Source organism: Corynebacterium sp. MSK035, assembly GCF_030232615.1.
Lineage (GTDB): Bacteria > Actinomycetota > Actinomycetes > Mycobacteriales > Mycobacteriaceae > Corynebacterium > Corynebacterium jeikeium_D.
Genome location: NZ_JASPJP010000002.1, coordinates 115,344 through 305,329 on the forward strand (window position 1 = coordinate 115,344; position 189,986 = coordinate 305,329).

172 protein-coding genes, 3 tRNA genes and 6 pseudogenes (1 of these 181 only partly in view) are annotated in these 189,986 nt (G+C 59.1%); 49 read left to right on the top strand and 132 right to left on the bottom strand.

Annotated elements, in window-relative coordinates; all coding sequences use genetic code 11:
- The 6 genes from QP978_RS01845 to QP978_RS01870 form a co-directional block, all read right to left on the bottom strand.
- Positions 1 to 14, bottom strand: partial view of an acetyl-CoA carboxylase biotin carboxylase subunit gene (locus QP978_RS01845; RefSeq protein WP_049172756.1) — the start only. The gene continues 2,080 nt to the left of window position 1, outside the view; the window shows 14 of its 2,094 coding nt (coding positions 1-14); its start codon is at positions 12 to 14; its stop codon lies off the left edge, out of view.
- A gap of 54 nt (positions 15 to 68) precedes the next feature.
- Positions 69 to 1,649, bottom strand: coding sequence for a carboxyl transferase domain-containing protein (locus QP978_RS01850; RefSeq protein WP_049172754.1), 1,581 nt, complete (start codon positions 1,647 to 1,649; stop codon positions 69 to 71).
- A gap of 307 nt (positions 1,650 to 1,956) precedes the next feature.
- Positions 1,957 to 2,550, bottom strand: a complete 594-nt coding sequence (locus tag QP978_RS01855) for a TetR/AcrR family transcriptional regulator (protein WP_016422168.1) — start codon at positions 2,548 to 2,550, stop codon at positions 1,957 to 1,959.
- A gap of 199 nt (positions 2,551 to 2,749) precedes the next feature.
- On the bottom strand, positions 2,750 to 4,297 hold the full coding sequence (gene purH / locus QP978_RS01860) for a bifunctional phosphoribosylaminoimidazolecarboxamide formyltransferase/IMP cyclohydrolase (RefSeq protein ID WP_016422167.1): 1,548 nt from the start codon (positions 4,295 to 4,297) through the stop codon (positions 2,750 to 2,752).
- Positions 4,294 to 4,947: a phosphoribosylglycinamide formyltransferase gene (gene purN / locus QP978_RS01865; RefSeq protein WP_016422166.1), complete on the bottom strand. Its 654-nt coding sequence runs from the start codon at positions 4,945 to 4,947 to the stop codon at positions 4,294 to 4,296. Before purN ends, purH begins: the two co-directional genes overlap by 4 nt.
- Positions 4,948 to 5,004: 57 nt before the next feature.
- The gene (locus tag QP978_RS01870) at positions 5,005 to 6,834 is read right to left on the bottom strand and encodes a cell division protein PerM (protein ID WP_016422165.1); all 1,830 of its coding nucleotides are present in this window, start codon (positions 6,832 to 6,834) and stop codon (positions 5,005 to 5,007) included.
- Between the two features lie 536 nt (positions 6,835 to 7,370).
- Here QP978_RS01870 and QP978_RS01875 point away from each other — a divergent pair.
- Together QP978_RS01875 and QP978_RS01880 are read left to right on the top strand one after the other, a co-directional pair.
- Positions 7,371 to 8,078, top strand: coding sequence for a M23 family metallopeptidase (locus tag QP978_RS01875; protein WP_016422164.1), 708 nt, complete (start codon positions 7,371 to 7,373; stop codon positions 8,076 to 8,078).
- A gap of 152 nt (positions 8,079 to 8,230) precedes the next feature.
- Positions 8,231 to 8,722: a hotdog fold domain-containing protein gene (locus QP978_RS01880; protein WP_038627827.1), complete on the top strand. Its 492-nt coding sequence runs from the start codon at positions 8,231 to 8,233 to the stop codon at positions 8,720 to 8,722.
- Positions 8,723 to 8,789: 67 nt separating this feature from the next.
- On the opposite strand, the gene QP978_RS01885 is transcribed toward QP978_RS01880, so the two are convergent.
- Positions 8,790 to 11,489, bottom strand: coding sequence for a UvrD-helicase domain-containing protein (locus QP978_RS01885; RefSeq protein WP_016422162.1), 2,700 nt, complete (start codon positions 11,487 to 11,489; stop codon positions 8,790 to 8,792).
- 65 nt (positions 11,490 to 11,554) lie between these two features.
- On the opposite strand from QP978_RS01885, the gene QP978_RS01890 reads away from it, so the two are divergent.
- A complete protein-coding gene (locus tag QP978_RS01890; RefSeq protein WP_049171980.1) occupies positions 11,555 to 11,929 on the top strand; it encodes a chorismate mutase in 375 nt (124 codons plus the stop codon).
- 22 nt (positions 11,930 to 11,951) lie between these two features.
- Here QP978_RS01890 and QP978_RS01895 read toward each other — a convergent pair whose 3' ends face one another.
- Positions 11,952 to 13,433 (bottom strand): NAD-dependent succinate-semialdehyde dehydrogenase, encoded by a 1,482-nt coding sequence (locus tag QP978_RS01895; RefSeq protein WP_070429817.1) that lies wholly within the window; start codon positions 13,431 to 13,433, stop codon positions 11,952 to 11,954.
- Positions 13,434 to 13,657: 224 nt separating this feature from the next.
- Here QP978_RS01895 and pgi point away from each other — a divergent pair, with 224 nt between their 5' ends.
- The 5 genes from pgi (at position 13,658) to QP978_RS01920 (ending at position 18,044) form a co-directional block, all read left to right on the top strand.
- Positions 13,658 to 15,295 (top strand): glucose-6-phosphate isomerase, encoded by a 1,638-nt coding sequence (pgi, locus tag QP978_RS01900; protein WP_284856778.1) that lies wholly within the window; start codon positions 13,658 to 13,660, stop codon positions 15,293 to 15,295.
- Between the two features lie 168 nt (positions 15,296 to 15,463).
- Positions 15,464 to 16,219, top strand: coding sequence for a 3'(2'),5'-bisphosphate nucleotidase CysQ (locus QP978_RS01905; protein ID WP_049190299.1), 756 nt, complete (start codon positions 15,464 to 15,466; stop codon positions 16,217 to 16,219).
- A gap of 16 nt (positions 16,220 to 16,235) precedes the next feature.
- Complete coding sequence (locus QP978_RS01910; RefSeq protein WP_069359434.1) at positions 16,236 to 17,072, top strand: thymidylate synthase; 837 nt, start codon at positions 16,236 to 16,238, stop codon at positions 17,070 to 17,072.
- 23 nt (positions 17,073 to 17,095) lie between these two features.
- Positions 17,096 to 17,626 (top strand): dihydrofolate reductase, encoded by a 531-nt coding sequence (locus tag QP978_RS01915; RefSeq protein ID WP_070429818.1) that lies wholly within the window; start codon positions 17,096 to 17,098, stop codon positions 17,624 to 17,626.
- Positions 17,627 to 17,765: 139 nt separating this feature from the next.
- Positions 17,766 to 18,044, top strand: coding sequence for a mycoredoxin (locus QP978_RS01920; protein WP_038627805.1), 279 nt, complete (start codon positions 17,766 to 17,768; stop codon positions 18,042 to 18,044).
- A gap of 122 nt (positions 18,045 to 18,166) precedes the next feature.
- Here QP978_RS01920 and QP978_RS01925 read toward each other — a convergent pair whose 3' ends face one another.
- Both QP978_RS01925 and QP978_RS01930 read right to left on the bottom strand, forming a co-directional pair.
- Positions 18,167 to 19,576, bottom strand: coding sequence for an NAD(P)H-quinone dehydrogenase (locus QP978_RS01925; RefSeq protein WP_016422155.1), 1,410 nt, complete (start codon positions 19,574 to 19,576; stop codon positions 18,167 to 18,169).
- 75 nt (positions 19,577 to 19,651) lie between these two features.
- A complete protein-coding gene (locus QP978_RS01930) occupies positions 19,652 to 20,878 on the bottom strand; it encodes a M20 family metallopeptidase (protein WP_049171968.1) in 1,227 nt (408 codons plus the stop codon).
- Positions 20,879 to 21,074: 196 nt separating this feature from the next.
- On the opposite strand from QP978_RS01930, the gene QP978_RS01935 reads away from it, so the two are divergent.
- Entirely contained in the window at positions 21,075 to 21,761 is a 687-nt protein-coding gene (locus QP978_RS01935) for a hypothetical protein (protein ID WP_141747466.1), read from the top strand.
- Positions 21,762 to 21,770: 9 nt separating this feature from the next.
- Here the strand turns inward: QP978_RS01935 and upp are convergent, their stop codons facing one another.
- Positions 21,771 to 22,406, bottom strand: a complete 636-nt coding sequence (gene upp / locus QP978_RS01940; RefSeq protein ID WP_049171962.1) for a uracil phosphoribosyltransferase — start codon at positions 22,404 to 22,406, stop codon at positions 21,771 to 21,773.
- 261 nt (positions 22,407 to 22,667) lie between these two features.
- On the opposite strand from upp, the gene QP978_RS01945 reads away from it, so the two are divergent.
- The 3 genes from QP978_RS01945 to QP978_RS01955 all read left to right on the top strand — a co-directional run bounded on the left by QP978_RS01945 (position 22,668) and on the right by QP978_RS01955 (position 25,489).
- Complete coding sequence (locus QP978_RS01945; RefSeq protein ID WP_070429820.1) at positions 22,668 to 23,072, top strand: hypothetical protein; 405 nt, start codon at positions 22,668 to 22,670, stop codon at positions 23,070 to 23,072.
- A complete protein-coding gene (locus QP978_RS01950) occupies positions 23,072 to 24,115 on the top strand; it encodes a C40 family peptidase (RefSeq protein ID WP_049171958.1) in 1,044 nt (347 codons plus the stop codon). Before QP978_RS01945 ends, QP978_RS01950 begins: the two co-directional genes overlap by 1 nt.
- Before the next feature lie 132 nt (positions 24,116 to 24,247).
- Positions 24,248 to 25,489, top strand: coding sequence for a SatS C-terminal domain-containing protein (locus QP978_RS01955; protein ID WP_284856779.1), 1,242 nt, complete (start codon positions 24,248 to 24,250; stop codon positions 25,487 to 25,489).
- A gap of 29 nt (positions 25,490 to 25,518) precedes the next feature.
- Here the strand turns inward: QP978_RS01955 and QP978_RS01960 are convergent, their stop codons facing one another.
- Positions 25,519 to 26,748 carry an adenosine deaminase gene (locus QP978_RS01960; protein ID WP_284856780.1) on the bottom strand — a complete coding sequence of 410 codons (1,230 nt, stop codon included), beginning with the start codon at positions 26,746 to 26,748 and terminating at the stop codon, positions 25,519 to 25,521.
- Between the two features lie 156 nt (positions 26,749 to 26,904).
- On the opposite strand from QP978_RS01960, the gene QP978_RS01965 reads away from it, so the two are divergent.
- Positions 26,905 to 28,155: a D-alanyl-D-alanine carboxypeptidase family protein gene (locus QP978_RS01965; RefSeq protein ID WP_193394157.1), complete on the top strand. Its 1,251-nt coding sequence runs from the start codon at positions 26,905 to 26,907 to the stop codon at positions 28,153 to 28,155.
- On the opposite strand, the gene QP978_RS01970 is transcribed toward QP978_RS01965, so the two are convergent.
- The 3 genes from QP978_RS01970 to QP978_RS01980 all read right to left on the bottom strand — a co-directional run bounded on the left by QP978_RS01970 (position 28,156) and on the right by QP978_RS01980 (position 30,826).
- Entirely contained in the window at positions 28,156 to 29,181 is a 1,026-nt protein-coding gene (locus tag QP978_RS01970) for a YhjD/YihY/BrkB family envelope integrity protein (protein WP_284856781.1), read from the bottom strand.
- Between the two features lie 62 nt (positions 29,182 to 29,243).
- Positions 29,244 to 30,299 (bottom strand): tryptophan--tRNA ligase, encoded by a 1,056-nt coding sequence (trpS, locus tag QP978_RS01975; protein WP_049171954.1) that lies wholly within the window; start codon positions 30,297 to 30,299, stop codon positions 29,244 to 29,246.
- A gap of 95 nt (positions 30,300 to 30,394) precedes the next feature.
- Positions 30,395 to 30,826, bottom strand: coding sequence for a hypothetical protein (locus tag QP978_RS01980; RefSeq protein ID WP_016422144.1), 432 nt, complete (start codon positions 30,824 to 30,826; stop codon positions 30,395 to 30,397).
- 190 nt (positions 30,827 to 31,016) lie between these two features.
- Between QP978_RS01980 and QP978_RS01985 the strand changes: the two genes are divergently transcribed.
- On the top strand, positions 31,017 to 33,704 hold the full coding sequence (locus QP978_RS01985; protein WP_284856782.1) for a DUF6541 family protein: 2,688 nt from the start codon (positions 31,017 to 31,019) through the stop codon (positions 33,702 to 33,704).
- Between the two features lie 28 nt (positions 33,705 to 33,732).
- Here the strand turns inward: QP978_RS01985 and QP978_RS01990 are convergent, their stop codons facing one another.
- Together QP978_RS01990 and QP978_RS01995 are read right to left on the bottom strand one after the other, a co-directional pair.
- Positions 33,733 to 34,689 (bottom strand): exodeoxyribonuclease III, encoded by a 957-nt coding sequence (locus QP978_RS01990; RefSeq protein WP_070566178.1) that lies wholly within the window; start codon positions 34,687 to 34,689, stop codon positions 33,733 to 33,735.
- 43 nt (positions 34,690 to 34,732) lie between these two features.
- The gene (locus QP978_RS01995) at positions 34,733 to 36,043 is read right to left on the bottom strand and encodes an MFS transporter (RefSeq protein ID WP_016422141.1); all 1,311 of its coding nucleotides are present in this window, start codon (positions 36,041 to 36,043) and stop codon (positions 34,733 to 34,735) included.
- A 394-nt stretch (positions 36,044 to 36,437) separates the two neighbouring features.
- On the opposite strand from QP978_RS01995, the gene QP978_RS02000 reads away from it, so the two are divergent.
- The 4 genes from QP978_RS02000 to metX all read left to right on the top strand — a co-directional run bounded on the left by QP978_RS02000 (position 36,438) and on the right by metX (position 43,130).
- Positions 36,438 to 37,475 carry a molecular chaperone DnaJ gene (locus tag QP978_RS02000; RefSeq protein ID WP_284856783.1) on the top strand — a complete coding sequence of 346 codons (1,038 nt, stop codon included), beginning with the start codon at positions 36,438 to 36,440 and terminating at the stop codon, positions 37,473 to 37,475.
- Between the two features lie 265 nt (positions 37,476 to 37,740).
- Positions 37,741 to 39,963 carry an NADP-dependent isocitrate dehydrogenase gene (locus QP978_RS02005; RefSeq protein ID WP_048731557.1) on the top strand — a complete coding sequence of 741 codons (2,223 nt, stop codon included), beginning with the start codon at positions 37,741 to 37,743 and terminating at the stop codon, positions 39,961 to 39,963.
- Between the two features lie 662 nt (positions 39,964 to 40,625).
- Complete coding sequence (locus QP978_RS02010) at positions 40,626 to 41,948, top strand: O-acetylhomoserine/O-acetylserine sulfhydrylase (RefSeq protein ID WP_284856784.1); 1,323 nt, start codon at positions 40,626 to 40,628, stop codon at positions 41,946 to 41,948.
- Positions 41,949 to 41,993: 45 nt separating this feature from the next.
- Positions 41,994 to 43,130 carry a homoserine O-acetyltransferase MetX gene (metX, locus tag QP978_RS02015; protein ID WP_016422137.1) on the top strand — a complete coding sequence of 379 codons (1,137 nt, stop codon included), beginning with the start codon at positions 41,994 to 41,996 and terminating at the stop codon, positions 43,128 to 43,130.
- 6 nt (positions 43,131 to 43,136) lie between these two features.
- Here the strand turns inward: metX and QP978_RS02020 are convergent, their stop codons facing one another.
- From QP978_RS02020 to QP978_RS02040, 5 genes are all read right to left on the bottom strand, one after another.
- Positions 43,137 to 43,505: a DUF3017 domain-containing protein gene (locus QP978_RS02020; protein ID WP_005510063.1), complete on the bottom strand. Its 369-nt coding sequence runs from the start codon at positions 43,503 to 43,505 to the stop codon at positions 43,137 to 43,139.
- A gap of 20 nt (positions 43,506 to 43,525) precedes the next feature.
- Positions 43,526 to 44,383 (bottom strand): bifunctional methylenetetrahydrofolate dehydrogenase/methenyltetrahydrofolate cyclohydrolase, encoded by an 858-nt coding sequence (locus QP978_RS02025; protein ID WP_005510041.1) that lies wholly within the window; start codon positions 44,381 to 44,383, stop codon positions 43,526 to 43,528.
- Positions 44,384 to 44,450: 67 nt separating this feature from the next.
- Complete coding sequence (locus QP978_RS02030; RefSeq protein WP_284856785.1) at positions 44,451 to 44,990, bottom strand: tRNA (cytidine(34)-2'-O)-methyltransferase; 540 nt, start codon at positions 44,988 to 44,990, stop codon at positions 44,451 to 44,453.
- Positions 44,991 to 45,021: 31 nt separating this feature from the next.
- Positions 45,022 to 46,986: an alpha/beta hydrolase family protein gene (locus QP978_RS02035; protein ID WP_284856786.1), complete on the bottom strand. Its 1,965-nt coding sequence runs from the start codon at positions 46,984 to 46,986 to the stop codon at positions 45,022 to 45,024.
- Between the two features lie 18 nt (positions 46,987 to 47,004).
- Positions 47,005 to 50,244, bottom strand: a complete 3,240-nt coding sequence (locus QP978_RS02040) for an error-prone DNA polymerase (protein ID WP_284856787.1) — start codon at positions 50,242 to 50,244, stop codon at positions 47,005 to 47,007.
- A gap of 247 nt (positions 50,245 to 50,491) precedes the next feature.
- Here QP978_RS02040 and QP978_RS02045 point away from each other — a divergent pair, with 247 nt between their 5' ends.
- The 3 genes from QP978_RS02045 to QP978_RS02055 all read left to right on the top strand — a co-directional run bounded on the left by QP978_RS02045 (position 50,492) and on the right by QP978_RS02055 (position 53,170).
- A complete protein-coding gene (locus tag QP978_RS02045; protein WP_284856788.1) occupies positions 50,492 to 51,358 on the top strand; it encodes a MetQ/NlpA family ABC transporter substrate-binding protein in 867 nt (288 codons plus the stop codon).
- Positions 51,359 to 51,422: 64 nt separating this feature from the next.
- On the top strand, positions 51,423 to 52,472 hold the full coding sequence (locus QP978_RS02050) for a methionine ABC transporter ATP-binding protein (protein ID WP_049190340.1): 1,050 nt from the start codon (positions 51,423 to 51,425) through the stop codon (positions 52,470 to 52,472).
- A gap of 65 nt (positions 52,473 to 52,537) precedes the next feature.
- Entirely contained in the window at positions 52,538 to 53,170 is a 633-nt protein-coding gene (locus QP978_RS02055; RefSeq protein ID WP_284856811.1) for a methionine ABC transporter permease, read from the top strand.
- Between the two features lie 24 nt (positions 53,171 to 53,194).
- On the opposite strand, the gene QP978_RS02060 is transcribed toward QP978_RS02055, so the two are convergent.
- Complete coding sequence (locus QP978_RS02060; RefSeq protein WP_187401330.1) at positions 53,195 to 54,106, bottom strand: sucrase ferredoxin; 912 nt, start codon at positions 54,104 to 54,106, stop codon at positions 53,195 to 53,197.
- Between the two features lie 164 nt (positions 54,107 to 54,270).
- Here QP978_RS02060 and QP978_RS02065 point away from each other — a divergent pair, with 164 nt between their 5' ends.
- Positions 54,271 to 54,951: an AMIN-like domain-containing (lipo)protein gene (locus QP978_RS02065; protein WP_070642893.1), complete on the top strand. Its 681-nt coding sequence runs from the start codon at positions 54,271 to 54,273 to the stop codon at positions 54,949 to 54,951.
- Positions 54,952 to 54,974: 23 nt separating this feature from the next.
- On the opposite strand, the gene QP978_RS02070 is transcribed toward QP978_RS02065, so the two are convergent.
- The 3 genes from QP978_RS02070 to QP978_RS02080 all read right to left on the bottom strand — a co-directional run bounded on the left by QP978_RS02070 (position 54,975) and on the right by QP978_RS02080 (position 57,837).
- Complete coding sequence (locus tag QP978_RS02070) at positions 54,975 to 56,639, bottom strand: Y-family DNA polymerase (protein ID WP_048731534.1); 1,665 nt, start codon at positions 56,637 to 56,639, stop codon at positions 54,975 to 54,977.
- Positions 56,639 to 57,367 carry a DnaE2-dependent mutagenesis accessory factor ImuA' gene (gene imuA', locus QP978_RS02075; protein ID WP_224433302.1) on the bottom strand — a complete coding sequence of 243 codons (729 nt, stop codon included), beginning with the start codon at positions 57,365 to 57,367 and terminating at the stop codon, positions 56,639 to 56,641. Before imuA' ends, QP978_RS02070 begins: the two co-directional genes overlap by 1 nt.
- Before the next feature lie 164 nt (positions 57,368 to 57,531).
- Entirely contained in the window at positions 57,532 to 57,837 is a 306-nt protein-coding gene (locus QP978_RS02080) for an antibiotic biosynthesis monooxygenase family protein (protein WP_038629377.1), read from the bottom strand.
- Positions 57,838 to 57,902: 65 nt separating this feature from the next.
- Here QP978_RS02080 and QP978_RS02085 point away from each other — a divergent pair, with 65 nt between their 5' ends.
- Positions 57,903 to 58,664, top strand: a complete 762-nt coding sequence (locus tag QP978_RS02085) for a hypothetical protein (protein ID WP_016422123.1) — start codon at positions 57,903 to 57,905, stop codon at positions 58,662 to 58,664.
- Positions 58,665 to 58,668: 4 nt separating this feature from the next.
- Here the strand turns inward: QP978_RS02085 and guaA are convergent, their stop codons facing one another.
- The 4 genes from guaA to guaB all read right to left on the bottom strand — a co-directional run bounded on the left by guaA (position 58,669) and on the right by guaB (position 64,853).
- The gene (gene guaA, locus QP978_RS02090; RefSeq protein ID WP_042388426.1) at positions 58,669 to 60,243 is read right to left on the bottom strand and encodes a glutamine-hydrolyzing GMP synthase; all 1,575 of its coding nucleotides are present in this window, start codon (positions 60,241 to 60,243) and stop codon (positions 58,669 to 58,671) included.
- A 13-nt stretch (positions 60,244 to 60,256) separates the two neighbouring features.
- Entirely contained in the window at positions 60,257 to 62,005 is a 1,749-nt protein-coding gene (locus tag QP978_RS02095) for an FAD-dependent oxidoreductase (RefSeq protein ID WP_016422121.1), read from the bottom strand.
- Between the two features lie 119 nt (positions 62,006 to 62,124).
- Positions 62,125 to 63,273, bottom strand: a complete 1,149-nt coding sequence (locus QP978_RS02100) for a GuaB3 family IMP dehydrogenase-related protein (RefSeq protein ID WP_149421033.1) — start codon at positions 63,271 to 63,273, stop codon at positions 62,125 to 62,127.
- Between the two features lie 50 nt (positions 63,274 to 63,323).
- Positions 63,324 to 64,853, bottom strand: coding sequence for an IMP dehydrogenase (gene guaB, locus QP978_RS02105; protein WP_284856789.1), 1,530 nt, complete (start codon positions 64,851 to 64,853; stop codon positions 63,324 to 63,326).
- A gap of 263 nt (positions 64,854 to 65,116) precedes the next feature.
- Between guaB and QP978_RS02110 the strand changes: the two genes are divergently transcribed.
- Both QP978_RS02110 and QP978_RS02115 read left to right on the top strand, forming a co-directional pair.
- Positions 65,117 to 65,485, top strand: a complete 369-nt coding sequence (locus tag QP978_RS02110) for a DUF5319 domain-containing protein (RefSeq protein ID WP_038629374.1) — start codon at positions 65,117 to 65,119, stop codon at positions 65,483 to 65,485.
- A 137-nt stretch (positions 65,486 to 65,622) separates the two neighbouring features.
- Complete coding sequence (locus QP978_RS02115; RefSeq protein WP_284856812.1) at positions 65,623 to 65,946, top strand: WhiB family transcriptional regulator; 324 nt, start codon at positions 65,623 to 65,625, stop codon at positions 65,944 to 65,946.
- A 119-nt stretch (positions 65,947 to 66,065) separates the two neighbouring features.
- Here the strand turns inward: QP978_RS02115 and groL are convergent, their stop codons facing one another.
- The 10 genes from groL to QP978_RS02165 form a co-directional block, all read right to left on the bottom strand.
- Positions 66,066 to 67,670 (bottom strand): chaperonin GroEL, encoded by a 1,605-nt coding sequence (gene groL, locus QP978_RS02120; protein WP_070566161.1) that lies wholly within the window; start codon positions 67,668 to 67,670, stop codon positions 66,066 to 66,068.
- A 19-nt stretch (positions 67,671 to 67,689) separates the two neighbouring features.
- A complete protein-coding gene (groES, locus tag QP978_RS02125) occupies positions 67,690 to 67,989 on the bottom strand; it encodes a co-chaperone GroES (RefSeq protein WP_005510054.1) in 300 nt (99 codons plus the stop codon).
- A 156-nt stretch (positions 67,990 to 68,145) separates the two neighbouring features.
- Positions 68,146 to 68,790 (bottom strand): hypothetical protein, encoded by a 645-nt coding sequence (locus tag QP978_RS02130; RefSeq protein ID WP_070606728.1) that lies wholly within the window; start codon positions 68,788 to 68,790, stop codon positions 68,146 to 68,148.
- A gap of 103 nt (positions 68,791 to 68,893) precedes the next feature.
- Positions 68,894 to 69,973, bottom strand: coding sequence for a tRNA (adenosine(37)-N6)-threonylcarbamoyltransferase complex transferase subunit TsaD (gene tsaD / locus QP978_RS02135; RefSeq protein WP_070438201.1), 1,080 nt, complete (start codon positions 69,971 to 69,973; stop codon positions 68,894 to 68,896).
- A gap of 58 nt (positions 69,974 to 70,031) precedes the next feature.
- Positions 70,032 to 70,460, bottom strand: a complete 429-nt coding sequence (locus QP978_RS02140) for a hypothetical protein (RefSeq protein ID WP_042388422.1) — start codon at positions 70,458 to 70,460, stop codon at positions 70,032 to 70,034.
- 55 nt (positions 70,461 to 70,515) lie between these two features.
- Positions 70,516 to 72,252, bottom strand: coding sequence for a pyruvate dehydrogenase (locus tag QP978_RS02145; protein WP_016422112.1), 1,737 nt, complete (start codon positions 72,250 to 72,252; stop codon positions 70,516 to 70,518).
- Between the two features lie 38 nt (positions 72,253 to 72,290).
- On the bottom strand, positions 72,291 to 72,770 hold the full coding sequence (gene rimI, locus QP978_RS02150; RefSeq protein WP_070642887.1) for a ribosomal protein S18-alanine N-acetyltransferase: 480 nt from the start codon (positions 72,768 to 72,770) through the stop codon (positions 72,291 to 72,293).
- Positions 72,767 to 73,417, bottom strand: coding sequence for a tRNA (adenosine(37)-N6)-threonylcarbamoyltransferase complex dimerization subunit type 1 TsaB (gene tsaB / locus QP978_RS02155; RefSeq protein ID WP_272707985.1), 651 nt, complete (start codon positions 73,415 to 73,417; stop codon positions 72,767 to 72,769). The genes rimI and tsaB overlap by 4 nt, the downstream gene beginning before the upstream one ends.
- Positions 73,418 to 73,447: 30 nt before the next feature.
- Complete coding sequence (gene alr / locus QP978_RS02160) at positions 73,448 to 75,061, bottom strand: alanine racemase (RefSeq protein ID WP_284856790.1); 1,614 nt, start codon at positions 75,059 to 75,061, stop codon at positions 73,448 to 73,450.
- Positions 75,058 to 76,728: an NAD(P)H-hydrate dehydratase gene (locus tag QP978_RS02165; RefSeq protein ID WP_284856791.1), complete on the bottom strand. Its 1,671-nt coding sequence runs from the start codon at positions 76,726 to 76,728 to the stop codon at positions 75,058 to 75,060. Before QP978_RS02165 ends, alr begins: the two co-directional genes overlap by 4 nt.
- A gap of 24 nt (positions 76,729 to 76,752) precedes the next feature.
- Here QP978_RS02165 and QP978_RS02170 point away from each other — a divergent pair, with 24 nt between their 5' ends.
- Together QP978_RS02170 and QP978_RS02175 are read left to right on the top strand one after the other, a co-directional pair.
- Positions 76,753 to 77,829: an esterase/lipase family protein gene (locus QP978_RS02170; RefSeq protein WP_284856792.1), complete on the top strand. Its 1,077-nt coding sequence runs from the start codon at positions 76,753 to 76,755 to the stop codon at positions 77,827 to 77,829.
- 219 nt (positions 77,830 to 78,048) lie between these two features.
- On the top strand, positions 78,049 to 79,401 hold the full coding sequence (locus QP978_RS02175) for an HNH endonuclease signature motif containing protein (protein WP_284856793.1): 1,353 nt from the start codon (positions 78,049 to 78,051) through the stop codon (positions 79,399 to 79,401).
- On the opposite strand, the gene glmS is transcribed toward QP978_RS02175, so the two are convergent.
- Positions 79,384 to 81,258, bottom strand: coding sequence for a glutamine--fructose-6-phosphate transaminase (isomerizing) (gene glmS, locus QP978_RS02180; RefSeq protein ID WP_284856794.1), 1,875 nt, complete (start codon positions 81,256 to 81,258; stop codon positions 79,384 to 79,386). The genes QP978_RS02175 and glmS overlap by 18 nt on opposite strands.
- A gap of 84 nt (positions 81,259 to 81,342) precedes the next feature.
- Between glmS and QP978_RS02185 the strand changes: the two genes are divergently transcribed.
- A complete protein-coding gene (locus QP978_RS02185) occupies positions 81,343 to 82,221 on the top strand; it encodes a dienelactone hydrolase family protein (protein WP_502870670.1) in 879 nt (292 codons plus the stop codon).
- Positions 82,222 to 82,236: 15 nt separating this feature from the next.
- Here the strand turns inward: QP978_RS02185 and QP978_RS02190 are convergent, their stop codons facing one another.
- The 18 genes from QP978_RS02190 to eccCb all read right to left on the bottom strand — a co-directional run bounded on the left by QP978_RS02190 (position 82,237) and on the right by eccCb (position 101,960).
- Positions 82,237 to 82,518, bottom strand: a complete 282-nt coding sequence (locus tag QP978_RS02190; protein WP_070560828.1) for a hypothetical protein — start codon at positions 82,516 to 82,518, stop codon at positions 82,237 to 82,239.
- The gene (locus QP978_RS02195) at positions 82,518 to 83,774 is read right to left on the bottom strand and encodes a hypothetical protein (RefSeq protein ID WP_255456338.1); all 1,257 of its coding nucleotides are present in this window, start codon (positions 83,772 to 83,774) and stop codon (positions 82,518 to 82,520) included. Before QP978_RS02195 ends, QP978_RS02190 begins: the two co-directional genes overlap by 1 nt.
- Before the next feature lie 32 nt (positions 83,775 to 83,806).
- Entirely contained in the window at positions 83,807 to 84,142 is a 336-nt protein-coding gene (locus QP978_RS02200; protein WP_016422101.1) for a hypothetical protein, read from the bottom strand.
- A 100-nt stretch (positions 84,143 to 84,242) separates the two neighbouring features.
- The gene (locus tag QP978_RS02205; RefSeq protein ID WP_069359409.1) at positions 84,243 to 85,433 is read right to left on the bottom strand and encodes a hydroxymethylglutaryl-CoA synthase; all 1,191 of its coding nucleotides are present in this window, start codon (positions 85,431 to 85,433) and stop codon (positions 84,243 to 84,245) included.
- Positions 85,434 to 85,643: 210 nt separating this feature from the next.
- Positions 85,644 to 86,699 (bottom strand): hydroxymethylglutaryl-coenzyme A reductase family protein, encoded by a 1,056-nt coding sequence (locus tag QP978_RS02210; RefSeq protein ID WP_284856796.1) that lies wholly within the window; start codon positions 86,697 to 86,699, stop codon positions 85,644 to 85,646.
- Between the two features lie 93 nt (positions 86,700 to 86,792).
- Positions 86,793 to 87,878, bottom strand: coding sequence for a phosphomevalonate kinase (locus tag QP978_RS02215; protein ID WP_070438132.1), 1,086 nt, complete (start codon positions 87,876 to 87,878; stop codon positions 86,793 to 86,795).
- A 12-nt stretch (positions 87,879 to 87,890) separates the two neighbouring features.
- Positions 87,891 to 88,868, bottom strand: coding sequence for a diphosphomevalonate decarboxylase (gene mvaD / locus QP978_RS02220; RefSeq protein ID WP_048731502.1), 978 nt, complete (start codon positions 88,866 to 88,868; stop codon positions 87,891 to 87,893).
- Positions 88,865 to 89,890 carry a mevalonate kinase gene (gene mvk / locus QP978_RS02225; protein ID WP_284856797.1) on the bottom strand — a complete coding sequence of 342 codons (1,026 nt, stop codon included), beginning with the start codon at positions 89,888 to 89,890 and terminating at the stop codon, positions 88,865 to 88,867. The genes mvaD and mvk overlap by 4 nt, the downstream gene beginning before the upstream one ends.
- Positions 89,891 to 89,894: 4 nt before the next feature.
- Positions 89,895 to 90,551 (bottom strand): isopentenyl-diphosphate Delta-isomerase, encoded by a 657-nt coding sequence (gene idi / locus QP978_RS02230; RefSeq protein WP_016422095.1) that lies wholly within the window; start codon positions 90,549 to 90,551, stop codon positions 89,895 to 89,897.
- A 16-nt stretch (positions 90,552 to 90,567) separates the two neighbouring features.
- The gene (gene glmM / locus QP978_RS02235) at positions 90,568 to 91,911 is read right to left on the bottom strand and encodes a phosphoglucosamine mutase (RefSeq protein WP_016422094.1); all 1,344 of its coding nucleotides are present in this window, start codon (positions 91,909 to 91,911) and stop codon (positions 90,568 to 90,570) included.
- A gap of 102 nt (positions 91,912 to 92,013) precedes the next feature.
- Positions 92,014 to 93,702 carry a VanW family protein gene (locus QP978_RS02240; RefSeq protein ID WP_284856798.1) on the bottom strand — a complete coding sequence of 563 codons (1,689 nt, stop codon included), beginning with the start codon at positions 93,700 to 93,702 and terminating at the stop codon, positions 92,014 to 92,016.
- Between the two features lie 43 nt (positions 93,703 to 93,745).
- Positions 93,746 to 95,668 carry an acyltransferase family protein gene (locus QP978_RS02245; protein ID WP_016422092.1) on the bottom strand — a complete coding sequence of 641 codons (1,923 nt, stop codon included), beginning with the start codon at positions 95,666 to 95,668 and terminating at the stop codon, positions 93,746 to 93,748.
- 220 nt (positions 95,669 to 95,888) lie between these two features.
- Positions 95,889 to 96,449, bottom strand: coding sequence for a 30S ribosomal protein S9 (gene rpsI, locus QP978_RS02250; protein ID WP_016422091.1), 561 nt, complete (start codon positions 96,447 to 96,449; stop codon positions 95,889 to 95,891).
- Positions 96,446 to 96,889, bottom strand: a complete 444-nt coding sequence (rplM, locus tag QP978_RS02255; protein WP_005509852.1) for a 50S ribosomal protein L13 — start codon at positions 96,887 to 96,889, stop codon at positions 96,446 to 96,448. Before rplM ends, rpsI begins: the two co-directional genes overlap by 4 nt.
- Positions 96,890 to 97,205: 316 nt before the next feature.
- Positions 97,206 to 97,493 (bottom strand): WXG100 family type VII secretion target, encoded by a 288-nt coding sequence (locus QP978_RS02260; protein ID WP_016422090.1) that lies wholly within the window; start codon positions 97,491 to 97,493, stop codon positions 97,206 to 97,208.
- Between the two features lie 73 nt (positions 97,494 to 97,566).
- Positions 97,567 to 97,893: a WXG100 family type VII secretion target gene (locus QP978_RS02265; RefSeq protein ID WP_005510029.1), complete on the bottom strand. Its 327-nt coding sequence runs from the start codon at positions 97,891 to 97,893 to the stop codon at positions 97,567 to 97,569.
- Between the two features lie 201 nt (positions 97,894 to 98,094).
- A complete protein-coding gene (locus tag QP978_RS02270) occupies positions 98,095 to 99,483 on the bottom strand; it encodes a type VII secretion-associated protein (RefSeq protein ID WP_048731494.1) in 1,389 nt (462 codons plus the stop codon).
- Complete coding sequence (gene eccCb / locus QP978_RS02275; protein WP_284856813.1) at positions 99,483 to 101,960, bottom strand: type VII secretion protein EccCb; 2,478 nt, start codon at positions 101,958 to 101,960, stop codon at positions 99,483 to 99,485. Before eccCb ends, QP978_RS02270 begins: the two co-directional genes overlap by 1 nt.
- Positions 101,961 to 101,979: 19 nt before the next feature.
- On the opposite strand from eccCb, the gene QP978_RS02280 reads away from it, so the two are divergent.
- Entirely contained in the window at positions 101,980 to 102,705 is a 726-nt protein-coding gene (locus QP978_RS02280; protein ID WP_053961699.1) for a TIGR02391 family protein, read from the top strand.
- A gap of 38 nt (positions 102,706 to 102,743) precedes the next feature.
- Here the strand turns inward: QP978_RS02280 and QP978_RS02285 are convergent, their stop codons facing one another.
- From QP978_RS02285 to QP978_RS10830, 3 genes and pseudogenes are all read right to left on the bottom strand, one after another.
- Positions 102,744 to 104,216: a DUF8370 family protein gene (locus tag QP978_RS02285; protein WP_053961700.1), complete on the bottom strand. Its 1,473-nt coding sequence runs from the start codon at positions 104,214 to 104,216 to the stop codon at positions 102,744 to 102,746.
- A gap of 91 nt (positions 104,217 to 104,307) precedes the next feature.
- On the bottom strand, positions 104,308 to 105,417 hold the full coding sequence (locus QP978_RS02290) for an IS30 family transposase (protein WP_284856814.1): 1,110 nt from the start codon (positions 105,415 to 105,417) through the stop codon (positions 104,308 to 104,310).
- Positions 105,418 to 105,510: 93 nt separating this feature from the next.
- A pseudogene (locus QP978_RS10830) lies at positions 105,511 to 105,996 on the bottom strand (transposase); the annotation flags it as partial.
- A 139-nt stretch (positions 105,997 to 106,135) separates the two neighbouring features.
- Between QP978_RS10830 and QP978_RS02300 the strand changes: the two are divergent.
- Complete coding sequence (locus QP978_RS02300; protein WP_016423158.1) at positions 106,136 to 106,489, top strand: type IIL restriction-modification enzyme MmeI; 354 nt, start codon at positions 106,136 to 106,138, stop codon at positions 106,487 to 106,489.
- A gap of 70 nt (positions 106,490 to 106,559) precedes the next feature.
- On the opposite strand, the gene erm is transcribed toward QP978_RS02300, so the two are convergent.
- Entirely contained in the window at positions 106,560 to 107,414 is an 855-nt protein-coding gene (gene erm / locus QP978_RS02305) for a 23S ribosomal RNA methyltransferase Erm (protein WP_016456425.1), read from the bottom strand.
- Between the two features lie 2,206 nt (positions 107,415 to 109,620).
- Between erm and QP978_RS02310 the strand changes: the two genes are divergently transcribed.
- From QP978_RS02310 to QP978_RS02320, 3 genes are all read left to right on the top strand, one after another.
- Entirely contained in the window at positions 109,621 to 109,929 is a 309-nt protein-coding gene (locus QP978_RS02310) for a helix-turn-helix domain-containing protein (RefSeq protein WP_284856799.1), read from the top strand.
- Between the two features lie 171 nt (positions 109,930 to 110,100).
- Positions 110,101 to 110,394, top strand: a complete 294-nt coding sequence (locus tag QP978_RS02315; RefSeq protein WP_022865470.1) for a hypothetical protein — start codon at positions 110,101 to 110,103, stop codon at positions 110,392 to 110,394.
- A gap of 1,640 nt (positions 110,395 to 112,034) precedes the next feature.
- Positions 112,035 to 113,225, top strand: coding sequence for a coiled-coil domain-containing protein (locus QP978_RS02320; protein WP_284856800.1), 1,191 nt, complete (start codon positions 112,035 to 112,037; stop codon positions 113,223 to 113,225).
- 680 nt (positions 113,226 to 113,905) lie between these two features.
- Here the strand turns inward: QP978_RS02320 and QP978_RS02325 are convergent.
- A complete protein-coding gene (locus tag QP978_RS02325) occupies positions 113,906 to 114,616 on the bottom strand; it encodes an IS6 family transposase (protein WP_038610832.1) in 711 nt (236 codons plus the stop codon).
- A 475-nt stretch (positions 114,617 to 115,091) separates the two neighbouring features.
- Positions 115,092 to 115,481, bottom strand: a complete 390-nt coding sequence (locus tag QP978_RS02330; protein WP_004601215.1) for a heavy metal-responsive transcriptional regulator — start codon at positions 115,479 to 115,481, stop codon at positions 115,092 to 115,094.
- A gap of 108 nt (positions 115,482 to 115,589) precedes the next feature.
- Here QP978_RS02330 and merA point away from each other — a divergent pair, with 108 nt between their 5' ends.
- From merA to QP978_RS02360, 6 genes and pseudogenes are all read left to right on the top strand, one after another.
- Positions 115,590 to 117,014: a mercury(II) reductase gene (gene merA, locus QP978_RS02335; protein WP_038610830.1), complete on the top strand. Its 1,425-nt coding sequence runs from the start codon at positions 115,590 to 115,592 to the stop codon at positions 117,012 to 117,014.
- A gap of 33 nt (positions 117,015 to 117,047) precedes the next feature.
- Positions 117,048 to 117,701 (top strand): organomercurial lyase MerB, encoded by a 654-nt coding sequence (gene merB, locus QP978_RS02340; protein WP_038610828.1) that lies wholly within the window; start codon positions 117,048 to 117,050, stop codon positions 117,699 to 117,701.
- 126 nt (positions 117,702 to 117,827) lie between these two features.
- A complete protein-coding gene (merT, locus tag QP978_RS10865) occupies positions 117,828 to 118,043 on the top strand; it encodes a mercuric ion transporter MerT (RefSeq protein WP_038613943.1) in 216 nt (71 codons plus the stop codon).
- Between the two features lie 38 nt (positions 118,044 to 118,081).
- Positions 118,082 to 118,645, top strand: coding sequence for a TlpA family protein disulfide reductase (locus QP978_RS02350; RefSeq protein WP_038610826.1), 564 nt, complete (start codon positions 118,082 to 118,084; stop codon positions 118,643 to 118,645).
- On the top strand, positions 118,642 to 119,598 hold the full coding sequence (locus QP978_RS02355) for a cytochrome c biogenesis CcdA family protein (protein ID WP_038610825.1): 957 nt from the start codon (positions 118,642 to 118,644) through the stop codon (positions 119,596 to 119,598). The genes QP978_RS02350 and QP978_RS02355 overlap by 4 nt, the downstream gene beginning before the upstream one ends.
- Before the next feature lie 375 nt (positions 119,599 to 119,973).
- Positions 119,974 to 120,124, top strand: a pseudogene (locus tag QP978_RS02360) (IS481 family transposase); the annotation flags it as partial.
- A 263-nt stretch (positions 120,125 to 120,387) separates the two neighbouring features.
- On the opposite strand, the gene QP978_RS02365 reads toward QP978_RS02360, so the two are convergent.
- The 4 genes from QP978_RS02365 to QP978_RS02380 form a co-directional block, all read right to left on the bottom strand.
- A complete protein-coding gene (locus tag QP978_RS02365) occupies positions 120,388 to 120,702 on the bottom strand; it encodes an NIPSNAP family protein (protein WP_230208643.1) in 315 nt (104 codons plus the stop codon).
- A gap of 105 nt (positions 120,703 to 120,807) precedes the next feature.
- A complete protein-coding gene (locus QP978_RS02370) occupies positions 120,808 to 121,137 on the bottom strand; it encodes a DMT family transporter (RefSeq protein WP_034666342.1) in 330 nt (109 codons plus the stop codon).
- Positions 121,134 to 121,493 carry a DMT family transporter gene (locus QP978_RS02375; protein WP_038610824.1) on the bottom strand — a complete coding sequence of 120 codons (360 nt, stop codon included), beginning with the start codon at positions 121,491 to 121,493 and terminating at the stop codon, positions 121,134 to 121,136. The genes QP978_RS02370 and QP978_RS02375 overlap by 4 nt, the downstream gene beginning before the upstream one ends.
- Positions 121,490 to 122,035 (bottom strand): TetR/AcrR family transcriptional regulator, encoded by a 546-nt coding sequence (locus QP978_RS02380; RefSeq protein WP_034666346.1) that lies wholly within the window; start codon positions 122,033 to 122,035, stop codon positions 121,490 to 121,492. Before QP978_RS02380 ends, QP978_RS02375 begins: the two co-directional genes overlap by 4 nt.
- A gap of 212 nt (positions 122,036 to 122,247) precedes the next feature.
- Between QP978_RS02380 and QP978_RS02385 the strand changes: the two are divergent.
- Positions 122,248 to 122,508 (top strand): annotated as a pseudogene (locus QP978_RS02385) (recombinase family protein); the annotation flags it as partial.
- Between the two features lie 148 nt (positions 122,509 to 122,656).
- Here QP978_RS02385 and QP978_RS02390 read toward each other — a convergent pair.
- The 8 genes from QP978_RS02390 to QP978_RS02425 form a co-directional block, all read right to left on the bottom strand.
- Positions 122,657 to 123,088, bottom strand: a complete 432-nt coding sequence (locus tag QP978_RS02390) for a single-stranded DNA-binding protein (protein WP_239356777.1) — start codon at positions 123,086 to 123,088, stop codon at positions 122,657 to 122,659.
- A gap of 91 nt (positions 123,089 to 123,179) precedes the next feature.
- Positions 123,180 to 123,326: a hypothetical protein gene (locus tag QP978_RS02395; protein ID WP_158293362.1), complete on the bottom strand. Its 147-nt coding sequence runs from the start codon at positions 123,324 to 123,326 to the stop codon at positions 123,180 to 123,182.
- Positions 123,327 to 123,480: 154 nt separating this feature from the next.
- Complete coding sequence (locus QP978_RS02400) at positions 123,481 to 124,503, bottom strand: DUF4192 domain-containing protein (protein WP_284856801.1); 1,023 nt, start codon at positions 124,501 to 124,503, stop codon at positions 123,481 to 123,483.
- Between the two features lie 172 nt (positions 124,504 to 124,675).
- A complete protein-coding gene (locus QP978_RS02405) occupies positions 124,676 to 124,807 on the bottom strand; it encodes a hypothetical protein (RefSeq protein WP_259797653.1) in 132 nt (43 codons plus the stop codon).
- Positions 124,808 to 124,869: 62 nt separating this feature from the next.
- Positions 124,870 to 125,466: a hypothetical protein gene (locus tag QP978_RS02410; RefSeq protein ID WP_259797651.1), complete on the bottom strand. Its 597-nt coding sequence runs from the start codon at positions 125,464 to 125,466 to the stop codon at positions 124,870 to 124,872.
- Between the two features lie 2 nt (positions 125,467 to 125,468).
- Complete coding sequence (locus QP978_RS02415) at positions 125,469 to 127,253, bottom strand: HsdM family class I SAM-dependent methyltransferase (protein WP_284856802.1); 1,785 nt, start codon at positions 127,251 to 127,253, stop codon at positions 125,469 to 125,471.
- A 319-nt stretch (positions 127,254 to 127,572) separates the two neighbouring features.
- Positions 127,573 to 129,048, bottom strand: a complete 1,476-nt coding sequence (locus QP978_RS02420; RefSeq protein ID WP_284856803.1) for a recombinase family protein — start codon at positions 129,046 to 129,048, stop codon at positions 127,573 to 127,575.
- Complete coding sequence (locus QP978_RS02425) at positions 128,993 to 130,477, bottom strand: hypothetical protein (protein ID WP_284856804.1); 1,485 nt, start codon at positions 130,475 to 130,477, stop codon at positions 128,993 to 128,995. The genes QP978_RS02420 and QP978_RS02425 overlap by 56 nt, the downstream gene beginning before the upstream one ends.
- Positions 130,478 to 130,671: 194 nt before the next feature.
- On the opposite strand from QP978_RS02425, the gene eccD reads away from it, so the two are divergent.
- Both eccD and mycP read left to right on the top strand, forming a co-directional pair.
- Positions 130,672 to 132,087, top strand: a complete 1,416-nt coding sequence (eccD, locus tag QP978_RS02430) for a type VII secretion integral membrane protein EccD (protein ID WP_224783772.1) — start codon at positions 130,672 to 130,674, stop codon at positions 132,085 to 132,087.
- Between the two features lie 14 nt (positions 132,088 to 132,101).
- The gene (mycP, locus tag QP978_RS02435) at positions 132,102 to 133,340 is read left to right on the top strand and encodes a type VII secretion-associated serine protease mycosin (RefSeq protein WP_222865580.1); all 1,239 of its coding nucleotides are present in this window, start codon (positions 132,102 to 132,104) and stop codon (positions 133,338 to 133,340) included.
- On the opposite strand, the gene eccB is transcribed toward mycP, so the two are convergent.
- Positions 133,299 to 134,741 carry a type VII secretion protein EccB gene (eccB, locus tag QP978_RS02440; RefSeq protein ID WP_070545647.1) on the bottom strand — a complete coding sequence of 481 codons (1,443 nt, stop codon included), beginning with the start codon at positions 134,739 to 134,741 and terminating at the stop codon, positions 133,299 to 133,301. The two genes, mycP and eccB, sit on opposite strands and share 42 nt — an antisense overlap.
- A gap of 114 nt (positions 134,742 to 134,855) precedes the next feature.
- Here eccB and QP978_RS02445 point away from each other — a divergent pair, with 114 nt between their 5' ends.
- A complete protein-coding gene (locus QP978_RS02445; protein ID WP_126107877.1) occupies positions 134,856 to 136,010 on the top strand; it encodes a hypothetical protein in 1,155 nt (384 codons plus the stop codon).
- A 589-nt stretch (positions 136,011 to 136,599) separates the two neighbouring features.
- Here QP978_RS02445 and QP978_RS02450 read toward each other — a convergent pair.
- The 9 genes from QP978_RS02450 to map form a co-directional block, all read right to left on the bottom strand.
- Positions 136,600 to 138,741 (bottom strand): DUF6541 family protein, encoded by a 2,142-nt coding sequence (locus QP978_RS02450; RefSeq protein WP_070866440.1) that lies wholly within the window; start codon positions 138,739 to 138,741, stop codon positions 136,600 to 136,602.
- 59 nt (positions 138,742 to 138,800) lie between these two features.
- The gene (locus QP978_RS02455) at positions 138,801 to 139,691 is read right to left on the bottom strand and encodes a tRNA pseudouridine synthase A (RefSeq protein ID WP_048731480.1); all 891 of its coding nucleotides are present in this window, start codon (positions 139,689 to 139,691) and stop codon (positions 138,801 to 138,803) included.
- A 293-nt stretch (positions 139,692 to 139,984) separates the two neighbouring features.
- Positions 139,985 to 140,455 (bottom strand): 50S ribosomal protein L17, encoded by a 471-nt coding sequence (gene rplQ, locus QP978_RS02460; protein ID WP_016422080.1) that lies wholly within the window; start codon positions 140,453 to 140,455, stop codon positions 139,985 to 139,987.
- Positions 140,456 to 140,492: 37 nt separating this feature from the next.
- Positions 140,493 to 141,518 (bottom strand): DNA-directed RNA polymerase subunit alpha, encoded by a 1,026-nt coding sequence (locus QP978_RS02465; protein WP_016422079.1) that lies wholly within the window; start codon positions 141,516 to 141,518, stop codon positions 140,493 to 140,495.
- Positions 141,519 to 141,591: 73 nt separating this feature from the next.
- Positions 141,592 to 142,197, bottom strand: coding sequence for a 30S ribosomal protein S4 (gene rpsD / locus QP978_RS02470; protein ID WP_005509964.1), 606 nt, complete (start codon positions 142,195 to 142,197; stop codon positions 141,592 to 141,594).
- A gap of 24 nt (positions 142,198 to 142,221) precedes the next feature.
- A complete protein-coding gene (gene rpsK, locus QP978_RS02475) occupies positions 142,222 to 142,626 on the bottom strand; it encodes a 30S ribosomal protein S11 (protein ID WP_016422078.1) in 405 nt (134 codons plus the stop codon).
- 3 nt (positions 142,627 to 142,629) lie between these two features.
- Positions 142,630 to 142,998, bottom strand: a complete 369-nt coding sequence (gene rpsM, locus QP978_RS02480; protein WP_005509836.1) for a 30S ribosomal protein S13 — start codon at positions 142,996 to 142,998, stop codon at positions 142,630 to 142,632.
- 296 nt (positions 142,999 to 143,294) lie between these two features.
- On the bottom strand, positions 143,295 to 143,516 hold the full coding sequence (gene infA / locus QP978_RS02485) for a translation initiation factor IF-1 (RefSeq protein WP_016422077.1): 222 nt from the start codon (positions 143,514 to 143,516) through the stop codon (positions 143,295 to 143,297).
- Positions 143,517 to 143,802: 286 nt separating this feature from the next.
- A complete protein-coding gene (gene map / locus QP978_RS02490) occupies positions 143,803 to 144,600 on the bottom strand; it encodes a type I methionyl aminopeptidase (RefSeq protein ID WP_070438101.1) in 798 nt (265 codons plus the stop codon).
- 137 nt (positions 144,601 to 144,737) lie between these two features.
- Between map and QP978_RS02495 the strand changes: the two genes are divergently transcribed.
- On the top strand, positions 144,738 to 145,319 hold the full coding sequence (locus QP978_RS02495; RefSeq protein WP_070438098.1) for a hypothetical protein: 582 nt from the start codon (positions 144,738 to 144,740) through the stop codon (positions 145,317 to 145,319).
- Positions 145,320 to 145,498: 179 nt separating this feature from the next.
- Here QP978_RS02495 and QP978_RS02500 read toward each other — a convergent pair whose 3' ends face one another.
- Complete coding sequence (locus tag QP978_RS02500) at positions 145,499 to 146,050, bottom strand: adenylate kinase (RefSeq protein ID WP_005509947.1); 552 nt, start codon at positions 146,048 to 146,050, stop codon at positions 145,499 to 145,501.
- Positions 146,050 to 147,381 (bottom strand): preprotein translocase subunit SecY, encoded by a 1,332-nt coding sequence (gene secY / locus QP978_RS02505; protein WP_088611995.1) that lies wholly within the window; start codon positions 147,379 to 147,381, stop codon positions 146,050 to 146,052. The genes QP978_RS02500 and secY overlap by 1 nt, the downstream gene beginning before the upstream one ends.
- Before the next feature lie 354 nt (positions 147,382 to 147,735).
- On the opposite strand from secY, the pseudogene QP978_RS10870 reads away from it, so the two are divergent.
- Together QP978_RS10870 and QP978_RS10875 are read left to right on the top strand one after the other, a co-directional pair.
- A pseudogene (locus QP978_RS10870) lies at positions 147,736 to 148,395 on the top strand (6-carboxyhexanoate--CoA ligase); the annotation flags it as partial.
- Between the two features lie 48 nt (positions 148,396 to 148,443).
- A complete protein-coding gene (locus QP978_RS10875) occupies positions 148,444 to 149,595 on the top strand; it encodes an aminotransferase class I/II-fold pyridoxal phosphate-dependent enzyme (RefSeq protein WP_502870671.1) in 1,152 nt (383 codons plus the stop codon).
- A gap of 103 nt (positions 149,596 to 149,698) precedes the next feature.
- On the opposite strand, the gene rplO is transcribed toward QP978_RS10875, so the two are convergent.
- The 10 genes from rplO to rplN all read right to left on the bottom strand — a co-directional run bounded on the left by rplO (position 149,699) and on the right by rplN (position 155,267).
- Positions 149,699 to 150,145: a 50S ribosomal protein L15 gene (gene rplO / locus QP978_RS02515; protein ID WP_016422071.1), complete on the bottom strand. Its 447-nt coding sequence runs from the start codon at positions 150,143 to 150,145 to the stop codon at positions 149,699 to 149,701.
- Between the two features lie 7 nt (positions 150,146 to 150,152).
- The gene (rpmD, locus tag QP978_RS02520) at positions 150,153 to 150,338 is read right to left on the bottom strand and encodes a 50S ribosomal protein L30 (protein ID WP_005509843.1); all 186 of its coding nucleotides are present in this window, start codon (positions 150,336 to 150,338) and stop codon (positions 150,153 to 150,155) included.
- A gap of 5 nt (positions 150,339 to 150,343) precedes the next feature.
- Positions 150,344 to 150,961 (bottom strand): 30S ribosomal protein S5, encoded by a 618-nt coding sequence (gene rpsE, locus QP978_RS02525; RefSeq protein ID WP_005510059.1) that lies wholly within the window; start codon positions 150,959 to 150,961, stop codon positions 150,344 to 150,346.
- Positions 150,962 to 150,995: 34 nt separating this feature from the next.
- Entirely contained in the window at positions 150,996 to 151,394 is a 399-nt protein-coding gene (gene rplR / locus QP978_RS02530; RefSeq protein WP_005510009.1) for a 50S ribosomal protein L18, read from the bottom strand.
- Positions 151,394 to 151,930: a 50S ribosomal protein L6 gene (gene rplF, locus QP978_RS02535; RefSeq protein WP_005509895.1), complete on the bottom strand. Its 537-nt coding sequence runs from the start codon at positions 151,928 to 151,930 to the stop codon at positions 151,394 to 151,396. Before rplF ends, rplR begins: the two co-directional genes overlap by 1 nt.
- A gap of 15 nt (positions 151,931 to 151,945) precedes the next feature.
- Complete coding sequence (gene rpsH, locus QP978_RS02540) at positions 151,946 to 152,344, bottom strand: 30S ribosomal protein S8 (protein ID WP_005509822.1); 399 nt, start codon at positions 152,342 to 152,344, stop codon at positions 151,946 to 151,948.
- 403 nt (positions 152,345 to 152,747) lie between these two features.
- Positions 152,748 to 153,644, bottom strand: a complete 897-nt coding sequence (locus QP978_RS02545) for a GDSL-type esterase/lipase family protein (RefSeq protein WP_049170004.1) — start codon at positions 153,642 to 153,644, stop codon at positions 152,748 to 152,750.
- A gap of 382 nt (positions 153,645 to 154,026) precedes the next feature.
- Complete coding sequence (rplE, locus tag QP978_RS02550; protein WP_005509901.1) at positions 154,027 to 154,581, bottom strand: 50S ribosomal protein L5; 555 nt, start codon at positions 154,579 to 154,581, stop codon at positions 154,027 to 154,029.
- A 2-nt stretch (positions 154,582 to 154,583) separates the two neighbouring features.
- Positions 154,584 to 154,898: a 50S ribosomal protein L24 gene (gene rplX / locus QP978_RS02555; protein ID WP_005509963.1), complete on the bottom strand. Its 315-nt coding sequence runs from the start codon at positions 154,896 to 154,898 to the stop codon at positions 154,584 to 154,586.
- Positions 154,899 to 155,267, bottom strand: a complete 369-nt coding sequence (gene rplN / locus QP978_RS02560; protein ID WP_016422069.1) for a 50S ribosomal protein L14 — start codon at positions 155,265 to 155,267, stop codon at positions 154,899 to 154,901.
- Positions 155,268 to 155,548: 281 nt separating this feature from the next.
- Between rplN and QP978_RS02565 the strand changes: the two genes are divergently transcribed.
- The gene (locus tag QP978_RS02565; RefSeq protein ID WP_284856806.1) at positions 155,549 to 156,790 is read left to right on the top strand and encodes a multidrug effflux MFS transporter; all 1,242 of its coding nucleotides are present in this window, start codon (positions 155,549 to 155,551) and stop codon (positions 156,788 to 156,790) included.
- 51 nt (positions 156,791 to 156,841) lie between these two features.
- Here QP978_RS02565 and QP978_RS02570 read toward each other — a convergent pair whose 3' ends face one another.
- From QP978_RS02570 to QP978_RS02580, 3 genes and pseudogenes are all read right to left on the bottom strand, one after another.
- Positions 156,842 to 157,624 (bottom strand): formate/nitrite transporter family protein, encoded by a 783-nt coding sequence (locus QP978_RS02570; protein WP_419145431.1) that lies wholly within the window; start codon positions 157,622 to 157,624, stop codon positions 156,842 to 156,844.
- A gap of 222 nt (positions 157,625 to 157,846) precedes the next feature.
- Positions 157,847 to 158,389: pseudogene (locus tag QP978_RS02575) on the bottom strand (PTS transporter subunit EIIC); the annotation flags it as partial.
- Positions 158,373 to 158,757: pseudogene (locus tag QP978_RS02580) on the bottom strand (glycoside hydrolase family 32 protein); the annotation flags it as partial. The pseudogenes QP978_RS02580 and QP978_RS02575, both read right to left, overlap by 17 nt.
- Positions 158,758 to 158,784: 27 nt before the next feature.
- Between QP978_RS02580 and QP978_RS02585 the strand changes: the two are divergent.
- Positions 158,785 to 159,681 carry a carbohydrate kinase family protein gene (locus tag QP978_RS02585; protein WP_284856807.1) on the top strand — a complete coding sequence of 299 codons (897 nt, stop codon included), beginning with the start codon at positions 158,785 to 158,787 and terminating at the stop codon, positions 159,679 to 159,681.
- 20 nt (positions 159,682 to 159,701) lie between these two features.
- On the opposite strand, the gene QP978_RS02590 is transcribed toward QP978_RS02585, so the two are convergent.
- From QP978_RS02590 to rpsL, 17 genes are all read right to left on the bottom strand, one after another.
- On the bottom strand, positions 159,702 to 160,361 hold the full coding sequence (locus QP978_RS02590; protein ID WP_083296841.1) for a class I SAM-dependent methyltransferase: 660 nt from the start codon (positions 160,359 to 160,361) through the stop codon (positions 159,702 to 159,704).
- Between the two features lie 53 nt (positions 160,362 to 160,414).
- Positions 160,415 to 161,764 (bottom strand): magnesium transporter, encoded by a 1,350-nt coding sequence (gene mgtE / locus QP978_RS02595; protein ID WP_069359389.1) that lies wholly within the window; start codon positions 161,762 to 161,764, stop codon positions 160,415 to 160,417.
- A 202-nt stretch (positions 161,765 to 161,966) separates the two neighbouring features.
- Entirely contained in the window at positions 161,967 to 162,245 is a 279-nt protein-coding gene (gene rpsQ / locus QP978_RS02600; protein WP_042388398.1) for a 30S ribosomal protein S17, read from the bottom strand.
- Complete coding sequence (gene rpmC / locus QP978_RS02605) at positions 162,242 to 162,478, bottom strand: 50S ribosomal protein L29 (RefSeq protein ID WP_005509851.1); 237 nt, start codon at positions 162,476 to 162,478, stop codon at positions 162,242 to 162,244. Before rpmC ends, rpsQ begins: the two co-directional genes overlap by 4 nt.
- Complete coding sequence (rplP, locus tag QP978_RS02610; protein ID WP_016422059.1) at positions 162,478 to 162,894, bottom strand: 50S ribosomal protein L16; 417 nt, start codon at positions 162,892 to 162,894, stop codon at positions 162,478 to 162,480. The genes rpmC and rplP overlap by 1 nt, the downstream gene beginning before the upstream one ends.
- A gap of 3 nt (positions 162,895 to 162,897) precedes the next feature.
- Positions 162,898 to 163,638: a 30S ribosomal protein S3 gene (gene rpsC / locus QP978_RS02615; RefSeq protein WP_016422058.1), complete on the bottom strand. Its 741-nt coding sequence runs from the start codon at positions 163,636 to 163,638 to the stop codon at positions 162,898 to 162,900.
- A complete protein-coding gene (gene rplV, locus QP978_RS02620) occupies positions 163,638 to 164,000 on the bottom strand; it encodes a 50S ribosomal protein L22 (RefSeq protein ID WP_005509775.1) in 363 nt (120 codons plus the stop codon). Before rplV ends, rpsC begins: the two co-directional genes overlap by 1 nt.
- A gap of 3 nt (positions 164,001 to 164,003) precedes the next feature.
- On the bottom strand, positions 164,004 to 164,282 hold the full coding sequence (gene rpsS / locus QP978_RS02625) for a 30S ribosomal protein S19 (RefSeq protein WP_005509882.1): 279 nt from the start codon (positions 164,280 to 164,282) through the stop codon (positions 164,004 to 164,006).
- 14 nt (positions 164,283 to 164,296) lie between these two features.
- On the bottom strand, positions 164,297 to 165,139 hold the full coding sequence (gene rplB / locus QP978_RS02630) for a 50S ribosomal protein L2 (protein ID WP_016422056.1): 843 nt from the start codon (positions 165,137 to 165,139) through the stop codon (positions 164,297 to 164,299).
- 37 nt (positions 165,140 to 165,176) lie between these two features.
- Positions 165,177 to 165,482, bottom strand: coding sequence for a 50S ribosomal protein L23 (gene rplW / locus QP978_RS02635; RefSeq protein WP_005509869.1), 306 nt, complete (start codon positions 165,480 to 165,482; stop codon positions 165,177 to 165,179).
- Positions 165,482 to 166,129 (bottom strand): 50S ribosomal protein L4, encoded by a 648-nt coding sequence (gene rplD, locus QP978_RS02640; protein ID WP_049190610.1) that lies wholly within the window; start codon positions 166,127 to 166,129, stop codon positions 165,482 to 165,484. Before rplD ends, rplW begins: the two co-directional genes overlap by 1 nt.
- The gene (gene rplC, locus QP978_RS02645) at positions 166,126 to 166,782 is read right to left on the bottom strand and encodes a 50S ribosomal protein L3 (protein ID WP_005509762.1); all 657 of its coding nucleotides are present in this window, start codon (positions 166,780 to 166,782) and stop codon (positions 166,126 to 166,128) included. Before rplC ends, rplD begins: the two co-directional genes overlap by 4 nt.
- A gap of 31 nt (positions 166,783 to 166,813) precedes the next feature.
- A complete protein-coding gene (gene rpsJ / locus QP978_RS02650; protein ID WP_003938093.1) occupies positions 166,814 to 167,119 on the bottom strand; it encodes a 30S ribosomal protein S10 in 306 nt (101 codons plus the stop codon).
- Between the two features lie 674 nt (positions 167,120 to 167,793).
- Positions 167,794 to 168,984 (bottom strand): elongation factor Tu, encoded by a 1,191-nt coding sequence (tuf, locus tag QP978_RS02655; protein WP_016422054.1) that lies wholly within the window; start codon positions 168,982 to 168,984, stop codon positions 167,794 to 167,796.
- A 501-nt stretch (positions 168,985 to 169,485) separates the two neighbouring features.
- Entirely contained in the window at positions 169,486 to 171,618 is a 2,133-nt protein-coding gene (fusA, locus tag QP978_RS02660; RefSeq protein ID WP_080985608.1) for an elongation factor G, read from the bottom strand.
- 299 nt (positions 171,619 to 171,917) lie between these two features.
- Positions 171,918 to 172,388, bottom strand: coding sequence for a 30S ribosomal protein S7 (gene rpsG / locus QP978_RS02665; protein ID WP_049193220.1), 471 nt, complete (start codon positions 172,386 to 172,388; stop codon positions 171,918 to 171,920).
- 3 nt (positions 172,389 to 172,391) lie between these two features.
- On the bottom strand, positions 172,392 to 172,763 hold the full coding sequence (gene rpsL, locus QP978_RS02670) for a 30S ribosomal protein S12 (RefSeq protein WP_038627636.1): 372 nt from the start codon (positions 172,761 to 172,763) through the stop codon (positions 172,392 to 172,394).
- Between the two features lie 542 nt (positions 172,764 to 173,305).
- Here rpsL and QP978_RS02675 point away from each other — a divergent pair.
- Entirely contained in the window at positions 173,306 to 173,953 is a 648-nt protein-coding gene (locus QP978_RS02675; protein ID WP_049193219.1) for an SDR family oxidoreductase, read from the top strand.
- A gap of 301 nt (positions 173,954 to 174,254) precedes the next feature.
- Here QP978_RS02675 and QP978_RS02680 read toward each other — a convergent pair whose 3' ends face one another.
- From QP978_RS02680 to QP978_RS02740, 13 genes are all read right to left on the bottom strand, one after another.
- Positions 174,255 to 178,226, bottom strand: coding sequence for a DNA-directed RNA polymerase subunit beta' (locus QP978_RS02680; protein ID WP_088611918.1), 3,972 nt, complete (start codon positions 178,224 to 178,226; stop codon positions 174,255 to 174,257).
- A 148-nt stretch (positions 178,227 to 178,374) separates the two neighbouring features.
- Complete coding sequence (gene rpoB, locus QP978_RS02685; RefSeq protein WP_284856808.1) at positions 178,375 to 181,863, bottom strand: DNA-directed RNA polymerase subunit beta; 3,489 nt, start codon at positions 181,861 to 181,863, stop codon at positions 178,375 to 178,377.
- Positions 181,864 to 182,295: 432 nt separating this feature from the next.
- Entirely contained in the window at positions 182,296 to 183,261 is a 966-nt protein-coding gene (gene pgfA / locus QP978_RS02690) for a cell envelope lipid trafficking protein PgfA (protein WP_049170045.1), read from the bottom strand.
- Between the two features lie 223 nt (positions 183,262 to 183,484).
- Positions 183,485 to 183,868, bottom strand: a complete 384-nt coding sequence (gene rplL, locus QP978_RS02695) for a 50S ribosomal protein L7/L12 (RefSeq protein ID WP_016422047.1) — start codon at positions 183,866 to 183,868, stop codon at positions 183,485 to 183,487.
- A 124-nt stretch (positions 183,869 to 183,992) separates the two neighbouring features.
- On the bottom strand, positions 183,993 to 184,505 hold the full coding sequence (rplJ, locus tag QP978_RS02700) for a 50S ribosomal protein L10 (RefSeq protein ID WP_016422046.1): 513 nt from the start codon (positions 184,503 to 184,505) through the stop codon (positions 183,993 to 183,995).
- A gap of 387 nt (positions 184,506 to 184,892) precedes the next feature.
- The gene (locus tag QP978_RS02705; protein WP_147765949.1) at positions 184,893 to 185,525 is read right to left on the bottom strand and encodes a hypothetical protein; all 633 of its coding nucleotides are present in this window, start codon (positions 185,523 to 185,525) and stop codon (positions 184,893 to 184,895) included.
- Positions 185,526 to 185,779: 254 nt separating this feature from the next.
- Positions 185,780 to 186,484, bottom strand: coding sequence for a 50S ribosomal protein L1 (rplA, locus tag QP978_RS02710; RefSeq protein WP_016422044.1), 705 nt, complete (start codon positions 186,482 to 186,484; stop codon positions 185,780 to 185,782).
- Between the two features lie 101 nt (positions 186,485 to 186,585).
- The gene (gene rplK / locus QP978_RS02715) at positions 186,586 to 187,023 is read right to left on the bottom strand and encodes a 50S ribosomal protein L11 (RefSeq protein WP_016422043.1); all 438 of its coding nucleotides are present in this window, start codon (positions 187,021 to 187,023) and stop codon (positions 186,586 to 186,588) included.
- A 316-nt stretch (positions 187,024 to 187,339) separates the two neighbouring features.
- Positions 187,340 to 188,209 (bottom strand): transcription termination/antitermination protein NusG, encoded by an 870-nt coding sequence (gene nusG, locus QP978_RS02720; protein ID WP_048732408.1) that lies wholly within the window; start codon positions 188,207 to 188,209, stop codon positions 187,340 to 187,342.
- Positions 188,210 to 188,400: 191 nt separating this feature from the next.
- Entirely contained in the window at positions 188,401 to 188,709 is a 309-nt protein-coding gene (gene secE, locus QP978_RS02725; protein WP_284856809.1) for a preprotein translocase subunit SecE, read from the bottom strand.
- 456 nt (positions 188,710 to 189,165) lie between these two features.
- Positions 189,166 to 189,238: transfer RNA gene (locus tag QP978_RS02730), tRNA-Trp, on the bottom strand.
- A gap of 103 nt (positions 189,239 to 189,341) precedes the next feature.
- A tRNA-Met gene (locus tag QP978_RS02735) sits at positions 189,342 to 189,415 on the bottom strand.
- 39 nt (positions 189,416 to 189,454) lie between these two features.
- A tRNA-Thr gene (locus QP978_RS02740) sits at positions 189,455 to 189,527 on the bottom strand.
- Between the last annotated feature and the right edge of the window lie 459 nt (positions 189,528 to 189,986).

The following is a 189,986-nucleotide window of genomic DNA, read 5'->3' on the forward strand; positions in this document are numbered from 1 at the left end:
TTGTGCGCTGTCATGTGCCCTGTGTTTCCTTTCCAGAAAATGCGGTGTCGAGAGTTTTTAGCTGGTTACTACATGCGGAAGACGCCGAAGCCCTGTTCATCCAGGGGCGCGCCACTTGCCACATCGAGGGCCATGCCAAGAATTCGGCGGGTATCTGCGGGATCGATGACACCGTCATCCCACAGGCGAGCCGATGAGTAATAGCAGTGCGACTGGCGCTCAAACTGCTCGCGGATCGGAGCTTCAAACTCCTCCTGCTCTTCCTGCGACCAGCTCTCACCTGAGCGTTCAATCTGGTTGCGACGAACCGTCGACAGCGTCATCGCCGCCTGTGGACCGCCCATGACGGAAATGCGAGCATTCGGCCACATCCAGAGGAAGCGCGGCGAATATGCGCGACCGCACATGGAGTAGTTGCCGGCGCCGAAGGCACCACCGATGACTACGGTGAACTTGGGCACGCGGGTGGTAGCCACGGCGTTGACCATCTTGGCGCCGTGCTTTGCGATACCGCCGGCCTCGTATTCGCGACCAACCATGAAGCCCGTGGTGTTCTGCAGGAATACCAGTGGGATGCCGCGCTGATCACACAGCTCGATGAAGTGCGCGCCCTTCTGCGCAGATTCCGCGAAGAGAATGCCGTTGTTGGCGATAATGCCGACGCGGTGGCCGTGGATGCGGGCGAAAGCAGTGACCAGGGTCGTACCAAATTCGGCCTTAAACTCCTGGTATTGACCTCCATCCACAATAATTTCAATAACCTCGTGAACGTCGTAAGGCACTTTGGCATCGACGGGGACGACATCGTAAAGATCGGTCTGGTTGCGAGTCGGCGAGACGGTGGATTCTGTGTCCCACGGAACTTCCGGGTCCTTGGGGAGCGTTGCGACGATATCGCGGACACGACGCAGTGCGTCGGCATCGTTAACCGCGAGGTGGTCAGTAACGCCGGAGGTCTTGGAGTGCAGTTCGCCGCCACCGAGTTCCTCTGGTGTGACATCTTCACCAGTTGCAGCCTTAACCAGTGGCGGGCCTGCCAGGAAGATGGTGCCCTGGTTTTTCACAATGACCGCTTCATCGCTCATCGCCGGCACATAGGCGCCACCGGCGGTACAGGATCCCATCACGGCGGCAATCTGCGGAATCCCGCGAGCGGAAAGGTTGGCCTGGTTGTAGAAAATGCGACCGAAATGATCGCGATCAGGGAAAACTTCATCCTGGTTGAGAAGCATGGCCCCGCCGGAGTCGACCAGGTAAATGCACGGCAAGTGGTTAAGGCTGGCAATCTCCTGTGCGCGCAGGTGCTTCTTGACAGTCAACGGGTAGTACGTTCCGCCGGAAACGGTTGCGTCATTGGCTACAACCAGGCAGCGACGACCTTCGATGATGCCAATGCCGGCGATGACGCCAGCAGCCGGAACCTTGCCGCCATACATTTCGTGGGCCGCTAGCGGTGCGACCTCAAGGAAAGGGCTGCCGGGGTCAAGCAGTTGGTTGATGCGCTGACGTGGCAGCAGCTTACCGCGGGAAATATGGCGAGCACGGGCACGTTCGGAACCACCGCGTGCTGTTGTGCTAAGCAGCTCTTTGAGCTCTGCGACGAGCTCTTCGTGGCGCTGTCGGTTGGTCAATGCTGGAGCGTGAGTCATGGGCGAAATACTTTCCGTTAATGACTATTACCTTTCTTGACGAAAAGATTAATGTGACCCCAGTCACCTCACAACAAATTTTGTTTCTTAGACCACACTTTCACCCCCGGAAGTCTTTTATGCAGCTTGAAATACACACCTCTCCCCGAGGTCGCAACATGTTTCCAATAGAGATTTATGTTTCCCCTAGAAATCTGTTTCGGGGGTGAATTCAACTGAATGTGAGCGCCCTGCACCGCACAACAAAGCCGCCTGACCTCACACTGCTGAGCACAGTGAGGCCAGACGGCAGAAGAATGAATACGGATTATTGGTTGTTAATGCCCAGCGCAGCGAGGGCCATCTCAAAGGCATTTTCCCTTGTCGCCTCGGGGCCCGCCCATTTGAGCACATGCCTGGAAGAGTTAATCAACCCAGCGGTGAGCTGGACTTTAAGCTGCGCCTCGTCGGAGGTGAGTTCGGGCTGTAGTTCACGCAGAGCGTCCACCCATAAGACCATGTAAAGACGCTGCAAGGAACGCACTTTTGCGCTCTGCTCTGGCGCCAGATTTCCCCCTTCGCGCTCTTGGACACGAATGCGATCGGGCTCCGTGACTGCAAAATGCACGTGATGCGCAAGGAGGCCCCGAAGAGTCTCCTCTGGCTCCCAATCATTGCTCTTTGCTCGATCGAGAACTGCTCGCGCACCATCGACAAGTCGGATAGAAATATCGATGAGGATCTGCGCCAACAGCTCTTCCTTGCCGCTGAAGTAACGGTAAAGAGCTGGGCCAGAAATGCCGACAGCGGAGCCAACATCCTCCAACCGAGTCTGATGAAACCCTCGGTCGGCCAGGATCGCAGCAGCAGCGGAGAGAATCTCTGCTTCTCGACGCCGTCGCGCTTCGGTTCTACGTGACATAAGCCCTTATGTTAAACGCATTGGAGCCATTTCGTCTGCATAATTATCACCAGCGCCTGCCCTCAGCGTGTGTTCACATAGACCACGGCTCGACAACAGACACACATCCTCGCCCACAGGTCCCCACACGTCCGGGTAGAGAAAAACCGCCGAGGTGACAGTTAGCACCGCAGCGGTTAGCCCCTAATCCAGTAAGGAATTAGTGGAAGAAGTGACGAGTACCTGTCATGTACATGGTGACGCCAGCTTCCTTGGCAGCAGCTATGACCTCTTCGTCACGGATGGAACCACCTGGCTGGACAACTGCCTTCACACCGGCATCAATCAGGACCTGCAGACCGTCAGCGAACGGGAAGAAGGCATCGGACGCAGCGTAGGCCCCCTGAGTACGGTTTTCTCCGTCGGCAAGCGTATTTGCGCGCTCAACGGCGAGCTTTGCGGAGTCCACGCGGTTGACCTGGCCCATGCCGACGCCGACGGTGGCGTTGTTCTTGGACAGCAGGATGGCGTTGGACTTCACAGCGCGGACGGAGCGCCATGCAAACTCGAGCTCAGCCAGCTCTTCAGCATTCAATGCCTCGCCGGTGGCCAGCTCCCAGTTCTCCGGCTTATCACCCTCTGCCTGGTAAGTATCCGGATCCTGGGTGAGCAGACCACCCGAGATAAACTTGTTCTCGGTGGTCGGTGCTTCGTACTCGGCGACGAGAATACGCAGATTCTTCTTGGCCTTCAGCACCTCAACGGCACCGTCTTCGTAGGACGGAGCGACGATGACCTCGGTGAAGATGTCCTTGACCTGTTCGGCCATCTCAACGGAGACCTCGCGGTTGACGGCAATGACACCGCCGAATGCGGACATCGGGTCACATGCGTGAGCTGCGCGGTGAGCTGCGGCGATGGACTCATCCGAGACTGCGATGCCGCACGGGTTAGCGTGCTTGATGATTGCCACACACGGGCGCTCGTGATCCCAGGCGGCACGCCATGCGGCGTCGGCATCCTGGTAGTTGTTGTACGACATCTCCTTGCCGTTCAGCTGCTTGGCGTTTGCCAGCCCCTTGGTACCAATGCGGGTCAGAGTTGCCGACTGGTGAGAGTTCTCGCCGTAGCGCAGCGGAGTCGGAGTGGATCCCTCAGCGCCACCGAGCTGCTCAACAAACCAGTTGGACACAGCTGCGTCGTAATCAGCGGTGTGCAGGAATGCGTCGCGAGCGAACTCACGGCGCTGCTCGAGGGTGAAGCCGCCTTCCTTCACGGCGGTAGCGACATCGCCGTAACGAGCCGGGTCGACGACGATGGCAACCGACGGGTGGTTCTTCGCCGCAGCGCGAACCATCGACGGGCCTCCAATGTCGATCTGCTCCACGCATTCGTCGTAGGAAGCGCCCGAGGCAACGGTCTCCCGGAACGGGTACAGGTTAACGACAACGAGCTGGAAAGCCTCCACACCGAGCTCCTTCAGCTGAGCCAGGTGGTCTTCCTTGCGGGTATCAGCCAGAATGCCGGCGTGAACACGCGGGTGCAGCGTCTTCACGCGGCCCTCGAGGCACTCCGGGAAACCAGTGAGATCCTCAACCGGGGTCACAGGCACGCCAGCTGCAGCAATCTTGCCAGCCGTGGAACCGGTGGAAACGATTTCCACGCCAGCCTCGTGCAGGTCGCGAGCCAGCTCCTCGAGCCCAGTCTTGTCGTAGACGCTAATCAGAGCGCGCTTGATCGGTTTACGCTGCGTGTTGTCGTTGGTCATTTCAGATAAGCCTTTCGTCCGTCACGCTCAATTCCGTGATCGGCAATCGAGTGCAATACATCAACCAGGAGTCGGCGTTCGACAACCTTGATTCGTTCGTGCAGGGTCTCCACCGTGTCGTCGTCCTCGACGGCCACTGGCTGTTGCGCCAGAATCGGCCCGGTGTCCACTCCATTATCAACGATATGCACGGTCGTGCCGGTGACCTTCACCCCGTAGTCAAGTGCATCCGGTACCGCACGCGCCCCTGGGAAGGACGGCAGCAGCGCTGGGTGCGTATTAATGATGCGATTGCTGTAGGCCTCCACAAATGATGGCCCCAGAATGCGCATGAAACCCGCCGAGACAACGATATCCGGCGAAAAACTGTTCACGGCCTCTAAAACACGAATATCCCAACCTTCTCGGTCCTTCTTTGCCTCAGCATCGAAAGGCACCCGAAAAGTTGGGATATTGAGGTTTTGAGCCCTCTCCAGCGCCGGACAATCCTTGTCCGAACCAACCGCGACAATCTGAACCTTTTCAGCGTCCAGCAGTTCCAGCATCGACTGCAAAAGGGAGCCCAGGCCAGAGGCCAGGACTACGATGCGGAGCTGCTTGCTGGAGGAATTATTGTGCGAAATTTCTGCGACGGGCTGTGCTTCAGTCACGGCGTTTAGCTTACCCAGCCCGGCAGAGACCCCAAATTCCGCTCCCCCTAAGTTGGCTTAGCTCTTTTGGCTTGACGACGGTTCCCCGTCGCCGCCTTCCTCCGAGTCTTCGGTGTCCTCATCGGATTCGTCCTCGTCGGTCGCATCTACTTCGCCCGATGCTTCTCCGCCTGCGGCGCTTTCTGAATCCTCTTCAGAGTCGTCCGATTCCTCAGCGTCTTCTGAAGTGTCTTCAGACTCAGCACCGGACTCTGATTCCTCCTCTGTGTCGGACTCGGCTTCATCTTCGGAGGTCGCTTCATCTTCGGAGGTCGCTACGACTTCCCCGTCGACAATCTCCTCCGACTCCTCCGAACCGCTCCCGTCATTGTCGGACTTATCGGCGTCGCCGGCATCCTCAGCCTCAGCATGACCGTTTCCATCTCCCGCAGGCTTCGGCGGGAACTTCTCGGCGGCCACTTCCGAGACTCCCTTGTCCCTACCAAGTGACGGCACACCGGTCATCGCAACAACCACGATGGCCCCCGGAACAACCAGCCACATCGAGCCGAGCAGTCCAGTCAGCCACCAGGAGGCACCGGCCCACCCAAAGATGCCAACCTCACCGCCGAGCAGCCAAGCCAGCCCCATGAGGAAGATGATCGACCACACGGCAGCGAGAACGACGACCAGGTAGGGCTGCTTCGGTGCAGATTTCTTCAGGAATGCCACGACGCGCCAAGCCGCAACGGCTGGCGGTAGCACAATCAGCACTCCGAAAGCCCAGTGCACCAGCGACTGAGGCATGGCAGCCAAAATCGGCAGCGGTGGCAGCTGAGCCGGGTGCACTGCGAACAGCCCAGCCTCCGCTGGCCCAAACGTCGATTTTCCGCCCACCAGCACACCGACAGCACCGAAGGCCACATTTGGCAGGTACAGCAGCGAGAGGCCGCTGACCGCAACACTTTCACCGACGGTATCCGTGATTGCAAATGTCTCTGCCAGCAACTCTCGATGCCAAATCAGCGAAACGAGTGTCACCACAACACCGGCCAGCCACAGCCATGCCACGTAGCTGCCCGCCAGACGGGCCGACCCGAGCAACCACTCCGGCAGCTTCCGGCGCAGCAGTAGTGCACGCAGCAACCGCTGCCCCATTCCCAGCACCAAGGCCACGAGATTTACAAGCAGCGCGGCTGCAATCGCAAGGCCGAAACTAGGGGTCTGAACGCGGGGAAACACCTTCGACGCGTCGTAAAGCATGAGCCACGCGATGATGGTGAGAACAATGGGCGTGCCCAGATACGCGCCGACCAACGCGCGGACATCCTTGATGCTGATGCGGTCAGCGACTTCGCGGCGTACACGCCAGGCGATGAACAACACCATCAGCACCGCGGGCAGTGCTGGTGTGAGCCCCAGCGTCGTGCCGTTAAAACGGAACGGCGCGAGGTTAAAGATCATCCACATCGACGCGATACTCGCTGGAAGCGGAGACATTCCAGCGCCACTGACGATGACGCCAATCAGAGCTACCGAGATGATGAACAGCAATACGACGCCGTAAGAACCGGCAACAGACAGCCCAAACCGGCGTGTACGAGGCGAGTTAATGAAACGACGGAACCCCGAGGGACGCCCCTTGCGTGACGACGTTCCGGAGCCCCCCGCTTTCATCTTCGTCGTGGCGGCTCGATTGCTGTCGGCACCGACGCTGCGCGCACCGCCAGTCTGACCGGCCTGCGTATTCTGCCATGCGCGGGCAGTGCGCTCGCTGCGGACGCTACGGGAACCCCCGCCGCTGCCACCGGCACCGGTGCGGCTTCGCCGATTTCGATCGCTACCGGAGGAACCTCTCCGCGAATCCGCGCCTTTCACAGTGACATCGTCCTTCCCGCGTCTAATCATTGACAGCTGATTGCCCACCTATATAGATAGGGTGCCACGCAAGGGTGCGTCACAGCCATGGCCATATAGTGCCATACATACAACGCCTCTTTGTTTAGGCATTGCAGAGTCTAATTTGAAGGTACGGATCCCAGGACGGACGGTATCCGTTGAGTCCGATCTCCTTTTGCCCCCTCTCCCCCCCCAAAGTGGCTTCACCTTTGGTTTCCATTTGTCAACGCCGATGGGTTACTTTTTGCCACCCCCGCGACCACACCCTTAGTTCACCCGGAAACTACTTGCCGATCCCCCTACCCAGCCCCTCGATTAAGGGGCATCCGCCATAAATCCCCTGGCAACACACCGGTTGCGCTTCACCGGATCCGTGATACAAGACAACAGCCCCACGGCCACAGCACGGCCCTATTGAACTGAAACTGACGAATCAGCGAACAAGTTCTCTAAAAACAAGTTGCTTGCCCTATATCGAACCGTTATTATCGCAGAAGTTAGATAACAGTTGGGTTACAAAGAGTTTCGTTGGCAGGGAGATTGAAGTGACGTTTTTCAATGCTCGTCGCGGAGGCGGAAAGCACCGCAAGGTAGAGGTTTCCGCAACTTCTCGCGCAGCACTGGTCGCACTGTCCGCATCGACGATCGCTTCCTCCAACGCGGTCGCCCACGCAGCTGAGACCGAGAATAAGGCTCCGGAGAACTCAGCTTCGACTCAGACCCGCGCTGCTCAGCCGAAGAACAACGCTCCGATGGTGCTGGCCTCCAGCTCCTTCAATCCGAGCACTAACCTCAGCGACCACCTCGCTACGGCGTTGCAGTACAACCAGGAGCGCGTTGCTCGCGACCAGGCTGCCCGCGCTCCGAAACTCTCCATCCCGACCGTGGGGCTGCTGACCTCACCGTTCGGCTCACGCTGGGGAACCTTCCACTACGGTGTCGACCTGGCTAACGTCACCAACACCCCAATCATGTCCGTCATGGACGGCACTGTTATCGATGCAGGCCCGGCTCAGGGCTACGGCCAGTGGATTCGCGTTCGCCATGACGACGGCTCTGTTTCCGTCTACGGCCACATCGAGTCCATCTACGTTGCTGTCGGAGAAGCTGTCCGAGCTGGTCAGGTCATCGCCGGTATGGGCAACCGCGGCTTCTCCACCGGTACGCACCTCCACTTCGAGATCCACCCGGATGGCACCACTCCGGTCGACCCGGTGACCTGGTTCATCCAGCGTGGTCTGAACCTGAACTAATCAGGTATCGGCACAGGTACGAGCAAGCCTGGCCGCTCTGCGAAGGCCCTACCTGTGCACCGGCCCCTGTTTGACCGCGGCTGCAAGCCTCCCCTGATTAAATTTTTCAGAAACCGGCATCGCCGCCGGTACTGGGGCTTTACTCTTGACACATGGCAGAGACTCAAACATTCCGCATGTGGAAGAAGTTGGCTGCGACTCCAGTCGTCGGCAAGCGTCTATTTTCCTTAACCGCCGCATTGACGGCGCCATATTTCCGCACAATCTGTCCCAAGCTAGAGACGATGCAGCCTGGACTGGCGGTAGCGCGCATGCCCGCTTGGTGGGGCGTGCGTAATCACATTAAGTCCGTGCATGCGATTGCTGCGTGTAACCTCGCTGAATTCGCGATGGGCATGCTCTGTGAGGCCAGCGTACCGACAACGCATCGCTGGGTTCCAAAGGGCATGACGACGAACTACAAGCGCATCTCCGTTGGTGGCCTGACGGCTGTGGCCAAGGCTGAGTTGCCGGACTTCTCCACCATCACACCGGAGACTGGTGGGGTAGATTTTCCCGTCCACATCGTGCTGACCGATGCCAACGGCACCGAAGTACAAGATGCCACCATCAACTGCTGGGTGACAGCGAAGAAGCCTAAGTAGCCTCCACGCGATAGTGGCACGTGCACGGCCGCGGGTAGGGACGGCCAGTCGGGCGGTGGTTGTTCTTTTACAACTTCTCCATGGGCACGCCGCCGATAAGCATCATGCGGACCTTACCTGCGGATCCAAAGTCAATCATCGCAGTTGCCCGGGGCGCGGCCCCTTGGACCTCAAGCACAGTGCCTAAGCCGTACTTGTCGTGAACAACCTTGTCACCGGGCTCTAGGTGCAAGACCTGATTCTTCTTTCGGGATGACGCACCAGAGTTAGAGGATCCACCAGAGCCGAAGCCCGAGCTGGAACCGAAGCCCGACGAGGCACCATGGCCACGACCAAACGCGCTGCCCGCGCCGTAGCCACCAGAACCAAAACCACCAGAACCGGCGCCCCAGCTGCGAGCCGGAGCCTCGCGCAGCCAATCGATCAGGTCGCTTGGGACTTCCCCCAGGAAACGTGAAGGCGGATTATTCTGCGGCGAACCCCACGAGGACCGAGTCACAGCGCGCGTGAGATACAGCTGCTTGCGAGCTCGGGTAATACCCACATAGGCCAGACGTCGCTCTTCAGCCAGCTCCTTCGGATCGCCCAGGGCGCGCAGGTGCGGGAACAGTCCGTCTTCCCAGCCAATGAGAAATACCACCGGAAACTCCAGGCCCTTAGCCGTATGTAGCGTCATCAACGTCACTACACCGGTGTCATCATCCGGAATCTGATCCGCATCGGCCACCAGAGAAACTCGCTCGAGGAATGCCTGCAGACTTCCCGGTTCCGCTTCCCCATCGTTGTCGAAGTCGGCCGCGAAATCACGCGCGAGGTCATTCGCGATTCCAGATTCCACCTCGGACTCGCCACTAGTATCAGCACCGCTTTCAGCATCAGCTGCAGCGCCAGAGCCTTCATTTACATCAGCGCTAATATCCACCGACGACATCATCCGCGCCTCTGCAGAGAACTCCCGCGCAACGCTGACGAGCTCATTGAGGTTGTCCAGGCGCGTGGCATCTTGCGGATCATTGGAGCGCTCGAGCTCCGACTTGTACCCACTGCGATCAATAATCGCGTTGACCAAATCACCGATATCGGCCAGTTCACCGGATGCCATATCCGCCGCCAAGCCATCAATCATCTCGACGAACGCCGCCATCGCGTTTCGACTCCGCGCCGCCACCGCCGGAACCTTACCCTCCGCTACGGCACGTAGCGCCGTGCCGAACGAGCACCTCTCGTCCTCGGCATAGAGCGACACATGAGCCACCGCACGGTCACCGATTCCGCGGCGCGGCGTATTGATAATGCGACGCAGCGAAACATCATCGTCGAAGTTCTCAATAACGCGCAGGTAGGCGACAATATCGCGTACTTCCTTACGCTCATAGAACCTGGTGCCACCAACCACCGTGTACGGAACGCCCATACGAATGAAGACATCTTCTAGCGCACGGGAGGAATTATTGGTGCGGTAGAAAATCGCCACATCTGAATACGAGTACGGCCCGTAGTCGACCAATTGCTCAATCTCGTTAGCGATAAACCGAGCCTCATCGTGCTCATTGTCCGCCACGTAGCCCTTGATCTTGCCGCCCTCACCGAGATCGGTCCACAGCTTCTTCTCCCGGCGGTTCTCATTGCGCGCAATCAACGCATTGGCCGCCGACAGAATCGTCTGCGTCGAGCGATAGTTTTGCTCCAGCAGAATCGACGTGGCCTCCGGATAGTCCTTCTCAAACTCCTCAATATTGCGAATAGTCGCACCACGGAAGGCATAAATGGACTGGTCCGAATCGCCCACCACACACAGCTCACTCGGAGGCACATCTCCACCGGGCTTGCCGACGAGCGTCGAGACCAAAACATACTGCGCATGGTTGGTGTCCTGGTATTCGTCCACCAACACATGCCGGAAACGGCGACGGTAATACTCTGCAACCTGCGGGTGATTGGTGAAAATCCGAACGACCTCACCGATTAGATCGTCAAAGTCCACGGCATTAGCCGCCCGTAGCCTGGTCTGGTACTCCAGGTAAACCCGTGCAACGACGTCATCAAAAGGATTGCGCGTCGTCGACGCGTCCGCGAGGGCCTTCTCCGGGTCAATCAACTCATTCTTGAGATTGGAGATACGCGACGAGAGCACGCGGCCGGTGAACTTCTTGGCATCTAGGTCCATGTCCTTAGCGATAATGGACAGCAAACGCCGGGAGTCGTCCGAATCATAAATAGAGAAATTGGAATTAAGCCCCGGTACTAGCGCATGCTGCATGCGCAGTATGCGCACACACATGGAGTGGAACGTGGACACCCACATACGCCGCGCCTGGTCACCGACCAGTCCCGCCACACGCTCGCGCATCTCGGCTGCGGCCTTATTGGTAAAGGTAATAGCCAAAATTTGGCTTGGCAGGACCCCACGCGCACCGATCAGGTATGCAATCCTGCGCGTCAGCACAGATGTCTTTCCTGAACCCGCTCCAGCCACAATCAACAGTGGTGAACCAATGTGCTCCACTGCTTGGCGCTGCTGCGGATTAAGCCCCTCTAGCAGCGACTCTGAATCAAAACTGGGCTCGAAGCCACCGCCAAAACCGCCGCCAAAGCTGGCAGCGTCACTCGGTGCGCTATTGCTACCAGCGCTGGCGAAGTGGCCGAACCCACCACGGCCAGGCGTAGCACCGCCCGCCTCACCGTGGTTCGAACCAGCATGGCTATCGCCACTACGTCCATCGTCAGCATTGAAGGACCCGAACAGCATTCCAGTTTCATTTCCCATGATGGCTACTACAGTAGCCGAGCCCCCGGATTGGACTGTTCGAATCCTTTGGCACAATAAGAACTATGAGCGAAAACCCTGCGGACACTCGCGCCGCACACACCGACAACACCGACGGCGCCGAGCACAGCCAGCAGGCGGCGGCAGTATCCCCTTTTGAAGTCCGCACCCCCACCGGTACCGATGACCCGTTGAGCTCCGCGGAGATCGAACAGTACCGCAAGGAAATCAACCGCCTTGACGGGCTGATTATCGATGCCATTCAACGCCGCACCGCAATCAGTAAGGCCGTCGGCAAAACCCGCCTGGGATCTGGCGGCACGCGTCTCGTGCACGGCCGAGAGGTGCAGATCATCAACGAGTTCCGCGACGCACTTGGCCCAGAGGGCCCGGCAATCGCGTCGGCGCTGCTGCGCATGGGACGCGGTCGCCTGGGCTAACCCTCGCCAGCTACCTGTCCTGCTAGCCTTCCAGGGAAATCAGCTTTTCCTCTAGGAACTCATTGATACCGGTGAAGCCGCCCTCACGGCCAAGACCGGACTGCTTGACACCACCGAACGGCGCCGACGGGTCCGACAGCGAGCCCTTATTGACCGCAACCATGCCGGACTCCAATGCCTCTGCCGCACCAAGTGCCTTGGTCAGGTTCTCACTGAACACATACGCCGCCAGACCAAAGATCGTGTCATTTGCCTGCTCAATCGCGTGCTCATCGTCCGTGAAGGTTGTCACTGCAACCACCGGACCGAAAATCTCTTCGCGGACAATATCCGCATCCTCGGGCACATCGGTCAGAACTGTGGGCTCGAAGAAGTAGCCGTCGGAAAGCGCGCCGCCGAGATCTGGGATCTTGCCGCCGCACTCTACTTTCGCACCGCGCTTGACCGCATCGTCAACCAGATCACGAACCTTTTCCTGTTGATCACGCAGCGCGAGTGGCCCAAGGTCCGTCGCCGGATCGGTACCCTCGCCCAACTTCAGCTCCGCAAAACGCTTGACGACGCCTTCGACGAACGCATCCTTCTTGGATTCATGAACAATAAAGCGATTCGGGGCGATACACACCTGGCCGCCATTGCGGAGCTTGGCGTCACTGACTGCCTGCACAGCCTTATCAACATCACCATCAGAGAGAATGACAAACGGAGCATTCCCGCCGAGCTCAAGGGAAACTTTCATCGAAGTTTCCGCGGCCTTCGCAGCGAGCATCTGGCCAACTTCGGTGGAACCGGTGAAGGTGAACTTGCGCAGGCGGTCATCGGAAAGCAGGGCCGAAACGTTGGCTGAGTGTCCTGTTGGCAGCACGGAGATTACGCCTGCGGGGACACCGGCTTCGATAAGCAGTTTGCCCAGGTAGAGCATGGTCAGCGGAGTTTTGGACGCCGGCTTAATAATGACCGGGCAGCCGGCGGCGAGTGCCGGGGCAATCTTGCGGGTACCCATAGCCAGCGGGAAATTCCACGGCGTAATAGCCAAAGCCGGGCCGACCGGCTGCTTAATCACCGCGACGCGCGAGGTTCCGCTCGGAGAAATTCGGTAATCGCCGGAGATACGCACGGCCTCCTCAGCGAACCAACGAAAAAACTCGCCACCGTAGCCGACCTCAGCCTTGGAATCCGGCAACGCACGGCCCATCTCCAGGGACTGCAGCTGGGCCAACTTGTCTGCATCCCGACGGATGAGTTCAAAAGCGCGGTAAAGAATCTCGCTGCGCTTGCGGGGCGGGGTTACCTTCCACTCCTTCTGGGCTGCGACGGCGTCGTCAAGCGCCTGCCTGGCGTCCTCCTCTGTGGCGGAAGCGACCTGGACCAGCGGCTTATCTGTCGCGGGGTTAACGACATCGAAGGTCTCACCATTCGACGCGGGACGGAACTCGCCGCCGAGGAGAAGGCCTGTGGGGACATCTTTAAGGATGTTGTCGTAATCAGGGGTGAAATCAGTCATATTTTCCAGGGTAGGTGCCTTTGCTGAAGCGGGCTAGGGACTCGTAGGTGGCGGATAGTCGACGGATGGTCGGCGCATAGGCGGAGCATAGGCACCGCGGAATCGAGCTGCCAGCAGATTGTGGTCACGCCTGGTCACATCCTGCTGCCCGGCGAGAGCGCCAAAACGTAACTAGTCTGGGGAGGTATAAAGTGCATTTCGTCAAAACTCACCTGGGAGCAGGAATGACTGTAGATATCACCGCAACCGAACAGTGGGCTCAGCTGGCTAAGCGCGTGGACAATGTTCGCGCCACCTCGCTGCGTGAGCTTTTCGCCAATGAAGATGGCCGCACTGAGAAGCTGACTTTCGATGCGGGCACTCTCCACGTTGACCTTTCCAAGAACTTGATGTGCCTCGACGGTTTTGCCGAGCTGGTTGAGCTCGCTCGCGCCGCTGGCATCGAAGAAGCACGCGAGAAGATGTTCCGCGGTGACAAGATCAACACCACTGAAAACCGCTCCGTGCTGCACACAGCGCTGCGCCTGCCAGCAGAGGAAAATCTGACCGTCGGCGACCAGGATGTCGCTGCCGACGTGCATGAGGCGCTCGGCCGCATGCGCGATTTCGCTCGCAGCCTCCGCAGTGGAGACTGGCTGGGATACACGGGTCACACTATTAAGACTGTGGTCAACATCGGCATCGGTGGCTCCGACTTGGGCCCGGCAATGGTGACCAAGGCGCTGCGCACCTACGCCACTGCCGGCATTGATGCCCGCTTTGTCTCTAATGTTGACCCATCTGACCTGCAGGCGGTTCTGGATGAGGTCGATCCGGAGTCCACGCTGTTTATTGTCGCTTCCAAGACCTTCACCACACAGGAGACGCTCTCCAACGCTCACGCAGCTCGCCGCTGGCTTATCCAGCAGCTGGGTAGCGAAGAAGCCGTCGCCAAGCACTTTGTTGCCGTTTCCACGAATGCCGAAAAGGTCGCCGAATTCGGCATCGACACTGAGAACATGTTTGGATTCTGGGACTGGGTCGGCGGCCGCTACTCCGTCGACTCCGCCATCGGCCTGTCCATCATGGCAGTCGTTGGCCCGATGGACTTCATGCGCTTCCTGCAGGGCTTCCGAGCAATGGATGAGCACTTCCTCAACGCTCCGCTGGAGCAGAACGTGCCGGTACTGATGGGCATGCTGAATGTCTGGTACTCAAACTTCCTCGACGCCCAGTCGCATGCCGTACTGCCCTACTCCGAGGATCTCTCTCGCTTCCCGGCGTACCTTCAGCAGCTCACCATGGAATCGAACGGTAAGTCCGTGCGTACCGACGGCAAGAGGGTGGACTACAACACCGGAGAAATCTTCTGGGGTGAGCCGGGAACGAACGGCCAGCACGCTTTCTTCCAGCTTCTTCACCAGGGAACTCGCCTGGTTCCGGCTGACTTCATCGGCTTTGCCCGCCCACGCCAGGATCTGCCGACGGCATCTGGCGAAGGTTCCATGCACGACCTGCTGATGAGTAACTTCTTCGCACAGACCAAGGTGCTGGCCTTCGGTAAGACCGCAGAAGAAATTCGCGCAGAGGGCATTGCAGAGGAGCTCGTGGAGCACAAGGTCATGCCGGGTAACCGTCCGACTACGACCATCATGGCTGAGGAACTGACCCCGGACGCTGTCGGTGCGCTGATTGCACTTTACGAGCACATTACTTTTGTCGAGGGCATTGTCTGGGGCCTGAACTCCTTCGACCAGTGGGGCGTCGAGCTGGGCAAGCAGCAGGCTGGTGACCTGTTGCCTGCAGTTACCGGTGAAGTGGCGCCTAATTCTGGCGACGCTTCTACCGATGCGCTGCTGACGTGGTACCGCGACAAGCGCTAACGTCTTCTGGCCAATTGGCCTAGATAGCTAAGAGTCCGCCTTCGGCTTGAACTGATTCTCGCTGCGGGCGGACTTTTGTTATTTGTATGGCCACTCGGTTGCGGTGAGGATGGGGCGCGGCATCCCGTCGTAAAGCGGGGTCGGGAAAAAGCGAATAGTATCTAAGTCATGTCTGCCTACATTGAAGATGATGTTCTTGCCTATCGACTTGCCGTGGGCGCCAGTGAAATTCTCAAGGGTGTCCGCAACGTAGGCCTGCTGCGTGGCCGCATTCTGGGAGATGCCGGCGACGCACTGGCACAGGAGTGGATTGCCCGCGTACTAGAGCAGCACCGTCCGGACGACGGACTGCTGTCGGAGGAAGCCGCGGATAACCGTGAGCGCCTGGACTCAAAGCGGGTGTGGATTATTGACCCACTCGATGGCACGCGTGAGTTCGCTTCGGGGCGCCAGGACTGGGCAGTTCATGTCGCTCTAGTAGAGGACGGTCAGCCGACCCACGCTGCTGTTGGTCTGCCGGATCACGGCCAGGTTTTCCACACGGGTGAGGCCAAGGCTGTGCAGGGGCCGCGTGCGGGCAAGATTGTCGTATCGCGTACTCGCCCACCGGCTGTGGCGAAGTACGTCGCTGACAAGCTAGGCATGGAGCTGGTGGAGATGGGCTCCGCTGGTGCGAAGGCAATGCACGTGCTGCTCGGTGACTACGACGCCTACATCCACGACGGTGGTCAGTACGAGTGGGACTCGGCAGCGCCGGTTGGTGTCGCTAAATCCGCAGGACTTTTTGTCAGCCGCCTAGACGGCTCCGCGCCGACCTACAATAATGTCGATACTTTCCTGCCGGATATGCTGTTCTGCCGACCGGACCTGTCGGAGGAGATTCTGGCACTGGTAAAGGAATTCAAGGATCAAGAGCAGAAGTAGGTAAGCTAGGGCGGCTATGACCGACTCCACTGACATCACGACACAGGCTCATCAGGGCATTAAGACTCCGTACGAGGATTTGCTGCGCGAAATTCTCGCTGACGGAGCAGCTAAATCAGACCGCACTGGCACGGGCACTCGCTCAGTGTTCGGCCGCCAGCTGCGCTTTGATCTGAGCGAGGGCTTCCCACTGATCACCACTAAGAAGGTGCACCTGAAGTCCATCGTGTACGAGCTGCTGTGGTTCCTCCGCGGCGATTCAAACGTCCGGTGGCTCCAGGATCATGGGGTGACTATTTGGGATGAGTGGGCAGACGACAACGGCGACCTCGGCCCAGTCTATGGCGTACAGTGGCGCTCCTGGCCCACTCCAGATGGGCACCACATCGACCAGATTGCACAGGCGCTGGAGGCTTTGAAGTCCAACCCGGATAGCCGCCGCAACATCGTCAGCGCCTGGAATGTCTCCGAGATTTCCAATATGGCGCTGCCGCCGTGCCATCTGCTGTTCCAGTTCTACGTCGCGGATGGCAAGCTCAGCTGCCAGCTCTACCAGCGCAGCGCGGACATGTTCCTAGGCGTGCCATTTAACATCGCTTCCTATGCACTGTTGACGCACATGATGGCGCAGCAGGCGGGCTTGGATGTTGGTGAGTTCATCTGGACCGGTGGTGATTGCCACATCTACGACAACCACATTGAACAGTGCGAACTGCAGGTTTCCCGTGAGCCACGCCCCTACCCCACGCTGAAGCTTCGGAAGGCCGACAGCATTTTCGACTACGCTTACGAGGACATTGAGGTCATCGGCTACGACCCGCATCCTCTGATTCGCGGTCAGGTGGCTGTCTAAGTCAGCGAAAGGTGAGTGTCGACATGAACGAGTCCACCGCTTCCACCAGCGCAAGGCCCCCATTTGTAGGGATGATTTGGGCGCAGTCTCGGGCCGGCATTATCGGCGACGGTGCGACTATGCCCTGGCATCTGCCTGAAGATCTTCAGCATTTCAAAACAACGACGATGGGCGCACCGGTCATCATGGGGCGTCGCACGTGGGACTCGCTGAATCCCAAGTTCCGACCACTCCCCGGTCGTCGAAACATCGTCCTTTCACGCTCCGTGTCCGATTTCCCCGGCGCCGAGTCCGCAACCAGCCTCGAAGCCGCGCTCGCAGCCGTCGCCGACGCGCCCGCGGCTTGGATTATCGGAGGCGGGCGTGTCTATCGCGATGCACTTTCGCTTGCCGACGAATGCGTGGTCACCGACATTGATACTGATGTCAATGTCCCGGTACCGGTCATGGCTCCCGACCTCTACGACTGGGTTCGTGTCGAGGATGGCCCGTGGCAGACGTCAACGACCGGCCTACGCTACCGCTTCTGCACGTGGCGGCGTCTAGAGGATTAGCTTCCTTTAAAAGCCTCGGAAGGAAAGCCTCCGAAGAGCATCTGGGAAGGGTGCCGAGCAAGGCTCTGAGGTGGGGCTACTGCCCGGCGGACGTATTGCGCAATGGAATATCGGCCTTGGTCCGCGCGTTGGACTAAGTATGACTGATGTGAAGACTCCACAGACCACCGAACACGTGACCATTTACGCTGCGGCCTGGTGCCCTTTCTGCCAGAACCTCATTGCTGGCCTGAAGGAAAACGGCACTCCGTTTGAGGCTTGGGACGTCGAAAAGCACGACGACCTTTCGAAGTGGGTTGAGTCCGTCAATGACGGCAACCGCGTTGTGCCGACTGTGCTGTACTCCGATGGCGAGCACGCCACGAATCCGTCTGTGGAGGAAGTCACCGCTAAGTACGCTGAACTCTCCAGCAAGTAAGCGCAGCATAAGCGCATCGGTACGTTCTTATTGCACAGCCAAAAAGCCGAGCCCCACTTTCGGGGCTCGGCTTGTTTTAATTACGAGCGCGACCGGTCATGCTGCCAGTCGCGATACCAGCATTAGTCCAGATCGTCGTGTGCCATCAGCTGACGAGCAGCCTCAGTAATCGAGCCAGACAGTGACGGGTAGACGGAGAAGGAGCTTGCCAGGTCATCGACGGTGAGCTGGTTGGAAACACACACCGCAATTGGCAGAATCAGCTCCGAGGCAGTCGGAGCGACCACCACACCACCGATAATCATGCCGGAGTTCTTACGGCAGAACAGCTTGACAAAACCGTGGCGCAGCGAGCGCATCTTCGCACGCGGGTTACCTGCCAGTGGGAAAACCTCAACGCGAGCGGAGACCTCACCGGACTCAATCTGAGCCTGGGAAACACCGACAGTCGCAATCTCTGGGCGGGTGAACACTGCCGACGAAACGGTGCGCAGGCGAATCGGAGATACGCCTTCACCGAGGGCGTGGTACATCGCAATACGGCCCTGCATAGCTGCAACGGAAGCCAGCGGGAACAAGTCGGTGCAGTCACCGGCAGCGTAGATACCCGGCACGTTGGTACGGGAAACACGGTCGACGTGAATATGGCCAGAAGGAGTCAGTTTTACGCCACTTGCTTCCAGGCCCATATCCGCGGTGTTCGGAATCGAACCGACGGTCATCAACGCGTGGGAGCCGAAGACCTCACGGCCGTCGGAAGTGACGACGCGAACGCCGCCGTCCTCAGTGCGTTCGACAAGATCACAGCGGGCGTTCTTCACAACGTCCACACCGCGCTCCAGCAGGACCTCCTCCAGGGCATCTGCAGCGTCAGCATCCTCGTGCGGCAGGATGCGGTCACGCGAAGCGACCATGGTGACCTTCACACCCAACTCGGTAAACGAGGATACGAACTCAGCACCGGTAACACCAGAACCGACCACAATGAGGTGCTCCGGCAGCTCCTCCAGTTCGTAAACCTGACGCCAGGTCAGAATACGGTCACCATCAGGAATCGCACCCGGCAGAATGCGCGGGGACGCACCGGTGCTGACCAGCACCAGGTCGGCTTCAAGAGTGACCTCGCCGCCCTCGAGCAAGTCGACGGTGACGTAGTGAGTTACACGGCCCGGGTCGTGGTCATCGAGGCGACCGCGGCCCTGCAGCATCTTGATGCCCTCACGCTCCATCTGCGCGCGAACATCGTCGGACTGCTGCTGAGCCAGGCGCTTAACGCGCTCGTTGACCGCAGTGAAGTCGATTTTGCGCTGGGAAAAGTCCGGACGCAGACCCATCTCGTCCGCACGACGCATATCGGTACGAACGCCCGTCGCCGCGATGAAGGCCTTAGAGGGAACGCAATCCCACAGGACGGAAGAACCGCCCATCCCGGCATCCTCAACCACAGTGACTTCAGCACCGTACTTGGCGCCAACCAGCGCTGCTTCGTAGCCGGCTGGGCCGCCGCCAATGATTACGATCCTCTGTGCCACAAATCCTCCAAAGTTGCCGTGGATATCACAATGTAACTACCGCGGGAGGCATTTTCCCCGCTTTGCCCCCATAGTCTAACGGACAGTCATGGTTGACTGCGCGCCGTCCTCATAGCGAGCAACAATGCCAGCGAAGAGTTTCACACCAACGCCCAGGCAACGCTCGTCCACGATTAGGTCATCTCGGTGCAAATCGTGCTTGTCGCCGCGGCCGGACCAGCAGCCCAAGCGGGCCATCGCGCCCGGGACGTGCTCGAGATACCAACCGAAGTCCTCGCCACCGGACGACTGTGGGGCCTGAATGACAGCATTCTCGTCCACTCGTCGCACTGCTTCCGCAATCAGGGCGGTGCAGTATTCGTCGTTAAGCACAGGCGGCACGCCACGCTCGTAATTGATGGTGCACTCTGCGCCGGTCGGGGCGAGGACTTGTTCAATGAGTTCGCGAACCAGTGGATCGATGTCGCGCCAGGTCTTGATGTCCGCGGTGCGCAGGGTGCCGCTGACGCTGCCTTCCGACGGAATCGCGTTGTGTGCATACCCGGAGTGAACGGAGCCGAACGTGAGCACGGTGCCAGTGCGTGGGTCGACGCGTCGTGACAGCAAGCCGGGCAAATCGACAATCAATTTGCCCAGCGCATAGACAACATCGGCTGTCATCTGCGGACGGGAAGTATGCCCGCCCGGGCCATGCACCTGAATCTCCAACGTGTCGGCCGCAGAGGTGATGGCACCTGTTCGAACGCCGACGTGACCGACGCGCAGCTTCGGCTCACAGTGGACGGCAAAAATACGCTCAACGCCATTGAGCGCACCGGCAGCGATAACCTCGGGTGCACCGCCAACCATGACCTCCTCGGCGGGTTGGAAAATGAAACGCAGCGGCGTCGGCAACGTGTGCTTCTCGTGGTACTCAGCCATAGCCAGAGCCGTCGCGAGCGTAATCGTGGTGTGAAAATCATGCCCGCAGGCGTGCATGACGCCATCGTTGGTGCTGGCAAACTCCAGCCCCGTGGTCTCTGTAATTGGAAGCGCGTCTATATCGCCGCGGAAAGCGAGACGCCCCGGCAATTCACCTCCGGCTTCGCTACCGGCGAGTTCATCTTCACCAATGTCGACCATCAAGCCGGTGTTGGGAAACAGCACTGGTTTCAGCCCTGCAGCACGCAGCTTCTCCTCCACAAAAGCCGTGGTGGCGTGCTCCATGTGAGATAGCTCTGGGTGCGCATGAAGATGCCGCCGCCACTCGAGAATCTCGTTCGCGTGCTCGGCCCACCAGTGCTTAATAAACTCCTCAATCACAATTCTCCAGTGTAAGCGCTCCACCGACAGGCCGTAACAAGAGGCCTACCGACGACTGCGCCAGCGACAGCAGTGGCCGGCAAGCGTTTGAATATCAGCGCCAGACGTACACATGACCAGGGGCCACTTCTTTCACTTTGACCCCTTCAATTATCAGATGTTTCACATTTTGAGGAAGTCTGCGATGATATTAGGCATGTCCGGCAATGGCACACCTAAGTCTCTCAGCATCCCCATCATCATCGTGGCCACCGCACTCGTGGTCGTCATCGGCATCGCCATCGGCCTGTCGCTGAACAATAGTGATGAGCCCCAGCGTCCGGAGGTCCCCTCCTCCTCGCAGCCGACGTCGCCCAGTTCGACACCGCCGTCCTCGACGAGTTCGACTTCTACGAGCAAGACGACCACCACGACGACAACTACGTCGAAGTCCTCCGAGACGTCGTCAAGCACGCCGAGCACTTCGACATCGTCCTCGTCGTCAAGCACGCCGAGCACCACGTCTTCGCCATCCACGACGACGAGCTCTGAGCCGACAACAGCTCCGGAGGGACAGGACTTCGGCACTGGCCGCTCCGACTTGGACGGCCTGGGCTTCGTGGGCAGCTCCGCACGCTGCGACAACGGTGACCGCGCCTTTGCTGTTATCGCCGCTGAACAGGGAATTAAGGCTGCTGCTTGTGAGACGCGCTCCGGCGAGAAGTACTACCGCTCGGATACACCACAGGGTTCCGGATCGATGGACATCATCGTCGATGAGGGCGACCGCGTTGTTGCACAAAACGGCTCGTACAAGTACCAGATGTCCCCCGACGGAGTTCTTGTGACCAAGGACAACGAGGTCGTCAAGAAGTACGCGGCAGAAGCCTGGGGAACTGCCTAAGAGATTAATTTAAAGATCAATGTTGCGGGGACCGTAGAGACGGTCGCCCGCATCTCCCAACCCCGGCACAATGTAGGCATCCTCGTTAAGATCCGGGTCCACCACAGTGGTGACAAGACGCACCGGGAAACCGGATTCCTTCAAGGCGTCGACACCCTGCTGTGCAGAAATGATGCACACGGCCGTGATGTTGTCCGCTCCGCGATCCGCCAACAGCTTCAGGGCATGCAGCAGTGAACCGCCGGTTGCCAGCATCGGGTCGACCAGGAAGACAGTGCGCCCGGACAGATCCTCCGGCAGCGCCTCGAGGTACGGCACCGGCTCATGAGTTTCCTCATTACGAGCCAAGCCAATAAAGCCCACCTGCGCATCCGGAATCATCGACAGCGACGGATCGATCATGCCAAGCCCCGCACGAATGACGGGAACAATAATCGGCGGATCCTGCAGACGGTAACCCGGCGCGGTAGTGATTGGGGTCTGAACATCGAAGTTATCGACGGGCAGCTCCCGGCTTGCCTCGTAAATCAGCATTGCGCCCAGATCGGCGAGTGCCGCACGGAAGCCCGCGTTATCAGTGCGCGCGTCGCGCAGAATGGTCAAACGTGACTGTGCCAAGGGATGGTTGACAACGGTAATCTCCATGCCTTCCAAAATACATTGCTTTGCTTTTGCCGCTCTGGTGCCGGCATCGCAAGTTTCTGAAAACGCGTTCCCAAAAAAGATGGAACCGAATCGGCCTTTTTCGCGCCTAACAATACGAGGGCTTTTTACTGCGCCCCATTTGCGTAAGCCCGCTTACTACCAAACCACTTGCCGCTCAGCCGCCGTCCGAACCCCGCTAGCCGTTCAGCCACAGCACTGAGTGTTGAACCACACGCGAATTTCCTAGAGAGGCCGTCAACATTGTCCCGTCCATCACCACACAGTTCCCACAGCCAATCGTTTCTCTCTCCGACCACTAGCGGGAATGACTCAGTCTTTACGCTGGCGCCAGAGCTTATTTCTGCCGATGCCACGCGCCTTGACGCGTTGTCGCAGCAGGTCAGCGGCGCTGACTTGGGCATCAGCGCACTGCTCTCGCTTGGCGACGTCCCGTTTGCTGGGCCCTTCTGTCACGCTGCAGCCACTGCTCTACAGCGCCAGCATGAGCATGTAGCTGAGCTGAATGAGTACGGCACCAGCGCTGCTCGTGCACTGAACGCTCTTGTCTCTGCGGTGTCCACTGCTGAAGATGCCGGCGCATATGCGCTGCAGTCCATCTCACCGAAAATGGGAGCCGTTGCAACTCGCGGAATGGGCGGTGCGTGATGCTTCCCACCAATCTACTTACGGAGGTCCCCACCGCGATTGCACAACAGCTAAGTCCTGCCATCGCACCCGCACTGGCAGGACTTGCCGGGGCCGCAATACCCGCCGCGAGTACCGCCTGGCGCTCAGTGGCAGATTCCGTTGACCGCAACTGGGGCGATGGTGCTGGTTCCGGAGCAGGGGCCGCGGGAACAAGTCTCAAACGGGCTGCAAATGCGGCAGCCGACTTGGAAACTCGCGCCGGAACCATTGACAGTGACATTGCCAAGGGGCTGGCCTCAGTAATGTCAGCGGCCACTGATTTGGCCCGGATCGCCATGGATTTTGTCACTTCCGCCATGGGCTCGTTGACTGCGACGGCTGCGGGGCCCGCTGGTCTCGCCGCGACCGGCGCCAGCCTAGCCTCAGCGGCCAGTTCCGCGATCTCCCAGGCCATTGCGCGGCTCATGAAACTAGAGCAAGAACTGCGACCTCTGGTGCAGTCGCTGATACAGCAAGCGAGTACCGCGGTGGACACCCCTACCCCACCTCACTCGGCACAGTTGGAGGCCCCAGGTACCACTCAAGCCGCCCTCGCTTCTACGTCTACGAACACCCCAGGATCGGCTAGCGCTACCGACGCTGCAGATGGTTCGGAGGCGTCGTCCGATTCGGGCAGCGCGCCGGTACCTGCGGATGCTGGAGCTGGCGCGCCCACACCAGAGGCCCAAGCTGCGGTGAAGGCTGCACTCAGTGCCGTCGGAACGCCCTATGGTTGGGGCGGAAATACTCCGGGGCAGGCGCTCGATTGTTCAGGCTTAACGCACTGGGCCTACGGGCAAGCTGGTGTTGATATTCCCCGCACGGCAGAAGCACAGGCCGTCGGCAGACAGGTGAGCCAGGATGAACTGCTACCTGGCGATCTTGCAGTGTGGGACGGCCATGTCGCCATGGTTATCGGTGACGGAAAGATGGTCGAAGCGGGCGATCCGGTGCAGGTAAACCCCGTGCGTACGACCAACATCGGCATGCCGTTTAAGGGGTTCTACCGTCCGACCGGATAGTGCGGTGGGTATCTGCGTCGTAAAACTTCTAAGATAGGAATACGCAAACTTGCCACCCGTGGGGGCGCTGCAGGTATGACAATTTTTGAGTTTTAATAATCACCAACAAGCAGAAGGGCTGCGACGAAAACTATGGCCAGGAAAGGCATCGTTCCTATCGAACTCGAGCTGACCTCGGGCACCTTTTACACGTTGTGGGCTCCAAGCTGGCGTGAGGGTGGCTCCGAGTGGCAGGCTCTGCTCGGCCGCGGTGATGACATCTATTTGTTCTCATCGGCGGCAAAGCTCCTGGCTTTCCTACAGTCGGATGCTCCTCACGACTTCACGCAGCACCCCAGCTGGCGCAACTTCAACCAGCAGCTACCGGGAGCGGCCATCGCGGCACCGCGCCACCGCTATGACCTGATTGGACTGCCAGAGATCCTGGCCGGCCGAGCCGACTACGACCATGTTTCGCGCGCTGATCGCATTCTTGCCATCACTCGCTCAATTGGTGCGATCGCGGATCTCACTCCAATCAACCAGATGTTCGCCTCTCACTCTGTCCTGGCTGCCACGCAAAATGGTGCTGATCACTTCCAGGGCAGTGGCACCGCTCAGTGGTCGGCTATCGGCAGTGTCATCTTGACCAACTGGGACAGCTGCATTGACGCTATCGACGCCATCGGCGCAAATACTCCGAGCATCGATGAAGAGTCCGAAACCACTGCTGCAGCCGCATTAAAGGAAGCGGAGGCCGCGGAGCGTGAGCGTCGTGAAGCAGCAGAGAAGAAGCGCGAAGAGGAAAAGAAGTCCGCAGAGGAGACCGCCGGCGATCCGTACGATCAGACAGTGTGGGCCAACGCTGGCATCGACCCGATCAAGATCTCCATCGCTGGCCGCACGCTCTACACCTTGCGTTGTTACATGGGGCGTCGCCCGCTATTCCTGGGCAGCGCCGGTGAGATTCACACGTTCTCACAGCCCCGCACGATGGTGCGTTGGCTGCTGGAGCACAAGCATCACGACATGTCGGCGCTGACGACGTGGGACGAAATCATCACCGCCGCCAACGCAGGTGAGCTAGAGGCCGTGGTGCACGAGGACAATGAGTACTCGTTTACCGGCCTGGCCGAGGACATTGAAAAGGGCCCGAACGCCGTGGACACCGCCCAGCTCGCCCGCGCGTACGAGCTACTCGCAGACGCCGCTGACTGGGCTGGCGATGATGCCGTGAACGAGGTACTGGCGGGCAACCAGCAGCTGCAGTGGCTGCTGAACTTCCTGCTGGACACCGGCGAGCTGTCCGAGCCAGTGCCGCCTTACGACGATGAGGCTGAGGGCTGGAGGCAGCTGGAGAAGGACTTGGCCGCTCGGTTCACGACCAAGATCTAGCTCCTCCCAGCAAAGCTGGCCGGCGCTGGCTAGTCCAGCGTCAGGTTCAGCTCATCTTCGGCACCGAAACCCGCACCGTTGACATCAGTCTCGATGTCTTCGTCGCTGTTGTCGATAAGCTGCAGGTAAGCGGGGTAAATAATGGTGTCCATGATGTGCTCGCGGGTCGGCAGATCCACGAATGCATTGTTTAGCGCATTCGAGGTCAGTTCGAACAGCTCGCTGTAGCCGTAACCGAAGTTCTCCACCAACTCCATGCACTCCCGGGTCATGGAAGTCGCACCAATCAGACGGTTATCCGTGTTGACCGTGCAGGCGAAACTCATATCGTCGAGAAGCGAGAACGGGTGATCCGCAACGCTGTCACAAACACCAGTCTGAACGTTGGACGTCGGGCAGATTTCCAGCGGAATCTGGCGGTCACGAATAGCGGAGGCAACCTCCTGGCATTCGATGCCCTCGAGGGAAGCACCGAAGTCCTCGTAGATGCGCACGCCGTGACCCAGGCGGCGAGCACCTTGCACGACAGCATCCTGCAACGAATCGACACCGGCGTCTTCACCTGCGTGAATGGTGACCGGAATGAGGTTTTCCCGCAGCATGGTGAATGCTTCGGCATGGTTAGCCGGCGGGAAGCCATTCTCCGGCCCAGCGATGTCAAAACCGACAACGTACCCGTCGGAGTTCTTCCCGTAGTTGTCGATCACCAGCTGTGCGACTTCCTTGGAACTGTCATTCTGGCGCATCGCACAGACCAGCAGACGTGCGGTGATGTGCTTTCCCTCAGCGGCGGCATGGGCTTCACCCTGCGCCAGGCCTTCGACCAGTGCGTCGATGACAGCCTGCATATCCAGGCCCTTTTCCAAATGGTTTTCCGGAGCCAGGCGCAGCTCAGCGTAGACGACGTTGTCGGCGGCCAGATCCTCGACGGCCTCACGCGCCACGCGCGTCAGCGACTCAGCGGTCTGCATGACGGCGCAGGTGTGCGCGAAGGCGGTTAGGTAGCTCGGCAACGAGCCAGAGTTGCCGGTGTCAATGAACCACTTCTCCAGTTCATCCACGTCGGTGGTGGGCAACTGATCGGTGTAACCGCAGTCCGCGGCCAGGTCGATAACGGTCTGCGGGCGCAGGCCGCCATCGAGGTGATCGTGAAGCAGTACCTTGGGCAGGCTGGCGACAACCTTGCGCATCTCATCGAGATTCGATGCCGAAGACTGTGTGTCCAGAGACTGAGCATCACTGTGCAAAGAATTAGTCATAATGGCCAGACTATCGGTATTGTGCCCTCCGCTTCTACTTCACTGCCGGTGAATCGTAATTCTGCTTTGTACAAAGGCTTCCGCTCCCCCGTTTTCCCCCATCCACACACGACGAATACGTCATTTCGGGTGACGTTTTACTACCCTTATCTCATCATGTTTCCCTCTCGCCGCTTCTCATCTGCCGTTACGCTGCTAGCTACCAGCGCTCTGCTTCTGCCGAGCACCGCCCCCGCAGCCATGGCGCAGAGCACCTCGCTTACCGACGACGCCCCGATTGTCGGTCCCGCACCTGATATCCGTGACACGGAGGGCTGCCCCTACAAGACCTTTCCACCAGCACCAGTGGATTCCTCTGAGGTTCCGGCTCCCGGCGAAACATCTCCCGCTCCACTTCCGGTTCCTCAAAAGCCGGCTGGAGGTAGCAAGATGTCCGCCTGCGGCATTGTCAGCGGTGAGGGGTTTGACGTTCCGAAGGACCTCTCCGCCTCTGCATGGACGGTGTTCGATTTGAAATCCGGCGATGTCCTTGCGGCGAAGGACCCGCACGGCCGCTACCGTCCGGCATCGATTATTAAGGTGCTGCTGGCGATGGAGGCAATCGAGAATTTGAAGCTCGACACCCCAGTCAAGGCGACCTTCGAGGACGCGAACATGGAGGGCTCTCGTGTCGGCATCGTCGAGGACGTGAACTACTCGGTAGAAACGCTCCTGACTGGTCTGTTGCTTAACTCCGGCAACGACACCGGCCACGCCTTGGCTCGCGAACTTGGTGGCATGGATAAGACCACAGAGAAGGTCAATGCCCTGGCAAAGAAGTTGGGGGCGACGGATACGCGAGTGGTCAACCCGACTGGTCTCGATGCTCCGGGACAGATGACGTCGGCATACGACATGTCACTGTTCTTCCAGCACGCATTCAACAATGAGACCTATCGCAAGCTCTCGGCCACCCGCCTGGCCACCATCCCCGGAGACAAGGCTCTCGAGGTCGATGACTTCGAAATCGCCAACGACAATCAGCTGATTGCCCAGGACTACCCCGGCGCCCTTGGAGGCAAGACTGGTTTTACCGACGATGCCCGTCACACCTTCGCTGGGGTGGCTGAGCGCGATGGCCGTCGTCTCGGCGTCATCGTTCTCGACGTCACTGTGGAGGATTCACCGCGCCCCTGGGAGCAGGCGGCATCGCTTCTCGACGCCGGCTTCGCGGCACCGCAGGACAGCTCTGTCGGTGTCCTCGAAGCGGAAGCGACTGAGGATAAGTTGGTAGAAAAATTGCCCGATATCCTGGACAACGAGTCAACAGGAACCGGGCTAAAAATTACTGTCAGCGCTGCCATCGTAGGTGTCATCGCATTGATTGCGATGGTCACCTACCGCTTCGGCAGACGCGATCGCGGCTAATTATTTCGAACCGAGCAGGCGGTTCAATCCGGACGGGTTGGCCGCTTCCGCACGGACGTTAATGACAGCAGGAGCAGGTGCATCCAGCTCCTCGTCGGCAAGCGCTTCTTCGGTCGTCGCCGTCCAGGCGGTGGCGTACATAGTGATGCGCCAGATGAGGTAGAAAACGACCATCAAACCGATGACCGGACCGAAAACTGCACCGGCCGGGTTCGACAGGGCGTTGGAGAAGAAAACGCTACCGAGCTGCTTGACAACCTCAAGGCCAATCGCACCGATAATCGCACCCTTTGCCGCAGAGCGGAACGGGGCGCCCCCGCGCGGCAGGAAAGCGAGCATCCAGAAGAACAGCAGCCAGTTGGCGACGAGACCAATGGCGATGGCAATCAATCCCGCAATAATTGTGATTCCCGGGACATGAGCCAGACCAATCTTGTCCAGCAGGGACTGGGTCAGTCCGGAAGAGCCGGCTGCGGTGACAGCGAAGGTCAGCAGGATCATAATCAGCATGCCCAGCAGACGCAGCAGGTCGCGAACCTTTCCCACCACGAAGTTGCTAGCGCCCAGCGGGCGCTTCCACAGCTGTGTCACTGCGTTGGAGAGGTTGCCCATCCAACCAAGACCCGACCACAGGGTGGCAATGAAACCGACGGTGAAGACGCCACCTGCCTGATCGATCGCGCCTTCGATAATTGCGTTGATGGTGTCGCCCATCGACCCATCGATGGAGTCGGTGATAGCGGACTGGATTTGCTCAAGCAGCTGCTCATTGCCACGCAACACAAGCGCGAGGATGGCAAATGCCGTCATGATTAGGGGGAAAATCGACAGCACGGAGAAGTACGTGACAGCGGCGGCAAAAAAGTTGCCACCCTGCTCGGAGTAGCGCTCCTGCATCCGCATAACGTGATCGAACCACGCCCACTTTTCGCGGAGGCGGTCGATTGCGCTCGGTTCATCGGCGTGTACACGCTCGATGCCATAGCGGTCCGTTCTCTTCGGATCTTTTTGAGTAGAGGTTGCCATGTCCCCTACCTTAACGTGCCAGCTTTCGGTACGGAGACTGAAGCGCAGAGTCTACAGCTGAATTACCGGTTGGCGGCCTTCAGGAACCCGACGCGCTCGTACACATCTGCAAGTGTCTTGGCGGCAACTTCACGGGCGCGGTCTGCGCCTTCGGCCAGGATCCGTTCCAGCTCACCGCGATCAGCCATGAGCTCCTCATAGCGTGCACGCAGTGGCGTGGTGAATGCCTCCAGCGCATCTGCGGTATCGGCCTTCAGCTGGCCGTAGCCAGCGCCTTCGTAGCCGGCAACGAGCTCGTCGACAGGCTTGTCGGTCAACGCCGACTGAATGACCAGCAGGTTGGAAACGCCCGGCTTGTTCTCACGGTCGAAGCGGATCTCTCCGTCATTGTCAGTAACGGCCGAGCGAATGCGCTTGGCGGAGACCTTCGGGTCGTCCAAGAGGTTAATAATGCCCTTCGGATTTGCACCCGACTTGCTCATCTTCGAGGTCGGATCCTGCAAGTCGTAAATTTTCGCGGAGCCTTCCATGATGTGTGGATCCGGCACCACGAAGGTCTTCTTGTAGCGGGAGTTGAAACGCTGCGCCAGGTTACGCGTCAGTTCGAGGTGCTGGCGCTGATCCTCCCCCACCGGCACCAGCTGCGGGCGGTAGAGCAAGATGTCGGCAGCCATCAGCATGGGGTACGCGAACAAACCAGCGGAGGTATGTTCCGCGCCCTGACGAGAGGACTTGTCCTTGAACTGCGTCATACGGCTGGCTTCACCAAAGCCAGTCAAGCAGGTCAACACCCATCCGAGCTCCGCGTGCTCGGGCACATGCGACTGCACGAAGAGCACCGACTTCTCCGGATCAATACCGAGTGCAATCAGCTGTGCGGCACCTGCGATAGTGCGCTGACGCAGCTCCTTCGGATTCTGCTCGACAGTGATGGCGTGCAGGTCTGGAATGAAGTAGTAAGCGTCGAAGTCATCCTGCAGATTAATCCAGTTCTTCAATGCACCCAGGTAGTTGCCCAGGTGGTAGGAATCTGCGGTCGGCTGAATGCCGGACAGAACGCGCTGCTTACGAGCACTCGGTGCAGGATTAGTTGCCTCAGGACCCTTGCTTTCACTCATAGCCAATAAGTCTAGCGCGAGGCCCGCAGTTGAGAGTCGACGACGTACCCGTTTCGACAACACCACGGGCTTTGCAGGAAACCGACTGCCAAAAGCTAGCCCCGACGCCCCTCGTCCCCCTGCTCCACAAGCATTCGATCGGATAGCAATTTGACGGTGCGCGCCGCAGCGGCTGGCGATTCCTCGGGGTACAGTGCGCGCACCAACGTGATCGCTGGGCGAATGCCGTGCTCAGAGAGAACACGGCGAACACGCTCACGCTCCCCCTGGGTCAACTCGAGCGGGGCTACGGGTGGCCTGCGGGTGTAGGACACGACCATCACGGCTCCCAGCAGAACAATGAGTCCTAGGGAAATCCACAGTGGCCACGCGTAGGCAAAAGACAGCACGATAAACGCAACAATGACACCGGAAGTCACGACCACTGGGACATTGACAGCAGTGCCAGGGTCGTTCTGCAGACTCCGTGCGATGGCTTCCAAATCGGCCATCTGGTGCCGCTTGTTATCGCTCTCGCCGTTTTTCACTGGGGATGTCCTCTCCTTTCCTGGTCCGCACCGAGCTCGCTTCAAGTCCCGCGCAGATTCGCGCTTGGGTTTTACAGCGGCTGAAGTCCCATCAGTCCTTCTTCAAATATTAGGCGCTCGCGTCCCAAGTGCCGAACTAACCCACAGGTATTATTGGACTAATTCAATTCTCTTATCCGTCAGGAGTCCCATGCTCGCTGCCATTGCGGTTGCCGTCTTCATCCTGCTGGTCCCAGGCGCAGTTCTCGGTTGGGCCAGTGGGCTACGTCCCACGCTCGCGTTGGCATCTGCCGGCCCATTAATGCTGGGTGTGACCGGTTTTTCCGCATGGTTGTCTCACGCGCTCGGGCTGGATTACACCTGGCTCTTCGTGGCCGGCATGTGGGCATGGTTCTGTGCTATTGGCTATCTGGTGCGCAGATTCGTCCCCCGAGCAACGCCCGAAGACGGCTTCGATTCCGGCGTTGTCACCGCGATGATTGTCGTCGGAGTTACGGTAGTCGGCTCGATGCGCGCCATGCTCGTGCTTAACGACGTCCCTGGCGGCCCCGGCGCTATCCGCGAAGCCTGGGACATGCTCTGGCATACCAACTTCCTCCGGTTCATTGACGAGCATGCAATAGCCTCGCCCACCGCGGCCGGTGACCTGATGAATCAGGAGACCGGGGCCGAAATGTTCTACCCCACCGGCTGGCATGCCATGGCGGGGCTGCTGCCCGGCTCGGTCTTCCTCGATTCCAACGTGTTTGCGTTCTTGGCCCCGGCGCTGCTTGTTCCCGCAGCAACTGCGGTGCTAGCCCGCACCGCAGTTGGTCCTAAGTGGGCGGCCTACGCCGGTCCCGCAGCTGCCGTCGCCACGCTGATGCTTCCGGAAATTTGGGTGGCTCTTTGGCGCACCTCCTCCATGCCATATCTGCTCGCGGTGGCCGCTTTGCCGATTGCTGCGGCTTTGACCATGCGGGGCTATATTGTCCCCGCTGCGCTTGCCCTGGTCGGCACGTTTATCACCCACCCGGCCGGCGCAATTGCTGCCGTGCTCTTTGTTGGCTTGTGGTTGATTACCCAACCGAGTGTCAGCGGCCTAGTTCGCACGCTAATTATCGGCGCGCTCGCTCTGGTGATGACTCTCCCGGCGGCTTTGTCCGCGAGTGGGCAAGGCGAATCCGTTGCGGGCTTTACCGGCCAAATTGAGATTTCCCGCTCCGAATCACTGTGGCGAACTCTGATCGGGTTTTCCCGCTATGCTGACGAGCCCATCTTTTCCCGGACTGTTCTGGTTCTTGTGCTCATCGGCCTGGTAGTGGCGCTGGTCTCTCGCCTGCCAGACAGCCCATGGGCGCCGTGGCCGGCACTGGTTTTCGGGCTGCTCTTTGTGGTGTCCGATAGTGCGCAGTCCCGTTGGTCTGAGCCGTTCGGCACCTATCTGAAGTTTATTGGCACTTTCTTCTACGACATGCCGTACCGCATGCAGGCGGTTATGGGAATTCTGCGCGCAGTACTGATCGGCTACGCAGTCGCGGCTGCCGTTGTCGCGATTGTGGCTGTGGCGCAGTGGATCGTCGCAAAGCGAGATCAGCCGACCAAGTCGTGGAATCCTGCGCTGGCGATGGGGCTCGTAGCGGCACTGGCGATTGTGCCTGCGACCTGGGCGAGTGGGCCTGCTCAGCGCGAGGCAATTCGCCAGAGTTTCGGAAGCACGTTTGTGACCGCTGCGGACATGGAAGCTATTGATTGGCTGTCCGCACAGCCGCATGCGTTTGAGGGGCATATTCTCAATGACCGTCGTGACGGTTCTGCGTGGATGTATGCCATCGCCGGACTGCCGACCCTGTTCCGCCATTTCTCCTTCTCTGACAAAACTGCCGAGGCGAGCAACAAGCTGCCGATAAACGTTGACCTGCTGGGCTCACATCCAGAGTTCGATGCCATGGCGAAGAAATTGGGAGTGCACTACATCATTAGTTCCCCGCCGGGTGTGAACACGGATGGCACGGAGGCGCTGTCGATGCGTTCCTGGGCATGGCACGCGCCGGGGCTCACGCCTGTGTATCACAACAGCTCGGTGATGATTTTCGCGGTCAACAAGATGTTTTCACCGGAAGAGTTGCACGCTGTTGTCAACAGTTCCCCACACCGCCCGGCGCGCCCCAATCCGCTGTGGATGCCTCCGCGCCAGCCAATCGTCCCCTCCCCCGACGAGGCTGTCGATCCGCTCGCCGGCGCGCGCATCACCGTCGACTCTCGCCGCGAGGCCATCGAGGCTATCAACGCCGACCTGCCTCGCGCGCTGCGTTTGAGTGGGGATACTTCCGCTCACATCGACAGCATCGTGCAACGCGCCAGCGACAAGCTCCGTCAGCGCGGCGCAATCGTTGGCGCGCATTCGCTTGCCGACGACACGGCGAGCGCAGCCACCGTAATCGTCGGTCGCTCATCAGAGGGGCAGACCCTTTCTGGGGATAACATCGGCGATCGTGGCTTTTCGGTATCCGCTGTGGTGAAGTCTCTCGAACCTGAGGACGATGCTCCTGCCGATTGGCAGTTGGCGGCGGGTGTGCGCGACGGAATGGTGTACCGAGGTTTCAATCCGCACAGCAGTTACAGCACAAACGGGGTGCCAACCGAGTTTCGCACCGGCCTGGCGCCGGCAGTGGCGGTGAACCAGAGTTCGCGGCCGCATGCGCCGACAATTGCGCTATCGCTGGGAGCGGTGGGCGCTGAAAAACTCACCCGCGATTTGGCCGACCCCGCTATGCAGGACAAATGGGCCGACGCCATCGTTGACGGCATCGCCTCCATGTTGCGGCAGAACCGGCATCTCGTAACCGCTCCCGAGCCTGAGATAATCCCAGAGTTCGCTGACGTCGGAGCACACTAGTCCGCTCGGGTTTAGGCGTATGCCGGGTTTAGGCGTACTCCACGATCACCGGCGCGTGGTCCGTCCAGCGAAGGTCGTAGGCGGCAGGCTTATCCACTACCGAGCTGACGGCACGCTTGAGCATTGGTTCGGTTACCGCCTGGTAGTCGATGCGCCAGCCGGCATCGGTATCGAACGCCTTACCGCGGTAGGTCCACCAGGACCAGGGGCCGTCGGCCTCTGGGTGCAGACGGCGAGTGACATCAAACCACACCGGATCTGCATTGAGCTTCGGGGCCTCCCACACAGAACCATCGGAGAAGGCACCGGATTCCAGCTCCTTTTCGCTGGCCTGAACCTGCGAATCCTGGGGAACCTCATCGGGCCAGCAGCCGAAGACCGAGTCCATCCAGGCACGCTCCTGCGGTAGGAAACCGCTCTTGCGGCGGTTGGTCTTCCAGTTCTTCAAATCCTGTTCGCGGTGGCAGATGTTCCAGTCGCCGCCGATGACTGCGTGGTGACCGTCGCGCCCCTTGGCACCCAGTTCCGCCAGGTAGTCGGAGAAGGCATCGAGGAAGCGGTACTTCTCATCCTGCTTCTCGCTCAGGGCAGCACCAGAGGGCAGGTAGAGGCTGGCAATCTGGACATCCACATCCAGGCCGGTGTCCGCTGCCGGGGCAACACCACTGATAAACCGACCGGATTCTTCGAACTCCTCGGAGCCGATGCCCACCTGGACGTCGTTAAGCGGAAAGCGCGAGAGAATGCCCACGCCGGCGCGCCCCTTGGCACCCAGGTTTTCAGCGCCGACCCAATGCCATCCGGCATCGAAAGCGGGCGCGAGGGCCTTGCGTGCCTGGTCGTCGGTGGCGCGGACTTCCTGCAGCAAAACGACATCGGAACTGGTGTGCTTCAGCCACTCCAGCAATCCCAGATTGGTTTCGCTGCGCTCCTTGACGGCGGCGCGGATGCCGTTGACATTGATTGTCGCGATTGTAAGGCTCATGCCCTCATACGTTACCTATGCGTGCACTACGCCTTGAAGACCCCTAGCGCAGTTCGATGCGCTCGGCCTTCTTCGCCTGTGAGCGGCGGTAAAGAACAATGGTCGGCAGAGCGATGAAGATAGCCAACATCGCCAACGTCGCGCCGCCCAAAGCCGGTGCGCGGTAGCCATAACCGGACGCAATGACCCAACCACCGAGCGCCGCTCCGAATGCGTTGGCCATGTTCAATGCGGCCTGGTTGAGTGCTGCCGCCAGCGTCTGTGCGCGACCGGCGACATCCATCAGACGGGTCTGCAGATTAGGCACCAATACCGATCCCAGCAGACCGATAAGGAGGAAGTTGATCGTGCCCAGCACAGCATTCTGTGAGGTGAAGTAGAAGACGCTGAGCATGATTACCATCAGCACCAGCGCAACCATGATGCCCCACTCCCCGATGCGGTCGGACAGCCAGCCACCGATGTAAGTACCGACAACCATGCCGATGCCGTAGGCCATCAGCACAATCCAGATGTGGTTTTCGCTCATGCCCGCTTCGCGAGTCATAGTCCAGGTGATGTAGGTGTAAACCGCGAACATGCCGCCGAAACCAACGGTGCCGATTGCGACGGTCAGCAGCACCTGCGGTGTCACCAGAGCCGAGAGCTCATCCATCGGACGTGTCTTCGGCATGCGGTTCATATGCGGCACGGCGAACCACAACGAAACAAATGCAATCAGCCCGATGACCGCGACAAACGCGAAGGCGCTGCGCCAACCGTAAATCTGTCCCAGCACCTGCGCGGCCGGCACACCAATCACAGTCGCCACCGACAGCCCCACTCCTGACAGGGCCACCATTTTGCCGCGCTGCCCCGGCTTAGCCAGGGAGGCCGCCACCAGAGCCGCCACCGAGAAGTACGCACCGTGTGGCAGACCGGCAATGAAGCGCGAGACCATGACCGCTTCGAAAGAGCCCAGTGTGCCTGCCCAAACCGTGGCACCATTGCCGATGGTAAATGCCGCCATCAGCAGCAGGAGCATGCGCCTGCGCGGAATCGAGCCGGTCAGCACGGTAATTAGCGGTGCGCCCACGACAACACCGAGTGCGTACATCGAAATCATGCGCCCTGCGGCATCCTCATCACGTCCGAAGGCATCAGCGATGTAAGGCAGCAGGCCCATGGCCACAAACTCGGTAACGCCGATGCCGAATGCACCGACCGACAGAGCCACAATCACCAAGATTCGGCGTAAATCAGAGATGTCGTCCTGCACCGGAACAGGACGGCGATGCGAGCTAAACGCTCCCGCACGACGCGCACGCGGTTTGTGGTCGTCGTTGTGGGTTGTTACTTCGCTTGACGACGTCATTGCGACCGTCTCCTTTTCTCTTCTTACGCCAGTTGGTGGACTCTCAGTTCCCCTCGACTTTCGACCCAAGACGGGCTCACAAAACCGTGAGGGGAGCCGCAAGGGAAAAATGAGACTCTACTCCGCAATACAAAAATTTCGCTATTTAATCCGCCTGTTCCCCGGGTATTTGTGCGCGGAATAACATCTACGGCCATTAGTGGAAGTCGCTCACTCAAGTTCTACTAATACATTTTGCAATCGGCGTTGTTTGCCGAGGACTACCATTCCCTCCGAGCGCCACGGACTTCCTACCATCGAGCGATCCGGGTCTTCGATGCTGCCGTAATAGCTACCAGGTAAATTGTTTTAAAAGATATTTCGAACTGCAATACCGATAGGATCTTGATTCACTATGGGCGACCGCTATAACCTCTACGAGTCTCTGACGCTTGATAGCGAAGCCAGCACCGAAGAGCTCCATGCAAATCTTTCTAATCAGCTCTCCGAACTGCGAGATGCTGGCGTCTCGGAGTACTCCGGCGAGTTCCAGGAAAAGCTCACTGCGCTGCAAGTGCTTGGCGATGAGGGACGCCGTCGCGAATACGACGCTTTGCTGGCCGATGAGAACGCCATCATCACCATTGCGACGCTGCGCGGGCTGGCAAATCGCCCGGCACCCACTGCGCAGGAATCCTCGTTCCAGACGCAAACCCAGCAAGCCCAACAAGCGCAGTCACAGCAGCCACCGGCACAGCAGAATCAACAAGCACAGTGGTCCGCCCCAACTCAAACCAGCCCTGCAACAGTAACCACCACGGTGACCACGGATGTACCACCGCTGCCTGCAAACGCCACACTGCAGAACATGTGGCAGCGCATGCCACTCATCCCCCGAATCACTACCGGCTTGGTCGGTTTTTCAACTCTGATTGGCATCATCGCAGTTCTGTACGCAATCACGCTCGGCATCCAGGGCGCCAACGATCTCGGCAGCCTAGAGTCATCATTGGGGGGCACTTGGGATGACATCGGCTACATCATGGGCGCTGCAGCCGCCCTCGTTCTTGTTCCAGTCCTCCTACTGATGGGAATGATGCTTGTCACCTTGACCGCATACTGGATTCACTCCATCCTCCGCGGTGAAGACTCGACGGCACCAATCTTTTTCTGCGTCACCGTGGCACCACTGGCGTTGGCTATGACCATCATCCCCCTCCTGTTCTTGAGCTCCTGGGTGGATGTAGTCCTCTTCCTCGCAGGTGCCATGCTGATCGCGGCTTGCGTTCTTATGTTCCTCAAGGACATGCGCGCATGGTTCCGCGGCCAGAAACTGGTCAGGACTACCCAGTCGGCGCCGGGGCAGGGCTATGCTCCGCAATACCCCCAGTCTCAGAACACCCAGGGCTACCAGTTCGGCCAGAACAATCCTCCGAACAATACACAGAACTAACTAGGCTGCCCTGAACAACCGCGCCGGCGTGCACGACACCCCAGCGCGGTTTTTCGTATTTGAAGGGTTTGAGCGCTGGGACCGTCGTAAAGCGAAAAATGGAATGAAAAGCGGCGAATAAGCGACAAATAATTGCACATTTCGTGACTTGCCTCACATAATTGCGTTATTCATATCACTATCACTGTTTTTGCGCTATGCCCCGACACAACCCAAGATTCAAAACTGGGTTATCGTGGAACAAAACAGATAGGAGACATGAATTATGGCGACAATTATTTGGACCCGTACTGACGAAGCCCCTCTGCTGGCGAGCTACTCACTGAAGCCAATCGTGGAGGCATTTGCAAGCCAGGCTGGTGTCAATGTTGAAACCCGCGACATCTCCCTCGCAGGCCGCATTCTGGCTCAGTTCCCGGAGCGTCTTTCGGACGAGCAGAAGGTAGAGGATGCGCTGGCAGCCCTGGGCAAGCTGGTCAAGGAGCCGGACGCCAACATCATCAAGCTGCCGAATATCTCTGCATCCGTCCCGCAGATTAAGCGCGCTGTCGCAGAGCTGCAGGAAAAGGGCTATGACATTCCGAAGTACAAGTCGCAGCCGGAAGGCGACGAGGAGACCGCCGACCGCGCCAAGTTCGACAAGGTCAAGGGCTCTGCCGTTAACCCGGTACTGCGTGAGGGCAACTCCGACCGCCGCGCTCCGGAGCCGGTGAAGAACTACGCCCGCAAGCACCCGCACCGCATGGGCGCTTGGTCCGCAGACTCCAAGACCAACGTCGCCACCATGGCCTCCAACGACTTCCGCCACAATGAGAAGTCGGTTGTCATGCCGGAAGACGACAAGCTGACTTACCAGCTCGAGGCTAACGACGGCCAGATCATCACCCTGAAGAAGGACATGCCGGTCCTCAAGGGCGAGATTATTGACGGCACGGGCATGAACGTCCACATCCTGGACAACTTCCTGCGCGCTCAGATTCGCCGCGCACAGCGCGAGAACATCCTGTTCTCCGTGCACCTGAAGGCCACCATGATGAAGGTCTCCGACCCGCTGATCTTCGGCGAGGTTGTCAAGGCCTTCCTGCCATCTGTTTTCCCGAAGTTCGAGTCCAAGCTGGCTGCCGCCAACCTGACTCCGGACAACGGCCTGGGCGCCATGCTCGATGGTCTGCACAAGCTTGACGACGCTACTGCGGCGGCCGTCAAGTCCGCTATCGAGAAGGACCTGAAGGAAGGTCCGGCCCTTTACATGGTCAACTCCGATAAGGGCATCACCAACCTCCACGTTCCGTCTGACGTCATCGTTGACGCCTCCATGCCTGCACTAATCCGCAACGGCGGCAAGGGCTGGGGCCCGGACGGTGAGGAGCGCGACACCCTCGCAGTCATCCCGGACTCTTCCTACGCAGGCGTCTACCAGGCTGTTATCGAGGACTGCCGCGCCAATGGCGCTTTCGACCCGGCCACCATGGGCTCTGTCCCGAACGTCGGCCTGATGGCTCAGAAGGCTGAGGAGTACGGCTCCCACGACAAGACTTTCCAGATTCCGGTTGACGGTGTCCTGCAGGTCATCAACTCCGCTGGCGAGGTTCTGATTGAGCACCACGTCGCCGAGGGTGACATCTGGCGCTCCTGCCAGACCAAGGACGCCCCAATCCGCGACTGGGTGAAGCTGGCCGTCAACCGCGCTCGTATCACTGGCGACCCTGCAGTGTTCTGGCTGGACCCGCAGCGTGCACACGACAACAACCTGATCAGCAAGGTCAACGAGTACCTGGCAGATCACGACACCGAGGGTCTGGATATCCGCATCATGGATCCGGTGTCCGCTACCAAGTTCTCCCTCGAGCGCATCCGCCGCGGCGAGAACACCATTTCCGTAACCGGTAACGTTCTGCGTGACTACCTCACCGACCTGTTCCCGATCATGGAGCTAGGCACCTCCGCCAAGATGCTGTCGGTCGTGCCGCTGATGGCCGGGGGCGGCCTGTTCGAGACCGGTGCAGGCGGTTCCGCACCGAAGCACGTCCAGCAGGTTCAGGAAGAAAACCACCTGCGCTGGGACTCCCTGGGTGAGTTCCTTGCACTGGCCGAGTCCCTGCGCTACGCCGCTGAGCATGACGACGACCCACGTCCACGCGTCCTGGCTGAGGCCCTGGATAAGGCAACCGCTACCCTGCTCGACGAGGGCAAGTCGCCGTCCCGCAAGGCTGGCGAAATCGACAACCGCGGCTCCCACTTCTACCTGGCTCTCTACTGGGCACAGGAGCTGGCCAAGCAGGACGAGAACTCCGAGCTGAAGGAAGCTTTCGCCCCGGTTGCTAAGGCTCTCACGGAGAAGGAAGAGTCCATCGCCAAGACCCTGATTGATGCTCAGGGTTCCCCAGCTGATCTGGGTGGCTACTTCCTGCCGGACGATGAGAAGACCTCCGCAGTTATGCGTCCGTCCGCTGAGTTCAACGAGATCATCGACGGCCTGAAGAAGTAGGACTAGCTGCTTGCTCCTGGCTGGCCTGGTTGGCCCAGGCTGGCCTAGGCCGACCTAGGCTGACCGCCGGTTTCGGGCGATAGCCCCTCGCTCATGTTGCATTTGATGCACATGGCGCGAGGGGCTTTTTCTATGCCCTGACTTCCTTAACGGTCTTGACAGTATCCAGTGCTTTTCGGCGCTTTACGGTACCCTTCGCCCATACTCAGTCCCCTGTTTGGCTCGCCCCGACACTCGGCACCGCAGCGCCCGATGCCCCGGCACCGCAGTGCCTCACCCCATGAGTTACTGACTACCTTTATGACACTTTTGTCCAAAAAATTGCCTTCAAACTGTCATAAAGGTAGTCACTAACTCCTTCGGCAAACCGCCACCCGTCGAACACCACTCGCCACGCGCCACCCACCACGCACCACCCACCCCCCCATACACCGCAGCCTCCACACACACCCAGCCACAGCTCCCTACCCCCCCCCACAACCGACCACGCCCCAGAACCAATCAAACCAATCCGTACTAAGCGGGCTATAGCACTCTCGACACAGATACACACACCCTCTTACCTTGGGTTTTTCCAAAACTTTGCAATAGACAGCTTGGTTCACTATTGTTTGTAAGCAACGTTTTGAACGACCTCAAAAAACCGCAAGGAAGTATCTGAAATGACCACCAAGTACGACAACAGCAACGCCGCCAACTGGGGCCTGTCCACTCGCGCTATTCACGCCGGCTTCGCTCCCGACGCACAGACCTCCGCGCGCAACCTGCCGATTTACAACACCTCCTCCTACGTCTTCGATTCCGCTGAGCACGCTGCCAACCGCTTCAACCTTTCGGATGCAGGCCCGATTTACTCCCGCCTGACCAACCCGACTGTGGATGCCGTCGAGCAGCGCATCGCCAGCCTCGAAAGCGGCGTCGCTGCCGTACTGTTCTCCTCCGGCCAGGCAGCTGAGACCGCTGCTGTCCTCACCCTGGCTCGTGCAGGCGACCACTTCGTCGTTTCGCCACGCCTTTACGGCGGTACTGAGACCCTGTTCAAGGTCACCCTGCCGCGCCTTGGCATCGACTGCACTTTCGTCGAGAACCCGGATGACCCGGAGTCCTGGCAGGCAGCAGTTCAGGACAACACCGTCGGTTTCTACGGTGAGTCCATCGCCAACCCGCAGATCGACGTCCTCGATATCCCTGCCATCGCCGAGGTTGCACACCGCAACAACGTTCCGCTGATCGTCGACAACACGGTTCCGACCCCGGCCCTGCTGCGCCCACTCGAGCACGGTGCTGACGTCGTGGTTTCCTCCACCACCAAGTTCCTCACCGGTAACGGCTCCTCCCTCGGCGGTGTCATCGTCGACGGCGGCAAGTTCGACTGGACTCAGACCCGCAACGGCCGCTCCATCTTCCCGAACTTCACCGAGGCCGACGAGGCTTACCACGGCCTGAAGTTCGCTGACCTGGGCGCCCCGGCCTTCGCTCTGCGCGCTCGCGCTGGCATTCTCCGCGACACCGGTGCTGCCCCGGCTCCGTTCAATGCGTGGGTTCTGGCTCAGGGCCTCGACACCCTGGCTCTGCGCATCGAGCGCCACAATGAAAATGCCAAGGCAGTCGCTGAGTTCCTCGAGAACCACCCGCTGGTCGCCAAGGTCAACTACGCTGGCCTGCCGAGCTCCCCGTGGTACGAGCCCCTGAACAAGCTGGGCCTTTCCGGTGCCAGCGGCGTGCTTTCCTTCGACCTGAAGGATGCCGACACCGCCAAGGCTTGGAAGTTCATTGACGCTCTGAAGCTGCACTCCAACGTCGCCAACATCGGTGATGTCCGCTCGCTGGTTGTCCACCCGGCCACCACCACTCACTCCCAGTCCGATGAGGAGGGTCTGACCCGCGCCGGCATTTCCCAGGCCACCGTGCGTCTCTCCGTCGGTATCGAGAACATCGATGACATCATCGCCGATCTCGAGGGCGGCTTCGCAGCACTCGCGTAGACCGTTTGTACACAGACACAGAACGGACTAAGTAGTCTATAAGGCATGAGCTTTTCCCCATCTACCCCGGCCGCCCTCCCACCCGAGGGCGAGCCGGGGCGTGTCTTTATCGGCGATGTCACAACCGAGGCTGGCGCGGTCATCCCCGATGTCACCGTCGAGTTCGAACGCTGGGGCCGGCTTAACGACGACTGCTCGAATGTCATCCTCCTCGAGCACGCTCTAACCGGCGACGCCCACGCTTCCGGCCCCTCGGATGAGTACCACCCGACTGCGGGTTGGTGGAACGGGATGATCGGCTCTGCCCGCGCACTGGATACCGACGAGTACTGCATTATCTGCACCAACGTCATCGGTGGCTGTCGCGGTACAACCGGCCCTTCCAGTCCACATCCGGACGACGGCAAACCCTGGGGCTCTCGCTTTCCCGCTATCTCCGTGCGCGACACGGTGACGGTGGAGCACCTTGCGCTGCAGGAACTGGGAATTTCCCGCCTCCAAGCTGTCATTGGCGGCTCCTTGGGTGGGGCCCGCGCGCTTGAGTGGTCACTGATGCACCCTGATTTCGTCGGCAAGGCATTGGTGATGTGTGTCGGCGCACGTGCGTCTGCTTGGCAGATTGGTATTCAGTCTGCGCAGATTCAATTCATTGAGTCCGATCCCGATTGGCATGGCGGCGACTACTACGACCGCGGTGTGACTCCGGCCCGAGGTCTGGGTTTTGCACGCAGGGTCGCGCATTTGACGTACCGTGGCGAGCTGGAGATGGATGATCGCTTTGGCGCGGCAGCGCAGCCCGGTGAGGATCCGCTGGGCGCGATGCGCACGGAAGATCGCTTCCAGGTAGAAAGCTACTTGGATCACCAAGCGGAGAAGCTTGCCCAGCGTTTCGATGCCGGCTCGTATGTCGTGCTCACCGATACCTTGAATCGGCACAATATTGGCCGTGATCGCGGTGGCCTCAATGAAGCGCTGCACTCGTCAACCGTGCCGACCATGGTTGCCGGTGTGGACACGGACATTCTCTACCCCTTCCACCAGCAGGAGCACCTCGCCCGCAATCTGGGCAACTGCTTGGGGCTAGAAAAGATTGAATCCGCCGTGGGTCACGACGGATTCTTGACGGAGTTCGAGCGAGTGGATTCGATTGTGCGTAATTTCCTCGCTCGCGATGTCAGTTAATGTCAGCTAGCTTCCCAGCGCATCCACGCTGACTGCAAGGAATACGATTCCCATCCCGATTATGGAGCAAAACCAAAGGTCAAAGGCCCGGGATCGCACAGAGAACACACCTAGAATGCTGTCCGGCAGGTACTGCCTAGCCACACCGAGCAGCATCATTGTGCTTCCCAGCATGAATGTGGCGCGTCGCCACCGCTCCAGCCCCAGAAACACAACGAAGGCGGACATGCCGAAAAAGAGCGCACCGTAAATCGTATACTGCACCCACATTGGCCACGATGCCCCCGGCGGCGGGGTCTTCGGGCTGTGCGGGTTCAGCATTGGATCCGGCAGATCTTCCCGCCGGGCACGCTGCGCAATTTCCCTTTTCGACACGAGTTGTTCCTCCTGGCTGACTAGGCCAGGCCAGCGAGCTTTTCAGCGCGCTCGACGACATTGCGTACGAGGAAAGCGCGAGTCAGTGGGCCGACACCACCTGGGTTCGGGGATACGTAACCGGCAATGTCCCAGACGTCATCAGCAACGTCACCGGCCAGCTTGCCGTCGACACGCGAAACTCCCACGTCGAGTACAGCAGCTCCAGGCTTGACCATGTCTGCAGTAAGCATATGAGCGACACCAGCAGCGGCGATAATGACATCAGCCTGACGGGTTTCAGCGGCCAAGTCCTTGGTGCCGGTGTGACATAGCGTCACGGTGGAGTTCTCGCTGCGGCGAGTGAGCATCAAGCCGATTGGGCGACCAACGGTGACACCGCGGCCGATAACAACAACCTTGGCACCGTTGAGCTCGACGCCGAAGCGTCGCAGCAGGTGGATACAGCCGTTTGGGGTACACGGCAGTGGTGCTGGCTCGTTGAGGACCAGCTTGCCCAGGTTTACCGGGTGGAGGCCATCGGCGTCTTTCTCCGGATCGATGAGCCCCAGAATACGGTTTTCATCCAGGTGCTTCGGCAGTGGCAACTGAACAATGTAGCCTGTGCACTCCGGGCTTTCATTCAGCTCGGTGATTACTGCCTCGAGCTCTTCCTGCGTGGTGTCAGCCGGAAGGTCACGGCGGATAGAGGCGATACCGATCTGCTCACAGTCGCGATGCTTCATCTTGACGTAAGAGTGGCTGCCTGGATCATCACCAACCAACACGGTAGCCAGCCCCGGGGTGTAGCCGGCTTCCTTCAAACGCTCAACGCGCTTTTCCAGGTCTTCAAAGATTTCGTCTCGGTAGAGTTTGCCATCAAGCTTTGTCGCTGCCATGGCATTTATCTTAGGCACAGGAGCGAATAATGCCCAGAAACGCCCCGTAACCGCCCTCGCCTTGGCCCTATTTACCGCCCCCAAAGCCCTGCTGACGCCAGACTTCATAAGCAGCCACTGCTGCGGCGTTGGAAAGATTCATGCTGCGACGAGCTGGCAGCATCGGAATTCGGATTAATTGTGTAATTCGCGGATCATCGAGCACTGACTGTTCCAACCCGGTTGGCTCCGGGCCAAAGAGCAGTACATCGGTATTCGTGTACTCAATATCGGTGTGCCACGTGTCAGCGTGAGCGGTGAAAGCAAAGATGCGGCACCCTTGGCTGGCAAAGGTCTCCAATGCTTGATCGATGGAGTCGTGAATACGTACATCAGCCAGGTCATGGTAATCCAGCCCGGCGCGACGCAGATTCTTGTCATCGAAGTTGAACCCCAGCGGCTTGGCCAGATGCAGCATAGCTCCAGAGCCCGCACACATGCGGATAGCGTTTCCGGTGTTCGGCGGGATGACAGGCCGGTCAAAAAGCACGTGGCAGGTGTGGCTCTTGATCCAGTCTGTGGAGTTGGTTGGCTCGGCGTTCGTTGGCTCGGTCGTGGCGCTATTCATTTCTTCCATCAGTTCTTTTCCGCTGCTTCTATTACTGCTCGCTGTTGGTTTCTGCTGCCGCTGTCGTGGCGGGCACCGCATCACACACACCGTGCTCGGTGAAAAACGCAATGATGGTCTCACCGATTAGCGCTCGGCTCCTCGGCTTCGAGAACTTATGGCCCTCTCCCTCGACCACTAGAAAATCGGTGGGCACACCGTAGGCGTCCATGGCGTTGCGCATCTGACCAGACTCTCGCGGAGGCACGTTGGTATCCCACTCGCCGTGAATGAATAGGGTTGGAGCCTTCATTTCCTCCGCACGGTGCAGCGGCGAGATATCGCGCAGAAGCTCAGCATCCTGGTACGGGTAGCCGTATCGGGGGAACGCGGCCTGCGCCAACCAGGGCTCGGTGGATTGGTAGTAGGTTTCAAAACTTGTCATTCCGCAGGCATCGACGATGGCCGCAAACTGATCCGGGTACCATGCCGAGGCCAACAGCGACATGAAGCCACCGTAGGATCGCCCGCCCAGAGCAATGCGTTCTGGGTCCGCCAACCCGGCATCAACGAGGAAGGAACGCGCCGCTGCGATATCCGCAATAGCGGCAAAGCGCCCATAGCGGTCGCCCGCGTGCTCGAATGACCTACCGGACCCTGAGGAACCGCGCACATTAGGAGTGAACACCACGAAGCCCGCCTCCACAATGCTGGCTAGAACATCGTGGTGGATGGGTTTCGCCTGCAGTTCTGGTCCGCCGTGGATGTGGATGAAAGCCGGCGGTAGTGCGCTTCCGGAAACGTCATTAGAACTATTGCGCACCGACTCCGGAAGGTAGAGCCAACCAGACAGTTCCAACCCATCGCGGGAGACAAAGTAGACCAGCTCTGGAGCCGGCATGGTCTCCAGATTCTTCTCTTCCAGAGCCAAAATCCGTTCGGTGCGTTCCATATCCAATGGCTCAATGACACCACCGATATTGCGCAGAATCTCCACCGTTGGCGCAAGGCCTGGCCCTTCTACTGTCAGGGAGATCAGCTCACCGTCACCGGAGATTGACAGCTCGCGCGCAACCATGCCCGGCAATTCCACATTGCGGCGCACCATCACCCGCATGTCGTCAGTCTGCGGGTGAAGGCCAAGGGTAAGCACCTCAAGCGTGCTGACCCCACCGCTGTTCCACAGCACAGCCGCAGTGGAGGAATCCTCACTGATGACAAATTCTTCGACGTCTTGATCCGGATTGCCAATGAACTCCTCGACATCAACTTCGATGCCGATCTTCATATCCAAAATCTCCGCTGCGGTCGATTCCGCTGTGCGCGGCTCAGTAGTGCTGATACCGCTATCGGGAGTAATCCCCAGGCGCAGGATGCGACGCTGTTCCGCGCCATGATCTGAGAGTACGAATGCGGTCAGCTTCTCCTGCCCCGGATGCGCCAATAAGACACCGGCATCTGTGGTGGAGCCAGGATCGGACGGCAGCAGCGGCTGCCACTGCTGCCCCGGCCCGACCAGCAGTAGCTCACGGTGACCTCGCGGTCCCACCCGCACGAGGCCAAACCCGCCTTCAGCCGCTACCAGCTGGCTGTCAGTGCGTTTATCAATGACCTCATACTTTGAGTTCGTCGGGTTGACCAAACGCGCATAGTTAATGCCCTGGGCATCGACCGCGTTCATCGCTAGGAGATCGTTATCCCATTCCACCAGTGTGGCGCGCATATCCGCATCCATACGCAGGGGGCGGGCACCGTCGACCTCCGGATCGGTGGATACCAGCCAGGTCTGCAGTCGCTCCGTACCGTACGGAGAGACCTCGCAGGCGATCCACTTTCCATCCGGGGAGTGCAGCACCCTGGTAACCGGGCCTTCCACCGGCAGTTTCACGGGGCGCTCCGCCCCTAGCCCCTCCGGAGTAATCTCCTGCTGTACCGCACGCGGGTAGCCGCTATCGCGGACAATAAAGGCGATTGCACTCCCATCCGGTGCTAACGAGGATTCATAGGTCTGGCGCATGACAATCCATTCTAGTAGTCAGCGAAAATCTCTACTTCGACCTGCCACCACTGGCTGCCCCAGAGCCTCGGACATATCCACCAGACGATCGGCCACGATTGTCACCGCACCAGAGGCTGTCTGCGCGATACCGCGCACCACCATCGCCCGCGAATTCACCGCTACCGGCCGAAATCGATTCCACAGCCCCGGCGTACACAGCACATTCACCAGCCCAGTTTCGTCCTCCATTCCCAAAAATGTCACTCCGCCAGCGGTCCCCGGACGTTGCCTATGCGTCACGACTCCCGCCACTTCTACTCGTGTTCCATCGGGCACTGTTTTCAGTTCCGCCGCAGGCACCACTCCACGTTCCTGCAGGTCTGCCCGCAACGCGGCCACCGGGTACTGCCCCGGAGTCACTCCCGTTGCCGTCAAATCGGCAGCTGCCAGCTCAAACTCCGTCATGCCGGGCAACGCAGGTGCGTCGGCAAGCGTGAGCCCCGGCAGCATGCCCTCACTTTCCGTCGCCGCCACGCCCGCCGCCCACAGTGCTTGACGACGGTCAATCCCCAGCGACCCAAGTGCTCCTGCGCGCGCCAGTGCTTCCATGTGCCCAACACCCAGCCGAGCTCTGCGGGCGACATCTGCTGCGTTGACAAATGGCCGCGCTGCGACGATACGTTCCGCCACGTCATTGCCCACACCGGCAATGGCGCCGAGCCCCAACCGAATACGCCCATCGATGACGCTGGCTTCCACGCCTGAAACCGAGATATCCGGACCATCGCAGCCGATACCGTGCCGGCGAGCATCGGCAATCAACGACTGCGGAGAGTAAAACCCCATGGGCTGGGCACGGAGCAATGCGACACAGAACTCCGCCGGATAGTGGTACTTAAACCAAGCCGAGAAATACACCAAGGAGGCAAACGACTGCGCGTGTGATTCCGGGAAACCGTAGGCGGCAAAGGCCACTATCTTGTTCCACAGTTGTTCCCCAATATCCGCATCAATGCCACTGGTGCGCTCCAGCCCAGCCAGAAAACGGGCATGAAGCGCTTCCATTTTGGCCACTGAGCGCTTCGACCCCATAGCGCGACGCAGCGAGTCCGCTTCCGCCCCACTGAAACCCGCCGCATCGACGGCCATTTGCATCAGCTGCTCTTGAAATAGCGGGATGCCCAGTGTCTTCCCGAGGGACTTCTCCAGCACTGGATGCTCATAGGTCACTGGTTCGAGTCCATTTCGGCGGCGAATGTAGGGGTGCACGCTACCGCCTTGAATGGGGCCTGGGCGAATGAGTGCCACCTCCACCACCAGATCAAAGAACTCCCTCGGCTTCAGTCGGGGCAAGGTGGCCAGCTGCGCGCGCGATTCCACCTGAAACACGCCCACCGCGTCCGCGCGTGCCAACATCTCGTAAACCTCCGGTTCAGCGACATCTATTTCCCACAGGTTCACTCGGCGCCCATGCTGTTCATAGACCAAGTCAATGCAATGGTGGATGGCCTCCAGCATTCCGAGGCCAAGCAGGTCGAATTTCACCAGTCCCGCTGCCGCACAGTCATCCTTATCCCACTGCACTACCGAACGACCTTCCATGCGTGCCCATTCCACTGGCACGACATCCGCAATCGGCCGATCACAAATCACCATTCCGCCAGAGTGAATGCCTAAATGACGAGGCTGCCCACGAAGCTGCTCCGCCAGTTGCTGCACCGGCTCCGGCGGGCACGCTTCCCGGTCTCTGACCCACGCATCGATAACGCCCGGCGAGTACCCCAACACCCGCGCCGCATCGCGCAATGCACCGCGCCGCCGGTAGGTAATGACATTGGCCACCTGCGCGGCATTGTCACGACCATACTTTTCATAGACGTATTGGATGACCTCTTCCCTACGACCAGACTCGATGTCTACATCGATATCCGGCGGCCCATCCCGTTCTGGCGACAAAAACCTCTCGAACAACAGCCCGGCACTAATGGGGTCAACATTGGTGATCCCCAGCGCAAAACACACCACCGAGTTAGCCGCCGAACCGCGCCCCTGTGCCAGAATTCCCGCCCGGCGACAGAACTCACAGATGTCGTGCACGATGAGGAAGTAGCCTGGAAAACCCAGCTCTCGAATCACAGTCAGCTCATTCTCTAACTGCGCCCACGCCCGCGCTTGCACGGAGCCGTCCCGAGCTCCATCGGCCGGACCATACCGCCGCCGCGCCCCCGCACGAGCAATTTCCCGCAACCATGAGTCCTCATCGTGACCAGCAGGAACCTCCCAGCGAGGCAACTCAGGCGCAATGAGATCAAGCGTAAAAGCAGACTCACCTGCAATGTCCTGTGTTGCCTGCAGTACCTGCGCCCCCAGATACCGTGTTGCCGCCGATAGCTCCTCCCACGAACGCAACCAAGCTCCGCCTGCGGGCTCCAGCCGTGACTCGAACCCGTCTAGGTCCTCCCGCACAGCAAGGGACTGCTTCGCCCCGGCCAACCGGCTTGCCGCAGGCGAGGCCGCCGTCGCAGCAGAGGAAACCACCTCCCGCAGGCCATACTTCACAGCTGCGGCCGAAATCGCCTCCGCATCATCGGCCGCCTGTGCTGTGGGGCTCAGGCGGTGCTCGAGCGCCACGTTCTCCGCACCGAAGGCCGCAATGAGCTCTTCCAAGTCGCCGACCCAGCTGACGTCGGCAAGCACCTGCCAGAAACCACCTGCGGCCTCCCCTAACTCTGGCAGCGAGGGATAGCGGACGACGGACTTCTCCCCTGCCGACATATGCGCATCACACAGCGTGTGGCTCAGGCGCCGATAGCCCTCGGGCCCCCGCCCCAGCACTGTGAGGGGCCGCTGCGGAAGCCCCAGCTCCGCGCCGATGATTGTGGCGATACCAGCCTCCGCTGCAGCCTCGGCAAAACGAGCGATTCCATAGAAACCATCGCGATCTGCGAGCCCCAACACGTTTAACCCCAAACGCGCAGCCTCGGACACCAATTCTTCCGGATCCGATGCGCCATGCAGGAATGAATAGCTCGAACGACAGTGCAATTCCGCCTTAATATCCGCAGGCGAAAATGACACGCCACCTCCGCCACTAACACCGCTTTCCGGAGCTTCAAAAGCCCCAACGATGGAATCTGACAGCTGCCCCCGCCAGCCATTGAAGCTACCATTAGGCTGTAGTTTTCCTGAAAATTTACCCGATAGAATACGCTCAATCCGCGACCAGCTCAGTGGCCGACCGGACTGCTCCGACTGTCCGTCCGAGATGTTTTCCATGCCATGAACATTAACCCACCCTACGGACTGCATTCAAACGTATTTTCGATTAGTATGTGCATTAAGCGCCACCCCCGGGACGCATCCGTAAGTCACACCTCAGCCACGTTCGACTGTTTAGGCTGAAGTTGAATTTTCAGCACTACCTGGGCAAGTGCTAGCCTTAACCCCAGAATTAAAGACAGCTTGGTCTAGTTCTGCCTTAAAACTTCAGCTAACAAATCCCATTAAATAAGGAGACCCCTCGATGAACCTCAAGCGTTTTTCCGCCGGTGTACTTACTGTCGCGTTCGCCGCAACCGGCCTTACCGCCTGTGGCAGCTCGGATGATGCCATTCGCATCGGCACCACGGATGCCGGCAAGAAGGCCTGGACCGTTTTCGAGCAGAAGGCTTCCGAACAGGGCATCGATCTGGATGTTCAGTCCTTCTCCGACTACCAGACCCCGAACCGCGCACTCGATGAGGGCCAGCTCGACGTCAATCTCTTCCAGCACATCAAGTTCTTGGCTGAGTACAACGTCGACGCTAAGTCGGACCTGACTCCGATTGGCTCGAGCGAAATTGTCCCGCTGGCTCTGTTCTGGAAGGACCACAAGTCGGTTGATGAGCTGAAGAAGGGCACCGAGGTCGTCATCCCGAACGACCCGTCCAACCAGGGCCGCGCTATTAACGTGCTGGTTCAGGCTGGCCTGCTGAAGCTGAAGCAGGATGACCTGCTGACCCCGTCCCCTGCTGACATCGATAAGGAAGCTTCCAAGATCACGGTTCTGCCGGTGGATGCCGCTCAGACTCCGGCCGCCTACGGCGAGGGTAAGCCCGCCATTATCAATAACTCCTTCCTGGACCGCGCCGGCATCGACCCGAACACCGCTATCTTCCAGGATGACCCGAACTCCACGGAGGCAGAGCCGTACATCAACGTCTTTGTCACCAAAGCTGAAAATGCTGACAACCCGAAGTACGCGGAGCTCTCCAAGATCTGGCACTCCAAGGAGGTCCAGGACGCAGTCGCAGAGGACTCCAAGGGCACCTCGGTTCCGGTTGACCGTTCGGCTGAGGAGCTGCAGGACATTCTGAATCGCGTCGAAGAGCAGCAGCGCGAGCAGAACTAACGCCACTGCCACCTAAGCACCGCCCAACACCAGGGAACACAGACCAAGGGGCACTGATTCACTCGTGACCAACAAGGGAACGAAGCTCGAATTCCGCGAGCTGAACAAGCAATTCGGCGACGTCACCGCGCTCGCCGACATCAACCTAACCGTTGAACCCGGCGAAATCCTCGGCGTCATCGGTTATTCCGGCGCTGGTAAATCAACGCTCATCCGTATGATTAACGGCCTGGAAAAGCCAACCTCCGGGCAGGTTTTGCTGGATGACACCGACATCGTCGGCATCTCCGAGCGCCAGCTACGGGGTCTGCGCCGCAATATCGGCATGATTTTCCAGCACTTCAACCTCTTCCATTCGCGCAACGCGATTCGCAACGTTGAATATCCGCTGGAACTGGCCGGTATGCCGAAGGCTAAGCGCCGCGCTCGCGCCCAGGAGCTGCTGGAGTTCGTCGGTCTCGGCGACAAGGCGGAGTCCTTCCCCGAGCAGCTCTCGGGTGGGCAGAAGCAGCGTGTCGGCATCGCCCGTGCGCTCGCCACCGAACCGACGCTCTTGCTTGCCGACGAAGCCACCTCGGCACTCGACCCGGAAACTACTTCCGGCGTCCTGGATCTGCTGCGTCGCATCAATCGCGAAATGGGTGTCACTATCGTGCTGATTACCCATGATATGTCGGTTGTACGCGGTATCGCTGACCGCATGGCCATCATGGAAAATGGTCACATCGTCGAAACCGGTACGGTCCACGAGGTTTTTGCCAACCCCAAGACTGAGGTTGGCCGCCGCTTCGCCACCACCGCACTGCGCGATGTTCCAATTGGTCGTGAACGCGATTCGGTGAATCAGTCTGCCGAGAGCGCAGCAGCTCGCCTGGTCACCATCACTATCAATGACGGTGTTGACCTCGGTGCCCTGGCACAGGCCACTAGTGCCCACGGTGTCGCCGCCTCGGTGGCACACGGCGCGGTCGCCAATGTGCAGGCGAAGTCCTACGGCCGCCTTACTTTGCGGTTGACTCCGCTGACAGGTAATTCCGCCTCGGATTCCTCTGATTTCGATGCCGCCATTGCTGCTATTTCCGAACTGACACAGGTAGAGGAGCTTGCATCATGATCGGTCTCTTAAACTCTCTGCCATCGGTGAGTGGCAAGGACACCAACTGGGATAGCCTCGGCCCGATGCTGGGCGAGGCATTCGGCCAGACGCTCTACATGGTCTGTGTCGCCATGCTGATTGGCGGTGTCGCAGGTCTAGCAATCGGCGTGCTGCTCTACACCACCCGCGATGGTGGCGTACTGCGCAACACGTTTGTCTACCAGGTCCTCAATGTCCTGATTAACTTTGTTCGACCAATCCCGTTCATCATCCTGGTTACGGCCATCGGCCCACTGACAAAGAACGTGGTCGGCACCACGATCGGCACCGAAGCCGCAGTGTTCGTCATGTCGATTGCCGCCACCTTCGCCATCGCGCGCCTGGTGGAGCAGAACTTGATGTCCATCGACCCCGGCGTGATTGAGGCCGCCCGTGCGATGGGCGCAAGTCCGTGGCGCATCATCCGGACGGTCGTCGTGCCGGAGGCACTGGGCCCGCTGGTACTGGGCTACACCTTCGCATTCATCGCCGTGGTCGACATGTCAGCTATGGCCGGCTACATCGGCGGTGGCGGACTGGGCAACTTCGCAATCACCTACGGTTACCAGGCATTCGACTGGAACGTCACCCTGGTGACAACCCTGGTCATCATCTTCATCGTCCAGTTGGCGCAGATCTTCGGCAACTGGCTCTCCAAGAAGATTATGCGCAGGTAGCCGCGCACATTAGCTAGCCACTAGCTAGCGGCGGGTTACCTCGACCGCAGCCCAGCCCTTCTTTGGCCCTGGAGCATCACCGCAGGAAGACACAACGCCTTCCGTGGTGATTTTCTCCAGGGCCACTTCATATTCCACGACCTTGTCGCGGTCGCTGGGGCCGTCGTAAAGCGCGACGACTGCAGTCGTGCCGTCGACGTCAACGCGTGCGACATCGTCTACGCCCCACGCATCTGCTTGACGACGCACAGCCAACTCGGCCGCCTGCCCCTGCGGGGTGTAGACACCACGGCCGCGACAGCCCTCTGCATGCACGATGCCCTGCTGAGCGTCTTCGATGACCCCCTTGGCATCCACCGCACTCAGACGTCCAAAGCTGTAATTCCATGGCAACAGCACGCTGGCCGGCGCAAAGCGGTGCCCCTTAGAGTGCGAGGTTTCCCACACAACCTCTGGGTAGAGATTGTGCATCGCAGCAGCGAGCGGGCGACCTTTAATCGCACAGCAACGATCGCGCTTACCGTGCGTACAGATGAGAAACAGTGGATGGTCCAGACGAGTGGCCCCCTCGGTGGGCTGGCCAGGGCGGATATCCAGAGTCATCAGGTCTTCAACATCGGCAACCATGCGATGTTCGAGAAAAACCTCAGAGCCATCCACTGATTCACAATGCGCGATATAGACGTTAACGCCATCACACGGCTGCTGGCCGATTCGGCCTGGCTTTCGAATCAGCTGCAACGCGCCGCCGCGTTCAGACAACCAGGCCTCTACCTGACCGGTGATCTCTGCTCCCCATACCCCGCCGTCAAAAATATCGTGCGACCAACCGAGTTGGTGCTCCAACGCAATAAAGAGCTTTCCGGTCTTCGCAGTACCGGGAAGCGGCTCAGTCATCTGAGCGGAACAGGTGGTATCAAATTTGGCCTGGCTCATACGCCTAAGCGTAATTGAGTGCCCCCTGCGATTGGGTCTTAGGTCGCAGCGTTCACCCCTGTTTTGTTACTATTGTGCAACACTTTGACAACAAATACTTCTGACCTCGACTTTTGTAGTTCAGCTTGTTGAAATTCCGTAACTGCGCACATACCGTCAGACGTATGAATACGAAATCGCTGGATGTTTCGCGCACCCGTACCCGTATCGCGGCATCCCTGTGCCTCGCATTGGGCCTGGCTCTCGGCGCTTGCTCCTCTGACTCATCCCCAGACTCGGCTGCTGCAGTGTCTATGAAGACTGACTCAACCGCTGGCACCTCCGATTTGTCAAGCAGCTCTAGCAGCTCCACTAGCTCATCTGCGGCGGCGCAAACCACCATGGATGACGATGCTGCTCCGGAGGGCGATTTCAATAGTTCCTCCTCAGAAGCTGCCCCTTCCGATGGCGCTTACTTGGGTATTGAAGATGTCCGTGTCGGTTCCCACGACGGTTACGACCGCATTGTCTTTGAACTCACGGGCGAGGGCACTCCGGGATATTTCGTCCGTTACGAGGATGTGCCGACCCAACAGGGCTCCGGCAAACCGATTTCGGTCGACGGCACAGCCAAGCTGGTAATCGACTTGCGGGGCATGGGTTACCCCTTTGATTTCCAGATGGAGGACTTCCCCTCTGACCCGGTCAAGCCGACATCGACGTCCGTTATTAAGGAAGTCGTTGGCGCCGGCACCTTCGAGGGACAGACTCAGTATGTCGTCGGGCTCAAGGGCGATAAGACCCCGTTCAAGGTTTTCTCGTTGAACAACCCGAACCGCCTGGTTATTGACTTCCAATCGAAGTAATCGGGTTGCCCCGCGCTACGCCTCTACGCGTAAGCCCCCTCGATTCTCCATGCGCCGGCATGCCCTATGAGCAACCAGGCGGCGATGGTACCGTCATTCGCCATCGCACGGATTTGTATTCTTGCCGCTCGACGAGCCTCATCGGGCACCCACCAGCGCTCATCAATCGGCCAGGGCCCAGCCCACGATGACACGCGGTACGTTGTCACTCCATGCCGCACCAGAGATGGTTCCGCCGTCATGGTCGCTCGCCCAGTTACGCCCACGGTCTGCCCATTGGCATCGAGCACTTCCACCTCAGCATTAGCAGTCGCGGGAATAGTTGCCGGATTGGGGGCAAGAACGGCTCCCGGCCACGGCTGATTATTTTCCGCGGTTTTTGTGCTTTTGGGTTTTTCTCCGAAAGCGACAAATCCCACTCTTTCTCCTGGGCCACGCCCGCCCTGCATGATTGGTTGCTGTACTGCCTCTGACCCCAGTAACCCCTGCACACGCTCGGCAGCCCGGCGCGCTTTGGCTCGCGCATCATCGCTGCCGTGCCACAGATCCTGTTTTACAGTACCGGCGGCGACCACATCCAGTGGCTCTAACTGCAGCTCTACAATTCCGCGGCTGTCATCTCCATCATTTTCCTCAGCGCCGTCAACAGTTCCAGCAACAGTGCCGCTGCCTCCTCGTGGCTGCTGCCGATTCCTGTTATTCAGCCAGCCATCGAGCTGCCACCGAACCCTGTCAGCCGTAGTCTGTTCTGCCAGTGGCTCAGTGCAGCGCCATACTCTGCGCACCTCTGAGCCGTCACTAAATTGCGCCACCACCGCTAAGCGGTAACACGAATACCCATGGTTAAAAAGTTTTTCATGCAGTTGCCCAGCTAGAAAGCGCGCGACGAATGAGGCCTCATCCACTCTTCGGAGTGGACTCTCCCAAGACTGGTAGCTCACCGCCAGTCCTGGCGGCAAAGATCGCGGCGCCACCAACCGCACTTCCCCACGGCAGGCCAAATCGTGCCATCTAGCCCCCTGCGCCCCAAACCTGTTGGCTATATCCCGCTTCGGTAACGCAGCGACATCCCCCAATGTGCGCAGGCCGAGTTCCTGCCACGACTTCGCAAGCTCTGCGGGCATCTCCAGTGCACTTTCCGCCCTCAGCTCCACCAGAGAGATTCCCTGCCGAAATCTTTTGCCTTCATCTTCCCCGGGAGCTACCAGCACTCCCCTGCGCGCTGCCAAAATAGCTGTCACAATATCGTCCGCGAGCCCCAAGCTGCAGTCCACGCCCGGTACCGCAGCGGCATCAAGCAGCTTTTCCAAGGCCACATCCTGTCCGCCGTAATAACGCATTACCCCTCGCGCTGCCACAACCGCCAAGCCTGGCCGTAGAGCTTCGACCCCAGCTGCCACCGCCTCCAACCGTTGCAGCACGGACTCGAATTCTGCAGCGTCGCGCACCGCACTTTCCTCGACAACCTCCAGCTCCGGGCACAACGCTTCCGCATGGCGACGGCTTTGCCCGCGCCGTACCCCTGCACGGCGCGCACTCGGAGAACAAGCAGCTACTCCGCTATCACCCACAATCGCAACTGGACTGAGCGGATTAGCCTGCGACGTCACAGATGCTAGATGTGCTGCCTGCACTGGCCAATCAGGAAGCCATAGCGCCACCACACGGCTCGATTCCGCCGCTACCACTAGGACCTCCTCTGCGCGGGAAACGCGACCACATTGTTCTGTTCCACCTGTTCCCCCACCCGCCAACGGCACTGCCTCCGCGGAAACCGCGTCCCCGACACACTGACTTGGTAATCCACTGCTCGAATCCGGCCATAACCAGTGCCAAGCCCGGAAACACCAGCGACAGAGCTGGAAATTTCCGCAGCAGCGCCCGGCCACTGCTGCCCGACAAAAACCAGAGCACAACCACTCGTGCGCAGTCGTGCCTGCAGCGGACGTGCCTGCGACGGCGGCGGAGTGCGCGCCAACGAAGCCACCACCAAGTCAACGCCGTCCGCCAACAGCCCAATTACTTCAAGCGGCTGCATTCCAGGATCTGGCACACAGACAATGTTCGATAGCTTCCCGCCCAACTCCACCACGGAGAGCAACCCCTGTTCAGCGAGTCCAACTAGCGCAACATGACCTGTCTTCGTAACTTCCGCGATTAGGCCTGCCAATACCGCACCGGGCTGTTCAATGACACTGACAGCCCCTTTTCGCACTGCTCCCGCCAACGTATTTTCCAACGCCTCCGGCACCGGCAGAGCCTCACCGAGCCCAAAGGTTGCACCAGTTGCAGTCCCACCAGACTGGGCTGCCATCGCCTGCCGCAATGCCGCAATAGTCTGTTCCTTAGACTGCCCCGCAGCAATATTGACCGCCGTTGTCACTTCTTGTTCCACCTCATCCCACTGCCATCCCACTGCCCCCCCCGCCCACCACGAACACTGCTCGAATATTCTTTCCCAACAAGCGGATTAAACATTACCCTAAATAGCACGTACGTTCGATATTAATGTGCGAAGAAAAGCGCCGCACACCACCGCGCGACGCTCTAACCTCAGCCGAGTACTACATTTCGTACTACTTAGGCCTTCACATCGAGAACTACATCGAATTCGAGCAAATCAGCCGACGACGACACCGGCTTGCGCTTTTCGCCCTCATGCGAAGCCTTGAAGGCACGGCCCTCACGCCACCCCTGGTAGGCCTCCTCACTCTCCCACTCGGTAAAGACGAAGTAGCGGCTCTCTCCTGCAGTCGGACGCAGCAGTTGGAAACCAATGAAACCCGGCACATCGGTCATCTTTGAAGAGTTAGCGGAAAAGCGACGTTCGAGCTCTTCTCCCGCACCCTCAGGAACGGTAATAGCGTTAATTTTTACAATGCTCATGGTCATAACACTAGCCACACAACTCTCAACAATCTATAGTTCCATCGCTACTAAAATTAAGAAGTATGACAGATTCCAGCCGGCACCAACACTCTTCAGGCTCTTACCAAGACGGGGCCGAACGCACGACAAAATTTATCAATAGTCCCGTGCGCCTGGGGACGGCAATTGGCGTCACCACCGCAGTGATCGCACTGCTCGCATTGCTTAAAGCCCACATCATCGGCTCCATTGGCTGGTGGATCATGATAGCGCTTTTACTGGTACTCATCGGCACCACACTTTTCGTGCGCCAGGCAAAAACACCCACCAAAGAAACTCGGCCCTCCTACTTCGCAGAGCCGATGCGTGAGTCACCAAACGACATCTCGTGGAATAGCAGTATAAGCGTGCTGCTCATCTTCCCCGGAGCATGGATCATTGCCGCCGTCGCCGAACGAATTTCCTCTACACCGGTCGCCTGCATAATGACCCTAGTTCTGTCCGCCATCACCGCTACCTGCGCAATCCTGCCGCGGCAATTCGGATTCCTCCCTCTCGCCGCGCATCTTCCTGACAATTTCGCCCAGCGCTGCCCCTACCCCGCCGACTCACCAGAGGCCCGCATCCTCACAGTCCTCTTCATCGCACGTCTACGCGACGGCTACGTCTTCTTCACCGACCAGCTCCCCTATTTCGCCATGCTTGACGACGATACCGTGAGCGCAGCTCTCCACACCCTAGCCGCCGATAAGCGCATCACCATCGCCAAGAACAATTCGGCCCTGACGGAAAAGGGCCGTGCCCGCGAGTTTGCACAACTCACAGACACGGCCCTTGCCAACTAGTGGCTTACTCCCACTCAATGGTTCCCGGTGGCTTGGAAGTCACATCCAGGACCACGCGGTTGACCTCAGGCACCTCGTTGGTGATACGAGTGGAGATTTTCTCCAAAGTGTCGTACGGAACGCGGGTCCAGTCAGCGGTCATCGCATCCTCAGAGGAAACCGGGCGCAGCACGATTGGGTGGCCATAAGTACGACCATCGCCCTGGACACCGACCGAGCGGACGTCGGCAAGCAGGACGACCGGGCACTGCCAGACAACCTCGTCCATACCTGCGGCCGTCATTTCCTCGCGTGCAATGGCGTCGGCGCGACGGAGGGTATCCAGACGCTCCTCATCGACAGCGCCGATGATGCGGATACCAAGACCCGGGCCCGGGAACGGCTGGCGAGCGACGATTTCTTCCGGCAGCCCCAGTTCGCGGCCGACCGCACGGACCTCGTCCTTGAACAGCAGGCGCAGCGGCTCAACGAGGGTGAACTCAACGTCATCCGGCAGACCGCCGACGTTGTGGTGGCTCTTAATGTTGGCGGTACCAGAACCGCCACCGGACTCAACCACATCCGGGTACAGGGTGCCCTGGACCAGGAAGTCCACGGTCTCGCCCTCCGGAGCGCCCTCCAGCGCCTGTGCGACAGCGCGCTCGAAGGAGCGGATGAACTCACGGCCGATGGTCTTACGTTTGGTCTCCGGATCGGTGATACCAGCCAGAGCATCCAGGAAGACCTTGGAATCGTCGACGGTAATCAGCTTCGCACCAGTTGCGGCAACGAAATCCTTCTCAACCTGCTCGCGCTCGCCCTGGCGCAGCAGCCCATGGTCGACGAAGACACAGGTCAGACGGTCACCAATAGCGCGTTGCACAAGCGCGGCGGCAACTGCGGAGTCAACGCCGCCAGACAGACCGCAAATTGCGCGACCGGTCTCACCGACCTGATTACGGACCTGCTCAATCAGCTCTTCCGCGATGTTAGCGGCAGTCCAGTCCGGCTCCAGGCCAGCAATCTCATACAGGAACTTCTCCAGAACCTGCTGACCATACGGCGAGTGGTTGACCTCCGGGTGGTACTGCACACCGGCCATGCGCTTTTCCAAGCACTCGAAAGCCGCTACCGGAGCACCCTTGGTGGACGCCGTAACGGTGAAGCCCTCCGGTGCCTTAGACACCGCGTCACCGTGGCTCATCCACACCTCGTGTGTCTCCGGCACACCAGTGTGAGCGACACCGCCACCGTCGACGACGTTCAGCTGCGTGCGGCCGTACTCACGGTCACCGGTAGCAGCAATCGTGCCGCCGAGCACCTCAGTCATCGCCTGGAAGCCGTAGCAAATACCAAACACCGGAATGCCCAGCTCAAGCCACTCTGGGTTGAGCTTCGGGGCACCTTCGGCGTAGGCACTGGACGGGCCGCCGGACAGCACCAGCGCAGCCGGGTTCTTGGCCTTAATTTCTTCGGTCGTCGCATCATGCGAGACCACTTCGGAATAAATTTTTGCCTCGCGCACACGTCGCGCGATGAGCTGCGCATACTGCGCACCGAAGTCCACGACGAGGACGGGCTTAGTCACCTGTTCAGACACGCCCTAAAGCTTATCAAGACTTACGGACTGCAGGCATACCCAGGTTCAGTGCAGCCGGAGCATCTTCCGGCACAGCCGGGTTCACCGGAGCAATCGGATCCAGGCGCACGTAGGACTCACCCTGCGCCGGACGCTGATCTTCCTCACCCTTATTCGGCCACAGCGACGTTGCACGCTCCGCATTCGCGGAAATCGACAGTGACGGGTTCACTCCCGGGTTGGCTGCCATCGCCGAACCGTCGTGAATCGAGAGCGTCGGGTAACCCCACACACGCAAGTACGGATCAACAACGCCGTTTTCGGGTGAATCTGAAATCGTTGCGCCGCCAATGAAGTGAGCTGTCAAAGGAATGTTTGCCAACTCACCGATAGTGCCCCCAGCCAGCACACGACCATTCCGACCACGTGCACTGAGCTTGTCCGCCGCACGTTGCGTAGCTTCGTTACCCGACGGAATCCACGTCGGATTCGGCTCGCCCTCGCCCTGCTTACTCATCAGGAAACGCACCGGCCCAATCTTCTGCAGGTACGTCGTAATCGAGTTGTCGCGATTCTGCATCACCAGAGAAATCACGGTGCGCTGCGACCACTTACGCAGATTCACGAGCTGCGTCAGGTAGTTAGGATGCTTTACGACGGTTCCCACAGCCTGCAGCCAACGCGGAGTTGCACGACCTCCTTCGGTCATAATCATCTGCAGCATTGCGATGGCATTAGAACCCTTGCCATAGCGCACTGGCTCGATATGGGTGTCCTCATCTGGGAAGAATGACGAAGTGATGGCTACACCGTTAGAGAAGTCATTTTCCGGGTCCACCTTCGTACCCATCGCGCCCAAAATAGCCTCGGAGTTAGTGCGGGTCAGCTTGCCCAAAGACTTCGGCAGCAGCGGCAAGTGCCCATCGGCCTGCTGGCGATGCAGCAAATTCTGGGTGCCCCATGCACCGGCGGCGAGAATGACGCGCTTAGCGCTAAACTGCTGCTTGCCCTTAGCTACCCAACGACCAGTGCGCTCAGTGTCAATAACCCAGGAGCCATCAGCCTGAGGATGCAGACCGGTAACGGTAGTGCGGTCAAAGACCTGCGCACCAAACTTCTCCGCCAAGTAGAGGTAGTTCTTAACCAGGGTGTTCTTAGCATTGTGACGGCAACCAGTCATGCACTCACCACATTCCGTACAAGCAGTACGGTCCGGGCCAATCCCCCCGAAGTAAGGATCGGAAACTGTTTGCCCCGGCGCACCCTGACCACCGGTCTTGGCGCCAAAGAACACACCCACCGGAGTCGAGCGGAAAGTATGGCCCACACCCATATCTTCGGCTACCTCACGCATGACGACGTCGGCAGGCGTGTCGGATGGGTTGGTGACCACCCCGAGCATGCGAGATGCATTGTCATAGTGCGGAGTGAGTTCTGACTCCCAGTCGGTAATGTGCCCCCACTGACGGTGCTGGAAGTACTCGGTGCCCGGCTTATACAGAGTGTTTGCGTAGTTAAGAGAACCACCGCCGACGCCGGCACCAGCGAGAATCATGACATCTTTCAACATGTGCACACGCTGGACACCAAAGAGTCCCAGCTTAGGAGCCCACAGGTACTTGTGAAGCCGCCAGCTGGTCTTGGCAAAGTCTTTATCTTCGAACCGTCGACCAGCTTCGAGAACTGCCACTCGGTAGCCCTTTTCAGTCAACCGCAAAGCAGAAACAGAACCACCGAAACCGGAACCGACGATTACAACATCGAAATCACGTTGTTTACTCATGGGAAAAGCCACCTTCTCTAAGGGCGTAACGCTAATGCGCGGAACTCATGTTCCTAACCCTAAGCGGAGGTGGCTTTTCAGTAAGGTAGTTTTGCGAAAAAACTATCCGATTACTTTAATTAAAAACCCTTTGGACGTACCGACAGCTCAACGCGGTGGAAGGACTTCAGGTTGGTAAAGCCGCACTTGGCCATTGCGCGACGCAGGCCACCGGCGAGATTGCGGTCACCGAACGGCGAAGCGGAAGGGCCAAACAGAGCCTCTTCCAGGCTGACCAATTCCTTCTCATCGTCGACGACCGGCCACACCGCACCGCGCGGGTACTTCGGATGTGCCGCAACAGACGGCCAGGCGTAGCCCTGCCCCGGAGCTTCGTGGACGGTTGCCAGCACACTGGACAGTGCCACAGCATCCGCACCGCAGGCGATTGCCTTGGCAATATCACCGACGGTATCAATGCCGCCGTCGGCAATGATGTGGACGTAGCGGCCCTCGGTCTCGTCGAGGTAGTCCTTACGAGCAGCTGCAGCATCCGCAATAGCGGTAGCCATTGGCACATCGATGCCGAGCGCATCCGGGGACGTCGTAAAGCCTGTACCGACGATTACACCAGCAGCGCCTGAGCGCATCAGATGCAGCGCAGTCTGGTAGTCGACAACGCCACCGGCAATCACTGGAACGTCCAGGCTGCCGATGAAGTCCTTGAGGTTTAGTGGTTCACCCTGAGCCGTGACATGCTCTGCGGAAATCAGCGTGCCCTGGATAACCAACAAGTCGATGCCGGCCTTGATAGCCAGCGGAGCCAGCTCACGGGCATGCTGCGGGGCGACACGAACTGCAGTGATCGCGCCGGTTGCGCGAATCTCCTTGATGCGCTCAACCAACAGGTCAGTATCAATTGGAGCAGAGTGCAGTTCCTGCAGCTTGCGGTTCACTGCCTCGGATTCACGCTTGGTGGCGGCATTCTTTGCCAACTCCACCAGCTCGGCGATCTTGTCCTGCGCATCGGCGTGACGGGCCCAGATACCCTCGGCGTTGAGAACCGCCAAACCGCCCAGACGAGCAAACTCAGCGACGGATTCCGGGCTGGCGATGGCATCTGTCGGATGCATCATCATCGGGAGTTCGAAATCGTAGGCGTCAATTCGCCAGGAGGTATCGACGTCCTTGGACGACCGGGTACGACGAGTGGGAACGAGTGCAATATCGTCCAACTCGTAGGTCCGGCGTGCCTCGCGGCCAATACCGATTTCAACGATGTCGCGCATGAGCTTTCCTCACATGCCCTTTCCGTGGAATTTAACTCGACTAAGCCAGTTTAGCGCTGGTAGTAGTTCGGCGCTTCGACAGTCATCTGGATATCGTGCGGGTGCGACTCGCGCAGGCCTGCAGCGGTGATCTGGACAAACTGTGCGTCGTGCAGCTGCTCGACGGTAGCGGAACCTGTGTAGCCCATAGCTGCGCGCAGACCACCGACCAGCTGGTGAACGATGGAGTCGATGCTGCCGCGGAACGGAACACGACCCTCAATGCCTTCCGGAACCAGCTTCTCTTCGCTCTTGACATCAGCCTGGAAGTAGCGGTCCTTGGAGTAGGAGCGCTTCTCACCGGTCAGGCCGCGGCCCTGCATAGCACCCAGCGAGCCCATGCCGCGGTACATCTTGTACTGCTTGCCGTTGACGAAGGTGACCTCACCCGGCGCCTCAGCGGTACCTGCCAGCATCGAACCGAGCATGACGGAGGATGCACCGGCTGCCAGAGCCTTGGCGATGTCGCCGGAGAACTGCATACCGCCATCGGCGATAATCGGGACGCCAGCCTTCTTAGCTGCGACAGAGGCTTCCATGATGGCGGTGATCTGCGGGGCGCCCACACCTGCGACAACGCGAGTGGTGCAAATCGAGCCTGGGCCGATACCGACCTTGATGGCATCTGCACCCGCGTCAATCATGGCCTGTGCAGCGCCACGGGTAGCCAGGTTGCCGCCGATAATCTGGATGTTCTCGCCGAATTCCTTCTTAACGCGGGAGACCATCTCAAGTACACCTGAGTTGTGGGCGTGAGCGGTATCAACAACGAGCACGTCTACGCCTGCGTCAGCCAATGCGTGCGCGCGCTTCCAGGAGTCCTCGCCGGTACCGATGCCAGCACCGACCAGCAGACGGCCGGAACTATCCTTGGAAGCATTCGGGTACTGATCCTTCTTGACGAAGTCCTTGACGGTAATCAGACCAGTCAGGCGACCTTCGCCATCGACGATCGGCAGCTTCTCCACCTTGTGAGCGCGCAGCAGGTTCAGCGCCGCATCGCCACACACACCCTGCTCAGCCACGACCAGCGGCATCGGGGTCATGATTTCGGAAACCTTGCGGTTCAGGTCTGCCTCAAAACGCATGTCGCGGTTGGTGCAGATACCGACCAGCTTGCCGTCCTTGTCGACGACCGGCAGGCCCGAGATGCGGTAACGAGCGCACTTGGCATCTACTTCGGCGATGGTGTCATCCGGGGAACAGGTCACCGGGTCGGACACCATGCCAGCCTCAGAGCGCTTCACAATCTCGACCTGCTGCGCCTGCTCCTCAATGGACAGGTTGCGGTGCAGGATACCCATACCGCCCTGGCGGGCCATAGCAACAGCCATGCGGGCCTCGGTGACGGTGTCCATAGCAGCGGACACAACCGGAATGTTCAGACGCAGCTCACGAGTGAGCTGCGTCGAAGTATCAACGCCGGAGGGGATAACGTCCGAAGCATCCGGCAGCAGCAGGACGTCATCGAATGTAAGGCCGACTAGTGGAATCTTGTTGGGATTGTCTCCGCCGAGGCTAATTCCCGTGGGGTTGGTCATGGACTCCTCCTGCTCCACCCTTGCCGACATCCGGCCAGGGGCGCTATCGCTTCGTGGTTGCCAAACGTTATATACAGGGTAGTCCTTCAGTGATGAAACGCGACAATTAGGCGGAGCGACAGGTGCCCGACAAGGGTTAGCCGAAAGCTAGCTGAGGGTTATTCCAAGGTGAACTAAACCCCAACTAAGTGCATCGCCAATCGACAGGATTGCCGTACAGAGCTGTTACGGTAGTGGTTGTGAACCACAACTTTTTCTCATCCATGCCGCGGGATCCGTTCGAAGGAGATCCCAATGACCCGGCAAGCTTTCTCGAGCCGGATGAGCCGTTTGCTCCACTGACAGACCAGGAACGTCGAGAGGTTCTTGAAGATCTGGCCGCAGTTCGCCTATTCCGCACCGCTTTGAGCCCAGAGGGATTACTGGGCGTCTGCATGTTGTGTGAGGACTGCGGTGACGAGCACTTTTATAACTGGGAGGTTTTGGAAAACCACTACCTGATGCTCCTGTCTGGACAGGCATCTCCGGTTCACGAGCCACAATTCGATCCAGACCCCTCCCGTTACGCCCCATGGGACTACTGCGCAGGCTTTGTCGACGGTCTGCGTTCTCGACGACCTGGCCGTTTCTAAAAATTTGGTAAGAGTTTGACGGAATTGTTTGCGTAGTATCCCGGCTGGCCTCCTTAGGTTTACCAACCGTTCATTGTTGGCCTCCACACTTGAGCTCACTGCTTCAAGAAAGCTCAATGAAGGAGACATCAATTCCGATGACGTACATCGACCACTTGCCCGGGCCCAATGCGGATTTGTGGGATTGGCAGCTGCACGGCTCTTGCCGCGGGCAGGACTCCGCGACCTTCTTCCACCCGGAAGGCGAGCGCGGACGCGCACGCAGCCTGCGTGAAGCCCGTGCGAAGGCTATCTGCCGTTCTTGCCCTGTTCTTATGCAGTGCCGTAGTCACGCACTCAAGGTTGGTGAGCCATACGGTGTCTGGGGCGGTCTCAGCGAATCTGAACGAAATGAAATCCTTCGAGCTAAGTCGGCCGCACGTGAACGCGAACTTGAACGCGTTCTAGTTACTGCCATGTAGTCCCTCTCCTCTCTCGGACTCCAGCCAGTTCACATAAAAACCAAAATGCTCCCCACCCTCAGATTGAAAGGTGGGGAGCATTTTACGTGCCAAAGGCCAGGGCACTAGCTCACTGGCAGTTAGTGAGCGTGGTCGTGCTGTGGCTCTTCTTCCGGCTTGTCCACAACAGAAGCCTCGGTGGTCAGCAGCATGCGAGCCACGGAGGTTGCGTTGACGACTGCGGAGTGAGTGACCTTGACCGGGTCAATGACGCCGGACTCAATCAGGTTCTCGTAAGTGTCAGTAGCAGCGTTGTAGCCGTTGCCGTTCTCCAGCTCACCAATGTGGTAGACAACGACAGCACCGTCCTTACCAGCATTCTCAGCAATCCAGAAAGCCGGACGGGTCAGAGCCTTGGCAACTGCACGGACACCGACTGCCTCGTCGCCCTCGAACTCGTCAGCGAATGCCTCGAGTTCACGGGAGATCTGCACCAGTACGGAACCGCCACCGGCGATGACGCCTTCCTGAGCTGCCGCACGAGCAGCGTTAATGGCATCCTCGACACGCAGCTTGCGCTCGTTGACCTCGGTCTCGGTAGCAGCGCCGACCTTAATGACAGCCACGCCGCCAGAGAGCTTCGCCAGACGCTCTTCCAGCTTCTCGCGATCCCAGTCAGAGTCAGTGCGCTCAATCTCGGCACGGATCTGGTTACGACGCTCTTCCACAGCCTCAGCGGTGCCAGCACCGTCAACTAGGACGGTCTCGTCCTTGGTAATGGTGATGCGGCGTGCGTTACCCAGCACCTCAAGTCCAACGTCCTTCAGCTGCATGCCAGTGTCAGCCGTAACGACGGTTGCACCGGTGACAACTGCCAGGTCATCCATGAACGCCTTACGACGGTCACCGAAGTACGGTGCCTTCACTGCGGCAACCTTCAAGGTCTTGCGCATAGCGTTGATGACCAGCGCGGACAGAGCCTCGCCCTCGATATCCTCAGCCATGATCAGAGTCGGCTTGCCGGACTCGGCAATCTTCTCCAGAATCGGCAGGAACTCCGGCAGGGAGGAAATCTTCTCGCGGACCAGCAGCACCTGTGCACCGTCGAGAATTGCCTGCTGAGCCTCAACGTCGGTAATGAAGTACGGCGAGAGGAAGCCCTTGTTGAAGGACACGCCCTCGGTCACGGACAGCTCGGTGGCAATCGACTGCGACTCCTCCACAGAGACGACGCCGTCCTTGCCAACCTTGTCCATGGCACCTGCAACCAGGTCACCGATTTCAGTGTCGCGCGAGGAAACGGTTGCCACCTGTGCGATGGCACCAGAGCTGCTGACCGGGGTGGCGCGCTGCTTCAGCAGCTCAACCGCCTTGTCGGATGCAGCGTGAATACCGCGGTTCAGCGAAATCGGGTTTGCGCCGGCTGCAACGTTGCGCAGACCCTCGTGGACCAGCGCCTGTGCCAGCAGCGTTGCGGTAGTAGTACCGTCACCGGCAACGTCATTGGTCTTGACCGCAACGGACTTAACCAACTGCGCGCCGAGGTTCTCAAACGGATCCTCAACGTCGATGTCGCGGGCGATGGTCACACCATCATTGGTGACCAGCGGACCGCCGAAGGCCTTGTCCAGGACAACGTTGCGACCCTTCGGGCCAAGCGTGACCTTGACTGCGTCGGCAAGCGTGTCCACACCGCGCTTGAGGCCTTCGCGAGCCTCTTCGTTAAAAGCAATAAGCTTCGCCATGTGTGGGTACGTCCTCCCTTTAGTTCTCGATAACAGCCAGGATGTCGCGCTGCGACAGCAGCAGGTACTCTTCGCCCTGGTACTTCAGCTCAGTGCCGCCGTACTTGGAGAAGATGACAATGTCCCCCTCCTTGACGTCCATAGGAATGCGGTCATCGTCATCGGCCCAACGACCCGGACCAACTGCGATAACGGTAGCCTCCTGCGGCTTCTCCTTAGCGGAGTCCGGGATAACCAGGCCAGAAGCCGTGGTGGTCTCTGCTTCGTTGATCTGGACGAGGACGCGGTCCTCCAGCGGCTTGATGTTGACGTTCGCCACGATGAATTCCTCCATACATGCGGTGATGTGATGTTCTTGTGCCGGTTGGTCTGCCGTGCACAGCCGTCGTCGCGGGTGAACAACTGTGTGTCAAACAACCTTCGTTAGCACTCTACCCCTGCAAGTGCTAACACTCAACAATAGTGAGCGCTAATGCTAATTGGTCAGCTTGTCGGGGTTACACGCCATACGACCGAACGCAGTAACCGTCATTCCGTGTTCCTTGATGTACTCATCGCTAAAGCACGGACCACCAGAACCGGTTGTGTAACGACTGTCTGGCTCCCTCCTTTGCCAGGCACCTTCGTCCCATTGGTAGACCGCCAGTCCACCACTGTTTGCGCGCCCACCCAGCGCCCACCATCCGTCACAGGCGACGATCGTAAAGTTTTCCTCCGTAGTCGGGAACGCCGACGCCTCGCAATCCCCACTAATCGGATAATCGGGCGCAGCCGTACTCGTGGTTTCCCTCGTCTTGGTTTTCTCCGGCGACTTCACCTTCACGGTCTCCGTCGCAGTCGCAGTAACAGTGAGCTTCGGCGCTACTTCATCCTTGGCACCTGCACCAAACCATTGCTCACCTCGACCACTCACAACTAGGTAAAGCACCACTGCTACAGCGACGATCACCACAAGCAGCAGAGCGATAACTGCCCATAGCACTCCCCCAGCACGACCGCGCTGATGTTCAACTTGCGGTGCTTGCGTTGTTTGCGGTTCGCCCTGCGGTGCAAACATCTCAGTCTGATTATGCGAATTATCGGATGGCTGAAGTTCCCACTCGCTGTAGTCTTTACTCATTTTTGGGCAAGCGCTTTCCTGTAATTGTCCTGCGATCCATGGCAGAGAAACAAGTCAAAGTCAGTTAACGAAATTTAACATGGATCCGAGGGGCAATCACTGCTTATTGCATTACAGGATCTTCCACTGGCATCGATGGGTCGGTCGGGCAGGCGTAGCCAGAGGGCTTGACCCCCGCGGCAATGAGGTAGGCGGCAGCTGCGCCAATCATGACACCGTTGTCGGTGCACAACTTAATCGGTGGCACGTGCAGCGTAATTCCCGCCGAGGTAGCTCGCGCCGCTGCGAGTTCACGCAACCTCGAGTTCGCAGCCACACCACCACCGAGCAGCAGCGTAGTGGCCCCCACATCCTGAGCTGCGCGAACGGCCTTCTTGGTCAATACATCGCAGACCGCCTCCTGGAAGGAAGCACAGACGTCCTCTACGGAGTATTCACGACCTTCCTTCTCTGCCGCCTCGACATAGCGGGCCACGGCGGTTTTCAAGCCGGAGAAGGAGAAGTCATGGCGCGCATCCTGCTGGCGCATCATGGCGCGAGGAAACGCGATGGCCTTGCGATTTCCCTGCTTAGCCAACTTATCGATAATCGGGCCGCCCGGGTAACCCAACCCAAGCAACCTCGAAACCTTGTCGTATGCCTCTCCGGCTGCGTCGTCAAGCGTCGATCCGAGCTCCTCCATCGGACGACCAACCCCCTGCACACGCAGCAGCTGCGTGTGCCCGCCGGAAACCAAGAGCGCCACTGCGTTGGATAGATCTGCGCCATCGAGAGCTCCGACAGCAACGTGGCCACCAAGGTGATTAATGCCGTAGAAAGGCACACCCCAGGCGGCGGCATAGGCCTTCGCGCCTGCCGAACCGACCAGCAGCGCACCAGCGAGACCGGGCCCCACGGTAGCGGCGACGGCATCTGGGATAAAAGTATCGATACCGAGCTTGGCAGCTGCTTGCGCGCGCGCCTCGGAGACTACTGGCTGCAGGGCTTCTAAATGAGCGCGGGAAGCAATCTCCGGGACCACACCACCGAAGCGGGCGTGCTGTTCCATGGAGGATGCGACGACGTCGGCAAGCACTTCCACCTCGGGAATGGCGGGGGTGCTGGTGTCAGTGTCGTCGTAGCGCACACGCATCACTGCAGCGCCAGTCTCATCACAGGAACTCTCGATTGCCAGCAGGGTCAACTCGGTCATAGCAGTCATGGTACTAGCGCACCACCGGGTCACTTACCAGCGACCGAGTTTAAATTTCGAGGCGACCGAGGTTCCGCACAGCGGCACGCCAGAGAGCGTATTCCTCTGGGTAGTCATCGCGGTAGTGACGCACGGCGCGCATACCGTGCTTAATACGCTCGATTTCCTCGTCGCCGATATCCTTGCCCTCGGCGTCGACAAATACGACCGTTCCGCAAATTGCGGTGGTGGGGTCGGTAAAGAAAGCCGAGTTGCCCGTAGCAGCCTCATTGCGGCCGAGGGACGCGACCGGATTCGGTTCAGCGCCCTCCGCCTTGGCCGTCGGGTTGTAGAGAGCGGCGTAATCGGCGCCGTCTTCTTGGAATGCCACCGAAACACGGTCGGAGGAAACTCCGCCGAGGAATGTAGCAGCGGCCTCCAACTCAAATTCGACGATGCGATGCGTCAGGTCAGGGTTCACCAGAAAACCTTTAATCATGGAAACAGAGGTACCGCACCGCACCCACTCCCGCATCTCGAGAGCGCTACCCCCACTATGGCCGCGGGATGTTGCGGAGGTTCGACCGTGCCATGTTGATCATCTGACCAACGCCGCCGCCGAAGACGGTGCGAGTAGCGGCCTTGGAGAATCCCATCAGCATGTCCCAGGTGATGTTTGCCGGGATGGACAGGGCATTCGGGTCGGTGATCATATCCACCAGCACCGGGCCGTCGTATGCCAGCGCCTCCTGAATCAGGCGAGGCGCATCGGCCGGATCTTCAATTCGGATGGCCTTGATACCCAACGACTCTGCGACTCCGGCGTAGTCCACTGCGTCGTGGTCGGTCTCGTGCTCCGGCAGCCCCTGAACCAGCATCTCCAGCTTGACCATGCCGAGCGAGGAGTTGTTGAACACAAACATCTTGATGGGCAGCTGCTCCTGCTTCACGGTGATGAGCTCACCGAGCAGCATTGACAGGCCACCGTCACCGTTGAAGGTAATGACCTGACGGTCCCGGTCAGCAGCCTGCACACCAATGGCCTGCGACAGTGCATTGGCCATAGTGCCGTGACGGAAAGAACCAATCTGCTCTCGCTTGCCATTCGGCGTGACGTAGCGTGCAGCCCAGACATTGCCCATGCCGGTATCCACGGTGAAGACGGCATCGTCATCGGCGTACTTATCAATCAGGTCGGCCACATACTCCGGGTGAATCGGTCGCATGTTCTCAACGTCGTGGGTGTATGCCTCGATGACGTGGCTGAGCAGGCGCTCGTGGTTCCGCAGCTGCTTGTCCAGGAAGGAACGGTCAGTCTTTTCATCCAGGTGCGGCAGGATGGTTTCAATCGTGGCAGCCACATCGCCGACGACTGGGTACTTCACCGTGGTACGACGACCGATGGCACGACCATCGATATCGACCTGGGCGACGTTCTTGGTCGGCAGGAAGTCGTTGTACGGGAAGTCAGTACCGAGCAGAATCAACAGATCAGCATCGTTGGAGGCATCGTGGCAGGCGCCGTAGCCCAGCAGGCCGGACATTCCGACGTCATAGGGGTTGTCGTACTGGATGTACATCTTGCCACCCAGCGCATGCCCCACCGGCGACTTAATCTTCTCCGCAAGCTTGAGCACCTGTTCGCGGGCATCCTTCACACCTGCGCCACAGAAAAGCGTGACCGTTTTAGCCTCGTTGATTGCGTCGGCAAGCGCGGCGGCCTGGCCGGCGTCAGGGAATACGACTGGGCGACCGCTGCTGATTGTGGAGGTGACGAACTCATCATTCTCCACTTCATGCGTTGTAATGTCGCCCGGCAGAACCAGCACGGAAACACCGTGGCCAGTCATGGTCGACTGGATAGCGTGATGCAAAACGACGCCACCCTGCTCAGCGGAGTTGACCATCTCGCAGTAACCGGAGCACTCGTTGAAGATGAACTCCGGATGGGTCTCCTGGAAGAAGTTCGAGCCAATCTGGCGGGAAGGAATGTGCGATGCCAGCGCCAGCACCTTTGCGCCGTTGCGGTGGGAGTCATACAGGCCCTGAATGAGGTGGGTATTACCCGGGCCACAGGAGGCCGCACACACTGCTAATTCGCCGGTGACCAGGGACTCCGCGCCGGCGGCGAAGGCGGCAGCCTCTTCGTTGCGAACGTGCACCCACTCAATGGAGGACTCGCGCACAGCGTCGACAATGGGGTTCAAACTATCTCCAACGAGTCCGAAGATTCGCTTGACACCCTGCTTCTCTAGGGTTTCTACGAGCTGTTTTGCAAAGGTTTTAGCCATGTGCCTGGTTTAACGCAGATTAGTCAATACGTCAACATCTAGCTGGCCAACTCAGGCCGACACATCGTGTACGCATCCGCCCCAGAGCCCGGATAATAGTTCTTTCGCAGCCCCATATTCTCGAAGTCATAGCGCCGATACATGGCGATTGCGGGTTCGTTATCTGTGCGAACTTCCAAAAACACCGGGCCCGGATCCTCCTCCACAGCTGCCATCAGCGCGTCCATCAGCTGCGCCCCAAAGCCCCGGCGCTGCCACTTCTGCCCCACCCCGATGGTGTGAATCTCGTATTCGGCGGCCCCCGCAGGCCCCAGCTTGGTAATCCCCGCATAGCCGCACAGTTCTTCGTCCCCGTCCGCCTCTGCGATCAGCCCGACGTAGAAATTGTTCGGCGCGGCCAGCTCTGCCATAAAGGCCGATTCCGGCCAGGGATCGTCGCCGGCAAACAGCTCCGCCTCAATCGCCGCACACGCCTTGGCCGCAGGAGGCCCGAGACGCACTAGCTTGACGACGCTCATCTCATAGCCTTCGGGACAACGGCATCCGGACGGCGCAAGTACAGCGGCACCAGTGGGCCCGGCGCGGAGTCAAAGTCGACCGCTTCAACCATGGCTGTCGGAGTGGGAAAGACTTGTTCGGCAGCAACCTCAAGCCCGGCAATTTGCTCGATGTGGCTGAGACTGCCGCGGGCCTGGCTCGGCGCGAAGTCGGCGGCTTCTGCTGCAAGTTCTTCCTTGATCAGCTCCATGACGTCGGCTGGCTTGGCCACTGCCGGACCAAAAACCCGCTGGCCATCGCGGTAGGCGGCGAAGTACACCTCGCGGCGGCGGGCATCGGTGACGACCAGTTCATCGCCAACACCACCCGCGAGCGCATCCAGGCTGCAGATGCCGTAGCAGGGAATCCCCAGAGCGTCGGCGAAGGAGGCTGCGGTGGCCATACCAACGCGCAAGCCCGTAAACGGCCCCGGACCACAGCCGACAACCACGGCGTCCAGCTCGGTTGCCGCCACCCCACTGTCAGTGAGGCACTGCTGAATCAGCGGCACCAGCACCTCGTTGTGCGCACGGGCATCCAGGTGCAGCTTTTCAGCCACGGTTTCACCATCGCGGACAATTCCCGCGGTGACCTGTGGAGTCGATGTGTCAACGGCCAAAATGTTCATACTCAGTAACCTACTTGAACCGACTTGAAGCTACTTGCTCCACTTCCAGGTGACGACGCGGGCATCGTCGTCACGCGAACGATCGATACTCACCTGTAGATAGCGCTCGGAGAGCACCTCGGCGAGCCCCATTCCCCACTCGGCGACCACGACGCTGTCCTCAAGGTCGGTGTCCAAATCGAGCGAGTCCAGCGCATCGAAGGCCTCGCCATCGGAGCCGGGTCCCTCTTCGCCGAAGAGTCGATAGGCGTCGACGTGGATGAGGGTGACGCCGTCGGTTGCAAGCGGACGGTGCTCGCGGGCGATGGTGAACGTCGGCGACGTCACGCGACCGCGCACATTCATGCCGCGGGCGATGCCCTGCGTGAGGGTCGTTTTGCCCGCGCCGAGTGGGCCATCGAGAATCACCAGATCCCCAGCTGCCAACTCCCGGCCAATCTCCTCGCCGAGGTCACGCATGTCCTCTGCGGTTGGCGCGAGCCGGCTGCGCACCCACTTTCGCTCGCTACGCCCCTTCGGCGCGGTGAGGATTTCATAGTTAATGGTGCCGGATGCCTCCGCGAGGTCATCGAGACCGGGCTCCCCCAGTGTGGGATCACCGACGATGACCGCAGTGTCGCCGGCCTCGACATCGGTGTCGGGCCCCAGGTCGACGACGAATTGATCCATACACACCCGTCCTACCTGCGGGTAGCGTGTGCCATTGATACTGACCTCGAAACGCCCGGATGCCGAGCGCATCATACCGTCGGCGTAGCCGCAGGGCACGATGCCGATGGTGGTGTCGCGGTCAGCTGTCCACGTCTGGCCGTAGGACACCGACTGCCCCGCCGGCAGCTTCTTGACCAAAATGACCGACGCCTCCCACCGCATCGCCGGACGCAATCCATGGGTGGCCCCCACAATTGGCTCGCCACCATAAATCGCCAGCCCTGGGCGCACCATGTCGAAGGCCAGGTCCGGGCGCGACAACGATGCCGGCGAATTCGCCGCATGGTTAATCAGCTCGTCCAGCCCCGCCTCACGCAGTGCCGCAATCGCAGCACGGAAATTCTGCGCCTGCTTATCGACGCTCTCGTTGCCCGGCTCATCCGCGCACGCAAAGTGCGTGAAAGCACCGGTGATGTTCAGAGCACCGGTCTTGTGCAGCTCGACCAGCTGATCGACCGCATGCTCAAAGTCCCCATTGGCCATAGAGAATCCCGAGCGACCCAAGCCCGTATCGACCATCACCGTCACACGTGGTGTCACCGATAGCGCCCGCCCGGCATTGGCCACGGCCAGCGCATGAGCCATCGACGGCAGGCCGAGGTCAATATCTGCAGCCACAGCACGCTGCAGCAACGAGGTGGCTGCCGCGTCCCAGATCCAGGCGAGGATGGGGATGGTGTGGCCGTCGTCAAGCGTGGTGCGGAGTTCCTCGCGGAGGGAGAGCGCCTCGTCGATTGTTGCGACGCCGAGCTGTGTTGCGCCGCCGGCCAGTGCGGCACGCGCGGTCTGCAGCGCACCCTGCGAGTAGCCGTCCGCCTTGACGACGGCCATGAATTCCGACACCCCTGCGATGGCCTTGACGGTCTTCACATTGTGGGTGATTGCGTCGAGATTAACGGTATGGGTCAGGATGGCTGGTGCCGAGGAAGTCATAGCCGTATTTTGCCACTGCTGCCTTCATTGGTGAACCATGCGGTGGCATCTCGGATGGATTCAGCGATGTCCTGGGCGCTGCAGGGTGCTGGCCCGAACTCTGTCTGCGCGGCCAAGAATGCGGCGCGAGCGTGAATAATTACTGGTACGTAGAGGGCTTCGCCACGCGCTACCCAGGCGCCAAGGAGTCCGGACAGTACATCGCCGGAGCCCGGCGTGGCTGCCCAGGAGCTACCCGCGTCAATCACAACTGTGCGCTGCGCTTTCGGATTGGCAATCACGGTGCGACGTCCCTTGAGCAACACTTCGCAGAAGAACTGCTCGGCAAGTTCACGGGCATCTGCGATGGCGTTAGTGACCTCGTGCCCGGTAAGACGCTCAAATTCGCCGGCGTGCGGCGTGAGAACAGTGCGCAGGTTGCGCTCCTGGCCGCGCTCGCGGACGAGCTGTCGGATATCCTCATGCTTCGACAGCAGCGTCAGGGCGTCAGCGTCGATGACTACTGGTTTGTCGGTGGCCAGAATGTCGCGCAGTTCCTCGGCCGCGCGCTCATCAGTGCCCCGACCAGGGCCGGCAACCCAGGCATCGACGCGTACCTCTTTACGATCCACCGAGTCCGACTGCGCAATGACCGTCGGCAAGGCCGCGGTGATGCGGTTGCGGGCGGCCGCGTCGCCGACATAGATAACCGCGGGACTGGTCGCGTGCACGGCAGCGGAGGCACACAGCTGACCAGCGCCCGGATACGCCTCGCTACCGGCGGAGATACCTGTAACTCCAGTGGAGTACTTGTGGTCTGCAGCACCGGGTTCGAGCGGGGTCATCGCGCCAAGTGGTGCCGGAAAGCTCCCGCCTAGGGCTTCGTAGAACTCCACGGTCGGAGTCTGGTGGTGGACGGCATTGTAGGTACCGTTTTCATAGAGCGTCTGCCCCAGTCCTGGAAGTTCGAGGGAGAAGGAGTCGAGGGAAATTTCATGTAATTCGACGGTGCCACAGGATTCGGACAGCGAGTGCGCGTAGCGCAGACCGCCGAAAGTCACCGTTGTCGTGGCCTCGACGCGGGATGGCAGGTACGGGTTCTGTCTCTCCTCCAAATCAGGGTCTGGATTGATGGTCTGGGCAGGCGGGTCAAAAGTACGCCCAGTATCGGCTTCTACGCCGCTCGGCACATCAACCGCGAGAATGGGAACTTTGCCCAACCGCGCTTCGCGCACCAACCACGCGGCCTCTTCACGCAGCGCGCCGTGACCTCCGAGCCCCACGATGCCGTCGATGATCAGTGCGTAGTCTTCACTAATCGACCACAGAATCTTCGATAAATCCGTCTCCCGGTCACACCCCAACGGCAGCACCCGCCCACCTGCGAGCTCAAAAGCTTCCAGTGCCCGCTCGTGTGGCTTCGAGCCCAGCAAAACCGCATCCACGCCATGCCCATCCGAGGACAAGTTTCGGCCAGCATAGAGTGCATCGCCACCATTGCCTCCCGATCCAACCAACAGCAGCACACGACCGCGACCAGGCTCCGGAGATGCCTCTGAGAGCATCCGCTCCGCCACCTCCGACACAGCGGCGGCTGCGTGGCGCATGAGTTCGTCGTCACGCGTTTGTGCGTCCAGATAGGGCTGTTCCGCGGCGCGAATTTCGGCAGCTGTGTAGCAGTACGTCATAACCCCAGCCTACGATTAGCCCCTATGGATGACTACTCCCCGAGCACGCGAGTTTTCGGCCCTCTACTGCGCGCCTTTCCGCAGGCATACCTGCGCTCGTTGCATCATCCCGAATGGATCCCCCACGGCGTGCAGGACGTTCGCGAAATCCTCGACGGCAAAGTCACTCCTGAACTGGACAGATACAACGGTCGCACACCAATTGTCCTGGTTCACGGCACCTGGATGAACTCGTTCAACTCCTTCGCCATGTTGGGGCCGTTCCTCGCCCGGAATCGCCCCGTATTCTCACTCGATTACGGCTCCGACCCCGCCGCGCTGGTCAGCCGTCTCCGTAGCGTCAAAGCCACCACCGATTTGAGCGATGCGCTCGCTGAAGTCACCGACCTTCTCGACCGCTTCCGTGCCCACCTCTCCCTACCCCGCATCGACCTCATCGGCCATTCCCAGGGCGGTCTACACTGCCGCAGCTACGCCAACGCGAGCATCGATTCGCTTTACGACGAAGCTCTGAACCGTGGCCTCAACGAAGAAGCAGCCGAGCAGTACGCCTCCGACAACAGCCCCGTGCGGGCAGTCATCTCTCTTGCGGGAAACCATCGCGGCACTACTGCGTGGGGCATGCGCCGAAGGCTCAGTGCCCTTGAGCGATGCGGCCTACCGATGCACAAACTCGTCGACCGCCTTGTCGGCCGTGCCTGCATTCAACAGCTGCTGGACTCTGACTACATTGCGACTCTGAACCGCGCAGCACGTGGCATTACCCGACGCGGCCCGCACTACCTGAATATCGGCACCCCTTTTGACACCGTGGTTCGCCCGTGGACCGGCGCCTTTTTGCCCGAACAAGAGGGTCACCACATTACGAACGTCAACAATGCCACTGGCGGTGGCGACTGGTCTGATCACCTCGCACTGCTCTACTCCCCCAATACTCTCGAACGCATTCACGAGTTCTTGGAGGAACTGGATGGCGCTGAAGCTGGTGATGTTCCGCATCATCCGCGACAGCGAGTCCTGCCTTTGTACGGCGCCCTGCCGAGGGGCCTCGGACGGAGGAGGCTCGGACGGAGGGGGTCCGGGCGGAGGGGCCGGATCTAATTCAGCACAGAATTTTAGAACGTATTTCCAGAATTCTATTGACACTGCTTCAAACAGGTGTACGATTTGGGCTGTAGGGAAAATTTGTAAGCGAAAGTTCTTTGTCTGGTGCACAGAAGTCGGCGGGACTGGTTGAAACAGCCTCCACCACGCTTCTCTCCACCACAGAACACAATCTTCAATTCTCCGGCGGACACGTAGTAATCAGGGGGATAACCAATGTCATCGCCGCCCACAGAACTTCCAGCACCAGGTCAAAAGCCCTCATGGGCCAACCAGCAATCCGACGATCCCATTAGCATCGCGGCCCGTGCCATCAACGCCGCAGACCTTCAACTCATCGATATCTGCGCTCCCGGTGACGAGGTCGATGTCAATCACCATCTTGCCCGCATAAGCATTCGAACTGGCCTTAGCCGAGGCAAGTGCTCTACGCTGTGCGAAATTGCGCTGATGTTCGAACGCCTACCAAAGGTCCGGGCTCTCATCGAATCCACCTTCTGTTTCTCGTTAGCCCATCTCCGCGCCATCGCCAATGGCGTTGCCGGGCTGTCACCAGATCAGTTCGACACGGTAGAGCCCCATCTTTTGGAAATGCTCACTCCGACGCGACCTCGACAAGCAATGGTTGGTGTCTACACGCTGTCTCGTCTAATCGGCGACTTGGTTTCTGAGTACAACGACTGCGCCCGCAACGACGGCACCCAACGGGTGCCAGAAGGCGAAGCGGTCGCACTCGCCGACACGGGCGATGGCAAGCACAAAAAGGTCACAGCAATCCTTGAAAACGACCGCGCGACCGAGCTCATGGCAAGAATCCAGGGGATTCGCAACACCGCAATCAATCGCGGTGAACAGTGCACGCAGGCGGAAGCGCTACTACAGCTGGCACAGAATTCGACCAATGCCGAGATTGTCATCAATGTCTACCGCGAGGTCGGCGGTGGGCCAGCATGGATTGATGGCATCGGCTGGTTGAGCGAGGTAGCCACCGAAGAATGGATTGCTCGCGCAACTCACATCCGTATCTCCGCCGATAGCAAGGTGGATGGTTACCGCCCCACCGAGAGCCAGGTGGCTCGCGTCCGTGGGCGTGACGGTACCTGCCGCTTCCCCGGCTGCGACGTCCCGGCAGCCAAGTGCGACCTGGACCATATTCAGCCGTACAACCACGACAATCCCAAGCAGGGCGGGCCTACTGACACGGAGAATCTGCACTGTCTCTGCCGCCGACACCACAACCTAAAAACGCACGGGGGCTGGGACATCGATCGGTTCCCTGATGGAACAGAAGTGTGGACTTCCCGTGATGGAGACACCGCGACTAGCGTTCCGGTTGGGCCGCTAAAGAACGTCGGCAAGCAAACTTTTCATCAGCGTGTGACACGGAAGATGAAGACGATTCAGAAACGCAACCTCGATTGGATGTTGTCATTTTGCCATGTATCCGATGAGGTCTGGGACCTATCCGAGGAAGAAGCAAAACGCATCGAGTCCCTCACGGATGAAGAACTCGATGCGGAGATTGAGCAGTACCGACGAAAGCAGGACGAACTACTCGACGGTGACTGACTTAGCCAGGTTGCGCGGCTTATCGATGTCCTCGTTACCGCACTGGCGAGCAATCTCAGCTGCCAGGAACTGCATTGGAATCGTAGACAACAGCGGCTGGAGCAGCGTGGACGTCTCCGGGATCTCAATCAGGTAGTTCGCAAAAGGAACCACCGACTGATCCCCTTCTTCGGCAATCACAATGGTCTTGGCGCCACGGGCACGAATCTCCTGGATGTTGGAGACAATCTTGGAGTGCAGCACGGCGCGTCCCTTCGGCGATGGCACTACAACGACGACCGGAAGATCATCCTCGATGAGTGCAATTGGGCCATGCTTGAGCTCGCCTGCCGGGAACCCCTCTGCGTGAATGTAGGCAAGCTCCTTGAGCTTCAGCGCACCCTCAAGTGCGACTGGGAAGCCAACGTGACGGCCAAGGAAGAGCATCGTCGGAATAGCACCGATTTCCTTGGCCATGTCGATGAACTCATCGCCCTTAGCAACGACCTTGTCAATCAGTGCCGGGATGGTCTCCAGCTCTTCAAACTCGCGAGTGACCTCATCCGGGTACTTAGTGCCGCGTGCCTGGGCAAGAGCCAATCCGACCAGGTAATTTGCGGCTACCTGCGCCAGGAACGACTTGGTTGCAGCAACACCAATCTCCGGGCCGGCGTGCGTGTAGAGCACGGCGTCAGACTCACGCGGAATCTGTGCACCGTTGGTGTTACAGACTGCCAGCACGCGGGCGCCCTGGCTCTTTGCGTGCCGCACGGCCTCGAGGGTGTCCGCAGTCTCACCCGACTGCGAAATAGCGACCACCAGCGTTTGGCGGTCCAGCACCGGATCGCGGTAGCGGAACTCGGACGCGACCTCAATCTCGACCGGGATACGAACCCAGTGCTCAATGGCGTACTTGGCCAACAAACCGGAGTGGTATGCGGTACCACAGGCGACTACGAAGACCTTCTCGATGTCACGCAGATCTTGGTCGCTCAGGCGGGACTCGTCGAGAACGATGCGGCCATCAACGAGGTGACCGGCCAACGTATCGCGGACGGCGGCAGCCTGCTCGTGGATTTCCTTCATCATGAAGGAGTCATAGCCACCCTTTTCGGCTGCGGCGAGATCCCAGTCGATGGTGAATGGTCGACCCTGCTGCTCGTTGCCGGCGAAATCCAGGATGCGGTAATCATCTGCGGTGATGATGACGACGTTGTCCTGCCCCAGCTCCACGGCCTCGCGGGTGTGCGCGATGAAAGCCGCAACGTCAGAGCCGAGGAACATTTCGTTTTCGCCCACTCCGACAATCAGCGGAGTGGAGCGACGAGCAGCGATGATGCGATCCGGGTGGTCTGCATGAGTAAACAACAGCGTGAAAGCACCCTCGAGGCGGTTGAGCACGGACAGCGCAGAGGCCTCGAAATCACCAGCGGTAGATCCGCCGTCGGAACCGTCCAGGGCACGTGCGAGCATGTGCGCGGCGACCTCGGAGTCGGTTTCGGACTTCAGCTCAATGCCGGCATCCTCCAGCTCCTGACGTAGCGGAGCAAAGTTCTCGATAATGCCGTTGTGGACGATAGCCACCTTGCCGTCATAGGACTGGTGTGGGTGGGCATTCTCATCAATTGGGCGACCGTGGGTAGCCCAGCGGGTGTGCCCAATTCCGGTGGTTCCAGTGATTTTGGCGCGCCCATCCGCGTCAAGGGCAGCCTCGAGGTTGGCGAGTTTACCGGCCTTCTTCTCTACAGTGATATGCCCCTGATTGTCGACAATGGCAACACCCGCGGAGTCATAGCCACGGTATTCCATGCGTCGTAGCGCATCGACAGCAATATCCAGGGCGGGCTGATGGCCCACATATCCAACGATTCCACACATGCCCTACAGAATAACCCGCGAAGCGGAAAATCGTCATAACGAAATAGACATTCTCGCTCATCCTGGCACTTTTTCAGCAAAGGTATGCACCTTATAGTTAAGCTATTCACTGTGGCTGACAACTTGAAGACTCTGACATCTAATCTTTCCAAGCGTGGACCGCACCGCGTCATGGTCGGTGACCTAGCTTTTACTGGCCTGCCGGGAAAGGTCTACACACCTGCCGAGGGCAATGGCATCCCCGGTATCGCCTTCGCACACGATTGGCGCACACCGATTGAGGAGTACCACGCCACGCTGCGTCACCTAGCTTCGTGGGGCATCGCGGTCGCTGCTCCGGACACCGAAAATGGCATTGTGGCAGACCACCGTGGTCTCGCCAACGATTTGGAGACAGCGCTCCAGATTCTCGCTGGTGTCCGCCTCGGTGAGGGCAAGGTCGTCGTCCACCCGAAGAAACTCGGTGTCGCCGGCCACGGCATGGGCGCTGGCGTAGCCGTCCTCGCCGCCGCTGGTCACGACATCATCTCCGGCGTTGGCTGCGTCTACCCCGCGACTACCGCGCCTTCCTCCACCGCCGCTGCCACCAATGTCTCGGCTCCGGGCCTCGTCCTGGCCCCTGGCGAGGATCAGTGGCTCGATCGTGGCAACCCGGCTCGCCTGGCTGTTCAGTGGAAGGGCGATGTCGTTTACCGCGAAGTAGACAACGCTGACCAGAGCAGCTTCTCGGAGACAACTCTTCTCCGTCGCCTAGCGGGCTTCTCTTCTTCCAAGGTGAAGTACCAGGAGGTTGCGCGCGCCGCGCTCACAGGCTTCCTGCTGGCCACGGTCGGTGACGACAAGAAGTACTCGGATTTCGCGGACCCGACCGCCACTATCAAGGGCACAACTAACCGCGACATGGAGTGGCTCATCAACGAGCTGCCGGAAAACCCGGAGCACTCGCTGATTCCCGGCAAGTAATCACTAGGCCACGCTTCAGGACACGCCCCGAATCGACTTCACCGTCGGCGTCCCTTTCCCCGCCCGCCCGAACAATCGCGTAACGGTTCCCTTCGGTCGGGCGGTTTTTTGCTGCTTCTCGACGCCCTTCGCCACCTCTCTCTCCTTAATTTCGCGTGCTTTACGACGCTCTTCCAAACCCTGCAATTCTTTCTGTGCCCTCTGTATCGCCGTTTCGAACTCCTGCCTGGTCATTGCAGCAGCGTCGTAATAGGCCTGCCCAATCCGGTCATATTTCGCGGCATGCTTACTCCCCATTACCACTCACCTGCCGTTGGCGAATTGACCGCGCCCACAAGCTCCTGGGCGTTGGGCTGCTCAGGGGGCTCGGGCACAGCTGAAGCAGATTCCTGCACTGATGCTGCCGAATCCTGGGCTGGCGCTGGCTGCGGCTCTGCTTGTGGTTCTGGCTGCGGTTCCGCTCGCTGTTCTCCTTGCGGTTCCTGTGGCAGCTCGATTCCCAAGTGCTTTAGTTTCTCAGCTGGAGGAGGCGGTTCAGGCGCATCTTCTGGTTCGGGCTCGGGTTCAGGTTCGGGCTTGGGTTCTGGTTCGGGCTTGGGTTCTGGTTCGGGTTCCGGCACACAGTCCTCCGGCGCAGGAGCTGGTGCTGGCGCTGGCGCAGGCGCCTGTTCGCACACTGACTCTTCCGTCTCCGTGCACATGTCCAAGTTGAGCAGTGAGGACGCGACACTGCCCGCAACACCCACAGCCCCCGCAATTCCAGCGATACTGGCCGCCCCGGCAGCGCCAATGGCACCTCCAAGGGATATCCCAGCAGCAACGCCTGCCTCTATCCCAATATCAACGTTGGCAACGACCCCAATTCCACCAGCGATAGCACCGTTGCCACCGGTTACAGTAGCTCCTTCGCCACTCACAGACTCAGCTACCTCTGCACAGGCCGCCGAGGTAGCACCCGAATTGGCAGGGACAGTAGGAGGCTGCGGCGGGGTGGAGACCACCGCGGCCTCAGTGTCACACGCTGCCTGCTCAAGACACTGCTCGATGCAGGCATTGCGAGCATCGTAGAGCTGACCAGTGGAGTCGACGAGACTGTTACACACCTGCTGGGCCACTTGTGCTGCTTCGGCGCCGACCTCCGGATCGTCGACAAGCGCTTCGCACTGAGAGAGGACGCCGTCGGTTTGCTCGGCCATATCTTCGGCCTGCTTTTCGCAATCCTCAAGGACCTCGTCGACTTTCTTGCCGCACTCGCCGACGCTCTGCGCACCATTGGCGGACTGCTCATCCTGATTCGCACAGTCCTGCGCGGCTTTATCACAGCGTTCCTTGGCGGCGTCGGCGGCATCGCCTTTCAAATCGCCCCAATCGAAAGCCATAGCAATAGTTATCGCGGAGGCTATCAACCCCACGGAGTTAGAGAACTTGGATAGGGCGCTGCCCTTCCAGCCGTCAGCGCGTCGCACCTTATCCAAGACTTTGGGCAGATTCTTGCCGATGCCGCCAACCCCGCGCTTGGCTCCAATACGGCTTCCACGGCCAATAACACGCATCAATATCGGAAGAATTCGAGCAACCCATGGCATCAGTCCACTACCTCAATTCCACCGAGGTCGGCGCTCCCGTCGCTGTCACAGCCTGCAAAGACACGCCACTGTTCCCGCACTGCCGGAGCATGATTGCCAAGTCCCGCGTACATCGATTGCCCGTGCTCACGCAGCCTCGCTGCCGCCTGCTGCAGACGACGCCCCTGGGCGGCAAAACCCTGGCCACAGTCTGCTGCGGAAATATCAGGAGCGCTTCCCCACCGCTCATGGCCTTCACGGCCGCGCTGCTCGATCTCTCGGGCAGCCGCTGTCACTGCATCTTCCGAAAAGTGCAGCAAGCCTCCGCCACTGCCTCCAGTAAAACGTGCGGACACGAAAAATCCCCTTCCCCGCGAAAAACAGTTCTTATTACTGTTAGGCGCGAAAAAAGGGGATTCGGTTCCGTTGAGGTACTAGCGCGGGTGCCCCCGGGGGCTAACGAGCGCGGTAGATGCGCTTACACCCCTCAACACCGGTGAAGCTGAATGGGCCGGTGCCAATCAGGGCGTCGTCTCCCAGGTTGGAGTACTCACCCGGATCTTCATGCGTCACCTGAGCGTGGCGGTAGTAGGTCGGATCATCGAGCTTCACGCGTTCATCCAGTTCACGCGCATTATCTGCGGCGCGCAGCTGGGACTCGTAGCCCTCGACCACATTGCCGGTGAGGAACTCAGCAACCGAGCCGGAACCGTAGGAGACAACAGCGACCTTCTTACCAGCCAGGTCCTTCTCGGTGTCCAGCAGCGAGAGCAGGCCGAAGTAGGCCGATGCTGTGTAGGAGTTACCGATGATGCGGTTGTACTCAGTGGTTGGGCCGAGCTGGCGGGCCTCGTCCTCCGCGGTGAGCTCCACACCGTTATTGGCCGAAAGCTGCCGGTGCGCCTTGTAGGCCATCTTGGTAAACGGCTGGTGGTAGCTGAAGTAGTCAATCTCGCTGAAGTCCACGCCGCCGCGGGCACGGTAGTCCTCGTAAGCGCCCTGAACAGCGTCGATGTAAGCGCTAATAGAGAGCTTTCCCTCCACCAACGCCTGGCTGCGGTGGTTCGGACGCCAGAAGTCCATAACTTCGCGGGTGAAGACGCCCGAAGCGGCATCGATAGCCAGGATGCGCGGATTAGCGGTCACCAGCATGGCTACAGCACCTGCGCCCTGGGTCGGCTCCGCAGCGGAGTCCAGGTCATAGCGGGCAATGTCGGAGGCGACAACGATGACCTTCTCCTCCGGATTGCGGGCCACCAGAGCGCACGCGAACTGCAGCGCCGCGGTACCGGAGTAGCAGGCCTGCTTCAGCTCGACAGAGCGCGCATGCGGGTCAAGACCGACCAACTCATGCACATAGACAGCAGCGGCCTTCGACTGGTCAATACCGGTCTCAGTGGCGAACATGATGGTGCGCACGCCGTCGATACCGTGGCGGTCGACGATCTTCTTCACCGCGGTCGCGGCCATCGTCACCGGATCTTCATCAGAGGCAACCACGCTGGAGCGTTCCTGCCCCAGGCCCTTGTGGTACTTTGCCGGTTCCGCTCCGAGTCGGGGCGCAATATCGGCGAGGTCAATGCAGTACGAACCCGTCGCAAAGGCGATGTCATCAATACCGATCGGGGTCACATTGCTTGTTGTCATCAAAACCGTGCCTTCACTACCTCTACAGATTTTTAAGAAATAACGGGCAACGAAACATCCCTATGTCATCAGAACGGCCATCAGAGCAGTCATCAGACCACGGGATATTTTGCCCACAAAATGTTAATTGCCTACTACAGAAATCTAGCGCGTTTACCTGAGATTTGTCTTAGGTTTTGCGAATTGTCGCAAACGACTATTCACAAACCACTACTTCGCACGCTCGATAGAAACGTGCGCCTCCATCAGCTCACCCGGGTTCGTCTGTGCCGCGAGCAGGGAAAGCTCACCACACCAGACGATTGCCGCGCAGCACGCTGCTAGACGACGGGCATTCTCGCCCGGCTCACGGTCCTCCTTGCAGCCCAGCGCTGTGAGATTCTTCTCCACGAAGCCCAAGCCCTTGCCGTTGCCCACGGAACCGACGATCAAATGTGGCAGGGTGCAGCTAAAGCGCACGGAGCCGTCGTCAAGCGCCTCTACCTGCGTCAGCCCCTGCGAGCCTTCGACGATATTCGCAGCGTCCTGACCGGTAGCGAGGTAAAAGCCCAGCAGCATATTGGCGTAGTGCGCATTACCGCTGCGCAGCGAACCGGCCATGATGGAGCCGACGAGGTTCTTGCGTTCGTTGAGCTCAGCCAGGCGCTTGGCAGTTGTGCGCAGACGCTCGCGGACAACCGGCTCCGGAATGACGGCCTCGGCGATCACGTACTTACCGCGGCCCAGAATGCCATTGACTGCGGAGGTCTTCTTATCGGTGCAGTAGTTGCCCGAGATCGAGCCATAGCCCAACTCTGGCATCTGTTCCATCAGGTAGGACATCAAACGCTCAGACGCCAGCGTGGCCATGTTGTGGCCCGAGGCGTCACCGGAGAAGAAGTCAAAGCGGACAAAGAGAAGACGCGATGCGATCTGGAAGTGAATATCTACCAGCTTGGCAAAACGCGAGGAGGACTCCACGACCTTCTTCAGCTCGTCATAACGAGACAGGATGTTGTCGCGCGCAATGACGGCATCAGCTGCCGAGTCGAGAGTGAAAATCACCGATCGGGTCATCTTCTCACCGACGAAAGTGCAGGTAATGCCACCTTCGATCATGCGGGAGACCTTCGCACCGCGACCACACGACGGCCACAGCGGGGTCTCGTAAGTCGCCAGCGGAATCTTCACCTCGTCATTCATGACGTTGCCACTAATGCGCACCGGACCAATCCAGCTCAGCGGTACGTGTGCATTTTCCAGGTCGTGCGAGCTCTTTTCAGCCATTGTCCTAAGCGACCCTTTCTAGCTGCATGCAGCTTCGGTTCCCAGCTTCTGTAAATTTCAGCTGTCTTAAATTCTACGGTCAAAAAACTGTGGTCAAAGTTGAGCGGCCAGCTTCAGCGGCAACGGCTGGATGCCAGCGGTTTGCCAGCGCGCGGTGATGTCCGCGGCAGTCTCCTCGGCATCGGCATCTTTTGAGACTCCCACCAGCGCGATTCCGCAGTCACCACCACCGGAGCCGCTGCTCTTGCCCGCGGCCCCCGCGCCATCGGCGATGTCGGCGAGCGCTTTCAGTTTCTCCGTCTCGATGCATACAGCACGCTCACGCTCATAGTCCTGCAGCAGCGTCCGATTCTCACGCAGGCAGGCAAACGCCGCCGTGTGGTCGCCGTCGGCAAGCGCCTGCCAGAGTCTTTCGCTTATCGACGAGACCCCGCGCACAAAATCACGGTCTGCGCCACCGGCCTTCTTCAACTGCGAGTCCGTCTTCACCGGACTGCCCGTCCAGCCGACCAACAGTTGTAGCCCACCGAGGTCGGTGCGGGCGTCAATGCGAAGATTCGGCCACGGTGCCGCCACGGCAGCGACAGGATCAGCCGCCACGAGCTCTGCGAGCGCCGTCGGATTCGGCCGGCGATAGAGCACCACCCCGCCGTGCGCGGAGCACGCGATATCGCCGCCGGAACCAGCTGCACCAGCCAGAAGCGTGGCCACCATCGCAATCTTGTACACGTCCAGTGAATCCAGCTCCAGACCCAGGTGCGTCCCCAGCGCACGAGTTACAGCCACAGCGACAGCCCCGGAGGATCCCAGGCCATACTTCGCACCACTGTCGGCGTCATCGAGGTCTGATTCAATGACGATATTTATGGGGCGCTCTGGGGTGTTTTCCAACTCGCCCGCAGCAATGCGATAGACCAGGGAAATCGTATGGGTAGCGATGTCATCTGGTGCATCGATATCAATGACGCGCCCCTGCGGGCCGTAATAGCTGGAGTACACGCGAGAGACCGGCTGCGATGGTTCGGCATCGCGGCACCGAACTGTCACATAGCGGTCGACTCCTGCGATGACGGCCAGCCCCTCGACATCCATCACCGCATACTCACCAGTGAGGTACAGCTTGCCGCAGCCACGGCCGATGGACTCGCCTTCGATAGGTCCGCCTTTAGCGTTGCTCAACTACTCCCCCAGCTACACCAGGTAAGCGCCGGGGCCGGAGCCGGAAACCAGCACGTCAATATCCTCGAACTCTGCGCGGAAACGATCCGCGATGGTCTCGGCATCGCCGCTGCGGCACAGCACCTTCACGTTCGGCCCGGCATCCATGGTGGCGTAGCACTCGGTGCCCTCGTCACGCAGCGTAGCGACGAGATCGAGAGCCGCCACCGAATCCGGATTCCAGTACCGCACCGGAGGAAGAGCCCCCAGCATAGTGGCGTGCATGCGCATGGCGTTGGCCTCGGCAAGCTCGCCGACCGCCGTGAAGTCCGCAGCGGCGATGGCGGCCTTCATGTCCTCGATATCGCGGGGCACCTGCTCCACCCAGGCCGGGAAGAACGGTGATGTCTCGACCGTGCGACGCATGGCGGCACGGCTGTCAATCTTCTTGCGCCCCGGGGCCAAAACCGCCACGACCAGGGAGAGGTCCAGGCCGGAATCCGGCAGAGCCACTGCGTGGCTGGAAGCATCGTCATCGCCGGGCAGCCACTCAACGAGGCCGCCGAAAATAGAGCGACAGGCCGAGCCCGAACCGCGACGGGCCAGAGCCGAGAGCTGTTCCGGGGTGTAGTCCAGGCCGTAGGCCTTCGCCGCGGCCAGCGCGAGAGCGCCAAAACCCGACGCGGACGAAGCCAGACCCGCACCCGTCGGAATCTCGTTGGTGCTGGTCACCTCTGCGAAGCTAGTGCTGCCCGCACGCTCGCGGACCAAATCCAAAAACTTCTGGACACGGGAGAGGTCCTTGCCCACCATCTCCTGGCCGTTCAGAGTGCCCGAGTCGGCGGTGACGCTGGGATCGTCGATAAGCGACACCGTGGTCGTCGTCGGAGCGATGCCCAGAGTAAGGGACAGCGAACCTGTGGCCGGTAGCTGCACGGCCTCATCGCGCTTGCCCCAGTATTTAATCAGGGCGATGTTGGGATGAGCGACGGCGGTAGCGGTCGTGGTCACGAGGGATTTACCTCCACAGTCCAAGTAGCAACGGCATTGGCGCCCATCATGGCATGGCTAATCAGTTCCGCGTGATCGGCGGACTCTGCCAGCGCCATCACACAGCCACCGCAACCGGCACCAGTGAGCTTTGCCCCGTGGGCACCTGCCAGTCGGGCGGCAGTGACGAGATCGGTGATGGACTCATGCCCAACACCTAGTTCCTCTAGCGCTTCCTGCGCCGAGTCCATGCGATGTCCCAGACGGGCAAAATCGCCCTTGGCCAGGTTGTGCACCGCGCCATCGGCCAGCTGCCCCAAGTGGTCCAGCAACTCTTGGCCGTGGACTCGGTGGGAATCGACGAAACCACGCACGCGGGCAACGGCCAGCGACGTCGAACCACGCACACCGGTATCCCCCAGCACTAGCCACATCTTCTTGGCCACCTTCAGCGGATGGAACTCACCCTGCTTGAAGTAAACCGGACGCGATGCGCGGGCAACCGTGGCATCCAGGCCAGAGGGGTTACCGTGCGCCAGACGCTCAGCTTCCTGCACCAGGTCAAAGCGCTGACGCTCGGTCAGAGTGCCATCGGCGAGGTCACGCACTGCGTCGATAAGCGCATGTGCCACTGCGGCAGAACCACCCAGCCCTGCAGCGGGTGGGATACCGGAGCGGAGACGAACCAGCAGGTCGCGTTCGGGAATACCGAAGGTGCGCAGGCCAGCGCGGAGTGCAGCGGCGATGGAGGCAAAGCGCTCCGGCAGCTCGTCGATGTCGATGACCTCGCCGTCCATGGAAAACAGGACGGGAGAATCCTCCACGCGGTCAATCCACGCCATCGTGCGCAGCGACGTCACCGGCAGTGCGATAGCCGGCTTGCCGTAGACGACAGAGTGCTCACCCAACAAAATCAACTTGGCATGGCCTTCACCGAATGCGGCACCCTGTTCATTGGCCAGGGCATAGAACTCCCCGGTCTCCAATTCCTCGGACTTGTCGAGGCCAAAGTCGTCGACGCTGGCGTTTTCTACGCTGGTCACGAAGCTACACATCCTTTTCCGAAACCGACTGCGCGGCAGCCTGCGCCTCCGCTGGGCCATGGATACCCGGCACACCCGCAATGTCGAAACCGTACTTGGAGAACTTCTCCGCCCCAACACCCCAGACGTGGTTAAACCACTCCGTCATCGGTTCGTTCGCGCGACGTTCTGCGAGCTCCTGCGGGGTCACGTACACCACTTCATCGACCTCATCGGGGTTGATATCCACCGACTTCGGATCGACGATGCCGGCGTACACGTGGTTGTACTCGTGCTCTGCCAATCCCGAACGATCATCGATGACCTGGTAGATAACAATGCCGATTTCCTCCAACTGGGAGACATCCGCACCGAGCTCTTCCTTCGCACGACGCTCAACGGCATCGGCCACCGGCTCCCCCGGCAGTGGGTGCGAGCAGGTCGCATTCGTCAGTAGCAGTGGTGAGTGATACTTCGACTCCGCACGGCGCTGCAGCAGCATGCGTCCCTGCTCATCGAAGAGGAAAAGAGAAAAAGCACGGTGCAAAATTCCCGGCGGAACGTGTGCTTCAAGCTTGCCGACGGTACCGAGAACCCGACCGTCACGATCGACCACCTCTACCTGGATGTCGGCTTCACCCGGGGCAAAGCGGGCTTTAATGTCCTCTGGCGCGTCATTCATTTCCACACTCCTGACTCTAGACTGCGGCCACAACCGCAGCTAACTCCCCGGCAATCTTGCGGGCCGATTCCGCATCGGCGGCCTCCACCATGACGCGGAAGAGCTCCTCGGTGCCGGACGGGCGCAACAGCACGCGACCGGTGGAACCCAGCTTCTCCTCGGCTGCATCGATGGCGGCCTTGACCTCATCAGACTCCAGAATTGCGGCCTTGTTGGACACCGGCACGTTGATAAGAGTCTGCGGCAGCACCTTCATTACGGAGGCCAGCTCAGCCAGAGACTTACCGGTGCGTGCCATCCGCGCCATGAGGTACAGACCGGTGAGGGTGCCGTCACCAGTGGTGGCGTGATCCGGAATGACCACATGCCCCGACTGCTCACCGCCGAGCGAGTAACCGCCGGCGTTCAAATCTGCCAGCACGTAGCGGTCGCCGACCTTGGTGGTACGCAGGGCGATATCGTTTTCCTCCATCGCCAGCTTGAGGCCGAGGTTACTCATCACAGTGGCCACCAGCGTGTTGTGGTGCAGTAGCCCCTCTTCCTTCATGGCGACGGCCAGGATGGCCATGATTTGGTCACCATCGACGATGTTGCCCTGCGAGTCCACAGCCAGGCAGCGGTCGGCATCGCCATCGTGAGCCAGACCCAGATCCGCGCCGTGCTCCAGCACTGCCGCGCGCAAAACCTCAATGTGGGTGGAACCGCAGTTGTCGTTGATGTTGTAGGAGTTCGGCTTGTCATGAATAGCGACGACGTCGGCACCGGCGGCCGCGTACGCCATGGGGGCGGCCTGCGAAGCAGCACCATTTGCACAATCCACTACGACGCGAATGCCGTCGAGCTTGGTGCTGACCGCACGGGAGAGGTGGAACAGGTAGCGGTCGAGCCCGTCTGGGGCCTCCTCGATGACACGCCCCACTCCGGTGCCCGTGGGGCCGGTCTCCGGCAGGTTGTGGAGAGCGTGTTCGATTTCCTTCTCCACCGCGTCGTCAAGCTTGGTGCCGCCCGCGGCGAAGAACTTGATGCCGTTGTCCGGCATGGGGTTGTGAGAAGCCGAAATCATCACACCCATGTCGGCACCGTAGTCGTCGGTGAGGAAAGCGACAGCCGGAGTGGGCAGCACGCCGACACGCAAAACGTCGACGCCCTGGGAAGCCATGCCGGCAGACAGCGCTGCGGCGAGCATCTCACCGGAGACACGCGGATCGCGGCCAACAATGGCCAGGGGACGACGCCCCGACGGATTCGTGCCGCTAGTCAGCACAGTGGCCGCAGCAGCACCCAGCCGCATTGCCAGCGGTGCGGTCAGAGTCTTATTCGCCAAACCGCGGACGCCATCAGTTCCGAAAAGACGTGCCATTGTTGCTAGACCACTCCTTGGGGGTTTTATGAGTTTTGGTATCGCGGACTATTGCATTGTCAATGCTGTATTACTTTAGCCGGTCGCGCAGGCGAATCCAGACTAGCCACAGGACACAATTGGCTGCGGGTCATAAACCGTAGTCTGAGTTTCACGCGAGATTTCCGCGCCCGAGAGGTCCCGAATAACGCGTGTATCAGAAGTGGTGAAGCCCTGCGCACCCGACGACGGCTGGCAAGAGCTGCCACTGACCTGCATACGCTGTGGTTGCGTGTATGCCCAACGGCCACCATTGATGGACTCGACGTTGACCTTCTTCACACCCTTGATGCGCACAGTGACGTCGGAACCAGTAGTAACGGCCTCGATAAGAATCGGAGTGTCGGAACTGTTCTTAAACGCTAGGTCGATTGCGCCCTCGTACACCGTCGCCTCACGGCCGGCCGGGTAACGCGAAATGTAGTAACTGTGCGGGGTGTGCGCGACATCCTCCATGCCCGCAAAGTACGAAGCATTGTACAAAGTGGTGGCGAACTGGCTAATGCCACCACCGACAGCCTTATCCGCATGGCCGTTGAGGATAATGCCCGACTCGACAAAACCCTGCGCAGTACCGCGCGGACCCGTGTAGCCGTTCAGACTGAATGTATCGCCCGGCGCCACGAATGCGCCGTTGACCATCTGCGACACCAGGGCAATGTTTGTTCCCGATGCCGAGCTGAAGCCACCGGTGGTGAACTCACCAATGACATCATCGAAGGTGGCACTTTCCGCTTGTTCGGTGGTGTAGGTGGCGGGCTTGTCCTCGTAGACCGCATCAAACTCGCGCTTATCCGTCGAAGTCACACGCTCGGCGAAGTCCTTCATAGTTTCATCCCACTTCACGGCTACGCCATCAACCGAGGGGACCACTTCACGCGAACCACCGCTGAAGCGTATCGACGCATTGCGCTTATCAACCTCGGAAGCAGCCAGCCCCTCCTCGAGGATCTCGCGTGCGCGGTCGACATTGATATCGGCAACCAATCCACCGTCGCGCGGCACAAAGCTGATGATTTCAGCCATGCGCTCCGGCGGAATTACACCATCTTTGCCATCACGGCCCTTGGCAACAATGGGGCCCGACACCGCATCGGCGGCCTCTCCCTCAGCTGCCTCACGGACCTGCTCCTCACCGATAGCCGGGTCGTGCGCGGTGGTCTCTACATCGATGCCCTCCGGCGACAACCACTTGGCGGCCAAATCCCCGCTGACCGCATTGCGGTCGACATCTTGGCCGATGACCGGTGGAGTTGTTTCCACGCGGCCGTCGACAAGCTTGACCTCACCATCGACGGGAGCAATAGTCAGTTCGCCGACGAGACGGTCGACCTGCGGCTCGAACTTAGAGTTATCGATATCGCTGACCAAATCCAGCTCACGGGTAGTAAAGAAACTGCGCACCCAGGTAACTGGGTTTGCCGTCTGCTTGCCCGCCTGCGCGACCGTCTTCTCCCAGTCGATGCTCAGCCCCGCCTCCTCGGGCAGAACCTCCGCCGTGCGTTCGCCGGCACGCAACGCCACTGGGTGAGTGGAAAGATCACCGAGCTGCTCTTCGAGCTTCGCCTCAGCGTGATTCGCGCTCAGCGTGCTGATGTCAATCCCCGCAACGGTAGACCCGCGCGGGACATGGTCCTTGTTCAGCACGTAATCGACAGCGTAAAACACACCGAAGAGCGCGAAGATACCGAGGACGATGCCGAGGAAAATCTTTAATCCACGGTGACTGGAGGAAGACTTTTGTTTGGCCACAGCCACTTACTTTACCGTGGAAACACTACTAACTAGATTTTTATTAGATTCCGCAGGTGTCCGGAATGCGTTTCTTGTTCTTCGCATACTGCTGGAAAGCATCGACCACGGCATTGGCATAGACCTCGGCGCCATCCGGGGTCGGGTGGATAAGGTCCGCGCGCAGCTTGGACAAATCATCACGCACACCATGGCACCAGTCAGCCACATAGACATTGTCGCGCTTCTTTGCCGCGTCGAGGACTTCCCTCTCCGACTGCGGCATCCACACACGATCACCGTACGGGTTGATTAGGACAATGATGCGGTCTTCACCCAGCGAATCGAGGATCTCATCCAACAGGTGTTCGTCCGATGCCGCAGCCGACTGATTGATACCAAGGCCCAGCACGACGAATGGATCGAGCGTACCCGCCGCCTTCATACTCGCGATGATCTCCGGGGCGGCCGGATAACCACGGGAAACAGCCGCATCGATATAGATACCGGGCAGCTTCTCTTCCAACGCCGACGCCGAGGCGAGCATCACAGAGTCGCCGATAGCGGTGATCTGGTCACCACGCGGCATAACACGCTTGGCCAACTCGGCTTCCTCCGCCTTTTGTGCCTGTGCACGGCGCTCAGCTGCCTCCTGTAGCTGTGCCTCCAAACGCGTCATCTTCGGCGCCGTAGCCATTCCCACAACTGCACCAACCACGACGACCAGCGCCAGCCCTGCTGCAACGCGCGGCTTCCAGGAACCGGCAAACTGCGTGCCCGAAAACTGCAACATCCAACGGCGGTAACCCATCCGGCGAATTGGCGATTCCACATTCTTGTACGACCAGTTCGCCAAAAGCAGCGATAGCGCGATGCCTGCGAAGGCAGCGAGGTTCTCATACTGCATGGCCTCATTGCGCTCCAGCAGTTCGCGGATGAGCACGATGACCGGCCAGTGCCACAGGTACAGCGAGAAGGAAATCTTTCCCAGCCAGCACAGTGGCTTGAACTCAAAAATCTGACGCACGGGTGAGACACCGCGAACGACAAGATAGAGAATCGCCGCCGACAGCAACGAGGCGAACACCAACCCACCGCGGTAAGTCGCCGACGCGGTATCCGACATCATCAGCAGAACCAACGAAAGGAAGATCAGCGGCAGCGAGGCCACTACGAAAGCCTGGGCGGAACTGCCAAAGAAGTCCCGCAGGAGGGGTTCCGTGCGTGGCCAGGAGTCCGCCTCTGCGCGTGACGACGTCGATGTCAACCACAATGCGAGGGCCGCGCCAAACAGGAGACCAAAGGCGTGAGTATCGGTACCGTAGTAGACCCTCGTGGGGTCGACCTTCGGATCGTAGAGCGAGACCATCCACACGAAAGAAGCAACCGCCCCAATGCCCGCCACTGCTGCCAGCTTGCGAGATGCCAGCTTCAAGGCGAGAAGAGCCACAAAGATCAATGGCCAGAGCAAGTAGAACTGCTCCTCCACCGACAGTGACCAGTAGTGCGCTAACAGCTGCACTCCGGAATCCGCGAAATAGGACTGAGAGCCCGCAATCTGCGTCCAGTTATTGACGAAAAAGACCGTGCCGAGAAACTGCGTCGACAAGCCAACAGCGGGATCCCCGCCGACCAGACCTGCGACGGCGATGGAAATAAACAACACGAACATCGCAGCCGGAGCGATGCGGCGCAGTCGACGGAGCCAGAAATCTTTTAGATCGATGCGCCCAGTGACCGCGCGTTCGCGCACCAGAAGCGAGGTGATAAGAAATCCGGAGAGCACGAAGAAGATATCCACACCGATGTAGCCACCGGGCAGCACATTATCGAAGTAGTGGTAGATCACCACTGTGGCAACGGCCAGACCGCGCAGCCCATCAATGCCTGGTACGCGTCGAATGCGGAAGGGATGCTTCGCCACCGACGACGAGCTAGAGGAGCTCTTCGCGTCGGAGGTCTTGGTGGCTGTGGTGCTCACCGCCATACGATTTCCTTCTTCCCATCGCACTGCAATCGCACTTTCATCGCACTGCAATCGCACCGCGATAAACGATTCTCGTGGCAATTTTTAACGGATAAAAGTCTAACGTACGGGGCTTGTCTCAAAAATGCAGCCATGCCTGGTCACGGCGGACTTTAACCCAAAAAAGCACCTCGGCTTGCGTGTAATACGCAAACTGAGGTGCTTTTCGAAGCAGTAAAGCTTAACGCTTGGAGTACTGCGGTGCGCGACGGGCCTTGTGCAGACCAGCCTTCTTGCGCTCGACAGCACGAGCGTCGCGGGTGAGGAAGCCAGCCTTCTTGAGAACGCTGCGCTCCTCCGGGTTGAACTCGTTCAGGGCACGAGCAATAGCCAGGCGCAGAGCACCGGCCTGACCGGACGGGCCACCACCGTTGATGTTGGCCTTGATGTCGAACTGGCTCTCGCGCTCGACCAGGACCAGCGGATCCTTGATCTCCTGCTGGTGCAGCTTGTTCGGGAAGTAATCCTCGAGCTCGCGGCCGTTGCAGACAATCTTGCCGGAACCAGCGGTCAGAACGACGCGGGCGACAGCGCGCTTACGACGACCGACAGTCTGAATCGGACGATCCAGGGTCAGCGGTGCAGCCGGAGCAGCCTCAGCCTCGGTCTCGGTAGCAACTGCGTCGCCGATGGAAGAGGTGAACTCTTCAGTGGCAGCAGCAGCGGCAGCCTGAACATCATCGTAGGAAGCCTCGGTGGCCTCTACGTTCTGGTTCTCATTGACGTCCTGTGGGTTGGTCACTGTGCCACCGCCTTGATCTCGTAGTTTTCAGGCTTCTGACCGGCGAACGGGTGCTCGGAACCGGCGAAGACGTGCAGCTTCTTGATGGACGCACGCGAAAGCTTGTTGTGCGGCATCATGCCCTCAATAGCCTCAGCGATAACACGCTCCGGGTGAACCTCGAGGGAACGACCCAGGGTCATCGACTTCAGGCCGCCCGGGAAGCCCGAGTGGCGGTAGCGCATCTCACGTTCCCGCTTGTTCGAGGAGACGTGCACCTTATCGGCGTTGATGATGATGACGTGGTCACCGCAGTCGACGTTAGGGGCGAAGTAAGCCTTGCCCTTACCGCGCAGCAAGTCTGCGGCGTGAGTAGCCAGACGGCCGAGAACAACGTCGGTAGCGTCGATGACGTACCACTTGCGCTCGATGTCACCGTCCTTCGGATGGAAAGTAGACAACATGACTCCTTTTAGGGTCCGTGTAGATTTGCCAGCCACTGTGCACACTGTTGTTATTCCCCGGCGGCCGGTGGAGACCCGAGGCAACATTCACGTGTGCGCACACAGTTTGCCTACTCTACCTTGAGATGGCACTAGAGCAAAAAATGCCAAAGCCAGTCTCAGCCGCAAACTGCTGAGACTGGCCTTTCCCCCTGGAGTGCTGCTAGCAAGAATACTTCAAAGGCAGATACCTAACTGAAGATCTCAATTGAGCAATGTCCTCCCCTCCCCCGGTTACATAGCTCAATCAAAAGTGCCTCAATCAGGAACCAAGCTATCCCCAGCTAGCTGCCGCGCGGCGGTTAATATCCGCCATTCGCTGGCTACCTGCGCTGACCGTATCCGCGATAGTCGTGAGAATCATATTGAGCTCCTCCGCTGCTGTGTCCCATTCACGCTGAGCCTCCTGGTAAGAATCCGAAGAGTCACCCTCCCACGTAGAGACCATCGGCGCGATGCGCTTCTTCAAATCTCCGAGCAGCCCGTTGATGGTGCCAGAAGTGGACCGAATGTCATCGGCAGCACCGTCGATGCCGCCAAAACTGTACCTAATTGGTTGCATTAAGAACCCTTTCCCCAAAAGGTGATGTGTGTTGTGTGATTCAGTGTTGTGGTTGTGCGATTCGATAAAACGTTTAGAGGTTCAGCAACGACGCACCCGCTGCTGCCACCTGCTTGAACGACGACGCCCCCTCGTCCTCGCCCGCATCGAAGCTGCTGGAATTTGCGCGGATGTTATCCGCGATATCCGTCAGCGCATTGGATAGACGCATAGCTGCGTCATCCCAACGAAGCATCAGATCATCGAAGCTGTCTTTAGCCTGGCCCTTCCATTCCCCCGCCAGACCGTCCACGACGCCTCGAATGCGCCCCAGCTCGCCCTGTACTTCCGAGTTGACGCCATCGACGTCCCCCGCGGTAGTGGTCATTTGATCTGATTCGGCTGCAAATAGGTTTGCCACTGTTTCCCCCTTATTCGTGTTGAGTGACTGATTAACGACGGCATTTTTACCTCCCCGCGCGAGCCAGCCAGCTTCCCGCGTTAAAAACCCGTCATATTGTTTGGCGCGAAAACCCCGATTCGGTTCCATTTTGGTTTTCCAACCTTTACCCCTGCCTACCCCCGCCCATCCCCCAGTCACTTTCTCTACGCCCCTCGCGTATTACGGCACCGGCCGAGCGCTTACTACTGCCTGGTCGCATACGGGTCGTACCGGCGCAATAGTCCTTCCTCTGAACTGGCACCCCACACTGACTTGAGTTCCGTCCATCACTTTGTGATGCCAGAGCACTATCGAATTACCTGACGGCAGCCGCTCCTCTACGACTACGACATCGGTGCCCAGTACTTGTCTGCGTTCCGGCGCGGACTTTGTCTCATCCCCGGCAACGGAGCTGCTCAAAGCGGCGGCTAGATGTTCAAGCGCCATGTCCTGCGAAAGCGGGCTAGCGAGCACCAAGACGCGCATATCTCCGCCATCCACCGCAATCAGACGGTCTAACGGACTTGCCGAGTCAAGCTCCCACCCGCCGGGAAACCGAGCTTCCACGCCCGCATTGGTCAGTTTGACTACGGGAGCAGAATCGGGACCTGGTTTCGATGTGGATGGAGGCGTCGTTACAGGAGGCGTAGTTACAGGAGGAGCCTGTGCGTGCGATGTCTCACGCTGCTTCTGTCTCCCTTCGTTCTCCCTAACTATGCCGCCACTAATGAGCCATGCAGCAATCCCAACAATCAGAACCACCACCGTCAACAAACCAACGGCAGCTACTGACACAACTGTGCTTTGATTCGACGCTGAGCTGACTTCTGCCCTGGCTGCAGGACGCCGCCCCGCGAAATCCTCCGACGGCTCCACTTCACCGGCTTCAGCGTCGCCGATGTTTTTCAACCAGGCCGGATTTACGCACTCCCCGAGCCGCGATGCTGGGCAGTCGAAGACTAAAAATCCACGGTCGCGCAGACGATCGACTAGTAGAGCTCGCCGCGGGTTCGCTAGCCCGGGTGGAACTTCGCCGACGATGAACTCAATATCCTCCTGCCAGCGGGGCGGATACTCAGTGATACCGCGCCCACCACTAACTTCCACATCATCGGGTATCCCCTGGGGCGCATCCGGATACATGGTCAGCTGATAAGCCAGCGCAATGACTGTTTCCACCAATGGTGCGCTGTCGTTCGCTCCGACCAAATGTGTCATCCGACTGGCAATGTGGCCCCCGCTCAGACGAGTGACACAGACACGCGTTTCCTCTACTTCCACCAACACGCTATGAGACACAGTTGCCTCATCGAGTTCCACAACGGCGTCGGCAAGCGTCAGGATGTACGGATTGAGTTCGGTAGCCAATAGCGCGGAGGCCAGCCGGCACTGTCGCACAGCACCCCAATAGCTGGGCACAATGACTGTTTGCATGCTCTCGAGAAGCGGTCTAGGGCCATGCACCGCCAGTTCTGCGGTGTCTGCAGGTGCCGCGAGTCCCCACAGGTGCCAGGTGCCGTGGCGCAGCGTCGGGGTCTGGGTGGTGGAAGAAGATTCGACCCGAATCATCAACTGTCCTCCTGGTCACCAGCGGTATCCAACCAACCCAACTGCACAATCTGTGGACTCTGGCCGTGCGCCACCCAATAGCCACGGCCCGGCGGCTGCTCGCAGGGCTTTACGCCGAGGATGGGGCCGTCGTCGCGTGTGCCGTCCATAACAAAGACGCTGGCACCCTGGTCCTTAACCGCACCCATGACCGGGTCGTGGAGGGACCGCAACGCCCCGCTGATTCGACGGGCAAAAAAGATATTGAGCCCAATGTCGGCGGCGTGAGCGATGATTTCTGCCAGCGGCTGCAAGGGGTTACCCCGCGAGCCGGCCACGAGGTCATAGTCGTCCACGATGACATTGATGGTTGGACCACTCCACCAATTTCGGGCCTTCAACTGCGCTGGGGTGATATCCGGTTGCGGGAGACGAGCCTTCAGTACCTCTGCCAGCTCTGCCAGCATGGGTGTCGCCACCGCAGCCGAGCCCGCATAACCGGCCAGCCGCTCTTGGGGCACGGCCTCCATTAGCCCACGGCGGTAGTCAATTACGACGAATTTCGAGTCCGACTGCGAGTACCGCAACTGGTGAACGATGCCCCTCAACGCGGCGGTTCTGCCACTGCCTGCCGAACCGAATATCAGTAGGTGACGATCCTTATCTGGGTGGAATATCACCGCGCCCAGACCGGCTTCTTCGAGCCCCACTGCAATCGCACCTCTCGCAGCGGCCGCTGGTCGCGGCAAACGCGCAATATCAATCCGCCGTGGCAACAACTGGAGCTTTGGTGCCTGCTCACCGTGCGGCGCTGTCTCTGCAATCCGCTTAGTGTCTGCAGCGCCGGTGAGAGCTACCAGCATCGCAAACCCGCCCGGCGCGACTCCGCGTCCTGGGCTCTCCGGCACCAGCTCCGCTGCCTTGCGGTCAATCATTGAATCCATCGACTCCGCCTGCCGCAGCTCAATCCGAGTACCAATCAGGTCGCGAACGGCAGGTCTCATGTCCGTCCAGCGATAGGCCGTGAGCAGGACATGAATTCCCACCGCCAATCCATCTGCAACCAGCGCCTGCACATCGTCGCTCAGCGCCGGAAACTCCGTTTTGAACGCACCCCAGCCGTCAATGACCAACACCGAATCCGGCTGTCCTGCCGCCCGTGCTGCTTCCGGAGAGAGCCATCCATTAGTGCGGAAGAGCTGTTCCCGACGACTTACCTCACGACGCAAAAAACCAATCGTACGGCGAATAAGCTCCTCGTCTCCGCGGTGTGCAACCGACGCGACATGCGGCAACTCAGCCAGGTCGCTCAAGCCGCCCGCACCACAGTCGACGATATAAAAATGCAGGTCACGGGCGCTGATGCCGTCGGCTAGCGCGAGGATCGCTGTGCGTGCGGCAGTGGTCTTTCCTGACCGCGGCGCTCCGACGATTGCCACGTGCCCACCGGTCGTGCGCAGGTCAATACGCAGTGGGTCCTGACGCTGAAACAGCGGCTTGTCCACCAGCCCAATCACACCGGTCAATCGCTGTCGCGGCAGCTGCTCGTCGGGCTGAAGCTCGATGGCCTCCGGCAATGGTGGCAGCCACACCCGATGCGCACGTGTCGATACGTGCGACACCGCTGCCACCACGGCACCGAGCACCGTCTGCTCCGATGTCTGCGCAGGCGGATCGGCCATTCCACCATCGCTTGACGACGCACCGAAAGCCTCCCGCGTCCAGTTTTCAGCGGTAAATTCAGCGACAGCTACGGCCTGGCCCTGCAGCCCCTGCTCTGCCCCAGCCGTCGCACCGTCAATAGGCTGCGGACGGACCACCGGGCCGGAAACATACGCCGACCGAAACCGCACCGGCTCGGCGGCAGCAGATTTGATATATCCAATGCCCGGGATGGCCGGCAGATGATAGGCGTCCGGAACGCCCAGCACGCTGCGGGACTCCGCGACGGAAAAGGTCTTCAACCCAATACGATAGGAAAGATGGCTTTCCAACCCGCGCAAGCGGCCTTCCTCCAGACGCTGACTGGCCAGCAGCAAATGCATGTGCAAACTGCGCCCCAACCGACCAATCGCAACGAAGAGCTCAGCAAACTCCGGGCGTGCGGAGAGCAGCTCTGAAAACTCATCCACCACAATCAGCAACGCGGGCATGGGTGGCGCATCTATCTGCCCAGCGCGCCGGGCTTGCTCATAATCGCTGACACCGGCGAAATTCCCTGCAGCGCGCAGCTGCTCTTGGCGCCGCGTCATCTCACCGCGCAGTGCGTCTTCCATGCGGTTGACCAGGATAAGCTCCTGCTCCAAGTTGGTAATCACCGCCGAGACATGAGGCAATTGATCCAGTCCCAGAAACGTCGCCCCGCCTTTGAAGTCCACCAGCACAAAGTTCAACTGATCCGGGCTGTGCGTAGCTGCGAGCCCTACCACGGTCGTTCGGAGGAATTCCGACTTACTTGAACACGGGTAGTGAGTACGATAGAATTCTGAATAGAGCAGTTAATATACTGTTGAAACCATGAATCAGGCATTGACGCATGCAGAAATCCGGAACCTCCCAATTCGAGACCTAGCTCTCCGTTTGTTGGAACAGATGGAGCATCAGCCAAACTTCAACAGTTATATCCAGGGGATGAAAGCTGATATTCCATACGGCCAAAACCCTCCGCACGATTTGAGGCATCTTCAGGAGCGGATCTCGGACGCTTGGGCTTGGCTCGAATCACACGCATTGATTGGCCCCTCAATCAGACAACCCTTAACTGGAAACTGGCAACGCCTAACCGAACGCGGTTTGGAAATTAAGAATGACCCGACACGCGTTTCCAAAATGTGGGCTGATGAGAAGCTTGGCGGAGATCTAGACGCGACTTTAGATCCTTCCCGAACCAATTTCGCCCTAGGGGACTATGAGACTGCCGCGTTCGCCGCTATGAAAGCAGTGGAAGTGGCAGTTCGCAATACCGCCGGCTACTCCAACGAGAACATAGGAGTGAAACTAATGCGTAAGGCTTTCAAACCCGGAGCTGGTCCTCTTTGCGATGAGTCTGCAGAACCTGCAGAACAGCAGGCCATGGCGGACCTTTTCGCGGGAGCTATTGGCGCATTCAAAAACCCCGCTAGCCATCGCACGGTAAAATTTGAAGACCCGGTCGAAGCTGCGGAAATAATCCAATTGGCCGACCTTCTAATACGCATTGTTGCCCGGACACGTTCATTTGAACCCGATTCTGACGCATCATAAAACCGTCAGACCGAAAACAGTTACCGACACTGGACATACTATAGTTTTGATGCAGAAGTTTTTGGCCGGGCATCGATAGTAAGAAATCTGTACCGCGTCGCCCCCTTATTGAGGGCTTTTACTCGTTGCGGTAATTCCCCAACTCGTTTCTCAGAGCTTGTTGAATCCCGGTACCTGATCGCTACGAACCACCCTTCCGAAGCTTCATCAGAAACTAAATAACTGGGCAACTGTGCCTCTAGCCCGTTCCAGAACTTCCCGTTATGAACCTTCTTAACCTCAATCAGTAATTTAACGCCGGTGCCGCATGACAACTTGAAGTCAACGGGCCCGCGCCCTAACTCGACTTCTCGATCTACCTCTACGCTGTGCTGTGCGAGGTAGTGTCGAGCCATACCAAGAAATGCCAGTTGAACCGCCCCTTCGCGCTTTTCGGTCCCATCTTCGTTCCACAACAGTTCCCAACCTCGCTGCTGTTCGATAAATAACTTGAATTTGGTAAGGATGTGAGAGACTAAATCCGAAAGCTCATCCTGGTTCATAGGCGGTCGCCGTCCAACCTTTATCGGATTCGCCGTGGCAAAGTCGACGGGTGGCCCATCAAAATGAGCTACCCCCAACGGATCGCCACTGAAGTCGTACCCGTCAAGGTCGCCACGACAGGCCTGACTCTCTATCCAGCGGCGCACACGGTCTGGATTTCTCCGCGCAATCTGTACGAGATCTGATTTCGAAACCCGTTGACCAATTTCAATGTTTAACTCGGCACGCAAATCAGCATTCAAGTTGGAGTCAAACCAATCCTCAGCATTGAGAGTAGGTAACTCGTTTAAGAACCTCTGCGGAACCAGGATAACGGGGCTTCCATCAACAGGGTTTGTCGGAAGCAAAACTCGTTCAGAGACCCATCGTTGAACAGACAAATCAACTCGAGAATTCCTTACCTTATGATTCTGCAATGGAATATCGTGACGTAGACATACGCGTTGCGTATAGTCGATAAACCGGTGTTTCAGGACATTGCAGGTAGCATCCGAAATTCGATCTGCCCCGAAGCGTTCACTGAGGATGCCTAGTTCTTCAATATGCTCGGGTTTTTCCAATCCGGCGTCGATGGCTATTGCTATCGCATCGGTCAATGTTCTTGCGAAGCCACGGCCGGACCCCGAACCTGCGGTCCCAGCCACGGTATAACCCAAACAAAACTCAGACGGTTCTGGAAAAGTGAGCAGCTTCTGCGCAATCACTGCGCTGTTCGATCTAGGAGATGTACTTTTGGCAACCAATGGGTAGCAGAAAGAAAAATGATTCACGAGCTCTGCATGTGCGTCTTTCCAATACTGACCTGATTGAAGCAACATGACAGGGTCAATAAACAACGGCGTGTCTATCGACAAGTCGGGGTCGAACCAATCTTCCTCGTTAGTGCGTTCCACATCGAAAATCTCAGAGAAACGCACGATACCAACACTCCCACCTAGAATCGCCAAAGCTTCAATTAAAGGTACCACGAAACACCACCCCCGATTACGCTACCGGCCACCGATGGTCCACATAATCCATCTGAACTTGATTAGCAGAACACGGGTAGTGGGGGCGGGATCAAGCGGTTAATGCGCCACGATTGAATATTTGCTGGAGTATCTCACGTGGGGTTGCTCCGCCGAGGACTTGTCGTGGTGTGTCGTTGAGTTCGTCTTGCACCCAGGCGACGTGCTCGGGGGTTACTTCGGCGAAGTCGGTGCCTTTCTTGTAGAACCGGCGGCGGATCTCACCGTTGGTGTTCTCGTTGGTCGGCCGCTGCCACGGCGCGTGCGGATCGCAAAAGTACACCTCGCAGCCGTCTTTGATGCGCACACGTGCGGTTTCAGCCATTTCCACGCCTTGATCCCAGGTGATGGTCTTGAGCTGTTCAGCGTTGAGGTCTTTGACCATCTGCTGGATCGTTGCAATCACCGTCATCGATGTGTGTTCGGTGGGCAGATGACCAAGCAGGGTGTAGCGGCTGGTGCGCTCCACCAGGGTAATCCGCGCGCTTTTGCCGCCGGTGCCGATAACAAGATCGCCTTCCCAGTGCCCGGGGATTGCCCGGTCGTCAGCCTCTGGGCTGCGCTTGGTGATTTCAGCACCTTTGATCCACGGCTTACCCGTTAACACACCGGCATTACGGGGCCGGGCTTTTCGCCGCTTGCCGCCACGGATGAGCACATCTTGGGTCTTCATCACCGCTTCAAGCTCGGCGCGCAAGCTGCCTTTGCCCTGGATGTACAAGGCACTGTAGATCGCTTCGTGGGAAATACGCATGCTTTCATCATCGGCGAAAGCATGCTGAAGCCACACACTGATGCGCCCGGGCGACCACCGGCGGGCAAGACACGTCACCACCACAGCACGAAGTGCCGGGTTGTCGTCGAGCTTGCGCACCTTCGGCCGATGCGCACGCGCCTTAGCGCCCAGGCCGGCTTGCCGGGCGTTGTAGTACACCGTGGCCTCACCGTCTTCGCCGGGAACTTCCCACCCGTTGCGGGCGATTTCCCGGCTGATCACGCTATGGTGGCGCCCCAGAAGTGCTCCGATCTGTCTGGCTGACATTCCCTGGTTGCACCCATGTTGGATCGTCAGGCGGTCTTCATACGACAGTCGGACTCCGCGGCCGACTTTCACACGGTCCTCGGCATAGTCGGCAGGCGCGTGACCTGCCTGTGTTTTCATTGGTGCTGGCACGGAATCAACTTTGCTGTGTGCAGGTGGTTTTACCGTGCAAGCCTCCGGCGTGTCCGCGCGCTGTGACGCATCACGGTTTCCGCCCGCCTTCTCCTGGCGTGCTTGCTGCACCCAGCGATACACCGAATTCGCAGACCGGTCGAACGCCGCCGCAACCTTGTCAACCGGCTCACCAGCCAGCACCCGTGCGACCGCGTCAGCTTTCTGCTGCGGGGTGATGCGGGGCTTTTGCTGCAGTTCGGTGAGCACACCGACTTTCGCCAACCGCTGGTACAACGCCCCTGGTGACATGCCTAACGTCGCAGCCGCATCCGGTACCGACATACCTGAAGCCACCAGCGCCACCGCCTCGTTGATGAGCTGGTCGCGTGCACGTGCCAACGCCTTCTTCGGTGGGAGTGCGCCTGCTTGCTTGACCCATTCATAAACCGTGGCCTCTGCCACACCGGCCTCACGAGCAATCTCGCCGACATCATCGCCTGCAACAAGCCGCGCCACAGAAGTAGCCTTCACATCTTTCGGAGTCCAACGACCAGCCACAACAACCTCCAAGTCGAGGTGGCGCATTCACCCACTGACAACTCCATGTATCCCCACTATCTATTTTTTCCGTTTTTCGGAGTACATCGGGAGCTACAACTGCGGACCAGCTCTGTGTGAACTAGATGAGAAGGCGCAGCAGCGAATCATCGACGCTGGACAGTTGGTGCTGCGGGCACGCGAGCGGCACCCCCAGCGGTCACTCGCGGAGCACTACAACCCGTTATCGATGGACCCAATTCTGCTCAAGGCCCACAACAACTTGGACCGGGAAGTCGATAAGGCTTTCGATGTGGCACGCAAACTCACCAACGAGCGCCAGCGCCAGGAGCTACTGTTCGCCAGCTACGGGGAGTTGGCGAGGGGCTATGTCTCCTCGCTTTCATCAAAATCGAAACCACCAGCAGGGTCGTTCCCCGTGCGGGTGATTTTGATCGGTCCCGCTGCTGGGTGTAGAACCCTGTCGCTGGCAACGCCGGGAACTATGACTGTGCCCGACGAGAACACGTCACTGCCATAACGCGGCTCACGGTAGACGAACATGGGTCGTTCACTACTACTGGTGGATTTCGGTTTTGGTGGTGGGGGGATTACCGCCGCCGGCCTCGATTTTTCCGTTGAGGAGGGCGTTGACTACTTCCCGATTGTGAAATGGGCCGATGGCGCGGTGAAGAGGAACCAGTCACCTGGAAGAGATCGATCCAGTCGCTGGTGTGCAATCTGGGAGGTAGGGTTGCGGGGTCGATTCCTCGCGAGCGCAACCATGATTGTGTCTCTGAACGTGATGAAAACAACCCTGCCCTTCGGAGAATTTCCCCTATCCCGCGTCCCCGGGCGGTGAAAACGGTGTGCACCATCGCCTGAAAGGCTTTGCGTTGCTCTATCGGGATCTTCGGGTCACCCACCCGGCGGATCACTAAGATCCCCCCGTCAACGTTTGGCTGTGGCCGGAAAGCAGACCTTGGTACTCGGGAACCAAGGTGAAACGTGAACCATGGGGACCACTGAGCTGTCATCATCGTGCTTGCACCTACCCCGGCCCGGCGGCGAGCGACTTCCCACTGCATGAGGAGTACAGCGGCAGTCCATGCCGGCGCATGCAACAACTTTCGAAGAATGGCAGTGGTGAGGTGAAAGGGAATGTTTCCCACAATGACGCAGGGAGTGGCGGGTAACGGGAAGTTGAGGAAATCATCATGGACCACTTCGACCGACGCCGAGGCGGTCTTTTTTGTGAGTTTGGCAGCTAGTTTTGCGTCTACCTCAACTGCCGTTATTGCCCTCCCCAAGTGGGATATCGGGTGAGTGAGGGCACCGCTTCCTGGCCCGATCTCAATGATGGGGCCGGAGGTTTGTTTTACAAGATCGACGATGGAGTTGATGATCTTGTGGTCTGTGAGAAAATTTTGGCCATGTTCGTGACGGCCGTATCCGTATGTAGACATCAGGTGTGCTCCGTGGAGTTGAAACGGAGCCGGGCATGGCAAATGGCCGCCCGGCTAAAGGACCGGAGCGGTTTCTAACCTGCGGGAGGGAGAAAACCGCCTTAGCGGCTGGTGAGCGGCCGCATGAAAACGGAACCTGAAATCAACATGGGCCTATCGTATCCAATTAATTTCGCAGGGTCCAATACGGTGAGAAAGAAGACAACCGCACCGCAACAGTGCAAGACCTCTCTGGATTGGAATTTAATTGAACATGGGTTTGGGGTACGACGCGCCCTACTCGGAGTGGCACGGACACTACGGCTGCGCGCCCACACACAACAGTAAAGAGCTCGGCAATGCACAGACACGTAACGAGAGCGCCACAAATGTATGTACGTTTAAGTTACAGCATCGACACTGACGCTCCACATGGAGGGACGGCCGCAGCCCTGCAGCAAGCACACGGCAGGGTGTCTGCTTCGGGCGACGTGAAATTACGCAGAAAAATACGAAACACATCACCGCAGGTCACGGTAGGTATTTGCGGGTCATTTCGTAATCTCGTAAACGAAAAGAACAAAACTACGAAACACAAAAACATACGTTGAGCAGCGTAAATGGTTTTCGTTTCGTAATTTTTCCACTTTTTGAAGAAAATCTAAATAAGAAGAGACACCTTGATTGCAATTGTGTCCCGTGTCACATAGCTGCAACCCCTGCAGCGTGCCCTCAACGAGGACGCTCTGTGTCGTAGACATGTGCCTGCAATGCGTGTCTGTGTCTCTCTCTTAAAAGGTTTGGGTCGAAATACCGCAAAATTACGAAACACCGCCGAAATGTGACGTGTCTATGCAGGTCACAGCGTTATCGCGTGTTTCGTAGTTTTGTTCTTTTCGTTTGCGGAAATCACGAAACCGCAGGTAGAGCGTTTCGTAATTTTTTCGTATTTTGATCGGCAAATTACGAAACGAGGTCAAAACTACGAAACGAACACACAACACCTGTGTTGCGTGTCACACAACGGCGCGCCACGGACGTGTTGCAGCGTGGCAGTATCCCGGCCGTGTCACATAGCTGCAACCCCTGCAGCGTGCCCTCAACGAGGACGCTCTGTGTCGTAGACATGTGCCTGCAATGCGTGTCTGTGTCTCTCTCTTAAAAGGTTTGGGTCGAAATACCGCAAAATTACGAAACATCCCCGAAATGTGACGTGTCTATGCAGGTCACAGCGTTATCGCGTGTTTCGTAGTTTTGTTCTTTTCGTTTGCGGAAATCACGAAACCGCAGGTAGAGCGTTTCGTAATTTTTTCGTATTTTGATCGGCAAATTACGAAACGAGGTCAAAACTACGAAACGAGCGCGCTACAGACGTGTCACAGGTCATAAAAAGGCGCGCCCCTTGCGTGTCACCGTGACGCAGCATCCCGGCCGTGTCACATAGCTACAACCCCTGCAGCGTGCCCTCAATGAGGACGGTCTGTGTCGTAGACATGTGCCCGTAATGTGTGTCTGTGTCTCTCTCTTAAAAGGTTTGGGTCGAAATGCCGCAAAATTACGAAACATCCCCGAAATGTGACGTGTCTGTGCAGGTCACAGCGTTATCGCGTGTTTCGTAATTTGGTTTTCCGATTTTCGTAGTTCTACGAAACCGCAGGTAGAGCGTTTCGTAATTTTTTCGTATTTTGATCGGCAAATTACGAAACGAGGTCAAAACTACGAAACGAGCACACTATAGACGTGTCACAGGTCACAAAAAGGCGCGCCCCTTGCGTGTCACCATGCCGCCACACAACAGCTGCCCCACCACAACACCCCAGCCGTGTCACGCGGCGTGTAGGGACGTGCTCGGTTCGATCTACAAAAATCAGGTTGCAGGCTATTGTGTGCGGCACATAGGTGCCTTACCATGGCCTCTAGACCGTATGTGGCGTGTTATTTCGTTTTTGGTCTAGCCAGCCGCATACGGGGGATAACCCCGAGGATAATTCATAAAGAGATAGCCTCTCGACCGTGATAGGCGCGGTTCCTCCGACGAGATAGACCGGTTGGCAACGGCATTGCCGACCACAAAAGCGGTCAGGTAGGGAGTAAGCGCTCCCGTAAAGCGATGGGACGGCAGACCACCGTTCTAGCGAGTCGAGCACGGCACTCCAAGCCGCCTGAATAGCAAGCCGGTAAAGCACCCCGCTCCGGGACAGATCAATCTGCCCAGGAGCGTTTTTCTATGTCCGAAAAGGACACGACTACCGCCGTCGCGCCACGCTTTTACACGCTGCAGGAACTCGCCGATCTCGGCGTCGGCTCCGAGTCCACGTTGCGAAAAGCTATTAAAGAGGGCCGTCTTTCATTCCACCGTTTCGGCACCGCCTATCGGATTCGCCAAGACGATCTCGACGCCTACCTCACGGCCGCACGCCGCCCTGCCCCGCAGTTATTCGACGGCTTCGTCGATGCCGTCGTGGATGCAGCGCCCCAACTGACAGATAAGCAGCGACAGCAACTCGTCACGGTGCTGGGTGGTGCGAAGCACTAGTGCGGACAAACCCACCTACGACGAGATCCCGCCGCTTAGCTCAGCTAGCCAGGCTGGGTCTTGAGCTGAGTGCGAGGGCTGATGGGTGATGGCCGTGCTACAACACACGCGCGCTCCACCGTCGTGCCCCGAGCCCAAACAAAGAATTCACTCAATCAAGGAGAACAAACCATGTCTTTCAGAGACGATTACGCAGCCGCGCTCCGCGATGAGCAGCGAGCAAAAGATTCCGTGAACGAGGCGCGCCGTGCACACAAAGCAGCAAAGGAGCGTCTTGCGCAGTTGCGCAAGTACGCCAAAGAGTTCGAGGTGAAACTCGACGACGACAAGCCCGCCGGGACCGAAGATGACGGCGATACGCCGAAGAACGGTGACGGCAATACGACTAAGAACGGTGACGGCAATAAGCCTGAGAGCACCGAGGGCAGTAAGCCGAAGCGGCATCTAGAAGTTGTACCCGACTAACCCTTTAGCCGTACACGCAATCACCTCATGCGTGTACGGCCACGCGGCGTGACGACGTACAGCCGTCACGTTTGATGTCGCCACACACCCCGCTCGCAAGGGCGGGGTTTTCGCGTGTGTGCGGGTGGCTGCGGCACCGCTACACGTGACACTGTCACGATGCTTGCGCCGGTATCGGCGACGGGGCATATACACGTCTGCCCCGTCGCCTGGATCATCCGCCACATGGCTGGCGGTATGTCGCGCTGCTGTTATGCGCGGTTCTGGCCGGCATAGTCTTGTGTGGACTTGAAATATGCCGAAGACGGGGCCGTGGGTGCAGCAAAGACAGCAGCGTGGACAGAGCAGATTTCAGCAGCTGTGCTGCTGAAGTTGTGACCGCGACGGCAGATGGTATGCGGCGGACGCCGCATCATGGACGCGTCGTGAGATACGCCAATATCCATCTCGGCAGGCTTGCCGTGATGGAGCGTTTCGTGATGACCCAAACACGACACATCGATGCTGGCATATCCGACTGTATATCGACAAGATATATCGGATTGCCAGCAGTGTCGTGACGTACAGCATGGGTCATCACACAAGGTGCAGCGCCAGCTGCACTATTGGGCATCTTGACCGGAGCGCAAGCGGAGGGCAAGACAGCACCAGCCAGACCGAGCGAGCGAGGTCTGAGACTGGGGCTGTAGGGGGCGGCGCGCCAGCGCCGGGCACCGGGTTATGCGAGCGCCAGCGAGCAGTAATACCCGGTGCAGTGCCTCGGCTATGCCGAGCGCCGGAGCGCAGCGGAGGCGTCGCACCCCCTTATGCCCTTTTCCCCTTCTACCCCTATAACGACAAACATATAGGGGTTTTGACACAGAAGGGGGCTGCGACCTGCGTGTTTCGGGTCTTTACGTGGTCTTCGACCCTTACCCGAAACGGCCCGTTGATGCGCGAAGCGCACATGGTGCCTATGCAAAACCTGCAGGTCGCCACGCTGTGCGCACCACGTGTGGCGTCAGCCACTGTATGTCGGTCTTAAAGTAAGGGCCGATGACGGGTGGAAACGCCGCTTGCGGCGTCTTCCCGCGTCATCGAGACACCTGCAGCGAGCTTGCGAGCGCAAGGTGTCTAACCGAACGGCAAGACCGACATCGTCTAAGTGGTGCGCACAGCCACACCCTGCACCGTGACACCGCCGTCAGGCGGTCATTGCAGGGTGGTGAAAATCCCGCAGCGAGCTATCCGCCGCAAGGCGGTGTTGATGCTGCTGCGGGGGTTGAGACACGGGCCTGAAGTAACACACTCCATATCGGCCCGTACAACAAGCACACTATCGGTGCAGACGTATCACGCTCGCGGCGGACATATGCGCGACAGCGCATGTGAGATACACCGCCAGCGACGTGTGTTTCGCAGCGCCCGCGCTGCAGCAGATCCAGCGGCAGCTGCTGACACAAATTCATAGCGCCGCGACTCGATTGGTTCATCTTTGTGGCAGCGGCTGTACGGCCCTGTGGCGGCCGTAGACGCCTCGGATGGACGGAGTGCGCGTGCAGACGAACAGTTTCGAGACGTCGCTGTTCGTCGTGTATCCGCCGAAGTCGATGTGCAAGGAGATCCCCGACTACTACACCAGTGAGGTGGACGGGCGCGAAGTGAAACGTCCGCGCTATGTCGCCCGCGACTACGAAGAAGCAAAGAAGTACCCCGAAGAGTCAATGCGTTGGCTCGCCGAGAACTTCATTCCCGGCGGTATCGACGCAGTCGCCGGCGGGAACATGAACTTCGACGAATCGACGCCACACATCCAGTTTCAGGCGGACACCCTCTCCCCTCATCCGGACAAGCCCGGTACGCTGCGTTGCCGCCCTGGCATCGCGTACAACACAGACCCCACGGTGCGGTACACATCCGGCCCGAAGAAGGGCAAGCAGATATCGGGCCAACAGAAGTTCATCGATGCACAGCGAGGGCTTCGTGAACACATGCACTCGTTGGGTTATCCGGTCGAGCTGGAAGTCTCTGAACGACACGACGAGTCGCTGAACCTCGACCGCTACACCGAGCAGCAAGATCGGGAGCGTGATCTCGCGAACCGAGAGAACGAAGTGGAACTCAAGCACCGTTCGGTACAGCGAGACATGGACGCGACTGAGCGTGACCGCGAGCAGGCGGCAGAAGAACTTGAACAGGCCCAAGAAGCCAACGAGAAAGCGCAAAGTGTGCTGCAGCACGCCGAAGAACAGGCCCGCGCTGTTGCTGAGCGCGTACTTCGTGAATCACGCGAGAAAGCCGAGCAGGACGCCGAACAGACCATGGGCCTTGCCGAAGCGCAAGCAGACGAGCTGCTCGAACGAGCCGAAGAGACTGCACGGGCCAAGGCGAGCGCGATTACAGCCACGGCCCGCAGCGAAGCGGAGTCGATAACTCGCAAGGCCGACGAGGCCCATAAGCAGGCTGAGCGCGACGCCGAGACGATCCGCAGTGAAGCACGAGGTAAGGCTGCAAGCATCCGCGACGAGGCCACGCGCGACGCTACATCGATGCGTGAGGACGCCCGCGAGGACGCTGATCAGATCCGCCGCAACGCGCACGCGGATGCCGAAGATGAAGCCGCCATCATCATCGAAGAAGCGGTGAAGTCAGGACAGCAGTTGGAGCATCTGGACAAGAAGTTCCTGGTGCAAGAACTGCACGGCAGCCCGGAGTTGCTTGAGCGCTTTACGCAGTTCAAGGAGTCGCAGACCTCAAGCAAGCACAGTGACGCGCGCCGACGTGCACAGGAGCGTATCGAGAAGCGCCGCCGCCATCAGCAACAGCAGCGTGACCGTGATGGCGTTGATTAGTTGTAGCACTGCTCTCCCCCGCCCTGTACGGCCCTGTAGCGGCCTAGCAGGGTGTCGCCAGGGTCAGTGTCCAGAGATAGCGCTAAAACCGCTCTAATTCAGCGAGAATCGAAGAAATCTGGGCCACGCTGAGCGGAGTGTCACTACGTTGTGCAGCGAATTGGCCTGTTGAGTGGCGGAGATATTGCGCAGCACGTCGGCCGGGACAATGGCGCGTGTGCTGCGCAGAAAAGACGTCCGCAGAAGGGCCGGCAGAATGACGGTGTCATTCTGTTGCGCAGTAAAGGTGTCAATAGGATGACAAACCACTTCACTGCCCAATTCACATGTCATTAAAGTGACAGGGCATTTGATTGCGCAGTAAACGTGTCGATGAAATGGGTGCCCAATACACAGTGCAACCTACGTGTTAATGAAATGTCGCGTCCACTACATAGTGCAGTGAATTGCGCAGCAGAAACGCCAGTAAAAGCACCGCTGCACTGCACTGTAAAACAGCACGGGTGATGTGCAACAAAGCGGCGTGTGAAATACACCGTGAAATGTCAGTGCACCTAGAGCTGCACCACCGCTATTCCCCTACGACGTCCGAACGGCGCCTTGGTGCTGTTGCAAACTTCAGGCGGAGAGCCGTGACGACCCAGTCTTCATCCTCTGATGCTCGCTGCGGGTCGGCGTTCTCAGGCAGCCTCGAACACCCGGCTGACGATCACCGCATCCGGGTTCGGTTGCTCGTAGGCAAACATCGCGCCCTGGCCTTTCCGTAATGAGTGCATCGCTTCCATCCCTTTCAACGTCCGGTACGCCGAGGTCTGGTTTTTGAACGCCCCCTTCGGTCCGAGGATCCGTTTCAGCCGCCCATGATCTCCTTCAATGACGTTATTGAGGTATTTCACCTGCCGGTGTTCCACGGTCTGCGGGCAGATTCCCTCTGACTTCAACTCGGCGATTGCCCTGGCCAGGGAGGGTGCTTTATCGGTGTTGATCACCCGCGGGAACCCGGTTATCGTGTTCGACCTCAGGGTCTTGGCCAGGAAACGCTTCGCTGCGGCGACATTACGCTTTGGGGACAGGCAAAAATCCAGGGTATGCCCACCCGCGGTGATGGCCCGATAGAGGTAGCACCACTTTCCCCCGACCCGGATATAGGTCTCGTCCACCCGCCAGGACCGGGCCTGCCAATCCGGGACTTGTCGGTACCACCGGGTCTGCTTGTCCAGCTCAGGAGCATATTTCTGGACCCAGCGGTAGATGGTGCTGTGATCGACCGGTACGCCGCGTTCGGTCATCATTTCTTCCAGATCGCGGTAGCTGAGCCCGTAGCGGCAGTACCACCGGACCGCCCACAGGATGATTTCACGGGGGAAATGACGACCGGAGAAGATGCCCATGGCTGTGATTATTTCACGCAGGTCTTCCTGTCGCCCGAACTTTGCAACAGCACCAGCGGAAACGGGGTTCTCGCGGGCCACGGTCGCACGTCACGTCGCCGCCCTTAAAGGGGCGAGTGAATGGCCCGAGCTGTAGGGGTCTCACACCGTAAGCAATATACGGTTCCCCTGCCCCCCGGGCAGTGAAGAATGAGAGAACCCGGGTGAAGCAAGGTTCTCAGATAGCGGAAGACCCCGGGGAGCAGGGGGGATTGCTCGACCCAGGGCCTTCGGACGCCTGCGGAGCAGGAACCCACCCCAGCGTCATCACGAAACTATCATTTGTACAAGCAGTGTGCAGGTCTTACGCGTTAGGGATGACTACTACGTCAGTCAATTTGTCGATTTTGCTGATGAGCTCTTCCTCAATTTTGTAGATCTGGCGGTATCTTTTTGCGAGAGCCTTTTGGCGGTCCAGGAGGTGTGCCCAATTGGATTACAAGTACCTACACACTTGATCGGTGCTGCACGTTTCAGGGTCCGGGTGTGCGGCGTCCTGTCTGAGGTCCGCGATAGTGTCGCGTAGCACGGAGAGCTGCGCGATCTGCTGCTCGATCTCAGCGAGGCGCACGTCAAGCAGGTCGCGCACGTGCTCGCAGGGCGCCTGGCCGCCGTCGCGGATGTCGAGGATCTGGCGGATCTGGGCGAGGGTCAGCCCGGCGGCCTGACCCCGGTGGATGAACCCGACCCGACCCACGGCATCCTCGGCGTAGTCCCGATAGCCGGAGGCCAATCGCTCGGCCGGAGGGAGCAGCCCCGACTCCTCGTAGAACCGCAGGGTCTTGGTCGTGGTTCCGGTTGCTTCCGCAAGCTGTCCGATCCTCATGTTCGCCGATTCCCCTTCCAATGGCCACCACACTTGACCTTCCATTGTACTGGAAGGTTCACAATGGTTCCATAGGAACTTTTGAACCACAGGGAAGAGACATCTGGAATGACAAACGAAAAGTTCGATCTGGCGATTATTGGTTCCGGCGGCGGAGCGTTTGCGGCCGCGATCCGGGCCACCGGGCTGGGCAAGCGCGTCGTGATGGTGGAGCGCGGCACCGTGGGCGGGACATGCGTGAACACGGGCTGCGTCCCGTCGAAGGCGCTCCTGGCTGCCGCGGAGGCCCGCCACGTGGCGTTGGATTCGGCCCGCTTCCCTGGGGTGGCGGCCTCGGCGGGCCCGGTGGACATGCCGGCCCTGATTCAGGGCAAGGCCGCGCTGGTTGAAAGCATGCGCACGGAGAAGTACGTCGATCTGGCCGCGGACTACGGGTGGACGATGATCTCGGGGGACGCGTCGTTCACCGGAACCCAGGACGCACCGCTGCTCCGGGTGATCTCCCCGGATGGTGCAGTGAGAACGATCGAGGCGGGGCACTACCTCGTGGCCACTGGCTCCGCACCCTACGTGCCCCCCGTTCCCGGACTGGCCGAGGCCGGGTACCTGACCTCGACGACGGCAATGGAACTGGACGAGGTGCCCGAATCAATGCTGATCCTGGGCGGAGGCTATGTTGCCCTGGAGATGGCACAGCTTTTCTCACGGCTTGGCTCCCGGGTGACCATGCTGGTCCGTTCCCGGTTGGCCTCGCAGGAGGAACCGGAGGCATCCAAGGCGTTGGCGGGGGTGTTCGCCGACGAGGGGATCCGAGTGGTCCGGCGGGCCATGGCCGACTCCGTGGCCTCCGGCCCGGACGGGGTCTCGGTGACGGCAAACGTGGCCGGGGGCGAGGAGGTGTTCCGCGCTTCCCACATCCTCGTGGCACTGGGCCGCCGCCCGGTGACCGAGGGACTGGACCTTGACGCCGTCGGGGTGAAGACCGGCGCATCCGGCGAGATCGTGGTCGATTCCCGCCTGGCCACGTCCAACCCGCGGGTTTGGGCCGCCGGGGACGCGACGGGCCATCGGGAGTTCGTTTACGTCGCAGCGGCCCACGGCGCCCTGGCCGTGGACAATGCGTTCACCGATGCCCTGGCCGAGGTCGACTACCGGCACCTGCCCCGGGTCACCTTCACCAGTCCCGCCATTGGGGCGGTCGGGATGACGGAAAAGGAAGCTGTCGCCGCCGGGATCAGCTGCGAGTGCCGGGTCCTCCCCCTGGAGTACGTGCCGCGAGCCGTGGTCAACCGCGACACCCGCGGCTTCATCAAGGTTGTCGCGGACCGCGACACCGGACGGATCCTGGGCCTCTCCGCGGTGGCCAAGGACGCCGGGGAGATCGCCGCCGCCGGCGTCTACATCCTCGAAGCGGGCATGACCACCGCACAGGTCGCCGCCTCCTGGAGCCCCTACCTGACGATGGCCGAGGGCATCAGGATCGCCGCCAAGGCCTTCAACACCGACGTCTCCAAGCTCTCCTGCTGCGCCTGAGTGCAGCCCCCACTACCGAAGCAAAGGAATGCCATGACCGCCACCGACCAGGCCCTCACCTATCTGTTGTCCCCCGCGCGCTCCGGAATAGACCCGGAATTGTTCGTGCCGCTGCTGCGGCTCCTGGCCGAGGGCGAGCCCGTCACGGTCGCCGAACTGGCCACCGCCAGTGGCCGGAGCGAAGACACGGTCCGGCAGGGACTGGCCGCCGTCCCGGACACCGAGTACGACGACGAGGGCCGCATCATCGGCCTGGCCCTGACGATGCGGCCCACCCCGCATCGCTTCACCCTGGCCGGGGAACAGCTCTACACCTGGTGCGCCCTGGACACCCTCTTCTTCCCGGCCCTGATCGGGAAGGCCGCAACCATTGAGTCGACCTCCCCGGGTAGCGGGACCGTCATCCGGGTGATGACGGGCGCGGACGGCACGGTGACCTCCGTGCAGCCGGCCACCGCCGTCGTGTCCATCATCAGCCACCCGGGCACGGGGCCGGTGCGGTCATCGTTCTGCAACCAGGTCCACTACTTCGCCTCCCGCGAGGACGCCCAGCCGTGGTTGGATTCCCATCCCGACGGCGAAGTCCTGGACATCGAGGCGGCACACCGGGCCGGTGCCGCCATGGCCTCCGCCCTCCTCGCCGCGGCCGCCACGCGGGCCCCCGCGGCGCAGGACTCCTGCTGCTGAGCTTTAAAAGGACATGACATGACCCAGCACCCAGAACAGCCAGACACCGGCCATCAACCCGTCCGGCAGACCGGTCGCCCCGGGCGATACCACACACTGGCCGCAGGAATCGGCATAGCAGCGGCCATGATCCTGTGCTGCGCAGGACCCATCCTCATCGCCGCCGGAGCCCTCGGCGCGATCGCCGGATTCTTCTCAAATCCCCTCGTGTTACTCGCGGCCGCCACGGTGCTCCTGGCCGGGATCATCGCCGTCACCAGGCAGCGAAAACGCCACAGGACCGACGACTGCTGCCCTCCCGCATCCCCCGAGCACCACCGCACCGACCACGGCACCGCCTGAGTCCCCATCCCCATTCCTGGAAGGAACCACCAGACACCATGACATACCCGAGATCCCGCCGTTCTCTGTCCGTTCCCCGGCCCAGGCACCTCGCCTCCGCCCTGTTTCTGACAGCGGTCATGGCACTGACAACCGCCTGCGCCAGCTCACCGAGCGGCCCGTCGGCCGCGCCAGGCGGTTCGTCGCCCGACGCGGCCGGTGCCGTTGCTGTTACGGTCTCCGACATTGACGGCACTACCCGGACCATCCCGGACGGTAAGCCCGCAGCACTGTTCTTCTTCTCTGCCGGATGCGGTGAGTGTGTGGAAGGGGCCGATTCCCTGAACAAGGCCTCCACGGCCCTGGGAAGCTCGGCCGACTACCTCCTGGTGGACGTGGACCCCCGAGAACCGAAGGAGACCATCAACGGATTCCGCGATTACATCAAGGCCCCTGAGCTCCCTGCCGTCATCGACACCGGGGCCACACTGACCACCCGGTACAAGGTCACCTCCATGAGCACCCTGGTGGTGGTCGACGCGAAGGGTGACGTTACCTTCCGGGCCACCGACCCGTCTGCGGAAAAGATCCAAGAAGAACTCACCAAGGCCGGTGCCCAATGACAGCCCTGCTTGCCCTGGCCTTCGCCGCTGGAATGATTGCCCCGGTCAATCCCTGCGGTTTCGCCCTCCTGCCCGCCTGGATAGCCCAGACCATCGGGGACGCCCGGACGCGCCCGCTCGCGCTGCGTCTGGCCCACGGGCTCCGGGCCGGGCTCGCGCTCAGCCTCGGCTTCGCCGGGACCCTGGCAGCCTTCGGGCTGATCGTCAGCGCGGGCGCCAGGACCCTGATCAGCGCAGCGCCCTGGCTGGGAATGGCCACCGGGGTGATCCTTCTCCTGCTGGGCCTGGCCATGCTCACCGGACTCACACCACGGCTCCGTCTGCCGGCCTGGGCCACGAAACCCCGCACACAAGAAGCCGCAGGGGCAGGGCACAAAACCGGGCGCATGGTGGCCTTCGGGGTCGGATACGCCGCAGCATCCCTCGGCTGCACCCTCGGGGTGCTCCTGGCCGTGATCGCCCAAGCCCAGGCCGTCGCCAGCTACGCCGGGCTGCTCGCGGTCTTCGCCGCCTACGCCGCAGGCTCGGCCACTGTCCTGATGCTCGTTTCGGCAGGCACGGCCATCGCCGGGGCCGCCCTCGGGCGAAGAATCACCGGCCTGGCCAAGCACAGCAACCGCATCGCCGCCTTCATCCTCACCATAACCGGCGCCTACCTCAGCTGGTATTGGTATCCCGCCGCCACCGGCGGAACCGCACAGGCCAACAGCCTCGCCGTATGGTCAGCCGCCGCCAGCGCCTGGATCAGCGACAACAGCACCCTGATCGCAGCCCTCGCCGCAGCCGTGGTGCTCGCATCGGCATTGGCCGCCCTCAACCGGCGCAGGAGACTGCGCATCAGACAGGGAACGCCGCCCACAGGCGAGGGCCCCGGGCAAAGCGGGGAACCCGACTGCTGCGCACCAACTCCGGACAACAACTCGACCGAGGACCGGCCAGGCACGATCCCGTAGCTGGCCGAGGACTCCCAAAAAGCAAGGGGGAGAGGGAACCGTGCCCCATCTTCTGGCAAACGAGGCGCCCGCCTATCAGGACAGGTTGGTACAGCGGCATCAGGCCGGAAGTCAATTCGTGCAGAGGACTTCGGGCAATCCGTCAGGAGCCCTCTGTACCGCCCCCGCAATGACGGGAACGTCAGTGTGGTGGACTTCGGAAAGCCACAGTGACACCCACTAGTTGTACTCGACCGTGACGTTGGTGGCACTTTCGGTCTTGTGAAATAGTTAGGCCTCCTGGCTTAGTGGAGCTGTCTAGTTCTTCACTGCCGGAGGCCTCTATGCCCAACGGTAACGCCCGCTTGACCACGCATGCGAGAGCGTTGCTGGTGGCCAGGCAAGCTCATCCATATCGATGTGAAGAAACTCAGCCGCATCCCCGACAGCGGCGGTTGGCGAGTCCACGACCGACCCGCGACCGGAAGACCCGATCGGGTTCGACCACGTCCATGCCGCTGTCGATGACCACACCCGACTCGCTTATATGGCCCACTAGCGGTCGCGGAGCGTCCTGAAAACCTAAAGTTTTATGAGACACCCGGCAGGAACTGGAATGTGAGACCGTTTCATGGGGCAATTGGCCTCCTCCCCGTCTCACTAAAGCGTCTCGCCCTAAGTTGTCGCAGGGTGGTGCTCGGTAGGGGTTTGTGAGGCATAATCGAGACATGAGGCTTTTGGGGTACACCCATCTGTACGCGCTGACCTGCGGCGTTGTGGGTTGTGCCGAGCGTGCTGCCGGAGTCCCTTTCAGTGTCCCTGGGGTAGGAGCGGCCGCATGAAGGTGCGCTCGTACCGCAGGACGCACCCGGACTCGTCTCGAATCCGGTCAGCGGCGATGAAGTCCGGGTGGGTGCCGAACAAGGTGCGGTACTGCTCGTAGGCAGCCAGGCTGGGGAAGCTGAACAGGGATTCCGCACGGTCACTCACACCTTCCGCGGGTAGGTAGTACCCGTGGTGGGTGCCGCCGTGTTCGTCGACATGCCGCATCCAAGCGCGGGCGAACTGTTCAAAGGCCGCGATCTGGTCGGGGTCGATGGTGTAGTGGACGACACAGGTGATCACATCCACAACGCTAGGCCCACAGGCGCTCATTGGGGAGCCTTTGTCTGTGCGCCTCGTGGTGCACCTGGGGCACACCAATCTGCCTGGTTTACCTGCGGAAATGCGTCAGTTCGCCAAGTTGGCGCCGATTTCAACGGTGAGAACTCCGACGGCGATGAAGAGGATGCCGAGGGCCATGGTTCGGGTGAGGGGTTCGTGGAAGATGACCCGGGCGAGGATCGCGGTGAGAGCTACGCCGGATGCTGCCCAGATGCCGTAGGCGACGCCAAGGGCCATGCCGTCGGCCAAGGCGAGACTTAAGGCGACGAACGCCACGAGATACCCCGCGATGACGCCGATGAACCATTTCTTCACCCGGCCACCGTCGGAGGCTCGTAGCGACATGGTCGCGACGACTTCGGACAAGATGGCGCCTGCGAGGAAGATCCATCTCATGAGTTGACTCCTGCTTCCTGGGCTGCGGTTTGCTGAGCTTTCTGGGAGCCGAGTTCGACGGTGAGGACACCGCTGATGATCAGAACCATTCCAAGACCCATCACAGCAGTCAGAGGTTCACCGAAAATCGCGGCGGATAGCACAGCGGCGAGCACGACCCCGCTGGCTCCCCAGATGCCATAGGCGACGCCGATCTGCATTCCTTCGCGCAGGCAGAAGGTGAGGAAGACGAAAGCGCCGATGTATCCGGCAGCAACCACGATGTACCAGGATGGGTGATTGAGCGCCGCCTTGAGAGACAGCGTCGCCGCCACTTCGGTAGTGATGGCACCAGCGAGCAGGAACCACTGCTTCATGGGGTTGTTCCTTCGATCAGGGAGCGAATGCTGGAGACGACGGCTTCGAGATCCGCGCCGTGGAGGGTGGACACACCTGTGGCCTGGGCGCCCCAGAGTCCGTCGGCGGCGAGTCGGGCGGTGGTCAGCCTGGCTCGGGTGGCGGCGTCGAGATCGTCCGGGAGTTCGAGCCAGCGGCCCATCCGCGTAGTCCACGGTTCGGTGAGTTCGGGCCGGTACGTCGCTTGGCCCCAGATGATGAACTCGGCGCGCTTGGCGGCCCCGTGGGCGGCGACGTGAACGTAGCTCAGGAGCCGCTCGGTGGCGTTGGCGTTCTCGAGGGGCTTGCCAAGGGTGGCAGTCATGTCGTTCTCGACGTTGGCCGCAGCGTGGTCGACGATCGCGGCGAGCAGTACGTCGCGGTTGCGGAAGTGATATAGCAATCCCGGTTTGGTGAGCCCGGCCTCGTGGGCCACTGCGTCAAGGGTAATGTCGCCACCCTCCGCTGCGTTCATGACGCGGAGGGCAGCTTCCAGGATCTCGGAGCGCTGACTGGTTCGCATATAGCTAATTTTACCATTTGGTAGGTGAAGCCTTCAACTGCGGGCGCTGGTAGGGGCACCTGGGGTACACCCCAAGCGAACAATTTGTGAATGAAAAAACTTCCTGTTCGCTAGGGTTAGTTCCAAGACTAACGGAACAGAACCGTCACTGCCTCTGGAGATCACTGAACAGTTGGGGGGCGATCTCAGGACAAAAGGTGGACTATGCCCGGGTGAGTTCGAAAGATCAGAACCTTGATCGTCAGATTGAACAACTCAAGGCAGAGAAGGTCTTCACCTATTACACGGATAAGGCCAGTGGTGGATCGCGTGAGCGCCCTGGACTTGATGAAGCAATGCGATATGTCCGTGCAGGAGATCAGCTTGTCGTCACGTCGATGGATCGGTGCGCGCGTTCACTGACGGATCTGTACGCCATTGTTGACGAGCTAGTCAGCAAAGGAGTGTCGGTGAAGCTCCTCAAGGAGGGACAGACCTACTCAAAAGACTCCACCCCGATCGCCAAGCTGATGCTAGGGCTGTTGGGTTTTGTTCAGTTGGGTATGGCCGTGAAAGAGCTGGATCAACACCGTGAAATAGTTGAAAAAATAACCCCGCAGGTTTCCCTGCGGGGTGTTGTCGTTAGAACGGTGCTTCGTCGTTGTCGGCGCCGGCGCCAGCCAGGGCGGCGTTCGCCGCCTCGCCACCGCGACGGGCAGCGCGTGCAGCGGACTCCTTCTTGGAGTCGATCAGCTGCACCGTGTCGATGCGTGCGACCAGCGGGTAGTGCTTCACACCGTCCTTGTCGGTGTAGACGTCGGTTTTCAGCGAGTAGCTCACCGCGACGCGGTCGCCGGAGCCGATGCAGCCGAACACGCCGGGGTTCTTCGCGTCCTGGACGTAGCCGGTCAGCTCCACGATCTCGGACTCGACCTTGCCGGTGGCCTTGTTCTTGAAGGTGTTGCGCGCATAGACGCTGAGTTTCACCGTCGCGCCACCGTTTGCGTGCTCGAACAGCTTCGGTGCGCGAGCTGCGTTGCCGACGATGGTGCCGTTGTTGAAGGGGTTGGACATGATGGTTCTCCTTAGGTGAGTGGGTGTGAATTGCTGTGCAATTTGGGTACTTAAGCAGCTGCTTTGCTGCTGCGGGGTGATTGAGCTGTCGTTACAGCACTGCCCAGGGCAGCGGTGTGCCTGCCGCCTCTAGGTCGCGCAGTTCTTGTGCTGCACCCGGATCGGCGTCCTCGCCGTCGATGCCGTCGGCGAGCTGGTAGAGCAGTTCCAGGTCGGTGTGGGTGATGTCGCGCATCACGTGCCTCCTTGTTCGGATTGGTGGTCAATCCGTCTGTTGGAGACAGCTCTGCTGTCTAGGGGGTTCCCCCCTGCCCCGCTAGGTGTGCATCTCTGCAGGCCACGGCCCCGCGAGAAAAAGAAACCCCGTTGCATTACTGCAACGGGGTGTGGTGTTACTCGGCGAACAGTATCGTGCGGGTCTTCTCGGCGCCCTCGCGGACAAGTTCGACCATCCGCTCGCCCTGGCCAATGTCTGTCAGCTTCGCCACCAACGACGGGAAGTTCTCGTCTGGCCCGATCTCGGTGGCTCGCTGCGCAGCTACGCCAGCTAGCCCCGGCTGGCCTGTGGCGTGCGCAAGCACGGCAACAGTGGTGGTGAGCTGCGCGCGCATCCCTGGCCAGCTGGTCGGGACAGCGCGCATAACCTGCTCTATGAACGCAAGGCCCGCCTGCGGGTCATCGAGCAGCGCCGCGAGCAGCGCGTCTCGCAAGCGCTTTGTAGTGAAGCATTTCAGCGCCGATCGAACAGCGCGCGTGCTCGGCTGGGTTATTCCCGCCGCCGCCTGCTCGTATTCACGCTGCAGCACGTCGGAGAACATGGGCGGGATATACGCCAGCGCGTCTTCGATGATGTCGGCGTGCTCGGCAGCGTCGATGCCGTGATCGGTGCTGTTCAGGCGTGCCTCGATGTCGTCTTTGCTCGGCTCCGGCAGCTCGCCGGTGTCCGCAAGCATCTGCTTAAGCGCCGCCGATGCAGCGACCTCGCCGACAACACCGTGGCGTGGCTCGTTGATGAGCGGGTGCTGGTACACAGACCACCACGCAGCCCCGGTGACGATCTCGGGCACCTGCACCACCCCGAGCAGCGGCGGTAGGTGCACCGCCCCGCTGGTGAGGTACGTAGCCGTCTCGTCGAAGACCGGCTGTGCAATGTCATCGCTGATCATGTACGCGATAACAGCGTCGAGTTCGAGGTGGTGGACCCACGCTGCGAACCGCTCGCGGCTCTCGGTGAGCTTTGCAACAGCTTCGTCCAGGTCGAACCGCGCGACCGGGCCGAGGCGGACGGTGTCGACGCCCTCGTCGTCGACGAAGAACGCGAGGATCAGCGAGTTGTTCGGGTAGAAGCCGAGGATGCCGGGGAGGTTCGCGAGGATCTCACCGTGGGATGCAAGCGTGTGGGAATGAGTGGACATGGCAGTGCTCCTTTGCACGAATACGGGGTGTACATGGTCAATCCCGTATTCGGTCCGGCTCTGCCGGTCGTGGGCGCATCCCAGCAGTGCAGTGCCTCATGTGTGCCAAGCGTCGCTAGCGCAGACTGGTGCTTGCCTTACCGGGTGCGAGCGCTAGCGACGCAGCCTGTGCTTAAGCGTCGGCGTCAATGCGCTCAAGAGCGCGATAGATCGTCGGCCGCGAGACGTTGCATATCCGGAGACTGTGTGTGGTGAGCTTCGGGTAGTAGTCAGCTTCGATGAAGGCGTAGCGCTGAGTACCCATTAACTGTTCCTGCTTCGACGTAGAGACGCTGGTGGAACCGATAAACGGTTAAATCCCTGCGTTTACACTAAGCGTAGAAGAGCTTCAACGTTTTCTTCCGCTCGCTTCCTGCGTTCAGCCACAAAGTCGTGCATCGCTTGCCAATCGGGAGTTCCCTCGGGTGTTTGGGGGAGCTTTATGGTTTCTTGGCTAACCTTGCTCCATACAGCCTTGTCGTCGTAGCTGTACCTCGGTCGAATAACTGCTTCCAAAACCGTGGCGACAAAGAGCAAGACTTCTTCGGTCAGCCGAGGATCCTCGCCTGCTCTGCTGTGATCTTGAACTGCTGCATCGTCGGGGAATGTTAGAAGATAGGAGTCGTCGATGACACTAGTGGCGGGAGTGTGGACGTAAACGCTGCCTACCGCGACGGCGCCGTTGGATACGACGCCTATTGTTTTTTCAGCAGTAGTCCATTCCCCTGGGCGCCCGAAATACATGATGCCGTTATTGCCGTACTTGGCATTTGTTAGAGGGACGGTGAACTCCTCGTTCTGCTCTACTGAAGTGTCAGCGGCTTTGACGAACTTTCGCGGTGGATCGGGCATAAACCCTAATTTCGGTTTATCGAACAGTTCGCCAACCTTGAACTCACCCCAGGCCGTACTGTCTACAATCACCGTTACACCTCTTCACCATCGTCGGAAATGCGAATTAGAACTTCATCGCCATCAACCGAAGTATCGGAGCGGTAGATCACCGCATAGCTCAGTGCAGCCGCGAACTCGCTGGCGTCGATACCCCTTTGGTAGACCTCATAATCGGTAAGCTTCTTGAAGAAGTCGTCCTCAGTGACCTGGAACGGTGCGTCAGGCTCTTGCCACGAGAGATGCTTATTTGGGTCGAGCCATTGAATGGACGGGTGACCCGACTGTTTGCGGATGATTTCAATCCACTTGTCTTCGATGGCGGGCCATCGGTTTAACACATCTTGACGACCTTGGTTCTTTACCGTGATTAAACCATCGTCTTCAATATTGCACGCGAAAATCTCGCGCCCGTCTTGAGGCTCTTTCGCCGTGAAGATGAAGATCGAGGTCGTCTGCCCGATGCCCATAAATGTATTTGTCGGAAGTTTAATAACTTTCTCAAGGCGGTGCTTCTTGAGGAGGGTTTTGCCCCCGTCACGATCCAATTTCTTGTCTGGCAGGATGAAAGCACAAATTGTGCCGCGTTCAACATTGTCGAGCACGTTTTTCACAATCTTCATGCACCCGTACTTTCGTTCGTACGGTGGGTTCATCAGCACTTTCGTAATCGGTTTGCTCTTTATCCAATCGCCAGCGTCCTCGTACCTAGAATCTAAGAGCGCGAGGTTGGTCTTGCCATCTTTATGCAAGAGCATGTTGGCAGCAGCGAGCGCGAAGATCTCCTTGTCTTTCTCAATACCAAACAGCTGCTTTTGTTTGATGGAGACTTCTTTATTGCTGCCAATGCCTCCAGATTTTTCAATCATGATGTTCATGGCCTTGACGAGAAAAGCCCCTGATCCGCATGCTGCGTCAAGTACCTTGTCATCCTCGTTGAGATCCACCAGCCGGGCCATGAACCCAGTAATGTGGTCAGGGGTGAACACTTGCCCCTGCTCGGACTTCGTTTTGTAGCGGTTGAACTCGTTGAAGAAGATTGCCATGACATCTTCACCGGCCCAGTTATCAGAGTTCAACAAACCCGATATTTCTTTCAGCCAGCCAATGAAGTCGTCTATAGACTTCTGGTTGCCAACGAAGGCGGTTTCAACCTTACTGAACTCACTGGCCAAGAGAGTGAGTTTCGCATTTTTGGCGATGTGCTTTTCGAGCGACTTGTTTAGCTGGTTCAGGATCGAGTTATGGAAGTTGTCGTAGTTCATGCCGGGGGCAATCCACGCATTTTCACGGAGAGCAACGAGTGCACAGGCGGTGAACACCATCCTGGAGTAGAGGTTTTTAACTCCAAAATTGAAATGGAGCGTGTTGTTGATCCTGCTTGTGAGCGTGTAAATCAGGCGCTTGTCAATCGGTTTGTTCGTTGCCAGCCTGAGGTAATAGCTCTTGTGCTGTAGTTCTTTGGCAACAGACTCTAGCTCCACGTTGTTCAGAAAAACGCGGATGTCCTCACGGTTGTAAAGAATGCCGATGCACTGCTCATACTTTGTCAACACGATGTCGACGTTTTTCTTCAGCTCCGCAACCCATTCTTCATTGTCAAGAGAGTGGTGGGTACCTTTGAACTCCGCAATGATCGCTGGCATAGCGGTATTGTCCGGTAGATACCAGCCGTCTGGCTTATCCTGCACTTTCTCGAAACCCAATCGACTGAAGGGTAATAGTTGCCCGAAGCCTTGCTGAACCTCGGCTTCTTTTTCATCGAAGCCGAGCACTAGGCCAGCAGCATTCCTAACCTCGTCTTCGCCAACGTATGCCATGGATTCCCTCTTGTGTCTCTAGCGGATGTCCAGAATAAGTCGATCCCGCACGTCGATTCCTGAGCCGACACAACAAACATGTGACAGGGGCGGTCTTGTAAGGGATCGTTACACAAAACGCCAACCGTAACATTATCGACTAATTATCGATGCCGTACAACGCAGGTTCTTGTCCTAGCGCTCGACGTGCGGGGTGACAAGAGCCGTGTCATACTTCCTGCGAACGCCACGGTTGAGCGGTGTCACCCCCGATACACGAAGGCAGATCTCCCCCGAACTGCCAGCTCCCGTGGCGTTCCTTCGTGCTTGCGCGCCGCAACTACTGCCGCCAGGTAATACTCACGCGCTGCGGATCGAAGGTTTTCGCGCCAGCCTTGCCGGGCAGAATATGAATGTCCATCAGCAGCCGGGTGAGTCGACGCTTGTCCTCGACAGAAGCACTGCGCCACCACTCGGCAAAGTCCGGCCCGTTGGCTAACTCTGCGGCGAGCGGGTCGGCGTCACGGCTTGCCGTCAGTTCGTGCACCTTCTTGTCGATGACTGCGATTCGAGCTTCGATCTTCTTTGACATTCGCGTAAATGTCGACATGTCGATATCACCATTGATAGACACCTCTTCAAGCTGCTCGCGCTTGGCCAGCAGTGCGTTGCGCTGGCCTGTAAGTTCCTGCAGCTGTTCGGTAAGGGAGTCGTCCTCTGGGGCGAGCGCTTGCTGCAGCGCATCCATCGCGTCGGGCTGCTGCATCCGCTTGAGGATGACTGCCTCGATAAGGTCGTCCACCTCAGAACCGATAGACACATGCGTGCCGCCTGGCTCCGTCCGCTTGCAGGTATAGAAGCGACGAGGTTCACCCTTACTGTTCTTCCGGCTACGCGAATACATCGGATCTCCGCAAGTACAGGTGAGTACCGAAGCAAGGAAGTAGCGCGGTGCGTTGCCGCTATGCGATTGTTTTCGCGTCGGATCACGCAGGATGGCGTCGAGTTTCTCGCCCGTGGCCTCGTCAATAATGGCTGGCCAATTCCCCGCGCCAACGATCTGGCGGTCTTTGATAAGGCGGTATCCCGTGTCCGGGTCGGTCGGATTAAACGTGCTGATTCCTCGGACACGTGGATTGAGCAAAATGTCTCGCAGCGTCGGCGCCGTCATGGGGCGTCCGGTTGTAGCAGTGAGTTCTCGCGCATGGAAGACATCACGCACAGTTTCACGCAGCGTTTTTCCTGCAACGACCATTGCAGCCGCATCACGCAGCGCCTCGGCCTCATCATCAATGATGGTCACGGCGTCAGACTCGTAGCCAAACATCCGCCGCCCGCCCGTCTTCGGCCGTCCTGTGCGTGCACGGTCTTCGTAGGCAGCTCGGATGCGTGCGGCACGGTCGATGGACTCCTGCTCGGCGATAAGGCCCAGGATCACGATCGTGAGCCGCGATGCCGGATCGCTCGGATCGATGTTGTAGCCCCGGTTCGCTTTGACGGTGACATTGTGTTTCTCGCACAACTCGAAGAGCGCCAGTGTGTCTTTGGTGCGCCGTGTCAGCCTGTCGAGCGCGTAAACGTAGACAACGTCAATCTCGCGGCTCTCAATGGCGTGGATCAGCTTGTCGTACTCAGGCCGATACTCACCGGAGAAGGCGGAGATGTTGTTGTCCACATAGGTAGCGACTACCTCAGCTTCGTCAGCCTCGGCCTGCTTGGTGGCGAGGTGGATCTGTCGCTTGACGCCCGCTTCTTCCTGCTTATCTAGCGAAATACGTGCGTAGATCGCCGCTCGCTGCGTTCCGGGTGTTGCCATGCGTACATCGTACCCCAAACCCACATTCGCTATTACCCGACCCTGTGGCACCAACGCACAGACCGTGTGGCCCCATGCCGCCCTCAGCACTCTCCTTAAAATCCAGATAGACCGGAGCACCACCGTCATCAGCTCCAACAGGAATGCGCAGACGAGCACTGCCGTAGCGCGGTCGGTAGCGCAGAGTTGTCGGAGGCGGGTACAGCCCGAGCTCCTCCATGACCGGGTCTTCCGAGGTCTTAACAGAATCATCTGCGCTTGTTGGCACTTCAAAACGCGCCAAGCTCCGCCCAAGCACCTCCGCTTCTGCTGGACTCAGCTGATCAGGTACGCCAATCTCCTCCCGTCCGGACGCAGTTTCCGCATGCACAGCAGTAGCGGAAACAACCAGCGCGATGCCATGGTGAACCGCTGCCTCCCACAACGTTGACTGCGCTTCCACGACGGTCAGCAAAACTACCGAGGTCTCCGACCCCGCCGCGTCAAAAATCGGTGTCAGTTCAGTGACATCGTGCTGTCCGTTCGAATCCGCCAGCACAATCAGCACTGCAGCTGGCAGTATGTCGATAGCCGTGAGCAGCTCAGTCAGCTGCGCACACGTCGCCGCCCGCAACCGCGCTGGGCCACAGGCATCAGTAACTGCGGGGTGTCCGTGGTGTGGCGTCCATTTCAGCCATTCCCACTCATCTCCCACAACTGCAATCAGGCAATCCTCCGGATGATGCAGCGCAGCAGCTTGGGCGACCATTGCTCGAGCCAGCCCCTGCGCCGCGGTATCTCCAGTGAGCGCGATGATCTCAAAGGCTGACACATCTATGGCAAAGGGCACGCCCTCAACCTGACGAGCCGATCGAATAACTTCCCGCAGTGCTACGGCGGAAACCGGATCCAGTTTCTCCGGCGCCGGAATTGCCGGTGGTGTTACGGGCGTTGCGGGCTGCTGCGTTGCCACCCCGATGCGCAGCTGCAAGAAATCCGGGTCCCCCTTTCGGCGTTCGCACGCCCGCCCCATCGCCCCCAGCTGCCACAGAGTTCCAGGCCGAGGGTGGATAAACTGCGCCGATTCACGCTGCATCCTCGCTGCTTTCGCCACCGCGCGGCGAATACTGGACAAATGCCTCTGATAGTCCTTCCGCACCGGTGCCATGTCCTTATTTCCCGCCCCGCCCGACACCATCATGCCCACAGTGGAAAACACCATCATCAGCGGAAACATAAACGACATCGGGTTACGTCCCATCCCAGAGACAAACATCAACACCACCATGCCAACCACTGCCACGACCATGATTAACGGCATGAGTGCACGCATCAGCGGCACCGACTGTGGTTCCGGCGCTTCCGGTGGCGCATCCGGCGCGATTGTGCCTGTCATAGGCTGCAGCCCCGCTTTTCGGGTAGCCGAAATCTCCGCCTGTGCACTAGTCACAAAAATCCCCCCCGCTATGTGTCGCCCCTTGTGTTCACTCGACGGCCAATCCCCCGACCAATCGGTGTACGCATAGCTTAAAACACACTCCGGATTCTCGCAGCGCATGACCGAAACTGATAGCGGGGGCACGCGCAGTTACTACTCCGAGTAGCGCTCTAGCGAGTTGTACGACACTCTAGAGGGACTAAAGCATGCAGAATTCATGGGGGAAATACATGCTGGGGGAACTCATTCGCGTGCGCATTGATGCCGCACACATGCCCGAAGACACCAACCGAGCACACGCAGACCTTGCATTACCGACCAACGTCGCAATCGCCGCACTTGTACCGGATATCCTGCAAATTTTCGATATCGACATTGCGGACTTCCCGCTGGCACAGTGGCAGCTACGGACCGCCACTGGCACGATTTTGCTTGCCGACGACACCCTGAACGATGCCGGTATTGCACCAGGCGAACGCCTGGTTGTTATCAACGACCCAGGTCCCGTGCCCAAACCTCGGCTCTTCGATGCCGCCGATGCTATTACCGACACCACCTATACCGACGGTATCGGGACGGCTGATTTGGTTGTTGGCTGTACCGCAGCCCTCGTGGCCACAGCTTCAATCGCAGCTGCCTCATTGAGCTTGAGCAGTACCGATTCCACACTGGCCGCGGCAATCAGCTTCATCGCGCTGCTGGCAGTAGCCGGTGGACTGCGCCTGGCTCTGTTGCGTAGCGCAAAACCGGCGATTGTCATGTCCCTGGAGCTGCAAGTGCTCATTCTGGGCACCTCTTCGGGGCTCTGCTTCGTTGGCCTCGACCTACACCGCATACTCACCGACTGGCCGCCGACTGCTGCGATTAGTGTCGCGCTTGCCGTCATCGGTTTGATTTTTCTCATTTCCAACACCGGCGACGGCGACAACCGCATCACCGTTACCCTGGGCGCGACGAGTCTCAGTGCTGCAGTTACCTTCGGTATTTACGCTGCGGCTGTCGCACTTTTCCACAACTCGGTTCAATCAGGAGCGCTCACCGCTGCTAGTGCAGTCATCCTGATACTGCTGGCACCTTCCATCGCTATCAAGGCTGCCGGTATTCGCGTACCCAAAGTCCCTGCCGCCGGCGAGAGCTTCGATGACAGCGAAACTCCCGAAATATCCCACAACGCACCTAAGCGAGCGGGGTGGATTCTCGATGGCATCCTCTGCAGTGGCACCGGAAGTCTCAGCATCTTCACCCTGGTGGTACTTTTCTCCGGAGCCTATGCGAACAAGTGGTGGCCTCTAGGCATGGCTGCTGCTGTCATAGTCTTTTGTGCAATTCACTCCCGTGGCCAAGCCCGGAAAGTAGCTTCCACCTGTACTGCTTTAGCTGGTCTTGCCGTCATTGTGGCCGTCGCCTTTCAACAGTGGTTCGAGGGCAATTGGCCAGTCGCCGCTGGCCTGGTCGTCCCCATGCTTGCAGCCACCGCCTTAGCCGCATTTCCCGCGTCACGCATCTCACCTACAACGCGCCGCATAGCTGAGCTAACCGAGGCCTGCAGTATCGCCGTTATTTTGCCCATTGCGGCCATCATTGCCGAATTCCCTGAGTTCGTAAGTGGGTTCTTCCAGTGAAAAACCCACTTTTCATGAATGCCATAAAAACTCGTCTCACCGCCACGGCCGCACTTTCCACAGTGCTTATCTCGACGTTGACGGCGGCCACCGCAGTAGCACCGTCGGGCATCGCACCAATAGCGGCTGCCCAGAACAGCCAGGACTGCGTGGCCACGATGCTGTCGTCGGAAAGCGCACTGCATGAACCGACGGTGATCGAAAAAGCTCTTCGGTTTCGCCAAGCATGGCAACTGACGACGGGTGCGGGGATTACGGTGGCGGTAATCGATACCGGGGTCTCACCCAATGAGCGCCTGGGCGAGGTTCTCGACGGTGGCGATTTTGTCGACGGCAACAGCGGGTTCGTAGACTGCGACGGTCACGGAACTCTAGTAGCCGGCATTATTGCAGGCCGGCCCGGTGCCGATGGTTTCGCCGGACTGGCGCCCGACGCGCACGTGTTGTCGATAAGACAAACAGCCGATGGCGAAGGCAATTTGGAGTCGCTGGCACAAGCTATCGACAGGGCCGTCGCGGAGGGCGCGCGGGTCATCAATATCTCGCTCACATCGTGTGCCCCGGCAGGCGTAATGCCCCAAGGTGCAACAGATGTTGCCGAGAGCGTCGCACGCGCGGAAGTCTCAGGCGCAGTAGTGGTCGCAGCGGCAGGCAATAAGGGCGATAGCTGTCAGGACGGATCCGTAGCGTGGCCCGCAGTTCTGCCGGAGGTAATCGCAGTATCAGCAGTACAGTTCGACGATGCCGGCCAAGCACAACCCGCGGAGTATGCAATCACGGGACAATGGGTCAATGTCTCCGCTCCCGGCGGCCCCGTACTCGGTCCCGATCCGCGCACCCCCACCGGTCTCATAGACCGCCACGTGTTCGGGTCTGGGGAGAACACCCGAGCTCAACAGATTGCCGGCACCAGCTTTGCCACGCCAACCGTGTCGGGCACAGCTGCCCTGCTGCTGGCACGAAACCCAGAGCTTTCCCCAGCACAGGTTCGCGACATCATCCTTAGTTCCGCGAGCCCAATTAGTTCCGGGCTCGGCCTTGGTCGCGGCATCGTTGCACCTTATGACGCTCTGATTTGGACCACTGTGGACACCGCTGCGCAGCACGCAGCCAACCCCGCTGCCGCACCGGCTCCGCCGGATCTGCTTTCTTCGCAGGAGCGCAATGCACCGCTCCGGGCGACTGGACTGCTCCTGATATGCGCACTGGGCCTAGGTGCCTGGCTGCTCTCGCGTCCCGGACAGCGGCCCTAGCGCCGCCTGCTTACTCAGCTCAGGGCCTCCGCGCAACGCGGCCACCACTTCCCAGTCCACTGGTCGCGTGCCACCGCTATCGGCATTGGTTGATGCATTAAACCCGAGGGCGGCCAACGTCGTGCGATCGTGCACAGCAAAGCGCATCCCCTCTGGAGAAATGACGTGTACGGCCCCATTTACGCTTACTGCAATCGAGCTGCGCTCACGGCTGCGACCATCCACGAAACCGTCGACGGCCGCACCCGAACCGTCGGCATGCGGGTAATCCACGTGCCGCCCCTCCGGAGCATGCTGCGACCACTGCACGAGAGCTTGCGGCCGTCCTGCTATCCGGCCGGCACACAACCAGCCATCAGCATCGGCAAACGTCAGCGGCTTTTCAGGTAGCCCCGGGACTGCTGGCGCATTCGCAACGGGAACTGCCGCCAGCTGCCCCTCACTGGCCTGCAGAACTGGGCTATGCGCAGCTAATAGCTCTCCTAGCACCGGGGAGAGAATCGCGGCACCGTCGTCAAGCACGATAACGCGCCGCTGCCCGACCTCAACCACATTGCCGACTGTGTCGAATGGAGCGGCGAAGTGCGTGGGTGCGCCGCGGTTCGGGATTGCTGGCGCGGCCAGAATCGGAACCTCCGGAATCGTTCTGAGCAACGCAGGGCTGACAGGCCGGACTGCGGCGCGTTCCAACCCCAGCGCTCGAGAAACAGCGGCGTGCTCCGGGTGGTTGACATCCAGCCGCGAGCGGTAGCCCTGCGTAATCAGCCAGAGGTTTTGGCCATCGGCAACGACGGCACTGTCCGAGTGGGTTCGGGTAAGCTGCTGCGGTTCCGCACGGACTTCTTCAAGACGCGCAAGCGACTCTGCAACAATCCACGGCTGCCCGAGGTCTTGCACCGTCCGCTCGCATAAAGACAGTGCCAACTCCGGCGCACCTGCACTGCCCCTCTTGGCAGCTCCCGAGGCACCAGAGCCTGCCGGCGCGGCCGGAACTGCTGGTGCGCCCTCAATCCCGACAGCAAAACTGATGTCCTCTTTGTCCAACTCGCTACTGCGCACCCGCTTCGGCTCAGCAGGATTGCCCAAAATTAACCGCGCCGATGCGAGATTCGCGACTGGATGCAATCGACCATTGACACGTACATGCAGGCCCTCCGACCCCGATACGACAATCAGCTGCTCATTGGAGCTCGAACCGCCCTGCGGCCGCACCAACGACAGCACCGCAGTGCCGGCGGCCAGTAAAACCACCAGCGCACAGCCGATAAACAGTGCTCGCGTACGCGTGCGCAGAGGATCGTGCAGCATTCGCGAATCCGCACGCACAAGCGCGTGCTCAATCCGACGAATCAAGAATCGATGACCGCTGACCTGGCTAGGCGTAGTCGGCGTACGTGGCATGAGTTTCCCCCAAAACTATTCCCCCAAATAATCTCTACCCTGCAGAGTAAGCCAGGCCGCGCTACTGTGCGACCAGGGGAATTTTAGTGGGGAACATATTGGGGGGATTTTCACATGCCATTGTCATTGTGGCTACTCATTACAGCAATAACCATCACTGCAGGCGCGCATGTCCCTGTGCGCGGCCGCAGCCTTCGTGACCGCCTGCGACGCACCGAACCAGGACAACTCATCGGACTACGTCTCACACCAGGCCTGCGAAGCCAGCTAAGCGCTGCGGATATCGTCTCGCTTGCCGACGACAGCCCAGTGACCCTGGATGCGCTGTGCTTTTATCACATTGCGCCGGAAGTCCGCGGAGAGCATGCGCACCGCTACTTCCGAGCAGCCGAGCGCTCCGGCACAGCCCCTGAACCCTGGACACATCTGGTGGCAACTCTTCCGGTGGAAGCCTCCGCTGACCAAGCCCTACGCTTCCTCATCCACCGGCTGGGAACCCTTGGTATTCGCGCACGGCGATTGACGGCACCGGAGTGTGCTCTGACTGAGAGCTCTGCGGAGGTAGTGCAGCTGCGCCGCACTGGACGCTCTCATCATGTGGCGGCGTTGGGGCGCAAACCGCACCTGTGGTTAAGCCGACAACGCGACATCGCTATCACTAATGGTCCGGCGCAGGTCATAGGAGCCGGGAGCAGTGGACAAACCATCACAATGTGTCCCGCGAACCTCCCCCGATTGGAGGTCGACTGCGGAAATCAGGACTTTTGTGAGCTGCTCATCGGAATGCTCTCGCTCGGCTATCGAGTCGGAATTCGCACGTCCCGTCCACATTTCTATACTGTGGCCCTTGATCTGGGCGCAGTACTTCTCGCGCGAGCTGGAGACGACACCGTCGATGTGGTTGTTGTCGAAGAGTATGAGCCCGACCTGTGTACTGGAATCGCGAGAATCATCGAGGTCAGTCGTACAGGTTCGCCCACGGCAGCAGCAGCGGAAATGCCAGCTTCGTGCCCTCGACTGGCGATGGGCGAATTCACCTGGACGCTATCTACCGCCCGCACTACCGATGAACTGCAGCCACTGGCTATGCGGGCAACTAGCGGTTCAGGCCCGGAATCAACGCACCCAAATCTGGCAGACCGCCCGGCGCCTGGGAGCCGTCAGGCTCCCCCTGCCCCGCTGGGTCATTCGGAGCGCCATTTTCTTGGCCACCCGGCTGACCGCCTGCTGCAGGAGGCACATCCTCCTTCGGCATCTGTGCACCGGTGACATTGCCATTGTCGATAGTGGCAGCGCCCGCTGGTCCCGAGCACTCCAGAGTAGACGGGCCATAGGCCGCGCAGTTGTAACCGAATGCGCTCAACTGAGAATTCGCTGGCAGCGTCTTCATCTCACCCGCCGGCGGGAACGTCAGGACCTCGTAAGTAACTCCCCCCGGGTTCCAGGACACAGCATTGGCGGGAACCTTGTTTCCCGTGCCGTCATCGACCATCGGAGGATTGGCAAGATTCACCTGGCAGGCCAAGTAGGCGTCACCGCTCAGATCGTTGAGGAAGCAGCGTGTCGTGCCATCCTCCAACTGAAAGAGTCGAGTATTTGGGCCGTCCGCCGGGGTGTAATCCGCATCATTGACCTGGGTGATTGCAGGAGTTTCCGTCGGCGTCTCTGATTTTGTCGGTGTCGTCGACTCCTCAGTCGATTTCGGCGGAGTCGAGGATTTGGTCTTTGCGGAAGAACTGACGGAGCGATTCGAGACTTCCGGCTTAGCCGGCTCGTCGTCTCCACATCCGGCCAGCGCGAAAGTCATCATCACACCGGCTGCGATCGTTGCCATAAATTTATTCATCCGCATGGTGTCCTAACCTACCCGACCATCGCTCCATCCCCTAGTAGCCGAGGGAGGAATTACTTCCGGAGAACTAGCTCGCATCTCGTCGATGCGTTCTGGCGTAATCACGTCATTGAAGGCGAAGATAGTTACTTCCCTATCTCGATAAACAGGGGTTACCCCTGGAGCTACCCAGAGCCCTTCACCAGGAAACTCTAAATCCTCCTTGGAATCCCAAATACCCGGGGGTGACAAATAGATGAATCCCACGTTCAGCTTTCGGGCTGAGCGATCGACATCGTTCACCCCATCCGGCCGGTCGGGGTCTGGAAAACCGAGGTAATCAGCGTGCCAATACAGCATTGAGGTGGCAGTCCACTTATTCGCCACTGGCCAGTCATAGTGCGGGAACACTACTGGCAAGTCATTGCGAGCGTACATCCAGCTGGACCCCTCCGGCGGATTGGTAAACGTGCGGTACTTATGTGCCTCCGGCTGCTCGGCCAACCAATCAAATGCCTTCAAGTCAGCCTTGGAAATGATTTGCCATTCCCTAGGGCTCTTGTAGGCGAAATCCGCAGCGCTAGCATTAGACGCCACTCCATAGACCACAAGTACAGCAGAGCTCACCGTCGCTAAGCTCAACCCCAGAACCCGCCCCGTCGATGGCACCTTTGACTCACTAATTCGAGCCGCCCACGCGCAGCCCCACGCAACGGCGATACCCGCAAACGCGGAATACAGGTACGCGGTGACCATCACCAACCGGTGAGGCGTCGAATAGTGAAGATCCGTATACAGCGCGAGAATATCGCCCGGCACGCCACCAAAATGATTGAGCGCGTGGGTCGTCATCAACACCGAAACAAACCAGGCCGGTACTACCCACACCCGTCGGCGCGAAGTACCTGCGAAAACCAAAAACGCCATCCCGATGAAACCAAGGATGATAATTGGCCAGAACGGCCGGAATTCCTCAGTGTGGCGTGTCAACATCGTGGCGCCTCGATACCACGCATCGAAACGATCGAGGTCGTCTACTTCAGCGCTAACCGCGCGCACATCCTCGGTCTGAGAAGTTCCCGTAAGCCACTGCGGCAGGAGAACCGCCACTGCTGGCACAAAGGCGGCTGCAATCACCGCGACGTCGTAAAGCCTGGCGCGAACCGCACCCAGTTCAGGATGCGCGGGACGCGGCAGGCGGTAGCACAACCACCAAATTGCACCGAGCATAACGACTGTAGGTACCGATGCCGGATGGAGCTCTCCGATACCGATTATCGAAAGCGCGGCGCTCAAGATGCGCTGAGGTGCGTGCGGGAGCGACGTAACAAAGGCAAAAACGGTAATCGCTAGCGCAATCGAGACCTGGTACGGCCAGGCCCCCACGAAGACCCCGACGGGCATCAATACCGGAAGCGCTGCGGAAACAAGCGCTGCAACCCCTGCAGCAACGGCAGTGGACAGCTTTCGGCGATCAATAATTCGCCAGGTCAGCGCCGCAGCCGCCGTAGGTATGGTCACGGCCGGAATGATAATGCCGAGGTAATTGACCGCCTCGGTGATTGGTAGACGGACAATCAATACCCAAAGCGCACCGAACGCATGCCATGCGGCGGGATAGTAGGACACCGCCTGAGTTTCCACATTCTGGATCTCGCCCATCCTAGTGGCCGAGGCCATGCCGTCTTCCGTAATCGAACGGAGCACACTTGCATGCCAGAGTGTGTCCCAGCCTTGCTGGATGGTCGCCATCCCCTCGGACATTGAAGCGATGCGGCCGATAGCGGTCCACGTGAGAACCGCCGCTGCGATGATGACCCCGATACTTGCGATTAGCCCATAGCCCAACTCGCGCCATCGACTTGCGGCGGGCGGCTGCGTCTCGGCCGACACTGAGCGATCGACACTACCGCGCCGCCGCCGAATCAAAGCGCTGCCGCCACTCCAGCAAAGCGCGAGAAGTAGTGTCACGGCCCAGCAGATAGACGCACTGACCAAGGTGAAGCGCACATCGATAGCGCCGAGCGCCCACCCTGCAGTACCTGCGATACCAAACGTCACCGCAGGACCGAGGGCCAGAGCCCACGGAGTACGAACGCCGCTGGCTCGCACTACAACAGCGCCGGGGATTACGAGCAGCGCAACCAAGCTAACAATTGCCCACACCACTACCGAACACTCCTCCTACGGTCACTTTCTTCAGGGAATATTACCGAGAGCTTGTACATTTAAGCCTCGTCCACATCTGTCCGGGCATCACGACGCTCGCGGGTCTGCTCCGCCCTGGCCGCCAAATCAGCATCGCCGGGGTAATCAACACCTACCAGGCTGAGCCCACGCGCCTCTGCCACCGGGACCAACGGGGAACGCTTCTCTTCACTCAACAACTGTTCAGTGAATCCAACCGCACGTCGCCCCTCACCGACACTAAGGCAGGCCCCAACCAGTGAGCGCACCATAGACCAGCAGAACGCGTCGGCAGTCACATGGGCCTCGTACAGCTCTGGTTCTTCCCGCGTAGATACGTCGAACCACTGGAACTGCTGTAAATCTCTAGTGGTCGTCGCATGCGGCTTGTGTCGGCAAAAAGCGGCAAAGTCATTGAGCCCCAGTAGGGCATCAGCCGCCACCTGCATGCGGTTGATGTCCACTGACCGCCGCCAGTGGGCCGTATCGCGAGCACGGGTAGGAAGCGGGCCACTGACGCAACTAGTGACACGGTAGACATAGTGCCGACGTAACGCGGAAAAACGGGCATCGAAACCCGGGGGCGCAAACGAGGTGCCCCGAAGCGTCACGTCCGCGGGCAATAGTCGCGCTACACGACGAACCAAATTACCCGGATCCCCTGCGATAGAACGTGTGTCTAAACAGGAGACAGGAACATCTGCGTGAGCCACCTGCCCGGAGGCATGGACACCAGCATCTGTACGACCGGCCACAGTCAGTTGCACTGGAGTGCGCAACACCTTCTCCAGAGTGGATTCCAACGTCGCCTGCACAGTCCGCACCGGTTCTCCCGTGGGCTTATCGCGCTGAGCAGCCCAACCGTGGAAATCTGTCCCGTCATAAGCAATGTCAAAACGCAACCGAACCAGGTCGGAGTCGGTGCTCCCCATAGCGGCACGATCGGGAGAATCGCACGGGGCATCCGGAGTCGTTGGAGTAAGTGATGTCACGGTTAACAGATTGTAGCCGGGACCCCGGATTAGAGAATCAGCAGTTTCCACCGCAGGGTCTCCGTATAGCTCTCAATGTTGGTGCGTAATCCGTCGGTGTAACCGGAGGCAGAACTGGGGACGGGCGCTATGCACCGTCGTTAAGCACAAAGAACCCCCGGGAGAGCGTTCAGATATGAACTGCTCAACGGGGGTTCAAAGCTGTGAAGGCCAGAAGCCGTCGGCGAGGGGAATTACTCCTCCTCTGCAGCCTCAGCCTCAGTAGCCTCAGCCTCTTCGGCCTTTGCCTCTTCAGCCTGCTTGGAAGCAGCGGCGCGAGTTGCGCGAGTTGCCTCAGCAGTTGCGGTCTCTTCCTCAACCAGAGCGATCAGAGAAATCGGGGCATTGTCGCCCTTGCGGTTACCCAGCTTGATGATGCGGGTGTAGCCGCCGTCGCGATCAGCGAACTGCGGACCGATCTCGTCGAACAGCTTCTTAACTGCGTAGTTGTCGTTAAGCAGCTTTGCAACGTTGCGGCGATCTGCGAGAGTGCCGCGCTTTGCCTTGGTGATCAGCTTCTCAACGTACGGACGCAGCAGCTTGGCCTTGGTGTCGGTGGTCTTAATTTTGCCGTGCTCGATGAGCTGCTTCGCGAGGTTGGCCAGAATCTTCTTCTGGTGCGAAGCGGAGCCGCCGAGACGGGAACCCTGCTTAGGGGTAGGCATAGGTATCTCCTCGTTTTAATGAAGTCGCGTCGGTGAACTACTCGTCGTAGCCAGCGCTTGCGCCATCAGTCCAGTCAGCGTCATCGCCCGAGGCAGCGTCCAAATCAGCGACAGCAGCCGGGTCGAAGTTGTTCGGGGAATCCTTCAGAGCGAGGCCAAGCTCAGCGAGCTTCTCCTTGACCTCATTGATGGACTTGTCACCGAAGTTGCGGATATCCAGCAGATCCGACTCGGTACGAGCAGCGAGCTCACCGACAGTGTGGATCTCCTCACGCTTGAGGCAGTTGTAGGAGCGCATAGAGAAGTCCAGATCCTCAATCGGAGTCTGGTACGCAGCGACATCCTCAGCCTCGCGCGGGCTCGGGCCAATCTCGATGCCCTCAGCAGCCTCGTTCAGCTCACGTGCCAGACCGAACAGCTCAACCAGAGTCTTGCCTGCCGACGCCATTGCGTCGCGGGCGGTGATCGAGTTCTTGGTCTCGACATCGATGATCAGCTTGTCGAAGTCGGTGCGCTGCTCAACACGAGTAGCCTCCACCTTGTAGCTGACCTTCAGAACTGGCGAGTAAATCTGGTCCATCGGAATGCGGCCGATTTCGCCACCGGAGTTCGGGGTCGCCGGCACGTAGCCACGACCACGCTCAACGATCATCTCAATATCCAAGCGACCGGAATCATTGAGAGTAGCAATGTGGTGATCCGGGTTATGAATCTCCACACCTGCTGGGCACTCAATGTCTGCAGCGGTCACCGCGCCTGCACCTTCGCGACGCAGGTAAACGGTAGCCGGCTCATCGAACTCGCTCGAGAGCACCAGACCCTTGATGTTCAGGATGATGTCGGAGACATCTTCCTTCACGCCCGGGATAGTGGTGAACTCGTGCAGCACACCGTCAATGCGGATGCTGGTGACTGCAGCGCCCGGAATGGACGACAGCAACGTACGACGAAGGGAGTTACCGAGGGTGTAACCGAAACCCGGCTCCAGCGGCTCGATAACGAACCGGGAGCGAGAGGAATCAATGTAGTCCTCAGTCAGCGTTGGGCGCTGGGAAATGAGCATTTTCGAAAATCCTCCAGGTGGCGACCGCTATATGACGCCATAGGGAATGAATGGATGCAAGCGAAGTTGGTTATTACTTCGAGTAGAACTCGACGATCAGCTGTTCCTGAAGCGGAATGTCGATCTGTGCGCGTTCCGGGGTCTGGTGCACGAGGATGCGCAGGGACTCAGGAACAACCTGAAGCCATGCCGGGACGACAGCGTCGACCAGGTTCTCCTGTGCCTCTTCGAACCAAATCATCTTCTGCGACTTCGGGCGCACGTCGATGATGTCGTACTGGCTTACCTGGAAGGACGGCACGTTAATCTTCTTACCGTTAACGGTGAAGTGGCCGTGGGAAACCAGCTGACGAGCCTGGCGACGGGTACGAGCCAGACCAGCGCGGTAGACAACGTTGTCGAGACGCGACTCCAGCAGGACGACGAGGTTATCGCCAGTCTTGCCCGGACGACGGTGAGCCTCGGCGTAGTAGCGACGGAACTGCTTCTCCATCACGCCGTAGGTGAAACGTGCCTTCTGCTTCTCCTGGAGCTGGAGCAGGTACTCCGACTCCTTGATACGAGCGCGGCCAGCCTGCCCCGGAGGGTAGGGACGACGCTCAAAGTTCATGTCGCCACCGACGAGGTCGACGCGGAGACGACGGGACTTACGGGTTGCGGGACCGGTATAACGGGCCATTTCTGTTCTCTCCTTACCCTATTCCTAGACGCGACGACGCTTCGGCGGACGGCAGCCGTTGTGCGGCTGAGGGGTCACATCCGAGATCGAGGACACCTCAAGGCCAGCGGCCTGGAGGGAACGGATGGCGGTTTCGCGGCCCGAACCCGGACCCTTAACGAAAACGTCAACCTTCTTCATACCGTGCTCCATGGCCTTACGAGCAGCGTTCTCGGCGGCCATCTGAGCAGCGAACGGAGTGGACTTACGAGAGCCCTTGAAACCGACGTGACCAGAGGAGGCCCACGAGATAACAGCGCCCTTCGGGTCCGTGATGGACACGATGGTGTTGTTGAAGGTGGACTTGATGTATGCGTGGCCCTGAGCCACGTTCTTCTTTACAACGCGACGGCCGGTACGACGGCCGCGTGCGGACTTCGGAGCTGCCATGTTTTACTTCTTCTTTCCGGCGATCGTCTTCTTCGGACCCTTACGCGTACGAGCGTTGGTCTTGGTGCGCTGACCACGGACTGGCAGGCCACGACGGTGGCGCAGACCCTGGTAGGAACCAATCTCAATCTTGCGGCGGATATCAGCCTGAACCTGGCGGCGGAGGTCACCCTCGACCTTCCAGGTAGCTTCAATCACGTCACGCAGCGCAGCAACCTGCTCATCGGTGAGAGCGTCGGTGCGCAGATCCGGAGAGATGCCGGTCTTCTCCAGCAGCTCATTGGCACGGGCGGGGCCGATGCCATAGATGTAGGTAAGAGCGACCTCCATACGCTTGTTGCGTGGCAGGTCAACTCCAGCAAGGCGTGCCATACGGCAATTTCCTTCCGGTTGATGCGGTGGTTTACTCCACTGCCATCCTTCCCAGACCCGGCTTACTCGGTCGGACGCCGAGTCGCGCAAGTGTTATAGAAAGGCTCCAGCCACCGTTGCCGGAGGTATTCTCGCTTACTTCTGTGGAAAAGCTTTCATAAAGAACCGCCGCGCTAATCTGCTGAGACACCCGGTCTCAACATCACGCGGCCGTCACCAGAAGCAGCTAGGACGGTGGAGTTTCTGTCTAGTTAGTAAATAAGCCCATAACCACTACCAACAGTGGTCAGGTCGATTTACTTGTAGCGGTAGACGATTCGCCCACGCTCGAGATCGTACGGAGAAAGCTCCACTACGACTCGGTCTTCCGGGAGAATACGGATGTAGTGCTGGCGCATCTTGCCACTGATATGGGCGAGCACCTTGTGCCCGTTGTCCAGCTCCACTCGGAACATCGCGTTCGGCAAGGGCTCGACGACGCGACCCTCAACCTCAATTGCGCCTTCCTTTTTAGCCATGTCCTCCACGTCTCTCTGGCGGATACCCGGGACAATCCCGGCACCAGTTGGGAAATCTCTACTCTGCCTGGTGTTTTAGCAGTTCCGTGCAGGGATAATCATCACTGCAGCGACACTGCGCCCACACCATCGCCCAACTTTACACGCGACCTGCGTTTTTACCAAATACGACCACTATGGGACCGGTTGCAAGCGACGGCAGGCGGATTCGCTCCACGCGCTCAGAATTCATCGCAGCCTTTATGGCAACATTCTGACCTTTCGCGTGGCCCTCACGCACTAGTTATTAATATCGAGGAGTCAAAATACGGGGGCCGTCCGCCGTGGCGGCAACTGTGTGCTCCCAATGGGAGGCCGGCATTCTATCGGCGCTGACGACCGTCCAGCCGTCGTCAAGCTCATCACTACCCCACTCGCCGCCGAGAATGAGCATCGGTTCAATGGCCAATACGGAGCCTTCGACGATGCGGGGCCCCTTTCCTGCTTTGCCTTCGTTGGGAAGGAAGGGATCCATGTGCATCTCGCGCCCAATGCCGTGCCCGCCGTATCCATCGACGATGCCGAGTTCAATATCGTGGCGCAGTTCAGCCTCACGGGTGGCCATTTCAAGCGCATACGAAATATCGGTGAGGCGAGCGCCCGGCACCATGGCCTTAATACCTTCGGCGAGGACCTCTGATGTCGCAATGTTCAGCTTTTCGACATCGTCACTCAGCTTTCCGACGCCGAAAGTAAGTGCCGAATCGCCGTGCCAGCCATCCAGGATTGCGCCACAGTCAATTGAGACTAAATCACCATCGGCGAGAACCGTAGACGAAGACGGAATGCCGTGGACAATCACTTCGTTCACTGATGCGCAGACAGATGCCGGGAAGCCTTCGTAGCCAAGGAAGGACGGCGTTGCGCCAGCATCGATAATGACCTGGTGCGCAATCTCATTGAGATCTGCCGTGGTGACCCCTGGCTTAGCGGCGTCTCGGCAGGCTAGCAATGCACGACCGACGATCTCGCCGGCCGCTTGCATCGCATCCAATTCTCCCTCGGTGCGGGCAGGAACTACTTTGCGGCGGCGTCGAAAACTCATCACGCTGGTTGAGTCTACTCTGCCCCAGAAGGGAACCACCGGCTAGCTGTACCCCGCCACCTACGAGGGCGCCGCTCGGATCGCTGCCACTTCCGAGAAATTTACACCCAAAGATGAGCTGCCCTACGATAACTGGCATGCATTCACTGTTGAAGTCCGCGCAGACTGCGGGCGTTGTTATTGCTGCCAGCTCGCTTTTCCTGATTGGCGCATGCTCAAGCAACCCCGAACCGTCGCCAGCGCCGACTGTCCCCTCCACTTCCCCTGCCACGGAATCGCCGGAGGCCCCTGGAAGCACCTCGGGTTTCATGGGCGCCTCTGCACTGCCTGAGTCGATCCAAAACTTCACACCTGATGCAATTAAGGAGGCGATTGGCAGCTGCGTCGAGTCGGATGACTCTAAACCCGTCATTTTTGGCAGCGAGAGCGTACATGGCTTCACCTGCGTAATGGCAGTTGGCGACGGTGGCACCGCAATGCTCAGTACGGCCGAGGACCCGGCCACTGTCGAGCGCATTAACGAAAAGGCTGAGTCCGTCGAAAACTACGCACCATACGAGCTACCCGGCAAGCACGCATTTAGCGGCATCAACAAGGGGTCCCCTTTCGTAATGGTTATCGACGAGGATAACCGCATCTACCAAGAGTTCGTTTTCGCGAATATTGGCGCCGAGGCCGCACAACCGCTTATCGACGAAATCATTCAGGACTTCCAGTAGCCCTCACTATCGGCTGCCCCCCCTGCCCCACCCCAGCCCCAACAGCCACACACAAAAGCCGCCCTTCCAAACCTCAACGGTTCGAAAGGGCGGCTTCAACAACCATCTACAACCGGCAAACCCATCGGCCCCAGCCAGCGAAAAATCTAGAGCGTCTAGTTACCCGGTGTGCCAGGAGCCTAGTTCAGCTTCTCCAGCTCAGCCATCGTGCGCTCGTTAATCTCCTCAACGGATCCCTCAGCGGCAATCTTGATGATCTTCTCCGAGTAGTAATCCAGCAAAGGAGCGGTCTCATTGGTGTACACATGCATGCGGTTGCGGATGACCTCTTCAGTGTCGTCTGCGCGACCACGGGCCAGCATGCGCTCGACTACGACATCCTCAGAAACGTCGAACTGTACGACCGCATCCAGCTCAGTGCCGAGGTTGGACAGCAGACGCTTCAGCTCTTCTGCCTGACCAACAGTGCGCGGGAAGCCATCCAACAGGAACCCCTTGGCAGCGTCGTCCTCATTCAGACGGGACTCGACCATACGCACAGTCACGTCGTCCGGAACAAGGTTGCCGGCGTCGATGTAGGACTTCGCCTCAATACCGAGCGGAGTGCCTTCACCGATGTTTGCGCGAAACAGGTCACCGGTGGAGATGTGCGGGACACCGAGCTTCTCCGAGAGGATAGCTGCCTGAGTGCCCTTGCCTGCACCGGGAGGACCTACAAGTACGAGTCGCATTACTTCAAGAACCCTTCGTAGTTACGTTGCATCATTTGGCTTTCAACCTGCTTGACCGTCGTCAGCGCAACACTGACCAGAATCAGCAGGGCTGTACCTCCAAACATACCGCCTGTACCGGAGTTCGCGTCGCCAAGCCCCATATCAAGAGCGACATTTGGCAGAACAGCAATCAGCGCCAGGTACAGCGAGCCGACAGTCAGCAGGCGAATCAGGACGTAGGACAGGTATTCAGCAGTCGGACGGCCCGGGCGGAAGCCCGGAATGAATCCGCCGTACTTCTTCATGTTCTCCGCCTGCTCGTGCGGGTCGTACTGCACGGAGGTGTAGAAGAAGGAGAAGAAGATGATCATCAGGAAGAACAGCAGAATGTACTGCCAACTGGACGGCGCCAGCAGGTACTGAATGACATTGCGCTGCCACCAGTTGTCCATGTTCGGATTCGACTGACCGGACTGAACAATCTGGGTAATCAGAACCGGCACGTAAATCAGCGAGGACGCGAAGATGACCGGGATAACACCGGCCTGGTTCACCTTCAGCGGCAGGTAGGTGGAAGATCCGCCGTACTGGCGACGACCAACCATGCGCTTTGCGTACTGCACCGGAATACGGCGCTGTCCCTGCTCAATGAAAATAACGCCGATGATGAGAATCAGCACGGCAACAATCACGGTGGCGAACACGACACCGGTAGTGGAGCGCAGAATGTTCGCTCCCTGCGCCGGCATACCAGCGGCGATGCCGGAGAAAATCAGCAGCGACATACCGTTGCCGACGCCTCGGTCAGTGATGAGCTCACCCATCCACATGACCAGCACGGCACCGGAGGTCATCACAACGACCATCACCACGAGGTCAAAGACACCCGCATCCTTAACCAGCAGCGACTGCGAGCCACCCAGCAGGGCACCTCGGTCTGCCATGGCCACAATGCCTGCAGACTGCAGCAACGCCAACGCCACTGTGAGGTAGCGGGTGTACTGGGTCATCTTTGTCTGACCCGACTGCCCTTCCTTCTTCAACTGCTCGAAGTGTGGAATCACCACCGTGAGCAGCTGGACGATAATCGAGGCCGTAATGTACGGCATAATGCCGATGCCGAAAATCGCCATCTGCAGCAGAGCGCCACCTGAGAACAGGTTGATCAGCGAGTAAACGCTGGACTGATCTTTCGAAATCTGCTCGAGCTGCGCGTTGACCAACTGGTAGTCGATACCAGGGGTTGGAATCTGCGAGCCGATTCGGTACAGAATGATCATCGTCAGAGTGAAGAAGATCTTCTTACGCAAATCGGGATCGCGCAACGCCGCAATGAGACCGGAAGCCACGTGCATCCTCCCGAGGTCAAGAAATCCGCTTCTCCCACGCTTTTCCCGAAAGACTTACCCGCTTATCCGCCAGTAGTCTCCCGTTTTAGTTAAGCAACGCGGATGACGTATTCCTCAAACCTTTAATTGACAGTATTTGACGTAGTGAGTCTACCAGCGTTTCTCCACATCGTCGCAATACACCTCCATATCACCGTTAGTACAGCGCCCCGCCAATCACCTCTTTTCGCTTGACGACGATCCCAGCGCCCCCTCCCCTCTGAGCCCACGCCCCTCACTGTGCTCCACCCAATTTTCCCAGACAAAACTTGAACAGTGTTAAAGTTTTGCTCTGTGAGTACCTACAGCATCCGCATGCGATCCAGCGCCGATGGCTGCCATATCTCTGGCGCTGAGCGTCTTGCACCGGCCGTCGAACTACCTCAGCTGGCTTCTGCAATGACTAGCCGTGCACTTCACCACGACAAGGGTCGAGCCGACACAATTCACATCACTGTGGACAAGGTTGAAGAGTCGACTATCGGCACCGTGTCCGCGTTGACTCCCTTTCTAGAGTCGAACCCCAGCCCTGAGGACGCACGCAATCTCATTGCTCAACGCCTACACGCTGCAGGCATACAGGCAGCCGACATCGCCGTCGAAATGGCCTATTCACTCACAGGTCTCCGCGGTGCCGCTCTCATCGATGCCTCCTCCGGTGAACGGCTCGACCCAAACCCTACCCGTGGTGTACGGGTTTCCACTTTTGATGCCATCTCGCACCCCAGTAAGGACTGCACCAAGGATCATTTTCACGAGGCGCTCATCCTCGCATCTAAGGTTCACAGCGCCCCGGGTATCGTCGCAGAAATCTGCCTCTCCGATGACCCCTTTTACACGCGGGGATATCTGGCGCTGGACGGAATCTTTCACCGTATCCCCAATATCAAGGACCACGGCAGCACTCTTGGTACTCGCATCTTCATCGTTGAACCCGGCACCGATATCCCCGAGCTAATCGATTACCTGGAGAACGCGCCGGTCTACGTCGAGCTCCCAGCTGACGCCAGTTCCTCGCCGGACGTGACCGCCCCCAACAGCGACCTCTCAGCAATCGCCGCCCAAAGGAACTCGGCCTGGGCCGCTGAAGGGCTTGCCCGCACAGTGCGCACTTTCGAAACCGGACAACTGCCACACAGCCGAATTGACGGAACCGACTATCTACTGTTTTCTTCTTCGGACTACCTCGGCCTGTCCACGCACCCTGAACTCATCTCAGCTGCCACCGAGGCAATTGGACATTTCGGCACCGGGTCCGGCGGCTCTCGCCTGACCACCGGCACTAGCATCCACAGCGCACTTGAGAATGAACTGGCGCAGTTCTTCGGTTTCGACGATGCCGTTCTCTTTGCGACTGGCTACCAGGCGAACCACTCAACCATCGCTGCCATCGCCACCGCCGACGTGGAAATCTTCTCCGACGCCGCCAACCATGCTTCCATCATCGACGGATGCCGCAATGCCCGAGCTAACGTCACGGTCTTTCCACATGCTGACTATCAGGCACTCGACCGTCTCCTCGCAGCATCGAGCGCCCGCCACAAGCTTGTCATCTCCGACTCCGTGTTCTCTATGTCAGGCGAGATCATCGACGGCCCCGTACTCGAGCGCACCTGTCGCCGTCACAACGCATGGTTGATGCTTGACGACGCCCACGGCGTCGGCGTTATCGGAGAGCAAGGCCGTGGCACCGCATCGCACCTGGGCATTCACCCGGACATTGTGGTCGGCACCGCGAGCAAGGCTCTCGGTGTCGAAGGAGGATACGTTCTCTGCTCCGCACCAGTTGGCGAACTGCTACGCAATCAAGCCCGCAGTTTTGTGTACTCAACGTCGATGAACCCAGGTTCCGTCGCAGCTATCCGCGCAGCGTTGAAGCAGTTGGAGGCTGGGGACGTCGTCAAGCGATTGCAGCGTAATATTGCGCGCGTCCGCTCCCTGGTTGGCGCACAGGCCGACCCCGCATCTGCAATCATCCCGCTGCCCGTCGGCGACGAAGCCGAAGCGATGGACGCCACAGCACGGTTGGCGGAGCTAGGCGTGTACATACCTGCGATTCGCTACCCGACGGTTCCCCGTGGTGAGGCAATGTTGCGATTGACCATTACCGCGCTCCATACGGACGCTGACATCGACCGACTGGAGCAGGCTCTGCGCAACACCGGCCTGCTGTAAGCGGGCGGTTTGCGCTGCCGTCCCCTCCCCTTTCCTCCCTTTCAATACAAAAAGAGCTCTTAACCACTTGGGTTAAGAGCTCTTTTGTTAAAGCTTAAGTGCTTTAGGCCTCAGTGACAGAGCCGCCTGCAGCCTCGATCTTGGACTTTGCGGAGCCCGAGAACTTGGTTGCGGTGACGTTGACGGAGACGTTGATGTCGCCGTCGCCGAGGACCTTCACCGGCTGGTTAGCGCGGACAGCGCCCTTTGCAACCAGGTCGGCGATGGTGACGTCGCCACCGTTCGGGAACAGACGCTCCAGATCCGAAACGTTGACCACCTGGAAGGTGACCTTCGCCGGGTTCTTGAAGCCCTTCAACTTCGGCAGACGCATGTGAAGTGGCATCTGGCCACCCTCGAATGCTGCCGAAACCTGCTTGCGGGCCTTGGTGCCCTTGGTGCCGCGACCAGCGGTCTTACCCTTGGAAGCCTCACCACGGCCGACGCGAGTCTTCTTCTTCTTAGCACCCGGAGCCGGGGCCAAGTCGTGGAGCTTAATTGGTTCGCTCATGGTTTACCTACTCCCCCGCTACTTCTTCAACCTCGACCAGGTGACGCACAACGTTCACGAGACCGCGCACAGCCGGAGTATCCGGGCGAACGGCGGAATCGTTGATGCGCTTCAGGCCGAGGGTGCGCAGCGAATCCTTCTGGTTCTGCTTGGTACCAGCGGTACCACGGACCTGGGTAATCTTCAGTGCCATGGAAATCACGCTCCCTGACCTGCGCGTGCGCGCAGCATACGTGCTGGGGTGACCTCTTCGAGGGACTTGCCACGACGTGCGGCGACCTCTTCAGGGCGAACCAGCTGCTTGAGGGCATCAACGGTTGCGTGAACAACGTTGATGGAGTTGTTGGTACCCAGCGACTTGGACAGAACATCCTGAACACCGGCGCACTCGAGAACCGGGCGGACAGCGCCGCCGGCAATCAGACCGGTACCCGGAGCAGCCGGGCGCAGCAGGACGATGCCAGCAGCGGTCTCACCCTGAACCGGGTGGGTAATGGTGCCAGCAATCATCGGGACGCGGAAGAAGTTCTTACGAGCCTCTTCAGCACCCTTCTGGATAGCTGCCGGTACTTCCTTGGCCTTGCCGTAGCCGACGCCGACCATGCCCTCGCCGTCACCGACGATGACCAGAGCGGTGAAGCTGAAGCGACGACCACCCTTGACGACCTTGGAAACTCGGTTGATAGTTACTACGCGCTCGATGTACTGCGAACGCTCGTCCTGCTGGCGACGGTCGTTACCGCGGCCACCACGACGGTTGTTGTTCTTGTTGTCAGCGGAGTTACGTCCGCCTTCGCGCTTATCGCGTTCCGACATCACGCATTCCTTCCGTTGGACTTGTAAGTGCGCATTAGAACTTCAGACCACCTTCACGGGCAGCCTCGGCCAGAGCAGCAACGCGACCGTGGTACTGGTAGCCACCGCGGTCGAAAACGACCTTCTCGATGCCAGCATCCTTAGCGCGAGCAGCAATCAACTCGCCGACCTTGGCGCTCTTGGCCTTCTTGTCGCCCTCGAAGCCACGGAGATCTGCGTCCAGAGTGGAAGCAGCTGCCAGGGTACGACCGATGGAGTCGTCGATAACCTGAGCGGTGATGTGGCGGGAAGAGCGGTGCACGACGAGGCGCGGTGCCTCGGAGGTGCCGCGGACGTTCTTGCGCAAGCGTGCGTGACGGCGGGCGCGGGCGACACGACGACGAGTCGAGATGTCCTTGCCTACCGGGAGGCGCTTTTCGTTGGTGTTGCTCATTACTTACCCGTCTTTCCGATCTTGCGACGGATCTGCTCGCCATCGTAACGAATGCCCTTGCCCTTGTAAGGATCATCCTTACGCAGACGACGGATGTTAGCTGCGAGCTGTCCGACCTGCTGCTTATCAATACCTGTGATCGACAGCTTGGTGGTGCCGTCGACGTCGAAGGTGATACCTTCCGGTGCTTCGATCAGGACTGGGTGCGAGTAGCCCAGGGAGAACTCGAGGTCCTTGCCCTTCTTGGCGACACGGTAACCGACACCGAAGATTTCCATCTTGATGGTGTAGCCCTCGGTCACACCGACAACCATATTGTTAATCAGCGAACGGGACAGGCCGTGCAGGGAGCGGCTCTTGCGGTGGTCATCCGGGCGGTTGACCACAATCTCATTGTCCTTCAGCTCAACGGTAATTGGAGCCGGGATAGAGACAGACAGCTCGCCCTTCGGGCCCTTGACGGAAACGTCCTGGCCGTTGACCTGGGCAGTAACGTTTGCCGGGACAACGACAGGGTTCTTACCAATACGAGACATTGTGTAGTTCCCCCTTTACCAGACGTAAGCGAGGACTTCCCCGCCAACCTTCTTCTCGTAAGCCTGACGGTCAGTCAGCAGGCCCTGAGACGTGGAGATGATAGCCACGCCCAGGCCGCCGAGGACCTTCGGCAGGTTAGTGGACTTTGCGTAAACACGCAGACCCGGCTTGGAGACGCGACGCACGCCAGCGATCGAACGCTCGCGGGACGGGCCGTACTTCAGGTTCAGGGTCAGGGTCTTGCCGACCTTGGCATCCTCGACTGCGTAGTCCGCAATGTAACCCTCAGACTTGAGGATCTCGGCGATGTTAGCCTTCAGCTTGGACGACGGCATCGAGACAGAGTCGTGGTACGCGTTGTTAGCGTTGCGCACGCGCGACAGCATGTCGGCGATTGGGTCAGTCATGGTCATGGTTAGTGACCGCTTCCTTTCTCGCTGCGGTTCCTTCCCACCTCGTGGCTAACTCCGATGACCGCGCAAACAGCAACTGTCACACGGCAAAAGCTTAAGTTGGAGCGATTTCCAATATCGTGATTCCGGCGATTTAAGGGCTACTGTTCGCCAACTCGGTTCAATAGCCGAGTCAGCTCGCCACCCAGGTGACGCCAGAGACGATGCGAGGCGAGGGGCCTACAGCAAAGTTCTTACATTTTTACTGCCGCACCTCTTATAGAGGGCAGACCTGGTGATACTAACAAATACAGGCCGAAATGCAAAAACGCCGCAGACGGACGTTAGTCCGCTCGCGGCGTGAAGCCCCACCAATTAACAGTGGAACTCAATTCCTAGCCGACATGGCGCCGGCTAGAGGAAATTAGTAGAGCTGGTCGGCGATGATGTTACCCATTGCCTTTTCACCAGCCACCGTCGGGTGGTTGGTCATCGGACCCATCACCGGGTCTGCGAAACCGGCGACGAAGCGCTCATCCGGGTTCGGGTTGCAGGTACCGTGGCCGAGGGTTGCCTCGTAGACGTCAATGAAGCCGGCACCTACGTGGTGAGATGCGGAGCGAATGCTGTCACGGAATGCACCCTGGATCTCGCTGGCACCCGGTGCCGGGATCGGGAAGGTCTGGTCCGAGGTGTTCACCAGGCACAGCTGATCATCAGTGGCGTACTCTGGGTACGACGCCAGGACGACCTGAGCGCCCGGGGCAACCTGGTGGACGCGGTCAGTGAACTGACGCAGCGTCTGCTTGAACGCGGATGGAGCCTGGGGATCCGGCTTTGCGACAAGCTCGCCTGCCACGTCAACCCACTGGACCCAGTCCATGCCGCCGTACATCAGGACAACCTTCTCGGTGCCCTCTCCGATGTCGCCGTACTGGATGGAAGCCTCCAGGTATGCGAGGAGCTGACCCGGGAAGCCGCCAAGACCGTTACAGGACCAGTCACCCAGGGACTTGTTCAGCTTCGAAGCTGCAATCTTCGGCCAGTTTTCCATGTCGGTAGCGCAGTTAGCGACCAGTGCGTTCTGTCCCGGCGCCAGGCCACGCGGGCCGCCCTTACCGGCATTAGCGGTGAAGGAGTCACCGAAGGTAACGATTTGCTTGACGCCCTTCGGGCCGGTGTCGCCGATACCCGGAATCGGAATGTTCGGCATTTCCGGCAGTGCCGGCTGTGCGTTGGCAGCACCTGCACCCAAGCTCAGACCCAGAGCCGCAACAGTTGCAATAGCAGCCGAGCGGACGGCCACGGAGAAGTTCTTCATGTAGTTAATCCCTTTGCGTTTTAACTTAAGAACCGCTCTGTGTAGAACCACTGGCTCAATCACACAGAAGCTGAAGTCACTTAAGTCTTGCCCAAATTGATAACGACCACAATGCATTTTGGCGGCCGTCACTATGACGAATGGCAGTTTACAACGAAATCATCACAAACGCCTAACTTTCAACTGAGAAACCTTGTGGCTTTACTAATTTCCAACCCCCAAAAAGGGTCAACTTTCCCACCAGCAACACTGGTAACTTTTACGCAGGCCCCGCACAGCGACCTCACTCCCCCACGAACATAAGCAGTTAACAGAGCAGCAAAAAGCCCCGGAGGCCAAGCGGCATCCGGGGCTTCAGGCAAAAGCTACCGAAGAGGCAAAACTACTTCTTGAACGGGAAGCCCAGCTCGCGCAGCAGCGCGCGGCCTTCCTCGTTGTTGGTAGCGGTGGTCACAACGGTGATGTCCATACCGCGCGGGCGGTCGATCTTGTCAACGTCAATCTCGTAGAACATGGTCTGCTCAGACAGGCCGAAGGTGTAGTTACCGTGACCATCGAACTGCTGATCAGACAGACCGCGGAAGTCGCGGATTCGCGGCAGAGCCACGGTCAGCAGACGATCCAGGAACTCCCACATACGGTCGCCACGCAGGGTGACGCGAGCGCCGATGGCATCGCCTTCACGGAGCTTGAAGTTAGCGATCGACTTGCGAGCACGACGGGTCTCCGGCTTCTGACCGGTGATCAGAGTCAGGTCGTTGATAGCACCGTTGATCTGCTTCTTGTCCTGAGCAGCAGCGCCGACGCCCATGTTGACGACGACCTTGGTGACGCCCGGAATCTGCATGACGTTCTCGTAGGAGAACTCTTCCTGCATCTTGCCGCGAATCTCATCGCGGTAACGGGCCTTCAGACGAGGGGTGTAATTTTCGCTCATGCTTAGATGTCCTTCCCGGTACGGCGGGAGATGCGAACCTTCTTGCCGTCCTCATCGAAGCGGTAACCGACGCGAGTCGGGGTACCATCTTCGTCGACCAGCATGACGTTCGACACGTGAATCGGAGCTTCCTGAGTGACAATGCCACCCGAGGATGCACCGCGCTCCGCAGCGGAGTTTGCAACGTGCTTCTTGATACGGTTAACGCCCTCGACCAAGACCTTGTCGCGCTTCGGGTAGGCCTCGATGACCTTGCCCTGAGCACCCTTGTCCGGACCAGAGATAACCAGCACGGTATCGCCCTTACGGATCTTCACTTAAATCACCTCCGGTGCGAGCGAGACAATCTTCATGAACTTCTTGTCACGCAGCTCACGCGCGACCGGGCCGAAAATACGGGTGCCCTTTGGCTCACCGTCGGCCTTGATGATGACAGCTGCATTCTCGTCGAACGAAATGTAGGAGCCGTCCGGACGACGGGTCTCCTTCTTCGCACGGACGATGACTGCCTTAACAATTTCGCCTGCCTTGACGTTGCCGCCCGGAGTAGCTTCCTTGACAGTTGCGACAATGGTGTCGCCAATGCCAGCGAAGCGTCGGGTCGAGCCACCGAGAACGCGAATGCACAGAATTTCACGTGCACCAGTGTTGTCGGCAACGCGCAGACGGGATTCCTGCTGAATCACTGCGTTTCTCCTGACCTGGTTGCATTGTGCGTCAGATTTCCGTCCTAAACGCACGCGGTCTTTATGTCTTGCGTTTACGCTTTACGACGGAAGCACCTGCTAGAGGTAGCTTTCCTATCGCTTTGACCTCGTGCTTACTACGGTTCTAGACCGTTGAGAGCAGCACGCAGTCACTTCGCGCAACCTGTGTATTATGGCACGTTCGTGCGGGACAACAAAATCCCTTATTTTCATGCCCCCAACATGGTTTATGCCTTCTGCGGCAACCCTATACTGAGACAGTGACAAATCAACATTCCGAGAGTGCTCAGACACAGCCAGCACAGACGCTACCGGTATCGCTACTTGCCGGGTTGGCCTTGTTATCCGCCGCCGCCCCGTTCGGCGCAGATACATATCTGGCATCCTTCGTGGAGATTGCACGCGAGTTCTCCACGACCGAGTCGATGGTTCAGCTCACGCTGACAACCTTCATGATTGGCATGGCTGCTGGACAGCTCGTCATTGGCGCTCTCTCCGATAGTTTGGGCCGCAAGAAGCTGCTTCTCATTGCCACTTTGGTGTTCTTGAGCTCGTCAATCCTCTGTGCAGTAGCACCGAATATTGGCACGCTTATTGCAATGCGCCTGTTCCAGGGGTTAGCTGGTGGCTCCACAGTTGTTCTGGCTCGTTCTGTAGTACCAGACCTCTTGACGGGCAAGGCATCAGCGAGAGCTTTCTCCACGCTGATGGGCATTTCCTCCATCGCCCCGGCAATCGCTCCCCTTGTGGGCGGTTTTCTAGGCCCCGCATTCGGCTGGCGCAGCGTGTTCTGGTTTCTCGCAGCCATCAACGTCGCGATGGTCGCGATTGTGATCCTGATGGTTCCGGAAACCCTGCCGCCTGAGCGACGCTCCACAGGCGCTCTGCGCAATCTCCTGCCCAATATTGGCAGGCTGCTGCGGCGGCCAGTATTTGTCGGCTACTTGTTGGCTTTCGCTGGTGGCTTCTCGGTGATGTTTTCCTATATCGCTGCGTCACCCTTTATCTTCCAGGAGCTGCTGGGGCTAACCCCTACTCAGTTTTCTCTCGTGTTCGCATCCAATGCAGCGATGTTGACATTTGTGTCAATCCTCAACGGCAAGATGATCAACCGGCTTCATCCCCGCAAAGGCATTTTAGTTGCCCTTACGGTCATGCTCGTGGCGTCGATAGGCCTGATTATTAATGCCCTCGTCGGGATTACCTTCTTCACTACTTGGCTGTTGCTGTTCATTACGGTACCGATGATGCCGCTAATCTTCGCCAATGCCACGGCACTCGGAATTGAGGAGGTTCGAGATATCGGAATTGGCTCAGGTTCCGGTCTCATGGGCTTCACACAGTTCCTCGCGGCCGCCACGGTTTCCCCGTTGGTGGGGCTTGGTTCCAATCTGCCCCTCTCGATGGCTATTTCGATGTTGACCTGTGCATTGATTGCACTGACCGCGGTGTTGACATTGACGCGCGCCGACCTCCACAAACGCTCACACCGACTGACATAAGAGCCCTGCTCAAGAAACTCGGCACTCTAAGACTCCGGCGCAGCTCAAAAACTAGTCAACATAGCTGGTCTTCGTCTGGTTCAACCAGGCGTAGACCGCGCCGATCCCAAGGCCACCACCTACGAAGTTACCTAGCCACACGGCCACCCAGTTAACAGTAATGTGCAGACCATCGAAGCCTGTAGGATGCGGATCAGCGAAAAAGGCCAAGGAAAACAACGAGAAGTTCGCAATCACGTGCTCGAGTCCGAGCCCGACGAACACTGCAATGATCGGCAGAATCACAGCGAACTTCGAAATGATTTCTTTGGCTTGTAGCGCACCTAAGACAGCCATGTTGACCACGAAATTCGCACCCATGGCCTCTACGAAAGCGCCGAAGAACGGCTTGGCCAGCTTCCCCTCAGTCAAGGTGGAAATCAGATGTGTGTCATCAATCCCACCGAGCTTGGCGCTCTGGCTGAGCACCAGCGCCACAATCGCCGCACCGATGAAGTTGTAGAACGTAGCGACGGCCACCATTCGAAAGGCCACTCCCCACGCCATGCGTCCGCGTGCGGCGGACCAGGACACAAACATCATGCTGCCGGTCGCCAGCTCTGCACCGAGCACCACAATGGCGAACAGTCCAAGCCCGAATAGGCACGCAAAAACCAGTCCCCCAGTCCCCGGCGCGACGCCCTCTGCTACTTGCCCGGCCACCGCAGCAAATGCCGTCCCGAGCGTCAGGTACATACCCGCCAGGACCGCTCGCACGGCAAATCGTCCGTAGTCCTGCGTCAACAGTTCCTGTTTCTTGTCGCCAGCCGTATCCAGCGTTTCGTATAGCATCACCGCCGAAGCCTTTCCCTGCGTGCCGTTAATTGCAGTTATTCGCATAAAAGAATAACGACAGGCTGACGCGGAATCGCAACCGCTTTACGACGGTCACAGCGCCCTACCCCCCCTTAGGCGCTGCAACCAGGAACTGCGATTCACCGTCGAAGAGAGGCAGATTTACTTCTTCTCTGCGGTAACAGCAGGTTTCGCAGCAGTTTCTGACTTCGGCTCGTCCTTCATGGTTGAGGCAATGGCCGAGGCACCCATGCCGATGTAAAACGGCCAGCGCAAACGTAGGTTCACACCGAAGATGACCGGCTCGGTAATACCGAATAGCGCCGACATACCGGAGGCGCCTGCCAACCCCTTGAGCTTCTCGCTCTTGGCCAGGAAGTACACCGCCAGTGCGGCACCACCTTGAGCGATATTGGCCATCGATGCCGTCGCGAAAATGAACGAGCCGCCCTGATCCCACAGCATGTACTCGATTGGAGGGAAGGACTGGTGCAGACCAGTGATGACAATTGGCGAGTAGACCAAGCCGAACAAGAAGCCACCCACAGGTCCCGCGAATTCGTACAGATTTGCAAGACCAATACCCAGCCATTCACCTGCAGTGCGCAGTACTGGACCAATGGCGGCAAAGGTGATGAAACCAGTGATCAGCAACGTCAACAGTGGTGTCAGCATAAAGTCGACAGTGCCCTTGAGACGCTTATGGAAGAACTTCTCAATCGTTGCCAGAATCCATGAGATAACCAGAATCGGCAAGATGAATCCCACCCTCCGGGCCGGAGGGAGCAAGCGCACGGACGCGGTTCTGCGATGGTATACGGCGTCCGTCTGCCTTCAAGTTTCCGGTATAAAAGAGCCACACATCATTGCCATCAACAGCCGCGCCGCCCGAATAACAACCATGCTTGTCATAGGGCATGTCCGGATACAGCGCATCTGGATGATGACGCCACCGCTCGGCCGTCGTGAGCGACGCGGACGCATGCCCCCCACCCAGTTCTCTTCGGCGCATGTGGAAAGCATGGATCATGCTGGTCGAACACATGCAGTGTCTCGCCGTCCACGAAAAGGCCATTCGGGTCATTCAGTCGGCCCTGTGGCGGTGACAGATGGTAATTCGGCCGATAGGTCATACCCCCCCCCCCGATATTATTGAAGTCATGGCTATTTGTGTTTGCGGCGAAGGTCTGGTTGACCTCGTTCCGGTATCTCCTGGCAGCCTCAATAACCACGTGCCGGCGCTAGGCGGGGGTCCCTACAACGTCGCGGTCACGGCCTCTCGCCTCGGTGCGGATGTTATTTTCCAGTCCCGCCTGTCTACGGATGGATTCGGAAATGAGCTGGTCAAGCACTTGGAAACCGAAGGGGTCGACACCACTTACGTTCAGCGTGGCCCAGAGCCGACCATTCTGGCGGTAACCACCATCCACGACGATCGCTCTGCAACATACACCTTTTACACCGACGGCACGGCCACCCCACTTGTGGAGCCGAAGCTCATCGATGCGAATATCGCATGTTTTGGCACGCTGTCGCTGGCGCTGGAACCGGGTGCCAGCCGATACGCGGAATTGCTCAAGCAGTTCGCAGCCAACGACACCCTAGTCGCTTTGGACCCGAACATTCGCCCCATGTACGCAACGGATGCACACCGCGAATTCCTCATGGGCTTGCTCCCCTACGCCAATTTGTTGAAGCTCTCGGATGAGGAAGTCGAGTTCCTTGGCGAAGAGGCGCTGACTAAAGTTCCGGCCGCCGTCATCACCCGAGGTGGCGATGGGCTCACTTTGCTTGCCGACGGAAACCGCATCGATGTCCCAGCCGTCAACGCGAATGTCGTTGACACCATCGGTGCTGGGGACACAATTATGGGCGCACTTTTAGCGCAAATTGAGGAACGAGGTCTGACGGCAGCTGACCTGACTTCCGTATCACCAGATCAGTGGCGCGAGATTCTGCACTATGCGGCCGCCGCGGCTGCCATCACTGTGTCCCGCAAGGGAGCGCAGCCGCCGACGAAAACCGAAGTCGAAGAACTCCTGGCTAAGGATTCCTAGTCCGCGCTGCTTAGCCCGCTCTATTTAGCTCGCTCAAGCACTGCAACCAGGAACTGAGACTCTTTGTCAAAGGGACGAAGATCCCACGTGGAATAACGCTGAATCACGGTGAGCCCAGCCTCCTGCGCAGTGGTTTCAAAATCGGCAAAGTCCCAACCACGGCCAGCGCCGAAGCCGATAATGGCACGACCGCTCTCCGGATTCAGCACCTCCGCGAAGCCCTGCAGTACCTTCGCGCGGTCTTCTGCCGCTACGAAAGTCAGCACATTGCCGGGGCAAATGATGACGTCGAAGGCGGATGCCGTGTCATCGTGGGGTGTGTTCTCCAGCCCGTCGTCAAGCACGTGCGGCAGCTGCGCCAAGTCCCCTACCAACCACGTCGCGTCCGGGAACTGTCGCTTTGCCTCGTCGATGAGATAGGGGTCGACATCGACACCGACGACTCGATGACTAGCCTTCGCCAGGTAACCGCCGACGCGCCCCTGCCCACAGCCGGCATCCAGGATTCGAGCGTGGCGTGGCGCCATTGCATCCACCAACCGAGCCTCGCCGTCAATATCGCGGCCCTCGCGCACGAATCCCCGCCAGCGGTTGGCGTAGCGGCGGGAATGCTGCGGATCGGCGGCGATAATTTCTTTCCAAGTGCGGTGATTGTGGGTGCCATTGCTCATGGCCACCATTATGGCGCAGTTGGTCTCTTTTCTATACCGCCGACGTCCCCTGCGCGACGGGACTAGATTCCCAATACTGACTTAGCGATCAGGAAGTAGATGATTAGACCGGAGGCATCGACGAGAGTTGTAATGAACGGGTTAGCGAAGACGGCTGGGTCAATGCCGAACTTCTTACCAATCAGCGGCATGATGCCACCGACAGTTGCCGCGAGAGTACAAATACCCAGCAGCGTCAGACCAATCACTAGGCCGATGTCCCAGCCGTAAACCAAGCCAGCCAATAGCAGGCCGAGAGTACCAAGCAATAGACCGAGGAAGGCACCGACTCTCACCTCGCGGAGAATGACTTTGAATATATCGCGGGGTTGGACATCCCCCAGCGCCAACGCACGCGTAATCGTGGTTGCTGCCTGGTTACCGGTATTGCCACCTGTACCGATCAGCAGCGGCACAAATACCGAGAGAACCACCATCTGAGAAAGAGTCTCTTCGAAAGTTTCCAGGACTTGCACGGTCAATGTTGCACCGATAGCAAGCACGAGCAGCCACACCACACGAGAGCGAACAATCTCGAAAATGGGCGTCGCGAGATAGGGCAAGCGCAGAGGCTCAGAACCGGAAATACGAGCTTGGTCCTCGGAGTCTGCCTCTTCCAGAATCCGGAGGGCGTCGTCGACCGTGAGCAGACCGATAACACGCTGCTCGCTGTCGACAATCGGCAGAGCTAGGCGCTTACGATCAGCGCACATGCGGGCTACCTTCTCTTCGGATTCGGTCGCCTCTGCGTAATCGGCCTTCCGCAAAATCGCCGCAACATGGATATCACTGCTGGCGCGCATCAGTTCACGAAGGCTAACCACGCCCACCAGCCGACGGTTCCGGTTCGACACCGGCAGCGTGTAGATGGATTCGGCATCATCCAGATGCTTGTAGACGGTCTCCAGAGCCTCCCCCACCGTCATATCGTCGTGAAGCGACACCAGCTCCGGGCTCATCCGACGCCCAATGGAACCATCGGGGTAACCGAGGACGATGTTGGTTAGCTCTCGCTCGTCATCCGGCAGATCGGCAAGCAGTTTTGCAGCGACAGACGCAGGAAGCTCGTCGAGCAGCTCTGCTCGATCGTCCGGTTCCATCTCCGCGAAAACTGCGGTGACTTCAGGATCACGGAGACTGTCAATCAGGTGCGCCTGCAGAGCCGAGTTCAGCTCATCGAAGGTTTCAACCGCCGTGTCTTTCGGCAGTGTGCGGTAGAACAGCGCACGTTCCCCATGGCTGAGGCGGCGCATCTTTCGAGCGGCAGCCTTGGGCTCAATATCAGTTAAGAGCCGCGACAGCGTAGCCACGTCATGTGAGCGAAGCGCGGACTCGAGATCTCGATCATCAATCCTGGTCACGTCAGTAGTCACCGAACTTCTCCCCTCACAAAGCACAAATCCTGGCCAATGCTATCAGAGATAAAAACCCATCAAACCTGGACTGAGAGGACTAGAAATACGAAGGAACATGGCTTTCTAAAAAAAACAAAACCCCGCCACAGAAAACACTTTCGTGTTTCCCGCGGCGGGGTTCTCGTCGTAAAGCCCAAGCTGATTGCTCAGCTGACGGGTCTTACTTAGCCTTCTCGATGATCTCGATCAGGCGGTAGTGCTTGTCCTTGGAGAGCGGACGGCACTCTTCGATGCGGACGCGGTCGCCCACGCCAGCCTCTTCGTTCTCGTCATGCGCCTTGACCTTAGAGTTCGTGCGCATGATCTTGCCGTACAGGGCGTGCTGCTTGCGGTCCTCGAGCTCGACGACGATGGTCTTCTGCATCTTGTCGGACACGACGTAACCGGTGCGCACCTTGCGTGCGCCAGCCTCGGTGGTGTTCATGTTTTCCTCACTCATGCTGCATCACCATCGGTTGGTGCAGCAGACAGGCCGAGCTCGCGCTCACGCATAACGGTGTAAATGCGAGCAATATCCTTGCGGACAGTGCGGAGACGGCGGTTGTTGGTCAGCTGACCGGTAGCGCTCTGGAAACGGAGGTTGAACAGCTCCTCCTTAGACTCCTTGAGCTTGGCAACCAGGTCATCGTTATCCAGCGAGCGAAGCTCGTGGGCGGGAATGCCGTTCGACATCAGTACTGATCCTCCTTCCGAACGATTCGGGTCTTAATCGGCAGCTTAGCGCCTGCGCGCTTCAGTGCCTCGACAGCAGTTGCCTCGTCCGGGTAGGACATCTCGAACATGATGCGACCCGGCTTGACGTTTGCAACCCACTTCTCGACCGGGCCCTTACCGGAACCCATACGAACACCCAGTGGCTTCTGGGTCAGCGGACGGTCCGGGAAAATCTGGATCCAGACCTTACCACCACGCTTGACGTGGCGGTTGATAGCAATACGCGCTGCCTCAATCTGACGGTTGGTGATGTAGGCCGGCTCGAGAGCCTGGAGACCGTAGTCACCGAAAGTCACCTTGTTGCCGCCCTTGGACATACCAGAACGGGTCGGGCGGTGCTGGCGACGGAACTTAACGCGCTTCGGGATGAGCATGAATTAGCCCTCCTTCTTCTCAGATGCACGCTGACGACGCTTGCCACCACGACGCGGACGGTCGTTGCCGCGACGCTGGCGGTCGTTGCCGGCGTTGATCTCGGACTCGCGACGGCCACCGATCACGTCACCCTTGTAGATCCACACCTTGACGCCAATGCGGCCGAAGGTGGTGTGAGCCTCGTGGGTGCCGTAGTCGATTTCCGCACGCAGGGTGTGCAGCGGAACGCGACCCTCGTGGTAGCGCTCGGTGCGGCCCATCTCGGCACCGCCGAGACGACCGGAGCAGACAACCTTGATGCCCTTGACGTGCGGCTGACGCATTGCAGACTGGATAGCCTTGCGCATTGCACGACGGAAAGCGACACGGTTGGCGAGCTGCTCAGCGATGGACTGAGCAACCAGCTTCGCATCCGCGTCAATGTTCTTGACCTCGAGGATGTTCAGCTGAACCTGCTTGCCGGTGAGCTTCTCGAGCTGGCCGCGGATGCGGTCAGCCTCGGAGCCACGACGACCGATAACAATGCCCGGGCGTGCGGTGTGGATGTCCACACGCACGCGGTCACGGGTGCGCTCGATAACGACATCGGAGATGCCGGCGCGCTCAAGACCGGTGGACAGCAGATCGCGGATCTTGATGTCCTCGGCCAGGTAGTCAGCGTACTGCTTGTCGGCGTACCAGCGGGACTTCCAGTCGCTGGAAATACCGAGGCGAAGACCGTGTGGATGGATCTTCTGTCCCACTATCGGTCACCTTCCTTCTGGCTCTCGACGACCACGGTGATGTGGCTGGTGCGCTTGCGGACGTGGAAAGCACGGCCCTGCGCACGCGGGCGGAAGCGCTTCATGGTCGGTCCCTCGTTGGCGTAAGCCTCGGAGATGACCAGAGTACGACGGTCCAGGCCGAAGTTGTTCTCAGCGTTTGCAGCTGCAGACGCAACAACCTTGGCAACCGGATCAGCAGCACCCTGCGGAGCGTACTCCAGGATGTTCAGTGCCTCGTCGACGGACTTACCGCGAACGGTGTCCAGGACGCGACGTGCCTTCATCGGAGTAACGCGGACGAAGCGCGCAGTTGCGCGTGCAGAAGTAATGTCGTTGCTCATGGCTTATCGACGTCCCTTCTTGTCATCCTTGACGTGACCCTTGAAGGTCTTGGTCGGGGCGAATTCGCCCAGCTTGTGGCCGACCATAGAGTCATCCACGAACACCGGCACGTGCTTGCGACCGTCGTGAACGGCGAAGGTGTGGCCGATGAAATCGGGGAGAATCGTGGAGCGGCGAGACCAGGTCTTGATGACCTGCTTGGTGCCCTTCTCGTTCTGTGCATCGACCTTCGCGAGGAGGTGCTCATCGACGAACGGGCCCTTCTTAAGGCTGCGTGGCATTCTCAGTTCCCTCCTTAGCGCTTCTTATTCTTGTTGGTACGACGGCGACGAACGATCAGCTGGTCGCTCGGACGGTTCGGCTTACGGGTGCGGCCTTCCTTCTGGCCCCACGGGGAAACCGGGTGGCGACCACCGGAGGTCTTACCCTCACCACCACCGTGCGGGTGGTCGACCGGGTTCATGACAACACCGCGGACAGTCGGGCGCCAGCCCTTCCAGCGCATACGGCCGGCCTTGCCCCAACGGATATTGATCTGATCCTGGTTTCCGACCTCACCGACGGTTGCACGGCAACGTGCGTCGACGCGACGGATCTCAGAGGACGGCATACGCAGAACTGCGTACTTGCCTTCCTTACCGAGAAGCTGAATAGAAGCACCAGCAGAACGTGCCAGCTGTGCGCCAGCACCCGGCTTGAGCTCCACGCAGTGAATGGTGGAACCGGTCGGGATGTTGCGCAGCGGCAGGTTGTTACCCACCTTGATGTCGGCGTTTGCGCCGGACTCAACGATGGCGCCCTGCTTCAGGTTCTTCGGAGCGATGATGTAGCGCTTCTCACCGTCTGCGTAGTGCAGCAGTGCGATGTTGGCGGTACGGTTCGGGTCGTACTCGATGTGAGCGACCTTTGCCGGAATGCCGTCCTTGTCATTACGACGGAAGTCGATGACACGGTACTGGCGCTTGTGTCCGCCACCCTTGTGGCGAGTGGTGATGTGACCGTGAACGTTACGGCCACCGGTCTTCGACAGCGGGCGCAGCAGAGACTTCTCAGGAGTCGAGCGAGTAATCTCGCTGAACTCGGAGACGGAGCTCTGGCGGCGACCCGGCGTAGTCGGCTTGTACTTACGAATAGCCATACTTTTGCTCTTCCTTAACTTCCTCGTCGGCTAGCGGCTAAGCTGCCGAACCGCCGAAGATGTCGATGGGATCGCTGCCGGCCGCGAGAGTCACGTAGGCGCGCTTGGTGTTCTTGCGCTTGCCGTAGCCGGTGCGGGAACGCTTGCGCTTGCCCTCACGGTTGAGGGTGTTGACGGAAGCGACCTTGGCACCGAAAATCTCCTGGACCGCGATCTTGATCTGGGTCTTGTTAGCGTCGGTGTGGACCAGGAACGTGTAAACGCCCTGCTCCATGAGTCCGTAGGACTTCTCAGACACTACCGGTGCAACAATGATGTCGCGGGGATCTGCGATGGTAGCCATTACTTCTCCTCCTTACCGGCGGTGCGAGTGATGAAGTCATTGAGTGCCTGAACGGCGAAAATGACGTCATCGGCCTTCAGAACGTCGTAGGTGTTCAGCTGATCCTCAGACAGGATGTGGACACCTGGCAGGTTACGAACCGACTTCCACGAGTTGACGTCCTCGCGCGGCAGAACGACGAGCACGTTGCGGCGCTCAGTCAGACGCTCGACGAAAGTACGAGCTGCCTTGGTGGACGGGGTCTGGCCTGGGACCAGTTCCTCGACAACGTGGATGCGGTCGTGGCGAGCACGGTCAGAGAGTGCGCCGCGCAGAGCAGCTGCAATCATCTTCTTCGGGGTGCGCTGGCTGTAGTCGCGCGGCACCGGGCCGTGGACAATGCCACCGCCGGTCCAGTGCGGAGCACGGATCGAACCCTGACGAGCGCGACCGGTACCCTTCTGGCGCCACGGCTTGCGGCCACCGCCGCGAACCTCACCGCGGGTCTTGACCTTGTGGGTGCCCTGGCGAGCTGCTGCACGCTGTGCGACAACAACCTGGTGCATCAGGGCGATGGACACCTCCGCGTCGAACACGGAAGCAGGAAGCTCAACCGAACCGTTCACGCCGCCTTCAGCGGTGTGTACGTCTAGCTTGAGGTTGGTCATGCGTGAGCACCACCCTTCGTGGCAGTCTTAACAACCAGCAGGCCGCCGCGTGCACCCGGAACTGCGCCCTTGATGAGCAGCAGGTTCGCGTCAGCGTCAACCTTCTGGATCTTCAGGTTCTGGGTCGTGACCCGGTCGTTACCCATGCGGCCTGCCATGCGCTTGCCCTTGAAGACGCGTCCTGGCGTGGCGCAAGCGCCAATGCCACCAACACGACGGTGAGCAGCCTGGTTACCGTGAGCAGCACCCTGGCCAGCAAAGCCGTGGCGCTTCATACCACCGGCGAAGCCGTGGCCCTTAGAGGTACCAGTGACGTCGACGTACTCAATTTCGCCGAAGATGTCGACACCAACGGACTGGCCGACCTCGTAAGAGGAAGCGTCCGGGGTGCGAATCTCAACGCTGTGGCGACGCGGGGTCACACCGGCCTTCTTGAAGTGGCCGGCCTCCGGCTTGTTGACCTTTCGCGGGTCAATTTCGCCGTATGCAATCTGGACGGCGTCGTAGCCGTCGGTTTCCTTGGTGCGCACCTGAGTCACTACGCACGGCCCAGCCTCAACGACGGTAACCGGAACAACGCGGTTCTCCTCGTCGAAGATCTGAGTCATACCGAGCTTCGTGCCCAGGATGCCCTTGATCTCGTTTTCACTCATTTATCTTGTCTCCGCTACCAAAAGTCCAGGATCACTGAATGTTCACATCGACACTTGCCGGAAGGTCAATGCGCATAAGTGCATCGACTGTCTTCGGCGTTGGATCGAGAATGTCGATCAGACGCTTGTGAGTGCGCATCTCGAAGTGCTCGCGCGAGTCCTTGTACTTGTGCGGCGAACGGATAACGCAGTAAACGTTCTTTTCGGTTGGCAACGGCACCGGGCCAACGACGCGTGCACCCGTACGGGTAACGGTCTCCACGATCTTTCGCGCAGAAGCGTCGATAGCCTCGTGGTCGTAGGCCTTGAGCCTGATGCGGATCTTCTGTCCGGCCACGCTTGTCCTCTCCTCGGTCGGCGCGCCCCAATTAAAGGGGCGTCGACCCTGTCAATGTTTCTCGACGCCGTCAGCAACTATGGCCAGCGCCAGAAATTAAAACTGGGTTGTGCATTACTTCAAAGCGATTTCGTCTTCGATCGTCATGGCAAATTAACTTTTGGCCATGACCCGAGCGGACGAATAACGCCTTGCACTCAAATCCCAGTGGAAAACAAGTCCCCCTCGTGGGGCTCTTCATTTGCCTACTGCCGCTGTTAATTTGCCATGCCACCTCCGACCCCCGCGGTCGGGCGTGTCGCCCATTTTCTCCGTGAGGCACGATCGGGAAGAAACTTCCCTACGTGGTCATGCTCGCCTTACCATAGGCGCTATGTCCAATTTCGTACTGGTTCCCAGCTGGGCCTGATACAACAATTGGCGCGAACGCCTTTGTTAAAGCCACCTCCGTATTAAAGCACGTCCGGGCTACGAATGTAAAATCACGATTCCAAAGTGCAACGTACATCACACCCATTACGGCACAGTCTGCTTGACGACGGCTATTGCGCCGCCCCCCCCCCACCCCGTCTAGTGTCGGCTATGTACAGATACAAAAATCCCGACTCCCGCTTACGCGGAGTCGGGATTCTTCTAAGACTTAAGTTAAAGCATTTCCCCTATGGGGAGAAACCTTACTTAACGATCTTGGTAACGCGACCAGCGCCGACGGTGCGGCCACCCTCGCGGATAGCGAAGCGCAGGCCCTCGTCCATTGCGACCGGCTGAATCAGCTTGACAGACATGTCAACGTTGTCGCCCGGCATGACCATCTCGACACCTTCCGGCAGGGAAACGACGCCGGTGACGTCGGTGGTGCGGAAGTAGAACTGCGGACGGTAGTTGTCGAAGAACGGGGTGTGACGGCCGCCCTCATCCTTGGACAGGATGTAGACGGAACCCTCGAACTCGGTGTGCGGGGTGTAAGCGCCCGGCTTAGCAACGATCTGACCGCGCTCGATGTCCTCACGCTTGGTACCGCGGAGCAGCAGACCACAGTTGTCGCCAGCCTCAGCGGAATCCAGCAGCTTGCGGAACATCTCGATACCGGTAACGGTGGTCTTCTGGGACTTCTCCTTGATGCCCAGAATCTCGACCTCGTCGTTAACGTTCAGAACGCCGCGCTCAACACGACCGGTAGCAACGGTGCCGCGACCGGTAATGGTGAAGATGTCCTCAATCGGCATCAGGAACGGCTTGTCGGTCTCGCGAACCGGATCCGGGATGTTCTCGTCGCAAGCTTCCATCAGCTCGACGATGGAGTTGACCCACTTCTCTTCGCCCTCAAGAGCCTTCAGAGCGGAGATGTGGACGATCGGAGCTTCCTCGTCGTAGTCCTGCTCAGCCAGCAGCTCGCGGACCTCCATCTCGACGAGCTCGATGATCTCTTCGTCGTCGACCATGTCGCACTTGTTCAGCGCAACGAGGATGTACGGAACGCCAACCTGGCGAGCCAGCAGAACGTGCTCGCGGGTCTGCGGCATCGGGCCGTCAGTAGCAGCGACAACCAGGATTGCGCCGTCCATCTGAGCAGCACCGGTAATCATGTTCTTGATGTAGTCGGCGTGGCCCGGGGCATCGACGTGAGCGTAGTGGCGCTTCTCCGTCTGGTACTCAACGTGGGAAACGTTGATGGTAATGCCACGTTCCTTCTCTTCCGGTGCCTTATCGATGGCATCGTAAGCGAACGACTCGTTCAGGTCCGGGAACTTGTCAGCCAGAACCTTGGTGATAGCGGCGGTAGTGGTGGTCTTACCGTGGTCAACGTGACCAATGGTACCGATGTTGACGTGCGGCTTCGTACGCTCGAACTTCGCCTTTGCCACTTTTAGTCCTCCTGGAGGTCTAGGTGGCCACGACTCTCGCAGCCACAATTTTGTGGTCACTCAATCCGCCTTCACAACATCAGAAGCCTTCAAGCTGTTCGCTTACGACTTCGGAACGTGCGCGCGCAAAAGAGCACTATTCTTTCACTGTGCCAGTTACTCGATACTAGGGCAGGATACTGGAGTTTTCCAAACCAGACCAACCCCCTAGTTAAGGGTGGGTAACGGCCAGCAACTCACATCGTCATTTACCTGCATAAATGCTAGATATTTGAGCTGCGATTTAAAATCGCCCAACGATATGAATTGCGAGCAGCTACCCCCTAGAGCTTCCCTGTGCTAACACACGCCAGCAGTCTGACGATGTCTCAGCACAGTCAAAGCTAAGGGAATCTATTAAAGGTGCAGACCCTCGCACTGCGTCCTCTAACGAGAGTGACAGTGCAGTGCGTGCAGGGATGGGGTCAACTCTGATTGAGTGCCCCACCCTACCGGCGCGATTTAAGCGCCGGTACGAGCTGCAATGATCTCCTCGGCCACGGAGGACGGAACCTCAGCGTAGGAGTCGAAAATCATGGTGTAGTTAGCGCGACCCTGGGTCTTGGAGCGCAGGTCACCAACGTAGCCGAACATCTCGGACAGCGGAACCAGAGCCTTGACAGCCTTGACGCCGGTGCGGTCTTCCATGGAGTTGACCTGGCCACGACGGGAGTTGATGTCACCGATAACTTCGCCCATGTACTCTTCCGGAGTAATGACCTCAACGGCCATCATCGGCTCGAGCAGGACCGGCTTAGCCTTCTGAACAGCTTCCTTCATAGCCTGCTGACCAGCGATCTTGAAGGCCATTTCAGAGGAGTCAACTTCGTGGTAAGCACCATCGAGCAGGGTTGCCTTGATGTTCACCAGCGGGTAGCCAGCGAGGGTACCGTACTGCATTGCGTCCTGAATACCAGCGTCGACAGACGGGATGTATTCCTTCGGAACACGACCACCAGTGACCTCGTTGACAAACTTGTAAGTGGTGGACTCGCCCTCTTCCACCTCGTCAGTAGCCGGAGCGTACGGCTCCAGAGCAATAATGACGCGGGCGAACTGACCCGAACCACCGGTCTGCTTCTTGTGGGTGTACTCGAACTTCTCGACCGGCTTGCGGATGGTCTCGCGGTAAGCAACCTGCGGGTTACCGATGTTTGCTTCAACCTTGAACTCGCGCTTCATGCGGTCAACCAGGACGTCGAGATGGAGCTCGCCCATACCGCCGATAACGGTCTGGCCGGTTTCCTCATCCAGGTGAACAGTGAAGGTCGGATCCTCTTCAGCCAGACGCTGAATAGCGGTACTCAGCTTCTCCTGGTCGGCCTTGGACTTCGGCTCAATAGCAACGTCGATAACCGGATCCGGGAAGGACATGGACTCCAGAACAATCGGAGCATCCTGTGCACACAGGGTGTCACCGGTGGTGGTGTCCTTTAGACCGATGAAGGCGTAGATGTTACCTGCCACTGCCTCGTCAACAGGGTTCTCCTTGTTGGCGTGCATCTGGAACAGCTTACCGACGCGCTCCTTCTTGTCCTTGGTGGCGTTCAGGACCTGCTGACCAGGCTCCACGCGACCGGAGTAAACGCGGACGAAGGTCAGCTTGCCGAAGAACGGGTGAGCAGCAATCTTGAATGCGAGAGCGGAGAACGGCTCATCCTTAGACGGCTTACGGACCATTTCGACGTCCTCGTCGCCCATCTGGTGGCCGTGAACTTCACCGATGTCCAGCGGATTCGGCAGGAAGTCAATGACAGCGTCGAGCAGCGGCTCAACACCCTTGTTCTTGTAGGCGGTACCACAGTAGACCGGGTAGACCTCAGAGTTCAGGACCATCTTGCGGATGGCACCCTTGATCTCGTCCATGGTCAGCTCTTCGCCACCGAAGTACTTCTCCATGAGCTCCTCGTCGGACTCAGCGACGGTCTCAATGAGCTTCTCACGGTACTCGTTAGCCTTGTCGACCATGTCCGCCGGAATCTCCTCGACCTGCGCAGGAGTGCCGATCTCAACCTTGCCCGGCCACATGAGGGCCTTCATCTCCAGCAGGTCAACAACGCCGTCGAAGTCATCCTCAGCGCCAATCGGCAGCTGCATAACCAACGGCTTAGCACCGAGGCGGTCAACGATGGTGCCAACGGTGTAGTAGAAGTCAGCGCCCAGCTTGTCCATCTTGTTGACGAAGCAAATACGCGGGACATCGTACTTCTGAGCCTGGCGCCAAACCTGCTCAGACTGCGGCTCGACACCTTCCTTACCGTCGAAGACTGCGACGGCACCGTCGAGCACACGCAGGGAACGCTCAACCTCAACGGTGAAGTCGACGTGGCCCGGGGTATCGATGATGTTGATCTGGTTGTCGTTCCAGAAACAGGTCACAGCAGCGGAGGTAATGGTAATACCGCGCTCCTTCTCCTGCTCCATCCAGTCGGTTGTGGACGCACCATCGTGAGTCTCGCCGACCTTGCGGTTAATACCCGTGTAGTACAGGATGCGCTCGGTCGTAGTCGTCTTACCAGCATCGATGTGCGCCATGATGCCGATGTTGCGGACCTTGTGGAGGTCCTTCTTTACGGGAAGTGCACCTTCAGCCACTTGATTCCCCACTCGTTTCAAATCGGTTTGGCGGTGAGACTCAATCACGGGATTGCAATTGGCCGTCAAATCCGCCGTCGGTCGGGTTTGCTTTATCTATAATGCCACCGTCTTGGCGCGAAGTCGCGCCGTGACGTACACCTATTGCGTAAATTCTACGCAAGACATCGGGTGTAAGCGCCGGGCTGGCCCCTATTGAGTGACCCTTAAAGATCTGTGGACCTCGACCGACGCGCGCCGTTGACATACCGGCAGCTGCTTTACGACGGTGACCACTCGCGGCCTCCGTCGATAAGCGATTACCAGCGGTAGTGAGCGAATGCGCGGTTTGCTTCCGCCATCTTGTGAGTGTCCTCACGACGCTTGACGGATGCACCCAGGCCGTTGGATGCATCGAGGATCTCGTTAGCGAGACGCTCGGTCATGGTGTTCTCACGGCGCTGACGGGAGAACATCAGCAGCCAGCGCAGTGCCAGCGTGGTGCCACGGCCCGGACGAACCTCGACCGGGACCTGGTAGGTGGCGCCACCAACACGGCGGGAACGAACCTCAAGAGCCGGCTTGACGTTCTCGATTGCGCGCTTCAGAGTCAGCACCGGATCAGTACCGGTCTTCTCTTCGCACATCTCAAGTGCACCGTAGACGATGCGCTCTGCAGTCGACTTCTTACCGTCGATCAGAACCTTGTTGACCAGCTGCGACACCAGAGGGGAGCCGTAGACCGGGTCGTTGACGACAGGACGCTTCTGTACTGGGCCCTTACGTGGCATGGCTTACTTCTCCTTCTTTGCGCCGTAGCGGGAACGAGCCTGCTTGCGGTCCTTGACGCCCTGGGTGTCAAGGGAACCACGGACGATCTTGTAGCGGACACCCGGGAGGTCCTTAACACGACCACCGCGAACGAGCACCATGGAGTGCTCCTGCAGGTTGTGGCCCTCACCCGGAATGTAAGCCGAAACCTCGACACCGGAGGTCAGGCGGACACGAGCGACCTTACGAAGAGCCGAGTTCGGCTTCTTCGGGGTGGTGGTGTAAACACGGGTGCAAACGCCGCGGCGCTGAGGGGAACCCTTCAGAGCTGCGGTTGCAACCTTAGCCTTCTTGTCATGGCGGCCCTTGCGGACCAGCTGCTGAATAGTGGGCATGAAGCCTCTTTCTGTTTTCAATCCTCGCTGGACATTCTCACGACCGATGCCAACCGCAGCGGAGTAACCACCTTCCGTGTGAATGCATCACAAGAAAAGTTATTACTCATCCAGTGGTGAGCCCATCGGTTGAACGCAAGAAATGGAGGGATTTTGAACGTGCGAAACCCAGTCAGCCGCTCTCGCTGGCCTACTGGGTAATGTCTCAAGTTCCCAATTCTTTTCTGGGATCGTTGTATAACAGTACGCGAGCTGCGGGTTTAGTCCAAACACCCTGGTAATGGCCTATAAATTTCAAGCACTTTGAGCGCTTGTGGGCTTGGTGATCAAATTTTTGGGTGTTCAGCACGGCGCGCCTCGCCCCAAAAGACGCAGACGTTACTATGCCGGTTTGAATCGATAACGCGGCCAATTCTGCCGTCCGTTCGGTTTGCCCATAGTACTGTCCTGCATCAGCGCTGGAGAAACTTAATCGCCATGTTCACCACAGGCGAATGCCTTCTTCATTGCCAGCAGTGTACTGGCAGCGTATAGGTGGGGACATGTCTAAGAAGGTTATTGTCATTGGCGGCCACGGCAAGGTGGCCCAAATCGCTACTCCCCTACTTATCGACGATGGCTACGAGGTCACGTCTGTTATTCGCAACCCCGACCAGGTTCCGGATATCGAGGCTCTCGGCGCCACACCAGCCGTTTACGACATCGCCAGTCTCTCGACCGAACAGTTTGCGGACCTTCTCAGCGGGCACGACGCTGTGATTTGGTCCGCCGGCGCTGGTGGAGGTTCACCAGAACGGACGTACGCGATCGACCGCGACGCAGCTATTACTTCGATTGCCGCAGCCGAGCAGGCTGGCGTTAAGCGCTACGTGATGGTCTCTTACTTTGGTGCGGGCCACGACCATGGCGTTCCAGAGGATCACAGCTTCTTTGCCTATGCCGAGTCCAAGGCTGCAGCCGACGAAGCGCTGCGCGCTTCAAACCTGGAATGGACCATTCTCGGCCCGAGTGCGCTCACGCTCAACGAGGGCCAGGATTCCATCGACACCACGGCGGACAAGGCAGGCGAGGTCGCTCGTGCGACCGTTGCCAATGTCATCGCGCAGACCGTGTTCAACGAGGCTACCGTTGGTCGCATGATTAACTTCAACGAGGGCAACACTCCGATTGCAGAGGCTCTCAAGATGTAGAGGAGGGAGGCCGGGACGGGCCCCTAGCCCTCCCTCCCCTGCCCCTGCCTCTGTTCCTATCGCCTTTCTTCAGTCTCCAGCCGAGTTTTCCAGTTGGGTTGCCTCGACAAAGAAAAATCCTCCGGCACGACCGTGACGAACTAGCAATCCGCTAGTAAGCCACAACTGTGCCGGAGGATTTTTCCGGTTGCCACCTAACAGTTAGCGCACGAAGCCCCAACTGTCAGGCGAGGTGCTTTGCCAGACAGTGACCGAGGGAATTCTCCCGCTCCCCCAGCCGCTGCCGCAAAGCTATTGATTTCTACTCGAAGGTTCCGATGTCATCCAGCGGAACTGCGGAACCGACCTGATCGATGCCGTAGGTGTCCTCGGCACCGTAGAAGCCCTCGCCGAAGGAAGCGAACGGGGCGGCTGCCTGGCGGGCAGCTTCCTCAGTCGGCTCAACCGTGATGTTGCGGTAGCGCGAGATACCCGTACCAGCCGGGATCAGCTTACCGATGATCACGTTCTCCTTCAGGCCGATGAGCTTATCCGAGCGCTTGTTGATAGCGGCGTCGGTAAGCACGCGCGTCGTCTCCTGGAAGGAGGCGGCGGACAGCCAGGACTCGGTGGCCAGCGATGCCTTGGTAATACCCATCAGCACGCGGCGGCCTTCGATGACGCTGCCACCGGAGGCGACAATCTCGCGGTTCTTCGCCATGACCGTGGAGCGCTCGACCAGTGCACCTGGCAGCAGTTCGGAGTCACCTGGCTTAGACACAATCACGCGGCGCAGCATCTGGCTGACGATAACCTCGATGTGCTTGTCGTGAATGGCCACACCCTGATCACGGTAGACCGACTGGACTTCCTCGATGAGGTGGCGCTGGACGCCTCGGCGGCCCAGAACCTCGAGGACCTCGTGCGGATCGGCAGCGCCCTTGAGCAGCTGCTGACCCTTGACCACGTGGTCACCATCGCGGATGGCGCGACGACGGCCATCGACAGTGATTTCAGCCAGGCCCTGACGCTTGGACAGCTTGTCGTAAACAACCTCGTCTTCGCTGTTGGCATCCGGGATGAGGGTGAGCGTGTAGAAGTGCTCGTCCTCCTCCAGGCGCACGCGACCGTTTTCGCGGACCAGTGGAGCCTTGTTCTTCGGCACGCGGGCCTCGAACAGCTCCTGGACGCGCGGCAGACCACCGGTAATGTCGCCACCGACACCACCCTGGTGGAACGTACGCATGGTCAGCTGGGTACCCGGCTCACCAATGGACTGCGCAGCGACAATACCGACAGCCTCTCCGATGTCGACGAGCTTGCCGGTTGCCATCGAGCGACCGTAGCACTTGGCACAGACACCGGTTGCGGTGGAACAGGTCAGAACCGAGCGGACCTTGACTTCCTTGACACCGTGGCTGAGAGCCAGGGTGATGTGGTCGTCGTTCAGGTCGGTGTCAGCTGCGATAAGGACATTGCCCTCAGCGTCGGTGACATCGGCTGCCAGCACACGAGCAATCGCGGCGGTCTCGACATACTTCGCACGACGGATCTCGCCGGTCGGGTTGCCGGCTGCGTCCAGAACATCCTCGCCAATCTCGACAATGACACCATCGTGGGTACCACAGTCCTCTTCGCGAACGATGACGTCCTGTGCAACGTCAACCAGACGACGGGTCAGGTAACCCGAGTCAGCGGTACGAAGCGCGGTATCGGCCAGACCCTTACGGGAACCGTGCGAGTTGTTGAAGTACTCGAGAACCGACAGGCCTTCGCGGAAGGAGGTCTTAATCGGACGGGTGATGTATTCACCACGAGGGTTCGTAACCATACCCTTCATGCCGGCCAGCGAGTGAATCTGGCCCATGTTACCGGCGGCACCCGACTTCACGATCATCGGAATCGGGTTGTCATCCGGGTACAGAGCCTCGACCTTTTCACCGACCTCAGCCGTCGCGGCCTTCCACAGGTTAACCAGCGACTCGTGACGCTCAGCAGCCGAGAGCTTACCGCGGCGGAACTTCTTCTCCACCGTGGCGGCCTTCTCTTCGTAGCCGTTCAGAATCTCCCGCTTGTTCGGGAGGACCAGCACGTCAGACATAGCAATGGTGACACCAGAACGGGTAGCCCAGTAGAAACCAGCATCCTTGAGCTTGTCGACGGTCTGAGCGACCGTAATCATCGGGTACTTGGCAGCCAAGTCGTTAATGATTGCAGCCTGCGGCTTCTTAGCCATAACGCCTTCGACGTATGGGTAGTTCCACGGCAGCAGGTCGTTGAACATAACGCGGCCCAGCGTGGTCGAAGCCAGCCAGGTATCGCCCTTGTTCCAACCGTCTGGGAACTGCTCGGATTCAATCTCAGCCGGCGGACGCAGGTGGCTGATGCGCACCTTAATCGGACTCTGCAGGCCAATTGCACCGCGGTCGTAAGCCATGATGGCCTCGGCCGGGCTGGTGTAAATACCCTGCTCCGGTGCGTCCTCGGTGGCATCCTGGTGGCCACCCGGCAGCTCCGGCTTCTCCAGCGTCAGGAAGTACAGGCCAGTGACCATATCCAGACGCGGCATAGCCAGCGGCTTACCGGAAGCCGGCGACAGAATGTTGTTCGAGGACAGCATCAGGACGCGAGCCTCGGCCTGTGCTTCAGCGGACAGCGGCAGGTGGACTGCCATCTGGTCACCGTCGAAGTCGGCGTTGAAAGCCTCACAAGCCAGTGGGTGCAGCTGAATTGCCTTCCCCTCAACCAGGACCGGCTCGAACGCCTGAATACCCAGGCGGTGCAGCGTAGGTGCACGGTTCAGCAGAACCGGGTGTCCGGTAATGACATCTTCGAGGACGTCCCAGACCTCTGGGCGCTGACGCTCAACCATGCGCTTTGCGCTCTTGATGTTCTGCGCGTAGCTCTTGGCCACGAGCTCCTTCATCACGAACGGCTTGAACAGCTCGAGAGCCATCAGCTTCGGCAGACCACACTGGTGCAGCTTCAGCTGCGGGCCGACGATAATAACCGAACGGCCGGAGTAGTCAACACGCTTACCCAGCAGGTTCTGACGGAAACGACCCTGCTTACCCTTGAGCAGGTCGCTCAGGGACTTCAGCGGGCGGTTACCCGGACCAGTGACCGGGCGGCCGCGACGTCCGTTGTCGAACAGTGCGTCAACGGATTCCTGAAGCATGCGCTTCTCGTTGTTGACGATAATCTCCGGAGCGCCGAGGTCGATCATGCGCTTCAGGCGGTTGTTGCGGTTGATGACACGACGGTAGAGGTCGTTCAAGTCCGAGGTCGCAAAGCGGCCACCGTCGAGCTGCACCATCGGGCGCAGCTCCGGCGGAATCACCGGAATGCAGTCGAGCACCATAGCGGCCGGGTCGTTGCCGGACTGCAGGAATGCAGTGACAACCTTCAGGCGCTTGAGGGCGCGCATCTTCTTCTGCCCCTTGCCGTCGCGAATAATCTCGCGCAGCTCCTCGGCCTCCTTGGCCAGGTCGAAGTTGCGGATCAGGGTCTGAATAGCCTCAGCACCCATACCACCGGTGAAGTAGTCCTCGTAGCGGTCGACGAGCTCGGTGTAAATACCCTCGTCGATAATCATCTGCTTCGGCTCGAGCTTGATGAAGGTGTTCCAGATCTCGTCGAGACGATCCAGCTCGCGCTGGGCGCGCTCACGGATGTGGCGCATCTCGCGCTCGGCTGCAGACTGAACCTTCTTACGGGCGTCAGCCTTGGCACCGGCTGCCTCGAGCTCAGCCAGATCCTCTTCCAGGGTCTGGGCACGCTCGGCCAGCTCCTGGTCGCGGTCGTCCTCAACCAGCTTCTTGTCCACGAGCATGTCTGCTTCGAGGGTTTCCTGGTCGTTGTGGCGAGCCTCTTCATCCACGGAGGTGATGATGTTGGCGGCGAAGTAGATGATCTTTTCCAGATCCTTCGGAGCCAGGTCGAGCAGGTAGCCGAGGCGGGACGGCACACCCTTGAAGTACCAGATGTGAGTGACCGGAGCGGCCAGCTCAATGTGGCCCATGCGCTCACGGCGAACCTTCGACTTGGTCACCTCAACGCCACAGCGTTCACAGATGATGCCCTTGAAGCGAACGCGCTTGTACTTACCACAAGCACACTCCCAGTCACGGGTCGGGCCGAAGATACGCTCACAGAAAAGGCCATCCTTTTCCGGCTTCAGCGTACGGTAGTTAATCGTCTCGGGCTTCTTGACCTCACCGCGAGACCAGCGGCGGATGTCGTCGGCGGTAGCGAGCCCAATCCGGAGCTCGTCAAAGTTGTTGACGTCGAGCACCTGTTTTCCCTTTCCCTCCGCATCGAAGTAATGCGGAAACCAAATTCTCTGCGGAGGTTTTTGTACGTTGTCGTCTGTGTTGGGTTATTCGCGAGTTAGGGCTTCCCGACCCTGATACTCACGCAATGTTTCGTCGTTAAGCGAGAAACTATGCGGAGTCAGCGTCGGAACGCTCATCGCGGGACAGGTTAATGCCGAGGGAAGCGGTCGCGTGGTCGAGTTCCTCATCGTCGGAGGAGCCCAACTCAACCGGAACGCCGTCGGCCGAAAGGACCTCAACGTTCAGGCAGAGCGACTGCAGTTCCTTCAGAAGCACCTTGAACGACTCCGGAATACCCGGATCCGGAATGCTGTCGCCCTTCACGATTGCCTCGTAGACCTTGACGCGGCCAACCACGTCATCGGACTTGATGGTGAGCAGCTCCTGCAGGGTGTAGGCAGCGCCGTATGCCTGCATTGCCCACACCTCCATCTCACCGAAGCGCTGACCACCGAACTGAGCCTTACCACCCAGCGGCTGCTGAGTAATCATGGAGTACGGACCGGTGGAACGAGCGTGAATCTTCTCGTCGACCAGGTGGTGCAGCTTCAGCATGTACATGTAGCCCACCGAAACCGGGAACGGGAACTTCTCGCCAGAGCGGCCGTCGAACAGCGTGGCCTTACCGTCAGCGTTGACCAGCACCTCGCCGTCACGGTTCGGGCGGGACGACGCGAGCAGACCAGCGAGCTCCTCGTTCTCAGCACCGTCGAACACTGGGGTTGCAACCAGGGAGTCGGACGGAACGTCGTGCAGGTCAGCCGGAAGACGCTTAGCCCAATCCGGGTCGCCCTCAATGCTCCAGCCGGCCTTCGCCAGCCAGCCGAGGTGAACCTCGAGGACCTGGCCGATGTTCATACGACGCGGAACACCGTGGGTGTTCAGAATGATGTCGACCGGGGTGCCGTCCGGCAGGAACGGCATATCCTCCTGCGGCAGGATCTTGCCGATAACACCCTTGTTACCGTGGCGACCTGCCATCTTGTCGCCGTCCTGAATCTTGCGCTTCTGCGCAACGTAGACGCGGACCATCTCGTTGACACCCGGTGCCAGGTCGTCATCGTCTTCACGGGAGAAGACGCGGACGCCGATGACCTTGCCGGACTCACCGTGCGGAACACGCATGGAGGTGTCACGGACCTCGCGGGACTTCTCGCCGAAGATAGCGCGCAGCAGGCGCTCCTCCGGAGTCAGCTCAGTCTCGCCCTTCGGCGTGGTCTTAGCGACCAGGATGTCACCGTCGCGAACGTCGGCACCGATGCGGACGATACCGCGGTCATCCAGATCCTTCAGCATCTCCTCGGATGCGTTCGGGATGTCACGGGTGATTTCCTCCGGACCCAGCTTGGTGTCGCGGGCATCAATCTCATGCTCCTCGATGTGAATCGAGGTCAGGATGTCCTCCTCAACCATGCGCTGGTTCAGGATGATGGCGTCCTCGTAGTTGTGTCCTTCCCACGGCATGAATGCCACGAGCAGGTTCTTACCAAGTGCCATCTCACCGTTGTCGGTACCCGGACCGTCAGCGATGACCTGGCCGGCCTCAACACGCTGGCCTTCGTCAACCAGTGGCTTCTGGTTGTAGCAGGTGCCCTGGTTGGTGCGTTCGAACTTGCGCAGCAGGTAGGTGTGGCGCTGGCCCTCATCATCCATGATGGTGATGAAGTCTGCCGACACGGTCTCGACCACACCGGTGGCCGAAGCGACAATGACATCGCCGGCGTCGTAAGCCGCACGCTGCTCCATACCAGTACCGACGAACGGAGCCTCCGAACGCAGCAGCGGCACAGCCTGGCGCTGCATGTTCGCACCCATCAGGGCACGGTTAGCGTCGTCGTGCTCGAGGAACGGAATCATGGCGGTAGCCACGGAGACCATCTGACGCGGGGAAACATCGAGGTAGTCGACCTCATCGGCGCGGACGGACTCGACGTCACCACCCTTCTTACGAACAGACAGAGTCTCCTGAACGAAGTGGCCGTTCTCGTCGATCGGGGTGTTGGCCTGCGCGACGACGTAGCGGTCTTCCTCATCAGCGGTGAGGTAGTCGACCTCGTCGGTGATGACACCATCGCGGACGCGACGGTACGGAGTCTCAATGAAACCGAACGGGTTCACGCGTGCGTAGCAGGACAGCGAACCAATCAGGCCAATGTTCGGACCCTCTGGGGTCTCAATTGGACACATGCGACCGTAGTGGGACGGGTGAACGTCTCGAACCTCAAGGCCAGCACGGTCACGGGTCAGACCACCCGGGCCCAGTGCAGACAGACGACGCTTGTGGGTCAGACCCGACAGCGAGTTGTTCTGGTCCATGAACTGGGACAGCTGGGAAGTACCGAAGAACTCACGGATAGCCGCGGAAACCGGGCGCACGTTAATCAGGGTGGTCGGCTGGATCGACTCCACGTCCTGAGTGGTCATGCGCTCACGAACCACGCGTTCCATGCGGGACAGACCCACGCGGACCTGGTTCTGAATCAGCTCGCCTACGGTACGCAGACGACGGTTACCGAAGTGGTCGATATCGTCGGTCTCAACCGGGATCTCAACACCTTCCGGCGAGGTCATAACATTCTCGCCGTCGTGCAGGCGCACAAGGTATTCGATGGTGGTAGCAATATCCTGCTCGGTCAGAACCATCTCGCCGGAGGCATCAGCGCCCAGACCCAGCTTGCGGTTGACCTTGTAGCGACCGACCTTAGCCAGGTCGTAGCGCTTCGGCTTGAAGAAGTTGTTCTCCAGCAGAGCCAGCGCGGACTCGCGCGTCGGCGGCTCACCCGGGCGCTGCTTGCGGTAAATCTCCAGCAGAGCCTCGTCGGTGTTTGCAACACCGTCCTTCTCCAGGGTGGCCATCATGATCTCAGAGAAGCCGAAGCGCTCCTTGATCTCCTCGGTGGTCCAGCCGAAAGCCTTCAACAGAACCGTGACCGGCTGGCGACGCTTACGGTCAATACGAACGCCGACGGTGTCCCGCTTGTCGACGTCGAACTCCAGCCACGCACCGCGCGACGGAATAATCTTCACCGAGTGCAGCGGGCGCTCGGTGGACTTGTCGATGGTCTCATCGAAGTAGACGCCCGGAGAGCGCACCAGCTGAGAAACAACGACACGCTCAGTTCCGTTGACGATGAACGTACCCTTGTCCGTCATCATCGGGAAGTCACCGATGAAGACAGTCTGGCTCTTGATCTCACCGGTCTCGCGGTTGGTGAACTCCGCGGTGACGTAGAGGGGAGCCGAGTAGTTGATGTCCTTATCCTTGGACTCATCCACGGTGTTCTTAACGGAGTCGAACCATGGGTCCGACAGCGTCAGGGACATCTTCTGGGAGTAGTCCTCAATCGGAGAGAGCTCTTCTAGAATATCTTCGAGACCGCTGGTAACCCGAGCGTCTTCTCCGAGCTCCTCCTGGCGACGAGCACGCCACTCAGGCGTGCCAATGAGCCATGCGAAAGACTCACGCTGCAGGTCGAGCAGACCAGGAACCGCAATCGGCTCCTGAATCTTTGCAAACGAGTACCTCTTCGAAGCTCCGGGAATACCGGTTACTGCCTTGGTCTGGCGGGAGACTGCCAAGATGCGTCCTTCCAGCACCTCACGCGGTGGAGCACACCGGCAACCGGTGGTGCGCTCCGCCCGCTTGGTTTATACGCGATTCAAGTTGCAGGAATTATTTCTGTTGCGCACCGGGATACTTTGCGTCTAACCTTTGGTCACACACGAAAGTGATTCCCCCGCCACTTGGCCTCCAAGACCAGCCTTTAAAGGCGAGCCCCGAGCCCTAACGGCGGCGCCGCAGCAACTCCTTTAACAGCTAGATGCACGAAAAACGGTGCTACATAATAGCCCCGCGCTCCGAGCGCAAACTATAAAAGAGCTGGCGACAGATACACTAATTCCAGCGCAACGATTTAGCCTATGTCAAAAACTGGCAGTTGTCTAGTACAACTTGACAAATCGGGCGTGTCGCATTCACCCGTTACCGATATAACGATGAGGCCTGGGCGCTATGGCCGTCGTAAAGCGTTACTCTGCTTTACGACGGGTCGAAGGACGCACGATGCCCACGATTGCGATGAATACCAGAATTGAACCGGACGCAATGAGGCCGATTGACCACGGCTCTAGAGCTGGGCGCTGGAAATTCTGTATTGCGCCAAAGAGAAGCTGATTGGAAAGGCCTTCGTCCATCTTGCCGTTGAAGCGCAGGTAGTCCATGATCGGCTCGCCGTCGCGGGTCTCCCACCAAAGGTGGATGTCCTCGGCCATATCGATGACCGAGCCAGACTTGGGCTCAACCCACAAATCACGGGTGCCCTGGTACTGGAGGAAGCCGGACTTGTCATCCTGGGTTAGCTGAGAGACATAAGAACGGTACTTCTGGGCGAGATTCGTCTTCTCAATGTCCTGACGGAAATGCAGGACACGGTTACCACCGCGCTCCTCTTCCCCGACAAACTTTGCTGGTAAGGAATCGTGGAGGAGATCATCAAAGATCAGGTATTCCTTTTCCTCCGTGTCGGCCGGGAGCTTCACCCAGTTCCCCTCGAAAGCCACTGACCGTGGAACGCCCGCCATGCGGTCGACAAGCGTCGCAGGAGCCAGCGCCTCGCCGGTGAGTCGGTCGATGGTAACTGTCCAGATATTGGCCTCGATAAGCTCCGTCAGCGGGTCGGTGCCGATAACCTCAGGGGGAAGCTCACGCATTTCAGTCACGCCGACGCGGAGCGAAACCTTGTCCGCATCCGCGGGTTCGATGAGCACGCCGTGAAGCTGTCGCTGCAGCGGCGAGTGCACTTCTTCCCGCTTGCCCTCTTCGTTAATCCTGGTGGATACGCCGTCTTCCGCCCGCAGGGTATACGACACCGGCGGCAGGTCAAGCGGCATTTTGGGATCAACATTGAGCACTTTGGGCAGCAAAATGCCAGCAGCAAGCAGTGCGGTGCCTAGACCCAACAGAAGGATAGACAGAATTCTCGGCCGTGAGAGCATGTTAGATACTTTACAGGCCAATAAGGGTAATCAAGACAATGAGTGGGCTGGTTTTTGCCTCAACTCCCTGTGACGGGTGAGATTAGTGAGGTTTTGCCCGGGTCAGGCGGGTTAGCAAAGGCCCCAGAAACAAAAGAACCGCCAACCCCGGGCACGAAGCCCAGAATTGGCGGTCATAATTGGTAGCTTTAGGCCACTACCGGGGCCGAGGCAAGTAATTGAATTACTTGAGGGCAACCTTTGCGCCAGCCTCTTCCAGCTTAGCCTTAGCAGCCTCAGCGTCGTCCTTGGAAGCACCCTCCAGGATAGCCTTCGGAGCGGACTCAACCATCTCCTTAGCCTCCTTCAGGCCCAGGCCGGAGACGATCTCGCGGACAGCCTTAATAACGCCGATCTTCTTAGCGCCAGCGTCCTCGAGGACGACGTCGAACTCGTCCTTCTCCTCAGCAGCAGCCTCGCCGCCAGCAGCGCCTGCAGCAGCAACTGCAACCGGAGCAGCAGCGGTAACGTCGAACTCTTCCTCGAAAGCCTTCTTGAACTCGGTGAGCTCAACGAGGGTCATTTCCTTGAAAGCCTCGAGCAGTTCCTCAGTGGTGTACTTAGCCATGGATATTCTCCTATGAGTGTGGTGCGGCCGCTCCCCTCAGAGATCCCTGGGGTCGAAGCCGTCAAAGTGATATTGAAAAGTTTTTCGCGTGATTTAGTTCGCGTAGATCGCGAGCCGCTCGGGATTACTTCTTTTCCTCGAGTGCCGCAGCAAGGCGGGCAACCGAGGAGGTCGGAGCGTCGAGCAGGCCAGCGACGTTCGCCAGAACGCCATTGAAGGCACCAGCCAGCTTTGCCAGCGTGGTCTCACGGTTATCCATATCCGCAAGAGCCTCGAACTGTGCTGCATCCATTGCAGCACCGTCCATGTAGCCGCCCTTGATCACGAGGTTCTTGTTGTCACCGGCGAACTTCTTAATCGCCTTAGCCGCATCCACAGCCTCGCCCTTGATGAAGGCGACTGCAGTCGGGCCGTTCAGGTGCTCATCAAGACCCTCAATCCCTGCCTCGTCGGCAGCGATCTTGATCATGGTGTTCTTGGCGACGGAGTACTTAACATCAGCACCGAGGGCGCGACGCAGTTCCGTGATTTCCGCAACGGACAGGCCGCGGTACTCAGTCAGCACGATAGCGTTGGACTCTTCGACGTCCTGCTTCAGCGCTGCAACAGCTGCAATCTTCTCAGCATTTGCTGCCATGTGTACTCTCGCCTCCTTCCTGGTCTTTGCAATTTTCCGCTCGGCCAAGTAAAGGATTCTGTTGCGCAAATACAACAAACGCCCCAATCCTCGCACAAGGATGGGGCGCACAATTCTTGTGGCATGTTCCGCTTCAACTCCGCCGACCGCAAGGACAACAGGTGAAGTCAAACTGCGCAAGCGCTTCCAAGTCCTCCTGCGTGGGCCGCTCACTGTATTCCTACAATGAAACCTTCAATCCGCTTCTTTCAAAGCGAATGACCGACGGTCTTCGGTGAAACTTGAGTACCAACCTCCATCTTCCCAACTCGATGTTGGTACCGATTGGAAGCCGGTCAAACTTCGTGAAGAAACTTTATACCAGACCCTGGCAATTAACCAAATCGCCTATCCAAACCGCGCCGGACCTGGCTCTCCGAAGCGGCCGAACTCCAGGTCCTTCTCACGTTGCTGGACAATCATCTCGAGCTCGGCAAAGTACGCATTCAGGTCGTCGTCGGCAAGCCAGAGCACTTGGTCGGCGTAGTCGAGCACCACGCGCACCATGTCGTCGGGATGTGCGTCCAATCTGGCGGCGTCGAGAATATCCACGGTGAGTGTCAGTGCCACGCGCACAACCGGCGGGATCTGCGATGCCAGGCACTGCTGCGCCACGACATTACGCAGCTCGACGGCCTCCATCCGCGCGATGATGCGCAACAGCCGCACGACCACGACCTGCGCCGCCCGAGCTTGTAGAGCTTCCTCCTCACTCATCCCCGGAAGCACCACAGAGTCCTGGATATTGCGGCGAAGGACCTCAGCTACGCGCTCGTCCTCTCCTAGCCCCGTCAGTACCTCGCCCAGCAGAGTCTGTCCCGCGATGCGCAGGCAGGGCATGTCATAGGCATCGTCGCCCAACGAGTCGAGATACGAGATGAGCTGCGGTTCAATAATTCCGGAACCGTCGTCGAGCTGCGCCAGGCGATTAATCTCGCCGAGCGCCTCCAGCCCTTCTTCGGGTTCCAAAATTAACGTCATAGTCGCGATTTTAAGCAACAAACTTTGGCTGTGAGTCCATTTCGCCTGGATTAGTTGTTTGGATTAGCAATTCGCTTTACGACGTCTACCGCGCCCAAGCCCCCACCGCGCTATCGATACCCCTTATGCCAATGCAAAACCGCCACCTTACACACTGTGGGAAAGTGCGCGCGGCGGCGGTTTTAAAGAGCTTTGCTCAGAGTCACTCTCGAGTGACTCGTGAAGAGCACACTCGCCTATCGGCTGATGCTGATTTAGGCGGTGTAGTCCTTGATCACGCTGGTGTCAACCGGGATGCCCGGGCCGTTGGTGGCGGAGACGGTGATCTTCTTCAGGTACTTACCCTTAGCAGCGGACGGCTTGAGGCGCATCAGCTCGTCGATAAGCGCACCGTAGTTCTCGGCCAGCTTCTCAGCGTCGAAGGAAGCCTTACCGATAACAGCCTGCAGGTTTGCAGCCTTGTCGACGCGGAAGGAAATCTTACCGCCCTTGATCTCGGTGACAGCCTTAGCGACATCCGGGGTAACGGTGCCGGTCTTCGGGTTCGGCATCAGACCACGCGGGCCGAGGATGCGAGCCACGCGACCAACCTTGGCCATCTGGTCCGGGGTAGCGATAGCAGCGTCGAAGTCGGTCCAGCCGCCCTGAATCTTCTCGATCAGCTCCTCGGAGCCGACGAAGTCAGCGCCAGCCTCTTCAGCCTTGGTGGCGTTCTCGCCAGCAGCGAAAACGACAACGCGGACGGTCTTACCGGTGCCGTTCGGCAGGGAGACAGTGCCGCGAACCAGCTGGTCAGCCTTGCGCGGGTCAACGCCCAGGCGGATAGCGACGTCGATAGTGGCGTCGTAGTTCTTGGAGGAAGTCTCCTTGGCCAGGTTAGCGGCCTCGAGCGGAGAATAGATGCGGCCGGCGTCGATCTTCTCGGCGGCGGCGCGGTATGCCTTAGAGTTCTTGCTCATGAAAAGTCCAATCTCAATTAAGTGAAATGGTTGGATTGTGGTGTGTAGCGGGCCGAAGCTGGCCCTACCACTTGATGAAGGAGCAGCTAAACGCTGACGGTTTACTTAGCGCCCTCGACGGTGATGCCCATGGAACGAGCGGTACCGGCGATGATGCGTGCACCCATCTCGATGTCGTTAGCGTTCAGGTCCGGCTTCTTCAGCTCGGCGATTTCCTTGCACTGCTCCCAGGTCACGGAACCGACCTTGTTGGTGTGCGGAACGCCAGAGCCCTTCTGAATGCCAGCGGCCTTCAGCAGCAGCTTAGCTGCCGGCGGGGTCTTCAGAACGAAGGTGAAGGAGCGGTCTTCGTAGACAGAAATTTCAACCGGGACAACGTTGCCACGCTGGTTCTCAGTTGCTGCGTTGTAAGCCTTGCAGAACTCCATGATGTTGACACCATGAGCACCCAGTGCCGGACCAACCGGCGGAGCCGGGTTAGCCTGACCAGCCTGAATCTGCAGCTTAATAATCGCAGAAAGCTTCTTCTTCGGAGCCATCGGATTAACCTACTTCCTAGTTACCGGGGCACGCCGCCCCGATGAAAAGGCGACTCACCCCGTCCGGATGCCGACGCTTTACGACGACCCTTGCGCCCTCGACCATCATGGCCGCTGGCGCTGGTCATCGAGTTGGTGCCAGCCACCGGGGATACGAATTACTTGGCGCATCTGTGCTCAAGGCACAAAAATGCACGCCTGGCTACGTTACCGCAGCGTATGGCGTGCATCAAAATCCGTTACCGGATTGGTTGCGCGAGCGAGCTAGCTGGTGCCTTGCTCGGCGCTTGGCTTGGCGGCCGGCTTAGTGCGAGGCCTAGTTCAGCTTCTCGACCTCATCGATGCCCAGCTCGACCGGGGTCTCACGGCCGAAGATGGAAACCAGAGCTTTCATGCGGCCGGTGTCCGGGTCGATCTCGGAGATGGTCGCAGCCACGGATGCGAACGGACCGGACAGGATGGTGACGGACTCGCCGACCTCGTAGTCGATGGCGACGGCCTTCTTCTCCGCCTGCGGCGCCGCTGCGACAGCCAGCTCACCGTCAGCATTTGCAGCTTCTTCAGCGGCGTCCGCGGTGATGGTCTCCTTCGGCATGAGGAACTTAGCGACCTCGCGAATCTTGACCTTGGACGGCTGGCCCTCGCTACCGACGAAGGAAGTAACACCCGGGGTGTCGCGGACGACGGACCAGGACGGGTCATCCAGGCTCATACGAACCAGAACGTAGCCCGGCAGCAGCTTGCGCTTAACGATCTTCTTCTTGCCGTCGTCCTTGCGCTCTTCGACTTCCTCAACCGGAACGATGACCTCGTGGATCTGCTCATCGACACCCATGGTCTGGGCGCGCATTTCCAGGTTGGTCTTCACCTTGTTCTCGTAGCCGGAGTAGCACTGGATGATGTACCAGTCGCCCGGACGACGCTTGAGCTCACGCTGGAACTCGCGCAGGCGCTTACGGTACTCGGCATCTGCGTCAGCAGCTGCCTGTGCCTCAGCGTCAGCGGCAGTCTCCTCTGCCGGCGCTGCTTCTGCTGCAGCAGAGTCAGCTGCGGCTGCGTCGGCTGCGGCTGCGACTGCACCCTCGGCCGGAGCTTCTACCTGAGCCGGTGCGTCCTGCGCATCCTGCTCAGTTGCGGCAGCATCCGCGGACTGGGCGTCGGAGAAAATATTCTGACCATCATTCATGTCGTGCTAACCCCTCTTGTATCTACATCAACGGTTCGCGACATTGGCATCTTCGCCTAAAGAGTCCTAAGAGCCAATATGCCATCCGCAATCACTTCGCACAGCCAGACACCAGCTGCGCTAACGAATAATCCCGCCGTCCGGAACTCGGAGGCGGGATGAAAAGCATCACTGCGAAACAGTATAACCGATTACTTACCCAACACCGATCGGACACCCAGACCGGCCAGCGTGTCCACACCCCACACGAGAGCGATCATGGCAATCAGGAACAGAATCACGATGATGCTGTAGGTGACCATCTGGCGGCCGGTCAGCCAAATCACCTTGCGCAGCTCGTCAACAACCTGCTTGATGAAAACCAAAGGATTACGAGTCGAAAGCTCGTTGGTCTCCTTCTCACGCGCAGGCTTCTTCGCCACGGTGGTCTGCGCGCCCGTCGCCTGGCGCTTACCGGACGGGCGAGCCGCCGCCTGGAAAGTCTGGTTTTCCTCAGACACGATGCTCCTTCGCTACTTCGTGCATATGAGACCTAAAGATACTGCACAGTGAAACTCAAACGTGAATTCTTCAAGGGCAAACCCCAGGGATGTTCTCCGGAGCCAAGCCCCCACTGTGCAGAGCAAGTCTGGTTCAGTGCGTAAATTCTAGCCGATAATCCACACTATCGAAGAAATGCCCTTCGTGGGAACCGCAGGCTTCGAGATTCGATTCTGACAACCCCAAAGAACTACGGGCTGCTAGCTCGGGCTGCTCGCTTCGGCCGCTCGCTCGGGGATGCGAACTTGGGGCTGCAAATGTGAAACTGTATGGGTTTATGACACTTTCAAGCCATTTTTCGGGCTGTTTTTGTCATAAACGCAGTCAGTAACTCGCATTGCCCCACCGCCACCGAACATAAACGAAAAACCCGCCACCCAGACGCATTTTCATACGCCCTGGATGACGGGTACTTGCAGGGGCGACAGGACTCGAACCTGCAACCTGCGGTTTTGGAGACCGCTGCTCTACCAATTGAGCCACGCCCCTTCACCACCAGCGAAAGAACTTCTCAGTCCTTAGCTGACAATGTCCCACCTTACTGCATTGCTGCATAATCAAGGCGGGGTTCGACGAACATCACTGTCCGTAGTAGCGATGGGGGGGATCGAACCCCCGACCTCACGATTATGAGTCGTGCGCTCTCACCATCTGAGCTACATCGCCCCTATTCTCTACCGGACATAAGTCCGTATAAAAGAACAGAGCCCCCTGACAGAATCGAACTGTCGACCTTTTCCTTACCATGGAAACGCTCTGCCGACTGAGCTAAGGGGGCATCAGCATCCGTTGAACTCAGCACGTAACTCCGTGGCCAATTGTTGACCGCTTTGTTTCGTTCTGTGCTCTCCGTGAAGCCTTGCAAAGATTAACCCGAAATCACCACTAAGCACAAATCAGCAGGTAGGCAGCGGTATTTCTTGTCATGTTTGCAGACATTTGGCGCGCACTTATGGATAATCTATTCACTTATCGATGAGCCCCAGCGGAACCATAAGTGAATAACTCATCGATGAGTGGCTGACCTCTAACTCGAGCCTCTAACTCGAGCCCCTGCCCCCGCTTAATCCAGAGCCCCTCACTCGAGCCCCTACCCCAAACCCCTGCCCCGCATCCCCACCAACGGCCCCTACAAACAAAAAATCACCGCGAGAAAGTTCGGGTTAAGTAAAGAAAAGTGTGTCCGCATGCCACCATAACCCCAGACCACACACCACAAATCACCAAAGAATAGCTC

Coding starts and splice junctions, on each gene's coding strand:
- QP978_RS01850 (WP_049172754.1), bottom strand. CDS start 1,649: ATGACTCACGCTCCAGCATTGACCAACCGACAGCGCCACGAAGAGCTC.
- QP978_RS01855 (WP_016422168.1), bottom strand. CDS start 2,550: ATGTCACGTAGAACCGAAGCGCGACGGCGTCGAGAAGCAGAGATTCTC.
- purH (WP_016422167.1), bottom strand. CDS start 4,297: ATGACCAACGACAACACGCAGCGTAAACCGATCAAGCGCGCTCTGATT.
- QP978_RS01870 (WP_016422165.1), bottom strand. CDS start 6,834: ATGATTAGACGCGGGAAGGACGATGTCACTGTGAAAGGCGCGGATTCG.
- QP978_RS01880 (WP_038627827.1), top strand. CDS start 8,231: ATGGCAGAGACTCAAACATTCCGCATGTGGAAGAAGTTGGCTGCGACT.
- QP978_RS01885 (WP_016422162.1), bottom strand. CDS start 11,489: ATGGGAAATGAAACTGGAATGCTGTTCGGGTCCTTCAATGCTGACGAT.
- QP978_RS01890 (WP_049171980.1), top strand. CDS start 11,555: ATGAGCGAAAACCCTGCGGACACTCGCGCCGCACACACCGACAACACC.
- QP978_RS01895 (WP_070429817.1), bottom strand. CDS start 13,433: ATGACTGATTTCACCCCTGATTACGACAACATCCTTAAAGATGTCCCC.
- pgi (WP_284856778.1), top strand. CDS start 13,658: ATGACTGTAGATATCACCGCAACCGAACAGTGGGCTCAGCTGGCTAAG.
- QP978_RS01905 (WP_049190299.1), top strand. CDS start 15,464: ATGTCTGCCTACATTGAAGATGATGTTCTTGCCTATCGACTTGCCGTG.
- QP978_RS01910 (WP_069359434.1), top strand. CDS start 16,236: ATGACCGACTCCACTGACATCACGACACAGGCTCATCAGGGCATTAAG.
- QP978_RS01915 (WP_070429818.1), top strand. CDS start 17,096: ATGAACGAGTCCACCGCTTCCACCAGCGCAAGGCCCCCATTTGTAGGG.
- QP978_RS01920 (WP_038627805.1), top strand. CDS start 17,766: ATGACTGATGTGAAGACTCCACAGACCACCGAACACGTGACCATTTAC.
- QP978_RS01935 (WP_141747466.1), top strand. CDS start 21,075: ATGTCCGGCAATGGCACACCTAAGTCTCTCAGCATCCCCATCATCATC.
- upp (WP_049171962.1), bottom strand. CDS start 22,406: ATGGAGATTACCGTTGTCAACCATCCCTTGGCACAGTCACGTTTGACC.
- QP978_RS01950 (WP_049171958.1), top strand. CDS start 23,072: ATGCTTCCCACCAATCTACTTACGGAGGTCCCCACCGCGATTGCACAA.
- QP978_RS01955 (WP_284856779.1), top strand. CDS start 24,248: ATGGCCAGGAAAGGCATCGTTCCTATCGAACTCGAGCTGACCTCGGGC.
- QP978_RS01960 (WP_284856780.1), bottom strand. CDS start 26,748: ATGACTAATTCTTTGCACAGTGATGCTCAGTCTCTGGACACACAGTCT.
- QP978_RS01965 (WP_193394157.1), top strand. CDS start 26,905: ATGTTTCCCTCTCGCCGCTTCTCATCTGCCGTTACGCTGCTAGCTACC.
- QP978_RS01970 (WP_284856781.1), bottom strand. CDS start 29,181: ATGGCAACCTCTACTCAAAAAGATCCGAAGAGAACGGACCGCTATGGC.
- trpS (WP_049171954.1), bottom strand. CDS start 30,299: ATGAGTGAAAGCAAGGGTCCTGAGGCAACTAATCCTGCACCGAGTGCT.
- QP978_RS01985 (WP_284856782.1), top strand. CDS start 31,017: ATGCTCGCTGCCATTGCGGTTGCCGTCTTCATCCTGCTGGTCCCAGGC.
- QP978_RS01990 (WP_070566178.1), bottom strand. CDS start 34,689: ATGAGCCTTACAATCGCGACAATCAATGTCAACGGCATCCGCGCCGCC.
- QP978_RS01995 (WP_016422141.1), bottom strand. CDS start 36,043: ATGACGTCGTCAAGCGAAGTAACAACCCACAACGACGACCACAAACCG.
- QP978_RS02000 (WP_284856783.1), top strand. CDS start 36,438: ATGGGCGACCGCTATAACCTCTACGAGTCTCTGACGCTTGATAGCGAA.
- QP978_RS02005 (WP_048731557.1), top strand. CDS start 37,741: ATGGCGACAATTATTTGGACCCGTACTGACGAAGCCCCTCTGCTGGCG.
- QP978_RS02010 (WP_284856784.1), top strand. CDS start 40,626: ATGACCACCAAGTACGACAACAGCAACGCCGCCAACTGGGGCCTGTCC.
- metX (WP_016422137.1), top strand. CDS start 41,994: ATGAGCTTTTCCCCATCTACCCCGGCCGCCCTCCCACCCGAGGGCGAG.
- QP978_RS02025 (WP_005510041.1), bottom strand. CDS start 44,383: ATGGCAGCGACAAAGCTTGATGGCAAACTCTACCGAGACGAAATCTTT.
- QP978_RS02030 (WP_284856785.1), bottom strand. CDS start 44,990: ATGAATAGCGCCACGACCGAGCCAACGAACGCCGAGCCAACCAACTCC.
- QP978_RS02035 (WP_284856786.1), bottom strand. CDS start 46,986: ATGCGCCAGACCTATGAATCCTCGTTAGCACCGGATGGGAGTGCAATC.
- QP978_RS02040 (WP_284856787.1), bottom strand. CDS start 50,244: ATGGAAAACATCTCGGACGGACAGTCGGAGCAGTCCGGTCGGCCACTG.
- QP978_RS02045 (WP_284856788.1), top strand. CDS start 50,492: ATGAACCTCAAGCGTTTTTCCGCCGGTGTACTTACTGTCGCGTTCGCC.
- QP978_RS02055 (WP_284856811.1), top strand. CDS start 52,538: ATGCTGGGCGAGGCATTCGGCCAGACGCTCTACATGGTCTGTGTCGCC.
- QP978_RS02060 (WP_187401330.1), bottom strand. CDS start 54,106: ATGAGCCAGGCCAAATTTGATACCACCTGTTCCGCTCAGATGACTGAG.
- QP978_RS02065 (WP_070642893.1), top strand. CDS start 54,271: ATGAATACGAAATCGCTGGATGTTTCGCGCACCCGTACCCGTATCGCG.
- QP978_RS02080 (WP_038629377.1), bottom strand. CDS start 57,837: ATGAGCATTGTAAAAATTAACGCTATTACCGTTCCTGAGGGTGCGGGA.
- QP978_RS02085 (WP_016422123.1), top strand. CDS start 57,903: ATGACAGATTCCAGCCGGCACCAACACTCTTCAGGCTCTTACCAAGAC.
- QP978_RS02095 (WP_016422121.1), bottom strand. CDS start 62,005: ATGAGTAAACAACGTGATTTCGATGTTGTAATCGTCGGTTCCGGTTTC.
- QP978_RS02100 (WP_149421033.1), bottom strand. CDS start 63,273: ATGCGCGACATCGTTGAAATCGGTATTGGCCGCGAGGCACGCCGGACC.
- guaB (WP_284856789.1), bottom strand. CDS start 64,853: ATGACCAACCCCACGGGAATTAGCCTCGGCGGAGACAATCCCAACAAG.
- QP978_RS02110 (WP_038629374.1), top strand. CDS start 65,117: ATGCCGCGGGATCCGTTCGAAGGAGATCCCAATGACCCGGCAAGCTTT.
- QP978_RS02115 (WP_284856812.1), top strand. CDS start 65,623: ATGACGTACATCGACCACTTGCCCGGGCCCAATGCGGATTTGTGGGAT.
- groL (WP_070566161.1), bottom strand. CDS start 67,670: ATGGCGAAGCTTATTGCTTTTAACGAAGAGGCTCGCGAAGGCCTCAAG.
- QP978_RS02130 (WP_070606728.1), bottom strand. CDS start 68,790: ATGAGTAAAGACTACAGCGAGTGGGAACTTCAGCCATCCGATAATTCG.
- QP978_RS02140 (WP_042388422.1), bottom strand. CDS start 70,460: ATGATTAAAGGTTTTCTGGTGAACCCTGACCTGACGCATCGCATCGTC.
- QP978_RS02145 (WP_016422112.1), bottom strand. CDS start 72,252: ATGGCTAAAACCTTTGCAAAACAGCTCGTAGAAACCCTAGAGAAGCAG.
- rimI (WP_070642887.1), bottom strand. CDS start 72,770: ATGAGCGTCGTCAAGCTAGTGCGTCTCGGGCCTCCTGCGGCCAAGGCG.
- tsaB (WP_272707985.1), bottom strand. CDS start 73,417: ATGAACATTTTGGCCGTTGACACATCGACTCCACAGGTCACCGCGGGA.
- alr (WP_284856790.1), bottom strand. CDS start 75,061: ATGACTTCCTCGGCACCAGCCATCCTGACCCATACCGTTAATCTCGAC.
- QP978_RS02165 (WP_284856791.1), bottom strand. CDS start 76,728: ATGACGTACTGCTACACAGCTGCCGAAATTCGCGCCGCGGAACAGCCC.
- QP978_RS02170 (WP_284856792.1), top strand. CDS start 76,753: ATGGATGACTACTCCCCGAGCACGCGAGTTTTCGGCCCTCTACTGCGC.
- QP978_RS02175 (WP_284856793.1), top strand. CDS start 78,049: ATGTCATCGCCGCCCACAGAACTTCCAGCACCAGGTCAAAAGCCCTCA.
- glmS (WP_284856794.1), bottom strand. CDS start 81,258: ATGTGTGGAATCGTTGGATATGTGGGCCATCAGCCCGCCCTGGATATT.
- QP978_RS02185 (WP_502870670.1), top strand. CDS start 81,343: ATGCACCTTATAGTTAAGCTATTCACTGTGGCTGACAACTTGAAGACT.
- QP978_RS02190 (WP_070560828.1), bottom strand. CDS start 82,518: ATGGGGAGTAAGCATGCCGCGAAATATGACCGGATTGGGCAGGCCTAT.
- QP978_RS02195 (WP_255456338.1), bottom strand. CDS start 83,774: ATGCGTGTTATTGGCCGTGGAAGCCGTATTGGAGCCAAGCGCGGGGTT.
- QP978_RS02205 (WP_069359409.1), bottom strand. CDS start 85,433: ATGACAACAAGCAATGTGACCCCGATCGGTATTGATGACATCGCCTTT.
- QP978_RS02210 (WP_284856796.1), bottom strand. CDS start 86,699: ATGGCTGAAAAGAGCTCGCACGACCTGGAAAATGCACACGTACCGCTG.
- idi (WP_016422095.1), bottom strand. CDS start 90,551: ATGAATGACGCGCCAGAGGACATTAAAGCCCGCTTTGCCCCGGGTGAA.
- glmM (WP_016422094.1), bottom strand. CDS start 91,911: ATGGCACGTCTTTTCGGAACTGATGGCGTCCGCGGTTTGGCGAATAAG.
- QP978_RS02245 (WP_016422092.1), bottom strand. CDS start 95,668: ATGGCGGTGAGCACCACAGCCACCAAGACCTCCGACGCGAAGAGCTCC.
- QP978_RS02260 (WP_016422090.1), bottom strand. CDS start 97,493: ATGCAACCAATTAGGTACAGTTTTGGCGGCATCGACGGTGCTGCCGAT.
- QP978_RS02270 (WP_048731494.1), bottom strand. CDS start 99,483: ATGATTCGGGTCGAATCTTCTTCCACCACCCAGACCCCGACGCTGCGC.
- QP978_RS02280 (WP_053961699.1), top strand. CDS start 101,980: ATGAATCAGGCATTGACGCATGCAGAAATCCGGAACCTCCCAATTCGA.
- QP978_RS02290 (WP_284856814.1), bottom strand. CDS start 105,417: ATGAAAACACAGGCAGGTCACGCGCCTGCCGACTATGCCGAGGACCGT.
- erm (WP_016456425.1), bottom strand. CDS start 107,414: ATGTCTACATACGGATACGGCCGTCACGAACATGGCCAAAATTTTCTC.
- QP978_RS02310 (WP_284856799.1), top strand. CDS start 109,621: ATGTCCGAAAAGGACACGACTACCGCCGTCGCGCCACGCTTTTACACG.
- QP978_RS02315 (WP_022865470.1), top strand. CDS start 110,101: ATGTCTTTCAGAGACGATTACGCAGCCGCGCTCCGCGATGAGCAGCGA.
- QP978_RS02325 (WP_038610832.1), bottom strand. CDS start 114,616: ATGGGCATCTTCTCCGGTCGTCATTTCCCCCGTGAAATCATCCTGTGG.
- QP978_RS02330 (WP_004601215.1), bottom strand. CDS start 115,481: ATGAGGATCGGACAGCTTGCGGAAGCAACCGGAACCACGACCAAGACC.
- merA (WP_038610830.1), top strand. CDS start 115,590: ATGACAAACGAAAAGTTCGATCTGGCGATTATTGGTTCCGGCGGCGGA.
- merB (WP_038610828.1), top strand. CDS start 117,048: ATGACCGCCACCGACCAGGCCCTCACCTATCTGTTGTCCCCCGCGCGC.
- merT (WP_038613943.1), top strand. CDS start 117,828: ATGATCCTGTGCTGCGCAGGACCCATCCTCATCGCCGCCGGAGCCCTC.
- QP978_RS02350 (WP_038610826.1), top strand. CDS start 118,082: ATGACATACCCGAGATCCCGCCGTTCTCTGTCCGTTCCCCGGCCCAGG.
- QP978_RS02355 (WP_038610825.1), top strand. CDS start 118,642: ATGACAGCCCTGCTTGCCCTGGCCTTCGCCGCTGGAATGATTGCCCCG.
- QP978_RS02370 (WP_034666342.1), bottom strand. CDS start 121,137: ATGAGATGGATCTTCCTCGCAGGCGCCATCTTGTCCGAAGTCGTCGCG.
- QP978_RS02375 (WP_038610824.1), bottom strand. CDS start 121,493: ATGAAGCAGTGGTTCCTGCTCGCTGGTGCCATCACTACCGAAGTGGCG.
- QP978_RS02380 (WP_034666346.1), bottom strand. CDS start 122,035: ATGCGAACCAGTCAGCGCTCCGAGATCCTGGAAGCTGCCCTCCGCGTC.
- QP978_RS02390 (WP_239356777.1), bottom strand. CDS start 123,088: ATGTCCAACCCCTTCAACAACGGCACCATCGTCGGCAACGCAGCTCGC.
- QP978_RS02400 (WP_284856801.1), bottom strand. CDS start 124,503: ATGTCCACTCATTCCCACACGCTTGCATCCCACGGTGAGATCCTCGCG.
- QP978_RS02405 (WP_259797653.1), bottom strand. CDS start 124,807: ATGGGTACTCAGCGCTACGCCTTCATCGAAGCTGACTACTACCCGAAG.
- QP978_RS02415 (WP_284856802.1), bottom strand. CDS start 127,253: ATGGCATACGTTGGCGAAGACGAGGTTAGGAATGCTGCTGGCCTAGTG.
- QP978_RS02420 (WP_284856803.1), bottom strand. CDS start 129,048: ATGGCAACACCCGGAACGCAGCGAGCGGCGATCTACGCACGTATTTCG.
- eccD (WP_224783772.1), top strand. CDS start 130,672: ATGCAGAATTCATGGGGGAAATACATGCTGGGGGAACTCATTCGCGTG.
- mycP (WP_222865580.1), top strand. CDS start 132,102: ATGAATGCCATAAAAACTCGTCTCACCGCCACGGCCGCACTTTCCACA.
- eccB (WP_070545647.1), bottom strand. CDS start 134,741: ATGCCACGTACGCCGACTACGCCTAGCCAGGTCAGCGGTCATCGATTC.
- QP978_RS02445 (WP_126107877.1), top strand. CDS start 134,856: ATGCCATTGTCATTGTGGCTACTCATTACAGCAATAACCATCACTGCA.
- QP978_RS02455 (WP_048731480.1), bottom strand. CDS start 139,691: ATGGGGAGCACCGACTCCGACCTGGTTCGGTTGCGTTTTGACATTGCT.
- rplQ (WP_016422080.1), bottom strand. CDS start 140,455: ATGCCTACCCCTAAGCAGGGTTCCCGTCTCGGCGGCTCCGCTTCGCAC.
- QP978_RS02465 (WP_016422079.1), bottom strand. CDS start 141,518: ATGCTCATTTCCCAGCGCCCAACGCTGACTGAGGACTACATTGATTCC.
- rpsD (WP_005509964.1), bottom strand. CDS start 142,197: ATGGCCCGTTATACCGGTCCCGCAACCCGTAAGTCCCGTCGTCTCCGC.
- rpsK (WP_016422078.1), bottom strand. CDS start 142,626: ATGGCAGCTCCGAAGTCCGCACGCGGCCGTCGTACCGGCCGTCGCGTT.
- rpsM (WP_005509836.1), bottom strand. CDS start 142,998: ATGGCACGCCTTGCTGGAGTTGACCTGCCACGCAACAAGCGTATGGAG.
- infA (WP_016422077.1), bottom strand. CDS start 143,516: ATGGCTAAAAAGGAAGGCGCAATTGAGGTTGAGGGTCGCGTCGTCGAG.
- map (WP_070438101.1), bottom strand. CDS start 144,600: ATGAGTTTTCGACGCCGCCGCAAAGTAGTTCCTGCCCGCACCGAGGGA.
- QP978_RS02495 (WP_070438098.1), top strand. CDS start 144,738: ATGCATTCACTGTTGAAGTCCGCGCAGACTGCGGGCGTTGTTATTGCT.
- QP978_RS02500 (WP_005509947.1), bottom strand. CDS start 146,050: ATGCGACTCGTACTTGTAGGTCCTCCCGGTGCAGGCAAGGGCACTCAG.
- rplO (WP_016422071.1), bottom strand. CDS start 150,145: ATGAGCGAACCAATTAAGCTCCACGACTTGGCCCCGGCTCCGGGTGCT.
- rpmD (WP_005509843.1), bottom strand. CDS start 150,338: ATGGCACTGAAGATTACCCAGGTCCGTGGTACCGCTGGTACCAAGCAG.
- rpsE (WP_005510059.1), bottom strand. CDS start 150,961: ATGTCGGAACGCGATAAGCGCGAAGGCGGACGTAACTCCGCTGACAAC.
- rplR (WP_005510009.1), bottom strand. CDS start 151,394: ATGAGCAACACCAACGAAAAGCGCCTCCCGGTAGGCAAGGACATCTCG.
- rplF (WP_005509895.1), bottom strand. CDS start 151,930: ATGTCTCGTATTGGTAAGAACCCTGTCGTTGTCCCGGCAAACGTTACT.
- rpsH (WP_005509822.1), bottom strand. CDS start 152,344: ATGACCATGACTGACCCAATCGCCGACATGCTGTCGCGCGTGCGCAAC.
- QP978_RS02545 (WP_049170004.1), bottom strand. CDS start 153,644: ATGAAGAACTTCTCCGTGGCCGTCCGCTCGGCTGCTATTGCAACTGTT.
- rplE (WP_005509901.1), bottom strand. CDS start 154,581: ATGAGCGAAAATTACACCCCTCGTCTGAAGGCCCGTTACCGCGATGAG.
- QP978_RS02585 (WP_284856807.1), top strand. CDS start 158,785: ATGGCTATTTGTGTTTGCGGCGAAGGTCTGGTTGACCTCGTTCCGGTA.
- QP978_RS02590 (WP_083296841.1), bottom strand. CDS start 160,361: ATGGTGGCCATGAGCAATGGCACCCACAATCACCGCACTTGGAAAGAA.
- rpsQ (WP_042388398.1), bottom strand. CDS start 162,245: ATGAGTGAGGAAAACATGAACACCACCGAGGCTGGCGCACGCAAGGTG.
- rpmC (WP_005509851.1), bottom strand. CDS start 162,478: ATGTCGAACGGCATTCCCGCCCACGAGCTTCGCTCGCTGGATAACGAT.
- rplP (WP_016422059.1), bottom strand. CDS start 162,894: ATGCTCATCCCGAAGCGCGTTAAGTTCCGTCGCCAGCACCGCCCGACC.
- rplV (WP_005509775.1), bottom strand. CDS start 164,000: ATGAGCAACGACATTACTTCTGCACGCGCAACTGCGCGCTTCGTCCGC.
- rpsS (WP_005509882.1), bottom strand. CDS start 164,282: ATGCCACGCAGCCTTAAGAAGGGCCCGTTCGTCGATGAGCACCTCCTC.
- rplB (WP_016422056.1), bottom strand. CDS start 165,139: ATGGCTATTCGTAAGTACAAGCCGACTACGCCGGGTCGCCGCCAGAGC.
- rplW (WP_005509869.1), bottom strand. CDS start 165,482: ATGGCTACCATCGCAGATCCCCGCGACATCATTGTTGCACCGGTAGTG.
- rplD (WP_049190610.1), bottom strand. CDS start 166,129: ATGACCAACCTCAAGCTAGACGTACACACCGCTGAAGGCGGCGTGAAC.
- rplC (WP_005509762.1), bottom strand. CDS start 166,782: ATGAGTGAAAACGAGATCAAGGGCATCCTGGGCACGAAGCTCGGTATG.
- rpsG (WP_049193220.1), bottom strand. CDS start 172,388: ATGCCACGTAAGGGCCCAGTACAGAAGCGTCCTGTCGTCAACGACCCG.
- rpsL (WP_038627636.1), bottom strand. CDS start 172,763: ATGCCCACTATTCAGCAGCTGGTCCGCAAGGGCCGCCATGACAAGAAG.
- QP978_RS02675 (WP_049193219.1), top strand. CDS start 173,306: ATGTCTAAGAAGGTTATTGTCATTGGCGGCCACGGCAAGGTGGCCCAA.
- pgfA (WP_049170045.1), bottom strand. CDS start 183,261: ATGCTCTCACGGCCGAGAATTCTGTCTATCCTTCTGTTGGGTCTAGGC.
- rplL (WP_016422047.1), bottom strand. CDS start 183,868: ATGGCTAAGTACACCACTGAGGAACTGCTCGAGGCTTTCAAGGAAATG.
- rplJ (WP_016422046.1), bottom strand. CDS start 184,505: ATGGCAGCAAATGCTGAGAAGATTGCAGCTGTTGCAGCGCTGAAGCAG.
- QP978_RS02705 (WP_147765949.1), bottom strand. CDS start 185,525: ATGACGTTAATTTTGGAACCCGAAGAAGGGCTGGAGGCGCTCGGCGAG.
- rplA (WP_016422044.1), bottom strand. CDS start 186,484: ATGAGCAAGAACTCTAAGGCATACCGCGCCGCCGCCGAGAAGATCGAC.
- rplK (WP_016422043.1), bottom strand. CDS start 187,023: ATGGCTCCGAAGAAGAAGCTTTCTGCGATTATTAAGCTGCAGATTCAG.
- nusG (WP_048732408.1), bottom strand. CDS start 188,209: ATGAATGATGGTCAGAATATTTTCTCCGACGCCCAGTCCGCGGATGCT.